Origin of the sequence: Granulicella sp. L56 (assembly GCF_009765835.1) — a bacterium.
Taxonomy (GTDB): domain Bacteria; phylum Acidobacteriota; class Terriglobia; order Terriglobales; family Acidobacteriaceae; genus Edaphobacter.
This window is the reverse complement of the sequence record NZ_LMUS01000001.1, coordinates 631,844-858,187: the sequence shown is the minus strand read 5'-3', so window position 1 is coordinate 858,187 and position 226,344 is coordinate 631,844. Positions and strand designations below refer to the sequence as shown.

Here is a 226,344-nt window from a genome sequence, read left to right as displayed (position 1 = left end):
AGAAGGAGGATTCTCTGTGACCCATCTACGTCAGATCATGCTGGAAGAGTTGGAGCGCCGCAACTACGCTTCGTCTACTATTCGCGCTTACATCCGCACCGTTGAGCATTTCGCCCAGCACTTCCGTTGTTCGCCGGACAGGCTTGGCCCCGATCACATTCGGCAGTACCAGGCTGCGATGTTCCGCACCTGGAAGCTGGCCCCGAACACGGTCACGCAACGGCTCGCCGCGTTGCGCTTTCTGTATATCCAGGTGTTGAAGCGAGGCTGGAGCGTCGCCGAGACACCCTATCCGAAGAAGGAACTGCATCTGCCGCAGATCCTCAGTCAGGCGGAAGTAACGCGTCTGATCGATGCGACCGAGACGCCCTTTCAGCGCATCCTGGTCATGACGCTCTATGCCACGGGCGCACGCCGGGCCGAAGTGGCTCGATTGAAGATCAGCGACATCGACAGCGAGCGGATGGTGGTCCACATCCGCGGCGGCAAGGGACGCAAGGACCGCGACGTGATGCTGAGTCCCGCCTTGCTCGAAGCGCTGCGCACTTACTGGCGAGGACTCCGGCGCAAGCCGGCAGTATGGCTGTTTCCCGGGAACCGGTGGCATACGTCCAGCCGTCCGGTCACCACCAAGGTGCTCTGGACGGCGTGCCGGCAGGCTGCGCTCCGCGCGGGTCTTGAGCATAAGCACATCCATCCGCACACCCTGCGGCACTGCTTTGCGACACATCTGCTTGAGGCTGGAGCCGATCTGCGCACGATCCAGGTTCTGCTCGGGCATCGCGATCTCGAAGAGACCACGATCTATCTGCACCTTTCCAGCAAGCACTTGAGCGCAACCTCCAGTCCGCTCGACATGCTTCGGCTGGCCATACCGGGAGAAGCGGTACGCAACGCATAAGCCGCTCTCCGCTGGAGATGGCCGACATCATCCGCTACGCCGGGCCAGGCTTCCGGGAACGCAGTCATCGCTGGATCAACGGACAGCACCTGAAGGTGCTCGATGCGATCACGCGCTGCCGCACCGCCTCTCTCGGCGGTCACCGCGATCGATGCACCGGCTGCAGCAACACCGCCATCTCCTATAACTCGTGCCGCAACCGGCACTGCCCGAAGTGCCAGGGCAACGCCCGCATCCGCTGGCTCCAGCAGCGCGAACGCGAACTGCTGCCCACGCGCTACGTCCATGCCGTGTTCACGCTGCCGCGCGAACTGGCTCCGCTGGCGCTCCAGAACAAGGGGCTGATTTACGGCCTGCTGTTCCGAGCCAGTGCCGCCACTCTGCTTGAGGTCGCACGCGGTCCTCGACACCTTGGCGCGGAGATCGGCTTCTTCAGCGTGCTCCATACCTGGGACCAGCGATTGCAGCATCATCCGCACGTTCACTGCGTGATCGCCGCCGGCGGTCTCGCACCCGATCACTCCGAGTGGATCTCTTCACGCCGCACCTTCTTCCTTCCAGTCAAGGTGCTCGGACGCGTCTTCCGCGCCAAGTTCATCGCCGGTCTCAAGACTGCATTCCGAGAAGGCAAGCTCGAGTTCCACGGCCACCTCGCATCGCTCGTCGAGCCCCGCAGCTTCGCCGCCTGGCTCCGAGCCCTGTTCCGTCACGACTGGGTCGTCTACTCCAAGCGACCTTTCGGCGGACCGGAACATGCCCTGCGCTACCTCGGCGCTTACACCCATCGCGTTGGCATCGCCAACAGCAGGCTGGTCTCACTGGTCGACGGCAAGGTCAGCTTCCGCTGGCGAGACTCCGCTCATGGCAACAAGAAGCGCGTCATGAGCCTGCCGGTCGACGAGTTCCTGCGCCGCTTCCTTCTGCACCTGCTCCCACCAGGCCTCGTCCGCATCCGCAACTTCGGTTTCCTCGCCAACCGGCAACGCGCCACGTTGCTGCCGCTCTGCTTCAGACTGCTTGGCAGTCCACCCGATCGATCAACCCCGGCTCCTCAACAACCTGCACGGTCGGCAGATCTTCCCAAGTGCACGCTCTGCGGCGCAACCATGCAGGTCATCGAACGGCTCACAGCGGCGCAGTTGCTGCCTCGCTCTCCACCCTGTGTACAAGAGCGTGCCGCATGAACCTCCAACTCCAGCCTCGCTCCAACCTCATGCTGGCGCGTGCATACCCGGCTTGCGTCTTCAGCGACTCACGCAGCTTCCGTCTGCTCTTGTCCGCATGCTCAGCCGTCATGCTGAAGTCCGTCTGCTGCTACCAACGCCGGGTCACAGCACCCTCTACACACGACAGCCCACCGTCCCCAGACTGCCAGAACCAGCCCAAACGCATTCAACTCCCATAGATCAGCAGCCCCGGACAAAGCGGCTTCCTTCAAGTCGCTGTATGCGAACCGCCCTCAAAGGCGGTGCCGCTTCACGCGTCTAAAATGGGCGGTCCACATACAGCACTAAGACTTATGAGGACTTACCACAAGAAAGGGTTCGTTCAGCGACGCCAATCCTAAAGCTGCTCTTCCTCGTCAGCGAGAAGGTTGCTCACTCTCACGATGGTCTCAACCTGTTGCTTGCTGAGCCGCGAAAGCAGATTACGCCGGACTGATTCTGCGTGGACCGGCCGCGCTGCATCGAGTTTTGCCCTGCCTTGTTTCGTCAGAACGATGAAGACAACTCGCGCCTCGGCTTCACGTCGCACAATCAGCTCTCGGTTTTGCATGCGCGTCAGATGATGTGAGAGGCGGCTTTTGTCCCAGCCGAGCGACTCGGCTAGCGTCTGCTGTCGCATCTCGCCCTGACCTTGATCGGCCAGCCGAGACAGAACTCCGAAGTCCGGCCCTGAAAGACCGGTGCCTGCGGTGATGTCGCGTCCTACTCTCTCCATCACGTCTTCACCCATCAACTTGAATGCGTGCCAGATGCGAAGCTCCTGTGGTGAAAGCGGTTTCGTGGACATAGTGACAGGCTAGCAGTGAATGGGTTGACATGGCAACCTAAACTAACTAACTTGGTTGACATGACAACTAAAGGCCATGGAACAGTTGCACTAGTTACCGGGGCGAACAAAGGGATCGGCAAAGCCATCGCCAAAGGGCTGGCGCAGAAAGGATTTACTGTCTTTCTCGGAGCGCGTGATTCTGAAAAGGGCATAGCCGCTGCTGCCGAACTAAAGGCCGAGGGGGACGTGCGTTTTGTTCAACTGGAGGTGACCCACTTGGCGTCTGTGCTTAGCGCGAAGCAATTCATTGAATCGGAGATAGGCCGCTTGGATGTGCTGGTGAATAACGCTGGGATTGGTGCCGCACCCGGTTCGAGGTTCAACACTCCCGAAGAAGAGATCGCAGAAAATATGCGTGCCGTCTACGAGACGAATGTCTTTGCCGTCGTAACGGTCACGAATGCTTTTCTTCCGCTGCTTCTCCAATCCGATGCGGGGCGCATCGTGAACGTGACGAGCAAGCGCGGATCGCTCGGCGAGGAGGGTGCGTGGGTTGGCCGCCCGAACATGGCATACTCCAGTTCGAAAACAGCACTGAACGCCATCACAGTCCATTACGCTCGCAGCCTTGCGGAGACTCACGTCAAGGTGAATGGGGCGGCACCCGGCCACGTCGCCACGGACTTCAACGGCTTTCGTGGAACGCGAACGCCAGAGCATGGAGCCGAGGTCGCAATTCGATTGGCACAGTTGGATATTAATGGGCCAACAGGTGTTGTTTTTGAGGATGAACACCAATTATCTTGGTAGATCGGCCAAGATAGGTACCGATAAACGCTCTTTTCGTCAGTATTGCGGAACCGGATGCATGCGGCCCAATGCGCGTGTTTGTTGGAGGTCCCTTCGCCTCACGGCACAAAGAACCCACCAAGCAAACAAGAATGACTAGCTCGCGAGTCGCTCAGGATGATCCGATCTCGTAAAACGACGCAAATCTGCTGTAGGGATCAAGACGCGGCTGCCTATTCGCCGCGTAGTCAGTTGCTTGTGAGCGACGAGGTAATCAAGCGCACGCTCGCTAATGGACAACATCTGCGCTGCTTCACCTCTTCCGACGAGCAGTTTCTCGTCAGTGTTGACGTGTGCGCGTTGCGGTTTCTTTTTGGGGGGCAAGGATTCGAAACTCACGGGCATTCTCCTTTGGCGGATGACCGCAGGCGCGTAGCGACTGGGTTGCACCAGATTGAATCGAAGCGCATGTCGCGTCCAATACTTCTTAGGCATCAGGTGATGCCTCCCAACTATCACTTGCCTTCCCACCCCCGCCGTTTGCGGAGAATCAAGATAGGCAACATCAAAATGCCAGTCGAACATCCAACCATTTCTGTACTTGGTTGGGCCATCTTCGCCAGTGGAGATTCAGGGCATGGACGACTTCGCAGAATTCCGGCATTTCAAGTATCTCCTCGCGGTCGCTGAGCATAAGGGCTTTCGCGCTGCCGCAGAAGCTCTAAATACCACTCAGCCCTCTCTCAGTCGCCAGATCAAGGAATTCCAAGAGCACTACAACCTCCGACTGTTTCGACCCACGAAGGGCCGGAATGTAGAGTTGACGCCAGCCGGCGAGGCTCTCTTGGTGATTGCGAAAGATGTCCTTGAAGTTCGCGACCAGGCTCTGGCGGCGCTGGAAGCGATTCAAAGCGGTGAAGCCCAGGTCTTGAGGATAGGCTGCGCTCCCTTTGTCGACAAAGAAGTTTGCAAGAAGGCTACCGACCTTCAAAAGGCGCTGATTCCGGCGGCCTCTATTCATGTTTCGACGGGTGATACCAGTACGCTGCTGTCCGACCTAAAGAACGATGTTCTGGACGCTGTCGTTGTGAGTCTCCCCGTCGAGGATGAGGACTTGAGAGTGGAGATCATCAAGCAAGAACGGCTTGTTGTGTGTCTCCCTGTCGATCACCCGCTCAGTAGAAAGCCCGCGCTATCAGCTGAAGACTTGACCTCCAACCTCACGGTTTTTCGTCATCCAATTCAGCATCCAGAGGCCCACGCCAGGTTAGTCGAATTGCTCTCAGAACTTGGAGTGCAGTTCGAAGAGCATTCGCACACGTCTCATCCGCACGAGATGCAAGAGGTGGTGAAAAGCGGCTCAGGCTTTGCACTGATCCGAGAAGGAACAGTGATGCTGGAAGGATTGACGACTCGACCCATCATTGGGGTGGACTGGACGGTCGATACAGCCTTCGTATACCGCGCTAGTCCGAAGGCTAGAATCATCCCGATCATTGGTAAGAACCTGCGAAAGCAGTTTTCGAGAATGGCTAGGATGTTGGGCAGAAAGAAAGAGCCACAAAGCGTCCGTCCAGACGAGCAAAATGGGCAGATGAAATTGCTTGGATAGCCGCGCTGATATTGGACCGATGCGAATGCGATATCCGGGAGGCATCACCTGATGCCTAAGAAGTATTAGACGAGCGGGCAACTTGCGTCCTAATGTCTCGGCATACCACGACTGCTTCACAGTCGCAGGAGGTGCCGATGTTCCGCAGTATTCGTGTCATCATTCCAAGCCAAACAGTACAGGCCGTCCGCAGTTGGGTTCGGTCTCGTCTCCTCTTCATCGGCGTGTTGCTGCTACTGCCTGTGGCAGCACACGCTCAATCGTCCCCATTTGATAGCGGCTTCACCAACCTGCAGACCCTCTTCACCGGAACGATTGCAAAGGCGGCAAGCCTCATCGCAATCGTGATCGGAGGCTACGGCTTCGCTCATGGCGAGCCCGGAGCCAAGAAGGCACTTGCGGGTGTCGCAGCCGGTACGGGCATTGCCGTCATGGCGGCGAACGTCCTGAGTTGGCTTTGGGGCGCGTAACCCACTGCGTCATCCCTAACCACAATCCACCAATCCATTCCACCTTGCGAGGGGCTTATGTCGGAACAACCGAACCGGAAGCGGCGCACAAATCGCGTATTCAAAAGCTTGCATAAGCCCCTTACATACCTTGGAGTGGAGCGCACACTCTTTTACTTCGTCTGTGTCGGAGCAGTTGGAGCATTCAATCTCTTCAACAGCATCCTCGCCGGCCTCGGGGTCTTCATCGCCGGTTTCATCTTCGGCCATTGGGTCACGAGCAGCGACCCGGCCTTCCTTCGCATTCTTGCCAAGTCTGAGCGCTACAAGCTCCGGTACGACGCTGCGAAGCAGCTCGTCCCGCGTGTGGAGGTCCGCTAATGCTGCGATTGGACCGAGTCATCAAGCCATGGAAAGAGAGCGCCGCTCTCAACGACCACATCAACCTTTACGGGTTCTGGAACGACACTACGTTTTTGACCAAATCGGGAGACCTGGGAATTGTCCTGCAGATTCAAGGGGTCGATTATGAAAGCCTCGATAGCGTCGAGCAGGAATATGCTGTCAAGCGTCTTGAGGCAGCGCTCAAAGCCTTCGGGGCAGGTTTCCACGTCTATCAATACCTCTTCAAATCGAACCGACCCGACATTCCTTTCGCTAGCTACGGGGACTCCGTTGTTGAAGCCGCTATCGACCAGCGCCGTCGGTTCTTTGAGTCCAAGCGCGATGACCTTTACGAGATTGAAATCTTCTATGTAGTGATGCTCGAAGGGACACGGTCCAAACGCGGCGTTGGCACGGCTATCGGACGCTTCTTCCGCGATCCAGCAGGTGCAATCGAGGAACTACGCGCTCAGTTCACGAACAACAGCATGAAAAGTTTGCTGAAGTCTCAGATCGAAGCCGACCTTGCACGACTTGACCAGAGAGTGCAGGCGTTCAATCGGCAGCTTGCTGACTTCGTTTCGATTTCAGTCTTGGATAAAGCATCACAGTTCACCTTCTTGCGTCGCCTACTCAACTATGACGATTGGCGGATTGCGGGCAAGCCCCAAAGCACGCAGTTCTTGGACTATCAGGTCGTCAACTCAAACATAGAGGCCGAACGAGATCACTTGCGAGTTGGAGAGCACTTTGTCCGTGTGCTCACGATGAAGGAAGCGATCACCGAGACGGGGCCCTTGGTGCTGGATTCTCTACTGAAGATCCCGGCTAGCTTCATGGTTTGTACCGAATGGACACCCCTGCCAACAGACAAGGCCCGCAAAGAAGTGAACAAACGTCGCCGTCACTTCAATATGTCGAAGACAGGTTTCGTTTCGCAGATGGGCAACGACGCCAGCAAGACCAATCCCCGCGATGTTCTGGTTGATGAGTCCAAGCAGGCAGATATCGAAAATCTCGGAGACTGCCTTCGGGTGCTTGGAGATGGACAGTCGCTCGGCGACTTCTCTCTCTCAATCGTCCTGCACGGCGAGTCGAAGCGCGACTTGGATCAGCTTGCCGGGGAGTTCACGAGCGTCTTCACCAAAGCGGACGGCAATCTCTTCACTGAGACCTACAACCAACTCAACGCCTACTTCGCCACGGTCCCAGGTAATCACGCGCTGAATCTTCGAAAGCTCTACCTGCTCAACAGCAACTATGCAGACCTCAGCTTCCTCTTCACGATCCTACCGGGCGAAAAGCGTAACGCTCACCTCGGCACGGAGTACCTTGCCGTCCTCGAAACCGAGAACAGCACACCCTACTTCCTCAATCTCCATAACGGCGAAGTGGCGCACACTCTGATTCTCGGGATGACAGGCAGCGGCAAAAGTTATTTCTGCAATTTCTTGTTGCAGAACGCTCAGAAGTACGCGCCCCTCACTTTCATCTTCGATATCGGCGGCAGCTTCCAGTCCCTCACAACAATCTTCGGCGGTTCCTACCTAAACGTCGGACAGGACACGCGAGACTTCACCATCAACCCGTTTTCGCTCGCTCCTACCAAGGAGAATCTGCAGTTCCTCTTTAGCTTCTTTCGGGTGTTGATCGAAGGGACGGAGCAGCGTTATCGCCTCGACTTCAAAGAGGAGCGCAAGCTCTGGGACGCCATCGAGCGCGTTTATGTTCTGGAGCCGGGACAGCGCACCATTTCCAGCTTCGTGAACATCATCGGGGAGTTGAAGGAACGCCTGCATCGGTGGACGGCAGGAGGACAGTATGGGTTCGTCTTCGACAATCCCGAAGACACCCTATCGTTCAGCTGTTTTCAAACATTCAACTTCGCCGGCTGGGGCGATGCTCCCGAAGTATTGGAACCGCTTTTGTTCTATGTCCTTCACCGGGCGTCGAATGAGATCGCCAGCCCTCAGAAGCTCGCCACCTTCAAAATGTTTCTGCTGGACGAGGCATGGCTCTTCATCAAGAACGAGACAGTACGCACCTACATTGTTCAAGCACAGAAGACCTGGCGCAAACATAATGCGGCGATGATTCTGGCAACTCAGTCCATCAAGGAACTCGAAGAGTCGGGCATGTTGCAAATTGTCTCCGAAAGCTGCCCAACGAAGATTTTCTTGGCAAACCCCGAGATGGATCGCGATTTGTACCGCGAAGCGTTCCACCTGAACGATACCGAGCTGGAACTGATTGCTGGTCTCGTGCCTCCCGGACAGATGCTCATCCGCAAGGCGCAGTCGAGTAAGAAGGTGCAGTTGAACGTGGATTCCGTCTCCCATTGGACCGCGACCAACAACGCCCGCGACAACCTCAGAAAACGCGAATACTTCGAGCGATACGGAATCGCCGACGGTTTACGAAGGCTTGCAGAAGATCACCCATTTCGACCACGCACAATGGCCGTTTCCTCCACCACCAACCGCTAAGGAGAATCACCATGAACAGCAAACTGATCGCACTTGCCGGGATCGCTCTGGCTCTCTCTCCCAACCTCATGCTCTCCGCCCAGGAGGCAACGGCTCGCACCGTGCAGTATCACTCGCAGGACATCGTGCCTATCCGCGCCAAGCTAAAGTACACGACTTTGATCCAGGTTCCCGCCACCGAGAAGATCATGGAAGCGGCCACGGGCGACAAGGACTTCTGGGTTGTGGATGTTGTCGGCAACTTCTGCTTCGTGCATCCTGCCAAGGCCGGTATCAGCTCCAATCTGAATCTCATCACCGACAAAGGAAATATCTACTCCTTCACTCTCCAGGATGTTTCCAACAGTTCTGTTCCGCCAGACCTCAAGGTGCTCGTTCAACCTGCTGACCAGTCTTCGATCGTTGCGTCATCCGGCCCGGCACAATACGTTCCCGCCGCCCAGCTCGATCAGTCGAAGCAACAGCTCGCCGCATTGCAAACGCACGTTGGGCAGGCGGTTGACGAATACAAGAGCGCTTACCAAAGCAAACTCACGTTCGATTACCACTTCAAAGCGAACGAGAAGCCCTTCGATATCCAGTCGATATATCACGACGACAAGTTCACCTACATCAAGACCAATGCTCCCGAGAAGTTCAGCGTGTACGAGATGAAGGACGGAAAGCCGAACCTGATCTCCTACGACATGCGAGAAGGAACTTACATCATCCCGAAGGTGATGGACTCCGGCTATGTAGAACTTGGCAAGCAGAAGATGGAGTTTTCCCGCAAAGGCTAGTACCGACACCCAGGAGAGGGAGAGAGCATCATGACAGAGACAGTCAGCACATCACAGCAATCTGAGCCGGTACTTCGGAAATGGGCCACTGACCCGCGCGGTGTTCTGCAGAAGAACATGAAGCCGCTCCTCTATCTGGGCGTGGCCTTGCTGGTCATTCTCGCCGCCGTCTTCAGCTCACGCGGGAAGAAGACGCCGGCACAGGAAGCGGCGGCTCGGCATGAACCCCCGCAGCCCGTCGTGCAGGACAACAGCGAAAACAACATTCAAGACCTGAAGACCCAGCTTGCCGCCGAACGACAGAAAGAAGCCGAGCAGAATAACGCGCAGCTTGCGGCGGCAACAGATCCCTCAATGCAAATGGCTACGCCCGCCCAGAGAGCAGCCGTTGCGGGATACGGCACCACGGGCCAACCCGTCCCGTGTGTGCCAGGGCAACCTTGCCAGCAGCCGCCAGCCTATGGATACGCTCAGGGCAACGGCGGCGGACAGTTATCGGCAGTCCAACAAGCTTCGCAACAGCTTCAGGCTAAAGAGCGTGAGTTGGCGTATGACTCCCGATTCTCGTCCAATCTAGTATTTGCCCAGACCGCGTCACCTGCTCGGGGCCAAGGGGGAGAACAGCCTAATTCGTCTAGCGGTATTGCCGCCCCTCAGCAAAGCAATCTGATGGCACCTCGCGAGGCGGGTGCGAAATCGCAGGGAGAGTCAGCAGCCGCTCCCAAACGCGCCCCGGAAGTGAATATCGACGCCGCCTCCGGTCAGCCCTACGTCATTTATGAGGGTACGACCGTAGACACCGTTCTCATGAACCGCCTCGACGGCGACGCGGTTGGCCCCGTCAAGGTGCTTGTCTCCAATCCGCTTTACTCACATGACCACCAGCACGTTCTCATTCCTGACGGAACGATCGTGCTGGGAGAGGCGAAGAAGATTGGTGGCAGCGGCTTCGGCCAGCAGCGACGTATGGCCGTCGTCTTTCACCGGATGATTATGCCGGATGGGTACAGCGTGGATTTAGACCAGTTTCACGGCTTGGATCAGATTGGTGAGGAAGGACTTAAGGACAAGGTGAACAACCACTATTTGCAAATCTTCGGAGCTTCCATCGCCTTAGGAGTAATCGCAGGTGCCGCCGAGATTACCCAGGGTGGTGGTGCTTTGACCGCCTCTGGCCCGGAGGTGTTCACTAATGGTGCGTCGGCATCCGTCGCACAGTCAGCAACGTCCGTCTTGGACCGCTTCATGCAGATACCTCCGACCATTACGATCCGCGAAGGCCATCGGGTGAAGGTCTACGTCACGCAGGATATGCTCCTGCCCGCATACGAAAACCACGCAATACCTCAATCGTTCTAGGAGGAGTCATGAAGCCATTCCTTTCAACAGTTGTTCTCGCGTCGTGCATTGCCCTAGCCGGTTGCCACGGTAAGCAAGTGGACGTGGCTGCTTTGCAGCAGCAGTACCAACAGGCGCACAAGCAATATGTCGACGATTGCGTATCGCCAATGACGAGCGGAGCAAGCACCGCTCTTAGCGGGAAGACTGCGAAGGCACCGACCCCGCAACAAGAAGCTTTGCAGCAGCAGAAGTGCGACCAGGAGGCGAAAAAAGCTGGTGCTCTCCAGCAGCAGCTTCAAGCCGCTTCTCAGTAGCTATCAACCACAACCTAAACCGTCCATGCGATCTACGAAGGAGACGCAAACATGAAGCAGTTTTGTCTTAAAATCACCCTCTTGCTCGCGATTTCAGGTTCGACCATTGCCCGAGCGCAGTTCGGTTCGGGAGTGGTTTTCGATCCAACGCAGTCTGCCCACGCTCTGCAACAGATCGAGCAAGGCCAGAACATCTTCACCAACTCCGTCAAACTGGCAGACAACGCCATTTCGACGTACAACTTGGCCCATCAGATGGCGATGTCTCCCGACAGCCTCTATCGCCCCTTCATGTCCTTTTCGTCGTATTGGATGGCGATCAACCAAGCGGCGAATACCTATGGAAACTCCCAGCAATGGGTGAACTCTACGAACAACGGCGTCGGCACCCTATATGCCTATCAACAGGCTTCCATTCCACGCACGACGCAGTTGAATGGATATGGGAATGTGAGCCTATCGTCCCAGCAACAGATCGCGGCGCAGGGCGCTACCGCCGACCTCAATGACGCTGTCACCGCCAGCAACATGCAAACGCTGGGAGTGATTCGCGCGAACGCTCAGCAAAGACAGACGGACATCAATGCTTTGCAGTCCGCCACGCAGTCAACAGACCCAGCGCAGCACACTGAACTCGCAACGCTTCAGCGAATCAATCAGGCACTGATTCTGCAACTCATGGCGCAACAGGAAGCGAATCAGATCAGCCAGGCTTATGCGCTGCAGCAAATCGTAGCTCAGAAGCAGCAACAGGACCAACTAAAAGCCACCTTCCAGCAAGCTAATCACTTCCAGACGGGCTATATGACAACGGCCCCGTCCTACAGCGGAGCAGCGGCGGCAATGCGCTACTAACCAACCGAACAGCGAGGCGGATATGGATATCTTTCTTTGGATCACGCAAGCATGCAATTCGCTCACGTCCACAATGGCCCCTTCCATTGACGCGATGGGTGTCCATATCTGCATTGCCTTGGCAACGGTTATGCTCGTTTGGTTTGGCGTTCAAGAGGCTTTAGCCTCCGCTCAGGGCGGCCCAGGGTTCAGCATGGCGAAGTTCCTAAACTTCTTCATGCTCATCACCTTCGCCTACGTCATGGTCAAGTTTTATGACTCCTCTATCCCCGGTATTGGGTACTCGCTAAAGGGGTTCATCAACGGCGGCGCGCAGCAGCTAGTTGACCTGATCGGGACGGACAGTGCAAACAGCATTCTCAGCACTCTGCAGCAGGCCGAAACGAGCCAAGGGCCGGGGATGATGTCTACCGTCATGAACCCCTATAACGCGATCATCCTAGCGTTGATCCAGGTTCTTCTAGCCGGGCTTTCGGCTCTCATCTCCGTCATCATCGCCTACGGTGCAGTGGCTAGCGCCATCGTGGGGCTATTAGGGCCGATCTTCATTCCGTTCCTTGTATTCGAGAAGCTCGAATTTCTCTTTTGGGGCTGGCTTAGAGCGTTCCTTGCGTTCTCTTTCTACAAAGTCGTCGCCGCCGCGACTCTGAGCGTTCTTTCTCAGCTCTTAGCTCACTACTACGCGATGATGAGCGGATTCACAGATCCCGCAACCATGGTCGAGAAGCTGCCCGTGCTTATCCTCTTGGTGATCGTGAATGGCTTCATCCTTCTCAAGATTCCGGCGATGACCGCGACCATCTTCTCGGGCCATGTCGGAGGCCACGACGCCGGCACAGGTATCGTTTCCAGTCTCGCTACAACCGCCGCAACTGGCGCACTGATGGGCTAAGGAGCTTCCAATGACTACAGCAACGGTAAAAGCCACCCCCGAGATCACAAGAGCCGCGGAACGCTATCTGGAACAGTATGGCGATCCGATGGTGATGAATACCTACCTGAAGGTCACGATCATCGCTCTTGTTGTCATTTGTCTCGCGCTCGCCGCGCTCGTCTTCAAGAGCCAGAAAGCGCTTGCGTCCATCCACCCGCTAATCGTCCGAATCAACGACGTAGGACACGCAGAAGCGATCGACTACCGGAACTTCCAGTACAGGCCTCAGGAAGCCGAGAACAAGTATTACTTGACCCGCTGGGCCGAGCTCTACTTCTCCCGCAATCGCTTCACCATCGAGCGCGATCAGACGAACGCTCTGTACTTCCTCAACAGCGACGTTCAACGGGCCGTGATTGAGCAAGAGCGCAAAGACAACATCATCCAAACCTACGTCAAAGATGCGACCCTTCCGTACATCGACGTAGAGGTTAAGAACGTCGTTCTTGACGATCTCCGGCAATCGCCTTATTCGGCTCGGATCGAGTTCGAGCGTGTGTACACGAATCCGGCAGATCATACCGAGCTAAAACGGGAGCGATGGACAGCCAGCGTTACCTATGTCTTCCGCGAAAGTGTGAAGAACGATGAGCTTGCCGTTGACCCCCTCGGACTGACCATCGTTCGCTTTCGTGCCGACCAGGCATTCAGCTAGACAGAATCGACTTTCCCAGAGGTTTAGAGATGTCCAGACATGCTGCCAATCCGGCTGCTTTACCCCACCTGTCGCTACTTAGGTTGGGGCAGGCGTACGAGACCTCTCAAACCCGGGCCATAGCTTGCGATTCATGCCTTCTCGCGGGGCCTCGTGCCAGTTCCTTTCGAGCGGTGATGGCGATGAACTTCCGCAGCAAAGACGCAGACGAGAACTTTGGTCCCGTATGTGTCAGCCGTCCGGTATCCCGCCTTTTGCACGGTCACTGCTTCGGGGCCTATCCGGCGCCCTGCGGCAGCTCGCTCTTCTGCTTCGGCTACGCCGCCCTACGGGTTACGGTTTCCCTTCGGGACCCTCCGTAAATGCAGAGCTTCGGCACTTGGGAGCCGTGCCCTCTTCGCTATTTAGTGACCCGAGCAAGATCGGGAAATTCAACCAAACGGAGACACCATCATGTACCAGAACAAAGTAAACCTCATCGGCTTCCTCGGCAGTGACGCAGAAGTTCGCGCCAACAACAACCGCAGCTTCACAATTCTCTCGCTGGCAACCAAGTCCTCCTACAAGAAAGACGGCAAGTACGTCTCGCAAACCGAGTGGCACCGTTGCGTGGTTTTCGGCAAGCTCTCTGACTTCGCCAAGACACTCAAGAAGGGCGCACATCTCCAGGTTGAGGGTGAGCTTCGCAGCCGGGAGTACGACAGCAAGAAGACGGACAGCAAGCAGCGCAGCATCTGGGAGATCAAGGTCGATTCGATCCTGAAGCTCGACCGCGCTGAGAAGGCAGCCGTGGAAGCGGAAGATCACGACGACAGCCCTGTAGAGGACGTGGCTGCTTAGGCCATCCCATTTCACCCACGGAAGCCCGGCAATGCTGGGCTTCCATCACTGGAGACCCACCTATGAGCTTCGAGCTAATCCTGCCGTTCCTTCGCCCCATCGAGCCGCTGCTGTTGGATGACAGTATCAGCGAGATCATGGGCAATCCCGATGCCTCATGGTGGTACGAGCGCGACGGGATTGTGCGGCGGGAGGAGAGCATTTCCTTCGATGCCGGCAAACTTCGTACTGGCCTCGAAGTAGTAGCCAACAAGCTCGGCAAGCGCTTGGACGAAGATAACCCGGTCCTCCACGCGCAGCTTCCCGATGGAAGCCGCTTGGCGGCTGTCATTCCTCCAGTAGTGCGGCCTTCGCCCGCCGTGACAATACGCAAGTTCACCAGCCGGAAGTTCACGGCTGAAGACCTGATTGCTCGCGGGGCGCTAACGCGCTCGCTCGCCGATCTGTTAGCGGAACAGATTCGCAGCGGAAAGACGCTACTCATCAGCGGTGGAACCGGAACCGGGAAGACGACACTGCTCAACATTCTTGCAAACGCCATCCCCGAGCATGAGCGTGTGGTCGTGATCGAGGATACGTCTGAGCTTCGTATCCAGAAGCCGAACGTACTGGCGGTCGAATGCCAGACCGATACCTTCAAATCGGCCGTCACGTTTGATGACCTCTTGAAGTCAGCTCTCCGGTGGAGACCGGACCGCATCATCCTGGGAGAAGTTCGCGGAATCGAGGCGCGTACGCTGCTGGATTCCTTGAACACAGGGCATGGCGGATCGCTCGCGACTATTCATGCAAACTCCGCCGAGAAGGCACTCCGTAGATTCGCCAACTTGGTTATGCGAAGCCATGCGCAAGCCACCATCGCTGACGTTGAAGCGGAGATTGCCGAGGCCGTCAATCTCGTTGTCCATGTAGAACGCCAACCGGGGCGCCGTCGCATAAGCGAAGTTCTTGAGATTGAGGCCTACGATCGTCGGCTTCAACGCTTTGAAACCACTCCACTCTATCGGGCCGATTGCTCGCAGGAATCGGCTCACAACCTTACCCCTGAATCATCTCGAAAGGATGCCCACAATGCCATTGCTTGAAGTTACCCAAACCAAACAGATCAGCGCTTCCATTCGGCTATCCGAATCGACAGCAACACAGGTCGATCAATATGCCGCTTACATCCAGGCGACCGCGGACGATGTTGTAGAGAAGGCACTGCAATACGTTTTCGGCAAAGACCCGGGATTTCGCGATTTCCAGAAGACTGCGGAGGCGAACAAGGTGACCGCGACTTTGCGTATCCGGAAAGCCGTGCAGCCGGTGAAACCATCCGACGGTGCAAAGAAGCCGGTAGCAGCCATGCCAACGCCGAAGAGTGAGGGTGCCAGCAGTGTTGCAGCTCGCGCATAAATTCGTTCCGATGCTGGCACGGTGCTTCGCACCGGAAGAATTGTGACACTCCACCCCTCCGAGGGTCGTGTCAGGGACACTTGGAACCGCCTCAGACACAAGTTGCAAATGCATAGACTTACGAGTGTCAGGTGTCCTTGAGGATACTCAAGGACACCTAAGGACACCGCTTTCAGGAGCCGAGTATGAAGCTCACAAACGACATGCAAATCACGACCGACGCAGAGAAGCGAGCCAGCTTTCGTCTGTTGGGCGTCACGACCAAATTGAACCCGCGCGAGGTTGAGGACGTAGAGCGACTGGCGCGGTCACGCGGCCTGCAGCGTGGAGAACTCATCCGCAAACTCATTCTCGATGAGCTTGCGCGGGACGCAGGTTCGGTAGAAGCCAGCACGGAACTCACCGAGATCGTGGGTATTCGATTGATGCTGACCAATCTCTTCCGCCCACTCGCGACAGGTCAAAAGCTGACCCCTGAAGCCTTCGACAACATGCTTGCTGAGGTGAAGAAGCGGAAGCGCGAAGTTGCAACCGATGAGATGCAAGACCTGGAGCGTGCATGATGCCGACGACACAATGGGGCCGCAAAGAAACCATCATCTTCCCGCCGCACAGCCCGATCTACTCCTATGGAGCGATCTTCCTAGCATTCGTGTTCACCGGGCTATTTCTGTACCTCCGGTTCACCTACGGCCAAACGCCGCTGCAGCAGTTCTACACGCCGATTTATGTACGGAGTGCCGTCGGAGGGGCGTTCAACAAGACGCACCCGTACCAACTCCTCTATGCCGCAGGCGTCAGCACCGGCGCGGAAATCGCATCGGAGTCAGACGTGCAGGCGGGGACGACGTTGGCCTCGCAGGGAAAGCAAATCCCACTCGCACTCTCCAGCGATGCGCAGCGTCGAGGGCTTGACGTGCTCTATCAAGGGACGGAACAAAAGTACATCGACGGCCGCTTGCATGCCTATCTGCGGAACGCGGTTTACGCCGGGGATCAGCTCAGGGACATTTATGAGTGGCCGCTAATCTTCGGACTGGTTTCTTTGCTCGTCCAACTGCCTTTCTCGATCCGTAAGGACATTCGCCGCCGCAAGGAATTGAAGTATGGTCGGCGTCTCAAAGGCCCGGTTCTCCTCACTCCCAAGGAGTTCAACAAGACCGTCGCTGGCGATGGAGTCGGCTTCGCCACGACCGAAGCGAAGGAGATGATGCGTATTCCTTTGCAGGCGGAGGCGCAGCATATCGAACTCATGGGAGATACCGGAGCGGGCAAAACGACACTCATCATGCAGATCCTCCGGCAGATACAAAGCCGGGGCCATTCGGCCATCGTCTACGACCCAGCGTGTGAGTTCATTCAGCGGTTCTATGACGAGAGGCGGGGCGACCTCGTCCTCAATCCACTGGACGAGCGTTGCCCCTATTGGGGCCCGTCCGAGGAGTTACGCAGGAAGGCGGAGGCGAAGGCTATTGCCGCGTCTCTGTACCAGCCGACCAGCGACAAGAAGGGCGAGTTTTTCACGGAAACGCCACAGAAGATATTCGCTCACCTGCTCACCTATGGCCCAAATCCGCAGCAACTTGTGGAGTGGCTTTCGAACCCTCCCGAGATAGATAAGCGAGTACGAGGGACTGAAATGGAGGCGATGATTGCGAAGGGAGCGCAGCAGCAGCGGAATGGCGTTTTGGCTTCGTTGGGTCTAGTCGCAGACAGCCTTCGGATGCTTCCCACCAAGGAACAGGCGAAGAACAGGACATGGAGCGCAACGGAGTGGGCAATAGAGCGGAAGGGCTGGATCTTCATCACATCCAGCGCCACCGAGCGCGAGGCTTTGAGACCGCTGCATAGTCTCTGGATAGACTTGCTCGTTATGCGCCTGCTTACCGCGCCGCAGGAAAACCAGACTCCGGTGTGGTTTGTTCTTGACGAACTCGCCAGCCTGCAGCGGCTGCCGCAACTCCACACCGCGATCACGGAGAACCGGAAATCCAAGAACCCGCTTGTGCTCGGATTCCAGGGGAAAGCGCAGTTGGAAGTCATCTACGGACACTTGGCCGAGGTTATGCTCTCGCAGCCCGCGACCAAGATATTTCTGAAAACAACAGAGCCAAAAGCAGCCGACTGGGTATCGAACGCCATCGGCAAAATTGAGATCGAACGGATGAAGGAGACGCATTTCGATGGCTCTCGTTCAGGCAAGAACTTCACCATAGATCGCCAGGTCGAGCCTTTGGTCATGGACTCTGAAATCTCCGGTCTGGAAAATCGCCATGCGTTCCTGAAGTTAGGCAACAATGTCGCCCGCTTCCACTTCGAGTACATGGATGTTGCTCAAACCACGCCGGGATTCGTCCCCCGCAAGATGGAAGATGACGAACTGCCATTCGACCCGAAGACTCTTGTTCCAAAAGCTCCTGCCCCGGTCGCTCCGAGCATCGACCTTGAAGCCGACTCGCCTATATCTTCTCAGACCACCGAAGAGCCAGAGGAATCACAGGTCGACGAGTCCGAGCAGCCAACCGAGGAGCAGATCGAGGCAAGCCAACTCGATCCAGACAGCCCCAATGACGACCACGAAGAGGAAGATGTGCCAATCGCAGCGGTTGAACCGATGCGCGTCTGAGACCGCTCATGCTTACTATCTCCAAACCGCTCAGCTCTGGACAGGCGCAGACTTATCACGCCAAGGAATTCACGTCTGGGGAGCAGAACTATTGGAAGCAAGGCGACTCCATACTAGGAGAGTGGCAAGGCAGGATGGCAGAGCAGTACGGGCTTGCGGGGGGTATAGACGCCCAGCATTTCGCTCGTCTCAGCGAAGGACAAAATCCTCTCACCGGCGAACAGCTGATCCGGCATCGCAACGGCCAAGAGTACACGACGGCGGAAGGCGTCACCGTAAAGCCCGTCGAGCATCGGGCGGGTTGGGACGCCACTTTCTCCGCACCGAAATCTGTTTCGCTGACCGCCCTTGTTGGAGGAGACGACCGTGTCCGGTTTGCCCATCGTGAGGCCGTCACTACAGCACTCGGGGAATTGGAGCGGTATACCCAAGCAAGAATCGGCGGGAATCGCGCCGCCGAAACAACAGGCAAGTTCATCGCCGCAAAGTTCGAGCATGACACAGCCCGTCCGGTAGACGGGTATGCCGCTCCGCAGCTTCACACCCACGCAGTCATCTTCAACATGACCGAACGGGCGGACGGTTCCGCTCGCGCTATTCAGCCTCAGAGCTACTTTGACAGTCAGCAGTTTGCGACGGCGGTCTACCAATCGGAGTTGATGTATCGGCTGTCTCGGTTGGGCTATGAAATCACGCCGGGGCGAAGCGGAGCACCGGAGATCAAAGGGTACACGCCGGAATACCTTGACGCCTCCAGTCCACGGAGCCAACAGATTCGCGAGTACCTCGAAAAAAGTGGCTTTGCGGGGCCAGAGGCCGCGCAAATAGCCGCTCATTCCACCCGCGACAAGAAAGAAATTCATGCTCCTGCCGAGGTTCTGGCGGCGCACCGACAGGTCGCGGCGGAGTTTGGCAATCAAGCGGATCAGGTCGTTCGAGATGCCAGAAGCCGGGCGAACGGTATCGAGCAAAAGACCTTCACTTCCGCACCGGAGCGCGTACAGGAAGCCGTCACGTTTTCCAAGAGCCGCAACTTCGAGCGGGAGGCCGTCACAGACGAGCGCGATCTTATGCGCGACGCACTACGGCGCGGCATGGGCGAACTCACATACGGGCAGGTGCGCGAGCGGTTCGAGGAGCGAGTAACGTCTGGTGAGTTCCAGTCCGTGCCCGGACAAAAGCATGAGACAGGGCGGCAATTCACAACCAGAGAAGCTATCGCTGAAGAGCTTGCAACGATCAAGCACATGCAGCAGGGCCAGCTTAAGAGCGAACCGATCATGCGTATGGAAGACGCCGCATCTCATGCCCGCGAACGCCAACTGCTTAACCCGGCCCAGCGCAAAGCCATCGAAGAAATACTGACCTCACAAGACCGTATACATGGCTTGCAAGGTTTGGCCGGCTCAGGGAAGACATCAGCTCTATCAAGTATCCGTGAGGGAGCGGAGCAAAACGGCTACGCCGTTGAAGGATTTGCTCCTACAAGCCGCGCCGCTGGACAACTCCGCGATGCCGGTATCCCCGCCGACACCTTGCAAGGGTTTCTTGCTCGCGGCGGCGCAGAACGTAGTGCAGGTGACCCGAACGCTCGACATTTTTACATGCTTGATGAATCCAGTCTCGCGAGCACCCGCCAGATGCAAGCATTCCTTGAAAAGATCGGCCCGCAGGATCGCGTGCTGCTCATTGGTGACACCCGACAACACCAAGGCGTGGATGCTGGAAAGCCCTTCGAGCAGATGCAGGACGCCGGGATGCGTACGTCCCAGCTTGACCAGATCGTTCGCCAGAAAGACCCGGAACTTCTGCGCGCTGTCGAGCACCTTTCACGCAATGAGACGAACGCCGGAATTCAACTCCTCAAGGAGCAGGGGCGCGTCAACGAGATCCCAGACCGCCAACAGCGCATTGAGGCCATCGCGAAGGAATACGTTGAGAGACCCGAGGGCACGCTTATCGTATCGCCCGATAACCCGAGCCGCCGGGATATCAATGATGCCGTCCGAGTCGAATTGCAACGCACCGGAGTTTTACCAACGGAGAATCACCAGATGACCGTTCTGACCCAAAGGTCGGAACTGACAAGCGCGGATCGAAATTGGGCGGCGCTATACCAACCGGATGATGTTCTGTTCTACACCCGAGGTAGTAAAGAACTTGGACTCGAACGTGGCAGTTACGCGACCGTCGTATCCACTGACCCCAAGGAGAACCGCCTCACCGTCGAACGCCAGGATGGTCAGCAAGTCGCCTATAACCCCGAGCGACTCCACGGCATCGCCGCCTACCGGGAGATCAGTCGGGAGTTCGCAGAAGGAGAACGCTTACAGTTCACGGTTAGCAAACCCGAGATGGACGTGAAGAACCGGGACTTGGGAACAATCGAACGCATTGACGGGACAAGCATGACCGTTCGGATGGACGGCGAAAAGGATCGGAGCGTGACGTTCGACACTTCCCAAATGAGGCACTTCGACCACGGATACGCAGTCACGTCACACAGCTCCCAAGGCCTCACTACGGATCGAGTCCTCATCAATATGGACACCACAGCGCATCCCGAACTCATCAACACTCGCTTTGCTTATGTCTCAGTATCCCGCGCCACTTCAGACGCTCGTATCTATACCAATGATGCAACGACTCTGGCCGAGCGGCTGAACACGGACATCAGCAAAGCTTCCGCCGTTGAGATTTCGAAGCCTCACGGCAAAACTCAAACTCAGCAAACGAAAACGAAGGAGCAAACGATGACGAACACAAAAGAGCACACACAAGAGGATCAGCGCGGGCAGTTTCAGCAAGAACGTCAAAACGCCAAGATTGACGTGGTCGATGGCCGAGCCGAGATCGATTTACGTCACTATGCGCCCATTCTGGCCGCGTTTCCGAACGAAGCCAGCGGCTACGAATGGAAACGCGAGACCGGGGATATTCAGAGTTATCAAAACAGCCAGACGGCTGGATGGCTTCACGTCGACCCGGAAGGTCGGTTTTATGATCGCCATACGAATCCGATCCCTAGAGATATCGCGCTTGAGTACGCGGGCCACGCCCATTCTCCGTCACTCGGGCAACAAGAGCATTTCAAAGGCGGGAGCACAGATCAGGGCCTCACTCTGTAGGTAAAGGGATGACGCCCAGATTATAGTGCTGAGAATTGCGCGTTCGTTCGCTGCCATTTCAACAGCCCTTTTAGAACGGGGCCAGTTCGCAAAGCCTTTATAATCAACGTTATAGTTTCCATTCACAGGCGTTGTGCCATGATCATAGTGTTCACAGATTATGGTATCCAGTAGAGTCGTTAAAGAGAAGCCACAAAAACCGACGTTCATCGACCTTTTCTCGGGCTGCGGAGGCCTGTCGTTGGGCATGACGGATGCTGGATTTTGCGGGTTATTTGCGATCGAAAAGGCCGCCGAAGCCTTCCTAACGTACAAGACAAACCTCTTGGACCACCCCGACTCCTGCGATTTTGATTGGCCGAAGTGGCTGGACCAAAAAAACATTGGCATCGAGGATTTCTTTACCAAGCACGGACACCGCTTGAATGCCTTGAAAGGCAAAGTGAGCGTCCTTACTGGCGGCCCACCGTGCCAGGGATTCTCGTTTGCAGGACGGCGCAACGGTAAAGATCCTCGAAACCGACTTTTCAAAAAGTATGTTCAGTTCGTGGACGCCGTTAAGCCGCAACTTCTCGTTTTAGAGAATGTGCCCGGTATGAGGGTGGCTCATGGGAATAGCAAGCCACAACTCCCCGGCAGGAAGCCCAAGAAGCCCAAGTCTTACTATGAGAAGCTTCTCGAAGAGCTAGACAAGATTGGGTACGTGGCTGAAGGGCGGTTATTAGATGCTTCAACATTCGGCGTGCCACAACGCAGACCCCGGTTGGTCGTTGTCGGACTCAAGCGATCTGCAATAAACCGCGTGGCGGGTGGCTTCGACGGCATCTTCGATTGCATCGAGTTGGCGGGGGAAAACCTCGTTCGTGCTTTGAATCTTTCAATTCCCGTTAGCTCGAAAGATGCACTATCTGATTTGGAGATTTCGGAGGGTCCGCTTGTTCCATGCACAGACCCAGCTTCTCCAAAGGGTTTCTCGATGCTCCAGTATTCAAAACCGGTTAGCACATATCAGAAACTGATGCATCGAGGCACTAGCCGTATGGAAATGGACAGTATGCGTTTAGCAAGGCACACCGCCCCGGTTGCCGAGAGATTCGCTCTCATCCTTGATGAATGCCGCAAAGGGGTAAATCTTTCAGAGGCTGACCGCGAGCGCTACGGGATGCTAAAACACAGAACCCTACCTATGTTGTCCACGGCACCTGCTCCAACACTGACGACGTTGCCAGATGACGTATTGCATTACTCAGAACCTCGCATCTTGACGGTTCGCGAGTACGCACGAATCCAATCGTTTCCAGATTGGTACCAGTTCAAGGGTAAATACACCACGGGCGGCGCACGCCGGAAGAAGGATTGTCCGCGCTACACGCAGATAGGAAATGCTGTGCCACCGCTTCTCGCGGAAGCGGTAGGTAATGCTCTAATGGTCATTCTCGAACAAATAACAGTGAAACCCGTTACGACAGCCACAAAACAATCCCAAGGACAGAGCAGCAGGGAGATGTTTGCCCTCACGGTGTAATTCTTTATGAACGACGCGAATAAGCAGGCGAGGTTTCCGGAAGGACTTCTTGATTGGTCCGGACATCGAGGCGGTGGTGTAAGGAAGCTTTTCTACGAAGCGAGTGGTCGGCCCTCATCTGAAATCATCCGGACCAACCTGCTTAATCGGCTGGAATCGTGGGCCGGTGAAATTGGCGCTGGAAACGATGGCGTGCCTCGTATCGTCCTTCTGGTTGGTGGGCCTGGCAACGGGAAAACCGAAGCAGTCGAATTCGCGATCGGATGTCTAGACATCTCGACTGCGGCCGGCGGCGGTCTCAAAGCTGAACTAGCCTCGAGATTCGATCCCACCGATGGAACTCCGCCGCCTCGTCTCGCTGAGATTCAATTACCGGAGATCCCCAATCGAGGCCGACCCGCATTACAGATCGTTCAAGACGCTTCGGCGGGGGATTCACACGAGCATCCAAACAGCTCACCAGCTCAGTTATTAGTTCAAGATTTGCAAGATGCCTTAAGTCGTTCCGATGTAATTTATCTTGCTTGCGTGAATAGAGGGGTGTTGGACGACGCACTGATCTCAGCAACGGACAGCGGTAATACGTCCGTGCGTCCATTGATTGAGCAAGTTGTGGGTTCCGTTGGTACCGGTCCGAAACCAATCGCTTGCTGGCCACTTCATAACTTTGAGGATGTCGCGGTCTGGCCAATGGATATCGAATCGCTGCTCAAGTCTGGGCCGTCAGGGGAGATCATCACTACCCCTGCTGCACAGCTTCTTGACTATGCGACCAAAGATGACGAGTGGCCGGTCATGGGCGAATGCGAAGCCGGTCCCTTATGCCCATTTTGTTTAAGCAGAGAAGCGCTTTCCAGCGATCTTGGCGAAGCCTCGTTCTTGCGAATTCTCAGATGGTACGAACTAGCGAGCGGAAAGAGGTGGAGCTTTCGAGACCTTGGCTCACTATTCGCGTACTTACTCGCAGGAGCGCCCCCGGATGGCGTGCGTGGAGCTAAATATTCGCCATGCGCATGGGCTGCCAAACAGCTCGCGCTCAAGGACAGTACAAATCCACGAGATGCAAAAGCACGGTCTCTAGCCCCTTACCTGCTCGTTTCGAGACTCTACAAGCATTCATTGTTCGGCTTCTGGCCTCGCGTTAGTACCCGCGAACTCAGGAATCTTCTCAAAGATCTGGACTTGCAAACAGACGATACTCTTTCCGGGCTTTTGCATTTTCTGGCAGATTCTAGGCGATCAACTATCCCTCCGACTTTAAATTCTCAACTGGAAGAAGTGTGCGACATTCTTGATCCTGCGCTCGCCGATCCCGATAGTGAAGTCAAGTTGAGCGGGAACACGACCGTAGCCTTCCGCGAGATCGACATTCGTTTTAGCCAGTCAGTTGGAGAGGGCCTCAAGTACATCAGGAAGTTCCTTTGCCTCACGGCTTTGGAGATCGAACTCTTGAAAAACCTCGACGCTGCAGATGCGCGGCTTTCGTTTGCTGGGATAACGAAGAACAGACCGGAGGTCGCAAATAAGGTTCAGTCGATGCTTCGCGACTTTGCCTGTCGCATCGTTCGAAGATCCGTAGGGTGCCGTGCGGCCGCCGTGCGCGACGGAGAGATCCTCATCGACTTCGAGCACGTCGTGTCCGGCCATGAACACCTATTGTATGAGGCCTCGCAGCAGGTTGAATCGCTCCTCAACAGTGGAGATAAGTTCTCGGTTGTTCTGAATACGACATTTGGAGAGCCCATTCCGTCGCCAGAGAGACGAGTGACTCTCACTACCGACAAACAACGTGTGCGAGTGCCTAAAGACATTGTTCTCGAGAGGCCCGTCACGGCATTAAAGTTTCTAACGGTGGGACCTGAATCACGAAGAGAGTTCATCCCCCTGACCTATGAACTTTACAAGTCAGTGCGAGAACTGCGCATGCAAATGCTTGCGGCTTCTTTGCCTCGCGCGGTGGTAGCTCTTCTTGATATCACTCGTGCCCGCCTCGGAGGCCATATCGTTCGAGACGAAGAACTTCTTGAGGCTGGGACAATTCAGATTGGCATTCGGAAAGATGTCATCGTTAGACAACGTGGCCAATTTCTAATCAAGAGAGAGGCCGGAGCATGAGTATCGCCGAGTACCAACTTGATCCCTGGAAGAACTCACACAAAGCCTATTCCGAATCCGCTTTTGGGATACGGCCAGCACCTGAGTTCGCAACATCTGAAGTCGTCGTATCCTCGCTTTATCGGGCAGTGGGCTTCGAAACCTTCAGCGAAAATATGGTCAGTTCATCAGGTCGCGAGCTCGATAAGAAGTACCTAGGATCTTCAAAAGCACCGTCGAACGCAATTGAGAACGATACTTGGCAGACAATTCTTCATGGCGTTCTTGCGAGCCCAAAACAGAGCAACCAGTCATCCCGCAGGTTTCTCCAGATGTGTCCCATGGTTCCTGATGCAAACCTATACTCGGGTTCCGCACGATTGTCCGGGAACACTTGGAACCCGGGCGCGCTATTGCAACGGGTCATTCAGATGGGATCTTTTTCAGCAGAAGACGCCGAAGCTCTGTGGAAGAGCGTGTTCGATGCTTTGTCCGTGAACAATGAGGATGACGCTTGGGCTCGTTGGCTTCAAGAAGAGTTTGAGCGCAGAAATCTGAATGGCCAAAAGTGGGCATATGCTCCTCTTCCTGCTGAAAAGAACTCTTTGAGTCCAGAAGATAAAGCGATTCTCAAGTTCCCAGCCCAGCAATTTGTGATCGACCTGAAAGCCGTTATCAGTGCCAAGGGCGCGATGACGCGCAAGCAATGGATCAGCTTGCTCGAGTCCGTTGTGCGCGTAGGTGCTGTCTCACACGTGCTCTGGCTCGCTAGTGTCAATGCACGCATATGGGAATGCGCGTTGGGAATTTTAAACGGGCAAGCTGCACCCACCGATCTAAGCGAGACTCGCTCGGCACTTTTTATGTCGGACGCTCATTACCTCTCTTATGGAAACGTGGTAATGCCTACCGTTAGGAACATCACTTCTGCATATTTGTCCGGAAGACTCGGGTGCAACGTGATTCTTTGGCACCTTGAACAGCTCGGGGTTTCATTATCCCCGCTCAACTCGTGCCAAGAAGTTCAAGACTTCCTAACTATGGTTGACAAACATCGGGACGCATTGATTTCGGCAGGCGCTATTGTAGATTTTCACCAACTGGTTGACGAGCACGCCCGTACCCTCGCTTGCAAGAAAGGGATCGGATCGAACCTGATGGAGTTCTGTCGATATTCTCTTGGAAAGAGGCAGACTGCTGAGACGACTCTAAGGAGCTACGATCAAAGTTACTTCTTCAATAAGCGTAGCCCTGCAAAGTCGTCTCCCTGGGTCGTGTCTCTAGGGCCCGTTGCGCTCTTGGCGGTTGTTTTTTGCTGTTTACGAGAGTTCAAAGGACCCCGTTCGGTTAAGCATTTATCTAATCATTTGAGCCTTTATGGAATCTCCGTCACCGTGGACGACATTGGGACAAGCGAGCTTGGTAGAGAACTGCGAATGCTCGGGCTGATCTTGGATAGTCCGGATGCAGAAAGCGGCATCCTTCTAGTTCCTCCTTTCAACCTTTCCGGCTCAGGGGGCAACTAATGAACCAACTCATTCTTGCGATTGCGGAAGAAGTTCGCGATACTGTATCCCGGCAGCTTGGGGATTTAAGTTCGGAAAACGCCCAACTGCGAGCGGTTTTCAATGGGCCCCCGGCGGAATTGCTGCGAGAGGTATTTGGCCTCCTTACTCAAGACGGCGGAATAAGAACTCCGCTCTCCAATGGAAGTGAGACCCTCGTTCCTGTCCTGATGGTCGTTACGGACCTTCCTGTGGGAAGCCAAAATCCCCCAGTCGGATCGTCAGGCCTATGCGATCAAAATCACATCTTGAACGTGCGGAATTCTCCTCAATGCCCACGCTTCATAGTCCTTTCGCCTCCAGGGAATCAGACAAATCTTTCTCAAAATACAACGTGGTTTGATTGCGGTGTCGCGCCGCAGAATAATGCAGGCAACGTACAAATCACATCTTGGTGGCAGGACGACTTTGTGCAGCGGCTGACTCTTCAAGCGTTGCGCAGATTTCCTTGGGACAACGAAACCTCTATGGAAGGTGCCAGAAAACTGATTGCGGAAGCGGTGTTTGCGGCGGATTCGGCCGAAAGGCATGGCGGCGATCGGAGAGCTGCTTGGAAGGTGCTCTCGCGAATCTGGTCCATCGATCCAACAAGGTCTGATTTCGGTCGCCTCGTCAGCTTGGCGACTGGGTTCCCCCCGGCTGGCGACAATGTCATTAATTCGACGCAGCAAATCAAAGCCCTAACGGAGTTGGCAGAGAGACTCGAAGATGGCTTCCGGCCCACGTTCGAGCTACTAAAAACACGCGCGGCAGATGACGATGAACAGCAAGCTTTGGATGAGCTTCTTTCGCAGCTTCAGGCGAGATGTCCGGTACCAACAGCAGTAACGCAGGGGATGGCATTCTATTACGGCCCCGGTACCGGCGATGTGTTGCCAGATGAATCCGCTTGGTGGAGATTACTTACACTCGACCGCTGGCAAGACTTGCTAGAGGAAGATGTGGCTAGTCCCGAAGCGTTATCGGTGAAATGCACAAACTCAATCGCGCCGGCACAAGCGAGCAAAGTGCCGGTGGTCAAAGACATCATTGAGCTCGAAATTACGGTGCCCTCTACTGATAAGAATGTGACGGCGGCAGTTGAAATCTCTCGAGAGGGCGTGCCGGTTAACCAGAGGCGTAGATGGACGATTCATGTCAGTGACAAACTGGTCTGGCTAGACGACGAAGTTCCAGAGCATAAGCGCCCTATCAAATATGTGATCTCGTCTCCGGGCATGAAGTCTTCCAGCATCCATGTAATCTCTATGGCTCATTGGGAGCCAGGAATCATCGTCTCCGGGAGAAATGCGCGCAAAGCACCCCCGCCGAAAGCACCTCGAACCGCCGCTGACAAAGTTACGCTTGAAAGTTATCTGGAGCTGCACGCGCAAGGGCGGCACTACCTTGACGTATACGTGCGCCCTGGATTCGAACTAGAGGACATCGCGACGGGTACTGACAACAGTGATAGCGCGTCCACAGACAAGGACGAAGCCACCGTCGTCAAAATCGCAGACGGCGAATACGGTTTGGAGGTTAGAGCTGGCATCGACACCAGCTACGAACTGAAGTATTTCCGAGGTAACTCTGCCGCGCCTTCAAAGCTAAAAATTTATCTAACATGTAACGACGAACCAGCGGAACAATGCAACAGCGAATTCGAGCGTTTGATCCTTCTGAATAAGACGCGGAAGGACAAGCAGTTAACTTCGTCCGTTCATGTGAATCGCATTCATCGATCAGCGGACCTCCAAAGCTGGATGTTAGCCAAAGAGCATTCGTATTATCCGCTCGTCTTTGGTCCCGACTACGCCGATAACTGGCGAAGTCGAAACTGGAGCTCTCAAGAAGACACTATCTTGTCGCGCGGTCGGTTCCTTAGCGATCCAAGGCCAACGATGGCGGAGATGACGCCTCCAGAAGGGTTCCTAGCTGCGCGTAAGCTCATTTCAGGCAAGATCCGAGCGGAAGAAGAGGGGCTCATTGAAGGAGCCCCGTTGGGTGAATGGTTAGCGAACGACACCAGTTTCGAGGAGGCTCTTGATTCTTACGTCCACGCCTACGGAGAGTGGCTAGAACAGGCTCCAGAGATCGCTTCCTGGTGCGATGTTTCCATTGTCACGGCGCTTGGGAGCGATCAGCAGACGTTGGCTCAAGAGCCAGACGCGCTTCTCATTTCTCCATTGCATCCACTGCGTCTCGCATGGCATGCGCTGGCCCAACGGACCCTAATCTTCTCCCACCGAAAAAGACCGTGCCCGGCAGCAAGCATCATGGACCCAAGGTGTGTACCAGATGTTTTGACTCTTCATTTAAGGACACCCACCGGCGACATCGAGGAAAGAGTATTCTTCTCTGTCGAATGCACTTCAGATTTCTGGTCTGTTCTCTGGAACAGCACACGCGCAGATCAAATCGGCGCAACTATCGCTCGCACTCCTTTCAACACTGAATTTGGCGTTCAGATTGGAGGTTTGTCTAGCAGCTTTTCGGTTTCGCAAGTCAAACGCAGCTTGACCGACATTGCACAGTTGCTTTCAGCGAAGGCCATGCTCAACGTCTCAATAACCAGTGCTTCGAGCCAAAACAGTTCAACGAATGATGGCCTCATTGATTGGTGCAGGAGCGAGTATTCCAAGATCTCTGAAGAGTCAGTATCGCTCGCGGTCGGGAAAAAATCCGTCAGAATTCTCGATCAGCGGAAGTCTGATCATCGACCTGAAGATGCCGAGATATCAAATCTGGCAGAGGATACTCAGAATTCAGTTAGCTGGTATGCCTCTACTGAAATTCGTGAGCACCGGCCTGACTTAACAATCGTTGCCCAGCTTGAAACGACTGAGATGAAAGCGGCCAAAAGCACGATGCTGTCACCTATGGCCGCCGGTGGCTTATTTCGAGTTCGAATACGCCAGCAATTAATGGCAGGTTCAGGAGCTTTCCTCAGCGAATCCAGGATGGGAATGGCGCCGTCCTCTACTGGCGATGGTTTGCTGGATCGAACTGCAGGCATATTAGCCCGACTTGAAAGTATCGGGACCAATCGTTATAGCTACGTGTTTGCCCCAAGCGTGCATACCCTTCAAGCTTCGCTCAACAACTCTAGATACGTCGCGGTTTCCTCCGCATCGGTCGACCCAGCCTGTTTTCTGGGTGGATGGCTAACAGACACCTATCTTTGGGACTACGACTTGCCATCGTATTCAAGCCGCGCTGGAGACAGCAACGGGTATTATCTCCTCGCTCAGATTACCGACGTGGACAGGGATACACTTGCGGACGTAGTTCAGAAGCTGCCAGATGCGGAGAAGCTTACGAAGGAAAGAGCTGACAATCTCATTCTCGAAGTCGCCCGGCGCGGTATACCAACGGTGCGTGGATTATCAAGCGGTGATTCCGGTGCAGTTGGCGATTTGGGGTTGTTCGTTGCAGCTCGACTTTTACAAGACGAGTTCAGGATGGGTGAAAACTCTCTCAGCCTGTTTCCGGTGTGGCGAGAAGACGAAGGCGTTACGAGCATCAACCTGCTGGTTCCAGTGGACCCCTTTCGAAGCTATCTTGATGACCTCACCCGCGCAGTCAGCAAGGCTGCACATCATCGTCCAGATTTGTTGTTGCTCAGCTTGAACTTTGACGCCACCCGCGTATTCGTAAAGCTGACCCCTATTGAGGTCAAGTACCGGAACACCACGGAACCTCTGTCGGTAAATGACTGTTTAGCGGCATTAGGCCAGGCGAAATCGCTGGTGGCTCTGTTGGAACAGATCGAAAAGATTGCAGGTGAGGACGACATGCTTATGTGGCGTCTCGCAAGTAAGCACTTCTACGCAGCGCTTCTTGACTACGGATTTAGAGTTTATAGTCAACAGTCGGCCGTGATCCATCGAGGAGCACAATGGGCCAACTGTCATGCGAAAGTAATGACCGCCCTGATGACTGGTGAGTTGCAGGTCGAAGTCGATACTCGCGGCAGATTGATTGCCATCGACGGAAGCACAAATAGCGTTACGAGGGACACGGACAACGATGGTTTTCACGAGACGATTAGCTTGTCTCGGAAAGATGCGACTGAAATCATATCTGGTGATAGTCAAGCGATCTATGCGGCCATTCGTGCAAAGATCTCCACCTGGGAGACGGAACCTCGAAAACGGCTTCCGACGAAGCTGCTCACGACCGATACACCCACCACAGGCGGTGAAGTCCTACCTCAAAATGCTCGGGTAAATGATATGCCCGACGTGCAAGAGCAACCGGTGATCGTCGAGCTGCTCACTATCGAACATCCCTCAGTTCTGGACGTATCTGAGGTTCCCGTAGATCAGCCCGACGTTGTCGCGGTAAGCCGCGGCATCGAGTTATTGATTGGAGATCCTCTGGATGCGTTTCGGCCAGAGACAAGAAGCTTGTCTCTCAGTGATACAAACTTGAACCAGCTGAATATTGGGGTGGTGGGCGATCTGGGAACCGGGAAAACTCAACTCTTGAAGTCCCTCATCTACCAGATCACTACGCAAACGGAAGAGAACATGGGAGTCTCGCCAAACATTCTGATTCTGGACTACAAGAAGGACTATTCCAACGATGAATTCGTCAAGGCCACTAACGCGAAGGTCATCCGCCCCAAAAATCTTCGCCTCAATTTGTTTGATGTCTCACAGGCCTCAGAATCCACAACGCCTTGGCTAGATCGCTTTTCTTTCTTTGCGGACGTGCTTGACAAGATTTATTCCGGAATTGGGCCAGTACAACGCAAAGTCCTAAAAGATGCGGTCCGTGCGGCATATGCCGAAAAGAAGGACACCGGCATTGCTCCCACGATTTATGATGTTCATCGGCTGTATCAAGTCGCGACGAACAACAAAGCGGATTCAGTTTCTTCGATCATCGAAGACCTCGTTGATCGTGAACTGTTTGCCGCCGATGCCACCGAGGCGTCAACAAAAGAGTTCCTTACCGGTGTGGTCGTGATCTCGTTAGACGCACTGGGGCAAGACGACAAATCCAAGAACATGCTCGTAGCGGTTCTGCTGAACCTCTTTTACGAAAACATGCTGAAAATTCCAAAACGCCCGTTCTATGGAGCAGATCCGCAGAAGAGAGTCGTAGACTCTTTTCTGCTCGTCGATGAAGCAGACAACATTATGAAGTATGAATTCGATGTGCTGCGTAAGGTCCTTTTACAAGGCAGAGAGTTTGGAGTTGGTGTCATTCTCGCCTCGCAGTATCTTCGCCATTTTAAGGTCGGCGCCACTGACTACCGCGAGCCCCTCTTGACCTGGCTGATACACAAAGTCCCGAATGTCTTGCCGCAAGAGTTAAGCGCTCTCGGAATGACAGCGAACATGACGCAGACCGCTGATCGAATCAAGTCTTTGGCTTTGCATGAGTGTATGTACAAGACTTTCAACGTAAATGGGGAATTCCTCAAGGGAATGCCTTTCTATCGTTTGGTGAAGAGCTAGGAGCATGCGATACAACAATAATCGTGAGGCTCTTGAGACCAAGAGAGTAGAGCCGCTTTGTATTGGTCCAGCCCACGGCAGCGCTGTATCGCCTTCTCAACGAAGGCTAAATACAATTCAACGACAGCTCCTCGCCTGGTTTGAGACAGCGGACCGAGGGTTCCCTTGGCGCAAAAGAACTGCAACAAAGTACGAGCAAGTGATTGCTGAAGTCCTGCTTCAACGCACGAAAGCCGATGTCGTGGCACGTATGTTTAGGAGCTTCACTTGCACATATTCGTCATGGACGCGTCTATCGGTGGCGACGCAGGAAGAACTTGAAGATGTGCTCAGACCCCTAGGATTGTGGCGCAGACGTGCCAATTCGCTCAAAGCCTTGGCCGGCGTTATGGCGTCCAGAAGGGGCAGATATCCGAAGGAACGCGGAGACGTGGAGAATCTCCCAGGGGTTGGACAATACATTTGTAACGCTATCCTGATGTTCGATCAGGGGCACAATCAACCGCTCCTCGACGTGAACCTAGCAAGGGTTCTGGAGAGAGTGTTCGGACCGAGGCGACTCAGTGACATCCGGTATGATCCCTATTTGCAAGATCTCGCATTGCGCATCGTCCAACATGAGGAACCCGCGAGAGTCAATTGGGCATTTCTTGATCTAGCTGCGATGATTTGCACTATTCGAAATCCGAAATGTTCAGAGTGTCCGCTCAACAAAACTTGTTGCTACGCGACCACGATTCGAGAAATTCCTGATCACACCTCGAGCAAAGCGGAGTTTCCCAGCTTTGCGAAGCGTTCTGCGACCGGCCAATTTGAAGAAACGAACAAGTCTCGTCGTTCGGAGCCTTCTTCGCGCACTACAAAGTAAGAGAAGCTATTCCAATCCTCCCTTGCGCCTTCTTCTACTCCCTGCCAGAGATCGTCGTCGCTGAAAGGCAACTCGCTAGCCTCAAGTACGCCGTCTTCGATCAATGATTTGCCGAGGAATGCTTTGGCATCGTCATTCATTTCGGCGAATGCCTCTTTCGCGAAAGCGGAGTCATAGGTCTTAACAACCTCGATATGTTTGCCGTCACTTTCAAGTTTCAGAAAAATCTCTTGGCTTGGCATAGAGCAAACCTCCTGAAGACATTCTATTCGATTCTCTGGCATGAGCAGAGTCATCACTAGAAGCTTTTCGATACGGGCGTAGTGCAAGTTGACGCGTAGTTAGGGAGGACGACTCCTCCCTGCTTCAGCCGCGAAGCGTCTTGCGCTGCCCACCCTAGCGGGCCTGTTCCTGCCCGCAACGCCGGCCCATAGATGATGCGCACTTCGTGCGCGAATAAGGAAGACAGACCTCGCTAAGGGGCTCTGCCCCGATCGCGCGCGTCAAGGGGTTTCCCCATAATTTTTGCTGCGCAAAAATCACGCGATGAAACCGCGCCCTCGCTAAAGCTTCGGGTGGGCGATACCCACTCCCCTTGACACTTGCTACCCCCGCCTTCGCCAGGTGGCGTTCGGCATGTACATGCCGCGTTTCAACGCGGAAGTGCAAAGGCCAACACCAAGGAGGAAGCACCCATGAACACCCAAGCGACCACCGCCACCGTCACCCCCTTCACCCAGAACCTTAAACAGCAGCAGCAAAAGCAACAGACCGCGAAAGAAGTTATCGCGGCCAATGTCCAAGCCCTCATCGAGCAGTTGGAGCAGGGACACAGCGAAGGGCTCACCGCCTATCTCTTGGCGATGGGCAGATTTCACTTTTACAGCTTCGGGAACATCTTGGAGATTGCGCGGCAGAAGCCGGACGCGACCCGCGTTGCCGGAATGTATGCGTGGAACCAGCTTGGCCGCAGGGTCAAGAAGGGCGAGAAAGGCATTCGCATTCTCGCGCCCATGATTGGGATTCGCCGGAAGAAGGATTCAGAAGCCGAGAAGGACATCCGCACCCAGAACCAGCCCGTACTCGTAGGCTTTCGTTCGGCCTATATTTTCGATGTCAGCCAGACCGACGGCGCAGAACTCCCCGAACTGTCCGAACGTGTGAAAGGCAACGTCGGAGAGTACCGCGAACGCTTGATTGATTTCGTCATTGCTCAGGGCATCGAGCTTGATTGGAAGGAGAGCATTTCTCCCGCGTTGGGTGTCAGCTACGGCGCGAAGATCGTTCTCTTTCCCGGTCAGGAAACCGCCGAGGAGTTTTCGACCCTCGTTCACGAACTCGCGCACGAAATGTTGCACAAGGCAGAACGCCGCACCGCCACCACCAAGACCGTTCGCGAGACGGAAGCCGAAGCAATCGCCTTTGTAGTCGGCAAGACGATCGGCCTCGATACCGGACGGGCTTCCGCCGATTACATCCACCTGTACCACGGCAACGCCGCACTTCTGACCGAGAGCTTGGAAGTGATTCAGAAGACCGCCGCCGTCATTCTTTCCGCGCTGGAAACGCCAGCAGCGGAAGAGGCCCCCGAAGCCGAAACAGAACCCGAACTGGCGCAAGCCAGCTAAACGCCTTCCTTGATGGCGGGCGGCTTCGCGCCGTCCGCAGAACGACCCAGCACGCCCAAACGCAGAAGGAGAACACCATGAACACCCAGACCGCTACCGAGTACCGCCACCTTCCTCTTTCCGTTCTCACGGAATCGAAGACCAACCCCCGCCGCATCTTCGAGGATGATGCGTTGCGCGAATTGGCGGAGAGCATCCGCACCAGCGGAGTAGTGCAGCCCTTACTCGTTCGTCCCATCACTGAGCAAGACTTCGAGGTTGTTGTTGGAGCTAGGCGTTTCCGCGCTTCCAAACTGGCCGAGAAGCAGGACGCCCCTTGCCGCATCGCCAACCTTACCGACGCGGAGGTGTTGGAAATCCAGCTTGTTGAGAACCTTCAACGCCGCGATGTTCACCCGCTAGAAGAGGCGCAGGGTTTCCGTGCGCTTCTTAATTTGGAGGAGCCGAAATACAGCGTCGAGCAAATCGCAGCCCGGACGGGTAAATCGCCCGCCTATGTTGCCCAACGCCTCAAACTCACCGACCTCTCCGCGCCCGTAGTCGAGGCGTTCTATGCCGAGGAGATCGGCGTCGGACACGCCTTGCTTCTGGCGAAGCTGCAGCCCGACCAGCAGGAGAAAGCATTGAACGAATGCTTCCGCGAAGAATGGGCGGGCACTGGCAAGAAGCCCAGGCGCATCCTGCTACCCGTTCGCCACTTGCAACACTGGATTGAGCATCAACTCATGCTCATCTTGAAGCTGGCACCGTTCAGCCGGAAGAATGCGAATCTCGTCCCCGCCGCTGGTAGCTGCCTCGATTGCCTCAAGCGGACAGGCCACAACAGGCTCTTGTTTGCCGACGTGCTGCAAGATGCTTGTAAGTTATGTGGAATCAGGGCAACCGCAAGTGTTTTCCGTTGGCTCGCCGCCGCTCCGCTCCTGGCATGAGACGAACCCATCGCCTGGCCTGTTCTCCTTGGATCTCCACCAGGAGGTTCGTGTGCCGGTCGAGTTTAGTGTTCACGCTATTCGCTGGGATCGTTGTCCCTTGGTCTCATTGGACGTTCATGCCCATGCGTGGCTCCTGTTGCAGTCGCGTCGTGGGCTATCCTCCAACACTCTTGATGCCTACTCGCGGGCATTGGAGAGATATCTTGTTTTTCTGAAGCTGGCGCGTCTTGGGGCCATCTCTGTGACGCGGGCAGACGTGGGGCTGTATCTCGCTGGGCTGCAGGCTGGCGAGGTTACTGTATCGAACGCAACGATCCAGCAGCGTTTAACTGTCGTTCGCTTGTTCCATGCGTATTTGATGGAAGAAGGCGTGCGTCCCAACAACCCGGCCGCCCAGCCCGGCGGCGGACGAGCGATGGTGGCACGGCACTATCGACTGCCCTGGATTCCGAACGAGGAAGACTGGCACCGCATTCTTGCAGCAGCGCGGCAGGAGTGCGTTCGCAACAGAACGATGCTGGCATTTGCGTATGACGCTGGACTCCGGCGCGAAGAGCTGTGCAGCCTCCAGAGCAGCGATATCGATCCATCGCGACGCATTCTCAGGATTCGGGCCGAGAGCACGAAGGGACGGCGCGAGCGCGCTGTTCCTTACTCTGCTTCAAGCGGAGAGCTGCTACTCCGGTATCTCGAACATCGCAGGACCCTCGGCAGCAAGCGTGGGCCGCTCTTTCTGTCCGAGTCCCGCCGCAACTATACCGAACCCATTTCGATATGGAGCTGGTCGAAGATAGTCCTGCAGCTTGCACGGCGAGCGGGCGTCGAACGCTTTTCAACACACACACTTCGCCATCTCTGTCTGACCGACCTCGCCCATGCAGGCTGGGACATCCATGAGATCGCTACATTCGCAGGACACCGCAGCGTACAGACGACTCTGCTCTATATCCATCTGAGTGGCCGCGACCTTTCGCTGAAGCTCGCTGCGGGCATGGCTCAGATTCATGCTCGCCGTGTCCAGATGCTTGCGGAGGTCGCCCAGTGACAGCTAAGCGAGTGAGGAAGGATGGGCAGCCATGGCACAACAACATCGGGCGTTGGGTCGATACCTTGACCGCCGAACAGCGTTCGTCGTTCTTTCAACGTGGCGCACGTGCCCAGTGGGGACCGCAGAAGGAGACGCCGAAGAAGGCAGATGAAGGACCCTGGATATGGCCGGTGGATCTCAACCGATACGACAGCTGTGCCATGCTCACCGCGAGCGAAGAAGATATGTTGACCCGCTATGCAGAGGAGTATCGATTCTATCGGTACGGTCGAACGATGGACTTTGGCCCTTCGCTCAACCGGCTGGTGCAGCCGCTGAACGATGCGCTCGACTATACGGGCATCAAGACCAACCATCGCAAGTTTGTGCTGCTGTTCTTTCTTCGCGAGATGGCGGACCGCAAGCGGTCCTTCTGGGGATGGACCACCGAAGAGTGGATCGATTCGATTGAGCGGAGAAGGATGGAGCGTCAGCATATCGTCGCCATCGCTTATCTACTATGTGGCTTCGCCGATCTCCACAGGCTCAAGTGCGGCCATCTCGTCTACGGGTGCCTCGCTCGCAAGGTGTTTGGCCGCGAGTATATGAAGACAGTCTCCGATCGTGTACACGCATTGCTTCTGGAGTGGGGATATATCAAGCACGGCATGAGTGATCGCATCATGCGGACCGTCTTTGAGGCATTGCTCTTCATCCGTTCACCCCATCTCGATCAGCTCACGTTGGCGCATTTGAAGACAGTGATCGCACGCAAGCCGCCACGCATTGGAAGTTACTCTATCGTTGCTTTCTCCCGTGTGCTGGCCAGCATGGGAACCGTGCCGGAGGCTCTTGAGATTCATCGGCCCGTTCCTGATAAGAAGTCTTCGCCCGCCCTCACCCGCGGCGTCCCGCCTGAGTGGGCGCGCCTCTGCCGTCTTTGGTTTGATCGATCCACGGATGCGAAGTGCTCCAGAACCAAGAGCTATTACTTCCTGCTCAACGTAGGCAGATGGCTCGGGCAGATTCATCCGACCGTGCTTTCCCCTGCCGATTGGACTCGCGACCTTGCTGCGGAACTGATCTCCGTCGTTTGTCAGTGGCACGGTGGAGATTGGGGAAGCATCGATCCAGCGCATATCAAGAGTCGAGGCAAGATTCTTGCGGCAAGCACCCGCGCAAGCCGCATCTCTACGCTGCGCATCTTCTTTCGCGATCTCCAGGAGTGGGAGTTGATCCCGCGACGATTCGATCCCATGAGGCATCTGACCACGCCGAAGAGCCTGCTCGCCTTGATAGGCCCGAACCCGCGCGTGATCGCCGACGATGTCTGGGCCAAGCTGGTCTGGGCCGGTCTCAACCTTGTTCCAGACGATCTCCCTCGTCGCGGCCCAGCCTCGCGAGGAAGCTATCGACCCAACAGTTATCCCATCGAGATGTGCAGAGCACTCGCGACGACCTGGCTCTTCGCTGGACTTCGCAACAACGAGATTCTCAGGCTGAGGGTCGGATGCATTCGCTGGCAGCGCGAGGAAGTTGCGGTTCCTGGTACGGGCGACACGCTGCCCGCTGATGCGGTCTGCCTGCTCGATGTCCCCGTCAACAAGACCGGGACATCCTTCACCAAGCCAGTGGATCGTATCGTCGGAGAAGCCATTGCGGCTTGGGAGAAGGTGCGTCCGCAGGGCGCCAAGCGTGCCGATTGGAAGACCGGAGAGTTCGTGGACATTCTCTTCATGGTTCGTCTCACAGGCGTGGGCAAGTCGTATCTGAACAACGTCCTCATCCCGGCGCTTTGCGTCAAGGGCGGTGTGCCGCTCGCCGATGTTCGCGGCAACATCACAACGCATCGTGCACGTTCCACCATCGCTTCGCAGCTCTTCAACGCGAAGGAACCGATGACTCTCTTCGAGCTACAGGAGTGGCTCGGCCACGCCACGCCCTCCGCAACCCAGCACTATGCGAAAATAACCCCGCTAAAGATGGCCAAGTCCTATGCCGACGCTGGCTATTTCGCGCGTAACCTGCGCGCTATCGAGGTGCTGATCGATCAGGACGCTGTTCGCGCGGGGCTCGCCTCTACAGAGCCATGGAAGTTCTATGACCTCGGCCATGGCTACTGCACCTATGATTTCTTCGAGCAGTGTCCGCACCGCATGGCCTGTGCCAAGTGCGACTTCTATATGCCGAAGCAATCGACCGCAGCCCAGCTGCTCGAAGGCAAGCAACACCTGCTGCGATTACTTCACGAAATTCCGCTCGGAGACACCGAACAGGCCGCAATTGAAGACGGCGTCGCAGCCTACGAAAAGCTCCTCCTCAAGCTCGCCGACGTTCCCACACCCGCCGGTCCCACGCAGCGGCAAATCGGCACTGATTTGGTTCAGATCACTCGTTTCAGAGCGGCCCCAGGCAGCAACGCGACATGACGGTAGAATTCCTCCATGCCCTCGCGATCTCGTTCATTAGCCATTTGGAGGACTATCTCCCTGTCCGGAGCAGCCTTAATCGCGGTTGGCATTTTGGCTGGATACATCGACGTGGCCACCCATTTCCGATTTGAGTTCATCAGCGATGATTTCGACCTCTTCACGCTGGCATTACTTGTCGGAACTGTGTTGTCTTTCGTAGGCTTTATTGGCTGGAGTGCCCAGCCGGGAGCAACTAGACGCGGTCTCACGTCAGGTCTTATCTTGATTGCTCCTTGGATTGTGCTCTTGCTCGGCTCACCGATTGGAGGAACAAACATTCATGGTCCTGCTGCTCTAGTTATGTTGCTCATCCTTCCCGCGACTGTTTTGGCCCTTGTACTCGCCATTATGGCTAGAGCTAAACGCAACACCTGAACTACGCCGCGAATGCTCCAATAGCGACTATGTCCTACTGTTCGTCTCATGCCAGGAGCGGAGCGGCGGCGAGCCAGCGGAAAACACTTGCCAGTTGCCCTGATTCCACATAATGCACTGACCCGACTTGTTACGCCGCGAAGGTCGAGGCTCACGTTCAGGCCACACTCGCCAGCAAGCCGAAACTCGTTCAAATCAGCACGAGCTACGGCACGATGCCTGATGGAGTCGCAGCCATTCCACGCAACAAGTACGTCGAGCTTCGAGCCGACAAGCCGAAGACCCCGGAGATGGCAAAGCTGCCGGAGTTCAAGACATGCCGCTTTATGAGCGAAGCTATCGTGACGGTTGGACAAGAGAAGGGCGAGGTTCGCAAAGTCTGCGTTAATCCCCAATGTCCCATCCACCACCCCAAGAAACAGCCGAATAGAGCCAACACCAACGCGAAGGCGGAACAGGAGAAGGTACGCCGCGAAGAAGCGCTTGCCAACGCAACTCGGTTGCGTGTTCTCAACTCCATAGTCGCCGCCGTCCCCGTTCGTCTAATGAAGCGCGACTTGCTCTTCATTACCGAAAACCTCTTGCCTCTACTGGACGAGCGTGGATTGCAGACACTCGCCCGGAGCCGGGGCATCAGGCCGCAGGACGGAGACGCTATCGCAAAGCTGATGATCGCCTTCGCCCGGAAAGCCGACGAGTCCGCACTTGGCCGCTTGATTGTCGAGGGAATCATTTTGCTCTCGGCAAGAAACCAGCCCGACGCGGGAAAGGTTTTGAAGAGCGCGGCACTGGCTTACAAGATAGACACCGACGCCATCGCCCTGAAGGCGAGGCAGGAGTTCGCTGCGAAAGACAATGCGAAGAAAGTGGTAAAACCATTGCTTCCCAAGCCACAGGCCAAAAAAGCAGCGTAGTGTTCTCTCTCAGCGGGGCGGCGAACCTGCCGCCTCGCTTGTCGCACGCTCCCAAATCGCGCAGGGAGAACCCGCTTTGGTTTCTCCCTGCACCCTCATTCCGCTTGCTTCTGGCCCCCGCTCGCCGACTGCGCGGCAGGAGTCGAGTTCCTCCTCCTCACCTTCCCCTTAGAGGAGGCAATCCACTTACCCAGGCGGTATCCTTATGAAACCCGTAACTTTCCGTTTTCAAGCCGTAAACCCTCGGATGCGCCGCCTTCGGAGATGCCTTGTCACTTGAATTCCGCGCAACCATCCACAAGTCCGGCAAACGATTTTTCGTGCCGAGGAAGATTCGTGCGTCACTCAACATCAGCGACGGGAACGAACTGGATGTTGAAGTCTTAACCGAGGGCGGACAAGTCCTTTTTAGCGGTCGAAAACGGCTAAAGTCGGGCTCCGAAATCTATGGTCGCGATCTTCCTGGCAGCCTGACTCCGGGGCGCAAAGTAATAGTGCGAAGCTCGCTTGCTGCCACCCCTGAGAAATCTCGTTCAAGCCCAGTGCGAAAGAGGTTCTGGGTCGTTTCACCTAACGTTATGAACAATGCCGGGACAGTCGGGGAATGGCGCAACGCCAGCATTAAGTTCAGGGCCGCATTTATGGGGTGGGGGCCAGATGAGGAAGAGCACAAGGCTATCGGGGCCAAGTTCGCGAGAACCATCCTCCCTGGTGACACTATTCTTATCGCAAGGCGTTTCAATCACAACGTCGAAGTAGTTGGTTTCGGAACAGTAAAAGGAGCCTTCAAGAAAGGACTAGAAGGGTTTATCGCCCCGGAGAAGGAGGAGTGGCACGGTTCTCTGCGTGTGCTGCGGCCATTCAAGCATCGGACCGAATTGCCGAGGCACTTGAAGGCGATCTCTGCTCTAGGTCACACAACCGCTTTGCGTGAGCTCGTACCGGCCCGCAGTCAGAGCGAAAAGCGGCTTTGCGATTGGCTAGATAGAGAGCTGAGTCAAAAGGGCGACGGGCTCCCGTCAGATAACGAGTCGAAGAAGTGTCCAAAAACGGAACTGACCGGTTTGCCGAATGACGAAGGGCTGGACTACAAAGTCATAACCCGAGCGCAGGCTAAACGAGCTGAGAAAAAAGAGGCCGAACTAGTTCAGCAATACGACAAGTGGTTGAGAGACCAGCGGCGCACTTTACACGTCGCAAAATACGGACAGCTGCGATGCGACGCCTTTGAAGTTGATCGCTGCAATTTGATCGAAGCGAAATGCTCGACAAAGCGTGAATATATCCGAATGGCCGTGGGTCAGCTTCTCGACTACTCTCACCTCATCGGCAAAGATGTTGGTGTGCCGGCTCTCGCTATTCTCCTTCCCGCCAGACCCACAAAGGACATTGAAGATTGGTTGAAGGGCGAGCTTTCCATTCACGTAATCTGGAGAGACGGCAACGTCTTTCTCGACAATGCAAATGGTCGCTTCATCTAACCAAACACGCTCGTTGCTTCGGTACAATCTCGCCATGCCTCTCCAGAGATATAAGTGGTCAGCACTGACCAAACAGCAAGTCGGTGCCTATGTGGAATACTTCGTCAAGATGGAGCTCACGATGTTCGGCTTTCACGTCTACGGTGCGGAAGTTGACGACCGTGGTGTGGACTTCATTGCTCAATTTGCTGATGGCCCGTTCCTGAAGATCCAAGTGAAGTCCGTGCGCGACTCTGGGTACGTTTTTATGGAGAAAAGCAAGTTCTCATTGCATGAGCATCGTCTGCTGGCGTTCGGCTTGCTCATCGAGGGACAACCCCCGAACCTCTTCTTGATCCCGTCCTTAGAGTGGAGAAATCCTACCGCACTATTACGCGACCGGGACTACGGTGGCGAGCTAAAGAGTGCTCCCGAATGGGGGATGAATATCTCGAAGAAGAACCTTACGCTTCTTGAAGCCTATTCATTCGACAAGACCGCAGAAGCGATCATTCGGCTTTCTGAGAGTAGTTTTTGAGAATCGAGTGGATATGAGCCAGTCAGGCACGGCCTCGACAAAACTGAGATCGATTGTGTTAGCAGAAACAGCAGCCTTGGTCGCCGTACTGCCCGCACAAGACCGACGCTTGGCCATCTTGGAGATTTGCCGAGCAATCGACTTGATTCGCGTCGCAGCTCGGGTCAGTACTGAGGCGCGGGAACTCAGTCGCTGGGGTACGAACAAGGCACTAAAGTTGTGCTTGGAGGGATTCGGAACTTATAAGCGCACGTTTTTGGTGCCCTCCAGCCGCGAGACCTTTGAATGGTCTCACGCGTTTCTCCATCAATGTGGACGGATTGCGTTGTGCGAACAGTACTTGGATCACGAATCGACTGGGCTTGGAGAGTTCATGCAGGACGGAACAGATGTTCGATTCTGCTTGACCACGCGATACGTCGGCACCGAAATGTTGGACGTCGGCGAGTTCACTTGGTTCAACGCGCAACTGGATGCGCTACATCGGCCTCTCAAGACGATCCTGGATGACGCGACTCCTCAAATTGATGACATGATGCGGGGGCTTGTACACATTTGGGAGAAGCACTTTATCGGCTACGACACTGCTCCGGAGATCGATGAATATTACAAATTACGAGGGATTCTTTTTGCGAAGCAGATGCCAGGGGCACGACGCCTTCGAAAACGAGGACAAATTTGGGGGCATCAACTTTGAAATATATCGAGCAGCGGCTTGGACCTTGGTTGGCTGGGGGATGAAGCATGAGCACTTTGCCTCTCTGCTCTCAGAAAGTGATGCCTCGCTTAACCCTCCCAACCTCCTGACGATTACATCTGATGTCAGTAGCGTCACAGAACAATTGGGTGCGGCGCTCGGCATAACTAAGAGGGAGACCGAGGCAGCGTTGTCAATGCTGCAGGCTCTCCCGAATGATCCGCCGGAGGTGTGGACAAACGGGCATTTCCCACCACCTCTGCTGAGAGTTGCGGAGGAGCAATACATACGGTGTTTGTCAGGAGAACTTGGAAATCCTTTTTCGTTCATGCTGACTCAGTTACGGAGATTTCATCGATCTGACTGGGATGCTGCTGTAGGTGGAAGAGAGAAGCGCTTTCGTGACGAACTTTACGGCCTTTTCAAGGGAACACGCATGCAGACAGTTGATTCCAATATCAACCTAAGAATGGGCAGGAGACTTGTGACCGATATCGACGGGGCTGTATGGGATAGCGAAGCGCGTACGTTGGGATTGTTTCAGTTGAAGTGGCAGGACATGTTCGGCAATTCCATGCGGCAAAGGGCTTCACGGATGAAGAACATGCAGACTGAAGTCGGCAAATGGATCGACGGAGTAAACGATTATCTGCGCACAGCAACATGGGAGGAGATCAGAGTCGCCTTCAGGTTCCCTAAGGACTGCGAACCCGTCTCGCAATACCTACTGTTTGTAGTAGGTCGGAACGCTACCCATTTTTCGGGTGATCAACGACCTGACGAGAGAGCTGCTTGGGCCGTTTGGCCGCAATTAGCAAGAGTCTCGTCGCAGATGAACACTCAGACTTGGGGACTGGATGATCTGCACAAAGCTCTGATCGCTGAAAGGCCGCACGACGCGGACATAGAATTGGGGACATTTTCATTCACTCTTGGAGACGTCACAGTCCATCTTCCTGGTCTTGCCGTCGAGGAGTCGAGTCTCAAAAGGAGTAAGGAAAAGTGAATCCGAGTCACTACCTCTTTGTCGATGAACGCCTTCTCGGTATGTGCGTGTTTTGCGGTGGGAAGCCGGACACTCGGGAGCATGTACCTTCGAAGGTATTGCTTGATGACCCGTTGCCCGAAAATCTCTCGATCGTGGATTCTTGCGGCCAATGCAATCAAAGCTTTTCTCTGGATGAGGAATACCTAGCCTGTTTTTTAGGCTGCGTGCTCGCCGGTTCAACATCCTCGGAGCGGATGCTGCGTCCGAAAGTCAAAAAGGCGTTGGAACACAATCCGAAGATCGCGGCGCGAATACAAGCTACGCGCTCGGCTACTGAGGACGGCTCTTCTGTCTGGACTCCAGAGCTGGATCGGGTCAAGAGGGTCATCGTGAAGTTGGCGCGCGGCCATTCAGCTTACGAATTGAGCCAGATTCAACTCGATGAACCATCCACCGTCACCGTCGCACCGCTTCCCACAATGTCAGTTGAAACTTTGGAAGAGTTCGAGCGCGCCGGGGTCGGCGAGATGCGAGGATGGCCCGAAATAGGCAGTCGAGCATTCCTCAGGGCAAGTGGAGCACCATCGTTCGATGATGCACCTGCTGGACCTTGGATCTGCGTACAGCGAGGGCAATATCGGTATTCTGTTGATGAGTATGGTGGGGTGCGGGTTCAGATGGTCATAGGAGAATATCTCGGGTGTGTTGTTGATTGGGGGTCATAGAGCTTCTTATGCAAGACATAATGCGACGTGCTAATTCAAAACTCCACGCAGCACCTGATCTTGGAGAAGAATAAAGGCGATACAGTCGAGCAGAATGAGGAACTTCAATGCGAGTTCTTGCGTCTCGAAACCAGTGAAAACTCCGTGGGCGATACCGTGACGATTCACGTCTTCTTGTTGATTCGTGACCGTGCTGGTGTTGTTCCAGAACGTTCCGCTGTCGATGAAATCGACGACTTCGGTCAGAGCATAACGCGGGAAAAGAAGCAGCTTCCTCGACTGGATCAATCGCAGAAACTCGTTAACGTGATCTCGAAATCCTCCTGAGAGTGTTCCTCCAGCGGACTTTACATAGTCATTGATGATGCCTTCAAACTGAGGCACGGCCACGTAGATCGCCGAGACGTAATCAGCTTCGAGATATTCGTTGATCGCTTTCTTAACGTATTCCGTCCTCGCAGCAAAGATCGTGAGTTCTTCCCACAGCGCGATGCGCTTTGCCCAATAAGCCGGCGCGTGTATCGCCTTGATGGTTGTCGCAATGTTCTGAGGAGTATCGCCACCCAGTTGAGACATCGAATGGACCAGCGTCGGATAGTACGTCGGTGACGGCGGCCAGCCTAGTTGCTTCAATCTGGCAAGGAGTGCCTCCGGAGGATGAGCCTGGAAAAACGACTTTCGAGCTGCAAGCTCCTGCAACTCGTATGGTTGCATGACAGAATCGCCTTGGCCTTCAGGAGCATTTGCCGTGGCGTCGAAGTACACGCGAAAGTCCATAAAGCTTGAAAACAAGAGCAGGTAAGCGACCCGTGCACCACTGATCTCGGGAGGAACCAAGCGCTCGCTTCCCGGAATGAAATCAGCGGCGGTGACTGACTCACCCAGCTTATAGCCCTCGCGGGAAGGCTTACCTATGATATTGATCGCTACTTCGTCATTTATCTGAACTATGGGTTGGCCAGATTGAGGCCAGAGAATCTGCAGACGTTTCAGCTCTACGGGGAGAGCATTGGGGGAGACAGAGCCATTTGCAACTTTGGCTTCGATTGCCGGGATGATCATGCTCAGCATGAACTGAGATAGTGGACGGAACGTGAAGAGCTCGCCGGTGATGTCCGTTGCTCTGGCCGCTTCCACCTCTTCGGCAATCGCTTGAATCCAGTTGGAAACGGGGTCTTGCCAGTTCGAACCCGTCCGGTTCGCAAAGTGAAAGTATGCTCGGTTCCGCACGTTGTCTTCAGTCACCATCAACATTTTTTCAATCCCTCTTACTTCCTATTATGGATGTATCATTCTGAGCATGTTTCAATGCCCAGCTCCCATCATCAACCTACCGCCAGCGCCGGAAAATCATGACTGGTTGAAAATGATCGTGAGTGCGGCTTTAGGCTTCATCGCTGCGATCTGTCTTGAGCCCATCAAGAACAAAATCCAGAGAAGACATTCGGCAAAGCTCGCCAAGCGCATGATCAAGAGCGATTTAGTTCGACTACTTGAGAGGGCATATCACTACGAGCGTCAAGACATGGAGAGCGACAACTTTTGGCCCTCGGCGGATATTCCTGCATACAGCCATTTCAAGAGTGCAAGTCCCAATCTCTTCTACGAGGAAAAGGACATGCACCTATTCGGAGGGAAGTGCGAACGCCTTCATAACGCCATCCGAACCGGACAGACTCAACCCTATAGTGCTGATTTAGATTTGTTCCGAAGGAACCTCGAGGCTGTGATCGACGATGACGGGCTGCTTGCTGAAGCGAAGCGCATCTCGGAAGAAAATTAGAGTGCGCGACGGGGCAGATGAAGATGGCCCACCCTACGCGACCCCACGAAAGCGGTGTCACGAACTGTGGAGGTAGATTCCGATGCGACGAAATTCTTGGGTTTCAAGGCTGAGTTTGGCTGATCTTGAGCCTGTACCAGTTCCAGAGATATTGTCTTCGCCTCATCGCCTGACGCTGCAGCTTCAGAAGAGCTTGTCCCTCCGCATACCTGATTCCTATGGCAGAGTGTGTTCTTCGGGCGACGACATAGACGTGAAGGTGGCACCCGCATCGATACCGAGGGTGCTTCTCTTCATGGATGCCTTCGTCAAGTCATCTGAAGCACATGGATTTGCTTTCGCGTCTCGCGTTTCGGATTACGATTCTGGGATGTCGACCGTTATCAAACGGCAGAAGGTGCACATTTCTATTCTCGAAGAATCAAATCGAGTCACGGCCATTCGCTGCCAAGGGCAGGTTACGTGCTCCGTCTGCTCAGTCGCGCACTGAATTCCGTCCTACCGGGCGCCTCTGTTTCAGGATTCGGGAATTCTTATCCGCGAGGCAAGAACCGACATTCGCCGATAGGCCAGGCCATCCGCTCGAATGTCAGTTGAGCGTTATCCTGCATGGTTTGAGCACCGCCGCTCTCGAATTACGAGAGAAAGCCGAGAAGATGGAAACGGAACGAAGAGCTGAGGAGGAGCTTGCTCAGCAGCATCGACTCGCCGTCACTCGGTTTAGAAGACTGAACGACCACTTGGAGGGCTGGACGAAAGCCGAAGCGCTTCGTCGGTTGATTGCACACGTTGAGCGCAAGATGGGATCTGAGGCACCTGCTGACCCTTCTTATGGACGCGGATGGCTGGATTGGGCAAGAACAGAAGCAACTAACCTCGATCCGACATCTGGAAGTTTGGATGAGTTTTTTGACCATTATCGAACGATTGATCGGCCAATATTGCCTGACGATTTCGATGATGACCTCTAATGTCCATCGCTCGTTGTTGTCTTCTGGCGATGTTTTCGTGACAACTGATGATCGATAGACGCTATTGCTATCGATCGGTATATTACAAAAGGTGTAATATATCCGATGAGGCGATTTGTATGACAGGATTCGCATTGGAAACCATCCGCAAGCGTCAGGGTGTATCTCAGGTCCAGGCAGCGAAGCTTCTCGGGCTATCGCAACCCATGCTTTCCCATATGGAGACCGGGAAGAGGAATGTCAGCCTTGAAGTCGCGCAGCGAGCGGCAGAAGTCTTTGGTGGAGACCCGACGGCTCTGCCCGTGAATCCGCTGCCGAGGCACAACGACGAGACACTAGCCTCGGAGCTTGGGAGGCTAGGGTATCCGGGATACGCACATCTGTCTGGTCGTCTTCGCAATCCGGCTGAGTTCCTGCTCGATGCGTTGGATCACTCTGACCTCGATGTGCGTACTACGGAGGGCATACCGTGGGTCGTGCTGACGTATCCCCATCTCGACTGGTCTTGGCTCCTTCGAGAAATGAAACTCAGGAACCGCCAGAACCGACTCGGATTCGTCGTATCCCTGGCGAACAAGATGGCACTTCAGAACGACGCATTCGTTGTGTCGGGTGTCTTAGAGCATGTGTTGCGGGAACTTGAGGATGCACGTCTCGTGAAGGAAGACACACTGTGCCAGGAGTCGTGGCCTCTGTCTCGCAAACAACATGTCAGAGCAGTGAGGTCGAAGCTTGCTGCGCATTGGAACCTGGATACCCGACTCTCGGAGGTGGACCTTGCACACTACGCTGCCTGAGCCTTGGTTGTCATTCCTGAGAGAACTTGATCCCGTCGCCGGCGAGCCGACGAAGATTCCTTGTATCGGCGGCTTCGCTGTCACGCAGCACTACGGTTCCGCACGGACGACGGTTGACTTGGATGTCATCGATGTAGCGCCCATCGCTTCGCGCAATCGACTTCTTGAAGCGGGTGGGAAAGGTTCCTCTTTAGCGAGGAAGCATCGTGTCTACCTGGACTTCGTCGGCATTGCCCAAGTGCCGTACGAGTACGAGGAGCGTCTTGTCCCGATCTACGAAGGTCTCTTCGAGAACATCCATCTCTTCGTGATGGACCCATATGATATCGCCCTCTGCAAGCTAAAGCGGGACAATGATCGCGACTTCCAAGACATGCTCTTTCTTGCGCGGACTACGCCATTTGATCTCGAAGTGTTCGAGCAGCGCTATCGCGAAGAGCTCAGGCCCTACCTGTTTGGCAGTATCAGCGAAGCCGATTTCACTTTTGCGCGTTGGATGGAAGCGATCAAGGAAGACCGAGGGAAGACGAAAGGCTAGAACCGAGGAGAACGCCGCAGCTCCGCATCTTCGCGCTCATTCTCGAGCATCAACTCATCAAGAGTGGGTCGGATGCTCACTGCGGTCTGAAGTTTGAACTCCAGGCCAAGAGCAGTCAGTAGATTGTTTACTTTCGCGTATCCAAGCTCTCCCATCCGGCCATTCTCAAGAGCGTCCAAGGTTGACCGGCTAACGCGCGCCATCTTCGCAAGCTCGGCTTGGGTCAAGCCTTTGGCCTTGCGCCGTTTCGCAATCTGCTCCGCCACGTTAATCAGAAGCATCATGTCGGCCAGTATATCGAGAGAATCCCAACAACCACGCTACCGCGTATATGAGTCACCCTGCGCTGGCATATGCGTCGGCTGGGACACTAGAGGCGCGCCTGCCAAAGGCAATGCTCAAGGTGTAGTTCGGTAGGTACGAAAATGATTCAAGAGTGACCTTCTCTGCCACCGGCGGATCATAAATCCTCCGCGTCGCTGGATGAGAATGGCCGTCGATCTCTATCAGCGGATTTACGATCCGCTGAGGATCAACCGGTTTTGTGATACTTTTGGTGATACTTTGTACCGCAATTCCGTGCGGCCAGCTGCGACGCGATGCGATCCATGATTCTCTTGCAAGCGACTCATTTGTAAGGCTTTATGCAGCGGGAGTGCGAGGGCTTGCAATGCCCTGCAACTGTGGAAAATTTGGACTCAAAATCCGCCGACCGCAAGGTCATGGGGGGTTCGATTCCCCCTTCCGGCACCAAAGAATCAATAACTTATAGCATTTATCGAGTACGCTCCGTTGCCTCCTATGTTTAAAGTTTGAGCATAGTTTGAGCATAGAGGGCTGGCTCGCTGGTGCTTCTATGAAGCTAAGTTATTGAAGATTCTTCTCAAGAGCGAAAATTTCGGTAGACAAACGGATTTTGTGATCGGTGTTTAAGGGTGGGCTGAGCTTATCCGCTACATGTCCAATTTCAATTCATCTTAGGACCCATATTGCTCCTTCTCTACCGAGAGGAAATAGAGAGACTGCGCAAATTTGACCGAAGAAGCCTTTGGCTTCACGATTCGATGCGCCACAAACGAACGTTTCAAATAAGGAGAGTCTAAATTGCGTCGACCAAGAGGCGCGCCGCCGAGAAAATTCTACGCTTTCAGATTGCCGGTCCACATGCTGAGATCTTTGCGAAATTTGGAACGGAAGAGGTTTCCATTGTAGAGCTCGCCGAGGACTATCTCAGGGAATGTCGTATCAAGGAAAGAGCCTCAATAAATGATGTTGAGTCGCGCTAGGGACTGCATCTCCAGCCGTTCTTCGGCCAATTGCGACCCATACAGATAACGATCGCGCTTCTGGATAAATATGTTGATCAATGGCTTGCCGCGCAAGCGCCGAGCGCGACTGTCAATCGTGAACTTGCGGTTATCGAAAAGGATGCTTAACCTTGGGGCCAGATGCACCCCTCCGAAGGTTTATTTTGTCCCGAAATTCCCTCATCTTGCAGAGAACAATGTGCGGGTGGGCTTTCTGGAAGATCGACAATATAAGAAACTGATTGAATACTGCTCCGAGCCTTGGTACCAAGGGTTGGTGGAGGCATGTTCTCGGTACGTTCGCAACCCAGAAGCAGGCGATTGATTGGGCGAAGGCGAGAGGGCACTCTCCTCTTGTTGCCCGTGTGCGGCACTTGAATAGCAAGAAAATTCCCGATCACTGGCGTGCGGTCTAGCTTAAAGAGCCGATAAAAACTCGTCAGTGACGGCTCCCGAGACGCACTGTCCATTAGGTACGGAATTTCCGCTGCACTGATTCAGTCGCGATCGGAAGACACCCTGAGGAAGTTTGACAACATGGTTATGACAGTTGTCGCGTCGTCGAAGGCAGCACGGGAGCAAATCCGTATACTCATCAAGGCCAAGGCTGCCACGCTGAAGAGCGGTGATTTTGTGTCTGCGACCAAGTAGCGCGGCTCGCCAGCGTTAGCGCCAGTGATCTGAGCAAAGGATTGCGTTGCTCCTCCACCGCGCCTTCATCGATGCCGCAGCTTCCAAAATTCTCCACAATCTTGGTGCGCTTCAAGTGTCGAGTGCGGGCATGCAGAAGAACGAGGAGCGCGCAGATTACTCGGGGACCTCTGGTCAACACTTTTCCTTGTTGTGCCGGTCCTCTCGACGACATTCGCCTCGGTCGAACGAATGCTCGGTGATCTGCCGCCGCACACTCTAGGATGGCTCCTGATTGATGAAGCTGGCCAGGCCACACCGCAGGCTGCTATCGGTGCGATCCTGCGCGCAAAGCGCACCATCGCTGTAGGCGACCCCCTGCAGATCCAGCCGGTGGTCTCGCTACCGGAGCGCCTGAACGCAGATATCTGTGACTTCTTCAAGGTGAATGAACTGGATTGGGCGGCTCCAGCGGCCTCGACTCAGACGCTTACAGATCGTGCCTCACGCCATCAATCAAGCTTCGAGACCGTTGCAGGGGAAAGACGCGTTGGTCTCCCATTGCTTGTGCATCGTCGCTGCCAGAATCCGATGTTCGCAATTTCGAACAAGATCGCTTATGCCGCTCAGATGGTGCAGGTCGTTGGTCCTATGAAGCTGGATGTTGAAGCTGTACTGGAGCATCAACATGGATCGACGTAGAAGGAGAAGCTGATTCGAAGTGTTCTCCGGCGGAAGGCAAAGCCGTGATCGATCTTCTTACCAGGTTGGCATCAGCCACAGGAAACCCAGACGTCTTCGTAATCTCGCCCTTCCGCATCGTTGCGCACGAGTTGACTCGTTCCTTAGGGAGCCGGCCGGATCTCCTGCGCATGTTAAGCCGTGATAGCACCCAGTGGCTGAAAGATCGCGTGGGTACGATCCATACATTTCAGGGGCGCGAAGCTGACACCGTCATATTGGTGCTGGGAGCTCCTGCTGAATCTTAAAATGGTGCCCGAGAGTGGGCTGCGGGGACACCGAACATCTTGAATGTCGCCGTCTCTCGAGCAAAGCAGAACCTTTACGTCGTAGGTTCTCGGAAAGCCTGGGGTTCCGTTGGTCTAGCCAGTCACATGAGTAACGAGCTCCCTAATCGAATTTGATTCTGATGGTTTGGATATGTAACTCAGACTTGTCTAATGTCTGAGGCAGACAAGAGAAGCGCAAGCTCGATTGCGCGCAATTTTTGGCGGGCCGGAGCATCTCGCCATCGTTGGTTTGCGGCAGCGGCTTTGAGTCATCAAGTCCGATATTCTCGACGAATTTCTGATGCAGTTTCGGACCGAAAATGTGTCGGTGAGTGTCGATGATGCTTCTGGTCGCTTGGATTAAGTCATTTGGAAACCCTCTGGGAGGAGCCCATAAGGCTGTACTCGCCGGTAGTCGCTAAAGATCAAATAGGAAAACGCAGACAAAGGACGCCAAAATTTCGGTGGTCTTTGTCTGATATTCAGCGCCGCGTCCTGCTGGAAAATCACCAGCGACTGTGAAGATGATTTCTGATCAGTTCTCTAATCTGGCGTACCACTGGTCGAGCAATTGCTGGCGATGAACCAGCACGAGAGTATTCACCTTTAGTGTCGCAATCAACCAGGCTGCTAAAGCGGTTTTTCCAAAAGCGGTACGCGCGCAGGGTATCCCATCATCGTGTTGATCTGACGGCCGGCAAACCGCTCATCGCGGATCACAGTCTTGATATGGTAATTTTCAAACAATTGCCCTGCCTCCACGAAACAGCCGCGTGGTATCTGGAAGAAATGGATTATGCGCAAGTTTGAGTCTTTCGTATGCGCGGTCGGTAGCGAGTAGTTGGGTCTTATGGGGTCGGCTTCTAGGAAGCGCCAAAGACGATTAAGGTTCCGCACTCCTAGAACTGCGGATCAGCCCGATAGTTTAAGCGTGTCGATCAGAGGTGCCAGTGCCGCGGGTTGGTTCCGCCGACTAGGGTAGTAGAGGTAGTATCCAGGAAAAGGTGGGCACCAATCCCGCAATACCTGCACCAGCCGCCCGTCCGCGATGAAGTTGGTGAGACTCGCTTCCAGCGAAGTCCCGATACCGACACCGTCCAGTACTGCTTGGGTTACCAAGTCTGGATCATCGAATGATGCGGGACCTTGAGGGCTGACATTGAGTGCCTTCCGCCCTTTCTCAAACTCCCATCGGTAAAGACCGTTGCTAAAGCGAAATCCGATACAGGCGTGATCCTTCAGATCCTGTGGGTGCCTGGGTTTGGGATTCGACTCGAAGTATTCGGGCGAACCAACGACAGCAAGACGCATCTCGCCTGTCACCCGAACCGCGATCATATCCCTCTGGATAAATTCGCCGAGTTGGACGCCTGCGTCGTACTCTCCCGCAATGAGATCGACAGGATCGTTCGAATGTGTGACTTCAAGGACGATCTCAGGATAAGTACGAGCAAACTGGGCCAGCTTCGGCAGGATCACCATTCACGAAGAGCGCCGCGCTGGAATACGCGACGCGCGGTATCCGCGTGAATGACGTTTGTCCTGGCATGATTCAGACACCAATGTCGGACAAGATGATCGCTGAAGGCCAAGGGCCCGAGTTAGATAGATGCTCCAAACCTTCGTGCCGATGAAGCGCCTCGGGCGGCCCGAAGAGATTGCCGATACGGTTCTTTTCCTCTACGTGATGCGGCCAGCTACATCACCGGTCAGTCGATCTCCGTCGATGGTGGCTATGTCATGCGGTAGAGGAAGCGAGATGGCTGAGTCAATACCAAACGGTGCAGCCAGTCACATGGAAGGGTACGAAGCTTATCTCCTGATAAATGCGAACAGCTTCCATATTGGCCCCGAATGAGGTCATAAAGATTTACCCGCTGTGCCTGATGCGGGAAATGGATGCGGGAGAAGTATCTGGCACAGCTTATTGGACAGAGGTATTGATGATGAAGTCAAAGCTAGCCTGGGCAAAATTTTGTTCCGAGTTCAAGACCGAGTCATGCACCTATTAATCTTGACATGAATATTTGAAGTCGCTATGGTTAGCTAGATCATGATGGATTTTATTCATATCGAGCGCCATGCGCATGTATCAGAGTCGACTCCCCGTCGCTTCTGTTGTCGCTGTTGCTAAAATCTCCCCCCCGACAAACTAACTGAGATCTTTGCCAGGCCGCTGTGTCGCATGGTGCCATCAGCCATCTCCGTCAAGTACTAGTCCTTTATTAGCAGTGCTCTGCAATCAAGATTGAACTATTCCCTTATTTACTCTTCAAGGTCTGAGGCAATGAATCTAAAATCGAATGCTTCTGCGGCTAAATTCCGCTTTCTGGCTTTTATAGCCATTGTCATTATCGGCTTTCTGCTGAACTCGTTTAATGCGAATGCCCAACTCTCCTCGGCTGCGGTCAATGGTACGGTACGGGATACAACTGGGGCGGTGATCGAAGGTGCCAAGGTCAGCCTGCGCGAGGTATCCACGGGCAGAGAGCGGACGGCAGAATCCAATTCGACAGGTAATTATGCTTTCGTCGATGTAGCTCCTGGTACCTATGTTTTGGAAGTTGCCAAGCCGGGATTTTCCGTCGCAAAGCAGAGCACATTCGCGCTTCATGTGAATCAAACCGCGGCGTTCAACTTCTCATTGGCAGTAGGTTCTCAGGTGCAACAAGTGACGGTTGAAGCGGCCTCGGCTCAACTGGAAACGTCGACCGCAAATCTTGGCACCGTCATCAATGGAACAGCGGTGAACTCTTTGCCGCTGAACGGAAGGAACTTTACGCAACTGCTGACACTTACTCCGGGATCAAGCAGAGCAGATACCGGGCAAGGCTCAGGTGGCGGAAATGCGATTCTGATTGGCTCATTTGGCTTCCCGGCAGTGAATGGACAGATGAACCGAAGCAATCTCTTTCTGCTTGACGGAATCACCGATCAGCAATTCTGGTTCAGCGAATATGCTGTACCGCCCATTGTCGATTCGATCGACGAATTTAAAGTTCAGTCGCATAACGACCAGAGCCAGTTTGGCGGGGTAATGGGTGGAATCGTCAATGTTGTCACCAAGTCAGGTTCAAACCAATTTCACGGAGATGCGTGGGAATTTCTGCGGAATGATGCATTTGATGCGAGCAATCCGCTGCTTGCCTCAAAGACTCCTCTGAAGCAAAGTGTCTATGGGGTTACGATTGGCGGCCCAGTTCTATTTCCGCACTACTACAACGGAAGGAACCGTACTTTCTTTTTTGGCGCATATGAGGGCAGCAATATCAATTCCGCCAGCGAGAAACTTTATAACGTTCCCACGCAAGCTGAATTGAACGGAGATTTCAGCGCAATCGGACAGCAACTCTACAACCCATATACAACCACTGCGGATCCGAATAAACCAGGAAGCTATCTGCGCACGCCTTTCGCAAACAACAACATCTCGTCAGCAATCGATCCTACGATGTTGGCGCTCGTTAAGCAGATGTATCCTGCGCCAGTTCCTCTTGTCTCCGGATTCAACGGCGTCGATACCACTCCTACCCTAACTCGGCAGAATAACTATAGCTTGCGGTTGGATCATGAGATCACTCAGTCAAATTTGATTTGGGCACGACTCAGCCAGTTTCATGCGACTCAGACCGGCTCCGGAGGGTTTCAAGGACTGGTTTCCGATAATATCAGCGATGGGCAGAACTGGGGCGTAGGTTATCTCCACACTTTCGGCCCTTCCGCTACGCTTCAGCTATCCGCTGGGCACGTCTGGCAAAATTTTGCTACCGCGACAGCATTTACGGGCTCAGTTTCTGCTGATGGTTTCAATCAATTTTTTGCTTGTGGTTATCTCGGACCCCTTCCTTGCCAGATCCCGGTGATCGCGGTTACCGGCTATGCGGGCGGAGGACCCAGCTACCTCAATGATAATGATGGCGATATTTATGAGTGGAAAGGCGACTTTACAAAACTCGCGGGTCATCATACATGGCAATTCGGCGCCAGCATAAGCCGCAACGATGAAAGCGTCCTGAATGCCAATGGCAATCTTGGCTTTTCAGCTTTTCAGACCTCTAATCTTGAGAACCAGACAAACACCGGCAATGCGTTGGCGTCGTTTCTCATCGGTGCTCCCACAACCGGGGAACGCAGGAATAACCTCAAGCTTCCAAAGGGCGGATGGGTCAATGCCGTCTATGTTGGCGATCAATGGAAACTCACCTCCAGGCTAACCCTGAATATTGGGCTGCGGTATGACTGGGACATCATGCCCACGTTGGCGCCCAATTCAACTCAATCAAACCTGACGGGTGCGCTGAATCTACGCAACGGGACCTACATTCTCACTAAAGCGACTGCGGGCCTCGGATCCTGCGCCGAACTCAAGGCCGCGCCCTGCATTCCGGGTGGCACGCTTCCTGCGCACGTCATTCAAGGAACAAGTAATCGTCTGATCAACAACCAAGTTGATAATATTCAGCCTCGTTTGGGCCTCGCGTATCAAATAGATTCTCGGCGTGTTCTGCATCTTTCCTATGCCAGGGTTTACGACGATTGGTCCGGCATTATGCAGATGACGCAGAATGAAGGTGCTCTATGGCCGTCATTCGGGTTGGATATCACGAACAATCTGAATTCCACCAACATCACCACAACAGCAGAGAATCCGCTCAACTTGCCAGAGGGACAAACTCATACACTGCCGAATGACACTCCATTTACGCAATCTGCAAACTTCATCGCTCCATATTTGAAAAATCCTTACTCGGATCAATGGAATGTAGGTGTTCAGCAACAGCTTGGACCAAAGACGGCATTGACTCTTAATTACGTGGGTTCTCGTAGCACGCACCTGCCGTGCTGCGGCTATTTCAATGTTGCAGTTACACCTGGACCTGGTACTCCCCAAAGCCGTGCCCCCTTTCCCTATATCACCCCAACTCAATATGAACAAAGCAACGGATCGAGCAGCTACAACGCCCTGCAAGTACAAGTTGACCGAAAGATGTCGTCTGGGCTGGCCTATACGATCAATTACACATGGTCGAAGACTATCGATGTAGCCTGCGACGGTTATTTCGGTGCGGAGGGATGCTTTATCCGCAACCCGTATGACCCCGCGGCTGACCGCAGCGTTGCCGGCTTTGATCTGCCGCAGATGGTTACTGCAAGCTTGACCTATCTGTTGCCCTTTGGCTCAGGTCAGAGATTTCAAACAGGGAACCGCATCACGGACACGATCGTAGGCGGATGGCAGGTCAATGCGATTACAACCTTAACCTCCGGGACACCATATACGGTCTCCTACTCAGGCGACGTTGCGAATACCGGGAACACTTATCAGGGAGTGAACCTGGTGGGGATACCGCATTTGGCAAATCCGTCAGTGGCTAAGTGGTTTAATACAGCGGCATTTCAAGCCCCGGCTCAATATACCTATGGAGATTTAGGCAGGAATACCATGCGTTCGGATTGGTATCGGGATGTGGACTTGTCCGTCTTTCGCAGATTTGCGATCAAACAGACGCAGACGGAGTTTCGTGCCGAAGCATTCAACCTTACCAATACACCGGTCTGGGGAACTCCAACCGCAACTTTGAATAGCACGACGTTTGGCAAAGTCTCTGGAACCGCAAGTACGCAGCGCGAGCTACAACTGGCCCTGAAAATCTCCTTCTAATTCGGTCAGAGGAGAGAGGTCATTCAGAATTCAGAGATTAACTTCAGGGGGACAAGATCAGTGGATCGGCGTGAATTTATTGAGTTGATGACTGCGGGAGTTGCCGCCAGCACTGTGGCTTCCCCCCTTGCATTCGGACAGGAAGGTAATCCATCTTCGAAGCCAAATTTTCTATTCATTATTGCGGATGATTTGATGTTTCGTACCATCCATAGTCTAAACAATCCAGAGATCCATACACCGAACTTAGACCGCTTGGCGGTTTCAGGAACTGCGTTCACCCATTGCTTTCACCAGGGCTCATGGAGCGGAGCGGTATGCCTCCCCAGTCGCACCATGTTGAATAGCGGACTTACCGCCTTTCATGCACAGGAGGGAATCGATGAAGTGCCAACCTGGGGGCAGACGTTGGGAAACGCCGGATACGACACTTATATCTGTGGCAAGTGGCATCTTGATCCAACTGTTTTGCAGCGCAGCTTTAAGGAAATGGGGCCGATTGGGCCAGGCATGTTAACTTCCACGCCAGAGGGTGGGGCTGCTTATGACCGTCCGCGCTCAAAAGATGACTGGCAGCCCTGGGATGAATCCCTTAAAGGACATTGGCTTCAGACCTCTCTTTGGAAGAACCAGACTCCCGACAAAATTGAACATGAGGCTGCGCTCTATAGCGATTGCTTTATCGACCATCTACTGAATAAAGCGGCAAAGCGCAACAATCCGTTCTTTATGTATCTGGGCTTCAATGCTCCCCACGACCCTCGTCAGGCACCGAAGGAGTATTTGGATCTCTATCCGCAAGACAAGATTCAGGTTCCGCCCAATTTCCTTCCTGAGCATCCTTTCGATCAGGGCGATTACAAGATCCGAGACGAAGTATTGGCGCCATTTCCCAGAACTCCAGCAGCCATACAACTGCATCGTCGGGAATATTATGCGCTGATTACTTACATGGATTATCAGATCGGGAGAATTTTGGATGCGCTGCAGAAGTCCGGAAAAGCTTCGAACACCTACGTTATCTTAACTGCCGACCATGGATTATGTGTAGGCGAGCACGGATTGCTGGGCAAGCAGAACATGTATGACGCCAGTGTCAGGATGCCTCTGCTCATATCCGGTCCTGGAGTTCCTGCTGGCAAAAGGGTCGATGAATTGGTGTACCAGCACAGTATGTATGCCACGACCTGCGAACTGGCTGGAATCTCCGCTCCGCCCACCGTCCAATTTCCCAGTTTAGTGCCGCTTCTACACGGCGGGAATCAGCCGGTTCACGACGCAGTGTTCAGCTACTATAGGGATTTCCAGCGGATGGTACGAACAAAGACGCACAAGCTTATTGCGTATCCAGAGATTCAAAGAGTTCAGTTATTCGATATCGAACATGATCCCTGGGAGATGCATGATCTGTCTAACGATCCAGCATCGGCTGAGGTCAAGGCTGATCTTCTGTACCAGCTAAAGGAGTTACAACAGGGGCTCGGTGATACGTTGGAACTCAAGGTGTAGAAAGGCTCCTTGTCGCCAAGGAGCTTATATTGTCAGACTATAAGGATGAGCTCTACACGATGAATCAAAAGACAAACGGCTGCTGCTGTACGCCTTCGTCGAATCGGCAACCGGATGCGTTTCCTGCAGCGAAGACTTTAGCCGCCTCTGGACAGATAGATACAGATACTCGTTCTCGCATGGTTGCTTTGCCGGGCGGCACTTTTTTAATGGGCACGGATTTTGCGGAAGGATTTCCGGGAGATGGTGAAGGACCTGTGCGCCCGGTTACGTTGCGACCTTTCTCCATCGATCGCTATCCGGTGACTAACCGGATTTTCCGCCAGTTCGTAGAGGCGACTGGGTATCGTACTGACGCGGAACGCTATGGCTGGTCCTTTGTCTTTTGGCTGCACATTCCGCGCGTGAGATTCAACCAGATGGTCGCGGCCAGAGTTCCGGCTGCGCCCTGGTGGTGCAAAGTCCCCGGTGCGAAATGGGACACCCCTGAAGGGCCAGAATCGAATGTTTCCACGCGTGCAGACCATCCTGCCGTCCATGTTTCGTGGAATGATGCAGCCGCATTTACTCAGTGGTCAAGACAGCGTTTGCCTACGGAAGCTGAATGGGAATATGCCGCTCGCGGAGGGCTGGAACAAAAACTCTATCCGTGGGGAGACAAACTGCGGCCAAACGGAGAACATCTCTGCAACATCTGGCAGGGTGAATTTCCGAACGGCGATACGGCTGAAGATGGCTATTCGGGGACTTGCCCAATAGAGGCGTTCCCGCCAAATGGCTACGGACTCTATTCGATGACCGGCAACGTTTGGGAGTGGTGTGCCGACTGGTTTAGCGCTCACTTTCATGTATCGGAAGATGGTGATAATCCAAAAGGGCCAACTGACGGCACCGGACGGGTGACTAAGGGAGGATCATTCCTTTGCCATAAATCCTATTGCAACCGTTATCGTGTTGCAGCGCGGACTTCGAATACACCTGATAGCTCTACCTCAAACATGGGATTTCGCTGCGCGCTCTGAGGGCAAGCCTGGCAGAACCTTGCCTGGGTTATCCTCTGGTTGAGTCTATAGGCTCGCAGGAAAATGATATTAAAATCGTCAATTAAGATTTATGGTAATGATAAAATCACTAATTGTGATTGTTATTGCCTTAATGAGAAAGTTTATTGACATACCAAGGCATGTCGAACGAGGGTTGGCCTTGATTCCTCAGACTTTAATTACTAATTAGCTCTTGGGTTCAGTTGGGGGGTGTGATGGGTCTTCTTACAGCGGATTCTGATGGTTGTTGTTGCACGTGGCGCGCGGCTATGAACCGACGCACCTTTTTCGCCCCTTTCAGTATTAATGTCCGTCCCTGCTGTCTTTCACTATCGTCAGTCTACGAGAGTTCGACTCGCGCGCGAACCGCAGGGGTTCTGTCGGACAGGCTCGATATCTCTATTGCTGTGGACTCTCAGGCATGGTGCTGGCTATGAGCGGGTTTCATAACTACGATCTGAACCCGGTGATTCACCTGCCAGCTTATGGCGAGCAGGATTGCCTCGAAGGCTGGAATGAAGTTACGGCCCGCATTCGGGAGAGCCTCCCATCGACGGGCAAGTACACGATTGCGATTGAGTGCTATCCGGGCGTGATGCTTGATGCGCTGCTAAGAAAGATTGCTACGGCATTCCCCCTCTGCACCATTCTGAATGTAGAAGATGCGTACAGCGATGCTGCGGTCTTGCGAGAACAATTTCGGGAGACATTCACGACGGACCCGGTTTTCGGAAGGATGCGACCCTGGCCGATTACGAGCTATTTTGATGAGCAGCGCACAGCAGAGTTGAAAGGCAAAATTGAGCAGAGTGCATCGGTGGCATTTCTTATTGGTGCTGGCACGCAACAGATCATTGCGCATCCGGATCTGCTTGTCCATGCGAACGTAACGCGATGGGAACTGCAGAAGCGTCAACGCAGCAAAAGCATTTGCAATCTTGGGCTGCAGAACTATGAGGATTCTGCGCAACTCATGTACAAGAACGCATACTTTCTCGAGTGGAGAGTTGCGGATGAGATGCGCCATGCTCTCTATGGAAAGGTCGACTACTTTCTCGACCTGGACGACCAGGACGTTCCCCGAATGGTGAAAGGGGATGTACTGCGTGAGGCTGTTGCAATGGTAGTCACACAACCTTTCCGGGTGGTACCGTTTTTCGATCCGGGGCCGTGGGGAGGCTCCTGGATGATGCGGACGTTCGATCTCCCGCAGAATGTTCCGAATTATGCATGGTGTTTCGACTGCGTTCCCGAAGAGAATGGCGCCACACTGGGCTTTGGGTCGCGGCGATTCCAGCTTCCAGCAATTCTGTTGGTGCACGAGCAGCCAATAGCGCTGTTAGGAGAGGCGATCTATAAGTACTTCGGTGCGGAATTTCCCATCCGGTTTGATTTGCTGGACACGGTGGGAGGCTCGAATCTCTCACTGCAAGTGCATCCTTTGCGCGAATATATCCAGCAGCATTTCGGGATTCCCTATACACAGGATGAGAGCTACTACATTCTTGATCAATGCGGCGACTCGCAGGTTTACCTGGGCATTCGTACCGGAGCGGAGCGCGATGATATGCGCAAGGATCTGGAAGAGGCTCAGGCAGGAGGACCTCCTTTCCCCGCTGAGCGCTATGTCAATCTATGGCCGACCCACAAGCATGATCATTTTTCCATCCCGGCGGGGACGGTTCACTGTTCGGGCCGAGATACTTTAGTGCTTGAGATCAGTGCCACGCCCTATATTTTTACGTTCAAGCTATGGGACTGGGGCCGTCTCGGGTTAGACGGCAGGGCGCGTCCGATCCATCTTGAACATGGCCTTGCCAATATCCAATGGAACCGCGATACAGAGTGGGTGAGCAGGGAACTGCTGAACCAAACCGAGCCTGTTTCAACAGGCGATGGTTGGCGCGAGGAGCGAACGGGGCTCCATCACACTCAGTTTCTTGAGACGCGCCGCACATGGTTTACAAAAGCAGTGACGCACAATACAGAAGGGAATCTGCATGTCCTGAATCTCGTCGAAGGAGAAGCTGTCAGTGTGGAAAGTCCCAACAGCGAATTTCCACCGGTCGAGATCCACTACGCGGAAACCTTTATTGTGCCAGCCTCGGTTGGCGCCTATACCATTCGGCCACTAGGCAAGACGAACCAACCATCGGCAATTATCCGAGCGTATCTGCGCAACATCGATTAATGATGAGCTCACGCCACGATTACGGTGATTCCAAGTTTTTCAAACGGTGCAATCGCTTCTGCGGTTGCACCGTTGTCAGTGATCAGGCAGTCAATTTCAGATGTTTTGCATAGAAGCCATTTGCTGACTGTGCCCAGCTTGCTTCGGTCAGCAACGACGACTTTCTTTTTAGAGTGCTGAGCCAACTTGCGAAGCACCTCGGCTTCTGCCGGATTCGTGCAGGTCAAGCCTTGCTGTGCATCAATTCCGTCCACTCCGATAAACATGATGTCCGCGAAGAGCATCTCGGTTGCAGCATTTGCAAGGGGGCCGAGCAAGGTAAACCAGTTTCCGCGCAAGATGCCTCCCGTCACGATGACTTCGATGTCTTTGCGGTTGCTGAGTTCCATCGCGACGTTGATTGTATTGGTGATGATTGAAATGTCGCTGAGCACCTTCAGGCTTCGAACAACTTCGGTGGTTGTTGTGCCGCCGCTCAATGCAATGGTTTGCCCTGTCTTAACCAGTTCTGCCGCGGCACGCGCGATGCGCCGTTTTTCTTCGGCAAAGCTGGCAATTTTGTCCTGGAAGGATGCGTCGTGGCGGAAGGGCTCATAAAAGAGTGGCCCGATTGGCACAGCGCCTCCGCGAACGCGCTTGAGCAGCGACCGGTTTTCGAGGTCCTCAAGGTCGCGCCGGATGGTCGCAATCGAAGCTCCCAACTCGGAACGAAGATGATCAATGGAGATGCTGCCAGTCGCTTGAAGGTTGCGAAGAATGAATTCCTGCCTTGCGACCAAATTATCTGTCTTATTCGCCATAAAGGGAGCATACCAAAGGGCAATTGCGATCAAATGTTCGATTCTCGGTTTCAAAAATGCTACTTACGGCTGGCGAGATCAATTCTCGCAAAGCGCGAGCAGACAGCCAGATAGGGGAATTAACCGAGGCGATGGCCGACGGGACGTGCAGACGTTGTTTTCAGGTAGAACAATGTGTAGTTTGTATGTCTCATCTATCATGAAGTTTAAATCATTAAATATGATTGCAATATGGACAATCAATCTTTTGATGGAGTAGTATTCGTTCGGTATTGATGTCGTGGTTTTGTTCGCTGCGGTTGACGGAAACGGACGACAAATAAAATTGCTTGTAAAGATTGTATACAGTATGCAAATTAACTCTGAGAGATACAGATATTCGTGCATAGCAAAACTCGGAATTATGGGAGGCATCAGATGATGAAAAGAGTCGCTTTACTAATTTTGATTAGCTGTTCCTTCGTGCTCTGCGCGCCAGCACAGACCACGAACGGGCTCATAACCGGCACCGTGACAGACCCAAGCGGGGCGGTCGTGCCGAATTCTCAGATCGAGATCACAAACCAGGGAACCGGCATAAAGAGAGCCACGGCGAGCGGGCCGGATGGGCACTACATTGTGCCTCAGGTGGCTCCTGGAGTTTACGACATTGTTGTAACGACGGCGGGCTTCGGCCAGCAAAACCAACGGAACGTTCAGTTGGAGGTCAACCAAAGCCTCACGCTGGATTTCAAGCTGGGGTTAGCGTCTGCTGCACAGACTGTGCAGGTCACGACCGCTCCTCCGATGCTGAACACGACTTCCGCGACCCTGACGAATGTCGTGAATCATGAGGAAACTATTGATCTGCCGCTGAACGGACGCGAGTTCACGCAACTGGCCCTGCTGTCTCCGGGAGCATCGCCCGTGGAAAATGGCCAGCAGAGCGGCTTTGTGGTTGCACTCGGTGCTGGTGGAATCAGTCCATCCATGAATGGACAGCGCGGCGAGCAGAACAACTTCACGATGGACGGTATCCTGAACAACCAGATTTACACGAATACCTGGGTGATCGCGCCTCCGCCGGATGCCATCCAGGAGTTCAACGTTCAGTCGCATATCACCGATGCACAGTTTTCCATCAGTAGCGGCGCGAACATCAACGTTGCGACGCGCTCCGGAACGAACACGTTTCACGGCGCTCTTTGGGAATTTTTCCGAAACGATGCGCTCGATGCGCAGACCTACCCCGATGTAACCAGGCTGCCTTATCGGCAGAATCAGTACGGGGTTTATTTTGGCGGTCCTGTCATGCTGCCGAAGGTGGTCAACGGAAAGAACAATACCTGGTTCTCGTTGTACTGGGAAGGGTTTCGCTCTGCTCAAACGTCAAGCCGTTTAGCGAGCGTTCTGACTCCTGACATGATCGCGGGGAATTTCTCTTCGGTGCTTGGCAGCCAGATAGGAACAGATAGCCTGGGGCGTCCTGAATATTCAGGCGAAATCTATGATCCGGAGACCAGCAGACCAGACCCAAACAATCCGGGAGAATATCTGCGCGATCCCTTCCAGGGCAACGCAGTTCCCACTGGCCGAATCAATCAGGCCAGTCTGCTCTATCTCCAGAAGTACTATCCAAAGCCGAATCTTAATGTTGCTGACAATGTTTTTCCTAATTACCAATTTTCGGGAGCAAGCAACACTGCCAGCGACGTTTTTGGAATTCGATTGGACCACCAACTTACCCCAAATGACATCATCTTTGCGCGGTTCAATCGCTCGAAGCAGACGCTCACCACGCCGGAGAGTCTACCGACGTATTCGCATTTACTCATTAACTATGGGCAGCAGGCAGCGCTTGGATATACCCACGTATTCAATCCTAAGACGATTTTGAACTTCCGGTATGGGTATTCCTACATCAACTATGACGACACCGACGAGGCCGCCGGAACCACCTTTGCTCAATCGATCAATTCGACAGATGCCTTCCCGGTCCACGACGGAGTACAGTTGGCTCCGGCGCTGAGCATCGCAAACGGATTTACTGGAACGAGCCAGTTTGCGGTTCCTCTTGGCCCCATGGAAGCGATGGACTATCACGTCGATTTATCAAAGGTAGTCTCGAATCATACTTTGGGTGTGGGAGGGATGTATTATCACCTTCGCAGTTACGATGACGGCTGGCAGGCTGGCGCAAACTTCACGCAGAATGCCACCTCTCAGGATGGTACGGCAGGACCGACGGGCTATGGCGGAGCCAGCTTCCTGCTTGGGGCGCTGGATAGTTATACCCCATGGCTTGGGAACACCGGAGCAGATCAAACCATAAACTGGTACGGTTTCTATGCTCAGGATCAATGGCAGGCTACGAAGAAGCTTGTGCTGACTGCGGGAATTCGCTGGGACTACGTCAGTCCGCCGAACTATCACAAAATTGTTTCCGGCTTGAATGTCTTGAACGGGCAGTTTATTGTTACAGGGGCTGTGCCTCCCAGCATTCCTGAGGCTAATGGACCTCGGGGATTCTTCAATCCCCAATACAACGGATGGGAACCCCGCTTTGGGCTTGTTTATCAGTTCACGGATCGCACGGTCCTGCATGGCGCATTTGCAATGTTGGACGATCACAACAACACACTCATCCAGGAAAATCAGAACATCCGTTTGTCATGGCCCAGTGGCGTTGCGGCGAATCTAACCAGCTTGGATCTTGGGATTCCGACCACGTATTTGGATAATCTTCCACCTGCGTCATCACTGCTGGGAGGGCTGGCTCCTTATGCGAGCTACGGAGCCGATCCCGACAACAAAATCCCATATGTGCTGGAGTACAACCTTGGAGTACAACAGCAACTGTCGGCGTCGACTACGTTGAAACTGGATTACGTTGGTTCGCTGGGACGGCATCAATATATTGTGCCGGAAGCAAACACGGCACTCTATCCGGGAGCTGGGCCAGTGCTTGCCCGTGAACCGTTCCCCCAATATGGAGGTCCATTCTCGTTTTCATGGAACGAAATGCCTTCGAGCTACAATTCGCTTCAGGCGCAACTGCAAAAGAGCTTAAGCAATGGATTACTTTTGCAGGCATCCTATACGTGGTCGAAGTCTCTGGACTGGCAATCGGATCCTTACACCAATTCGGAGCCGAATTTCTATAATCTGCATATGGACTGGGGCCCATCGGACTATAACAAAACGAACATGGTTGTTCTGACCGAGGTTTATCAATTGCCTTTCGGCCGAGACAAAGCATATCTGCATGGAACTAATAAATTGGTACAGGGCGTGGCAGGCGACTGGATGCTTGGTTCGATCGTTACGCTGAATTCCGGCTCGCCGTTCAATGTGTTAGCCGGCGGTGATATTGCCAATACGGGCTCACCCGGACAGCGCGCAGAAAGAACAAATGCTGCTCCTTATGCTGGCTCGGACTTTGTACAGTCACGGACAGATTGGATCAACAAGCTGGCATTTACTCAGCCTGCGCAATATACGTTCGGAAACGAACATCGAAATGATCTCGTCGGGCCGCGGTATGACAACTTCGATGTGAACTTATCGAAGAACTTCCCGCTGTTCGAGCATTCAACCCTTCAATTCCGGTCGGAGTTCTTCAATATCTTCAACCATACGAACCTCTCCAACCCCGACAACTCTATTACAGATGGGACGTTCGGCAAGATATTGAGCGCTACGGGTTCCGGGCGGCAGATACAATTTGCGCTGAAGGTATTGTTCTAACTGTAATTGGGCCGCCCTTTATAGGCGGCCCTTCATTTTTTCTGTCGCGAGCCTATTCGTGAAAAGAAGGTAGTGGAGAGATCGGTGGCCATGTTTAATAAGAAAACAGTTACAGGTGTTGTTCTGTTTGGGTTGTGTTTACTGGCGGGCTACAGTGCCCTTGGGGATACGAACAAGAGTAACCAGGATGCCATCATCTTTAAACTGGGAAGCTTCGACCGCTCTTCATTCGAGTTCGCATCAGACAGTCCGAAGCAGCCAGTGAACTTCGTTGTCGGGCAAAGCGACCCGGCAAAGGAGTGGTACGCAACGCAGCCAGCGGTGCTGAGTTCTGCTTCCGTACAGACAAGGGCGGATGTTCCCTCCGCACCCAGGGCGATCCGCTTTTCTATCGATACCACGCCGGGGGGCACGTATCGGTTGCGCGCATCCTTATTGATCGAGGCTGCCAGTGTGCCCGCTCTCCGCATAGACATTAACGGACGGCGCGGTATGCTTTACCTTCATCCCAAGCTCGATTACAGCAACGGCGATCAGGGCGATTCTTTTTACCCCGCATTTTCACATGCTGAAACTACACTCGAATTTCCTGCCAACTATCTGAAGCGTGGCGAAAACACAATTACGTTCCAGGTTGTTGAGCAGGCAGATCAGGCTGTGCCGGATGCAAGTCTCACATATGATGCGATCGAACTTGATCATGTGACCGGTGCGGGTACCCCGAATGCTTCTTCAGCTTTAATTGTGCCTACAATCTTCTTCCGTCAAGAGAGCGGCAGCATCAAGGAACAAGTCGACATTTTTATCCAGTCTGCAAGATCATTTAAGACTGGTGACGAAGTTGAATTGGCAGTCAACGGCAAGACCTATCGCCAAACCGTACCAGGTAATCAGGACCTCGGCGAAGAGAAGTTGAGCTTTTTAGTGCCTGAGTTTACGAAAGATACGCATGCTCAACTTACCTGGAAGAGTGACGGGCATCCACAGCACAGTGATCAAACCATCAATCCACAAAAGAAATGGACGATCTTCATCGTGCCGCATATCCATGTGGATGTGGGCTACTCAGATTACCAGCCGAAGGTAGCAGCAATTCAGAGCCGCGACATTGACGAAGCGCTGGATATGATCGATCAGAATCCTAATTTCAGGTACAGCCTGGATGGAGCATGGGATCTGGAGCAGTTTCTGAAGACACATACTGCTGCCGATCAGGCTCGTGCGATCAAGGCTGTGCAGGAGAAAAAGCTCTATGTGCCCGCGCAGTATGCGAATCTGCTGACGGGCTTTCCAACGTCTGAGACATTGATTCGCTCTCTCTACCCAAGCGCAAATTTCAGCCGGGAACACGGATCGCCGTTCAATTACGCAAATATTACCGATGTCCCTTCCTATTCGTGGTCATATGCTTCGGTTTTGGCGGCTGCGGGAATCCACTATCTTGCCGGCGGAAGCAATAACTACCGCGCTCCTGTTCTGCTTCAGTGCCGGTTAAACGAAAATTCGCCGATGTGGTGGGAGGGGCCGGACGGAAGCAAAGTTCTACTGTGGTATTCGCGTATTTATCAGCAGATGCAGATGATCTTTGGATTACCTCCGGTACTGGATGCTGGACGCGACACGCTGCCATTGTTCCTGCAGATGTACGAGCATCCGGGTTATGTTGCTGATGAGACGATCATGTACGGCACTCAAGTCGAGAACACGGACCTCTTTCCACAGCAATCGCAACTTGCGCAAAAATGGAATGAAACCTATGCCTATCCGCATCTGAAATACTCCGGCTTTTACGACGCCCTTCAGTCGATTCAGCAGCAGTTTGGTAGCAACATTCCGACCATTCGCGGCGATGGCGGCCCCTACTGGGAAGACGGAATTGCATCGGACGCTTATTACGCTGGAATGGAGCGCTGGAACGAGGGCCGAGCCCCGACAGCGGAAAAATTTGCCACGCTCACTTCGATCGTGAATCCGCACACGCGAGCCGATAAGGGCGCACTGGATCGCATGTGGAGAAACATGGTCCTGATGGATGAGCATACGTGGGACTCGTACAACAGCATCTCTGATTCGACCAGCATGGAGGCGGTTAAACAACTGGCCGTAAAGGATCAGTATGCCGTAAATGCACAGGCTCTCGCTGATTTCATCACACAGAACACCATGGCAAGCCTGACCAGCGCCATTCCGGTTGGGGCAGGGAAGGTGATCATCTTTAACAGTCTTAGCTGGAAACGGAGCGGATTGGTTTCGATTGATATTGACAAGAAATCCGAGCTGGTTGACACAACAACCGATCAGAAGGTCCCATTCAAAATTCTCCAAAGTGGGCCAAACTTTGATCACATTCAGTTTGTGGCTACAGATATTCCGGCGGTCGGATACAAAGTTTACAAGATGCAGCCATCAACATCTCCGTCACCGATTACAGCAACCCAACAGAGTCTAACGATGGAGAATTCTTATTATCGTGTGACACTTGATCCGTCGACAGGAGCAGTCAAGAGCATCTATGACAAGCAACTGAACCACGAGTTGGTAAATGAAAGCAGCCCATATCGCTTTGGACAGTATCTTTACGTCACCGGTGGCGATAAAGCTCCGAACACGATTTTGCAGTATAGCCACGTTTATCCGAAGCCCGCACTGGAGGTCCATCCTGCAGAAGGGGGCAGCTTAGTCTCCGTCTCTCGGATGCCTTATGGGTGGGTCGCGCGTATGCAGAGCCGCGACCTTAACACTCCCGCTATAACCAGCGAGATTCGACTTTTTAATCGAACAAAGAAGATTGAGTTTGTCGAGGATGTGGAGAAGAAAGATGTCGACACGAAAGAGGGCGTATATTTTGCATTCCCATTCGCGATGAACCATCCAGAGTTTAAATACGAGGTTCAAAACGGAGTAGTTAACCCGGTGAAAGATATGTATCCGGGCGCCGGGCATGAATGGTTTTCTGTTCAGCACTGGATTGCATTGCAGGAAGGCGGCGTTTCTGTCAGTCTACTTCCGCTGGATGCAGGCTTGGCGACGTTTGGCGACATCAATCGAGGGGAATGGCCGGATCATTTTGGCGACCGCCCCGGTTCTGTCTTCTCTTACATTATGAACAACTACTGGGACACGAACTATCGAGCCGGACAAGGGGGACACTTTAAATTTCACTACGTCCTTACGAGCGCGTCTTCCACCAATGCGTCTGAGTTGAGCCGTCTGGGGTGGGAGGAGATCACTCCGCTGGAAGCGGACATCGTCACCACGCAGGACAAAGCACTCTCGTCACCCGAAGGAGAAGATCACAACGCCAGTCCATCGGGTTCGGTTGCCAGCTCCGGTTCGCCATGCATCCTCGATCCGAAGGAAGACAGCTTTCTAAACGTGGATGATCCTAATGTCCTATTCGAGACCTGGAAGCCCGCAGAAGACGGCAACGGCACCATCCTCCGTTTTCTTGATATGGGAGGCGATCAGCGAACGGTAACTGTTCGGGTCCCACTCCTGCATATTGAACAGGCGTGGCAGGGCAATGCTGTGGAGAAGGATGGGGAGAAACTTTCGCTGTCGGGAGATCATGCTTTCAGCTTTGTCATCCACCCGCATGAAATTGCCTCGATTCGGATCGTCGGGTCCGATGCATGCAAGGTTGATTGAATGGACTAGCGGAATATATCGAATTGCGTGTAAAAGGTATGTGGAAGGGATTGCATGGACTTACGCTTCAACTGACACTCAGTGTTCTTTGATCTTTTGTCTGAAGCATTCCCAATGAGCTATTGGAGGTATTCTCCTCACGCATGAGTTTTTCTCGTCGCAGCTTTCTCTACTTATCCGGTAGCGCGTGGGGTATGGAGCTCCTTGGCCAGGTCGCAACCAGAGGCCTGAAGCAAGGGGCTCTTTCCGCACCGTCAGGTCGTCCCTTCGACGCTCATTTTGTCGATGTGGCGGAGAGTGCAGGCCTGACATTTCCGACCATCTATGGCGGCGTCGATCATAAGGAGTACATTCTCGAAGCAGATGGATGCGGCTGTGCCTTCATTGACTATGACAACGATGGATGGATGGACGTTTTTATCCTTTCGGGAATGCGCCTGAACGGTACTCCGGCAAATACCGGCAACCGGCTCTACAAGAACAACCGGGACGGAACATTTACGGATGTCACGGAAAAGGCCGGCTTGAGCTCATCCGAGTGGGCTATGGGCGTATGCGTTGGGGACTACAACAACGATGGCTTTGAGGATTTGTTCTGTACCTATTACGGACAAAATAAACTCTATCGCAATAACCGCGATGGAACGTTTACAGATGTAACACAACAGGCTGGCTTGGCGCTGCCGACTAATCCTCCTAGTTGGGGAGCTGGATGCTCATTTATTGACTACGATCGCGATGGGAATCTGGACTTGTTCCTTTCCACTTACGTTGAGTTTGATTTAAAGACCACGCCGACACCGGAACGCGATGTGAACTGTAACTGGAAAGGTATTCCCGTAAACTGTGGGCCGCGAGGTTTGCCCCCGAGCTTTCCTGGAGCGCATGTGCTCTTTCGCAATAATGGCGACGGAACGTTTACCGATGTAACGAAGCAGGCCAAGATTGACGGTCCGCGCCGCGCTTACGGGATGACCGTCGTCGCAGCGGATTTTGACGAGGATGGATGGCAGGACATCTATGTGGCGTGCGATTCCACGCCAAGCCTCCTCTATATGAACAATCACGATGGAACCTTTCGGGAAGAGGGAATTTTTCGCGGTGTTGCATTGAGCGAAGATGGGGGCGAGCAGGCCGGGATGGGAATTGGCTTGGGTGACTATAACCGTGACGGGCACCTTGATATCTTCAAGACAAACTTTTCAGATGACACAAGCGACCTGTATCGAAATGACGGCCATGCCAATTTTCAGGATGTAACGCGAGCCAGCCGGATCGCGGAAGAGTCGCGTTACACCAGTTGGGGAACGGGGATTGTCGACTTGGACAATAACGGAGACCCTGACATCTTTCTTGTTACTGGCAGTGTCTATCCTGAAGTAGAGAAAAAGCTTTCCCAATATCCGAATAAAGGCCCCAGATTTCTGTTCAGAAATCTGGGCGATGGCACGTTCGAGGAGATTGGTCAGCAGGCAGGTACAGGGGTCACGACACCCCACTCCAGCAGAGGCTGTGCCTTTGGGGATTTTGATAATGATGGCGATCTCGACATTCTGATTGTGAATATGAACGAGCCGCCATCGTTGCTGCGGAATGACATAAAAGGTAACTATCACTGGGTCAAAGTAAAGCTGATCGGCACAAAATCGAATCGAAGCGCGATTGGGGCGCGGGTTGTGGCTCACTACGGTGGAAAAAGCAATGCTCAAACTTTGGCCAGCCAGTCGAGCTATCTTTCTGTCAATGATTCGCGGCTCCATTTCGGGCTGGGCGATGCACAGCAGGTGGATATCGACGTATTCTGGCCTAGTGGCGAGGTTGAGCATCTGAAAGCCGTCAAGGCCGATCAACTGATTACAGTGCAGGAAGGCAAGGGGATTATTGCCAAAACACAGTTCCGTAAGACTTAGAGCAGAGGTGGGGGGCCGCGTGAAGCGGCGCAGTTGGCAGATCATTTGCCGAGTCTGTCTCACTCTGACTTTTATCTTCATTGCCGGCGCTATCAGTCCCACTTGGGCGCAGAGTAGCGGGCAGAAAAACGAGAACGTTTGCGACGTGCACGGCACGCTGCGCCGTGTCGATGAGCTTTTGAAGCTGCATCGAGATGCAGAAGCTAAGCTTCTGCTGCAGAGGGTGGAGAAATGTGTGCATCTGTCGCAGATCGAAACCTTTAATATTGCCTGGTCTTATGGCAGGATGCATGACTTCAAGACAGCTCTCAGGCTCTTTGCGACCGTCGATGCGGATGTGCCCGACGACCAAACACATGCCTATGCGGTCGCGTTTGGCCAGTTCGAGATGGGCGACTATCCGTCGGTGATCAAGAGCCTTAAAGCAGTGCAGAATAAGCAAGCGCTTAACCCTGACTGTGTAAATCTTCTCGCTGTATCGTATGCAAAGCTAGGCCAATATCAGGATGCATACGTGCTTCTTCGGGGCCAGATTCAGGAGCATCCGCAAGATTTATTTTCTTACCTGAATCTGATAACGCTGCTAACCGATGCCGGACAGTTTGCTGAAGCGCAAAAAGTGGCGACAGAGTGTGTCGCGGTTTTTCCGAATAATTCAGAGGTGTTTGTCGTTCGTGGCGCCACGGAGACCTTGCTGGGCCAGTTGGACAAGGCACGTGATGACTTTGATAACGCAGTGAAAGCTTCGCCCGAAAAAACGGATCCGCGATTCTTTTTGGCACTAACCGACTACAAGTTGAGCAACTATGCAGCGGCGGCCGCCGATCTAAGGAGTGCAATGGATGCCGGGGTCAGCAGTGCGGATTTAGAGTACCTATTGGCCGAATGCATGTTGAAACTCGATCCAACGAAACCGACCGAGGCACTTGCCCAACTGGATATGGCGATCCGGCTCGACGGAAATTCTGTGCCTTCTCGCACACTGCGCGGGAAGCTTCTTTTAGAAGAAGGGAATTCACAGAAGGCGGTTGTGGATTTAGAGATAGCCCACAAGATCGATCCTACGATGCGGAGTGCTACCTATAATTTGGCTCGTGCGTATTTTGCCGTCGGTAAGCAGAAGGAAGCGCAGGCTCTTTATCAACAGTTACAACAACAGACGACGAACACTGTTAATGAGCTTAGTGATCGGAGAATCAAGCAAGTTCTGTCGGGAGGCCCGTAAGTTCCTCAGATCGCAGGATTGCCTGGTTGCATTCACGCTACATTGGCCGAAAAATAGCCGATAGATATATCGTATACTGTAAACCATATTGATGATTGATTTGAAGGAGAGTTGTAACTGAATGCCCCCCACAACCCAGCTCTCAGAGCTCCCCGTAGCTACCTTAAAGACTCATGTCGTCGAGCGAATCCGCAATGCAATTCTGACGGCTGTCTTCAAGCCTGGTGAACGGCTCAATGAAACCCATCTCGCCCAGCAATTTGGAGTAAGCCGGATTCCGGTGCGTGAAGCTTTATTTCAGCTCCAGGAGCAAGGATTGGTGATGAACCATCCTCGTCGCGGCATGTTTGTTGTCATGCTTAGCGAGGAGGACGTGCAAAAGATTAATAGTCTGCGGATTGTGCTTGAGGCTGAGGCCATCAAATTGTGCCGCGTGAACCTAATACCCAGCTATGAAAAGCGGCTTGAGGCGCTGGTGGAAAAGATGGAGAGCACGACCACGGAGTCTGACTTTGATGCTTCAAAATTGGATTTGGAATTTCACCGGATAGTTTGGGCTGCATCTGGAAACTCATATCTGGAGAAGACGTTGAATTCCCTGGTGACGGTCCTCTTCTCGCATCAGGCGCTTGCTTATATGACGGCCCATAATTCACTTCATTGGCCGTTGCGTCATCACCGCGATCTCCTTGATGTGATTCTAAGCAAATCAAATATGAGTCCGGAAGCTGCGGTTATAAAACACCTTCGCCATCGTTATACGAATCCAGAGCGTTATTCCAGCCTGGCCCATACGCAGATTCCCCTCACATAAGCTCGTAGTGCTAAAGCAGGACTTGTGGGGCAGCAGTGCACCAATTATTTCTGTATACAGTATGCAAATAGGGAGAAGATATGGATCGCCGAGACTTTCTGAAAGGAATGACCATTGCCTCCATCAGCCCGCTTGCTTCTCATGCAAGCGCAATGGAAGTTCAATCCAATGAGACGGTAAACACTGTTTATGTCGTTTCCATGTGCCATCTCGATATCGGTTTTACGGACACTGAGCGAAATGTTTTACTGACGTACTTTGATGAATATCTGCCGCGCGCAATGGATTTGGCAACGGCATTCCGCAGCTCTCAAGGAGAAGAGCGGTATGTCTGGACGATTGCGTCATGGATGATCTATCAGTACCTGGAGCAGGCATCGACCAAAGATCGCAAACGAATGGAAGATGCCATCCTGGCCGGCGACATCGCCTGGCACGCGATGCCATTTACGTGGCAGTCGGAGATGCTGGACCGCTCTTTGATCTCATCTGCCTTAAATATCTCTACGGTTCTCGATCGGAGATTCGGTAAGAAGACAGTCGCGGGCAAGCTAACCGATGTGCCAGGCCATACCCGCGGATTGATTGCTCCCCTTGTAGAAGCAGGCGTTGAGTTTTTGGATATCGGTGACAATCCGGGATGCAGGGCTCCTGATGTGCCTTTCTTACCCGCGAGTGGGACGGCTGGTTCAACAACGGAGGGTGCCGAGCCACTGGAGCCACACTGCCACCTCTTTAACTGGCGCAATCCTAAAGGGGAGCAGGTCATGGTGCTCTATCATCCGCTGGGATATGGTGGCACGGTGGCGGTTCCGGGAACGGACATCGCAGTTTCAATTCGAGTCGCGATCGACAACTCCGGTCCGCATACTGCACAGCAGGTAAAAGAGTATTACGCAGCGTTACGCAGCCGCTTTCCCAGAGCGCGAATTGTTGCCGCAAATCTGAGCACGGTTGCCACGGCGCTGCGTAAGGTGCGTGATCGTCTGCCAGTCGTTACTCAGGAGATTGGAGACACCTGGATTTATGGCCCGGCTAGCGATCCGGGCAAAGTTGCACGGTATCGCGAGTTATGCCGTTTGCGGCAGGAATGGCTGGCCGACGGGCGGCTCCATGTGGGAGATACAGTGGACATGGCATTTACGTCCAGGCTGATCCTGATGCCTGAGCATAATTGGGGACTCTCTACCGGTCAGTACCTGAAGAACCCGGACATCTATACCGTCAGTCAACTTCGCAAAGCCAGGATTGAAAAACCCGAGTTTCAAAAGATGGACGATGAGTGGACTGATAAGCGGCGCAATGTGGACATTGCCGTGCTGACACTCCCTCCCGCATTGCAGCAAGAGGCAAACTCCAGACTGGAGGCCCTTAAGCCAAGTCTTCCTGATAGGCAGTCGTTGAATGAGTTCAACCCTGCGAACAATTTCCAAACATCAAATTTTGATGTTTCTCTCGATCCTGCACATGGAGCGATCGTAAAGCTGAGAGATAGGAAGACGGGCCGTGAATGGGCATCCTCAGAGCATCCACTCGCACTTTTCAGATATCAGACATTTACAAGCGCCGACTTTGCGCGTTTCAACACCCAATACAACACGCAGCGGTTTGCCGACAATGATTTTGGCAAGCCGGGAATGAATCAGTATCCGGCCGAGAGCAGAACCTGGCAACCCGAATTGCAGCGGTGTAGCGCCGGAGAGGATGCCAAGGGGCACCGTATTGTTGTAGACCTGCAGATGCCGAAGCCTGATCCGTCGTTGGAAGACTTAATCGGCTGGCCGGAACACTCGACGGTCGAACTGTCGTTTCCGCACAACGAGCGTGCTGTGTATATCACCTTACAGTGCTTTCGGAAGCGACCGAACCGCATGGCAGAGGCGATGTGGTTTTCCTTCTCGCCGAATGCTCCTGACCCAAATGGGTGGCAGTTTGAAAAGGTGAATCAGCCGATATCTCCACTGGATGTAATCGAAAACGGCAATCGCCATTTACACGCAGTTACCAAGGATGTTAGCTATCGCGATGAAAAGGGAAGTTTCACGCTGGAATTGCTTGACGCGGCCCTTGTGGCTCCTGGTCAGAGATCGCTGTTGGACTTTAATAACAAACAACCGGACATGCGAGAAGGTGTGCATGTGAATCTCTACAACAATCTTTGGGGCACTGCCTTTCCGCAGTGGTACGAGAGTGACATGCGGTTTCGCTTTGTAATCAAGGTATGACTAAGTGCACTACGGACCGGACAAACAGCGACCCCATTCGTGAATGCGCTGGATAGTGGTAACTGCTTACTTATAGTAGTTGCCGATACATATTAGGATCATCGACGAAAGCAGGCATGCAAGGCTTCCGGTAAGTGCCGTCCATGCGCTTATACCGGCCTGCTTCCACTCGCCTTGAAGCAGGCCAGCAGTAGTAGAGCTCAGAACAATCATGCCGACGAACAGAGCCCAGCCGACCGAGGAGCCTAAAGCCCCGAGCAGGGAAGGAGAAATCGCCATCCCCCAAAGTGCCACGCTCGCTGAGTAGAGAATCGCCATGGCAAAGACCAGTCCCCAATAAAGATAAGAACGATTCACTCTGTAATGACGGCAGGTGCGGTTCTTCCATAAGAGATATATGCAGTAGCTGCAATTTGGAATTGCTCCTCCGAAAAGAATCAGGGATAGTACGGCGTTCGATGCTCCAACCGAGGATGCGTCGCCATAGTGAATTGCAGAGCTGAAGAGACGATGCTCCCAGGGCATTGCCATCGCAACAGGCAGGAGGCCGGAAAGTATTCCTCCGAGCGTAGCCAGGATAGAACCCAAAATACGCTTTGAGGGAGCCTGAGTCACATCCTCTTGAGTTTTTCTATTCCACCTACCAGCCAGAAATCCTAAAACGACAGAGACGGTTGAAAACGCTACACCAGCGAGAACAAGCCAGTCAGCCGCCGAGCCCAGCAGGGAATGCTTGAACAGCAGCCGGGGAACTAGAATGCCGACAGCATTCATGGATCCGACGAGCAAAGCAAAGCTCAAGGTAAGACCGGCATAGACGATGGAGATACCAAATAGCAGCGATCCTGTATAAACGAGCGCACCACAGGCCATCGCTGCGAATATGTCAGCAAGGTTCGCATGCTGACATGCCAGCGGAAACTGAGGCACGGTATACCAGGCGATGATTCCGGGAAAGAGCACGAGAGATAGAAAGCTGAACGGTAGCCAGTTGTTTTCCCATGCCCAGACCTTGTTGGCTTTCATTGGCAGCGGAAAGAGGCCGTTCATCACCCCGGCGATAGAAGCAATTGCTATTCCCGCGCCAATATTCACCTGATTGTCCCTGGCTGACGAGAGCGATGTTCTCTTTCAATATTCATAAGCGCGGCACGCATAAATCCCAGCGTGTGCGCCATGCCAGCGTGCCAGGGAGCGGAACAACTCATCTGCGGAGTGTGGTCGGGAATAAGAACGCCATCAAATCCGTTGCGGTCAAGAATTGACAGGATCCTAAGCATATCGATATCGCCATCATCGATAAATGCTTCTTTATAATTGGGAACCTTGCCGCGAACATTGCGGAAATGAATGTAAGCAATGCGGTGCTGCTTACTATATTGATCAACAGCACTGTAGATATCGCCGTCACTCATTTCAGCTAGCGTTCCCAGGCAAAACTCAAGACCGTTTCTGGAGCTGTGATTGATGTCAATCAACCTTTGATACATATCTGGCTGATAGACCAGTCGAGGCTGCTGACGCATGGTCGGTAAAGGCGGATCATCTGGATGGGCAGCAAGCGTTACGCCGGCTTCTTCCGCAACAGGCAGAACCTCTTCGAGAAATCTCTCGACTCTCTTCCAAAGTTCTTCATGCGAAATAGAGGGAAGCGTGCCCGCGGGGGCATGCTGATCGTAAATCATGTTCCAAACCATGCCGTTTGGAATTGGTGTCTCGACAGGTCCATCGAGACCGACAGATACGGCACCACCTCTCGCGAATGGCCCCTGGATACGTCCGCAGACACCGGCCAGGCTGAAGTTATAGCCGAGGATCGGGATTCCGGCTTCTCCCATCCGGCGAATGATGGTCTTGACATTCTCAATGTGGGCGGCTCGCTTGGGCCCGTCGAGCAGAATGTCGTGCCAATGGGCCGGGTCGAGGTTTTCGATTGCCTCAAGATGAAGCCCCGACGCCTCTATCTCGGTCTTTAAGTCGCTAAGTTCTTTTTGTGTCCAGAGATGCTCAGGATCTCCAGCCATTCCCCACGGACTGTCTTTTCCGCCCGTAGGTTGATTGTTGGCCGGGTTTGAAGCACTACCTTTGAAGTAATCAACCAGGTGAACGACTACATGAGTACATCCAGCCTGAGCAGCGAAGGCATAGTGCTCGGAGGTTAACATGTGGCGATATAAGCCAAGCCCAAGTTTCATATCGATGGATCATCCAATCTTCGGGATGCTGACGCCGAAATCTACTCGGAGTATCTGACCCGTTATTTCCTCTGCCATCTCGGAGCAGAGAAATACAAATGCGTCCGCAATTGCTTCCGGCGAATTGCGCTTTCCCATGGGTGCCACGCGAAGTACGAACTCTCGATACTCCTGGTCCTCTTCAAAGACCTTGAGCGAGCTACCTGCAGCCACATTCCCTGGAGAGATCCCGTTGAAACGTATGCCCGCCGGGGCATACTCAAGGGCGAGGCAGCGGGTCAGATGCTCCAATGCAGCTTTTGCTGTAGCGTAGGCCGGAATTCGGGTATGAGGAATTTGGGCCACATAGGATGAAGTGAAGATCAGGTGGCCGGCAATTTTGCGGCGCACCCATTGCGAAACGAAAGCGCGTGCCAGATAAGTTTGTGCAAAGTAATTAAACTTGAAGATACGATCAAAGTCAGCTTCTGACGTTTCGGCGAACGGATGAAGTCCACACCCTCCAGCATGACCCAAAACAGTGTCCAGGTTTAAGTAGCGACTTATCATGTCATGGACGACAGCTTCTACTTCAGTTGAATTTGTTACATCCATCTGGCGATAGATGTACCTTGAGGGACGAATCTTCCAACTCTCGATTACAGGAAGAGCTTCTGCCTCAGATTTTGCGTCTGTGAGAATAAGAAAGGCGCCTGCTTCACTGAGTTTGCGGACGATATGTTCGGCAATCGCACCGAGAGCGCCTGTAATCAGGATAGATTTTTGCCACAGATCAATGCTGGTCATGAGATTCACTTTCAACTGCCGTGCTGAGAATTTCGCTGCTACATCGTCATCGCATCTTCAATGTCAGCTAGGGTGCGAGCCCAAAATTTCAGTTAGTGAATATTGAGTCGCCATTTGAAGCCCTTCACATAATTCCGTGTTCTTTATATGTGGCAACCGCACTTATTCCAGCTTCAAGGGATTTTTTGACTAATTTTTCTCCGCGAGCCTTTTCAAGGGCCTTGGTGAAGACCTCTCGTTCTGCTTCCTTCGGAACAATGCATACACCATCAATATCGCCAAAGATAATATCGCCTGGTTGAATCCGGACAGTCCCAATCTCAATGGGCACGCGGAAGTCGTGCACCTTATAGCGAGGCGCAGAGTCCTGACCGTAGGAGCCATAGCCAAAGGTTGGAAAATTCATTCGAATCAATTCTTTGGTGTCCCGGTAATAGCCGTCTAGAACCGCTCCTCTTGCTCCCAGCTTTGTGGCCCGCGTCGCCATCATTTCGCCCCATGTGGCGTTTCGCGGAGCTGATCCAGTGCAGAGATAAACTTCGCCTTTCTGCAAATCATCGAGGGCCTCAAGCATTAGTCCGAAAGGCTTTGCCATTAGCTCATTTGCAGAGTTCAAGGATGACTCCTGAAAGACGTCTCCGCACAAGACGGGCATTGCGCGGCCTATAACCATGGCCTCATTGGTGATAGGTCTGATTTGCGGAGGGAGAAATTGATGGAAGAGGTGGAGTTTGTCCATAATGTCGCCGACGACGCAGGTGAACAGTTCACGTTCTGCAAGTGTAAAAAGTTCGTCATCTGTACTCCAAGCAGTCATGCACCCTCCTTCGCTCGCTCTAATGGTGCAGAAAAATAGACAAAAATTATGGCTACAATTTCTCTATCATGGCATACTGTATACAGCATGTCAAAATAAAATCTCTTTTCTTGATTCTATAAAGTAATTTCGATCATGTAATGTGATCCTATTATCATAATAGAGAGTTCACTTGAAAACATAGCCCACTCTCAGGTATGAGTTCAGATGCGCGAATTCCGATGATTGGATTGACAAAATGACAGTTGCCGAGCCTTCAGGCGCGCCGTTGCTCCAGAAAGAGGACTTTACCGTATTTGCTGACGGTCTCGATCATCCGGAGGGGCTGGCGTTCGACGATGAGCAAGCGTTGTGGGCCGGTGGAGAGCTTGGCCAAATCTATCGAATCGATCCGTCAGGCCGAAGCGAGGAGATTGTGCGGCTGGGGGGCTTTTGCCTGGGATTGACGTTCTCTGCCCAGCAGGAACTTTGGGTATGCAACTCAGGCCTTCATGCCTTGATGAAGATTGACCGTAGCGGGCAGGTTTTACAGACGGTCTCTCGGGCGGGCGATCGGCCTCTTGTCACACCCAATTTTTCGGTCTTTGATCATGAAGGTAATTTGTATTTCAGTGATTCCGGAGAATGGGACCGTGGGAATGGCTTCGTATATTGCCTGCGTCTGACGGGTACCGTAGAAGTGATTGCGGGGCCGCTGGCTTTTCCAAATGGACTTGCTCTGAGTAGCGACGACTGCTTTCTGTTTGTCGTCGTGAGCCAGCACGACCATGTGTTACGCATTCCGGTATCGGCAGGACATGCTGCCGGAGCTGCTGAAATATATGCGGAGGGACTTGCTCGTGTTCCGGACGGACTCGTGTTCGACGAGAGAGGAAATCTTTATGTCACCTGTTATGCCAGCGACTGCATTTATAGGGTGAACCCAGATCGCAGTATCCAACTCCTTGCCTTCGATTCAGAAGGTACGAGGATTGCCCGGCCAACCAATGCGGCATTCGGTGGAGCTGCTATGGATGATCTCTATGTGGCAAATCTTGGCCGATGGCATATCGGACGCGTGCATGTAGGGATACCTGGACAGCGGCTTGTGAACTTGTAATTGTATGGAGCGGGCGGTGAACGAAAGGGCACTGACGACTGTGACGCTTACGAATAGGCAGGATGCGCGGCGACTGGTGATCAGCCGATATTCCGTAATTCTGTTTCTGATCGTATGGAGTTGTCTTGTATCGGCGCACTCGCAGGAACATGTCCTTTGGCAAATCGGAAAGTTTGACGATTCTTCGCAGGAGTTTAGCAGCCAGGGCATCGACTACAACAGCCCTGAATTCTCTGTGGTTTATATGGTTGGCAAGAGCCACGAAGCAGACTGGCCGCGTTTTCAGCCAGGGCCTGCAAACGCCATCGATGGAGGGCGACTGCACCCGTTTTCTATTGTCTTTCCGCTGCTGGATGTAACTCAGGGTCTTTATCAACTCCGCGTAGCCATGATGTATGAGACGCCGCGCATGTCTGCCCTGCAGCTCGACGTGAACGGACACAAAGGGGTCTTCTACTTTCATCCAAGGCTGGATTACGGCGCCGGAGACTGGGAAGGCACATTTGTGCCGCAAACGTCGCGCGACGTAAAGACAATCGACATTCCGACGCAGTGGTTGAAGCGTGGAGCCAATACTTTTATTTTAACGGCAATCGACACGCCTTCAACGCCGCAGAGTTCGATGGGCAACATAGCGCCCGGCCAGAGTGGCATTGTCTATGATGCGCTCGCGTTCACGCATAACGATCAGAAGCGCTACGCGCCGGGATCGATCCTTGCCACAGTTCTTCCAACAATCTTTTATAAAACGTCATCGACTGGGTTGCAGGAGATTGTTGATGTTTATCCGGAACTTGAGGCCGGGGCCGTGCAGCGTGGCGAAGTTACCTTTGCCATTGGAGGGAAGCAGTTTACACAGCCTCTTGTGCTGGAGGGAGAGTTTGGTGAGGCGCACCTGCGTTTTGCCGTACCGGAGTGGCACGGAGAAGTACAAGCTGTGCTGAGCGTCGATGGCCATCGGTTTCCGCAGAAGCTTGAGGCTGCGAAGAAGTGGATACTGGACATCGTTCCGCACGAGCACCTGGACATTGGATTCACAGACTATGCTCCGAAGGTCGCTGAGTTGCAATCGGAGAGTGTCGACGGGGTCCTTGATCTGCTGAAGCAGAAGCCTAACTTCCGATGGACTCTTGATGGCAGTTGGGTTGCTCAGAAGTACCTTCAAAGCCGGTCACAGGAACGCACGGAGCAATTTCTTGCCGCAGTTCGGGCCGGAGAGATTGTCATTCCTGCGCAATTCGCAAATGAGCTTACCGGCACTGCGTCGCTGGAGGAGCTGATCCATTCGCTGTACTACAGCCGCTCCTTGGCGGGTAAGTACGATCTGCCTATCGGTGCGGCAAACATCACGGATGTGCCTTCGTACAGTTGGTCTTATGCCTCTGTGCTGCATGATGCGGGCGTGAAGTATCTGGCGGCGGGCAGTAACTCATGGCGCGCCCCAGCAGTGCTGCTGGGGCGCTGGAATGAGAAGTCGCCGTTTTACTGGGAGGGGCCGGACGGCGGACGCGTCATGATGTGGTATTCGCGAGCGTATCTCCAGTTGGCTTCCATGTATGGAACGCCACCGACGCTGCCCGCGGTCGAAGATGCGACTCCCGTATTTCTACAGGCCTATACCCGGCCCGACTACACGGCGGACTCCGTCATCGTTTATGGGAGCCAGCTTGAAAACACACCGCTCAGTCGCGAGCAGGTAAACCTGCCGGAGATGTGGGCAAAAGAATACGCGTATCCGAAGATGACATTTACCACGTTTGAGGCGGCGATGGCATCGCTCGAAAAACAGTTTGGGGGACACCTCAAGGTATATCGCGGAGATTTCGGACCGTATTGGGAAGACGGTGTGACTTCGGATGCGAAGCATGTAGCGATCTTTCGCCGAAGCCAGCCACGCATCCTCACTGCCGAAAAGATGAGCGTATTGCCGGTGCTGCTCAACCCTGATCTACGGCCCGACGCTGCGCGCACGCGCGACGCATGGGAAAACATGCTGCTGTTCAATGAGCACACCTGGACAGCCGCAAGCGCCACAACGCAGCCGGAGGGGGATGAGTCTCGACGGCAACTTCAGCAGAAGGACCTGGAGAGTGTGATTGCGCATAATGACATTGCAAAGAGCATCGAACAGAGTTGGATGCAGCTTGAGTCTTTGGTCAATGTAAATCAGGATTCGGTTCTGGTTTTCAATTCGCTCAGTTGGAATCGCGGCGGATGGGTCGACGTAGATCTGCCGGACGGGCAGATCCTTGTCGATGCTGCGACAAAACAACCAGTGCCGCAGACAATTCTGAAGCGTGAGGCCGGACTTTCAATTCCTGGATTCGGTGGCCCCACGAATCGCGTCCGCTTTCAAGCTGCTGATGTCCCCGCAATGGGATACCGCACGTTCGCGATCGTTCCGAAAGCTTCTTCGAGTGCATCTCTGCAGCATTCGCTTCCTGCTTCGACAGGCAATGTGCTGGAGAACAGGTATTACCGAATTACGCTCGATCCACAACATGGGGCAATTAAAAGCATTTACGATAAGTCTCTTCGCAGAGAGCTGGTAGACAGTCAGAGCTCGTTTCTTTTTGGCTCTTATGTCTATGTAGAGGGTGGTGACGATGCGCCTCGTAACGCGCTCTATCGTTATGGAGTCGCACAACACCTGCCAGCCCTGAATCCAATTGAGGCTTCGCATGGGAAGCTTGTCGGCATTACCAGAAATACAGAGGGACTGACGGCAGTCCTGACGTCGAGCGCGCCCAATACGCCCATTATTCAACTTGAGATTACGCTGCCTTCAGACAGAAAGAGTATCGAGCTGACCTATAAAGTTCAGAAGATGGCCACGTTGCGTAAAGAAGCCGCATACTTTGCATTTTCATTTGCAGGCAAGAAGCCCGATTTCAATTATGAGACGCAAAATGCTTGGGCTAATCCGGCACGCGACGAGCTCATTGGCGGCAGCCGCGAGTGGTATGCCGTAAATCATTGGGCGGCGACAACAAGCGATGGCGTCACAGCGGCGATTCTGCCACTGGATGCGCCCATCGTAACCTTTGGAGACATTGTTCGCGGCACATGGCCGTCAGAGTTTCATCCGCGCAGTAATGCTATATTTTCGTGGATCATGTCGAACTACTGGGACACCAATTATGCCTCTTCTCAGGGCGGAAATTATGTGTTTCGCTACAAAATTGTCAGCATGAATGAATTTGATCCACAGCAGTTGACTCGCACTGGGTGGGAGATTATGACGCCACTTGAATCTGATCCAGTCAAACCAAGTCCGTATCCTCACGTCTTAGGCAATACGGCTGCGAGTTTTCTGCATATCAATTCCGACGCAGTTGTGGCGACAACATGGAAGATGGCGGAAGACGGAGAGGGAAGCATCATAAGACTGGAAGAAACCGCGGGAAGACCTGAATCAGTCGTGATTCACAGTGACTATCTCAGAGTCCAACATGCATGGCTGTGCAACATACTGGAGCAAAAACAAAAAGAACTGCAAATAGGCACGGATGGTATTGATCTCACAATTCCCGCGTATGGAGTTGTTACAGTTCGCATGGAGACGCGTCCCGTCGCCGGTCATCAGGAAGGGAATCGTGGAAATTAGCTTTTCCGGAAAAGTAGCTGTAGTAACAGGTGGCGCAATGGGGATTGGAGCGGCGACTGCTGAGCTTCTTTGTGAACTCGGTGCACGCGTGGCAATTCTTGATCGCGATGAGGCTCACGGTCGTGCGTTCGTGCAACGCCTGAATGGCTTGGGATACCCTGCAAACTTCTATGCGTGCGATGTCGCTGAGGTTGACAGTACGCGCAACGCCATCGCCGCCGCCGCGCAGACTTATGGCGCTCTTAATGTATTAGTACATTGTGCTGGTATACAGCGGTATGGAGATGCACTTTCGAGCAGCGTAGATTTGTGGCGTGAAACACTTGGCGTTAATGTCGACGGCTGTTTTTATGCAGTGCACTTTTCTCTGCCACATATGATTGCCGCGCAGGGTGGATCCATCGTAATTGTTGGGTCTGTACAAAGTGTCGCTGCGGTTGGAGATTCTGCCGCGTACGTTACTGCGAAACATGCATTGTTGGGTCTCACGCGTTCGATTGCGCTCGACTTTGCAGGCCGAAATGTGAGAGCCAACTGCGTGCTGCCTGGGGCAGTTGATACGCCGATGCTACGCTGGAGCGCTGGCCTTACGCCAGATCCTGAAGCAACATTCGAGCACTACGGGCGCGCACACCCGTTGGGACGGGTTGGCCAACCGATAGAGATTGCGCACGCAATCGCATTTCTGGCGAGCGACTGGGCATCATTTATCACGGGCGCTGCACTTACCGTTGATGGCGGCATGCTTGTGCCTGCAGGCGGAGTCGGCTTTCATGAAGATGGAGCCGGATTGGCGGGCAAGCAATGAGACCTTATTGGTGTGCGACGCAGCGGACTAATCATGCAGACTGAATTCATCCGGTGGAAGTATCGCGCAGCTTTCATGTTCCACAGTGAAGGCATTCACATTGTTGTGAAAGAAGGACAAAGCACGGTATGAGCAATGCCGCACTCGGATTCGCGATTCTTGTATTGGCCAGCATGATGAATGCCAGCTTCACGCTTCCAATGAAGTACACATCTCGCTGGGCGTGGGAAAACACCTGGCTGGTGTGGACGATTTTTGCGCTGCTGATTTTGCCGCCGGTGATTACGCTTAGTACGGTGCCTCATCTCGGAGAGATTTACTCATCAGTGGCTCCTAGTATGCTGTTGGTGGTCATGCTCTTCGGCGTTGGATGGGGAGTTGCACAGGTATTTTTTGGGTTAGCAGTCGATGCGATCGGCATTGCGCTTACATTCTCTCTCGTACTGGGAACGTCTGCTGCTGTTGGTACTCTCATACCGCTGGTTCGTTTACATCCTGAGCGTCTGCAAACTCCTGCCGGACACGGTGTACTTGTCGGTGTCGCACTGGTTATAGCAGGAGTGCTCGTCTGCGCCATTGCAGGACGCATGCGGGAGAAAGCTCGGAGCGGACATGCCGCAACGCATAAGAGTTCTGGGCTTGGCATTGCCCTCGCGATTCTTTGTGGGTTGGGAGCCTCGTTTATAAATCTCGGTCTCGCTTTTGGAAGCTCCCTTACCGAAGCGGCGCGATCCGCAGGTGCGGGAGAATTGAACGCTTCCAATGTGATCTGGATGCCGCTTATGCTGGCTGGGGCAATTCCAAACTTGTTGTATTGTCTGTGGCTGCTGCGGAAAAATCGTACGGGCAGCAAGTTTGCGGATGGGCGTCTGAGCCATTGGGGGCTGGCATTTGTGATGGCAGTCCTATGGTTGGGCAGTACGCTCTTGTATGGCTTTGCTGCCGCGAAGCTGGGCTCGTTGGGGCCGGTCCTGGGATGGCCGCTCTTTATGTCTCTCATCGTTATTATTGCAAGCCTGCTGGGCATGACAACCGGAGAATGGAGGAACAGCGGGCGCCTCCCGATCAGAATCCAATGGAGCGGGGTAGCTTTGCTGGTCCTCGCTGTTTTTATTCTTGCCAGCATGAGCCGGTACTTCTCTTAATGCGGCAGACCAGATAGGAACCCTTGATGCTTGCCTTATCTCTTGACATGGGCGGAACACATATTGGTTGCGCGGTGGTGCGTGATCAGAAGATACTGGCCTGCTCCTCGCTTGCAGCCGAGAGTGCTAAGGGCCTCGCTTCCATCCTTCCCCTGATCGCACAGACCTTGCAGCAGCTTCTGGACGAGTCCGGAGAGACTCTAAGTGCATGTGGTGGTCTCGCTGTCGGCTTTCCGGGAATCATCGATGCTCGAACCAGCCGCATCCTTTCCACGTTGAAGAAGTATGAGGACGCGAAGGAGTTGGATCTCGGCGCGTGGAGCGAAGAGGTTCTTGGTCTACCCCTGCGTATGGAGAACGACGCGCGCATGGCGCTCCTCGGCGAGCAATTTGCGGGAAGCGCTCAAGGTGTAAGTGATGTGGTCATGATGACACTGGGGACAGGCATTGGTGGGGCAGCGATAATTCATGGCAGGCTGTTACGCGGCGCACACGCACAAGCTGCCTGTCTTGGCGGGCACTTGCCGGTTAATTACCGGGGACGACTTTGTAAGTGCGGTAATATCGGCTGTGCCGAAGCAGAAGCATCCGGTTGGGCCTTGCCAGGGATCATTCGGGAGCATCCGGCGTTTGCAACCAGCCTCCTTGCCGCGGAACCGGAACTGAACTTTCGTAGGCTCTTCGATACGGCCGACCTGGGTGATCACGTTGCCTTGGAAGTACGGCAGCATTGCCTTGAGGTCTGGGCTGCCAACGCGGTGGCTTTAATTCACGCTTACGATCCGGAAGTTGTGATCATGGGGGGTGGAGTCTTGGGTCGGGCAGACGTCATATTGCCTTTTGTACAGAACCACATCAATAAGTATGCCTGGGCTGCGTGGGGAACGCCCGTCGTGCGAGCTGCGGAGCTTGGCGAGAAAGCCGCACTCCTGGGGGCTGTTCCGCTACTGACGGAAGCACGCTAATGTGATGAGCAGCCCGTCAGCGCGATCCTCCCTATACGCGAAATATTGTGCATATGTTGAAAGGTTGAGCAGCCAGGATAGTTCTTCGCTTGCCATGTGGTCCGCACGAATCAAAAATGAAAATACATCCGATCAATATAGGGAAATGAATGATGCAGCAGACCTGGAGATGGTTTGGCCAATCCGACAAAGTAACACTTTCTGATGCGAGACAGGCTGGAGCTGAAGCGATCGTTACAGCTTTGCACGAGGTCCCCATTGGAGAAGTATGGCCGGTCGAGGCGATTAGAAGTCGTCAGGACGTCGTGAGGTCTGCAGGATTGGAGTGGACGGTCGTTGAAAGCCTGGATGTGAGTGAGCGCATCAAGTTACGTGAGCCTGGATTTGAGAGGGATATCAATCACTACATTGCTTCGCTGCGGAACCTTGCGTCCTGCGGGATAGGCATTGTCGCCTACAATCTGATGCCGCTTTTCAGTTGGATGAGAACAGAACTGGATTTCCCCCTTGCCAGCGGCGGCACAACAACGCGGTTCAACGCGACAGAATTTGCAGCATTCGATTTATACATGCTCAAACGAAAAAGAGCGGAAGAAGATTGGGGTGAAGACCGCATTCGCGTCGCAGCCGCGCTCTATCATGACATGTCTATTGCACAGCGTGAAAAGCTGAAGAACACCATTCTTCAGGGACTTCCAGGAGGGAATGAGGCATTCACGCTGGATCAGGTTCGATTGGGACTTGAACGCTACCGAGGGATGAATGCAGGCGATCTTAGGTCTAATGCAGCCGCCTTTTTAAAAGAAGTCTGTCCAGTTGCCGAGGAGCTTGGCTTAAGGCTGTGTGTTCATCCCGATGATCCTCCGCGAAATCTGCTGGGACTGCCGCGAATTGTCAGTACGGCGGAGGATCTCGCATATTTGATCGGCCAATGGCCGGGCGATGCTAACGGAATCACCTTTTGCACCGGCGCTCTCGGTGTTCGCAGCGACAACGATCTCAAAGCGATGGTTCGTAAATTTGCGCACCGCATCTGGTTTGCTCATCTCCGGTCGACACAGCGTGAGCAGGATAGCGAGAGCTTTTTTGAAGCTGGGCATCTCGATGGTGATGCCGATCTTGTCTCAATTGTGATCGAACTTGTGAAAGAAGAGCGCCGGCGTCAAGCTGCGGGCGACCAGCAGAGGTTGCCGTTCCGTCCTGACCATGGCCGACAGCTTCTCTCGGATAAAGCCCTGGGAGCGCAAGCAGGCTACCCTGCTGTAGGACGCCTTCGGGGTCTGGCAGAGTTGCGGGGAGTGATGCGTGCCTGTGAACGCCTGTTGTAATAATTCACAACTAGTCCTTTCCAAAGATATGAATGTGTCCCCCGCGAGTCATGGCGTCGTGCGGGTATTTTCGTAGGCTCCAGTTTTTGGAAAGTGTCTATTTCAGCGCTTGTGATTTTGCTTCGACGATCAGGACCGAAAGCGCTCGTCTCGCGAATGACATGTTGCAACTTCCGAAATGGAATAGAGCTGCGGCTGAAGACATTTGAGTACTCCATTGTTCCTTCGACATATAAGTGGCGGATGCCCGTCTTTTTCCACTGAAAATGTGATGCAACAAGATGGCTGTCAAAATGTATGGTTGCGTTTCCACTCGCAAGGAATTACTGGATGATTGAACAATCCAGCCAGGAGTCCTGTAAGTGACTGCCGATCAATCTTTGAAAGTGACAATGTTATCGGCGATGAGAACGGCGTTTATCTAGGGTATAGGCGTAAATTACCGGTTTCGACTAGGAAATTCGGTCTACGCCGATCTCGATAAATTGGAGTGGTGTCGCTACATACAAAAAACTGTTGACACAGATGACTGGATCACGGTACTGTCTCATTCGAATGGAAACGGTACCATATTGCCGCTGAAAAGGATTCTTTCAATGAGACGTGTTTTTATAGCATTTCTGCTTGCCTGCACTGCATCCATCTGCGCAGCACAGTCAAATACTGGGACGATCCTGGGGCTGGTGCAAGACTCTCGAGGCTACTCTATTCCTGGGGCATCGATTCTTCTGAGCAATCAGGGAACAGGTTTCTCGCAGAAACTTGTTACGGACTCGACAGGAACGTTCATCTCAGCTCCACTGCCGCTCGGGATCTACAGCGTTACCGTGTCCTCTCCGGGATTTTCGACCAGCGTCAAGGCTGGGATGAATTTGCAGGTCTCGGACCGTATGCAACTTCGCTTCTCCCTCAAACCGGGGGACGTGAAGGAGACGATCTCGGTGACTGGGCAGGCTCCCCTCATTGATGCCGCGTCAACAACTCTTGGCGGTGTTGTGAGCAAGCAACAGGTTGCGGATCTCCCGATCAATGGGAGGAGCGTCACTGATCTTCTTGCGCTGGTACCTGGAGTCCAACTACGCGGCAATTCAAATCAACTGAGTGTAGGCGGTCAGGGAACCTTCACCAATGAGGGAGGGCTGCATGTGCTACTCGATGGCGGCGATGCAAGCCGAGTCGACTTTGACGATGTAGGAAATACTTATGGGTCGAGCGCTGGACGGGTTTCCCGCGCAAGCGTGGATGCAGTGGAGGAGTTTCGCGTTTACACGGATTCGTACTCAGCCGAATACGGCCAGACGCAGGGAGGTGTCGTAAACCTGGTTACGAAATCAGGTACCAACCAGTATCACGGCAGCTTATTTGAATACTTCCGTAATGAAGTGCTCGATGCTCGTGACTACTTCAACCCTGCACCAAACTATAAGCCGGCCTATCGGCTCAACCAGTTTGGCGGAACGTTTGGTGGTCGCTTCATCCGCGACAAGCTTTTCTTCTTTACAGATTACGAAGCGGTTCGCCAGCGGAGTGGAAATATCCTCGCGGCAGTTGTTCCTACGGCCGCTGCAAGGGCATCTGCGGTGCCTGTAGTTCAGTCCGCTTTTGCAACTCTCCCTCTGCCGAACGGCGCTATCTCCGCGTCGGACCCCCGCTTTGGTGCATACACGGAGAGCATTTCTAATCCTCTCACCGAGAACACGGGAATCGTCAAAATAGATTGGCAACTGCGTCCTTCCGATCACATCACTGGTCGTTACAACGCCAATCAAAATCTCACAGAGACCTATACAGGCGTTGCCTTGGGACAGGTGCAGGATGCGCCTGGATTTATGCAGCTTGCGATGTTAAATTACACCCACACCTTCACTCCGAATGTAATCAACGAAGCAAGTTTTTTCTTCAATCGCTTCCACGTTGATCCCCGTGCCTCAAATGTCGCATCTGTCTTGACCTCTCCCATCATCGGCTTTGGCGAAGGCGCTGGTGTCGGTCCGGGCCTCTTCGATCTTCACGTCGCCAACAACTCTTTTACATGGCAGGACAACGTCACCATTGTTCATGGCCGTAATCAAATCAAAGTTGGGGGAACGGCTATTCGCAACCAGGACAATAAAGAGCTTGGTTATCAGATGACGGTCAGCTATCTCACCTTCGCAGACGCTCAGCAAAATCTTGCATTTTCCGATGGCACCTTGGGCTTTCCCAGAATCGGTATCCGCAACACATATTTTTATCTCTTTGGTCAGGACAACCTTCAGGTAAGCAGGCAACTCAGTTTCAACATGGGGTTGCGATATCAATATGATAGTTCTCCCACGGAATCGCAGGGGAGGATCGCAAATTTCAACCCTGCTACAAATAAGCTCGACCCAGTCGGAGGCACTGTCCTCAATGCGCCCCGCCTTAATTTCGCTCCCCGATTCGGCATTTCGTATAGTCCCCGCGCATCTGGCAACCTGGTGCTCCGAGGCGGCTTTGGCATCTTCTTCTCTGACCTGAATGCCGGTAACCTGGCACAGAACCTTCCGTCCAACACAGGTCTTGGGTTCAGCGCTTCCGTGAACAATGTTCAAGTTCCCGGCCTCCAGGGACTGCCCTTTCCTGATCTCGCTTCCTTCGCTGTTCCGACGACAAATTTCTCCGCAATCGTGAAGAACTATCAAGAGCCATACTCCGAAAAGTGGAACTTCAACGTTCAGCAGGCATTGGGATCCTCCGCTATGATTCAGGTCGGATACAGCGGAGCGAGAGGACTTCACCTCATTGAGGGCTACGACCTTAATAGGCTCTCTCCCGGAAGCACGGTACGTCCCCTTCCCCAGTTCGGCAGCATCAATACGAATACGACAAGCGCGATTTCAAATTATCAGGCGTTCCAGTTGATCTTCAAAAAGCGTTGGCCAAGCGGGCTTTCCTTCAATGCGAGCTACACCCTTTCTCATTCGCTCGACGACGCCCCCACCGTATTCGGTTCCTATCAAGATGATCACAACCCGATTGGCGACTATGGAAACTCTGATTTCGATGATCGTCACAATCTTGAGTTTGACGCGAGCTATGCCATTCCCGCCATCCCTCACATGATGAAAATCGTTGGATCCGGTTGGCAGTACAACACAATTACCGAAATACGGAGTGGGTTCCCATACTCGATCTCCTGCGGATGCGATCCCGAAAATGTTGGACAAGCGAGTTCCCGAGCGGACGTAGTTCCAGGAGTTTCTCCTCGTCCGCAAGGGTTCAGCATCCCCTTGAATCAAATCAACCCAGCAGCCTTCGCCATTCCTGTGGGCCACTTCGGCACCTCGACCAGGAATGCGTATTACGGCCCAGACGCGGTTAACTTCGATATGTCTCTCTTCAAGTCCTTTCCGCTGCCCAAACTGGAGAAGCAGCAAATCACCTTCCGGGCAGAGGCCTTCAATATTTTCAATCATCCACAATTCAGCAATCCGCAATCGGCACTCAACAATATCCCTCAGTTCGGGCAAACTACCAGCACGCTCAGCACTCAGGAGGGTTTTCATACGAGTCGGCAACTGCAATTTGCATTGCGCTACTCCTTCTAAACAACAAGGCCAGCTGACAGGATGCATCGAAGTCTGATCAAAAGGCGGCAAACGAAAGTGGCTGGAGACGAAGCTCTTCAGCCACTTTTTATTTTTAGCAAGCTTGTTGTCTAGCTGGGCTTGTTCTGCATGGTGAAGACCAACTCTCCACCTGAAGCCAGGGAAGCATGGTCAATTTGTGATGAAGTGATGGGCTTGCCATTGAAGGTGCATGTGCTGACGTAGGGGTTTCCGGGAACCTGGTTCACAGCGCGGATGCGTGTTTTGACGCCGGATGGCAGATGCAAGGTGGCTTCGTGAAAGAGTGGCGAACCCAAAACGTAAGAAGGTCGTCCGGGGCAAAGCGAGTAGAAGCCGAGTGAGCTGAGAATGTACCAGGCGGCCATGGAGCCAGTGTCCTCATCGCCCGCGAAGTCATCGACGGTATAGAGCTCGTCGAGCACGCGGCGGACCCAGTACTGCGTGCGGTCGGGCCGGCCGGCCATGGCGTACATGTATAAGATGTGATGCGAAGGTTGATTCGAATGAGCGTACTGACCAAAATCGACCGCTGCCATCTCAGACATCTCGTGAATCTCGAAGCCGTAGTCTCCTACGTCGAAACGCGGCTGCATGGTGGTGAGTTGGTCCAGCGCGTCAACGAACGCAACTTTGCCACCCATGGCAGCAATGAGGCCTTTGGGATCGTGTGGAACTGAGACGCGGTACTGCCACGCCGATCCTTCGACGTAGCCATTTCCCCAGCGAATCGGGAGAAAGTTCTTTGGCCACTGTCCATCACTCAGGCGAGGCCGCAGGAACTTTGTGCCGGGATCAAATACCTTGTGCCAGTTTTGGGAGCGTTCTTCGAACATCTGAGCGTCGGCGTGTCGCCCAAGGACCTTGGCGACCTGACCGATGCAGAAATCTCCATAGGCTGCATCAAGAGTTTCGGTGAGCGAGGCGCCGTGCTTGTCCGCAGGAAGATAGCCAAGGGCCAGGTAGTCGGCAACACCCTGGCGTCCGTAGCCAGGTGTCTGCTTGAGAGGAGTCGTTGCGTGCTTGCGCAGTGCCTCATAGGCTATGTCGAGTTCGAAACCCTTGATGTTCTTGACGGCCGCATCGGCAAAGACTGTATCAATGGGGCTGCCGCTCATCGCGCCGCGATAGCCCGGGCAAGGGAATTGCGGGAGCCAGCCACCTTCCTTGGCGGCATTGACCCAGGCTTGCAGTATCTCTGCGAGCCGGTCGGGATAAATCAGCGTCATCATGGGATACCAGGCGCGGTACACATCCCAGAACCCATGGTCGGCGTACATGACTCCGTTAGTGACGGAACCGTTGTAGGGGCTGCGATGCACGGTCGTGCCCGAGGCATCGACCTCATGCCAGATGCGTGGGAAGAGTGAAGCGCGGTAAAGCGCGGAGTAGAAGATCTTATTGCGCGTCTGGTCCGGCTCCACGATGCGAATGCGGCCGAGTTGCTGCTCCCATGCTTCGGCGGCCCTATCGGTCAGTTGACTGAGCGATAGGGTTCCGAGTTCACGATCGAGATTCAACTTCGCTTGTTCGCCGGAGATGAAGGATGTGCCAATGCGCAGTTGAACGCGTTGATTAGCCTTCACGTTGAAGCGGAGGGCGGCGACGCCTTCTTTTTCCATCTGCTGAAAGTCGAGCTGAACAGTGGGATCGTCGATGGAGAGCGCGTAGTAGGTCGCGAAGCCGGGTGCGACTCCACCCTGATTGCTCGGAGAAGTTGCAATGAAAGACCCTGGAGTGCCCGATGCTACGCAGGTGCCTTTGTTGCCCGGAATCGCAACACATAGACCCGCGGGCCCAGGTTCTGCGAACGTTAGCTCCATGATGGCGCAGCGTTCTGTCGGCGCAAGGTCGATGGTCACACTGTAACGGCGGAGTTCGACGTGCATGCCGTAGGGAGTCAGGTGCAGATCTCGGGGTCGATACGAAGAAGCTCTTCCTGTGGGTGTCAGGTCGGGTCTTCCGCAAAAAGGAAGAATGGCAACCTGTCCATAGTCGCCAAGCCAGGGAGCCAGTTGGTGCGTACAGCGTACTCCTTCAATGCGAGGATCTGCGGGATGGAAGAACCAGTTGCCGCGCTCTGAGGTGGTTTGGATGGTCCAATGCGCCATGCCGAATGGTGCGGCGACGATGGGCAAAGTATTGCCACGCGAATAGGATGGGCTGGAATTCGTGCCCTGCAGAACATTGACATAGTCAGCGAGGTGGCGAGGGCCAGATAACGTAACAGACATCTCTGCAGAACTGAGTTCGTGTGGGACAGAGGCAGCAACGGCATCCACGCGACACAACGAAGCACTTACACCGATTGCCGCCGATTTGAGAAAGGTTCGCCGGTCCTTGTTCATTGCTCTCCTTCTGGACGCCAGTCTGTCCAGTGTAAGCTTCGACTTAAGGGTTTGGTACAAGCTCGAAGCTGTGAGCAATGGGCACGGCGAGTTGCTGCTGCTTTTCGACAACCTTCGATTCGAGGAGGTCCAGCGCTGTCATGGCAGGGGGCGCGTCCGCCATCGTGCCGAGGGGGACTTCGACGTGACGCCAGCGGTCATAATGTAGGTCGCCATGCTCGGTGGTGAGTTGGTAGACACTCATGGCCTGGTCGGTCATGGGGGTCTTGAGCGTGGCAAGGTTAACTCCTTTGCCGAGCTGATCATTAGTGAAGGTACCTACGCTTTGTCCATCGATGCGAAGGGAATATACTCCGTCCTTCAAGCCGGAGACGACGAGCGGCTCCTGGTCGAGTGCTGTCACGAAATCTGAACTGCCTACAACCAGCCCGATGGTCGGCCCCCCGCCCCACATGTTTTCCCATTGAACGAGAGGCAAAGGAAGGGCGTCGTCGGTCTCCGTCCATCGAAGACCATCGGTGCTCGTCAATGCAGTGACGAGCGCATGTTCAGCATGGCTGAGTTTCGGTCGAGGTCCAGATGCGTTGATCGCGACGGATGCGACGATGGGACGCGTATTCCAGGACTTCAACACGGCTTCCGCAACTATTAGGCTACCGCCGAAGGAAGGGTGAATGTGATCGGGAAGGATTTCCTTTGCCACGACAGGATCGGTCTGATTTGCCCGTTCAAGCATATGAACAAAGTCCGTGTTTGCATCGGCAACTGTCCACTTATTCTCCTTCGCGAAGGTGCCAATCCATTTCCCGTATCCGATGAGGCTCTGGTTATAGGGTGCGCCATCGAGGACCGGGAAGGCGGGAGGACGGGTGACGTCGTCATACGGAGAGGGCTCAATCGCCGTGATGCGAGCCTGAGGGGCGCTCTGCTGCAAGACGTCGCGGATGTGCCGGTAGCCATCGAAGAAGATCTTGTTTGATGCTTCGGTGGCAGTTTTGTAGCCGCCATCATTCATGCCGAGCATGATCGTAACAACGGTCGGCTTATAGACCGAAACGTCGCGTTGGAGGCGAAGATCGATAGGGCCACCACCACCGCCAGTCACCCGGTCACCACCCCAGCCTGAGTTGGTGAACTGAATATGCATTCCCGGATAGCGTGTCAGGACGAACGTTTCGATCTCCATGGTGTAATTGCGCTGATCGGTAATGCTATCGCCATAGAAGACAACGTGATCTCCGTTGTGCAAGCCGAAGTCAGGCTGCTGCGCGTTCAGGCTGGTCGTGATTCCCGTGCTGACGATGGCGGCACAAATGAGCCGACTAAGCCATCTGGATGCCATATGCTCAAGGAATTTATATCCGTCTTTGATCGAGCAGGAACAGTTGAATGCATCAAGATCCCTTGCGGACCTATCCTGTGGTTCGAATATTGCAGTTCTATGTAGACTCACCGTCAACTCCGGGAATATAAGGTACCGATACCATAGCCGCATCGACAATGAGTTGGCAAGACATTCTTTCGAGTTTGGGCTAAGGAAGAGCCTTCGGCCTGAGCAGATGGGTGATTTGTTCGAGTGTCATCCCGCGCGTCTCCGGCAGATAAAACCAGACAACGACAAATTGTAACGCCATCATGGCTGCGAAGGTGGCGAAGGGAAGCCACATGCCTTCGGTGACGAGCACGGGGAAGATGCCCGCGATGACGGCATTCATAATCCAGTGGGTTGTGGAGCCGAGACTCTGGCCCCGGCTGCGTGTGGCATTGGGAAAGATCTCGCTAATGTAAACCCAAATGACTGCCCCCTGCGAGATGGCGAAGGAGACCATGTACGTCGCGAGCAGCAGGATGAGTGCGTTGCGATGCGCGTGTGCATGAAAGATCCAGGCGATCGATGCGAGTGAAAGGGCCATCCCCACGGAACCGATGAGCAGCAGAAGTCGGCGGCCCAGGTAGTCGATGATGGAGATAGCGCAGATGGTAGCCACGAGGTTCATCAAGCCAACATCGACCGCCAGGGATGACGAGGTCAGCCGGTTGTATCCGGCAGCGGCGAAGACATCATTGAGGTAATAAAGAATGGCGTTGATGCCGGAGAGTTGGTTGAACGCCGCGAGCGCAGCAGCGAGCAGCAGCGGCCGCATGAGCGCGCGCGTGAAGAGGGGCGCTTTTTCGTGCTCCACTTCTTCACGGAAACTTTGTTCGATAATCTCTAACTGAGCTTTGGCATTCTCGCTGCCGAGAGCGTCGAGGACCTGCTTGGCATCATTGAGATAGCCGCGAGAGATCAGCCATCGCGGGCTTTCGGGGGTTCGTATGAGAAGCAAAAGCAGCAATGCTGCGGGAACCATACCGATTCCAAGTTGCCAGCGCCAGAGAGCGAAGGGAAGCGAGGCACGCTCCAGCAGGAAGTTCGATAGATAGGCCAGAAGAACTCCCAGTACAACGTTTATCTGAAAGAGCCCAACCATCCGGCCTCGCCATCGTGCCGGTGCAATTTCCGCGATGTAGACAGGGCCGACGACCGAGGTGCCACCGACGCCGAGGCCGCCAACGAACCGCGCCACCAGTAGCCAGAACCATCCCGGAGCGAAAGCGCATCCAATCGCGGAGATCAGATAACAGAACGCGAGCAGGCTGAGAGAGGATCGGCCTCCAAATTGTTGTGCGATTCTCCCTGCTGTCAGCGATCCCACGACCGTTCCCCAAAGAGCGATTGAGACGGTGATGCCAAGCGCACGTTCGGACAGGTGATACTGCTGCGTCAGCAGGGCCGTGCTCCCGGCAATAACGGCGGTATCAAAGCCAAACAGGATTCCGCTGGCGGATCCGGTGAGGATGCCTCGGAGCAGGGTCGACGAAAAATTGTTAGAGCGCATCATTTCTCGCCCATCGTATGCGATTTCGCATGTCCGCGACTATTCCTTAATAGGAGAGCCGAATGTCGGCAGGAAAAATCCTGCAATTGTTTCGACTTCCGTACATCAGCCTTTTGCTTGACAAGCGCGTATGCCGCCCCTACATTAATCTTGTCTTTAATATGGTAACGATGCCACATTATTCTAACGACCTCCGGTGCGGGTTCAAGTTTCCTGCGCTTTCAGACGAACGGCTTTCGCTTTCGAGGGTAGTCATTTCGCCTCGCCGCCAACGGGTGTGCGGGGAATCGACAATTGGTGTGCAGGTTTAGCAGAAAGGCAGGCGGTCGACCGGTGAATCAATCTTCCCCCTCCGAATCAGGCGCAGGCACGGATGAGTCCTTATGGATCCCAAGCGGCCTCAATCAAGCGTCGAGGAAAGTTTTAGAGGAGATTCGGCACGTACCCTTTACGGAAGACCTGCCAATCGTCGAAGCGCGCCAGCAGATGCTTGAGGGGCAATGTGCGACTGTAGATCGATCGACACTACGGAAGGAAACTTTTATCTATGTCGGGCGCGAAGTCCTGATCGTTAGGAGTCGCCGTTGCACCGGCATATGTTCACCAGTCTTCTTTCTACACGGTGGCGGATGGTTGATGGGCGACGCGCAGACCCACGCATATCTTATCGCGGAGTTGGCCGAGCGATCTCGCTGCGCAATCGTCTTTATTCACTATCCACTTGCTCCCGAGGTGCAGTTTCCGGAAAGCCAGGATATTGCGTTTTCTGCGATACGCGGAGTGCTTGCGGATAGCGCGAAGCATGAGATCAACGCAAATCAATTTGCGATTGCAGGCGATAGTGCTGGAGGAAATCTGGCTGCGTGCCTTGCGCTTCGCTTTCAGCGAGAGGGACTCCCCAGGCCGAAGCTGCAGATACTGCTCTATCCGGCGCTCGATGCGCGAATGAGGAGTGTGAGCTATCGAGCCTTTGGCAAAGGGCTCAACCTTACGGAGCGAACGATGCGTTGGTTCTGGCAGCAGTACGGAAGAGGAAAGGGGGATCTGGAGAATCCACTCTACTCACCTGCATGTGTCGACGACAAAGTGCTTCAAGGACTTCCCGAGACGCTGATCATTACAAGTGAATTCGATGTGCTGCGCGACGAGGCCGAGGATTTTGCGAAGCGTCTGCGGCGTGCCGGTGTGAGTGTGTGCTCAGTGCGGTTTGGTGGGGTGCTTCATGGTTTCATGGTGACGGAATCGCTTGCGAAAGACATCTCCGGCGACCTGGCGATACAGCTTGCCGCGGATTATCTTCGCCGCCGATTAGAGGAACATCCAATGCCTGGTGTTGAGGATCAAGCCTCTGGAATGCGTTGTGGTTCACTATGAAGTCTGCTAGTTTGAGGGCACCGCTTTGAGGTCGCTTCGGGACACACCACTGCTTTCCCAGCAGCGGCGAAGGCATTTTGTGGAAGGATTGAAAATATGAGGAGTGCAGAAAAGATAGGGAAGCGACCTTCGCGTCGAGCACAAACTGCCAAACGGCCCACCCTGGTTGATGTGGCTCGTGAGGCTGGCGTTGGGACGACCACGGTGTCGAGAATCATCAATGGCGGCCACTATGTGGAGGCCGGCACCCTGGCGCGTGTTCAGGCGGTGATGAAGAACCTCGGGTACCAGCCCAATCATGCAGCACGCGCGTTGAAAGGTGAGCGAACACGCACGCTTGGACTGATTGTGCCTTCGCTGAAGGACGAGTTCTTCGCAAATCTTGCGGATACCACGCAAACGCTCGCTCGACAGAAGGAATACGTTCTGATCGTTCTTGCATCGGCGGACGATGCGGCACAGGAGACGAGTGAGATCGCTGTTTTCCAGAGTCATCGGATCGATGGTCTTATCGTGGTGCCGCCACGTATTCAGACCCCAGCCTTTCTGTCTGCCGTCAAAGCCTTAGGAGTGCCGGTTGTGGCGATAGACCGGCCGCTTCGATCGCGCAACTCATCGGTGACTTGCGATAACTATGACGCATCCTTTGCCGCTACGAAACACCTCATAGAACATGGCAGGAAGCGCATTCTATGCTTCGGGGGAGACCCCGATCTTTCGACGATTCAAGAGCGCCAGCGCGGTTATAAGGATGCGCTCGCCGAGGCGTCGTTGCCATCCGAGCTTCTATTTGCCGCTGAGACAATCCCGCTTACAGAGAAGCTGCGCGAGATACTCGCACGGCCTCAGTCAAAGCGCCCGGATGCCATTCTCGGTCTGCTCAATATCGCGTCGATTGTTGCTTACGAACAGCTCATGGCACTCGGTCTAAGCATTCCGAAATCGGTTGCTCTTATAGGTTTCGACGATTTTCCTTTATCTTCGACCTTGCGCCCCGCGGTTTCAGTGATCCGGCAGCCGGTGGCAGAGATGGGCCGTGCGGCTGCCCGCCTCATCTTTGAACAGATCGAATCGGGTATCACGACACCTCATCAAATCACATTGAGTACAGAATTCATTGCGCGAAGCTCCTGTGGATGTGAGTAATGGAATCTGGTGCGGACCATGATCTGGTTTATTGCTACGACGTGGAGAAACGCAAGGTTCGGATGCCAAACGGTTGCATGACAAGATTCACTGAGGTATCGCCAGAAGATTTCGTATGCAAAGTGAGCTCGGAGTTAACTTTGCCGTTGAGTTCAACGAGTTGAGCCCTGGTCGGTTTGAAGCTGCATGTAATCGTGCAATGAGACTCAATCGTCTTCGCATTAAAAAGGCGGACTTCCAGAGCGTTGTCAACATGCATCATGGAGGAGAGCTGCACCCCTTCATCACTTACGCTTAAGAGCGAATGCCGCGCAGGTCCCACAAGTGATCTGCCGTCGATGAGAGCGGGAAGAAGTGGCTCCTCCAGCTTCGATTGTTCTTGCCATAGCTTTGCCTGCTGCCAGTTTTCTCGATGCGGGATGAGGGAGTACTGGGCTCGTTGCTCACCAAGCAAAGGGCATTTACCCCACCAGAAGCCGCCTTCCCAACCCCATCCCAACACAATCGAAAGTGGATGATCAGGCCCGTGTGTATAAGCTGTTGTGTGCTCTGAAAAGAGAGCCAGCCCAGCGTCCTTTGATTCGTTCAGCACATCCACCCAGTTGACAATGATATTGTGTTTGATCTCATCCCAACGCTGAAAGTAGGTGTTCGCGTTTCGGCTACGGCAGACGTCAAAGGCTCCGTTCTTATCGAGAGTCGTCTGCGCAAAGCTGGTTGGGAAGAGCGCCTGTAACTTCCATCGGCCATCGTTTGAAGAACGATGCTGCTCCGTCATTCGGTCTTTCGGCTGGATATCCCATGGGTCTCCGATCCAGGTCTCCTGCGCAAAGTGAAAGGTCGCATCGAAGTCGATTCTGTGCTCTCCGGTCACAAGTGTGATCAAGGTACGCGACGGACAGCCACCAACCTCTCCGTTAACGCAAACAACGGCTCTGATAGGTCCTGACTCCAGAATTTCGACAGTCGCAGGCGTCTCGGTGCTGCTTCTCCATCGCTTCTGAGCAATAAAGTAGCCGCGGTACTCATTGAAGAGAAACTCTCCGCTATCGGGACAGAGCTCTCGTGAGCCTTCTTTCTCCAACAGGCTTGTGATAGCGCCTCCGCGTTTCGGATCGAGACGGATGGAGTAGAACTCATTTTCGAGGAGGATGGTGCCGTCCTCGTTCATCAGGGCTTTCACAACACTATGAGCGATGCCTGCGGAGCGGGCTGGAAGCGGAACAACCTGATAGCTATTGAAACCGACAGCAGGGACGCGAGCTTTGAAGAGCAGGCGGCCCGTATTGATCTCTGGTGACGCTGGTCCCTGCGCAGGTTCTGGCGATGGCGGACCACTCTCCCCAGGATGATAGCGGCGAATGGCGCTCCACTGAATTGGTAGTTCCGCGCCATGTTCATCCAGGACGCGGAGGTCTTCAGTGTGACGATCAAAAGCGATCGTGCACTCCACCAGGTCTTCGCGATCATGACCCAACGTATTGAAGACGCGCAGTCGTTGTGTGCCTATGGGATGTCTAGGAACGTCGTCTTGTCCCTGACTGAGAGTGCTCGCGGATTGCTGCAGAATGTCCTCGGCAGTGTTCTGCGCTTCAAGAGTCTGAGCGGCCACTTGAAAGGCCCATGCCTGGCGGCCACTCTTGGTGGTCGCAGTAATCCATGAGTCATGGAACTGGCTCCACATCACCTGCTCCCATGCGCTGTTCAATGAGTTCGCAGGCCATTCCGCACCGCACTGCACGCACGCCATGGCTGCGATCTTCTCTGCTGTCAAAAGCCGAGTCTCCGCAGAGCGGGATTGCTGTGCGACCTTCTGAAGCGTCTTCTCTCCCCACGGCAAGGTGGTTCGGATGTCCTCCATGGTGAAGTGCCAATCCTTGGCAGGTACGCGTGCAATGTCGAAGAGATATTCCTGCCAGGTCACGTAGCGCACATGAGGCCCTGCGATGCGCGGCCGCGCCGCCCAGCCAAGGTCTTGGAAACACATACCGACAGGCTGAGGGATGCCATGATCGACGCACTTGATGAGATAGCTTGGCGAAGCGTCCTCTGCCTCCGTCTCCCATGTGTTCACCAACTGCTCGCAGGCATAGCGCGGAACTGCCAGGATGGACGTCTGATCAGGGCCGATCCAGTTCACCAGCTCTGCATCAAACCCTGCAGTGTAGCCACCCCACGCTGTGCTCGCATTCTTTAGAGAAGCTCCTTTGAAGCCCAGCGAGCGGAGAATCTGAGGGAGGCACGAGGACCAGCATGGCTCCTGGACCGCATACACATCGACGACTGCCGACGGAAAGTGTTCATGTATCCGATGCAATCCGTACTTGAGCTGTCGGATATTGCTCTCACCTGAGATGGCCCATCCATAGGGTTGCGCGAAAGTTCCACCTACAATCGTCACCCGAGCGTTCGCGCGGGAGTCGGCTAAGTAGCCTTGCAGTTCGCGATAAGCCTCGGGGTCCTCCCGCTTAAGCACCTCCCACGAATTAGGCTCGACATCCAGCGACAGCTTCCACTCCGGCCAGGTTTGCAAAGCTTCGAGAATGTCTCGCCAGCAGCCTGCAGGCATGTGCCCACGAGAGCCGCCATGATATCCATCGACGTAGAAGACGGTCGGCACAGGCGCCGCGAGGGCTGTGACGTCGAGTACCGTTCCGGCGAGAAAGACAGCGCTGGTGCGTTTTAGAAAGTTTCGTCGATCCATTCCGTTCCTTTTCGTCGGCGATATTATCTCTCAGCCTTGACCATCGTTCCGACCCCTGGGCTAAACGCGTCGATAAGTGGAACGCTGGAGATCGCATCAATCATAATCAGGGGCATTGGCTGGAAACGATACCATCGTAAGGAGATAATCTATACCTAACAACTCATCCTCAAAGAACCTGTTGTGTATTGCAATGCGGACAGGCGCGATACGCGGTGGTCACTTCGATGGCTTCGGAGAAGGAGGCAGGGTCGCATCCAGGAACTTCCATACCTCCCGAAAGGCACGCAGTGTCTGTTCATCGGAAAAGCTGCCATGACTGCCACCAGGAATGGTTACCAACTCGTTTTTGACGCCGGCCTGATCAAGCGCTTTCTTCAGTCGCACCGCTTGTGAGTAGGGAACCGTTGGATCGTGGTCGCCATGAATCGTGATTACCGGTGGCAATCCAGGGCGCACGTAGGTAAGCGGCGAAGACTGTTTTGCGATCTCATGTCGATTGCTTGCTGAACCAACCCAGGCGATGGCATAGGTCTCGCGGTCCGGCCCGCTCAAAAGATCGTCCACATCCGTAATGCCGTACCAATTAACAATCGCAGCAGGTTTAAGCGCCGGCGCGTCCGGGGATTGAGGGCAGGCATCGTCAAGATCCGTACCGTTTGGCAGCATACCGGTGATGAGTGCCAGGTGGCCACCTGCGGAGTGGCCCGTCAGCACAATGCGGGAAAGGTCGAAGTGGTACTTCTCCGCATTGTCATAAACCCACCGAAGCGCACAACGGCTGTCTTCAACTGCAGCCGGAGCATTCGAATTACCGGCCATGCGGTACTCGACGTTCACAACATCCCAGCCGCGCTCAATGTAGGGAAGGAAAAGGTTTGGTGCGCCTCCCTTGTCCCCGAAGACCCACCCGCCGCCATGGAAGTAAACAAGAGTTGGCACCGGTCCACTTGCCGCATGATTTTCCCAGACGTCGAGATGAACGGGTGTGTTGTTGAACACTCCATACGTGATATCTGCGCCAACCCCATAATGAAACGAAGCAAGCTCGGCCCAGTCGGCCGCTTTGGGCGGCGTGGCTTGGCTAAGGGACTGCTGATCGCAGACGAAGAGCAGAGTGAAGAGGGCGCAGAACCCCAGAACAGATTTGGTTAGCCTGTACATTGCTTCTCCTTGTGGTATCGGTACCAGTGAGCTACCACGATAAGAGGCAGAAACCGTATTGTCAATGGCTTCCTCTCCGCCGAAAGCCGGTGCCGGATCTTTCACGAGTCAGGTCCACAGACTGAAGCGAATCAGGGCAACTTCTGAAGATGCTCTACGGATTTATGCCTCATGAAGTCGGCGATCCTGTTGTCGCCAATAGCTGAAGCGCCTTCTTGATGTCCTCATCTGCCGGAGACAATTTCTGTGCTGCGAGCAACTCTGTTCGTCCATTCTTGTAGTCGCCGGAGCGGCAATAGATCAGACCAAGATCCTTGTGAAGCGCCGCCAGCGAATCGCACTGCCCGCAGGCAGTAATAGCCTCTTTCAGTTGCGCGATCGCCTGCGGCCAGTCATGCGCGTCGGCAGATGCCAGCGCAAAGTTGCCAAGCGTGTTGGCGCGATCCGTGATGTGTTGCGCTGCTTGCAATGCCTTGAATCGTGCCTGCAATTGCTTGGCTTCCTCAGGATTCGATTGCATCAGCAGGCGTGAAAGGCTGTAGTAGGCCTCGCTATATTGCGGTTGAATTTCGATCGTTCTGCGCCATTGCTTGATTGCAGCGGCGGTGTCACCCTTGTGCTGCAACTCCTGACCCAGCATGAAATGGGCCTCGGCATTATCCGGCTTGACGGCAAGCGACTTCTCAAAATATCGAATCGCTGCGTCCGCTTCCCCTGCCTGCCTTGAGATTAAGCCCAGCAGGTACCAGGAATCTGCGGAGTTTGGATCGAGTTGCGTAGCCGTCTCGAGTTCAGGCTTCGCCTGGCTATTGCGTTGCAAATCGAGGAGTACCCGGCCCTTGTTGTAGTGCGCTACGGCGTTGTTTGGATCAAGGTTGACCGCTTCGGAGAATTCGGCAAGCGCGCCGTTGAGGTCGAACTGGTCGGCCAGCGCAATTCCCAGATTCAGATGGGCCCCCGGCGATTTAGGATCGAGCGCCGTCACCTTGCGAAAGTAGTTCAGAGCGTCGCTTCCCTTGTTCAGGCGCACCAGAACCATCCCATATGCGCTAAGCGCGCCAGCATTCTCCGGTTCAATTTGAATTGCGCTGGAGAGCGCCTGGCTGGCCTCCGGGAATCGAGCTTCGCTCGCCAAGATCATGCCCAGATTTGCAAACGCCTGACCATACTGAGGATTGTTTTCCGTGGCCTCGCGAAATAACTTTTCGGCTTGCGCGTTATCGCCAAGTTGTCCACAAAGAACGCCCAGATTATTTTGGGCTTCAGCGTACTGCGGATCGAGCGCGATAGCCGTCTCAAATTCTTTTTTCGCTGCGGCAATCTGATTTTCCTGCAGATCGAGAACCCCCAGTTGATTGTGGGGCCGAGACAGTTGCGCATCGAGCGCCACCGCTTTTTCGAGCGCCTCCCGCTCACCGCGGTCATCTCCCGTCCGCGACAACGCAAGGGCAAGGTTATAGTAAGTTCGCGCATTCCCTGGGTCTCCGGCCAGTGATTCGCGATACAAGGCAACGGCCTTTTGCGGATCTCCTGTCTGCAAATCCGCATTGGCCTGATTCGCCTTCACCCCGGCGACATCCTGTTTAACACCTTCCTCCTTTTGCTTCTCGAAGGCACTCAATTCCTTGCTCGCTTCATTCTTCTGTCCCAGAGCACGCAAGACCGCAGCCAACTGAAAACGCGCCTTGCTTGAATCCGGGCTGAGTTTCAGCGCAGCTTCTAGTTCTGGACGTGCCTCTGCGGGGCGGCCAAGGTGTGCAAGCACGTAGCCCAGGCTGTATCGAGCATCGAAATAATTCGGGTCAATGGTCACGGCCTGACGCAGAAAATCTTCGGCTTCCGTATAGTTTCCCAATCCCTTTTCCACTACGCCGCTAAAATACAGAGCGTCGAACTCGTGTGGCCGGTGCTGTCGATACTCCCGAATGATGGGAACAGCGGTATCGAATTGAGCGAGAACCACCAGCGCCTTGACATAGGACAGGCGCGTGACGTCGTCGGAGGGATCGAGACGCAGTGCCTCTTTGAATTCCTGCGCGGCCTCGCCGAACCGATTCTGTTGAACATAGACGGCCCCCATGTTGAAGTGTCCCTGGGCGTAGGAAGGATGCTGCTGGACGATTGCGGAAAGGACCTTCAGCGATTCGTCGGCGTTGCCGTTCTTCGAATACGCGACGGCCAGATTAAGCTGCAAAACTTCATCCGGAGGCGCGTTCTTCAGCTCTGCAATTGCCGCGGTGTATCTCTTTTCCGCGATGAGTGCCTTGGTCAGTCCGTCGATCGCTCTGATCGACTGCGGATTTTCTTTCAGAATGGTCTTAAAGACTTCGATGGCACTGTCTTGCCGGTTCAACTCGCTGAGCGCTGCTCCCAGTGGCAATAAGATCTGCTCCGAGTTAGGCTTCAGATTCGCCGCTGTCTTGAGTTCCGTAATCGCGCGGCTGGGGTTGCCGCTCGTCAGCAGAGTGATCCCAAGATCATAGTGGCTCTGCCACGATTTGGGATCGAGACGCAGCGCAGAGTCAAAAGCAGAAATCGCACATGAAAATTGGCGCTGCTTTGCAAACCAGGTCCCCAGTGCTTCGTAACCGCCGGCGGAAGGATTGGACGCAAGCATCTGGTTCAGGGCCGCTGGCCCCTTGCAGTTGGGTGCGCTCTGAGCGAATGCAATCGATGGCAAAACACAGAGAGCAGGGAGCGCAAGCAGTAGAGAGCGCCGCGCCGGGCTTCGCCTTCCGCCATCTTCGTGAAAGGATTCGCTGTGGGCAGACAAAAGAATTCGACTCCAGGCCATGTAAGCTCCGCGGTGTATTGCTTCGACGTGAATCCACTATATCCGTTGCATCCATCTCACGGGGCAGAGGGCGCAATGACACGTTAGGAGGGCAAAGAGCCACGGCATATCTGCGCGGCAAACAGTATTTCCGGTTGCTGGGCCGAACGGTTGGCCACATAACAGATCACATTTTCCGCTGCTATAATTCGCCAGAACATGGAGAAGTTTCGTCTCAGCGCCACACAAAAGCATCTCGCTTCCTTGCTTCGATGGACAGCATTTTTTCTCTGCTTCGTTCCGGTCGGCCTGTGTCACGCGCAAATGGGAGTGTCAACGGGGAACGGCGTGGCCACGCCTGCGAAGCCTTTGCCTTCGGGAGTGAAGGCGCCCGTCGTGCGTTATGAAGACATCGCTGCCCAAGCCGGCCTTACCGGACTCAATGTCTCCGGGGCGGCAACGAATAAGCAATACATCATCGAGACGACAGGAACTGGAGTGGCGATCTTCGATTACGACAACGATGGCTTGCCGGACATTCTGTTTGTCAACGGCGACCGCTTCCAGGATGGTGGCACGTCTACGCCAGTGCTGTATCACAACCTCGGTGGCCTGAAGTTTGAAGATGTCACCGCCAAGGCCGGATTGACGCACACCGGATGGGGGCAGGGAGTCTGCGCCGGGGATATCGACAACGACGGGCATGTTGATCTCTTCATCACGCAATGGGGGCAGAACGTTCTTTACCATAACCAGGGCAATGGCACGTTTAAGAATGAAACGGAGGCGCGTGGCCTCGCATCGCCGAAGCCACGCTGGAGCACAGGCTGCGCTTTCGTGGACTTCAACCGGGATGGAGCCCTCGATCTGGTCGTTGCTCACTACATCGAATTCGATCCGGCCAAGACACCGCATCCGGGCGAGAAGTCGCAGTGCGAATGGAAGGGGCTGCCAGTGATCTGCGGCCCGCGAGGACTGCCAGGCGAGACGATCTCTCTGTATCAGAACGATGGGCATGGCCACTTTACCGATGTCTCGGACCAGATGCATATCACCACGCCCAAGGACTACTACTGCTTTTCCCCGCTGGTTGATGATTTCGACAATGATGGCTGGCCGGATATCTATGTCGCGTGCGACTCCACCGCGAGCCTCTACTTTCACAACCTCAAAGGCAAGGGCTTCGAGGAGATTGGTGTCGAGTCCGGCGTAGCTTATAACGACGAAGGACGCGCGCAGGCCGGCATGGGGGTGGCAGCAGCCGACTTCAGCCACAGCGGTCGCCTCGATATCTTCAAGACCAACTTTGCCGACGATACCTCTACTCTCTACAGCAATCAGGGCGCGAACAATTTCGTCGATGCAACCATCGAAACCGGGCTCGCGGTCAACACCCGGTACTTGGGTTGGGGCACCGCAGCAATCGATATCGATAACGATGGCTGGAAAGATCTGATTCTCGCCAATGGGCACGTCTACCCCGAAGTGGATACTGGACACACCGGCGAGACGTTCAAGCAGAGCCGGTTGCTCTACTGGAATCGTGGCGACGGACAGTTCTTCGACCTCTCTTCTTCGGCCGGAAGTGGTATCACCGCGGCCCACGCTTCCCGCGGGTTGGCCATCGGGGACCTCAACAACGACGGCAATCAGGAAATCGTCATCGTCAATATGGGAGAGGCTCCATCGCTTTTGAAGAACGTTGCTCCTACTCTGGGCCACTCCATCTTGATACGCGCTCTAACGGCAACCAACCGGGATGCAATCGGCGCTCGAATTACGGTCACCGCGAACGGGCAGACACAAATCGACGAGGTCCGCAGCGGCGGCTCGTATATCTCTCAGAGCGATTTTCGACTTCACTTTGGCTTGGGAAAAGCGACCTCGGCCACCCTGTTCGTTCATTGGCTCGATGGCAGCATCGAGAACTTCTCTTCGGTGGCCGCCGGCCAGATTATCACCATCCAGGAAGGGAAAGGGATCGTCAGCAAGGTACCGTACAGGTCTTCGAAGCCTTAGGCTTTTCCCTGGAAACTGTTCAGAAACTACAAAACGTCATCGCAACCCCAACGAAACGTCATCTCGACCGAAGCCAAGCGGAGTGGATGGGCTCTCGGAATCGCTTCAAGGATGCGGGCTCGTGCCCTCCGCGCGGTTCAGCATCTGCCGCATGAAACTATCTTGCGGAAAGACTTCGAGATAGTCTTCGAGTGCCTTCTGCGCCTTTGGATATTGCTTGGCCTCAATGAGATTGACGACCAGCATCTTCCTTGTGACAGGGTTGAACGGGTCCAACTGGATTGCTTTCTCAATCAGTGGACGAGCTTCGTCGGTCTGTCCCAGATGAGTGAGCGCGTCTGCCAAATCGGCATAGGTCGTCGCGACAGCTTGACCAGTCTCAACCGAGTGCCGGAGATGGCCGACAGCATTCACGAAGTCGCCACTTTTCAGATCTCTGCGTCCCAGAGCCGCTTGCACCAAAGGGTTATCTGGCTGTGCCTGCTCTAGTTGGCCAAGGACTTTGAGATAAGAGGCCACATACTGCGGCTTATTCTCCGCAAGCTCTCCATACGCCTGCAAAAGTGTCAGCAGCGGAAGTGGAGTAGCAGCCTGCTGGCCTGGCATTGAGAGATGAGCGGGGTTGATGTGGATCAAATCCGGCAGTGCAGCCGTCGTCTGCGTGAAGGTGACATCCGGAAAGGGTTCATCAGGGGTCGCCACGATGCGGTGGTTGGTGGCGCTGGAGTGCGAGATGACCTGGATGTCGCGCTGGGGCATATGGCAGCCGATGCAGTTATTGGCCGGTTTTTGCTGCATCCGAACTTCTAAAGAAAGCTTGCAGCTTTGGCTGGTATGGCAGGTCAGGCATTTGCTGTTGAAATACGCCGGAGCTTCTTCCCGTGTTGGCTCTACGTGAGGGTCGTGGCAGCTAATGCAGCGAAGGCGTCCCTTGCTCGCGCGATAGCACTTGCTCAACGTCATGGAATAGTAATGGTCAACATGGTCCTCAGAGGGGGGAGACTCCCGTGTGGGCGGAACCATAAGGATTGACAACGTATCGTCGAGCGGAGATCCGGGGCGAATGTCCTTATACGTCTTTCCCGGCTTGAGAACTCGAACGTCGCCCGCCTGATGGCAAGCCATGCAGATATTGTCCGCCATGTATGGCGTGAGATGAGCAGGATTGACGATCATGGTGACGGGATTGGACGGAGCACCCTTATTCAATCTAGGGACAGGGGAGCCACTCATGAGCGCTACATGCGCCGCTCCGGGGCCGTGGCATCGCTCGCAGCCAATGGCGAGCTCGGAAAAAGGAGTGCGTTCAAACTCTCCGGTGCTCCCCGGCACAGCATTGGGCCGCCCGCTGTGGCAGGAGATGCAACCTGGGGTAATCGGACGATTGAATCCCAGATCGGTTAACTCATATCCCGGCGACGGTTCCCAGCTCATTGGCTTGGAATAGAACGACAGTGGCGCTTGGAACAGATGATTGTCTTTCTCGAGGATCGTTCCGAATCCATTGACCCCCGCTCCGATAACCCATTGCAGCTCGTGAGCGTCCCGAAAACTCTCCTTGCCGTCGGCGTCGGTTCCGGATTCGCTCTGATAGAGTTTTCCGTCTTTGGTGAAAACTTCGAACCTGCGCTGCAGTTGCGGGTTGACGTAAGCGGCGGAGGAAGGAATTGTTTTTATGAATGCCGGTGTGATCGGCGACATGGAACGTCCCATGCTCGTCTGCGAGAACTCTCGATAGATCTCGGAGTGGCATGGGGAGCAGGCGCTCGAGCCGACATATTCATTCTTGGATTTGCCGGTCGGCGCGGCAGCATGATTTTTTGGGGGCTGCCCGAAACTAAGTCCCGGAAGCATGGAAATGGAAAGCAGGATCACCGCGGATGTCACGCGCCTCACTGCGAAGATGCCACCAGGCCGAAGAGATCCTTTGTTCCAATCCATGATGGAATCAGGCCTCGCTTTACAAACGAGTCGCTTCATTGGTCCTTTTTTTCTGCGTCGATGCGCGTACTACAAGGCTTGGTTCCAGCACCGTGGTCTGGATGCGCGGCGTTTGCTTGGATTCGATCAAGTTGAGCGCAAGTTCCGCAGCCCTCCGACCAATGGTATGACTATGCTGGTCAATGCTCGACAGAGGAACGCGAAGCCAGTCGTTATTGGGCAAATTGCCGCAGCCGATCAACGCAATGTCTTCCGGAATCCTCAGGCGTGCTTCGAGGATCGTGCTCATGGCTCCAATCGCAAGCGGATCGTTGAAGCAGAATACGCCGTCGGGCTTCGGATCTCTTTCCAGCAGCAAGCGCATGGCCTCCGCGCCCTGGCGGGTGGTTTCGATATCCACGTAGCTCCGGCGCACAACATATTCGTCCGAACAGGGAAGACGATGGTTGTGCAAGGCCTCCTTGTAGCCCTCGAATCTGCCGTTGCCCGGACTGTTGTCCTGCCCGCGAATGTGCGCAATGCGTCGGCAACCCATGCTGATGAGGTGCTCCGTTGCAAGATATCCAGCTCTCTTATCGTTGATGCCGACGAAGTTAGCCTCGATGCCGGCCAGATCGCGATCGATGAGAACGTACGGTTGCCCCTTGCTGTCCATCCGTTCGAACTGCTCAATGTTCGACCCGGCGGACGCAATGACGAGCGCGTCCATGTGGTGCCCGAGCAGCCGCGATATCTCCTCCTTTTCTAGCTCCGGATCTTCCTCGGAAGAAGACACGATCAGGGAATAGCCTCTGTCCCGAATCAAACTGGACAGCGCAATGGCGATCTCGGCAAAAAACGGATGAAGCAGGCTGGGAGCGATCAGGCCAATCAAAAAACTGCGCCCGGTCACAAGGCTGCGCGCAAGAGAATTTGGCTGGTAGTCCAGCTCCTTGACGCGTTCCAGCACGCGCCTGCGAGTGGACTCGCCGATGTCAGGATGGTCGCGGAGGACTTTGGAAACGGTAGCCTGCGAAAGACCGAGATCTTTTGCTATGTCCTTCATCCGAATCGTCATATAAAGTGCACCTTTCATGCTCAGATCGGCCCACTCTTGCGTTTGACCCAAAGCATCGGTCTACGAAACTTTGACTGAGCCGCATACTATAGCGGAAATTCTTCGATCCAGGCAAACCTCCAAATCAAAATCAAGTGCTGGTGGGCGCGGACTTGCCGCCCAATCTTTCCAATGAGCCACGGCTCATCCGAAAGATTGACTTTTTCACTTGACAAAGTCGTTGTGCGCAGATAAAAGTTGGTTCCACCTTTGTAAAGTATTCGGAACAGTAACCGTATTCCTTGGGCCATGAGTCACCTGCAGGACGCCATCGACGAGATGGTGGGATGAGATCAGCACGATGAGAGAGGTTCCTTCGATGACAAATTACGCGCAAAACTTTGCCCGTCAGATTGCTGCTCTGCTCCCAGGAATGCATAAAACCTGTTTCGTTGGCCTTCTCCTCCTCCTCTTCGCGGCCCCGGCAATCGCCCAGGTCTCGACCGCTTCCGTCAATGGAGTCATTCGCGACCCCAATGGCGCGGTGATTCCCGGTGCGACGATCGTGTTGCAGAACACCGCGACATCGGTCGTGCATCAATCGGTCTCCAACAACTCAGGCGCGTATGCCATTCTCGATATCACGCCGGGCCACTATACCGTTCAGGCGAGTGCGACTGGGTTCAATCCGCAAAAGGTTGCTGAATTTGTCCTCGCCGTCGACCAGACCGCTACGCTCGACTTCAGCCTTGCGGTAGGAAGTCAGACGGAAGCCGTCACAGTGGATGCCACGGCCGCCCAGTTGGATGTGACCGGCGCGAGTTTGGGAACTGTGATCGAGACCAAACAGGTCAACGATCTTCCTCTAAATGGACGAAACTTTACAGCGCTGCTGGCACTCACCCCAGGCGTGGTTCCAATCATGACGGGGCAGAGTGCTGGAATGTCCAGTAACGGCGGATTCGGCGCCGCTGTCGCCATCGGTTCGGACTACTCCTTTCCTGCTATCAACGGGCAGACCAACCGCAGCAATTTCTATCTGATGGACGGACTATACAACTACGGTGCAATCGAGAGCACCTATGCCATCTCGCCTATCATCGACGCGATTCAGGAGTTCAAAGTCGTTTCGCATACCGACAATGCGGAGTACGGTTCCGTGCTCGGTGGCGTAGTGAATGTAGTCACGAAGAGCGGCACCAACGAATTTCACGGTTCGGGCTGGGAATATGTTCGCAACACCGTCTTCGACGCACGCAATTATTTTCTGCCGGCGTCCACGCCCAAGCCCTCTTTCCATCAGAATCAGTTCGGTGGATCAATCGGCGGTCCTGTCGTCATTCCGAAGCTTTACAACGGCAGGAACAAGTCCTTCTTCTTTGGCGCGTATCAGGGGTATCGGTATTCGACACCGCAGAACAACCTGATCCTTGTACCGACCGACGCGGAGCTGTCAGGTAACGAGGCCGACAACAATCAACTTCAAATCTACAATCCATTTCAGACCACGACTGATGGTCAAACCTTCACCCGTCCGGCATTTGCTGGCAACCAGATTCCTTCCAATCTGATCGACCAGCGGATGGTCGCCTACGCGAAATTTGTCTTCCCCGCACCAGGGCCCTGCCTGGTCAGTAGCAATGGTACCTGCACAGCGAATGCGCTCGACGCTACTCCATTGACGCAACAGCAGAATGAGTTCGACATCCGTGGGGATCAAAGCTTTGGGACCAAAGACACTGCCTGGTTCCGCTACAGCTTCATCAACAGCACGCTCAATTCTTCAGGCGGATTGCCTGGACTGCTGACCGACCACGAGATCCAGGGTCGTAATTGGGGTGGCAGCTTTGTTCACATCTTCAGCCCCACCCAGATTCTGCAGGTGCAATACGCTCACACCACAGTCTCGGACAACTCCGCGACGCGCTTCACCAAATCAACTGCGGACATTATCTCGACCATAGGCTTTTCCGATGCCTTTGCGAGCGGCTTTGCCGCGGCAAATGGAGGCGCTCTGCTCCCGGGCCCGGGCATCAGCGGCTATGGCAACGGCGGCGAGAGCATCGACGATAATCCTAAGGCCACGGACAGCCAAGAGGTTCGTGGTTCCTACACAAGGATCATGGGCAATCATGAAATTAAGTTTGGTGCAGGGTTCGATACCGTGAACTTTGCCAGCCCTTTGGCTCAGATTGGTCTCACCTTCACGTCTCCGCAGACTGGGAATCCTTCTGTCGCGGCTTCCACGGGCGATGCTCTGGCATCTTTTCTATTGAATGCCCCCAGTGGCGCCAGCCGCCGCAACGTGGATGAGACAGAGCGCCCCGGCGGGCTGCTGAGTGTCTTCCTCCAGGACTCATGGAAGGCCACGCCACGGCTCACCCTGAACTACGGATTGCGCTACGACTATCCCTTCCTGCCAGCGTATGGAACCAACGCAAACATCGGCAAGCAGGGCGGCCCAGAAACCGGCGACATGGATTGGGGAACCGGGAATTACATCATCCAGAAGCTGCCGCCGTCTTGCGACTCGCGCGGCTTCGCTCCCTGCATCCCCGGCGACGGTACCTTGCCTGCTCATGTCATTGTGAGCCCCAACGGCAAGATCTCTCATAACGTCAATTCGAACCTTGGGCCGAGATTCGGGTTCGCCTATAAGGTCGATGACAAGACGGTGATGCATGGTGCTTACGGCATCGTCTTCGATGACTGGGCTGCGGTCACCCAGATGGCCCAGAACATTGAGGGTTCATGGCCTGACATTGGACAGCAGATTGCAAGTTCGCTCACCAATGTTCCCACCACCACGCAGCTTACGCCGAACGTGACCGTTCAGAATCCTTTCAACGCAAGCGGATCGGGTCTCTTTCCACCCGCCACGCCATTTACCAGTAATCAGTGGTTCTATGACCCGCATATCAAGAACCCTTATTCGGAGCAGTGGAACTTCGGTGTGCAGAGACAGTTGAGTGGCTCCCTGGCGCTAAGAGTGGACTATGTCGGCTCCGGGTCCCATCGCACGAACGTCGGCGGTCAATACAACACGGCTCTCACACCCGGTCCGGGGACTCCGCAGTCAAGAGCGCCTTATCCGTATAGCATTCCAACCTATTACGACCGCAGCATCGGCAATGGCAGTTATAACGCGCTCCAGGTGCAGTTGGATAAGCGCTACACCAATGGCTTCTCTTACCAGGTTGCCTATACCTGGTCTAAATCAATGGCCGAAGATGACGGCTGGTTTGGGGTGGAAGGCACAGTGGTGCAGGATGCGTATCATCCCGGGGCCTCATACGGCTTGTCCGGGACCAATATGCCCCAGGTCTTTGTGGTCAACTCTCTTTATGAGATTCCGGTCGGCAAAGGCAAGAGATTTTCAACCGGCAATCGCTTCGTCGATTACATCGCAGGTAATTGGCAGATCAACAATATCTTCACCTGGCGCAATGGCCAGAACTTCACGGTGCACGACAGTAATGACATCGCCAACATTGGAAATACCGGCTATGAATGGGCTGACCGGGTAGGCGACCCGCATCTTTCTCACAAAACGGTAGCAGAATGGTTCAATACTGCGGCCTTCGCCGTTCCAGCGCAATACACCTTTGGAAACGTCGGAAGGAATACGATGCAGTCGCAACGGTGGATCAATCTGGACAGTTCGGTCATTCGCTCCTTCCCGTTCTGGCGAGAAGATCGAATCGAATTTCGTGCAGAAGGATTCAATATCCTTAATCACCCGGTCTTTGGTGGCCCCCAGAGCGACATTAGCAATACGAGCTTTGGAGTCGTCACCAGCCAGGCAAATTCACCCCGGCAATTGCAGTTGAGCGGCAAGATCATATTTTGAGTAATCGGAGCATTCCTTCGGTCCATCAAAACTAACTCTGCGCGGTCGAGTCTCCTCGGCCGCGCAGAGTTAGTTGTACCTGAATTAGAAAAGAGGGCTGCGACGACTTAATCTTTGGCCGCGTCGATCTGCATCATCGGCAGACTGACCCGAAACTCAGTGCGGCCGGGCCGCGATTCAAAGTCGATAGCGCCATCATTGTGGCGCACTAGGCGCCGAACGATATCAAGCCCGAGCCCGGTTCCGTGTCCCAGTGGTTTGGTTGTAAAGAATGGGTCGAAGATGCGGCCACGAACTTCCTCCGCGATCCCAGGTCCGTTATCGATGATTCGCACCACCACGCTGTGGTTCTCTCGAGCCACAAGCACCTCGACTCGGCCCCCATTCGCGACGGCGTCTAAGGCATTGTCGATCAGGTTGCCCCATATCTGGTTTAGCTCACCGACCCGTCCGCACACCTTTGGCAGTTCAGTCTCCACTTCCAATGTCACGACCACCGACTTTTCGCACGCCTTCGACTTCAGTACCACCACAGTGTCACCCAGCCCCGGTCCCAGATCGACCGGCCCGGCTACGTTCGCCTGGTCCATGTGCGTAAATCCCTTGACCGCAGTCACCAGGCCCGAGATGCGCATCGCGCAACCCTGAATCTCCGAAGCCATGTTCCGCACGGCACAACTGGCGGCTGCCCACCGCAACGCTGCATGCAAGGCAGGTCCCTGCACTGCGGCAGCCAGCAGGTTCAGCGATTCAACCGTCACTTCGATGTCGGCCAGCATCCCTGCGTTCTCCGCGTCCATTCCGTGCTCGGCAAGCCACTCCGCAATGGCCTCTTCGCGGTCCATCTGCTCCAGAGGGGAACGCACTCCATGGTTCTTTTTCGCCATACACGCCGCCCGCACTGCGTCGACGCAGGAGATCTGGGCGTCGCTGAGCGTCGCCGCGGACAGGCCGCGTGTCGCTTCTTCGCAGTCTTCCATACGGTCATCGAGCATCGCCGCGCAGCGCTCAATCGCGGAGGCCGGATTATTCAGCTCGTGGGCCAAACCCGCCGAAAGTTTACCCAGGGAGATCATCTTTTCGTCTTGCAGGTCGCTTAAGGTAATCAGCCGGGCACGATCAATCATGGTATGCACCAAAATCGAAGTGACCTCGAAACACTCTCGCGTCATCTCCCCGAGCTGGTCGCGGGGTATGGAGAGAACTTCCAGCGGCTCCAGCGCGGTCGAATCGCCCGGCGCAGTCATGAGCCGCGAATATGGCAACAGACCGGCAACATCTCCTTTGCGCCACTCCATGACCTTGTTCGGCCCAGCCCCACGATCGACGAATAAAGCCAGTCGCCCGGAAAGAATAATGTAAAGTGCCTCGACCTCCTGGCTCTTCCCACTTAACACTTCGCCAGCGTTCAGCTTTCGAATGGACCCGTGCGCCACCAGCCACTCCAACTCCGTCTGCGGTGCCGCGCTCAGGGTTTTGTGTTCTGCCAATCGGTCGATAAGATCGTGTGCTGTCACTGGAGTGCAATCTCCTAAATTAGAGGAAGAATTCTCCCCATCAACATATCAGGTTGAAAATGGCCTTTGCGTCTTCGACCGCAGATTGCTTCCTTCAGGACGCGTTTCTCTCAAAGCGCATCGCACGTAAGCGGAAGGCCAGTTTCGATGGCCTATTCAAAGGTTCTGGAGACGTGTCTGTACTCCGGCGAATAGCCGAGCTGCCTGGCATAGTTCAGTATCCGCTCGAAGTCGAGATTGATGGTTGCTCCGGCCTTCTGGGTAACCTCGTCTTCGATGGGCAGGTCGAAATCGTCCGCGCCAAACCGAAGCCCGTCGAGCGCTCGTTCATTCTGGGTCAGCACCGATGTTCGAATGCGCGGAATGTTGTCGAGATAGATCCGGCTCAAAGCCAGATGACGCAGATATTCGGAGGTAGTGATTTCAATGCCTCCAATCTGCGTGAAGTAAGGCTTGAAGGTCCAGCAGAGAAAGCTGGCAAGGCCACCGGTTTCGTCCTGAAAATTACGAGTGCGCTCCAGATGCTCGATGCGTTCGTCCAGCGTCTCGTCGAAGCCGATGACCATGGTCGCGGTGGTCTTCAACCCAGCTTCTACAATCGCCCGTTGTGCAAGAAAATATTCGGCAACGGTGTATTTGAACTTGGAGTGGCGGGCGCGAAAGTCTTCGGTGAGAATCTCGGAGCCGCCACCCGTAATCCAACGCACGCCTGCTGCCTTCAGTCGCTCGGCAGTTTCGGAAAGACTTAGTTTTGCATGGTCCGCAAGGTAGAGAAATTCGGCGATGGTAAGCGCGTAAAACTCGATGGAGTCGCCATAGCGCGCCCGGATCGATGCAAACAGATCGCAGTAGTAGCTGAGCGGAAGCTGCGGGTTGAAGCCGCCATTGAAGGCAGCCAGATCTCCTCCAAGCACAAGCAACTCATCCAGCTTTGCGAAGACGTCTTCATGGCTCAGCACGTATCCGCCGCTGACACCGGGCAGCTTGTAGAAGGCGCAGTAGTTGCATTGGGCGACGCAGACGTTGGTGTAGTTGATGATGCGCATCACCATATAAGTACAGGCCTCTGGCGCATGAAACCGCTTGCGAACGGCGCTCGCCAGCGAGCAGAGATCGGCGTCCGAGGCATTCCTCCAAAGCCAGCGAGCATCTTCGGCAGTAATGCGAACGCCTTGGTCTACCTTGGCGGCAATCTCTGCCAGCTGGCTGTGGTCAATCGCTGCTGCATTCCCCATAAATTCATTGTATGGCGTTGTGGGATGAGAGGGAATTGACGCGAAATCGAGCGGGCAGGCGAAACTTTCAATGCAACGGCTCCGTCAATGAGTTCCAGTAAGGAACTATTTCCCAATTGCACATTGCGAGGTGTATAAATTCTCTCGCGTAAATTTTCCGGCTATCTTCTCCTCGAGCGCGCCTAGGCGTTCGATCGCAAAAAGGAGCATTCCTGATGTATCGTTTCGCCCGCACTCTTCTGGCTGCCTTTACTCTCGCCGCTGTCATCACCCCCCTGGCCCTCGCAGAAAATCTGCCCACCTCATGGGTCGATAAGGATACCGGTCACCGTGTCTTCCGGCTGACCAGCGAGCCTGGCTCCTCCGGCTTCTACTTCAACGTCAATGCCTACACGCCCGACGGTAAAGAGATGGTCTACAGCGCGCCGGATGGAATCCACGTCTTCGATCTTGCGACCCGTAAATCGAAACTACTCGTCCCCAATCCGCCGCGTTCCGCAAACGCTGATGGCTCCAGCGCATTCCGCTCCGGCGTCCATGCAATTGTCGTAGGCAAAAAGACGCCAAGCGTCTTCTTCTCGAAGTTCGATGCCGCTAGCAAGACGAGTTCGGTCTACACCGCGAATGTGTATACCGGCGAAATCAAAAAGCTCGTAACCCTGCCACCCCGCGCGAACGTAGTGACGATTAATGCCGACGAAACTCTGGCAGCCGGCACCTATATCGAGGGCAAAGGAGAAGACTACGGCGAACATCGCGTGAGCCCTCCGGGTGTCAAGCCGGGCTTTCTGGTTCAGCCCGAGAACAAGGGCCAAATGATGGAGCGACGTCTCGCGGCTCATCTGCCGCTGGTACTGTTCACCATCAACCTGCAGACAGGCAAGATGACCACGTTGCTGCACAGCACCGACTGGGTCAACCATCTGCTCTTTTCGCCCAGTGATCCGACCTTGCTGATGTATTGCCATGAAGGTCCGTGGCAGAAGGTCGACCGTATCTGGATGATCCACACCGACGGCACGCACAATACGCTGATTCACAAGCGCACCATGGCGATGGAGATTGCCGGTCACGAGTTCTGGGGGCTTGACGGCCAGACGATCTGGTACGACTGGCAGTACCCCAAAGGCGAGGACTTCTTTCTCGCTGGCTACAACCTGCAGACACACAAACGAACTGCCTTCCACATGCAGCGCAACGAGTGGTCGATTCACTTCAACCTCACCAAGGACCTCGATCTCTTCACCGGCGACGGCGGCGATCCCGGCCAGGTAGCCAAAGCTTCAGACGGAGAGTGGATTGAGTTGTTCCATCCAGAGATGTTGAAGATCACGGGCATCAACGAGCCGGATTTTTGGCAGCCCGGCGTCTTTCACTCTGAGCACTTGGTGAACATGTCTCATCACAACTATCGCCTCGAGCCGAATGTCCGCTTCTCCCCCGACAAGAAGCTGGTGATCTTCACCAGCAACATGTTTGGCGACAGCTACGTCTTCGGTGTTGAGGTTGCAAAGGCCATCAACCCGCCGGCATCGGAGATCCATTCGACGCCGCAACTGGCGAAGCAGTTCAATCCCACCGATCCAACGCCTCTCCACACGCCGCCAGCGGCTGCAAAGTAGCAGCGTTCTCAAACTCCCGGTGCATGGCAGATACGCTGCCATGCACCGGGAGCTTTTAAGCTCAACCTCATCCGCAGTCTCTCAATGGAGAGGCTTCGGATTGCAGAGGACGTTTCGTGTAATCTGGGCAGGCTGTCATTCAACCACGATTGGACTGCCCAACTGCAACCCACGGCGACATCGAGCGAAGAGCCCCCTATACCGCGCCGTCGCTGGCGCATCGCATGGCTGCTGGGAATAGGTGTTCTGGTCAACTACTTTGACCGGGTAAACCTGTCGGTCTCGCATCAGGCGCTCATCACCACCTTCGGCATCTCGGCAGTCACCTTCGGATATCTCTCCGGTGCTTACAACTGGACCTACGCCATGTTCCAGTTGCCGATCGGCGTGTTGCTCGATAAATTTGGCATCCGTCGCGTTGGCCTTGTCGGAACATTTTTGTGGGGCATAGCCTCCTTCTGCGCGGCAATCACGCCCAATCTTGGGGGCTTCTTTGCGGCGCGTCTCTTGCTCGGCGTCGGCGAAGCACCCACCTTTCCAGCGAACGCAAAGGCCATTGGCTACTGGTTTCCTGCGCGAGAACGATGCTTCGCCACGGCCATCTTCGACTCTGCGGCAAAATTCTCTTCCGCCATCGGCGTACCCATTATCGGCATCCTGCTTTTGAAGGTGGGTTGGCGGTGGAGCTTCGCCATCACAGGTCTGGTCAGCTTCATTTACTTTGCTTTTTTCTGGAAGCTCTATCGCGACCCCCAGGATGATCCGAAGTTGAGCGATGCCGAACGAAGACACATCGCAGACGATGCAGGGCCCACGACTGCAGAGGACACGCAGCGTGGCACCGCATCGCTGGGTTTCCTGTTGCGGCAACGAAAAGTCCTTGCGATGGTGCTGGGCTTCGGCTCCTACAACTACGTCTTTTATCTTTTGCTGACCTGGCTGCCCAGCTATCTTTCCTCAGCCCTGCACATCGATCTCCTGCACTCGTTCCTCTATACCGGAGTGCCATGGCTGGTCGCGACCGCCGCCGATCTGGTCGTTGGCGGATGGCTGGTCGATGGGTTGATCCATCGCGGATGGAACGCGAACCTGGTTCGCAAGGTCGTTCTCATCAGCGGCACAGCTCTCGGCCTTGGCATCATCGGCGCCGCCCACGCACACACACCCGCGCGGGCCCTGCTCTGGATCAGCATCTCCATTGGCGGACTCTCAGCCGCGGCTCCGGTGGGCTGGGCGATTCCATCACTCATCTCGCCGCGTCACAGCGTCGGCAAGGTGGGGGGCATCATGAATTTCTCGAATCAGATCTCAGGAATCGCCGCGCCGATCATCACCGGCTACGTCGTTGCAGCGACGCGATCTTTTGCATGGGCCTTCGGCGTGTCGGCGATATATCTGCTCGTTGGCATCGCCGCCTACGTCTTCATGCTGGGCAAAATTGAGCCCATGCCATCGGAGCCTCAACCCGCAACCTAGGCCATCTTCCCCGCTTCTGCAATGACGATAGGGACACGTCATCTCGACCGAAGCGCAGCGCAGTGGAGAGACCCTGTATTTGTTGTTGGCTGCCAAGCCCTTACACTCTCTGTGAAAACGCTCCAAACGTGCAGCTACACCGTTGCGCGCATGGCTCCGGTTGAGATGCCGCCATCGATCAGAAGTGTCTGCCCCGTGATATAGCGGCTCGATTCCGCAGCCAGAAAGACGACCGCGCCTTCAAGATCGCGTGGCTCGCCGGGCCGCTTCACCGGAATGCGGTCTTTGAGATATTCAACCCACTGCTCATTCTGATAAAGCACCGTGTTCTGCTTGGTATGAAACCAGCCGGGAGCCAGGCAGTTTACCGTGATGCCATATTTGCCCCAGTCATCGGCGAGGCTCATCGTAAGTTGCCGTATACCGCCGCGGCTCGCCCCATACGGAGCCAGCCCCGCGTAGCCGAATACGCTGGTGACGGAGCCGATATTGATGATGCGGCCGTACCCATGCGGAACCATCCTGCGCGCCATCTGCTGCGCGACAAAAAAGCTGCCACGAAGATTGGTTTCGAGGATAAGGTTCCAGTCATCCCAAGTGACATCGAGAGCAGGTTTGCGCACATTGCATCCGGCATTGTTGACCAGAATGTGGATCTGGCCGCACGCCGCCTCCGCCTCTGCAGCCATGCGCTCGATGCTGCCCTGGTCGCGCACGTCCAGAGCAAGCGGCACCGCCTTCCGCCCAATTGCTTCTATCTCGGTTACAAAATCAGAAAGGTCGTCGCCCTTGCGGCTGGTAAGAATCAGGTCGGCTCCAGCATGAGCGAGCGCACGGGCGAAGATCTGTCCAAGGCCGCGGCTGGCCCCAGTGACAAGGGCAGTCTGCCCGCTAAGATCGAAGAGAGGATTGGTCATGATTGAGCTGAGCCTTCGCGTGGATCGAGAACGATCTTCATCAGGTTGGGTTCACGCGCATACAGACGCTTGAACCACTCGGGGCCATCGGTCAAGGGAGCGACAGCAGTAATCAACGGGCCAACTTTAATCTTTCCGTCAGCAATCAGCTGCATCGCCTCCGGATACTCGCCCGACGAAGCACATGAGCCTTGCAGGCGAATCTGCCGCGAGACAACTTTCTGCAAATGAATCGTCACCTGCGGCGTGATATTTCCCACCAGCGCTACCGTGCCGCCCTTGCGTACGCAGTCAATCGCGGAGCTAACCGTTTCATTGCGGCCCACTGCTTCAAGGACAACATCGACGCCGCGTCCTCCGGTAAGCCGCAATATCTCGTCAAGCAACTCCGCCCCCGAAAGTTGAAGCGTCTGATCGGCTCCAAGATCGGCCGCAAGCTTCAGTCGAGTAGCGTCAATATCCGCGATCAAGACACGAGAGCAGCCAGCCGCACGGGCCGCCTGCAACAGCAGCAGCCCAATCATTCCCGCGCCGATAACCAGAGCAGTCTCTCCGCCTTTAATCTCGGAGACATGCACGCCATGAAGAGCCACGGAGACGGCCTCAAGCATCGCCGCCTCGGCAAACGACAGCGCCGTCGGCAACGGATACAAGATGCGCTCAGGAACGGTGACATACTCGGCGAATGCGCCATCCCGACGGAACTCGCCGCAGGAGACGCCTACGACCTGCCGGTTGTCGCAAAGATTGACCTCGCCCTTGCGGCAGAAGTCGCACGCCCCACAATAGACGGTCGAGTCAAAGGTGACGCGGTCGCCTTTGGCAAACTTGCTGACCGCAGAGCCGACACCTGCCACGATACCCGCTGCCTCATGCCCCATGACAATCGGCGGAATCCGCCGCCCGGTAGAGCCGTCGTATCCATGTACATCGCTGCCACAGATGCCGCATGCGGCCACCTGCACAAGAACGTCGTCGGGGCCGGGAACGGGCGCCGGCAGATCCTGAATCTCAAGATTTTTGTACTCGGAGAGCAGCAAAGCCTTCATTGTGATTTAAGCCTCAGATAAAGGGTACAACGTTCTTCAAGATGAGTCGTTCAGTAACAGAATATCTACCACCGCACGGCTTCGAGCGGGTAACTACTTCCGCTTCGCCGCTTTGATTCGCGCAATCTCGTCCATGCGTTGTGCCAGCAGCTTCTCTCGTCCTTCACCCGTCGGCTGATAGTACTGCCGTCCAGCGAGGCTCGCAGGCAGGCACTCCATATCAGCGACGCGCCCCTCAACATCGTGCGCATACTGATAGTCCCTGCCATAATCAAGCTCCTTCATCAGCTTCGTCGGGGCATTACGCAGATGTAGCGGCACAGGCTCCGCCGCGGTCGCCTCAATGTCGGCCTTCACCGCGCCATACGCCACATACACCGCATTCGACTTAGGAGCCAGCGCCAGATACACCACCGCCTGCGCCAGTGCCAGCCCACCCTCCGGCTGCCCCAGAAAATGCATGGCATCCTTGGCCGAGAGGCAAAGGTTCAGCGCCTCAGGAGCCGCCAGCCCAATATCTTCGACCGCCATGCGCACAACGCGCCGCGCGCAGTACATTGGGTCTTCGCCAGCTTCGAGCATTCGCCCCAGCCAATACAGCGCAGCGTCCGGATCGGAGTTGCGCACGCTCTTGTGCAGCGCCGAGATGATGTCGTAGTGCTGCTCGCCCTTCTTGTCATAAAGCAACACCCGCCGCTGCATCGCCTCCGAAGCAATAGCCTTAGTGATGGTCTTCTGCTTGCGTCCCTCCGCCAGCTTCGCCGCAACGTCCAGCGCATTGAGCGCATTGCGTGCATCGCCGCTCGAATAAGACGCAATCGTCGCCAGCGCATCCTCATCCGCGCTCAATCCAGAGCCGCCAAGCCCGCGCTTCTCATCGCTCAAAGCCCGTTGCAGCAAAGCGACAATCTGCTCTTCAGAAAGCGCCTGCAAGGTATACACGCGACACCGAGACAACAACGCGGCAATAATCTCAAACGAAGGATTCTCCGTCGTCGCGCCGATCAGCCGAATCGTGCCGCGCTCCACGTAAGGCAGAAACGCATCCTGCTGCGCCTTGTTAAATCGATGAATCTCATCGACGAACAAAATCGTGCGCGACCCGAAACCCGCCGCCTTCTCCGCCTCTACCATCACCTGCTTGATCTCTTTGATCCCCGACAGCACCGCCGAAAATTCGATGAAGCTCGCCGAAGTCATATGCGCAATAATCTTCGCCAGCGTAGTCTTGCCCGTCCCCGGAGGCCCCCAGAAGATCATCGATGTAGCATCGTCACCTTCAATCGCCAGCCGCAGCGGTTTGCCCGGCCCCAGCAAATGATCCTGCCCGACGTACTCATCCAGCGTCTGTGGACGCATTCTCTCCGCCAGCGGAGCCTGCCGCCCATGCGCCGCCGCAGCGGAGATTGGCGAAGCATCGAACAAGCTCATCGTCTGCTCCTCTGCCGCGAAGCCTCATACAGTAGCAACGATCCCGCAATCGCCGCATTCAAACTCTCTACCGGGCCGGGGCAGGGAATCGTCACCCGCGCATCGGCCATCTCCATCCACTCCGCCGCCAAACCCGCGCCCTCGTTACCAATCATCAAAGCACACGCCGAAGAGAAGTCCATCTCCTGCGCAGCAATCGTCCCGGCATCATCAAAGCCCACCGTCGCCAGCAGTCTCACACCCCGCGACTTCAACCCAGCGATCTCCTCCACCGTAGCCGCGACCACCGGCATCCGAAACACGCTGCCCACGCTCGCCCGCAGCGCCTTCTGGTTCCACGCGCTCACTGTCCCCGGAGTGACCAGCACTCCTGTCGCTCCAAAAGCCTCCGCCGAACGCACCAGCGTCCCCAAGTTTCCCGGGTCCTGCAAACCTGCCGCAATCAGAATCAGCGGCGTTCCCCGCAGCACCGCATCCATCGTCGGAACCGGCGGCACCATCAGCGCCGCCACTCCCTGCGGAGACCGCGTCTCCACCACGCTCTCAAACACCTCATCCGTCAGCAGCAGCACTTCAACGCCTCGCGGAACGATCTTCGGCACCTCGCGCCGCTCGCTCACAAAGACCGTCTTCAACACCATGCCGCTGCGCAGCGCCTCGGCCAGCAGATGGTCGCCCTCGATGGCCACCATACCTCCGCTCAACCGCGCCTGTCCGGCAAACGCCGCGCGCAACTGCTTGACGCGGCCATTGGCGCGGCTGGAGACGACAGTAGCGGCGGCAGTCTTTTCGAAGAAGGGCATCAGGCAAATCTTACGCTGTTCGCATTCACACAGCAGCGCGGCCAACCTCATATAACGAAACAGCCAACCTCTCATAATGTAGAAGGCAATGCTGATATTCTGATGCAGGTTTGCCGCTTTATATGGTTGTCTCACCATCTCAGACATTTGAACCCGGCACAGGAGCAAGATTTGACGGCGCAGACACTTCGCATCCACCCCGACGAGCCTGAACCGGAACTCATCAATCAGGTCGTCAGCAATCTGTATCGCGGCAACGTCGTCGCTCTGCCCACCGACACCTTTTACGGCCTCGCCGTCGACCCGGTAAACCTCAAAGCTGTCGACCGTATCTACGAGCTCAAAACCCGCGCCCGCCACAAGCCGCTCTCGCTGCTCATCGCCGAGGTCGCGCAGGCCTACGAGATCGCCCGCCAGCTTGACTCCGCTTTCGACCGCCTCGCCGAAAGGTTCTGGCCCGGCCCGCTGACCATCGTCGTCAAGGCAGGCTCCAAGCTTCCGCTCCGAGTTACCGCCAACACCGGCAACGTCGCATTGCGCGTTCCCGAGGCTGCCATCTCCCGCGCCGTCGTTGCTCGTCTCGGCCTGCCCATCACCGCAACCTCGGCCAACCTCCACGGCTATCCCGAGTGCACCTACGCCAACTGCGTGCTAGAACAGCTAGGCGACAAAATCCCATTGATCGTTGACGGCGGCCCCACCGCCCGCTCCATCCCGACCACCATCGTCGATCTTTCCGGTGGCGGCAACTCATGGATGATCCTCCGCGAAGGCGCAATCCCGACCCACGAAATAGCCCTCGCGCTGCAACGCTAAAAACCCGTACAGAAACCAAACCTAAAGGCACGTCATCTCGACCGAACCCTGAGCGTAGTCGAAGGGGCAGTGGAGAGACCCCTGTATTTCGCCGTTGCTGTTGCTGTTGTTTGTTCTTGCATCCAACTCCATCAGAAATAACCAGCGACATCGCCACAACCAAACATCTTCCCATCCAGCCTCATCTCCCGTAGACTCATCTTTCATTCACGATGACGCCTTCCCCCTCCAATCTACGTCGATCGCGCCGCTCCTCCGCGGGCAGCAGCTTTCTTCGCCGACTCGTCGGAGTCCTTCTGCTGGTGGGGCTGATCTGGTTCGTCTGGGTCTATCAGCAGATCTCGCAGGTTGCCGCCGAGGATCAGGCGCAGCCCGCCGACGCCATCGCCGTCTTCGGAGCGGCAGAGTACAGCGGCCACCCCTCGCCCGTGCTCCACGCCCGTCTCGATCACGCCGTCGAGCTCTATCGCAAGCAGATCGCCCCGCTCGTCATCACCCTCGGCGGAGGCGGCGATAAAGACTCCGGCAACACCGAAGGCGGCGTCGGTCGCGACTATCTCCTCGCCAACGGCATTCCCTTCGGCAACATCATCGCCGAAACCCGCTCCACCGACACCGAGCAGCAGGTCCACCGCCTCGCCGCCATCGCCCGCGAAAACAATCTCAACACTATCGTCGTCGTCAGCGATGGCACCCATCTCTTCCGCATCCGCGAACTCTGCCACAGCGTCGGGCTGCACATCTATACCTCGCCGCGCCCCATGTTCGGCCACATCAGCAACTACGATCTAGCCATGCGCTACTTCCACGAGATGCTCAGCTATACGGCATGGCGTCTTCACGCGGACCCGGCCTGGCTGCATAGCTGGCTGGAAGGCAAATCTGAGCTCTAACCCTTCACCTGCCGTTTCCAGCCAACCCTAAAAACCACGTCATCTCGACCGAACCCTGAGCGCAGTCGAATGGGGCAGTGGAGAGACCCTGTATTTTGCCGGAGCTACGCTGACTCTTCAGGCCGCTCCCTCAAATGAGCATCCACACCACCACAATCAAAGCCGCAAACAGCGTCGAGCTGAAGTTCACCAGATCGTTCCTCACCCATCCGCGTCGTTCCACGGTCGCCCCCAGCACGCTGTCGAAGCCCAACCCCGCGCAGGCCGCTGCGAACACCATCAGAGTCTCTGTCGCTCCCAGCGCACCGTGAATCCCGCCCGCACCCACCACCACGGAGGCAGCCAAAACTCCAGCCACCGTCCCTGCAAAACTCACGCCGCCATCAGTCCCAGCCGAAACCCGCTGCCCGGTCGTGATCATCCACGCCCGTCCGCCAAGCGCCTGCCCAATCTCCGAAGAGACCGTATCTGCGGCAGCCTCGGCCAGGGCGGCAATGCAGCCGCCATGCCACCCCATCGCAGCGCACAGCGCCGCCACGCCAAGATTGGCCACAATCTGCGAGGCGCGCCTTCCACCGCGCCGCTCCGCCAGCTTTTGCATCTCCTTCTTTGCCCTGCCAAACCGCGTGGCTGCAAACGTCAGCACGAACAGAGCAATGAGCGCCGCCAGTGCCGCGCTGTTGATCTCAGCTCCAGCCTGCCGCGGCTCCGCCAGCACCATGCAGATCACCAACCCAATCGCCGCTGCTGGCCGGGTCGCTGCCTTCAGCAGCCAGACCAGAACCGCAAAGCCCACACTCAGCAGCAGCGGCATCATCCACGAGGCGGACGATCGCTCATGAAGCGGTCTCCACGCCGCTCCCAGCACCATCAAGGGAGTGACAATCCACACCAGCGCGGCACTCTGCCGCCGGTTCCGTCCTGCCTCGGTCGCCTTTTGCGGTTCCATTCTGTGCATTTCCTCCTCCGGCAACAGCTACATGCTCCCCGGTGATTTACAATCAGACCTTGAGCATAGCCAACACCAGCACCACGGCGGGAGTAGTTTTGCATTCAGCAAGAATTGAATCAGAAGCAAACACACAGGCACACGGACAGCACCTTCCCCGGTCTGTAGCGCGGTTCGCATTCCGGTTCGCTCTCGTAGCGGCCGTATCGGCGTCTCTTATCGGCTGCGGCAACACCTATCGACCGGTGGTCACTGCCATCAACCCCGTTGGCCCAGCCGCCCAGCCACCCAAATATGCGGTCGCTATCTCCACCACGGGAGCAAGCACCCCCGGTCTGGTAACGTTCGTCGACTTCTCGGGCGACACCGTGCTCATCACGGCCAGCATTGGCGTAGACCCCTACTATCTGGCGCTTGATTCCACGGGCGACACCGGCTATACGCTCAACCGGGACGCCACGGTCAGTGGCTTCGGTATCTCGACTTCGTTGTTGAGTACCCAAGTATCTCAGATCACCCTGCTCTCCGGAGCCGACCCGGTCAGCATCCTGCCCCTCAGCACCCATAGCTATGTTGCTGAGCCGGGAAGGTCTGCCATTGGCGATCTGACCGGAGCGGCACCAGCCCTGAACCTCAACCAGGAGTTCGGCCCCGTCCCCAATGGGACCTACGTCGTCGGCCTCAACGGCGCACCGCGTGTCTATGCCCTTGGTGCAGACGGCTCCGGCAACGGCCAGGCCTACACCCTCGAAACCGCGACCAATACCTTTGAGCCGACCCCCATCGCAATCGGAAAAAATCCCGTCTATGGCGTCATGACGGCAGACGGCAGGCGCGCTTTCACCATGAACAAGGGAGACGGCACGGTCAGCGTCATCAACTCCCAGACCAACCAACTGGATAGCATCCCCAGCACCGGCAAGAGCTACATCCCAGTCGGCACGAATCCTGTGTGGGCCGACTTCGCCCCCACCCTTAATGAACTGGTCGTCGCCAACGCAGGCGATGGCACCACACCGGGCACGGTCAGCATTATCAGCATCCCGCTCTGCTCGGCAACGGCGCTGCCCTCCAATCCGAACTGCGATCCCAACAACCCGGTAGACACCGCTCAATTCGGAACCGTTCTTGCGACGGTCCCGGTCGGCATCAATCCGGTCATGGTCGCCGTGCTGCAGGACGGAACCCGCGCTTATGTCGCCAACGCCGGAGACCCCACCCTTCCCTGTGCGGCTACGGCAGTCGCCGGTGTGAGCACAGTCTGCTCGGTCTCGGTGATCAACCTCACCTCGAACACCGTCACCACAACCATTACCGGTCTGCCCGATCTGTCAGCCACTAGTTTGCCTAATAGCACCTGCACGACCTCATCCCCGAAGACCATCTGCGGTCATCCGGGCTGGATCGCTGTCACGACCGGGTCACCGTCTGGAAAGGTCTATGTGACCTCCCTCGATTCGACCAACCTGTCGATCATCCGCACGGATATCGACTCGATTGACACGATTATCCCGTTACAGGGCAAGGGCGTATCTGTTCGCGTCACCGGTCCGTAGCCGTCTGGTCCTTCTAAGTAGTTCCATTGGCTGCCTTCGTTAAGCGGAGGCAGCCAATTCCATTAGCCCACAACTTCACCTCAAACCGCAAAGCAGTTGCAGTTGCACTGGCTTCTGCTTCTGCCCGGGTTGTTGCCTTTGCATCCGCACTGGCTTCTGGGTACGCCAAGGCTTCAGCCTTGGCCTCAAGCCCAGGAAGAAAAGGGGGGGCTTCAGCCCCTGGGGGATGCCTTCCTTCAGATTGGCAACGCTCACTTCAGAATCTCAGTCAGCGGCTTGCCCTGAACATGAGGCAGCGAGATGTGCAAGAGCCGCGCGATGGTAGGGGCGACATCGAGATTAGGAAACGCAGGCACCTCTCCCTTTGCCAGAATCCCCGGCCCCGCCGCAATGAAGATCGCCTGCATCAGAGGATCGCTATTGGGATATCCATGGGCCCCCACCTCTTTGGTGGATGTCACATACTCCCCCGTAGCCCCATCGTCGAACGCATAGCCATCCGCCGCATAAAGCAGCAGGTCCGGAGCCTGATTGCTCTGTTCCGGTGTAGGCCAGCCCTGCTTCGCCGCCTCCTCGGGAGTCAACGCGGCCAGCACGCCGGGCTTGCCGGTAAACAGTGATTTCAACTTCGCCCGCGATGCCGCCGTGGCGTGCTGCTGATAGACCAGCGCAAAGCCGCCGTCCGGCATGCAGAAGGTATCGTTAGCCACCGCCGCTCCCTGAAGCCCCGCCTGTGCCAGCAGCACGTTCGGGTGCGCTTCGTGGTGAACGCTCTGCTGGCCATGGTCGGAGACAACCATAAAGGTGGTGTGGTCGAGATCGCCCGCCGCCCGCACCGCATCCACGATCTCCTTCACCCGGTCGTCGAGAAAGGCAATCGTGTTGCGTCCCGAGTTATTGCCAAAGCCGGTCTCATGCTCGATGCTGTCCAGTGCTAGCAGATGCAGCAGCATCAGGTCGGGGTGGTGTTTTTCGATAATATCGACGGCAGCTCGCGTATACATGCGGTCGCGCCACGCCTGCGAGGGCTTGCCGAAGTGAGCAAGCTGCTCCTCGCTCAGCACACCCTGCGCAATCAGATCGCGCTCGATAGGCCCATTCGGATGAGGCCGCTCAGAGAAGCGCCAGTCGATGTTCTTCGCATCGCCAATCGCTACCCAGTCCACCTCCGCCGTGGTCAATCCCGCCGCGTGCGCCGCATCGTAGACCGTAGGCACTGCCACGAGCTGCGATTTAGGCGCATCCGCATCCTGCTCCGGCGGCGCCTGCGTGCGCTGGTCGACGATCAGCCCATTGACCAGCACATGATGCAAACTGGCATCGTCGCCCGTGACCATCGAGGTATGGTTCGGCCAGGTGACCGTAGGGTTGATGGGACGCATCGACGCGGCATACGCCCCCATCTTCATCAACTCATGCAGAGTCGGCGCTGGCAGCTCAGGCTCATGCAGGCTGGCCGCTCCAAACGCGTCCAGGCTGATGACGACCACCTTCTGACGGGCCACACCAGATTGTTGTGCATGGATTGGAAGAGATAGAAGACCAGCCAGAGCGATTGCAGCAGAGCATCGAATCGAATTCATGCAAAGGGCCTTATCAGTGAAGTTGGTTAGTTTAAAAGTTCTAAGAACCTGTTTAAAACTATAAAACCACGTCATCGCAACTCGCCCAACTCACGCCAGCTCGACCCCAACTACACGCCAGGTCGATCCCAACCGCACGTCATCTCGACCGAAGGCGGCGCTTTTGCCGCCGTAGTGGAGAGACCCCTGTATTTTGCCGTTGCCTATTCTGGCCATCTCTCGCCACAGCAATCGTCAATTGCCCTCAAGCACCAACCATAACGATGGGCAAGGTCGGCGTCTGCGAACCACCCTCGTTTTCAATCGTCACGCCGAATGCTTTCGCCTCGACTCCCTTGGGCAGCGGCGGCATCACAATGCTGGCATAGCCGCGCTGGTCCGGCTGAAAGGTGCCCGCAGGAATGGGATTGCTGCCATTGGCCGGAATCAGCCACAGCTCATAGACCTTCGCAGGCTGTAACGGCTCCATGTTGTTGGCCTGAAAGATCAGCAGGCCCTTCTCCGCCACGTAGGTCGCCCGCGCCTGCGGCACCGGAGCCGTCTGAGCCTTGGTCAGCGTGACCCGCATCGCATTGCGATCGGTCATCGTCTCCATCACCTCGTGCGCGGTGGCGGCATCCGTGGTCAGTTGCGCAATCTGGTCCTTCTGCTCGGCGATGGAACCCTGCAGGGCGGTGCGCTGCATATAGAAGTTGCCCGCAGTCACCGCCAGTCCGGCGGCCAGTGCCCAGCCCAGCCAGGGGAAGACCCTGCCTGCAAATCCTCGCGGCGGCAGATCGTCTTCGGTAAGCGAGCTACGACCGCCGAACCCGCGACTAGGAAGTTCCGGCTCCGCTGCACTCGCGGTATCAATGGAGATCACTTTTTTCTCGTGCGCCACCTGTTTCATCAGTCGCTCTCGGGCGCTGGCAGGCGGGGCCTGCATCTCGACGCTGTGGGCATAGACGGCCAGGTCGCCCTGCACCTCGGCCAGTTCGTGGCGGCACTCGGGGCAGTTCGTGATATGCGCTGCGGCTACAGCGTGCTCCTCTTGCGAGAGAAGCTGCATGGCAAACAGCACCAGATCGTCGCGTTCAATGTGTCCGGTTGTGTTCATGCCGTGAATGCCTTTCTCAACGTAGAGAGCCCGCTGCGAATCCTTGTCTTTACCGTTCCCAGCGGATCGCCCGTCATTTCTGCGATCTCAGAGTGCGTCAGTCCATCAAAAAAAGCCATCTCCAGGGTCTTGCGCTGCTCCATCGGAAGCAACTGGATGACGCCGCGCGCCTTCTCGACCATCAACTCCCGTTCTGCCTCATTGGCTAGATTGTAGTTAGACGCGAGCGCAATATCATCGACACATTCCGTGGGGCGCTTCCGGCGCAGGGTGTCGATCGACCGGTTGCGGGATACTACCGCGAGCCAGCCGCCAAGACTTCCGCGGGTTGCGACAAAACTATCGGGACTGCGCCAGATCTGCATGAACACTTCCTGTAAGACATCCTCCGCCGCCGCCGGGTCGCGAAGCACGCGCAACGCAACGGAGTAGACCACCTTCGAGTAGCGGTCGAACAGCGATGCCATCGCATATTCGTCGCCCCGCTGTATCAGCGCAAGCAGGGCGGCATCATCCTGTGTGGATAGTGGCGGTGTATTGACGATGCCCGTCTCTCTATACATAAAACGCACCTGCGGCTCGAACAGATTGCCGAAAGATGGAATATATGGAGTCCGTCAGGCAACTCGCTGCTTTTATCGTTTTGGGCATCATTCCAAATGCAACTTTACTCGAAATTTCGTCGCAATAGTTGTTCATTTCCAGCTCCGCTCAACATGTACCTTATTGATAGATGCAAAAATATGGCTGACCCGTCTAAAACGCGCGCTGAGAAGATACGTCTGGACAAGCTGCTCGTCGATCAGGGCCACGCCGCCTCGCGCGAGCGGGCGCAGGCGCTCATCCTCGCAGGCCGGGTGCTGGTGGATGAGCAACGCGTCGATAAGCCGGGAACTGCGGTTCGCGCCGAAGTTGCGATTCGGCTGCTGGGCTCGGACCTCAAATATGTCAGCCGCGGCGGACTGAAGCTGGAGCAGGCGCTGGCCCACTGGCAGATAGCGTTGACCGGCCTGGCCTGTGTCGATATCGGAGCCTCCACCGGAGGCTTTACCGACTGCATGTTGCAGAGCGGCGCCTCCAGCGTCCTCGCCGTCGATACCGGTTACGGCCAGATTGCCCAGAAGCTCCGCGACGATCCGCGCGTGACCCTGCGCGAGCGCACCAATGCCCGCCTGCTGACAGAAGGCGAACTGTTGGGCAACGGTGCAGTCCCGTCATTCATAGCCATGGACGTCTCCTTCATCTCGGCCACACTGGTTCTTCCCGCAGTGCTGTCTGCGCTCTCGACAGCATCGCAGCAATGGTCGGGCGAAGCTGTGATTCTGGTAAAGCCGCAGTTCGAGGCAGGCCGCGCCAATGTAGGCAAGGGCGGCATCGTCCGCGATCCCGACGCCCGCCAGCAGGCCGTGCAACGCGTTCGCGAGTGCGTCATCGAGCAACGCGGCAGCGGCATCGAGGTCATCGATTCGCCGATCTTAGGCATGGAAGGCAACCACGAGTACCTGCTCCACGCCCGCTTCGGCAAACAGTAAATTGCAAACAATCTACCTCTACCCACACCAACGTACGTCATCTCGACCGAAGCGAAGCTCAGTGGAGAGACCCCTGTATTTCGCTTTTGCTTGCAATACCCATCATCACCCAGCACCCGAAGTGCCGTTACACTAGCGATATGCCTCTTGCTGCCATTATCTCCAAGCCTCAGAAGCCGGAACTCGCCGGAATTTTGCGCGAGCTGGTGAGCTGGCTCGAAAGCCACAGCTATCAGTACGTTCTCGATCCGGATAGTGCGGCATATTTGGCGGGCGCTGTAGGCATTGAGCGGCCAGAGTTGCCGAAGCACAAGCCCGATCTGGTCATCGTGCTGGGTGGCGATGGCACTTTGTTGGCAGCGGCACGCGCCTTTGCGCGAACGGTGACGCCGATCCTTTCCGTAAATCTCGGTTCACTGGGATTTCTGACGGAGATTCCGCTGGCGGACCTTTATGTCACGCTTCAGGACTGGTGTGATCACCGCGCCGATGTTGAGGTTCGCAGCATGATGCACGCCGAGCTGCGACGCGAGGGAAAGCTGCTGCATCAGTGGGATGCCCTGAACGATGTCGTTGTTTCTAAAGGAACAATAGCTCGTATGGCCGACTTCCTGGTCGAGATTGACGAGCAGCTCGTGGCCAAATTCCGGGCGGATGGGATTATCGTTGCAACTCCAACAGGATCAACGGCTTACAATCTCGCAGCCAATGGGCCGATTGTGATGCCCAACGTGAATGCCATGCTGGTGACGCCGATCTGTCCGCATCTGCTGACGCTGCGACCTATAGTAGTACCTGGAGATTCCTCTGTAAGTATTCATATTGAAGGGGTTCCTAACCAGACCTATCTCACCGTCGACGGGCAGGAGGCGGTAGAGCTGATGTTGGGAGACAACGTCTACTGTTGCCGTTCGCAGTACAGCGTACGTCTGTTGCGGCATACGCCGAACGGAGTCTTCAATGTGCTGCGCTCGAAGTTGAAGTGGGGCGAGCGCTAGTTGAACTAAGCATGTAACCATTCAGATGCTATTGAAGTGGTTACCTAAATTAATTTGTAACCGCTCAGAAGCACGTTGTCCGGTTACATTGAGTCTAGCGCTTCAAAGTGACGACTTGGCCGCCGACGGGGTGGCAGAAGACCTTGCCATGACTCAGGGCAATCTTGCGCTGCGCAAGCGCCGCCATCTCAGGATCGTGCGTCACCATGACAATCGTGTGGCCATTGCGATGCAGATCCTGCAAAAGCTCCGCAACAATCGTCTGATTGGCCGCATCCAGATTTCCCGTAGGCTCATCTGCAAGCAGAATCGGCGGGTTATTAATTAGCGCCCGCGCGATGCAGACACGCTGCTGTTCCCCGCCGGATAGCTCGCTGGGAAGATGCTCTGCCCGCGCGGCGAGACCGACACGAGCAAGCGCAGCGCGGGCTTCGGACTCGTCGGTCATGGAGTGGAAGTACTGCGCCAGCATCACATTCTCAAGCGCCGACAGGTAGGGAATCAGGTGGAACTGCTGGAAGATGAAGCCGATCTTGTCGGCGCGGAAGCGGTCGAGTTCCGTTGCAGACATCGTGGCTACGTTGACGCCGTCGATGCGCAGCTCCCCCGAGGTGGGGCGGTCGAGGCAGCCGATGAGATTGACCAGCGTGGATTTTCCCGAGCCTGAGGGGCCGGTGATGGCGACCCACTCGCCGGCGACGATGCTGAAGGCCGCGTGATCGAGCGCGCGCACGGCTCCGGCGCGGCCGGCATACTCGCGTGTGACTCCGGTAAGGGAGATGACGGCGCAGTCGGGACGGGTTTCGCTTTCGATGGGGCTTAGGCTTTCGGGCATGGGTTCTCTTCTAGTTTAGCCTTGTGCGGGTTGGCCGCAGTGGAACCCATGTCCCAAAATCGGGACATGGGGCACCCGGATTTGTGGCTCATCTGTCATTCACCCTTGAGCAAGGCTGCTGGTTGGAGGCCCCGCAGGACGCGGACGGGGAAGAGGGCGGCGAAGGCGGCGATGGCGATGTTGAGCAGAAGCACCAGCGGCAGGACGGAGAGGCGCGGCAGTGTGGCGGTGTGGAAGTTGGCTTGGCTGATGGCCCATGCGGCGGCGGAGCCTGTGATGTAGCCGAGGACGACTCCCGCCAGCGCGAGGACGAGGGCTTCGAGCAGGAACAGGGACATGAGCTGTGTCTGCGAGCCGCCGAGGGCTTTCATCAATGCGAAGTCGCGGCGGCGTTCGAGGACCGAGGCGGAGAGGGTAGCGAGCACGCTGACGGCGACAGTAAGTGCGATGAGCAGCACCGAGCCGTACATGAGCGAGTGGGTGCGATCGACGATGCGGGATTCGCCTTCGACGAGCTGGCGGACCGGTTGAATTTGTAAAGTGGGGAACTGGGCGCGGAGGCGGTTGAGTGCGGCTTCGACGGCGGCGGCCCCGCCGGGGATTTGCAGCTCGATGACGGTTGGGCCGATGCTTGTCCATTGGGTGAAGGCGGGCAGCGGGATGTAAATGCGGCTGTCTTCGTCGCCACCGGTCTTGATGCGGCCTGCTCCGGTGAGCGTGATGGCTTTGTTGGCGTAGGTGAGCTTGACGGCGTGCTCGTCGGCGATGAAGTTGGCGGCGCGGTCACCGAGCAGGGCGGCGTCAGGTGCGGTGGGCCAGTGGGCGAGGTCCCACCATGCGTCGAGGCGCTGAACGGCGGGGAAGTCGGTTCCTGCTACGACGACGGAGGTTCCGCGGTCGGTGGTGGCTACGGCGTAGGCGAAGGGGGCAATGAGGGCGTCGGGGCCTGCGGCTTTTTGGATTTCTGCGAGTGCATTGGGTGGGAGTGGGGATGAGGCAGAGGCGGTGACGACTACGTTGGCTCCGAAGTTGCGAAACTCTTTGTGGAGTTTGGCGTTGAGGTCGGCGTAGAGAGTGAGCAGCGCAGTGGCAACGGCGGCGGAGACGGTGAGTGCTACCAGCGCGGAGAGGCTGCGTGCGCGGCGGTGGGTCAACGAGCGGCGGAGGATGCTGGGGAAGGTGAGGCGCTTCATGCGTTCACCTGCGCGGGTGCGGACGGTTTACATCCCACCCTTCGCGATGAGGCAGCGAAGGATGGGGCACCCTGGCTTATGGAGTGGGGTTCGGGAGAACAGGCAACGGCAACGGCGAAATATAGGGGTCTCTCCACGTGGGGGAAGATTGTTGGTGTCATGCGTCCGCCCTGAGGATGGTGGAGGGATCCATCTTGAGAGAGGTGCGGATGGACGGGGTGCTTCCGGCGATGGCTACGGCGAGGGCGAGAGCTACGACTACAGGAAGCAGGACGGGGTTGAGGACGGAGCCGGCTGCGGCTGCGCCGTCGCCTGCGAAGATGCGGGCTCCCAGCCATGCGGCGAGGCCGGAGCCGAAGAGGTAGCCGATGGTTCCGGCGAAGACGGCCAGCAGGCCGGTCTCGGAGTAGAAGAGGAAGGCGATAGCGCCTTTGCTGGCTCCGAGGGAGCGCATGAGACCGATCTCGGCGCGGCGCTCGAGGATGGCGGTGGCCATAGCCGCAGAGACGGCGAACCCGGCTGCGAGTAGGGCGGCGGCGCTGATGAGCCACATGAGTCCGCTGATGCGTTCGAGGACGTTGCCTTCGTTCTGCTCGACGCGGCGGACTTGGTCGGCCTGTGCGCCGGGGATGGCTTCGCGAATCTGGTAGGCGATGGAGTTGGCGTAGGGGCGGCAGTACCAGATCTCGTGCTGCTGCGGCGAGAGCGTGTCGGGGTCTTTGCGGGCGAAGGCGTCTTCGGGTTTGGTGCGGGCGGAGACGTCTACGCGGGAGACGGCGTCGGGGAGGTTGGCTAACTTCTGCGCGGTTTCGAGGGGGAGGAGAAGGCGCTTGTCGGTGGCGTCTCCGGTGGAGACGAGGCCGGTGATGCGGAGAGGTGTGTTGTCGGCCTGAACGATGTCGCCGATGTGCAGACCGGTTGCTGCTCCGGCAACGGCTTCGTTTTCTGCGGAGGGCCATGCTCCGGTGAGCTTCCACCATGGGTGCAATGGCGGCGCTCCCGTGATCATGCTGCTGCCGCCGTTGGCGAGGTTGTGATGGAACCAGAGGCCCGTGGCGGAGAGTTGCTGTCCGTTGGCGAGGGTGAGCGTGATGGGGAGTTCGGGGGAGACGCCGGTGATGTTGTTGGCCCAGAAGATGGCTTTGAGTTTGGGGAGATCGCTGGCTTTGAGATAGGCGTTGCCGGTGGCGGGCTTGATGTTGATTCCACCGATTTTTACGTCGAGGTCGGCGGCTTTGGGAGTGATGACAATGTTGGCTCCGTAGACGGCCAGCTCTTTATGGATGCGGTCGCCGATGGTGGTGGCGAGCGCGAGCATGGCGGTGACGGCGGTTGTTCCGAGTAGGATGGCGATTCCGGCGAGGGCCTTGCGGCGGCGCTGGCGGCGGAAGCTTTCCCAGAGGAGGCGGAAGAACATTTATGCGGCCTCGTTTGCGGGGAGGATTGTTGATCCCACCCTTCGCGATGAGACTGCGAAGGATGGGGCACCCGACGATTTTTGATTAGGGAAGTGCATCATCGCTCGAAGACCGGGGCCAGGGCGCGGAGATCTGCGGCTTGGATGACTACTTCGCCGCCGCCGATGGTGGATTGTAGCGGGATGGGATTACAGCCTCCGGGCTGGCCCATCGATTGCGGCACGAGTGGGGAGGCGCACATCTTGCAGGTGATTCCCTGGCTGCTGATGTAGAAGCCGACCGGGCCGCAGATGTGGCAGGCGTCGGCTACGGAGACGATGTTGCCGTCGGGCTTTTTGTAGAGGAGGAAGCGGACTTCGGTGCTGCCGCCTTTGCCGTCGTCGACGTGGACGCCGTAGCGGTGGAGCTGGTCGTCGGTGATCTGCGAGGTGGGGACGATGGCCTGGCTGCCGACGAGAGTGACGGAGGTGGTGGGCGAGAGCGCGGTGGTGCTCTTGGCGTAGATGAACTCGGCGGTGGAGAGGAAGATGAAGACGAAGCTGGTGACGACGACGGCGGTCATCCACATCTTTTCGCGGCGCTGGGTCCAGTCGGCGCGACGCTTGTCGGCGGGAGTGGCGGTGGCAGGGAGTTCAACCGAGGTGCGGCGTTTGTATTCGAGCAGCATCATCAGGCCGGCCAGGGCGAGCATGGTGACGAAGAAGAAGAGGTCGTTGCGGACGATGGGGCCGATGAGGCGCATCTCGGTGGTGCTGGAAGGGAGGACACCGTTTTCGCTGAGCTCGTGCAGTCCGCTGACGATGAGCTGGAATGCTACGAAGTAGAGGATGACGGTGGTGACGCGGAAGAATCGCTGGAGGTTGATCTTGACGCTGCCGCGGATGAAGAGGACACCGAAGACGACGGCTACCGCGATGCCGAGGAGAGTGCCGGTGAAGCTGAGTAGCTCGGTCGAGTTGAGAGTGACGGCCGAGAGGATGAGGACGGTCTCGACGCCTTCGCGGAGGACGAGCAGGAAGACGAAGAGGAAGAGGCCGATGCGGGAGGGGCCGTCTTCGCCGCCGGTGAACTTGGCGACCCTGGATTCGATCTCGCCCTTCATGGAGCGGGCGGTCTTGTGCATGAACCAGATCATGCTCACCACAAAGACAGCAGCCGCGAGCATGACCCAGCCTTCGATGATGTCGGAGTTGAAGTTGAGGTGGGCGACGACGATGGCGACGCCGATGCTGGCGACGACGGCGGCTCCGAGTGCCCAGAAGACGATGCGCTTCAGCTCGTTGCGGCCGATCTTGGAGAGGTAGGCGAAGACGATGCCCACGATCAGCGCTGCTTCGACCCCCTCGCGGAGGGTGATGATAAATGCCTGCAACATAAGGTGTTTCTCTTCCCCGAGAGACTTTCCACAAGGCTTTCCGCGAGCGCTTGAAGGCTGGTCCCGATGCTGTGCTGGATTGGCCAGCGTTCCTTCTCTAGTCTAATGCGGACTAAATTGGTCGTCAATTGACGGTCTGGAGGAATTCTTGGTGCGTTCACAATGTTGGGAGTGGCTTGGGAGATGCTGGTTGGATATGTTCAGGATGAAGTGCGGTCTGTTTGTATTTGTGGTGGCGTTGTTGGCCGCTGCTGGAGTTGCCTGGGGGCAGGGTGCGGTTGCGCCGCAGCCTCCGGCTACGATTTTGATCATTCGCCATGCGGAGAAGCTGACGGATGGGCGGCAGGACCTTTCGCCGGTGGGGTATCAGCGGGCTTCGTTGCTGCCTAAGTTGTTTGATGGGTCGCGGTCTGATGTGCCTGTGCCGCAGGTTCTGTTTGCCACGCATTTGAGCAAGCACTCGAACCGTCCGGTGGAGACGATTACGCCGCTGGCAGCGACTTTGAAGCTGCCGATCGACAGCACGATCCTGGACGATGATTATGAGGCGCTGGCGAAGGAATTATTGAGCGGGAAGTATGCGGGGAAGGTGGTGCTGGTGGCGTGGCACCATGGCAAGATTCCGCAGCTTGCCTCTACGCTGGGAGCGCAGCCGCCATATACGCCGTGGCCAGATACTCAGTTCGATCGGATTTGGCGGATCGATTACAAGGACGGGAAGGCTGTGCTGACCGACCTGCCGCAGGGATTACTGCCGGGTGATTCGAAGTAGGGGAGTATAAGAGCCGGACGATTCTGTACAATCGTCTGCCTCTCAATAAAGGAGCGTGGAGCGGATATGAATCGGACGATCGTGGCTTGTGTTGCGGTGGTGGGCTTGATGACGGGGATGGCTTATGGCCAGTCCAACGTCGGGCCCCTTAAACGGAATGTGCATGTGGGTTGGATTGAGAGCGAGGCGCATCCTGTTCCCGGCACGCCGCGTACGGTGGTTCAGGCGGACATCGCTGCGGGCAGCGGCTATGTCTTTGTCGACGACACCACGAATCAGGTGATGAAGGCCACGGTGATGGCTCCTGCAGCCAATCCCTCCCATGCGGGGGAGCATGTAGGAATTATTGGGGTGGAGTTGCCGGCGAACGGAAAGACCCAGTTTTATATTGTTCAGGTCGTTCTCGATCAGAAGGCACTGGATCAGCGGTCCCAACAGAATACGGAGGCCCAGGCGAAGGCAAAGGCAGAGGAGGAGGCTGACGCGAAGCAGAAGGCTGTGGACGATGCTTCACGCAGAATTCCACAAATGAGTGCGGAGAAGACGTTTCGAGGATGGTTTATTTGGGAGCACAAGGCTACGAAGGTCTTTATTGAAGAGGGTACAAATAAAAGGTGGGAGCTGATAGACAATCGTTTCCCGTTATATGGGAACAATAGCGGGCAGCATATGGTGATTACCGCGATGATCGATCAAATTATGGCTGAAAACCCTAACCGTCCCGGTGTTTTGCATCTCGTCAGGGTGAATTCCATTCTGAATGATCAGACACCGCCACCGCCGAGTTCTGCATACACAAAATAAGCTGATTTTTTTAGAGGGGAGAATGGTGCGCCCGGAGCGATTCGAACGCCCGACCTACTGGTTCGTAGCCAGTTGCTCTATCCAACTGAGCTACGGGCGCACATTGCGTTTGCATGCAACTTTCAAAGAATAACGGAATTTAGCGGTTAGAGCAACTGGGTAAATGCAGGCAAGCCTCTACGGCAAAATAGAGAAGCTGGAGATTGAAACTCACAAGCGGCCTAAATCAACAAAAGCCCACACGGTTTGAATGTGCGGGCTTTTGTTCTTGTGATGATCGCGAGGTTATCTCTTCACGCAAATGCGTTGATGGTGTCGTGTCTTCCATACACGGCAGGGACGGGGACGACGATGTTGAGGAAAGGCGCTGCTCGTGAGCAGTAAAAGGAACCCTGTCAAAAAAGCTTTCTTCATAAAGATCCTCCTCTGGTTCTGATGCGGAATCTCTTTTGAGAGGCTTATACGACAGCAGAATGATTTTTATAGTTTCCTGATCTCGCGCGCTTTGAGCTTCTGTTACCTTCCTTACCCCAATGGGCTCATCTTCGTGCATTTTGTGCAAATATTTACTCACCTATGGCGAAGTTGCTTACTCAAAAGCATCTTGCAGGGCATGAAATCAATGCCTTATCTGGGAAAAAGAGCATTTTGATATTTAGATGCCGAGATCTCCACGAAATGGCCAACAACTTGCTTGTAGCAGGATGTCTGTAAATGTGAGGCCCAGGAGAACTACTACCAATGAAGAAAATTGCTTACTTGCTTCCAGCTATCTGTCTTGCAACGCTCACGCTGTCTTCCATGTCTGCACACGCAGATACGCTCAACCTTGCTCCGTACGTCGGACAAACCGTATCCATGACTGTCGAGCCATACGCGTCCGGAGAGAATAACGGTTCCTTCTATGTTGGCCTTACACAGGCCAACTTTAGCCAGAACGGATCGCCTCTTGGATCGCTTGAGGCATTCTGCGACGACTTCAATCACGAGATCACAGTTCCAGCCACCTATAACGTGACGGTCCAGGCCGTTGCCGGCAATACCACACTGGAGCAGGAAGCCTATTACGGCACGCTGTTCGGATCGACCCCGTCGGGCAATACGGCATTGGATACCGACATTCAGGAGCTGATCTGGGACCTCAGTTCTCCCGGACAGTATGGGCTCAACGGTGAGATGACGACTCTGCAGACGCAGATGCTGGCCAATTATCAGAGCGCCAATTACTCCGGCTCGTTCTATCTGAATGCGGGCGATGGCGGACAATCGTTTATGACGACAGGAGATCCCAGCCCAGTGCCTGAGCCATCCACGCTTGCACTGCTTGGTACCGGCATCTTCGGATTGGCTGGTGCTGCACGTCGCAAGTATTTGCAGGCGTAGTAGTCAGTAAGAACAGGCAAAAAGCCCCACATCGAATCCCATGCAGACGATGCAAAGGATTCGGTGTGGGGCTTTGTCGAACAGGCGCTCGATCATGGCATAGGCAGTAGTTGGGACGCATTGAAATTGTATCTAACACAGGAACAAATATAAAAAGCTGAACACCAATCCATGACAAAAGCCCTCCACAACGGAGGGCTTCTTTGCGCTGATATTGATGATTCGCTGTAGTTGCTGTAGTTCCCTCCCAGCGCTTTGGCCGTTCGGAATTTGTACTTTTGGGGTAAGTATTCAAGCTCACGCCGCCAGCTTGAGTGGACTTATCTTCTTCCGTTTTCCCTTTGATGCGATCCAGAAATCATGGGCATTCTGCATGCGAAACCAGAAGTCTGGAGACTCCTGCCCGAACGCCTCACTTAGCTTGATCGACATCTCAGCCGAGACACCGGCCCTTTCATTGAGTACGCGGGACAGGGTGACACGCGCCACACCGATGTGCGCGGCGAATTCGGTTACGGTCATGGGGATGGCCTCGAGTGCATCTTTGAGGACCTTTCCTGGGTGTGCTGGGTTATGCATATGCTCTCCTTCCGGGGAAAAACTTCCGGCAGCGGTTAGTGATAATCCTGATAATCGAGGAGGATTACATCTTCGTCTTCGAATTTGAAGGTCAATCTCCAATTACCATTGACCTTGATCGACCAGTGACCCAGCAATTCACGATGAAGTGAATGGAGTGCGTAACCCGGAAGATTCATATCTGCGGGGGCCTTAGCGACATTCAGAGCGGTCAATTGCATGTTCAGCTTATTCGCGTGGGCTGCATTGATGCCCTTCTTCAAGCCGGTTTTGTAGAACTTCTCAAGGCCAACGTGCCTGAATGACCTGATCACCCAAACAGCGTATCGCGTATCGTTACGCGCGTCAATAAGGTCGAGGCGGCTACGCTTCTCTAATGCCGCGGAACTCACAGATCGAGTGAATCACGAATCAAGTAGGCGGTATTTGAACGATAAATTGGGCGGTATCGCTATCTGCGACCCGCCCCACTTCGTATCTAGGTTGCTAATTTACTTGGTGCGCCCGGAGAGATTCGAACTCCCTACCCTTTGGTTCGAAGCCAAATGCTCTATCCAGATGAGCTACGGGCGCGTGTAAAGGCTATGCTGCTGCCGGTTCGGGCTCGGGAAGCGGAGGCGCGAACATGGGCATGGTTTCTACGATTTCGAGGCCGGCGCGGCGCAGGAGCTGGTGAATGACCGGCTCGGTGAGGCGGGTGGCGTCGTACTCGATGCGGACGGTCTTTTCTGCTTCGCGGAGTTCGATGCGGCGGACTCCGTAGACTTCGCGGATTTTAGCGATGGCAAGGGTGGCGGCCTCGGTGGGCGGCGCTCCGTAGCGGTACAGGACGTCAAGCTGGGTCATGCATCGATGATAGCAGCGGCGGGGGCGTAAGTAGAATTGAAGATATGGGGATTTCTTTGGTTGAGGGCACGTTTGCGGGTCTGATCTTCGATTGCGATGGGACGCTGGTGGATACGTCTCCGGCACATTTAGCGGCGCTGCAGGTAGGGCTGGATGCGTATGGTTTGACGGTGGCGAAGGAGTGGTATTACCCGAGGGGCGGCCTTACGCCGGATGCGCTGATGGACGATTATGAGGCGCTACTTGGCAGAACGGTGCCGCGCGAGGACATCCTTGCACGGCATAAAGCGGCGTTTCAGGCGGAGTTGCAGGGGTTGCAGGAGGTCACGGTAATTGCGGAGGTCGCGCGTGAATGGCATGGACGGGTGCCGATGGCTGTTGCCTCGAATGGGCGCAGGGAGAATGTCGAAGCCAGCCTGACGGTGACGAAGCTGCTGCCGTTGTTCGACTATGTCGTGACATCCGAGGATGTGGAGCGGGGAAAGCCTGAGCCGGATGTGTTTTTGGAGGCTGCGCGGCGGATGGGAGTTGCGGCTGCGGATTGCATCGTGTTTGAAGATACCGATGAGGGGCTGGAGGGCGCTCGCAGGGCGGGGATGCGGAGTGTTGATATTCGCGAATACTTTTTGCCGGAGCGATAGGCTGGCCGGGCGCGATGTGGTTGATTGCCTCCTCTCGCCGAATTACTGAGGTGTAGGGAGGCATGCCCCAGGGGCTAAAGCCCCTTGCTGTTGGCCGAATGAGAAGCCAAGGCTGAAGCCTTGGCGTACCTAGATGCAAGGGCAACGGCAAAATGCAACGGCAACGGCAAGTGCAACGGCAAGTGCAACGGCAAGTGCAACGGCAAAAGCAACGGCAAAAGCAACGGCAAAAGCAACGGCAAAAGCAACGGCAAAAGCAACGGCAAAAGCAACGGCGAAATATCGAGAAGACTTGCCTTTGGATGGAGCGAGATATGAGTGGACGCTGTTAGAGCTTTTTCAGGTAGCCCATGATCTCGGGGCTGGTCCAGTCCTGCGCGGAGACGAATTTTCTGCGCACCATGCCGTTCTTGTCGATGACGTAGCTTTCGGGGATCTGGAGCGTGCCGTAGAGGTGGTTGATGCGGGTGGTGGGGTCGCGGACGGTGAGGAAGTCGATGTGGTGCTGGACGAGGAAGCGGCGGTAGACGGTGTCGTCTTCATCCTGGCTGATGGCGATGATGATGATGTCGGGCATCTGTTGATGAAGTCGGATGAGGCTGGGCAGCTCGTCGAGGCAGGGAGGGCACCAGGTGGCCCACAGGTTGAGGATGACGGTGTGGCCACGGTACTTGTTGAGGGTGACGGTCTGGACGCCGTCGCTGACGGTAAACTCGGGCGCGGGAGTGCCGACCTGATGGGGATGACTTCCGCGGTCGCATCCGGCGACCAGCAACATTCCAAGGACTACGCCTGCCCAGACTTTACGCACATTACGCTCCGCTTCCTATAATACAAAGTCGTGAACCCTAACGAGCTTATCCCTGAGTTGGAACCTTTGCTGTCGGTGATTGTTCCTGCGCGCAATGAAGAGAGTGTGCTGGGGGCGTGTCTGGCGTCGCTGGTGCGGCAGTCGGAGCCGGGGTTCGCGCTGGGGACGCAGTGGGAGTTGATTGTTGTCAACGATGACTCCGCCGATAGCACGCGAGCGGTTGCGGAGGGGTATGAGGGCGTGGTGGTGATTGATGCTCCGCTGCTGGATTTGAGTGGGGCCGGTGCGCTTTCGGGGAAGTCGAATGCGTGTTGGGCCGGCGCGCAGAGGGCTCGGGGAAGGCAGCTGCTGTTTACCGATGCAGACACGCTGCATGAGCAGGGCGATCTTTCGCGGGCGCTGTTTGAGATGGAGAAGTATGAGGCAGCTCTGCTGTCGTATTCGCCGCGGCAGATTGTGACCGGCTTCTGGCAGCGAGCGGTGATGCCGCTGGTGTTTTCGGAGCTGGCGAGTGTCTATCCGATGAAGCAGGTCAACGATCCCGAGACGAGCCTGGCTGCGGCGAATGGGCAGTTTTTGATGGTCGAGCGGGATGCTTATTTTCTGGTGGGCGGTCATCGCGCGCTGGGAGGGACGGTGCTTGAAGATGTAGCGCTGGCACGCAATATTAAGAGCGGGGAGCGGACGATACGATTTCGCTATGCGCCGGATGCGCTGGCTACGCGGATGTATCGCAGCACGGCGGAGATGGTGGAGGGGTGGACGAAGAACCTTGCGCTGCTGTTTCCGCGGCCGATCTATCTGGCAGCGTGGCGGGTGCTGGATGTGCTGCTCTTCTTTGGCCTGCCGGGGCTGGCGGTGGGGATGTACTGGTTGCAGCCGTGGCAGCGGGGCGTGATCTGGGTGATCTGGCTGCGAACGCTTTGGCGGTTTTATTCGCGGGTGGCGCGGTCGAACTTTCCTGCATCTGATGTGGTGATCTCGATCCTTGGGGTTCCACTGTTTGTGTATCTGCTGGTAAGGAGTGTGGTAGACCATCGGGTGAAGAAGTCGGTTGTTTGGAAGGGTCGGAGGTATGGCGGCGGGTAGGTTTGTGGCTGGTATGGTGAAGGCTTAACACCGATTTGCACCGATGACACGGATTTAAAACAGGCAACGGCAAAGGCTGATACAGGGGCCTCTCCACTGCGCTGCGCTTCGGTCGAGATGACGTAGAAGTAGAGGGGCTTTGGTCGAGATGACGTAAGTTTTGGTAGCAGGTGTTTTCAGTTTGCTGCGGATATGATTGAGGTTTGTATCCGCGTGGCTGCGCGGAGCGTCTAATGGAAAGAACAACGATGATCTTATTGACACGCAAAGCCGAGTTTTCTTCCGCACATTTTTATTGGAATGATGCGTGGTCTGCTGAGGAGAACCAGCGGGTCTTCGGCAAGTGCTCGAATCGTAACGGTCATGGGCATAATTACACGCTTGAGGTTACTGTGGCCGGTGAGGTCGATCCGGTATCGGGGTTTGTGGTCGATCTTAAGCAGTTGAAAGATATTCTGGAGCGCGAGGTCGTCAGCGTGTATGACCATCGGCACCTCAATCTGGAAGTGCCGGAGTTTGCGAAGAAGATTCCGACGACAGAGAACATCGCGATTGCAATCTGGCAGCGGCTCGAAGGCAAGATTCCGAATGCGAAGCTGCACCGGGTTCGGGTGTATGAGATGCCCGATCTCTTTGCCGACTTTTATGGTGAGCGATGAAGGCCTATCTTTCACGACGCTATCATTTTCCGGCCTCGCATCGTTTGAACAGCGATGCGTATGACGCAGAAGGGAACCGGGCTGTTTTTGGCAAGTGCAACAATCCGCATGGGCACGGGCATAACTACACCGTGCAGGTGACGGTGAGCGGAGAGGTCGATCCGGCGACGGGCATGGTTTGCAATCTTGGTGAGCTGGATGCGTTTGCACAAACAAATCTGCTGGATTGTTTTGACCACGCGAATTTGAACACGCTGGATTGCTTTCGCGAATCGGTTTCGACGACAGAGAATCTAAGTATTGAGGTTTACCGTATTTTTCGTAGTTTTCCTGCTGCCCATTTGGAGCGGGTGCATGTCGAAGAGACGAGCAATAACTCCTTCGACTATGCAGGTGGTATAGATCCCGGTTTCATCTAAAAAGGAAGGTTCCCTATGGCAGGCATGTCCGCCACACTTGATTCCGTTTCGCTTGAAGCTGCTTCGACGCAGGAGCTGTACCGTGAATTGCTGCGCCGCATGGGCGAAGACCCTGATCGCGATGGCCTGGTGCGCACGCCGGAGCGTATGGAGAAATCGATGGCCTTTTTGACCAAGGGCTATGCGATGGATGTTACCTCTGTTCTGCATGATGCGTTGTTCGATGTGGACTACGACGAGATGGTGATCGTGAAGGACATCGAATTTTTCTCGCAGTGCGAGCACCATCTGCTGCCGTTCTTCGGCAAGGCACACATCGCCTATGTGCCGAATGGCAAGGTGATCGGGTTGAGCAAGATTCCGCGACTGGTGGATGTCTTCGCGCGTCGGCTGCAGGTGCAGGAGCGGCTGACGAAGCAGGTGAGCGAGGCAATTCAGGAGGCGATCAATCCGCAGGGCGTCGCGGTGATCCTGGAGGCGCAGCACCTGTGCATGATGATGCGTGGTGTGGAGAAGCAGCACTCGTCTACGGTGACCTCGTCGATGCTGGGCGTGTTCAAAGAACAGAGTCAGACACGGAGTGAGTTCTTGTCGCTGGTGCGGCGACAGGGGAATGGAATTTAGCGAATCGACGTTTAGCAACTAGACTGGGAGATGAATGAACGGTCTTCTGGTATTGGATAAGCCCTCAGGGCTTACATCGCATGACGTTGTAGCTATTGTTCGCCGGGCTACGGGCGAAAAGTCTATTGGACATCTTGGCACGCTGGACCCTATGGCTACCGGGGTTCTTCCTCTTTTGCTTGGCAAATACACTCGCTTGGCGCAGTTTTTTGGACAGGCGGAAAAGTATTATGAGGGGTCGATTCGCTTCGGCTTTGCAACCGACACTTTTGATGCTGAGGGAACTGCGGTGGGTGATCCGCAACCGCTGACGCGCTCGCTTGAGGAGCTTCGTGAGTTAAGCGAGCGGTTTCGTGGCGAGATTGATCAGATGCCTCCGGTTTATTCCGCAAAAAAAATCAATGGCGTTGCGGCGCACAAGCTGGCTCGCGCTGGAATCGAGGTTGCGGTGAAGCCTGCGCGGATTACGATTCATGCCTTCAGGCTGCGGAAGTTACAGGGCGACGTGGCTGCGTTTGAGATGCAGGTGTCGGCTGGTGGGTATGTTCGTTCGGTGGCAAATGAGTTGGGGCAGCTTGCGGAGTGCGGAGCGCATCTGGCTTCGTTGCGACGAACTCGTGCTGGCGTGTTTACGCTGAACGAAGCGGTGACGGTGGAGCAGTTGAAACAGGCGAGCGGTCCTGAAGAGATTGCGGCTCTGTTGCCGCATCCGCGAACGCTGCTGCCGGAGATGCCTGCGGTGACGGTGGATGAACAGATGGCGGGACGGCTGCGGAATGGGATGCAGGTGAACCTGCCGGAGTTCTCGCAGGCTCCATTGGTGAAGGTCTTTACCAGTCCGACGGATCTGCTGGCGATTGCAAAGCGAGTGGCCGGGACGCTGATGCAGCCTATTGTTGTGATGGGGTAGGTGAAGGACTTAACACCGATTTGCACCGATGACACCGATTTAAGGACAGGCAACGGCAAGGACAAAGACGAAATACAGGGGTCTCTCCACTGCGCTTCGCTTCGGTCGAGATGACGTGCATTTATGCAGGTTTTGAAAATGGGAGCTGCAGTAAGTATGGCTGCTATTTTTTTGTCAGGAGGGGCTGGATAAGCGGCAGCACATTTTCAGCTACGATCTTGTTTCCGGCTGCGGTGGCGTGGGTCTGGTCGGCTTGCATCATGCCGGGCACGCCGTAGACGCCCTGCAACAGAAATGGAAGCAGGGGGATGTGATGCTTCTTTGCCAGCAGGGTGTAGGTCTCGTCGAAGTGCTGGATGTAGTCGTGGCCGTAGTCGGGCGGAAGGGTGATTCCGGCGAGGGCGATCTTTGCTCCGGTGGCCTTGAGCGTGGTGATGATCTGATCGAGGTTGGCGCGTGAGTCCTCGATGGGCAGGCCACGAAGGCCGTCGTTGCCGCCGAACTCTACGACGACGACGGTTGGCTTGAGGGCGACGATGGTGTCGAGGCGCTCGACGCCGTCTTTGGTGGTGTTGCCGCTGATTCCTTCGTTGACGACACGGTAGTGGTAGCCGCGAGCGTCAAGGTCGGCTTGCAGATAGTCGGGATAACTCTGGCCGGGATCGGCTCCGTAGCCTGCGGTAAGGCTGTCACCGAAGCAGGCCAGTACGGGACGGTTGTCCGGCCTGGTTGCTGGCGGCGGTGCGGCCGGTTCGGATTGCGACTGGGCGACGGGTGTCGAACTGACAGGGGCGGAGGGTGGCGTGGAAGGGCTTGATTTGCATCCGGACATTGCGATGGTGACACCCGCTACTATAAATAGAGTCTGAAGCTGCCGCATATGTATCAAGTTATCAGGAGGAGCGACGCCGGTGAATGCTATGGAAGGCAGGACTGCTCCGATGATTCACGTCGAGGGGCTGCGCAAGTCGATTCGCAACGGGTCGCGGACGGTGGATATTTTGAAGGGCGTGGACTTTTCCATTCCTCAAGGCCAGTTTGCAGCGATTATGGGAGCGTCGGGCAGCGGAAAGTCCACGCTGCTGGGATTGCTGGCGGGGTTGGACACGCCCAGCTCCGGCGACGTGCGGCTGAATGGAGTTGCGATCAGCTATCTGCCGGAAGACAAGCTGGCGCAGGTTCGCGGAAAGACGATTGGGTTTGTCTTTCAGTCGTATCAATTGATTCCAACGTTGACGGCACTGGAGAATGTTCTGCTGCCTTACGAACTGAACGCAGGAGAGACGCAGTATGGGTTGGCGCGGGCGCGAGAGTTGCTGACCAGCGTTGGCCTGGGCGATCGGCTGGGGCATTATCCGGTACAGCTTTCCGGCGGCGAACAGCAGAGGGTGGCGCTGGCGCGGGCGTTTATTCTGCGGCCTCCGATTGTGCTGGCCGATGAGCCTACGGGGAATCTCGATAGCACCAATGGAGAGCATGTGCTGGAGCTGCTGCTGAACCTGAATAAGAAGGAAGGCACGACGTTGGTGCTGGTGACGCATGATGCGGTGCTGGCTGCGTATGCCGACCGCAGGATCACGCTGCGGGATGGGGTGATCGTCTCCGATGAGGCGGGCCGAAGTGCTGCGGGTTCTACGGTGAGGGAGTAGCGATGGCGGGCCTCTCCTATCATTCCGCCGCCCGAATCGCTGCACGCGAGATGCGCTCGTCGCGTGGCAAGTTTTTCTTTGTCATTCTCTCTGTTGCGATTGGTGTTGCCGCGCTGACCGGCGTTCGTGGATTTTCTTCTTCGTTTCGTGCGACGCTGCTGACGCGGGCACGGAGCATTATGGCGGCCGATGTTTCGGCGAGGATGTTTGAGCAGCCGACGCCAGAGCAGCAGAAGGGGCTGGACGAGATCGCGGCGGATGGCGTGGAGATGACGCCGGTGACGGAGCTGCTGTCGATGGCGAGTTCGGCGAAGACGCTTGATCCGCTACTGGTTTCGCTGAAGGCTGTCGATCCTGCGATGTATCCGTTTTATGGGACGGTGGAGCTTGCTCCGGCGTCTGCGTTGAAGAGTGTTTTGACGGCGAATAGCGTGGCGGTGGCAGATGACCTTCTGGTGCGGCTGCATCTTAAGGTTGGCGATGAGCTGAAGATCGGTAACAAGCTGTTTCGCATCGCTGCGGTGGTGGTGAACGAGCCGGACCGGTTGTCAGGGAATTTTGCCGCGGGCCCGCGGGTGCTGATCTCGCGCGAAGGGCTGGATGCAAGCGGGCTGCTTGCTCCGGGCAGCCATGCGGGGCAGAGATTTCTGTTCAAGCTGCCTGCTCCGCCAGATGGCAGCGCGATGCCGGACTCTAAAGTGTCTGCGTTGCGAGATCGTCTGGAGAAGCTGCTGCCGGAGTCGCGCGTGATCGACTATCGCGAGACGAATCCGGCGTTGACGCAGGGGCTGGACCGGGCGACGAGCCTGCTTTCGCTGATGAGCCTGGTGGCGCTGGTGCTGGGTGCGATCGGCGTTGGCATGGCGATGCGGGCTCATTTGCAGCAGCGACTCGATACGATTGCGATCATGAAGTCGCTCGGTGCGAGCTCCGGGCAGATCATGAAGATTTATCTGCTGCAGACTTTGCTGCTGGGGCTGCTGGGGGGAGTGATTGGCGTCGCCTTGGGCGTTGGGGTGCAGATGGCGTTTCCGCATCTGCTGGCGGGATTGCTGCATATGCAGACCGAGATTCATGTGCAGGGACGGACGGTGCTGACAGGACTTGCCGTGGGCGTGCTGACGACGCTGCTGTTTACGCTCCCTCCGCTATTGGATATTCGCGGCGTGCGTCCGGTTTTGATTCTGCGGCGAGCGGTGGAAGAGAGTGACGATCCGTTTGTGACCGCCATCTTTCGCAAGCTGCGAAAGAATGGCGCGCAGATTGGTGCTGCTGTTCTGATTCTTGCGGGGCTGGCGGCGATTGCGGCTACGTTGAGTGATTCGACGATGGTGGGCGTCGTGTTTTCGCTGGGACTGGTGTCGGTACTGGCTGTGCTGCTGGCCGCTTCGGCGCTGGTGCTTGCGGCGTTGAAGCGCTTTCTGGGGCGGACACGGTTGAGTCTGCCGTCAGCGGTGCGGCACGGGCTGGCGAATCTCTATCGCCCGGGCAATCCTTCGGCTGCTCTGCTGGCGGCTCTGGGGCTGGGCGTGATGCAGATCATGACGGTCTACTTTGTGCAGCAGGCCGTGGTGAGAGAGCTGCACATCAGCAGTGCGCCGAATCTGCCCAACGTCTTTCTGGTGGACATTACGCCGAGCGAGATTGATGGAGTGCGCGTCTTGCTGAAGGCGCAACCGAGTGTGACCGCTCCGGCGGAGATGATGCCTGTGGTGTCGTCGCGCATCGTCGCGATCGATGGCGTGGCGGCGGACCAGGCGAAGCTGAAGAACTTTCCCAAGCGGATGCTGCAATCGATCTCGCTGACCTGGGCTGATAGCGCACCGCCGGGGACCAGCACCGTCGCAGGAAAATGGTGGCAGGCTGGGGAGAAGTCGCCGGTGGTGGCGGTGAATGAGAACGACTCCGAACGGCTTGGGGTAAAAGTCGGGTCGCATCTCACGTTTGCCGCGCAGGACTCGCGCTTGACGGCGACGGTGGTGGCGTTGATCAAACCGGATGGACAACATGCCTACTCGCGTGCGGCGTTTATTCTGCCTCCGGCTGCGCTGGCCGGGCTGCCGGTGGTCTGGTACGGAGGCGTTCATGCCGATCCGGCGCGGGTCGGGGAGTTGCAGCGCGCGCTGTATCACGCCTATCCGACGGTGACGGTGATCAATGTAGCGCAGGCGCTCGAGACGGTGCGCTCGGTGGTGATCCAGATTACCTATGTGATCCAGTTTCTGGCGGCGTTCTCGATCTTCGCGGGGATCATTATTCTTGCCAGCAGCATCGCCGGGACGCGGTATCGCAGGATCAGGGAGGTGGTGGTGTTGAAGACCCTGGGAGCGACACGGCAAAGGATTGCAACCATCTTCTCGATTGAGTTTGCGGTGCTGGGTCTAGTTGCGGGTACGGTTGGTATTACCTTTGCCAATGTGATTGCGCGAGTGGTTCTACACCGAATGGATGTTGTGTTCCATTGGCAGTGGGGTTGGTCAGCGCTGGCACTGGTGGGAACGGCCGCATTGACGGTGGCGACGGGGTGGGTGGCAAGCCACCGAATTCTGGGGCAGAAACCGCTGGAAGTGCTTCGAGAAGAATAGGTTACTGAATATCGCCTGGACCATTCTGGAACTCCTGTTTTTGTGCGATAAAACTGGAACAATTTTTCTATTGACATTCATTTCTTCGCTCCCGTAGATTTCAATGCGGCTCACGAATTCATAAATTGATCAGACCAAAAGGCTGACAAAGACGAGCTACGCAATTTCAAGGAGATCACCGGGATGCAATTCAAGGATGTGTTGCGCGGGCAGCAAGCAATAGGAACAAGGTTTTCAAGATGGATGGGCGCAGGCATTCTTCTCGCTGCATTCGTGGGCTGTACGTGGATGGTTGAACCGGCGATGGCCCAGACCGGTGGTCAAGGTGCCGTTCAGGGAACGGTAACCGATGCGACGGGCGCCGTTGTTCCGAACGCGACCGTGACCGCAAAGAATCAGGACAGCGGTGTGGTGACGACGCGCGTGTCTTCTTCAGCGGGTCTGTACACGATCAATCCGATTATTCCGGGAACGTACACAGTCACTGCGTCCGCACAAGGATTTCAATCATTCAAGCAGCAGAACCTCGTCGTCGACGCTTTGAAGGTCACCGGACTGAACGTGACGCTCACGGTCGGTAACACGAGCGAGACGGTTACGGTGACAGAAGCGCCTCCTGCGCTGGATACGACCAACGCTACTCTTGGCGGCGTCATCGAGAATTCGACCTATACCAACCTGCCGTTGCAGATGAATGGACAGCAGCGCGATCCGACGGCGTTTGCCACCTTGCTGCCGGGAGCACAGTCGCAGGGCAGTGCGCGCGCTCCGATCATCGGAGGAACAGGGAACTACATCGCCGAAGTTTATGTCGACGGTCTACCGACGACCACGGCCAACCAGCAGGGAGACAACCGCGTCGTCTCGAACTCGATCCCGGTCGAAGCAGTGGACCAGTTTCAGGTGTTGACCAGCGTTCCCGGAGCGGAATATCAGGGCGCGGGCGCACTGAACTTTACCATCAAGTCGGGCGGTAATCAGTATCACGGTACCGCCGCAGCTTATGTCCGCAATACGATCTTCGACACATGGGGCTTCAGCGCTCCTGCCTTGACTCAAAAGGACGCCAACGGAAATACGATTCCTGCCCAGAAGCCGGTCGAGCATCAGAACGAGCTTGTCGGCGCGATTGGTGGTCCTATCCCGTTCACCCATAAGAAGGGCTTCTTCTTTGCGACGTATGACAAGTATCACGGCCGCAACGGAATCAACCCGAATACGCTTACCGTTCCCACCACACTGATGCGGACCGGCGACTTCTCCGAGTTGTCCTCGACCGTGCCGGTCATCTATGACCCTTCTACCAATGCGTGCACGGCAAATGGTTGCACTCGTCAGCCATTCATGGGCCTGAAGAACGGTGTTCCGACGCTCAACGTCATTCCTGCCAGCAAGCTCTCTCCGATTACCCAGTACATGCAGAAGTTTTTGCCCGACCCAACCAATAGCGGCATCGTGGGCAACTACCTTGGCGGCGTTCCTTCGGGATACGACAACTGGGAGTTCTTGAGCAAGGTTGACTACGACCTCACTCCATCGCAGCGGCTCTCGGTAGTGCTGACGCTTGGCAGCCGTAAGAATGTTCCCTTTACGGTTGGCGGAACGCCTGCAGGCGTTGTCCTTCCTCTTCCATACACCGCCGGCGGCTATGCGACCATCAAGCCGACCATCATCGATGTTGAACACTCCATCGTCATCAAGCCGAACCTGGTCAATCAATTCAAGTTTGGCTTCACGCGGTTCTCTCAGCCGATTGAGTCGCTTACCGATGGAATCAAACCCTATCGTGCCGCGGCAGATATCGGAATCACCAACCTGCCTGCGGGACAGGCGTCGGACGAGTTCCCCGGTGTAACGTTCAATGCAAGCACGGCGTTTCCCGTTGTTCAGGGCAACTGGACCTCGAATGGCGCATCGGGTGCGACCCAGACCACCGTTCCCAATGCCTTTACTCTCGTGGACAACCTTCAGTGGATCAAGGGCAAGCACTCGATGACGTTCGGTGTCCAGATGCAGTGGCTGGAGGACAACGTCGCAGCGCAGCTTGGGCCGTCAGGCATCTTTACGACGACGTTCAGCCCCAACGACACCGCGAACTATACCGGCACATCGATCGACAGCACTAAGACCGGCTACTCCTATGCCAGCTATCTTCTGGGCGCCATCAATAGTTCCGCTACAACGATTCAGGCGTTTGCCGAGGAAGGTGGACGGTACCGTCCTATCTCGCCTTACTTCCAGGACGATTGGAAGGTAAACAACAAGCTGACGCTGAACCTTGGCCTGCGCTACGACTACTTCCCTCCCTACCACGAGGTACAGGACCGGTGGAGCTATCTGAATCCGACGAAGATCAACGCAGCTACCGGAACCCCGGGCGCACTTGAGTTTGCCGGTAATCGCGGAGCGGACATCAGTTGCGAGTGCAGGACGCCGGTACATACTTATATGAAAAACTGGGGACCTCGTGTTGGGTTCTCCTATTCTGTTAACGACAAGACGGTGGTCCGTGGTGGTTATGCTCTGGTGTACTCGCGTGCAGGCGGCGTGGGTGGACGTGGCGGAGCGGGCAGTGGTACCAGCCAGGCAGGCTTTACCGCCAACCTGGTTTTGCCTGCAGCACAGACAACGGGAGTCAATGCCGGGCCTTCGTATTTCCTGAACAGCCAGAATACGGATTTTGGCGGAGCTGGATATCAGTTGACCTCGCCCGCCGCGCCAAGCGCCGCGAGCCTGTTGATTGGCACCGGCAACTACATCAATGGCGCGGGTGGTGTACAGACAGCGGGCGGCGCTCCCGGCTATGCCGATCCTTACCTGTCTGGCCGCGCTCCTGAGGTCAACTTCTATAACTTCGGCTTCGAGCGTTCCGTAACGAATGACCTGACGCTGTCGGTGAACTATGCAGGCAGCAATGCACACTTCCTCTCAACCGGCGCGAACGCCCGTGGCTACTGGGCGGGGCAGCTCGATCCGGCGTATCTGGCCGGATTGGGTGCGGTGCGCGCTTCGGATGGAAAGACTCCAATCCTGAACGCTCCTGCAACGGCTGCAAACGTCGCTATCGCGGCGGCTGCCATGCCGGGAGTTGCGGCACCCTATACTGCCTACACCGCGGCGGCGGCCAAGAGTTCGGCTGCCACGATTGCCCACATGCTCACCGCCTTTCCGCAGTATTCCGGAACCACGGATACCTGGGGCAATGTCGGAAACGTCAGCTATAACTCGCTTCAGATCTCCTTGAACCAGCGGGAGTGGAAGGGCCTCAGCTACACGCTCAACTACACCTACTCGAAGAACCTTGGCGACGACAACACCTTCCGCAGCGGTTTCGATATTCCGGCAGGCGCGTCGTCGAATGGCGTTGCCTCTCACCAGGGCCGTGCTGACCGCTCGTACACGACGGTAGCCGTGCCGCAGAACCTTGCAGCCTACGGCGTCTACAAGCTGCCGTTCGGCAAGGGCGGCATCGGCGGAGACAACTTCCTGGTACGGACGCTCGCGGGCGGCTGGCAGTTCTCGAGCATCTTTACTTATGGCTCAGGCGTGCCGCTGGCGATTACCTATGCGGGTTGCACCGCACCCGGACAGGGACAGTGCATGCCCGACCTGAATCCAAGCTTCACTGGTTCGGCTCGCATCAATGGCACCTGGGGTAAGGGCGTCACGGCGAAATCGTTGAGTTCGATTAATTACATCGATAGCAATGCCTTCTCTGTGCCGAACAACTATGGGACGACTGCTGCTGGTCAAACTGCGATTACCAAGATTGGCGATGCGCCACGGTCCGCACCATATCAATTATGGAATCCGAGCACCTACGAACTGGATGCAAGCGTTCGGCGCAGCTTCAATCTGACGCCCGAGCGTGTGAAGTTGATTTTCGAAGCGGACTGCCTGAACGTGCCCAACAAAAATACGTTCGGTGGCATCGCAACAGCATGGGGTGCCGCTAACTTTGGCTCGGTAGGTTCAGCCAAGGGAAACCGTGACTTCCAGTTCGCCGGCCACGTCAACTTCTAACGTTTCAGGTAACACCCCTCCAGGCGGGCAGTCGCGCTGTTTGCGTCTGTCCGCATTTTTTTTGCAGACTGACTTACGGGAGATAAAAGATGGGTCGCTTTGGCTGGAAATATAGCGCGGTTGTTCCGGTATTGCTCTTGAGCTTTGGCTTGCAGGAGGTCGTGGCGCAGCAGGTGTCGTATGAACATGCGACGGCGAAGCAACTGGCTGGAATCGCCAAGGACAACTCGCGCCACTTTGGCGATGATCCCGACGATCCGGGGCCGCTGGCTAACGATCTTTCTTATAAGGCTTCGCCTGTCGCGGTAGAAAAGGCCATGCGCAAGGTTGCGGACTGGCAGCTTGCGCGGTCTGAGCCTTACTTCGACCGGATCTGGACGTGGAGCATCTTGTACAGCGGCTTCATGGCGACTTCGGAGTCGCTGAACGATCCGAAGTATCGCGATGCCATGATGGCCATGGGAACGAAGTTTGACTGGAAGCTGCGCTCGCACCTGCCGAATGCGGACGATCAGAGCGTGGCGCAGACTTACCTTGAGCTTTATCTGTTGAAGAAAGATCCGGCGATGATGCAGCCCACGCGCGACGAGCTGGATGCTGTGCTGGCTGCGCCGCGGATGTCGAAGATTCCGGGCAAAGAGCTGCCCTGGTGGTGGTGCGATGCTCTGTTTATGGGGCCTCCGGTATGGGCGCGGATGTATGCCGCGACTGGCGACCAGAGATATATCTCCTATCTTGACGAGGAGTGGTGGAAGACCTCCGACCTGTTGTATGACACCAAGGAACACCTGTACGCGCGGGATGCGAGCTACCTGACCAAGACCGAGGCCAATGGGCAGAGGATGTTCTGGGGGCGGGGAAATGGATGGGTCATGGGCGGCATTGCACGCACGCTCGAATACCTGCCGAAGGACGATCCGGCTCGCCCGAAGTACGTGAAGCAGTTGCAGGAGATGTCGGCGCGCATCGCTTCGTTGCAGGGCAAGGACGGGCTGTGGCGCTCGGGGCTGCTTGACCAGAGCAACTATGAGTTGCCGGAGATGTCGGGTTCAGCCCTGATGACGTACGCAATGGCGTGGGGCGTCAACGAGGGGATTCTGAGCAGAAAGGTCTATCGTCCGGTAATCGAAAAGGCATGGGCGGGAATGTTGCACCATGTCTACACCGATGGTCGTTTAGGATGCATCCAGCAAACAGGGGCCGAACCCGCTCCGTTCAAGGCCAGTTCGAGCTATACCTATGGCGTTGGGGCCTTCCTGTTGGCGGGAAGTGAGATTCGCCGCATGGGCAACCATTCTTCGGCAGGTAAACGCGTACATTGAAGTCGGATTAGGTTGTAGGATGAAGAGGTCTTGCAATTTAAAGTCTGTGGGTACTGTCGATGAAGCTGGATGGAGTGGAGGCGCTGCGTGTGCATCGGCAGCGGTTTGGGCTTGATGGGCGGGCGTTCGGAGCGCCGGGGCGCGTCAATCTGATCGGCGAGCATACGGACTATACGGGCGGCTTTGTGATGCCCATGACCATCGACTTCAGTACGGTTGCCGTTATCAGTCCGCGCGACGATGGGCGTGCCGTGTTTTATTCGCTGAACTTTGACGAAGAGGTCTCGTTCGAGCTTGCATCTCTGGGACGGACGCCGCAAGGACATTGGAGCGACTATCCGCTGGGCGTGGTGTGGAGTCTTGCCTTGGAAGGCATTGCCGTGAGTGGGTTCAGCATGAGCCTCTCCGGTAACGTGCCCGTAGGCGCGGGACTCAGTTCGTCGGCCTCTTTGGAAGTTGCAACAGCGATGGCTTTGCTGGCGCACGCGGACAAGGAGCTTCCGCTGAAGACGGTCGCGACGCTTTGCCGCCGGACAGAGAACGAGTTTGTCGGCGCCAAGAGCGGCATTATGGACCAGTTCATCGTAGCCGGAGGCGTTGCCGGGCGCGTGATGCTGCTCGATTGCCGTTCACTCGAATTTGAACTGCTGCCTTTGCCGTCTGAAGTGCGGGTGGTGATCTGCAACTCGATGGTGCAGCATCAACATGCGGGTGGCGAGTATGGCGATCGTCGCGACGAGGTCGAGGCTGGGCAGGCGGTACTGCGACAGCAGCGGCCGGGAATCGAGTTGTTGCGCGATGCTACGCTCGCGGACCTGGAAGCCTGCAAGGACAAGATGAGCGCGACCAGCTTTGCGCGGTGCAAACACATCATCAGCGAAAATGTGCGGGTCATGGAGGCCAAGGGTGCTTTGCTTCGCGGAGACGTGAAGCGGTTTGGCGAACTGATGATCGAGGCGCATGCAAGTATGCGTGACGACTTCGGGGCCAGTGCGCCGGAGGTGGATACGCTGGTGGAGATTGCGGTGCGGCAGCCGGGGTGTTTCGGCGCTCGAATTACGGGCGGTGGATTTGGCGGATGCACCGTGAACCTGGTCAGCGTGGACAAGGCTGAGGCGTTCGTCGAGGCTGTGCGCAACGAGTACAAGATTGCTTCAGGTATTTCGGCTGACTGCTTTATCAGCGCTCCTACGGATGGCGCGCTGGCGATGGCGGCGAAGGGCGGTGTTCAGTGAATCCATTAGCGCAGAAAAACCCTCATCGCCGGTTCAACCCATTGAAGCAGGAGTGGGTCCTGGTCTCGCCGAACCGCACGCAGCGGCCCTGGCAGGGACAGATGGAGAAGCCCGTCATTGCGGCGGCCCTGAGGTACGATCCCGATTGCTATCTGTGTCCGGGTAATGTTCGCGCCGGTGGTGCACGTACGGACAAGTACGCCAGCACCTATGTCTTTGAGAACGACTATGCGGCATTGAAGCTCGATGCTCCTTTATTTTCAAGCGACGAGGAAGGCAAGGGAATTCTGGTCGCCGAAGGGGAGAGCGGCATTTGCCGGGTGATCTGTTTTTCGCCGCGGCATGACCTGACGCTCGCGAAGATGTCGGTGCCTGAGATTCGGAAGGTGGTCGATGTCTGGGACGAGCAGTTCAAAGAACTGGGTTCGCGGGACGATATCTCTTACGTTCAGGTCTTTGAGAACCGAGGTGCGATGATGGGCGCGAGCAATCCCCATCCGCATGGGCAGATCTGGGCGAGCCGGTCGATTCCGAACGAGGTCGTCTCCGAGCTTGCAGGGCAGAAGGCTTATCTCGATGAGCATGGCTGCTGCCTGCTCTGCGCTTACCGGGAGCTGGAGGTCCGGCTCGGCGAGCGGGTGATTGCAAAGAACGACAGCTTTGTTGCCGTGGTTCCTTACTGGGCGGTGTGGCCGTTCGAGGTGATGATTCTGCCGCTGCGGCATATCGCCGATCTGGAGAGCATGACCGATGCGGAGCGGGACGACTTTGCCGCCATGCTGCAGGCGGTGACTTCGACCTACGACCGGGTCTTCGATACGCCTTTTCCTTATTCGATGGGGCTGCATCCGAAGCCTTCTGATGGGGAGGAGCATCCTGAATGGCACTTCCATGCTCACTTCTATCCGCCGCTGCTGCGGTCGGCGACGATTCGGAAGTTCATGGTTGGGTATGAGCTACTGGGTTCTCCGCAGCGGGACATTACGGCGGAGAGTGCGGCTGAGGTGCTGCGGCAGGCGGCAGCACGTTCGGTTTGAATGACCTCTCCGGGGTCCTGCTAAGGGGAAGTGGCGTGTTCGGCTAGAGAGAACAGGCAACGACAAGAACAACGGCGAATACAGGGGTCTCTCCACTGTGCCGTCGAGATGCGTGGTCTTGGACTTTAACGTTCTAAGGAATATCCACCGGAGTTCAGAATTTTGTTGACAGTTTCGTGTCGAATGATTTCGTATCGTATTTTCAAATTCGAACATTATATTCAAATTTGAACGAGACGGACTTTATCGAATGACTGCTGCATCTCCAACCGCACCTAAGGCCCCTTACCGCGCTCACCGCGAAAGGCAACGACGACGCATCCTGGTTGCGGCGCAGGAGCTCTTCGATGTGCGGGGCATTGACCGCGTTCCGCTGGCGGACATTATCTCTGCGGCAGGGATTCGGGCTTCGACGCTGTATGAGTATTTCTCGAACAAGGATGAGATCGTCTGGGCCCTGGTCGAAGAGGCGATGGGGCAAGCGTCGGGTGAGATTCAGGCGTCCACCGCAGGCACTGCGGGGTCTGCGCTGGCAAAGATCACTGCTTTGTTGCAGGCCTTCGGAGACGAATTGGCGGAGCATCCTGGGCGGGTGCGCTTTATGGCGCAGTTCGACGCGATGTACGCGCTCGACTGGCCGGTGGAGCGCCTGCTGGCGGTGGAAGAGCGGATATTTCCAGACCGCTTTGGGGCGTTTGCCGCTTTGATTCGGGACGGGATTGCGGATGGGTCGCTGCGCTCTGATGTGGATCCGGACCTTACGATGCACTCGATCGTGAATGCTGTCATCGGAACGCAGCGACGGCTGGCGTCCCTGGGAAGCCGGGTGGAGAAAGAGTACGGCCAGCCAATCGATCTTCTCTTCCGCGAGACGGTGCGCATCCTCTTGCTTGGCTTGCGCGCCACCTAGTTTGCAACTGTAACGAATGGGCCCTACTTCATTGGCAGCAAAAGGGAGACTTGCGATGCAAAGAACACACCGTCTGATGGTCCTGACCGCTCTCGCCACATTAGCGCTGTCGACAGCTTCGATGAGGGCCGCACAGCCGCGGTCGCCGCGGCAACAGCTCAACGCAGATGCGAACTGGAAGTTTTTGCTGGGCGATCCTGCTGGTGCCGAAGCGCCGTCTTTTGCGGATGCTAACTGGCGCTCCGTCACCCTGCCGCACGATTGGAGCATCGAACAGGCTCCGAACGAGAAGAACCTGACCGGCTCGGGCGGTGGATACTTTCCTGCCGGTATCGGCTGGTACCGAAGGACCTTCACCGCGCCTGCCAGTTGGAAAGGGAAAGAGGTGAGTGTCGAGTTCGATGGCGTTGCGTCGAATGCGACCATCTACCTGAACGGCAAGAAGCTTGGGATTCATCCTTATGAGTACACCAGCTTTCGGTTCGATCTGACGCACGACCTCGACTTCTCGAAGGCCAATGTTCTTGCCGTGCGGGTCGATGATTCTGAGCAGCCAAGCAGCCGCTGGTATAGCGGTTCGGGAATCTACCGGCATGTCCGCGTTGTGGTTACCGAGCCGCTTCATGTTGCGCCGTGGGGAGTCTTTGTCGGCACCCCTGAAGCCACCGACGCGAGTGCAAGCGTTCTTGTCCAGACCCGTTTGCAAAACGATTCTGCAAGTGCAGGCAGCGCGACGGTGAGGACGACGCTGCTCTCGGCAGCAGGACAGCCGGTTGCGAAAGAGGAGTCGCAGGTGCAGGTGGGCGCGGGATCGCATGAAGAGGCGACACAGAAGATTGCACTGGCAAGCCCTGCGCTGTGGTCTCCGGCAACGCCGACGCTCTATCGCGCTGTTACCGAACTGGTGCTGGCGGGCAAGGTGGTTGACCGGGTCGAGACCAGCTTTGGCGTGCGATCGCTTTCATGGTCGGTCGATAAGGGGCTTTTGCTGAACGGTCGATCCATCAAACTGGTGGGTGGAAGCGTTCATCATGACGACAATGTTCTTGGAGCTGCCTCGTTTGACCGCGCTGAAGAACGCAAGGTCGAGCTTCTGAAGGCTGCGGGCTTCAATGCGGTGCGCACAGCGCACAATCCGCCGTCGCCTGCTTTTCTCGATGCGTGCGATCGGCTGGGGCTGCTGGTGCTGGATGAGCCGTTCGATGTCTGGACGAAGAGCAAGGTGAAGTACGACTATGCACGCTTCTTCAACGACTGGTGGCAGCGGGACATCGACTCGATGGTGCTGCGCGACCGCAATCATCCGTCGATCATTATGTGGGGCATCGGCAACGAGATTCCCGAGGCGTGGACGCCGAAGGGCGGTCCCATTGCCAAAGAGCTTGCTGACCGGGTTCGTTCGCTCGATGCGACCCGGCCTTTGACGGAGGCGTTTCCTGGCGCGACTTATACCCCGAGTACAGACGCGGTGATGTCTCATCTCGACATCGGCGGCTACAACTACAACCTGAAGCAGAACCAGGCCAAGGACCATGAGCGGGTTCCGAGCCGAATCATGGTGACGACTGAATCCTTGTCGTCGGCTGCGTTCGATAACTGGAAGCTGACGCAGGAGCATCCCTACATCCTCGGGGAATTTGTCTGGACGGCAATGGACTATCTCGGGGAGTCGGGAATTGGAAGCTGGTCGTACGTGACGCCGGAAGAAGCGGGGCAGGTAGACAAGGTTGCCGCGATGATGGGCCAGATGATGGCCAACATGGGAGCGGATGGAAAAGATCCCTTCGAAGCGATGGCGAAGCCGAAGGATGCAAAGCCAGATCCGATGATGAAGTTGATGTTTCCCGGCTTTCCGTGGCATGCGGCGGATTCGGGAGACATCGATCTGACCGGCTATCGGAAGCCACAGTCCTACTATCGGGATATCTTGTGGAACGGCGGAGACAGAGTGTTTGCTACTGTGCGGCTGCCGGAGCCGGAGGGCAAGAAGATCGTTGCGATTGGTTGGGCGGTCTATCCGACGCTGCCGAGTTGGACGTGGCCCGGGCAGGATGGAAAAGAGATGCAGGTGGAGGTCTATGCCGGTACGGAGAAGGTGCGCCTGTATCTCAACGACAAGCTCGTAGGGGAGAAGCCGACGGGTGTGGAGCAGGAGCGCAGGGCTCTGTTCACCGTTCCTTATGCGCCGGGCACGCTCAAGGCGGTCGGCGTGAATGGCGATCGTGAGGTGACGACGGATGTGCTGCAGACTGTGGGCGATCCTGTAAAGGTTCGCCTCACGGCAGATCGCAAGGTGCTGCACGCGGATGGCGAGGACCTCTCCTATGTGACGGTGGAGGCGCTCGATGCGCAGGGGAGACTGCAACCCAACGCAGCCAGTGAGGCCGCGTTCACAATAAGCGGTCCCGGCACGATTCTTGCCGTGGGCAATGGAGACGGAACAAGTACGGAGGCGTATCAGGGGAACCACCGCGCACTCTTTCATGGACGCGCGCTGGTCGTTGTGCGGACGTCCAGAACGGCCGGGGAGATTCGGCTGGGAGCCAGCGCGGGGGGTATGACTTCGGATGAGATCGGCATTCGCGCTGAGCCGGGAAGCCTGGGGACGGAGCTGCGATAGCTGGAAGCTCTTCTCTGGCAGGAGCGCAAGAGCTTCAGATTTCACTTTGCGCTTTTTGTAGCGGCCTTCTTCCTCCGGCTTGGCAGGGCGACATCGCGAACGGCAGTTGGCGGGTCGCCTAGTGGCTGGGTTCCGGAGGGGATGGTGATGTTCTGGTAGGTCACGCTGCCGGGAGCGGGTTGGAAGGGCGTTGTGCCGAGGTAGATGGGCTCTCCTTTGGTGTTGGTCATGGCGATGAAAAGAGGCGCCGTGGCCTGCGCCGTGTCTTTGCCTGCGGTTGCTGCTGCGACGTTGAACAGGAAGTATCCGGTCTCGTCGGTGTAGGCGAAGCCGTAGGCCTCCTGATATGTTTTTTGGCCGTCGACGAGGAAGACGGTGTACTTGGCGTGGGGCTTCAGGTCTGAGCTGTAGACGCGGCCGTTGAGCACCCATCCGTCGGCGGAGGCCTGCGGCGCGGGTGTATCGAGTTCCTGATGGGCAGCCGTGATGCGCGTGACTCTGGCCGATCCCGCTTTGACGGCCGATTCGGCTGCTTTGACGCTGGGATCGTCTGCGCCATATTGCTGCTTGAGGGTTTCGGCGGTGCGCTTCAACTGCGAGAGGCGTGCCTGGTGGACCATCTTCAGATTCAGGATGGTCTGGGTAGAGCCGGTGTCGGCGGCGGCGAGGGTGGCGACAGTGGTCTGGCTGATCTGAGCGGGAGTCGGCGGTGTGGTGTTTCCGGCAGTGCTGCTTCCGGTGGTGGAGCGTGTACTCATGGCTTGCATCCTTTCGCTGCTCTTTCCCTTGGAATGGATTCGATCCTGATTGGCACGCGAGCGCTACTGCTTTTGAAGGCTGGCGCAGATGTTGTTAAAAAACGCATTGACGATGGCGAGGTTGGAGGTATTGATCTGGTTTGCGCCGCTGACGAGCAGGCAGAAGGTGGAGATGTTCTGCGTGGTGATGTTGAAGGGTGCGACGGTGAGGCCGGATAAGTAAACGGAGGCCGCGGATTCCTGGAAGCGATTGCCGGTGGCCGTGAGGGTACCTGCGGCGAGAAAAGCGTCGAAGAACGCATCGATGGTGGCGCTGTCGAACCAGAGTTGATTGTTCGAAAAGATGAGGTTGTCGGTGCTGATGATGGTGACGGAGGTGATGGAGCGCTGACGGTCGGCGCGCGCTTCCAACTGGCAGATGTTGTTTGTGAAGAGCACGGTGCCGTTGGAGGATGCAGAGAGAGTTGGGGCAGACTCCGCAACGGCGTAGCCGGCCAATCCGCTGTTGACCCCGGAAGGACGAGTCGTGGCGGCGGCTTCGATGGCGGTGCCGAGATTAAGAATGAGTACGGTCTGGGCCATCGGTGTTCCCCGGCCGCGGATGGTGCCGCCGCAGGTGAAGTGATTGTTGGAGATGGCGAAGGGGCCGAGGCCGAGGGCGACGAAGGCTTGGCCGAGGGCTACGCGAACGACATTTTCTTCCACACGGAGAGCGGGGAGGCCGGGTTCAAAGAGGGCGTTGGAAGACGCGGTGAGCGCAGTGGCGTTGGTGATCGAAGGAGGCGTGACGATGGCGATCACGATGCCGCCATGGATCCCGCCCGGATTGACGGGAGTGTCGTTGGTGGTCTGAGTCCAGTCGCGGGTTTCGAGGATTTGGTTGCGGCTGATCTCGACCATCTCGCCGATGAGGATGAAGATGCCGTTGGCCGCGATGCCGGGCTTGCTGCCGAAGTTGGTGATGGCGTTGTCGCGAATGACGAGGTTTTCGACGGAAGAGACGCTGATGGCCCCGTAAGGGGTCGAGGTTCCGGCATTGACGGTCCCGACGGTGGCGAACGAACTTGTGGTTGTGTCGGTTGCATTGGTACTGGCGGAGGCCTGCGAGCTTGCGGCGGTGCCGAAAGTGTTGACGGCGGCGGTGTCGCGCAGCAGGACGTTGGTGATGGTGTTTGAGGTGATGGTGAGATTTTCGATGGTGATGATTTCAAAGACCGTGCGCAGATCGAAGAAGCCCACGGGCCCGATGCCGCACATGCCCATGTTGAGGATGCGGTTGTGGTCGATGAGAATGTCGATCAGTGGGCCGCCAGCGACGATGGAGCCTCCGGGCGTGCCGGTTCCGGTAGGGACTGTGGTGGGCGGCTGCAGGGTTCCGGTGGTGGAGCAGGGGTCTTCCTGCAAGACGATGACGCCGATGGTCGAGCTGGTGTCGTTGCCGTTGGCGTCGAGGACGTCGAAGCTGCCGAGGGTGATGCCGTTGCCGCGCCCGCCCTGGATGAGGTTGTCGATGACGAAGACGCTGCGCGACCTGCCGCCGATCTGGATGCCGCCACGGTTTTTGGCGACCGCTGCGCTCAGGAAGACGGCCGTGTCCGCCTCCTGCACCATGACCGCTGCGGGATTGGCCGCCTGTTGCTTTGCGGTCGCCTTGGAACGCTTCTGCGCTATTTGCGCGGCGACCTTTTGGCTGGCCGAGGAGTTGGAGCTCTTCGCGGTGGCTGTCGCAGGAGCGGCTGCGGTTGTGGTGGCCTCCGCGCTTGCTGACGCAGGGCTGGAGGCGAGATCGTTGGTGACCGCTGTCGACATCCATTCGTTGAATATGGCGGTGGATTGGATGCCGACAAAGTTGCGGTCGATGTGGATCTCCTGACCGCTGACCCAGATGGCTGGCCAGATGCTGGCGACGTCCTGCATGGCGACGCGGTTGTCGTCGATGCGCAGCAGGCGAACCAGCTTGGCGAGAATTGCGGGCAGGGTCGATGCGGTAAGGAAGAGGTCTTCTACGGTGATGTCGATTGCGCCGAAGATGTTGAAGGCCTGAGCGCTGGATAAGACGGCAGGATTGTTTGAAGCGGCTTGAACTTCGATGACGTTGCCGGGCTGGACGACCAGATCTCCTGTGCCATCGATGAGGATGCCGACCTCATCGGTGTCGGCTTCGACGGCGAAGTCGCGCAGTTGAATGTGCGCCGAGCTTGAAATGGAGATGACGGCGTTGAACTGACCGGGAGGCGGTGCAGGTGCAGCAGCAGGGGGCGCGGCTGGTTGGCCAGCCGCCTGGTTCATGGGAGCGGGTGGCGGCGGCGCAGGCTGGAGAGAGGGTGAAGCGAGCCGGGTCTGGTAGCCGCAACCGTGGACGATGACGTCGTGGCAGCCCTCGATGAAGACGTGCTCGTAGTAGCGGCCGGGCAGGATGCAGACCTCGCCGCCTGCGTCGGGCAAGGCTTTGATGGCGTCATTAATGGAGGTGTACTGGCCGAAGCTTTCGACGCCATCGCCTACGGTGACGGTGCAGCAGCCGCACCCACCGCCCTCGCAGGGCTCGAAGGGATTGCGGCAGTCGGTGGCAGTTCCGGTGGCAAAGTTGACGACGGAGAGGCCGGTGTAGTGGTGGTGGATTCCGCGTGGCGGAGCGTTGTTGAGCTGCTCGATGCTGCCGTCGGCGGTGCGGGCGGCGAAGGTCCAGAAGTCGCCGGTGTTGAAGGAGCCGGTGGACGAGCTGAGGCTGAAGGAGACGGTGACGCCGTTCTCGAGGATGACTGCGGCTCCGGCGGCGGGGATGGGGATTGCGCCGGTGCTGCCGGCGGCGCCGAGGTCGGTGATGAGGGTGGTGCCGTCGCTGGCGAAGACTTTGCCGGACTGGTCCCAGCGGCGGATGCGGGTGTGGCGGCTGGGCGTGGTCTGGTTGGAGCCATCGACGGGGAAGCTCGCGGCGCTGACGTTGCTGTCGAGGGTAATGGTCTTGGCGGCGAAGTCGATGGTGTCGATGAGATGCAGCTCGCCGGGCAGACCGGCCAGCTCAAGGTCGTCATCGATGACTTCGATCCAGTTGCCGGGGGCGAAGCCGAGCACCTGGTCTCGGCCCATGCTGAGCACGGTGAGCTGGCTGGCTGCAACGCCGACGGAGTTGGTCACGCCGAGGATGCCGGTGACGCCGGTTTCGACCGAGGCATTGTCGCGCGACCACTTGAAGGTGGCGGTGCCGACGGGGCCGCCGATGTGGACCTCGACGCGGTAGTTCTGATTTTCCATGCCGGTGTAACCGGTGTTGGTCGTGAGGCAGCAGGGGCCGGAGGGTGTGTTGGCGATGGGCGCTGTGGTCAGCAGGCCGCTTGAGTCCGCTGGCCATGGGCTGCCCGCAGTGGCGCAGGTGACGCCTGCGTTCATGGCGGCGAGCTTGACCTGCCACACGGTCTGAAGGCGGCCCGTGGTGTCGATGCCGACGGCGGGGTCGATGAGGTTCGAGTCCTCAAGATAGGTGACCGCGCGTGTCCAGACGTCGAGATACGCTAGGAAGGTGCCGCCGCCTGCAGGCAGCGTGACGCCGGGCAGCCACGGTTGGCTGGTGAAGGAGATGGCTCCGGTCTCCGCCGACGGCGCGGGCTGCGGCGAGCCGGAGAGCTCGGCCAGGGCGGGGTCCCAGGTTGCGGCGGCGGGGTCGCCGTGATTTTCCGCAAGCAGGCCGTCGATGTACATCCGTCCGGGACCGATGGTGAGATTGCCTGTGCCATCGAGGTTTATAAGGAAGGCGTAGGGGGTGGTTGCCGGGTACGCGGCGTGGCCCAGCATGTCGAGCGTGCCTGCCTGAATGCGGCGCAAGAGCTGGGCGAGCCAGTCGTTCCAGTCGGAGTCGAGCTGGACGCGGCCCTGTTCCATGACGACGCCGGTGTAGTTCTTGAAGGGATCGAAGGTAAAACGGCTTGTATCGAAGCTCACGGTGCTGCCTCCTGCTGGTCTCTGTTCGTTCTGTTCCGTTTTGTTCGGTCTTTCTCTTCGCTCAGTTCTGGTAAATCAGTCCAAATTCCATGCCGACGGGGAGATACTCCTGCATGCGGATGCGCAAATCGGTCTCGCGCAGCGGGCCCAGTAGATAGTGGAAGACGCCCATTTCGCCGCCGTCGTCGGCACCGCGACGGATGCGATCGTTGGTGGTGGCGAGAAGTTTGCCATAGCCGGGATGCCCGTAACGCAGGGCGAAAAATAGCGGCTGCGGTGTGCCGGGAGCTTTCTCGACGCACTGGAAGCGCCGCGGCGTAATGGCCCCGATGGGCAGATAGCTGAAGCGGACGCAGCCGGCCTGCTTGCGGTCAGCGATCATCGGCGCGGCCCATGTGTCTCCGGGAGCGAGCCACGCCCAGAAGATGCTGTCGGAGATGAGGGTGAAGAGGATGGCGTGGACCTTGCCGATGACGGTGCAGCCGACGAGGGTAAGTTCTCCGCCGCTGGGGCCATCGGCTGCGGCGTCGGGAGCGGAGTAGGCGATGCCGGTGGTGGTGGTCGCGTCGAGGATGGTGTCGGATGCGCTGAAGGTGACGACTCTGGTTGCGCGGACGGGGCCGAGGATGGAGCGGGCTACGATGACTTGTAATCCTGCGGGTTCGACCAGAAGCGTAGGACTGGTGGGGAAGAGAGGTTCTCCCTGCGGGTTGACCGACCATCCGGGGACGAGCGTGCAGTGGGTGAGGTTGAGCTGGCCGAGGTGGCTGTAGCTGCCGTCCGTCAACAACGCCGGTGCATGCACCAGCGCCACAGGCGAAGGAGTCGCGGGTACGGTTGCCGGAGCGGCGGCGATGAGCAGACCGTTGAGGACCGCTGTGCTGGAGGCGTCGCCGGTGATGACGATCTCGTCTTCGAGCAGGAGGGTAGGGCGTGCGCCGTCGGCGGCGCGCAGTTCGAGGGTAGTTCCGGCGGGCAGGTCGATGAGGAGTTGTCCGGCGGGCGAGTAAATCTGCGAGCCGGTGATCTCGACGGCGATCAGGCCGTTCTCGGCGAACTCGCCAATGGCGAAGTCGATAGCGCCTTGCAGGTCGGTGTAGCGAGGAGCCGTAGCGGTGTCGGGGAAGGGAACGATCCACGCCGGGTCGGTGACGAGGAAGCCGGTGTTGCCGTTGCCGCCGGAGGCGCGGGCGTACTCTCCTCCGCCGAGGTCGGCGTTGAAGCCGTACTCGTAGGAGACTTCGACCGTGGGCGCGTGTGTGCCGACGGCGGTGGCTGGCAGGGCGAGGCGGCCGAGTTCAGGATCGATGGCTGCGGCGAAGGGACTCTGGACCGGGGTGTTGGCCCATGCGCCTTCGGCCCCGGCGAGGTCGCATACTTGAATCTCATATGGGTTGAGGGGCTGGCCGTTGATCGAGATGACGAGGCTGTTGCCGGGGCCGTAGTAGCCGGCTCCCACTCCGCGTTGGATGTCGTCGCAGAGGACGCGGCGGCGGAGACGATCGGGGACATTGTTGGGACGGGCGGGGTCGGTGATATCGGTTCCCTGCGAGAGAGCTTTGTGGAAGAGAGGGATGTCCATGCCGAGGGAGCTGAAGCGGAAGCACTCCGGGTTGCCGGGTGCGTTGGCGGCGGAGGGGGTCGCGGGAGAGTTGGTGATGCTCCACGCGCCGAGCGACCAGAGGAAGATGCCGATGTTCTGAATGTTGTAGCGGCCCTGCTCGGTGGGCATGACGGAGGCGATGCGGCGGACATCGACCTTGTGCGCGGTGCGGTCGAAGCCGGTTTCGATGTAGAGGCCTGCCTTCCAGTTGCGAACGTCGGGAGCGTAATGGTTCTGGAGGCGGATGTGGTTCATGTACTGGGTGTCGGCGAGGACGCGGAAAAACTCGACGGCGTGCGCTCCCCAGGCTGTGGCGTCGCGGGCGAGTTGTTCCATCACCAGCACGGTGCCTTTGCGGCGGCGGAAGGAGATGGTGTTGGCGACTTCGGCGCGTGGATTGTCGATGGAGGGGGCGATGCCCCGCACCGACTGGTAGCCGATGAGGTCGCCGATGTAGGGGATGACCCAGCGCGCGCAGGTTTCGATGAACTGGTCGTCGTAGAGCTGGTCGAGGTCGTCGGAGACGATGCAGAGCTGCTCCTGAATGACCATGAGTAGGGATTCGAGCGGGCCGCGCGAGGCCTTGGCGGTGAGCTGATCGAAGAGCGCCTGCTGGTCGGGCGGCAGCGGCGGCATGAACGGCGCGGTCAGCAGTTGCAGCGCGGCGAGGGTCGCTGCTTCGGTGGGCGTGAGCAGGGGCAGCGATTGGGCCAGTTGCGTATCGCGCACGCGGTAGACGGCGGGAAGAAGCTGGAAGAGATCGAGTCCTTGCATGCTCATGCCATCACCCCCAGAGCTACGGCCTTGGGATTGGGATCGAGGACAAGAACCTCGGCGGGTTGCGGCGGAGAATCAGGGCTGGCCACGGGAATGGCCGGGCAGATGCGCATGTACGATCCTGACGATGGACGGTTGAGAGTGATCGGGTTCGCATTCCACTGGTTGTAGGCGTAGACCGACCAGTTTCCACTGGAGAGGTCTCCGGCGGCGCTCGTCGCTCCTACGGTGAGCGTCTTCACGTTCACCGCGACGACGCCGGGAATCGCCTGAATGAATGCGGCGATCTCGTCTCCTGAGACGCCTTGCCCGAAGCTGCGGCAGGCGAAGCTGTATTTCTGGCGGAGCGACTGAACGATGGCGGCCTCGACGACGGTCGAGTCGTAGTTGGGGTCGTAGGCTACGTCGGCGGAGAAGCTGAAGAGCGTTTCGAGAAACGTGACGACAGTGAGCGGGATGAGCGGATTGCCGTAGTTGTGCAGCGAGGTGACGAGATTGCCGAGGGTCGGATTGCCCGGAGGCAGGGCCACGCCTCCGGCTCCGGCGACGGTGAGGAAGACGCCACGGCTGGGGCCGCTGGGAATCCAGATGGCATAGGCCTTGGCGATGCCTGCGAAGGTGGCGGCGTAGTTCTGATAGTCGGTGATGGAGACGGCACGGCCGAGAGTGAGGACGGAGAGCGGAGCGTTGCGGCGGACGTCGGTGATCGATTGCGGGTCCTGGCCGCCGGTGGCGGACTCGGGATTGATGACGCCGCTGACGCCGAGCGGGCGGTCGATGAGCGTGGTGATAGTGGCGGCGGCGACGTTGGTGGCTGCTCCCGAGCCGATGCGATAGGTAGCCTGAATATTGTTCTGGCCTGTGGGCAGCGTGGCTCCTTCGCCGCTGTTGCCGACGCCATCGCCAAAGAGGACTTCGGTGGTGCTGTCGGCCTGATTGAGCGTGGAGAAGACGGTGGCCGAGGGCTTCTGCTGGTAGAGGGTGGCGACTTCTTTCCAGGCGACTCCGTTGGCGCGGACCTGGAGGGTACTGAGCCGGCCGGTGGGAGTTGGCGACTGCACGTAGGTTAGCGGTTGCTGGCGCAGCACAAAGCTCTGGTTCGGCGTGGCGGCGGAACCGCTTCCCATGATCTCGCTGACGGAGCGGCCAGCGGTGGCGAGGCCGACGTTGGCGTTGACCGTGGTCATGGTGCGGTCGTAGCAGTTGGTCAGGGGGGACTCAAGCAGGATCTGCGTGTGCGGACTGGGTGTGTTGACGGCCAGCACGGAGGAGACGAGCGCGAACTCCTGTATGTCCGGATCAGACTTGCTGGAGGGGGAGAGTGAGAAGGCCGAGAGCGAGGCGCTGATAGTGCCGGTGCGTCCGCTGGCGTCGGAGACGCGGAGGTTGCGCGTATCGTCGGAGCCGATCCAGTCGGGGATTGAGCCGTCTGTGTTGAGGGGCAGGGGACTGGGGTCGATCAGCGTAACGATGTCGCCGGGCTTGAGCGCAAGGGGATTGGAGCCGTCGTCGGGCTGGAAAGAGAGGCTGGACGCGGAGGTGTCTACGCTGAGCTTCTGCGCCTTGCCGGTGATGGCCACGGCCTGCGCTCCGACGAGATCGGGACGGAAGGCATCGATATCGAGGATGGCACCGTAGAGTGCGTAGTCGAAGGGTTGGCTGGCGATGACGAGCTCTTCGCTCTGGGCCAGGACGGAGGTTGCTTGGAGCGGGAAATAGGTGCCGATGTTGGAGTCGGTGTAATCGGCGGAGAGGCGGGTGATCTTTGCGCTGATGGCGAAGCCTGAACGTGCGACGGGAGCAACCGAGGCGACCTTGTAGAGTTGAACGTCGCCGGAGGCTACAAGGGCGAACCATGTGTCGACGACGACCTTCGAGTAGGTGGTGTCGAGATCGATCTGGCTGCTGGAGGCGATGGTGAAGTTCTTCCATATCCACGAGGTTGGGGTGTTGACATCGATCAGGCCGGGCAGGCTGGTCTTTGCGGGAGTCTTGGCGTTGACGAAAAGATTGGGGTCGGGGGCGGTGCTGCCGAAGAGCGCGGCCTTCTGGCGGAAGGCGAATACCTTGGCGGTGGTCCACGTTGCTGGGGATGTGCCCGATCCGGTGCGGTGGGTGAGACGTGTGTCCCATCCGACCCAGGTGAGGCTGTTCTGCGTGTCCACGATGACCTGGTTGAGCGTCACCACGTCCCACTGCTCGTTGGGAGTAGAAGTGGGCGTCCACTCTTCGCGGTCGATGCCCAGAAGTAGAAGAGAATCGCCGGGGTTAAGTTGGGTGGTTGTGCCGTCGAGATAGATACCGTCGCCGCCGGGTGGTATCCACGGCTGGCCGGTGGAGATGGGAAGGGCGTTCCAGTCGGCCTTGGCAAGAATGTCGGCCGATGTCTCGAAGTACTGCGGAGACTGGTTCTGCGCGGGGACATTCTGTACCTGCGTGCCAGCGGGGATGGTGATGGCCGGGGTGTTTGGGTTTGACGGCAGGCCGGTTGCGGCCTTGATCGTGAAGGCGAGATAGGTTTCAGCCGAGATGCCCGGTGCGGGCTGATAGTTGATGAGGCGTGCAAGTTCGGTCAGAGAGCGAAGCTGAGTGGCGGTGCGCAGGTAGCTCTCGTTGGCGAGACGTTCCTGGTAGAAGGTGAGGATGTCGAGGACGACGGAGCTGGCGTCGAGCAGGGCGATGCTGAAGTCATCGGTGTCGCGGGTGGTGAGGTAGGCGAGCGCTGGGTAGTCGGCACTGGAGAGGCGTGCCAGCATCGACTCGCGGAAGGTGGCCCAGGTCCCGGTGCGATAGGCGATCGCGGAGAGGCCGGGCAGGTTGTTCTCGCCGACCGGCGTCTCGATACTGATGCCGGAGCAGCAGCCGCAGGTGCAGCCGGATGTGCCGGAGGTTTCCGTGCAGCTCATAGGCTCCTCACTTTCCACCCTTGAGAACAAGGGTAAGTTGACCGTGGTTGGGATAGCTGCGGTCGTTGTCCATCTGGGCGATCTGGAATGGGCCGAGCGGGATCTCTCCGTTGGCGAGATAGGTGGTGCTGTTGACGCCCTGCGGCTCGAAGACGGTGGCAGTGACAGAGGTGACGCCGGCGACTTTGCGCGCGGCGGCGTAGATGGGGCTGAGGTATACGGTTTGTCCGAAGGTGAAGGTGTCGGGAGCGAAGAGGCCCTTGCCACCGCCGGGCAGTGGCTGGCTGCCGAGGACCTGCAGTAGCCCTTGACGCACATCGGCCTGGAAGTAGCTGGGATCGACGCATACGGTCAGCTTGATCTGAAGGGGCAGGTACTGCGGTGATTGCAGTTGGATGTCCTGTCCGGCGAGGCGGTAGCGGTTGATGCAGCGGGTGAGCGTCTTGCTCAGTGCCGGAGTGAGGTTGCCTCCGCCTTTGGGTTCGGCGGCGATGAAGACGGTGTACCAGCTTCCGGTCCAGCGGAGGGTAGCCACGGCCTGGTCGATCTGGGTGTTGCGTTCGGCGATGGCCTCGTAGTCGGTCATGGTGATGGCGCGCTCCTGGGTCATGAACGCTTGCGGCGCGCGACGGCGGATCTGATCGGCGGTCTCGGGGTCTACGCCGCCCGAGGCTGGAAGGGGATTGGTGCAGGACTGGATGCGGCCGTCGCCGGTGGCGAGGAAGACGAGGCTCTCGGCACCGACATTGCCGGCCGTGCCGTTGCCGATGCGGCAGGTGGCGAGGAACTGGGTAAGGCTGTCGGGGAATTTGCCGTTGGTGTTGTCTCCGAAACGGAGATGGGCGGTGCCGTCGAACTCGATCTCGACGACGAAGCTGGTATCGGCGGCGCCGCTTTCGAGTAGGTTGGCCACGGGCTCCCATGTGGTGGTGTTGCCTTCGAAGGCGCCGGAGAGTGTGATCTCGGGGACGGCCTCGTCGGGGTCGTAGTGCATGAGGGTGCAGGCGGAGAGGCTGGGGTTCGGCTCTTCGGAGAAGCTGCGAACGGTGATAAGGTCGGAGCCAGAGGCAAAGGTGGCGGCGACGTTTTGCAGGGTGACATCGTTGAACTGCTCGACGAGGACGGGGAGATGCACGCCGACTCCGCCGGAGGTTGGGTCGTAGACGATGAGCAGATTGAAGAGGTCAGGCTCCGACTGATCTCCCTGGGCGAGGATGCCGAAGTTCGGAGGCCATGCCAGCGGATTGGCCGCCTGGACGGTGAGGTAGGTGGTGCCGCCGGAATCCACCAGATCGATGGGGCCGGTGATCGGGAGCATGGTTGGATTTGCCGGGAAGACGGTTGGCGATACACCGGGAGCGACGTAGGTGGACGGTACGCGCAGGAACTGGGAGAAGGAGTTGATCTGGGTGACGACGTAGTTGGGATCGGTGTTGGTGAGCGAGCAGTCGAGGAAGTCTTCGAGAACGACCGGTCCGGTGACGCCGACAGGGCCACCGGCGGGAGTGTAGAGCAGGGCAAGGTCGAAGTTGCCGGGGTGCAGGGTGTTCGGAGTTGCGATGATGCCGAAGTATTGTGGCCAGCTCCACGGGGCCTCGGCCTGAACGGTGAGCGATGTGAAGCCGTTGGTGTCATTCAGTGCGACGAAGCCATTTGAGACGAGGGGCACGATGCCGGGGGTGATCGGCGAGCCAGCCAGCGGGAGTGCGACGGCCTGGGTGAGCGGGCTGTCGGGAAGGACGGGGCCATACCGAACCGGCAAACTGGCGGGAGCGGACGGGGTGCAGCGGTCCTGTGTGGGCGGCAGGGGAATGGAGGGTTCGGGCACGGAGCCGAGAGAGACGGCGGAGAGAGTGAGTCCCTGGTCGGCGAGCACGTTGTTGCCGAGAACGATGCTGACGTTGGTGAGCGTCTGAGTTTTACCGGTCTGGTCGATAAAGGTGGAGGAGAGACAGAGGGCGAAGGGCAGAGCGTCCTCGCTGGACCATTGGATCTCAGTGACGGGCGTGGGCGTCTGCGAGGCGGAGAGGATGGTGTCGCCGCTGCCGGTTGCGAAGAGGGGATCGACTAGCGGCTGGCCCTGACTATTCTGCGTGGTGACCTGGGTGAGTCGCACGGCACAGCGGTGGCGGATGTCGGCGTCGGCAGGATTGCCGGTCTGGGGGCCGAGCACTTCTTCGAAGAGAAGTACGTCGCCGGGCTGAAGATTGGGAAAGCTGCCGAGCAGCGTGGCCTCGGTCGCGCCGCGCGGAAGGCAGCAGTTTGCGTCTCCCCAGGTGTAGAAGGCCATCTGATTGTGCTCGAGGTAGAGCACCGCATTCTGCATGGGCTCGAAGACGACGACACCGGCGTTGATCGCGGCTTGCTCGTTGCCAGCGCCGACTGCGAGAGACGACGGCATGCCGGGAGCGAAGCTGTAAAAGCGGGTGACCGTCTGATCGAGAAAGGCCTGCGCGTTGACTTCGAGATGCATCCAGGTGCGGGCGTTGCAGCCGTCGTGGATGGTGTAGTCGACCAGCAGCGCGTGGCGGCGGAGGGAGATGCGGCTGCGCGCGGTTTCGATGTAGGCTTCGGTGGCGACGGCGTCCTGCTGGTAGCTGAGGTAGTCGCCGACGTAGGCGATGAGTTCGGCGAGGGCGACGCCATGGTCGGCTTCGGTGGCCGCTCCCCAGTTGGGCAGAAGCTGATTGAGGCGGTCGAGAAGGATGGAACGGAAGGAGCCGTAGTCCTTGGCGAGATAGTTGATGGGCGGCGGCGTGGGAAGGTCGGGCGGGCAGTCGGGCGATTGTGGCGCGCAGTCGAAGTCAGGGCCGCATTCGACCTTGAAGGAGAACTCGACTTCGGACAGCTCGGGATCGAAGCCTGTGAGGGCTTCGGTGAGTTCGAAGGCATCTTCGCGCGCCTGCGCGGCGTTGTTGATCAGGCGCAGCGTGTAGGGGGAGAAATCGCCCGCTTCGGCGGTACGAACGACGAGGACTTTGGCCACGTCGGGCAGGGAGGAGAAGTAGGCTGCCTCCTGAGCGTTTGCCTGGGGTGGTGGGGGAGGAGCGGCGGCGGGTGCGACCCATTGCACGGCGATGTTGGTGATGCTTTCTCCACCGTCGATCAGGATGTTGGTTACGCTGAGACTCGTTGGAAGGGGAATCGGATTGAGAAAGTGGACGAGGAGGGTGCGCTGCCGTGGGCTCGCCAGTGGAATGGCGGCGTGGTCGAGGACCTCGAGGTAGTCGATGCCATTGAGCGTGGGGTTGCCGAGGATGGCGGCTTTGCGGTTCTCGTTGCAGCAGGCATAGAGGGTCACTGCGGGCCTCCGTAGACGAAGGTCTGGATCTCGGTGACGTCGGTGTTGAAGGGAGAGTAGATGACGGTGACGGTGAGTTTGGCTTCATCGACGTCGGCCACGACCGACTGCACAAGGACGTAGTTGCTGAGCCACTTCTGTAGGGCCGCCTGCACGGTGAATTGTGTGGCTGCGGCCATCTCCAGACTGTTGGGTGCGAAGGGGAGCTGGAGCAGACCGCTGCCGAAGTCGGGCAGGTTGACGCGCTCGCCGGGCGAGGTGAAGAGGACCTGTTCGACGAGCTGGCGCAGATAGTCCTGCTGCGGGTTGAGGGTGCGTCCCCGGCCGTCGAATTGAAAGGGAAAATTGACGTTTGTGTTCATCGCTTCTTCCTTATTTCGTCTTCCTTCACTGACAGAACTATGAAGCCAGAACCAGAGTTTGTGAGCTGACGGGCAGCATGGGCGTGCCGGTTGGCGCGCAGAGGGAGACCCCGCTCATGATGGCGACGGGCTGTCCCTGCGAAAACACTGTGGTTGCGCCGACGATCCACTGTCCGGTAATGCAGGGGCCGTTGCCTGCGGGTGGAACGAAGGTGCATCCGGCGATTGCGTAGGGTGCGGCGATGGTGGCGATGGGCATGCCGGAGACGAAGACGACCGGGCTGGGTGCGGTCGGGATGGCCTGGCCTCCGTGAGAACAGAGGACGGTGGCGCCCATGTGCAGAATTGGTCCTGGCATTGTCGATTCTCCTTAGGCGCCCACGACGGTGAGAGCGGTCTGGTTGATGGCTACGGCGGGGCCGATCATAGTGATGGTCGCGCCCTGCCCGTTGCTGAGGTAAATGCCCGTTTCGTTGACGACGATCATGGCTGTGCCCGCCATGAGGATGATGCCGCCGGTTGCAGGAGTTGGTGGCGCGTCACTGAGGATGAGGGTGTTTTGTCCGCTGGTCTGGAGGACGATGTTCTGGCCGGGCGGAATGGCGGGCGGTGCGGTGGCGAAGACGGGAACATCCGCGACGAGGCCCCAGAAGCCGCCGGTCCAGATGGGGTAATCGGGGTTGCCCTGCTCGAACTCGACCCATACCTGCGAGCCGATGGGCGGAACGATGAACATGCCGGCCTGCATGCCTGCGGCGGGGACGCAGGGAAGCGCCCAACTGCCGGGGATGTCGCCAAGCACGTCGGCGCATTGCAGCATGACGCGGCCGATCTGCAGCGGATCGACATTGTCGACGACGAGGCCGCGATATTTGCCGTAGTAGCGATTGGCGCTTCCGCCTACGCTGGAATCCTGTGGGCTCATACGTTCACCGTGGGTACTGTGGAGACGAGACCGTTGCGGGTCAGCGTGAAGCTTTGCTTGTATTCGCCGCGCTTGATCTTGTGCGTGACGCTTTTCACGTAATAGAGACCGTCGAAGGCGGGGCCGACGCCGCGTACGCCGACGAGGCCACGCGCTTTGAGGATGTTGCGATAACGGGTGACATCGAGCGAGCCCTCGCAGGTGACGACTTCGGCTGCCTGCGCGGCGGCTGCGAGGCCGACCATGATGGCTTGAGGAATCGGCATCTTGGCCAGGTCGTCTCGAAACGGCTTGAGGTCGGGAGGAATGAGATTAGTTGGAAAGGGCGGAATAAGCCCCAGCGGCGGATTGAGCGGTGTGATGGGAGGAATAGGGATAGGAATCGAGATGCCCGTCTCCTGATTGTTGATGTAGACGATGGGGATGCGGTTCTTCTCCTGGTTGAATTTGAAGTGCAGGCTCTCGATGTTGGTGTAGGCGTCCATGTCGGCGTTGAGAGAGGGCTGAGGAGTGCCGACTTTAATCTGAGGCCCCCAGTAGGCTTTGCTCATGCCGGGGACGGGGCCGGGATCGATGTAGAAGACATAGCCCACCTGGTCGGCGAGATAACGGATGTAGGCGAGGTCGGTGCCTTGCTGCGCGGGGATCTGATCAATCGGCAGTTGCAGGCAGAGCAGGATGCTGGGGATGACCAGAGGAATGACGCCGAAGAGCGCATACTTGGCCACGAGCAGGGCGACACGCACCTCGGGCGGCATGGCAGGGAAGGGAAAGCCGCTCCAGTCGGATTGGTCCATGAGCGCGGTGAGGTCTTTGCCGGTGATGGTGAGGGTCGAGTTGGAGCCTTTGTCGCCGGGTGAGATCTCGTTGTTGGTAATGACACCGTCGATCAGCACGGTCGCTACTCCGTTGACGGTGGCGATCAGGACGACGCGCATGAAGAGCAGAGGCATGCCGCCGGTGAGGAGAAAGAGAATCTGCAATGGGGATTGCTTGTCGATGCTAAAGACGAGTTGAAATCCGCTCTGGCCTACGTCCTCGGTTTTGACCTCGACCTCCGCGAGGGAATCGAGCACGACGCGCGGCACCGTGAGCGGAACCACGGGGCCGATCATCAACGTGAGTTGAACGCTACCGAGCAAGATTTTCTCCTTACCCTTCTTTAAGTGTTTGGCACGCCGGGCACGCCCTGCGGCGTGACAATGGCGAGGACATGTCCGGGATTGGCGAGCAGGTCGTTGGGGGCGATGGCTCCATTGGCATCGCAGAGCAGCCAGAAGATCAGCGGGTCGCCAAGATATTTGGCGGCGATGAGGTCGAGCCGGTCGCCCTGATGCACGGTGTGCTGGGCGATGGTGGCGAAGTTGGGCGCGCCGGGCTGAGGCACAAAGCGCCGTGCCAGATACGTGATCACCTCGCCATTGGGCGCGGTGTATTGCAATGTGGCTGAACCGTAGTAGCGGCTGTCGGTGGGAAAGCTTACCGACGGCACCACGCCCAGTTGGATGAGGGTTTGCAGAGGGTAGTTCATGGCAGGCCTCCAAGTCCGAGAACGGTGAGGGCGACGGATTTTGCCTTCGCCGCGAGCGCTTCCTTGTTGCTGAGGTAGGCCATGAAGAGATGGCCGCCGGGATGCTGGAAACCGAGGTCGTCGATCGTGAGCACGCGCATACCGAGCGAGACCTTGGCACGGATGGGATTGAGCGAGGTGTCGAAGGCCTCTTCGGTGATGGAGAACTCGGTGAGCCGGACGGGTGCGACGCGATTCTTGCTCCAGACGAAGAGGGTGAGCGGTTGTTCGAGCGGGATGATCTCGAGCGTACCGGCGTTGGCCATGTTGTCGTCGGCGATGAGTGTTTCGACGGTGGGGTTGATGAGCATCTCCAACTGGGCAAGCTGCGGATGCAGGCCATACTGCACGGCGTTGGGGAACTGCGAGGGAAATTCGAGCTGGTCGGTCGCGTCGAGCTCGGCCTCGATCTTGATGGTCTCGATGGCGGGGCCGCGCAGGCGCAGGGCGTCGACGCGAGTGCCGTCGGTGCCGCCGGGCAGGGATTGAATCTGAAGCGTGCGCGAGAGCGAGTCAGGATTGTATTGCAGCGCGATGATGGTCTGCACCGTGGACGTGGTGGGGTCCATCGTGACCAGGCCACCTTTCACGAGACGGGGCGAAATGGGAGACGACGTGCTCATTGGAAATCCAGCTCTCTTTTGTGAAACGGACTGTCTACAATTCGATTTTGTTTTCTACTTTGCCCTTGAATTTCAATTCTGAGTTTTTCTTGGGAACCCATCCTGCGCCCTTGTTTTCCAACTCAAATGCCTCGTAGTTGAAGTGGGTGCAGAGATTCTGCTCGGCCTGGAATTCCGCCAGTTCTGTTGCTTCGTCGGTGGTCAGTTTTCTCTGTGAACGCAACTTTTCAAGCTCGATCATTTGCTTTGGCTTTTCCGATTCGCCGCGAGTGTCGTAGATTGCGTCGACCGTATAGGTCATGACTTTGTGCTCGTCGAGAACTGCGGTTTTTACTTTCGATTCGATTTTGGCCAAGTGGTCGGCGTTGGCTTTGGTGTTGATGGGAGTCAGGTTGCTACGAATGCCGGGGCCGCCCAGATTCTCATTGATAAGATGTCCTCGTTTGTAGTTTTTCTTTTTGAGGAGGCTTCCCAGCTTTGTCCAAATCGCCGGCTTGTCGGAAGGTGGGGTGCCCGCTTTGAAGTTGGAAGTGAGGGGTGAGGCGATGGCCCCCGTGCCGCCGTCGTCTTTTCCAAGTGGTTTGAAGGTGATCAGGGAGGCAGGCTCTGCGGCTTCGCGGTGCAGTCCCAGGACGACAATCAAGGCGGCGACCTCATCGAACAACTTTCGCTTTGCTTCGACGTTCGCTGCTTTTTCTTTGTCATCTTTCGAGGGCGGCAGCCGCTTCTCAAGCTCGGGCGCTTTGACCTTGATTTGTTCCGCGGCGGTTTTCTGTTCTGGCGTTGGTGACTTGACCGCATCGGCCTTGTCGGCAAGGAACTTGCTCCATGTGAGCGCGGGGAAACTGGCGACCAGCAGCCTGGTCTGGTCTTCAGTCCCATCCAAATAGATAGAGTGTTTTTCGGTTCCCTCGGTGACTTCTTTGCGCTGCTTCCACCAGTCCAGAACCTTGCCCACAGCTTCCTTGCCCTTGGCCAGCAGGGCCCTGGCTTTATCGGCGATGAACTTGATGATCTTGTCGACGCCCGCACCGATCTTGTCGGTGAGCTTCTTGAGAAGTTGCCGAATCGCTTCGCCGACGTCGCCCAGGCCCAGGTAGGTGGCAAGAAAGCTGATCATGACGGGAATAGCACCGTTCAGAACGTTCTCGATATAGTTTGCGGCGTCGCCAATCTGACCGGCGACGATCTTGGAGATGGATTTCGCGATTCCATCGATCAGCACCTGGATCTTTTTTGCTTGCTGAATGATGACCTCGACGGTGGTGTATATCGCCCGGAGAGCCTCGAGAATCGCCCCCCCCGGAGCGACCAGTTGAATGATCTTGAAGGCAGCCATCTGGACGACCTTTGTAATTGCCCAGTTCTGCGCCTCCGTGAGGAAGGAGTTCAACAGATCGCTGGCCAGATGCTTCACTTCTTCCCATGCCGCGCCCAGCCCTTTCGTGCGAATCGTATTGATGATGCCAACGGCGTGCTCAACGCCTGAAACCACCTCTTCGCCGAGTTCCTTCACCAGCTTTGGCCGAAGGTTCGCCTGATAGTCGAGTTTCAGCACCTGAAGCATTAAGGTGAAGATCGACCCAAAGGTGATGTCTTTGGGCGGTGTGATGTTGCCCAGTTCGCCGAAGAGCCAACTAATGAGAGCTTCCTTCAGATTCGTGACGATATCTTTTCCGAACTGGCTGAATCCCTGCTGGAGCGCTTTGATCAGGTTTGTAGCGAAACCTTTGGGGTCTTTCACGATGCCGGAGATGGCGTCTCCCAAACCGATGATGGTCTTGAGAACGCCCGTGCTGTCGAGCAGCTTGAGTGCACCGTCGACAGCGAACTCGACCACCTTGTGGAGGATATTGCCGGCAAATGTCTTCACACTCTCTAACGTGGGTTTGAAGACTTCGTATGCACTGCGCAGAGCGGCTGAAACGCCGTTGAACTTATTGTCCCAGGCGGCTTTCTTCGCTTGTGCGATGAGTTCCTCGAGTTTTTCAACGGAGAGATTTAGCTTGCCGACCTCACTCTGAAGCCAGTCGAAGGCCTGTTTGAGCGCGCCCGACTGCTCAAGGTCTTTGAAGGTTTGCTCTGCGCCAACAAGTTTGAGAAACTCCCCTATGAGATTCGTTGCATTGCGTGTGACCGCCTCGCCGGTGAGCGGGTCCTTGCCGATAATGACGGTAAACAGCTTATAGCCGGGAATCTTGTCAGAGAGCTTCCGTAAAACTTTCCTGAAATCGCCCAGGTCAGAAAAGCTGATTCCTTTGCTGTCCTCTTCGGGATCGCGTTGGATCTGACGCGGCGCAGATGTGACGACGGCGGGGAGGACGCTCCTGGTATTTAACTTTCCTGGGCTCGCGCCTTGTTGCACGACGTGAGTGAGTTCATGTGCCAGTAGGCGGCGGCCATCCGTTGTGCTCGGCCCAAAGCGTCCGGCACCGAAGACGACGTTGTTGCCTACGGTGTAGGCGCGGGCGCCCAGCGATTTGGCGGAGGCGGCGGCACGGGAGTCGGTGTGGATGCGGACTTTGCTGAAGTCGAAGCCGATGTGCGACTCCATGTAGCGGCGGGTCTCGCGGTCGAGCGGACGGCCCGAGGAGCTGATGACGGACTCGACCTCGGGTGCGGCCTCCTGCTCGTCGTAGCAGGCGCTTTCTGCCTTTCGCTGGACGGGAATCTCTTCCTTCTTCTCATTCTTTGTTGCGTCGGTGGCCGGAATGCGGTCGGCATCTCTCATGCCCAGGCTGAGAGGCTGCGCGCCGGGGACAAGGGGCGTGAACTCTCCGGGCTTGTGCGTGGCTCCGGGCTGGAGGATGTTGCCCAGTCGGCGCAACTCTGCCTTGCGTGCCAACTGCTCGTCAGCCTGCTGTTGCTGCGCCTGGGGGGAAGCTACCGGCCCCTGAGAGTGGGGTGCCAAGCCTGCACGGAAGTCTTTCTGATCTTCGGCGATGCGCGCGGTCTCTGCGCGGTACCGGTCTTTATCGGTGAGCGCGCCTTTCTTTTTCTTCGGCGGCGCGCCTTCGTAGCTGAACATCAGCGAGCCCTGCGTGGGATGGTTGAGGGGGCCCTCGACGTCGATCTTCATCTTGAGGCCGGGGACAAATTTATCGAGAGGGATTTGCGGAAGCTGGACCGGAAGCCCCTTGTGGGCGGCAGCTAAACCGGAGATGGCAGCGATGGCGGTACTGCCGGCCACGACAACCCCCTGAGGAGTCTGAACAAAATCTTTGACGCCCTGCACCAGCGGATCGTCGGTCAGGTGCTGCAGGATAGCTTTTCCGGCAGGGGTCTTCAGAAAGGCCTCGGCGATCTTGCCGAGCATATCGCCGTAGTTGTTGGCCTGAGGCGGGTCCTGTGGATCGCCGATCATCTGGATAGGCTGCACGGGCGGAAGTGCAGACGTGGTGTTGGTGTCGCGTTGAATCTGGTCTGCGCCGGTGGAGGCGAGCGACCAGCCGGGAATGCGTCCACCTGCGGAGACGGTATCGGCGACGCGGTCGGCCTCTCGCTCGTAAGCGTCTCCTGGCTGATTGACGCGCAGAGATTTTGAGGTCTTCTTCGAAGACGCCTCCGCTTCGCGGGACAGCATGACCAGGGACGCGGCGCTCATGGCTTGCTGCTCCTGACAATACTTTTGGCTACGTGACTGCCGAGCTTGCGTGCTCCTCCGGCATCTGTGCCGAGGGAAACGCGACCGAGGCGAAGGACCGGGGTGCGACGGGAGCTGAGCCAGTGAGCGCGCTGGGCCGGATCGGCCAGTGCCTGCGCCAGCTCGGTTTTGAGGCCGGTGACGAATGCGTGACGGGCCGTGGCGTCGAGGCCGCCGAGCACCACCCGGTCGATGGTGACGTGAATCTTGCTCATGCCCACCCCCTGGTCTCGTTTTCGGAGAGGGGGCGCTCGGTCTTGATCGCCTCCTGGCGCGTGGCCAGCAGCAGGTGCTCCATCTGGACGGGCGAACCGGCTTCGGCGGCGAGGAAGGCGGCGTTCAGGGCGATGTTTCGGATGTTGCCGCCGGTCATGTTGAGTTGGGCGAGACGCTTGATATTCAGGCCGCTGGTCGGTGTTTTTTGAGGAAAGGCACGCTGCCAGATGGCTTCGCGCTCGGGGACGCCGGGAAAAGGAAAATCGACAGTGAAGCGCAGACGGCGCTGAAAGGCCTTGTCCATGGCGGATTTGAAGTTCGTCGTGAGGACCGCCAGGCCTTGAAAGTTTTCCATGCGCTGCAGAAGATAGCTGACCTCGATGTTGGCGTAGCGGTCATGGCTGTCCCTGGCTTCGGAACGTTTGCCGAACAGGGCATCGCACTCATCGAAGAGCAGCAAGACCCCGCCTTCTTCGGCGGCGTCGAAGACTTGCCGGAGGTTCTTTTCCGATTCGCCGATGTACTTGCTGACGACAGCGGAGAGATCGATGCGGTAGAGATCGAGGCGCAGCTCCCGTGCCAGCACCTCGGCGGCGAGGGTCTTGCCGGTACCGCTGGCTCCGGCGAAGAGAGCGCTGATGCCCAGACCACGGCGGCCCTTGCCGGCGAATCCCCACGACTCGTATACCGTCATGCGATGGCGCGCCTGTGCCGCCAACTGGTGAAGGGCCTGCTTCTGGGGCTCGGGCAGAATGAGGTCGTCCCATCCGGCGACGGGCAGGATTCGCTGGGCCAGATCATCGAGGCGTGGCCGTGAAAGGGAGCGGCAGGTGCTCCAAAGCCTGTCGGGATCGACTTTGCCGGAGTCGTCTGTCGCGATGCCGACAAAAGCACCGACGGAGGCGACGGTCTCGGCGTTCAGGCGGAACTGCTCGGCGATCTCATCGAGATGTCCGTTGAGGCTTGCGCCAGCCGGTCCCAGAGCCTTTGCCCAGAGCTGCTTTTGGCTTGCGGGGTGAGGCTTGTTCACCGCGAGGCGCATCAGGCGACGTTCAAGGATGAGGGGATCGCGGCTTGCAAGGATGAGTGGAGCGGGGAGACGTTCTATCAACTGTGTGGCCGCGGCGGAGAGTGTGGCCGTGCTGCATTGCACCAGCAGGACCGCGGGAAGAATGGCTGATTCGCGTGCCCAGAGCGAGACTAACTGAGATGCCGGTTCAGACTGATCTGCGGACAAGGTTTCAGAGTGTCCGAGCCGCGAGGATGCGGCGGAGAGGCCACCGATGTTTTCGATGGGAAGGATGAAGAGCTGCCGCCCAAGGTTACGGGCAATGACGGCGGCCACGTCCTCCTGTCCGCGCGGGTCGTCGCCGCAAAGGTGGAGGACGGGAGCATCTGCGGAGTGGATGTCCAGGGTCCGTGGAGCTTCGTTCGCGAGTGCAGCGTGTTCTTCGGCGATCCAATCGGGATAACTGCGAGTTTGCAGCAGGAGTTCGAGGCGCGAGTCCAGTTGGTTTACGCCTGCAAGATAGTGCAGAATGCGCTCGTCGATCCGCAGCGGCGCGGAGGTGAGGCCGTGGCCGGGTTCGAGCTCTATCAAGTGGAATCGGCGCAGCGGCGATGACGGCGCCAGTGCGCTCCAGTGAGGATCATCGAGTACGGCGAGGGCAAGAGAGAACGAGATGGCTCCGCGCCGGTCGTTCCGTCCAAAGCCGAGAGCTTCGCTGCATTGCGCGGCAAGGGTCGAGTCCATTTCGATACCGGCGCAGAGCAGGAGGACATGGCGCTCGAAGGTGCTTAATTCGAAGGTCTCAGCGATCTGGTCGATGGCCGGCGGGGGATTGAGCGACGTGCGGTATTGATCCTGTGAGTCGTCGATTGAGGGACCGCGGAATGGATGGTCTCCCTGTGGGCCGGTTGCATCCATCTTGCGGCGGAGCCGTGCAAACTCCATTACCAAGCAGGCCTGGTTGGCCTCGGCCCATGAGCCTGTTGAGGTCGGGTCGTGTTCCGCCGCGTTGATTTGTGCGGTGCTCATATTGTCACCATGGGGCCAAGAAACTTCGGTGGAGTGGCGGTCCAGTCGACCTGAACCTGGCTGGGGGCTCCGTCGATCTGAAGTCTGGCCAGTTGGCTGCCAGCGGCCAGTGGCGGTGCGAAGAGGAATTCGAGCGTGGTCTCGTCGGTTGTAAACGGCTGCGCGTTGACCGATTGGCTGCCAATGGAGAGCGAAACGGTCTGGTTTGGACGGGCTGACGGGCTGAAGGTGAGGGTGACCAGAGTGTCGGTTGCGGAGTTGGCCACGACAGGCGCGGGTACGAGTTGGATGATGGGAGCGACGGCCAGCGGAAGCGACGCGGTTGTTTGCGTTACATTGCCGAGCGCGTCGGTGAAGAGCACCGCGAGGTCGTAGATACCGGCGGGGAAGGGAAGCAGCGCCGTTTCGATGGGCACGACAAATTGGAGTGAATTGTTTGTGACCGAAGTGGCCGCCACGGTCGTCTGTATTCCCAGCCGCGCGTAGGTAAGCGAGACCTTGGTTGCGCCCTTGAGGTAGATGCCGGTGACGGTGACGGTATCGCCCGGAGCGGCGGAGATCTGCTGATTGGGCGGCGTGACCTGCAGGAGCTGTGCGGGTTGGATGGGGTTGGCAACGATGCTGCGACTGAGTACAGGCAGAGCGAAGCCGAGCTGCGACTCCGGTTGCATGAGCACGACGGAGACCTGGAAGGGAAAGGTCGGGCGATAGTCGGCTTTCAAGGCAGTCCACAACCATGCCATCTCCTCGCGGCCCAGCGTGGATGGGGTGATCTTGATCATCTCGATCTGGTCGGCCAGTTTGGAGGCCTGCAAGGCCACGGTGAACGCGCCAGCGGGAAGCAGGCTGAGCGCAAGGGTGATGTCTTTGCGCGCGATGATTGGAAATCGATGCAGCATCATCAGGGCGTTACCGAGAAGCGCCTCCGCCTGCCAGTCGTCGGAGCCGTAGGCGGTGAGAAGGTAGTGCAGATCGAGAGCGAGTGGCGGATTTTTGAGAGGGGTCTTTCCGTCGGCGTCGAGCGAAGGCAAGCCGACGTTGCGCCAGCCGGGGTTGTATGTCACCTGGTGGAGAAAGAGATTGACCTGGTTCTGCTGGGCCTTTCCGTCGATGATGTCGTGCTGGAGCAGGTCCGGAGCTTTGGAGGAGACCGTCACCGATCCTCCAAACATGGTGACGCTGCTGAGCGCATTCTGCAGGAAGTGCTGCAGAACGGCGGAGGTCGCGGCCATGGCGAATGCAGTGCTCATCCTGACCGCCCGTTGCGCGCGAGATAGTCGGTGAGGTTAATCGATCTTCGAGCGGCGGCTGCCGCGGGGCGAGGAGCTTGCTGAGGCACGGCAGCGACTTCGATGCGTCCGATATGGATGTGAACCTCATCGGGCTCACGCTGCACTGGCTGCGCGCGCCGTGCGGCCTCGGCCCGCGAGGTGCGAATCATCGCCGAGGTCGGCATTGACTCGTGCGGTTGCAGTCTGGGCGCAGCCTGTTGACTGGCGGCGATCAGCGGCTGATACGGCGCCAGTTTGGGTGCGGGCTGCTGGCCAACGACGATTTGCGGCTGGTACGAGGCTGGAACGCCAGAGCGATCCGCGGCTGCCGGTTGCGACGGTTCGGAAGCTACGTTTAAATCTTCCGCGAATGAATGTGCTTGAGTTGGCTTTCGTAATTCGTTCGGAGAGTTGAAGACGGGAAGGAGCAGTGGATCGTTGTTCAGGCTCCGGGGGGAATGCGACGGTGAGAAGTCTTCGTGGGCAGTTGCCGGAGACAACCGATCTCTTCCCGTCCGATCAGAGGCGTCGAAGGACGGGGTAGCAATAGGCTCCTGGTGGTGCGGTGCAAAGGTCTGCGAAGCGATCTCGACCTCGGCTGGGAGAACATCTTTCGGCGAACGAAGAGTAGGCGGCGCGAAGACTGAGCCCAGTATCGGTCGCAGCTTCGTCTGAGGCTGGATGACGGCTGCGGCAACGCGCTGGAGGAAGTTACTCATGCCTGCACCATTTGCAGATAAGCGGCCCGGCGTATATCGCTCATCGCCAGAATCGCGGATTCGGCCCAGCCGTACCGGCTGGCCAATGCGTGAACCTCAAGCAGAAGTCTTTTGGCGCGGGTCTCGATCTCGGCCCAGAGAAAGCTGGGAAGGTCGAGGAGTTCTTCGCTGGTGTACTGGCAGACCGGACACTCGAAGCCGAGGGCGATCTCGGCGAGGGGATCGGCGCGGGCCATCTCTGTGGTTACTGCTTCGATCTCGGTTTCGGACCAGTCGGCTGGGTCGGTTGCCGCATGGTCGATGGTGCAATTCTCAAGGAGCAGCAACGCTGCGCGCTGCGGGTCGGTTTCGTCGGCGATGCGCGCGAGGTCGCGGCTTGTGGGCAGGCGGAAGGTATTTCCCTGGACGGCGATGGTCTGGCTGGAGGTCGCATCGTATGTCTCCGCCAAGTTGCGGCAATCGACTTCGAATTCGAGTTTTTCGCCGCACTGGATGCAGGTCGTCCAGCCTTCGAGGTGTGGGCCGAAGTACAGAGTGCGCAATTCAGCGAGCGCACGATTGCGGCGTCCCAGTGGCCAGTCGGCGACGGGCTCGTCCGCAACCATCCGGTCCGCAATCTCGGGAAGCGATGCGCGAATGGCCAGCAGTCCCCGGTCCAGGGGATGCAGCCGATGGCCGGTTTCCCACAGCGTCAAAAAATCGGCGTTGTTCAGAATCCGCATAGACGATTTCTCCTTGAGGGCGATCCGACGGGCAGAAATTCGAGTGGCGGTTCGTGAATGAAAAGCCACGCCGCGAAGATCTCGGCATGCGGCAAGAGCAAGCTCTAGGTCGCCACATTCTGCAGAGTCGGTTCAACCGGTTCCGTAACACTGGTGTCGCGCTCCCAACCCTCGTTCTCCAGCTTGATATGTTCAATCGCGATTGCATTGGCGTTGGCATCGAGATCGGGCATGGCCTGATACTCGGAGACCCAGCACCGGTAGATTTTGTAGGCCATCACGAGCTGTCCGGCTTCGTTGTAGAACTCGAGATAGATGTCTTTGCGCATGTCGGCCAGCGAGACCTCGGAGCCGAGACCGGCGCCGAAGTTCCAAACCTTGCCCGCCCAGTCGTGGAAGTTCTTGTCCTGCGTGAGGCCACGGTCGAGTGAGATGGCTTCGTACTTCTGCCTTCCGGGAGACTTGTGCGAGGTCGAAGGGTCGCCGCCCTCGCGGTGTTCGACGACCTCGGTCGTCCGTTTGAGCGCGCTCATCTTGCTGATGCCCGCGACATAGACGCCGTCCCACTTGAGACGGAATTTGAAATTCTTGTAAGCGTCGAGCCGCTTCGGATTTACGGGAAAGTTTGCCATGAGATCTCCTCCGTGGACTTGCCTAGGCGACTTGCCCGGCGATCTGCTGAATCTGGATGACAACGAATTCGGCGGGATAGAGCGGTGCAAAGCCCACCAGGATATTTACGACTCCGAGATCGATGCTGGCCTGAGGATTATTTTCCGCATCGCATTTGACGAAGTAGGCCTGCTGCGGCGAGGTCCCCTGAAACGCTCCTTGTAAGAACAGGCCCTGCATGAATGCACCGACGTTGAGACGGATCTGGCCCCACAGAGGAACGTCGTTGGGTTCGAAGACGACCCATTGCGTGCCCTCATACAGACTGGATTCGATGTAGAGCGCAAGGCGGCGAATTGGAATGTATTTCCACTCGGATCCGGTCTGGTCGTTGCCCTGGAGTGTGCGTGCTCCCCAGACGACATCGCCGTAGGTCTTGAACTGGCGCAGGCAGTTGATCGCCTGAATGTTAAGATCGCCATTTTCGAGGTCGGTGAGGTTGTATTGCAGTCCGGAGACGCCGGTGAGGCTGGCTTGAATTCCTGCGGGGGCCTTCCAGACACCGCGGTTGGCGTCGGTTGCCGCATAGATGCCAGCTACGAAACCGCAGGGCGGATAGAGACTGGGGCGGTTGCCGACCAACGGGTCCGGGGCCTGCACCCAGGGGAAATAATAGGCGGAGTTGTTGGCATAGGTTCCGGTGATGGGTCCGGGTGTGCTGCCGACCGGGCCGGTCTGGGTCAGGTTTGCGACGGTCGATAACTGCGGCGCATCCACGATGTAGAAGGCGCGCTGGCTGGCGCAATACTGCTGCAGCGTGGAGATGGTTGGGGCGTCGGTCTCGCCAGGAATGCAGAGCAGGTTGAAGATATCGACGCGATCGAGGAGGAAGACGCCTGCTGTGGCATTGAAGGTGAGTGCGATCTCGAAGTTCTGGTCCGAGGCGGGGACGAGAACGGCTCCGTCCGCGCCTCCGTTCAGTGGAACCGGGGACAAGGGGGGAGTTGGTGAGGGGGCCGCTGTCGGTATGACCGGATTGCCGGTGGCTGGGTTGATGAAGCTGACGTAATTCGAGTCGTTGTCGATGACGGTGACGGCGTAGAGAGGATCGGTTGTGGTGGTCGAAAGGTTGACGAAGCTCTCGAGCGTTTGTAGCTGTCCGGTGAGTGTGACCTGCTGGACCAGAATGCCGAAACGCGTGGGGTCGGAGGTCTGCGGCAGGACTCCCACGCGAAGATTGTTGCCCCACGCGCCTGGATTGGCGGCGAAGAGCGTGAGCGAACCGCCGGAAGCGATGGCCGTGGCCAACCCCGTGCCGCTGACGGTCGCCACCGGGGGCGCGGAGGAGACCCAGGTTGAGGTTGTTGTCAGATCGGATGTCGAACCATCGGAGAAGGTTCCAGTGGCTTTCAACTGCGCGGTCTGTCCGCTGCTCAGGAGAGAGACGCTGGCTGGCGTGATCGCGATGGACTGGAGTACCGGCGCGGTGACGGCAACATTGGTTGTGCCGTTTACACCCTGCCAGGCCGCCGTGATGGCCACTGCCGCATCGACCGTAGCTCCCTTGACGATGCCGGTCTCAGGGTCGATGGAAGCGTCAGGACCAGCGGACGTCCAATCGACGGTGGAGGTTAGATCCGCCGAGGTTCCGTCGGAGTAGATGCCGGTAGCCTTGAGTGGAAGTGTGAGATCAACTGCCACCGAAGGATTGATCGGTGTGATGGAGATGGCGTTCAGGCTTGCAGCGGTTACGGTCAACGTAGCGCTTGCGGTCAAGCCCCCTGAGGTAACGGTGATGGTGGTCGAACCGGGAGCTACCGCGGTGGCGACGCCGGTGGCTGCGACGATGGTGACGACCGCCGGGTTGGCGGAACTCCACACCTCTGCTGCAGGCAGGGCACCGGTGGTCTGGTCAGAGAAGGTTCCAAGGGCGGTAAAGTTGACCGTCTCGGCGATCTTGGCGACCGGTGCTCCGGGATGAACGGTGATGCCGGTAATTGCCTTGGCGACGACGGTGACAACGTCCGTAGCGGAGACGCCGAGCCAGGACGCGGTGATGGTCGGCGCGCCGACGGTACTGCTGGCGGTGACCAGGCCAGAGGCGGGATCGACGAAGGCCATTGCGGTATCGCTGCTGGACCAGGCGACAACATGGGTGAGGTCGAGGCTGGTTCCGTCAAGGTAGTTGCCGAGGGCGGTGAGTTGTTGCTGAGGCCCGATCCACGGTTGGCCTGCGGCTGGGGGGGGAGCGCCTGCGGCCAGAGTTGGCGTAGCTGGAGTGATGGTGATCGTGCTCAGGGCAGAGTTCGCTACAGTCAGGCTGATGGAGCCGGATACCAAGCCGGAGGTTGCCGTAACGATTGCCGTTCCGGCACTCATGGCGGTAGCGCTTCCGGTGTTGACGTTGACGGCAAGCACGCCGGGATTGCTGGAGATCCAGGTAGCGGTTGCCAGTGCCGCGGAAGTGCCGTTAGAGGAACTTCCGGTGGCCACCAGCGGCACGGTTGCGCCGAGAGGAATCGCTGGCAGTCCGGCGGGGCCGATGGAGAGGCTCTGTAGCACGGACGCGCCTATGCTCACGGGAACGGACGGTGATGCAATCGCACCGAAAGAGGCGGAGATTGCCGCAGTGGCATATCCTGCCCCGGTAGCGACGGCCGTGGCGCTGGGCGCGGGATTGGTGCCGGGGGCGGCGGGAAGGGAGCCGTCCCAGACCAGCCGCACAATGTACGCCTGGGTACCCCCGTTGGCGAAGAACTGCTGTACCGCGTAGCCGAGATAGCTGCGCGCGTCGAGGCCTCCAAAGCTGGCTTCGTAGTCTGCCCAACTCTCAATCAGCGTGGCCTCCGTGACTGGGCCCTGGGGGGCCCAGCCGATAAACGCGGCGATGGAGGTGGCGACTCCGGTTATGGAGTGTACGCCGCTCGAAAGTTCCTCAATATAAACGCCTGGATAGGTGAACGTCGGCATGAATCCATCCTCCTTGCGCGTACCGGACAATCGTCCGGTCGCTGCGCTTGCTGCGGTTGAAAAGACGTGCGATCGGCGGCTTACTGCAGTATGCCGAAGGCTTAAAGCCAGCGAGCCTCTGAGCCAATTGCGCAAGTCGCCGCCGAGCAAGACATAGCGGTTACCTGCGGAGGCCGTTACGATACCCGGATGCCGTTCTGTCACAAGGATTCGTGGCAGATTTGCGACTTGCGGTGATTATTAGAGTGAGCCTAAACTTGCCTGTCCCGGGGATGAACTGGTACGGATCATTGCCTGATCGTGCTGACAGCGTTGGGGGTCTTGCCTGGGCCTGTCGCAGAGCAACCTTCTGCGAACGCTCACACCATCACCGATCGTGGGGGAGCGCTAAACGCGGTTCGCAACCAGGAGAAAAAGCAATTCAGAAATGCCCGGACATTAGTATCGCTTCTATGCAGAACTTGTCAACTATGAAAAATATATTCGTCTTGGCTTTCATGCGAACGGTTACTTCCGGGAATCGCATCGTGTTGAAGATACAGGCGAGAGTTGCTTGACAACACTGTGCGCACAAATCTAACGTTCGCTGGTAGGTGTTTCCCTGTAGAAACAAATTCACAATTTTGGGACGCTCTATCGGAGCTCTTCATTATGACCTTGAAGTCCGTATCTTCTCTCTGCGTTCTTGCTTTCACCGCATTCACGATGAAGGGCCAGGCTCCGCCGCCAACTCCGAAGCCTGCGCCGAGTGTGGTTGCCGGCATTCCGGTGAACTACGACCAGTCAAAGGTGGGCACCTACACGCTTCCTGATGCGCTAAAGCTAGACGATGGGAAGGAAGTGCGCGACGCGAAGGCCTGGAACAAGAAGAGGCGCCCGGAGATTGTTCGACTCTTCGAGACGCAGCAGTATGGCATTGCCCCTGGGCGTCCGGCGGGGGAGAGTTTTGAGGTGGTGGACAAGGGAACGCCCGCGCTGAACGGTACGGCGATTCGTAGAGAGATCGATATTCATCTCTCCAAGGACTCATCGTGGCCGGTCATCCATCTGCTCGAATACGTTCCGGCAAATGCGAAGAAGCCAGTTCCGATGTTCTTCAGCATCAACTTCGGCGCGATACAGAATGCGGTCGAAGATCCGGGGATTACACCGCAGAAGGTCTGGAGCCCGAAGACGAATACTCTGATTGCGCCTCCTGCGGGCCCGGGCTTTGGGCGGCTGAACGTCCAGCCGATTCTGGATGCTGGAATCGGTGTAGCTACTTTTTATTACGGAGACATCGATCCCGATTACGCCGAGGGATTCTCGAACGGCATTCGCGCACGGTATCTTAAGCCGGGCGAGACGAAGCGCGCCACTGACGATTGGGGTTCGATCGCGGCGTGGGCATGGGGCATGAGCCGCGTTGAAGATTACTTCGAGACCGACAAATCGGTTGATGCAAAGCGCGTTGTCATCCACGGCGTTTCGCGTCTCGGCAAGACGGTCATGTGGGCCGGTGCGCATGATCAGCGCTTCGCCGCGGTGATTGCGAGTTGTTCGGGAGAAGGTGGCGCTGCGCTGAGCCATCGTGACTATGGCGAGACCATCGCGCACCTTACCGCGCCGACCCGATATCCGTATCAGTTCGCTGAGAACTTCGCGAAGTACGCAGGCTTTCCGGACACGGCCCCGATGGATGCGAACATGCTGGTCGCTCTGATCGCCCCACGGCCATTGTTGTTGCAGACGGGAAGCACGGATGACTGGTCCGATCCGAAGGGCGAGTTTCTGGCTGCTGTCGCTGCGGGGCCTGTCTATAAGCTGCTGGGCAAGCAAGACCTTGGCACTGATGTATGGCCTGCCGCTAAGACGCCTCTCTTCAGCAATGGGCTTAACTACTACATGCACGAGGGCGGTCACGGCATGGTGCCCAGCGACTGGGACATCTACGTGCAGTTCCTCAAAGCGCAACTTCACCCGGAACAATAAGTCCGCACGGGGAAGCGATCAGTGCCTGCTGTCCCTTTGGCGATGCGGGTCTCCGCTTTACTGAGCCTGCTGTGCCTGCTCGGCTGTATAGAGAACGACGCGATAAATTCTGACCTGGTTTGCGGACATACTGAGCTGGCGTCCCTGGTTGCTTTGATCGCCGATCAGTCGACGCTGCGTGACCCACTTGCCATCGATTCGAGAGACCTCGTCGATGCTTCCTATTCCTGCAACCAGGTTATCGACATCAGGGTCGCGCGCAATCGAGACCGCAAGGCCGCGGCCAGCGATGAAGAACTCGTCACGCGCCGTCTGCACGATAATCATGGCGCCATCGTTGGTGAGAAGACTCTTTGCGGGCCACGAGCGAGATAAGGTGGCATCAAAGAGGAAGCCGCCGAGGCTCACCGTCTGGGTGGGCCTGGGACTATCTGCGTGCAGCACTAATCCGCGCGTATGGCCGGAAGCCTGGGCGGGGACCAGAATATCGGAGAGATCTTCGAGCGCCTTGTAGGTCTGCTGGATGCCCGGCGCAGATTCGGAACCATCCATCGAAGGCTCAACGCTGTCGATGCCGAACGCCGAGAAGCCGAATGCTTTCGACTCTCCGTACGCATAAAACGCGTTGAAGGGAGCACTCTCGATGCGTGCCTCCGGTACAAACGCGGCATTGCCGGGGAAGTGATAGCGCTGCATCCAATATGCAAAGTTCGGCCAGTAGATATCAGGAGAGTAGAAGTCCAGCGCTTGAGCCGTCGCGCGATAGATATCGAGATTGTCGGGATGCGGCCCTCCGCTCGGATACTCACCCGCTCGCTCCGCTGGCGCCGGCAGTTGAGCATTCACGTACATCGGCAATGGGTAGGCTTGCTTCCCGGCTGCGGCGACCGATTGAATGAACCGTGCATAGTTCCACGCCATGAAGACCTCGTCAGTGTTATCGCCAAAGACCTGCTGCCAGGATTTTCCTTCGGGGTGAAAGTTTTCACTGAGCTTGGGGGGAAGAAGCTTTTCATCGTCTTCGAGCTTTTGAAGGAGTGTGGACGGCACGGCGCTCCGGAAAAGCTGATTGGCCGCAGACGAGCGATCTCGACCACCGAGGCCTAGATAGCCGACCTCGTTTTCTACCTGTACCATCAGTACCGTTTGCTGCTCTACATCTTTCTCGCGAACATGATTCATCAGTGCGGAAAAAGCTGTGCGATCCAGTTTGAGGGTCTCCGGCCCGAGCGTAGATAGAATCTCAAGCTCCGTGCCGTCGGCAGAGATGGCGCGAGGAAAACGCTTCGTATCCTGCCTGACCCAGATCGGGGCATCGTTGGAGAAGGCGTTCTTCCAGCTTCCAAACCATAGAAGGACGAGATGGAGATGTTGCTGGCGCGCGACATCGATCCAGTGATCGAGAACATCGAAGTCAAACTTGCCTTCGGTCGGTTCGATCTGTCCCCACGTCACCGGTGTCAGGGCAGTATTGACATGCAACTTCGCGAGCCTTGGGAGAACGGTGTCGGCCTGTTCTGCTGTGCCGGACGAAGAGTTTCCTAGTTCGCCGCCCAGAATCAGGTACGGCTTTCCATTGACGAGAAGTTGTCCTTGGTCCTGAGACCTTTGAATTGTCGGCAGTTCACGCGCAGGAGAAGCCAGCGGGGTAAAGAGCCAGCTCGCGATTAAAAGTGGGATGCAAATCCTGTGCTTCAATCGTCACCTCTGAATGTGATCTTAATGAGCAAATAATGAGAGCGGAACAGCTTCGCCCATGACGCGATATCCCGCAGGTGAAGGATGCAGATGATCGCCGCAGTCATAGGCTGGCAGCAGGCGGTCGGGCTGCTGAGGATCGCGCATCGCCTTATCAAAATCGATGACTGCGTCGAAGTTGCCGGGTGTGCGAATCCATTGATTGATCGCCTGGCGGTCAGCCTCGCTGCGTGGGCCGGGATGGTAGTAGTCCGATCCTGTATAAGGTGTAATCGTTGCGCCTATGACACGAATGCCATGGGCATGAGCGCGGACAATCAGTTGCTGATACGCGCCAAAAATACGATGGACGAGCAGGGCATGTTCCGCTGGAGATACCTCTCCATTGCGCGTCAGGCCGCCAAGATCGTTGACTCCTTCAAAGACGATCAGCCAGTGCACACCGGGCTGGGCAAGTACATCGCGGTCAAAGCGTGCCAGCGTATTCGGGCCGAGGCCATCGGTAAGAAGATGATTGCCTCCGATGCCTTGATTCAGAACGCCGATGTTTCGATCGATAGAGGAAGACTGCAGCCGTTGTGCGAGAACATCAGTCCAGCGGTCATTTCCATTGGTGGTGGACGCGTGCCCGTCTGTGATGGAATCTCCCAGCGCAACGATCGAGGCACTTTGTGGCGGAGCAAGGACATCGATGCCCGATATTTGATACCAGTGGTCTACCTTGTGGGCATCAGGCAGCGTTGCGGCAGAGACTAGATCGCCATGAACATAATAAGAGGTGGAGCGAGAGCCGGGATGCCCGGTCTGTTGTGCTGGCGCATCGGCAAGATGAAAGGTGACAGCTACGTTGGAAAGTGCCGCGGCAGGGAAGCTGATGGGATCAGAGATATACTCTGCTCCCGCTGGAACAGTGACGTCTTCGCTGCCTGCGAAACTCAGCGCCTTGTCCGATGCAGGATCGATGGCCGATGAAGACGCCGAAAGCGGACGCGCGATATGCACCGAACTGCAATGCAGCGGCTCTGTTCCGAAGTTATTGGAAAGATGAACGCGCAGCATCGAGCTACCTATCGATAGATGGAAGATCTGACGGATGGTCACGTCGTTGAGATCGGCGGGTGCAAGAGCGTTCTGGGGTTCGGGAATCTGTTGGGACGCCGCCCAGGTTCCTATCCACACCTGAGAGTTTGCCGATGATTGTGCGATTCCCTGTACCTCTGGCGAGAAGGCCATCGCCAGAAACGTGAGCAGCAGTAAGTTTCTATATACGAATTTCATATTCAAGGTTTACTATTGGTCTCGAACTAAATCGCTTTAGCTAAGCGGAGTAAGAATACCATCTCTGGAGAACTGCGTGCGCTCGCGTCTATATCTGGTTCTGCTTTCTATTCCTATGGCATTGGCCTGCGTTGCGACATCGTGCGCGATGGGCCAGAGTGTTCCCGGCGCGTCTTCGCCGCAGCCGGTAAATTTTACCGCCGATCAGGACCATCAGAACATGATGGATCAGCTTGGAATCAAGGCGCTCCGTTCAGGCCCCAGTGGTAGTGAGAAGGCGCCCAACCACGCTAATTACGATGAGACGAAGGCTAATCCGTTTCCACATCTGCCTGATGCCTTGACCTTGAACAACGGTGAGAAGGTGACGACTGCAAAGGTCTGGTGGGAGAAGCGTCGGCCGGAGATTGTGGAAGGCTTTGAGCGATACGTCTATGGCCGTGTGCCGAAGAATATACCGAAGGTGACGTGGTCGGTCGTCGCGACTGATAAGGAGATGCTGGGTGGCAATCCAATCATTGCCAAAGAGATGATCGGGCATGTCGACAATTCGTCTTATCCGTTGATCAACGTAAATATTCGCATGACCGTGGTGACGCCTGCCAATGCGAGCGGGCCGGTGCCTGTTCTGATGATGTTTGGCCGCAGCGATTTTCCTGCTCCCAACCAACCTTCGGCCGATGAGCTGGCGCGCATTAACGCAGCGCAAAAGGCATTGCTCATTCAACAGGATCCCTCTCTTAAAGAGGTCCTGGCGCAGCATCCGGCATGGGAGCCGCAACTTCCTGTACCCTTTCGTTTTCCGGAATTCAATGCGGATGGCGATCCGCCGAGCACATGGGAGTTGATCGCGGCTGGATGGGGCTTTGCGACGATCGATCCTGCGAGCGTTCAGGCGGATGATGGCGCGGGGATCACGCGAGGCATCATCGGGTTGGTCAACAAGGGGCAGCCGCGCAAGCCCGAAGATTGGGGAGCGTTGCGAGCGTGGGCCTGGGGCGCAGGGCAGGGGCTCGACTATCTGCAGACCGATACCGCAGTGGATGGCAAGCGCATCGGCATCGAAGGCGTCTCGCGTTATGGCAAGGCAGCGCTGGTCACGATGGCCTTCGACCAACGCTTCGCCATGGTTCTTGTCGGCTCTTCCGGCAAAGGAGGCGCGACTCTGCTGCGCCGTAACTTCGGCGAGGCCGTGGAGAGCCTGACTGGCGGCGAGTATTACTGGATGGCTGGAAATTTCATCAAGTACGGAGCATCCGAAGCGACCTTCGGCAGCATGAATCCCGGCGATATTCCCGTGGACTCGAATGAACTGATTTCACTGTGCGCGCCGCGACTGACCTTCATCAGCTACGGCATCCCGGAGAAGGGCGATGCCAAATGGCTCGATCATCATGGAAGCTTCATGGCGACTGTAGCGGCGAGTCCGGTGTGGACCTTGCTGAGTGCTCAAGGGTTGGGCGTGGACGAGAGCTACAGTACGGCGCAGATGCCATCAGTCAATCAGGGACTTCTGAATGGAAAACTGTCATGGCGGCAGGATGATGGCGGGCATACCGACGCGCCAAATGTAAAGTATTTCATTCAATGGGTCGATCAGTTCACCGGCCATCCACACATTGGAGCCGGCGCTCAGTAGTGAACCTGCAAGGACAGGCCCGCGAGGGCAGAAGAGACTACTTCGCCGAGGAAGCAGCGGCTGTGGGGCGAAGCTCTTTTGCGTATTGCTTTAGATAAGGGGCGAGGTCTTCATATTGATTGGTGGCGATGAAGTTGACTCCTGCTGCAATCGCGGCCTTCCAGCGCAGAACGACCGCAGCGCGCGAGCCGAAGTTATAAGTGTTTCCCCATCCCTGGTCTTCGGTCGGAGCAAATCCATCCAGCGCGTAGAAACGCACCCAATAACCCCTCTTGTGAGCATAGTCGACCAGGGCGTGGAGCCGCGCATCGTCGGCAGCCGTCCAGTCGCCCGCTCTTGGTTCTCCACCTTCTTCCACGGCGTACCACGAGCCGTTCCACCAGCGACGATAGTTGGTAGGCTTCTCGCCAATAAGCTCTTCCGGGCTGACCGTCGCCGCCCAATGCATCGATTCCTTCGCCGACATGCCCTTGGGCGCGGGGTGCGTATGCGCCGAACCGAAGAGTCGAAGCCGCGCACCGACCGGAAGGTCATCGTAGAAGATCTTTTGCTGCTCATCTGCCTCTTCAGTGACGACGAGGATCGGCTTGCGATCAATCGGAGAGAGATGGTTCGGATCGTTGGTTTTCACGGCGGTCGAAAGCCATTCTTCATGCTGGCCTAGAACCTGCCAGACGGCTTTGAGCAAGGGGTCCTGATTATCTTTGAAGTCGAAGTGCAGGACGATGAGGGGCCATTGGTCGCGCTTGTTTTCAGCAATCGCCTTTTCGACGATGGGGCTGACCTGTTTGAAGAAATAGTCTTCGAGGCTGGGTTCTTTGCCTGATGGGTGTGGCGTGTGCGATACGACGACGCGACCATTTCCGGTGGCTGGGTCCACGTACCAGGCGAGGTCCTGCTCAATGGAAACAGGGAAGCCCGAATTGAGGGCGCGCTGAATGCGATTGTTCCATTGCCCCTCATAGGGGTAGCAGTTATGGGCATCAAGGATGGGTTGGTTATGGTTCAGAAAATTCAGATCAGGCCCCTGGGCGCGAACAGAAGCAGAGGCAACGGTGAGAGCGATGAGCGCAGCGGCCAGTGCAACAGCTTTGTGGCGCATGTTAGGTCCTTTTCGTATTCAGATTCTGAGGCGTGGACATGGACGTCATTCCTTACGCCACGGAAGTTTCGACCCAGTAAAGCATACCTTCAATAAAGAAGCCCCTCAACGCGAGGGGCTTCTTTATTGCGAAGTCGTTCGTTAGAAGGGAATGTCATCATCCGTGATGCCTGTATCGGCATAGTCAGGCTGGCTCGCGGGAGTGCGTTGATCGTAGCTAGCAGTATTGGATTTGGCGTAACCGCCGCTCGATTCGCCGCCGCCTTCTCCTTTGCCGGAGAGAAGGGAAAGGTCGCTGACGATGATTTCGGTCTTATATTTCTTCTGGCCCGTGGTTTTGTCGTCCCAGGAGGAGGTTTGCAGGCGGCCTTCGACGTAGAGCTTATTGCCCTTCTTGACATAGTCGCGGACGATTTCGGCGGTACGCTGGAAGGCGACGAGATTATGCCATTCGGTTTTATCGGTGAACTGGCCGTCCTGACCCTTGATGCGGTCGGTGGTGGCGATAGAGAAGTTGGCGACGGTCATGCCGCCCGCGGTCGCACGGATCTCGGGATCTTTGCCGACATTGCCGAGAAGGATGACTTTATTGACGCTCTTTGCCATAAGGGATACTCCGGTTCGTTACTGGTTTTGAAGGTTGAGGATAGCAGATGAGGAGGTTTCTTTCAGCAGTCTCATTGGCTGCGGCGGTCCCCAAAGACTTTTGCCACGGCAAGAATCAAGGTCAACAGGCCAGTCGGAAGACATCCCATGGCAAGCATCAGGGCCAGCCAGCCGAGGTCGGTGTGAGGCCCTTGATGACTGACACCACCGAAGAGGGTGAGAGTAAGCAATGCCGCGATGATTCCCGTGGAGAAGATGCCGATGCCGGAGCGTAAGAGCGTGCGTGTGTCTGGTTGCATAGGGCGGAACAGGGCTCAGGTTAGTGGATCAGTGATTGCATTACATAGACGATCACTCCGGTGACGGAGACGTAGAGCCAGATGGGAAAGGTGTAGCGGGCGAGGCGCTTGTGGGACGGAAATCGGCCTGTAAGCGAGAGGAAAAACGTAATAAGAATCAGCGGCAGAGCAATGATCGAGAGGAGGATGTGCGAGGCGAGCAGCTTCCAGTAAAAAGGCCACCACGCGCTGAGGCGGTTGAAGCGAGTTTCGCCGTGGAGGGCGAAGTTCACCAGGTAAGAGCCGAGGAAGATGGTGGAGAAGAAGAACGCCGTAAACATCGCGGCGCGGTGTTGAGGAATGCGCCGCGTGCGGATGAAGCGGTATCCGAAGAGGAGTGCCACGGTCGAGAGCGCGTTCAAAACTGCGTTGACGAGGGGCAGGGAACGGAGATGGGCGTGACCGACATCCGTGGGCGTGTGGAAATAAACCAGCCAGCAGATGAAGACGCTGGCCAGCACGCTGACGGCGATGATGGCGGCGATCATGGACGGCGGTGTGCGCAGGTGATTGCTTGTGGGCAGCGTGCTTTGGGTCGTAGGAGTCATTGGCGTCATTTAGAAGAGCAGGCGTCCTTTGGCGTCCAGCATCAGGGCGGCCATCAACAGCGGAAGATAGACAATTGAGGCGCGGAGAAGGTCGCGGGCGTAAAGCCGCGATTCTGGCGCGAGCGGGTTGCGGGTAATGCGCGCGAAGCGGATGGTGTAAAAGAGATAGCCCGCGCCGAGGATGCCTGCGGCGATGGCGTAAGGAATTCCGGTGATGCCGAGCCAGGTAGGCCAGAGGCTGACCGGAATCATAAGCACAGCGTAGAAGAGCGATTGAATGACGGTGCTGCGGGCGGCTTCTCGCGCGTCGGGCTGCGTCGGTGTGAGACGGATGTGAGCGTGCGCGTAGTCGTCGCGGTACATCCAGCCGATGGCCATGAAGTGAGGGAATTGCCAGACGAAGAGGATGGCGAAGAGGGCGACGCCAGGCCACTCGATCACGCCGCGGGCGGCGGTCCAGCCGATCAGCGGCGGAAGTGCTCCGGGAAAGGCGCCGATGAAGGTGTTGACGACGGTGAAGCGCTTGAGCGGCGTATAGATGCCGACGTAAAGAATCGCGGTAAGAAGGGTCAGGGTTCCGGTAAGCAGATTGGTGGTGACAGCGAGATAAAGCGAGCCGAGGAAGACTGCCGCGAAGCCGAGGGAGAGGCCATGCGCGAGGCCGATGCGTCCGGCAGCCATGGGACGGTTGGCGGTGCGGCGCATGAGTTGGTCGGTCTTGCGCTCGAGCGCCTGATTGAGAGCGGCCGAGCCACAGGTAACGACTGCGATTCCGGCGAGGGATTGGATGAGTCCGGCATGAAACGGGCTGATTCCGCTGTGCAGGCTGCCCAGATAAAAGCCCGCTCCGGCGGTGATGACCACCATGGCTGAGACGCGAAGCTTAAATAGAATGGCGTAGTCGGCGAGCAGAGAGTGGGGCTTCGCGGGGGCGAGGACTTGATCGGTTGTCGCGGAGGTTGCCACGTTATTCAGGATACCGCGTATGTTGCAGATTGGTTGGTGCGATAGAGTTTCGGATGTTGTTGGGGTGCTATTTGTGAAGCCGATGGACGCGGACTGGGCGAGGCTTTAGGTTTAAAAGTTTTCATTCTAAATGGGTTGGCTGTAAAGTGTTCATTTTGAATCGGTTGCAAATGTAATCGAGCTTTATCGTTCCGTTCTATTTTAAAGGAATGATTGGAACTAATTTGCAAAGGTGTGCGTGATTATTCCTTTTATTATGCTTCAGTTAGAAGATATAGGGAGATTTCGTTAGCTATATCGTCAGCAGCAGTGTACGCCTAGCATTTTTGGGAGCCATTGCCATCGGCCAGTCTTCCCATAGAAGGTGTTTGATTGGGAAGTTTGGCTGGTTGCGTTCAGAACGTTGTGAGTCGCGTTTTTGGTTGGTGAAGATGTTTACCCCAGGGGGTATGCCCTCATCCCGGCCCGATGCCTAAAGCCGAATCACCACATGCCCCGGACAAAGATTGGCCGCCGCCCCAACCAGCCGCTCAATCAAGTCCTCCCCATGCCGCGCCACAAACCAGACTCCCGCCACCAGCCGCTCCTGCGGATGCCCCTCCGGAAAAACATTCAACGTAATTGCCGCCGCATGTTTCTTCAGGCTGGCCTCTTTCTGCAACTCAAACGCCGCCGCCATTCGCCGCAGCCGGTTCATCTGGTAACGCATCTTCGAGCCTGAGACCTCCGCCGTCCGCCCCAGCGACTCGTCCATCCCACCCATATACTCCACCGCAGCCGTCAGCGCGGCGTCCAATGCATTGCCCGCCGCGGCCAGCCGCCGCTTCTCTTCAATCGGCATAGCCCGAGCGCCCAACCGCAGCGCCAGATCCTCCGCCGTCGTCATCGCATCCGGCAACTGAATCTCATGCGTGGCCATCACTGTCGCAATTGCAGGCTCCAGCAGCGTCGCGCTCAATCGCGGCAGCACCGGAGTCACTCGTCCCAGAATCGCCTCATACAACACCGCGCTCTGCGCGAAGTAGGCAATCTCCGAAGGGCCGCCGATATAAGCCGCTGTCGGCAGAATCGTATCCTGAAACACTGGCCGCAACAGCGCATTCGGGCTCAACCGCTCCGGAGCGCTCTCCAGAATCGCAATCAGCTCCGCAGTCGAGTAAACCTTGCCGCCAGCCTTCCATCCATCCTCGGGCGTGTGCCGCAGAGCTATTCGCTCGCCTGTCGCCTCATCCACCAGAAACAGCAGGCTGCCCCCCGCCGCGACCAGTACCTGAGCATGATATCCAGCCTTGACCAGCTCTTTACTGCGAGCGATCAACGCCGCCTGCAACTCCTCGGCATGTTCAATCGCATACCGCAGCGTACTTGCCCCCAGCGCATGAAACTCCCGCGAAGCGGCGCCTATTACCACCAGCCCTTGTGCAGCAAACAAACGCGCCATCAAACACGCAAACGCTCCACCCAGCGTCTGCCGCGGCGTATAACATTCCTTCAGAGTCTCCCAAGCCGGAGAAAACTCCAGCAGCTCGCCTGCCTGCTCCAACACCGCATCGATCTCGCTACCCAGCGCAATCCCGCCCACCTCGACCGCAGCCTTCGTCTTCAATCCAGCACGCAGGGTCTCGACCGTTGTCTTCGTCAGCAGCGAAATCTGATCGACCTCGGCTAGATCATGATCTTCCGTCGCCAGCCAAAATACCGGCACATGCTCCACCCCCGAAGTCCGCGTAGCCTCCTTGGCACGGGCCACCGCAGTAGCGGCCTTTAATAAAGTCAGCAGCGGGCCGCCAAACAATCCCACCTGCTGCCCGGTCACGACCGCTCGGGCACCACCACGCAGCTTTTCAATATTCGCCATCGCCGCCGGGCCTGCGCCAAACTCAGCGTTCTGCCGCGCCAGCGCATCCGCCAGCCGCCCAGCATCCACCGTTGGCCGATCGGCGCGCATCCACTTGCCTGCAAACGGTTCCGCTCCATACCAGCGGCGCACAGCCGAATCCACCGGACTGTCGCCCATACCCAGGTAGCCGCGATACAGCGAAGACACATGCGGCAAAATCGTTATCGGGTAACACTCAGCGCTCATTGCAGCCACAATCCTCGAACCGGCACAACATCCCGGCCTGGCCCGAACCTTGCGGCCACTATCCACCTTACTATCTTCATGTAACGGTTGGATGCCTAACACCCAACTCCCGATGCAGGATGATAACGTAGCTTTATGGCCACCTCGACCAAAAGCCCCGCCGCCCTCAAGTCCAAACCTGCCTCTAAATCCGCTCCAGCCAAGCCAAAATCCGCTGCGAAAAAGAAGCCCTCCGCCACCAAGGCAGCCCTCATCTCGTCAAAACTGTCCTATAAGGGCAACGTCTTCTCCGTCTACACGGACAAAATCATCGAGCCCGGCTCCGACACCCCGCACACCCGCGACGTCATCCGCCACAACGGCTCCATCGTCGTCCTTGCAGTAGACGAGTCCGTCAATCCCAAAGACCCCGACCTCATCCTTATCCGCCAATACCGCCACGCCGCCGGCCAGTTCCTCCTCGAGTTACCCGCCGGACGCATCGAGCCCAACGAAGCTCCCCTCGCCGCCGCCAAACGCGAGATGATCGAGGAGACCGGCTTCCGCGCCAAACGCTGGACCCACCTCACCAAGTACTACGCCAGCCCCGGCTTTCTCGGCGAGTCCATGCAGATCTACCTCGCCCGCGACATCAAGCAGGGTGCCGCCAACCCCGAAGAGGACGAGCACATCGAGATCGTCCGCACGCCGCTCTCGAAGGCCCTGGCCCTCATCGCCGCCGACAAGATCCACGATGGCAAAACTCTCATCGGCGTCTTGTTCTACGCTGCCGCCCATCGCGAAGGCCGTCTCTAGCCAAGGCTGCGTACTTGCCGCCGCAGTGGAGAGAACTCTGTATTTTCGTCCGTTGCCGTTGATCATTCGGTAGCCAGGCGCGCGTCAACACCCCCGAAATTATTGAATAAAAAGTAAATCCTCCCATCCAGAAAAAACTCCCCACCACCGGGAAAACTTTACCGGAAAACTCCGCACGCAACTCCTGCGTCAGACACAGGTAAGTCGCGGCAACGCGATCGACCGACAAAAGGGAGCACGTTCAAGTGAGTCAATATAAAGGCACGGTAAAGTGGTTCAATAACGCAAAAGGCTATGGATTCCTCGGCCGCGATGACGGGGCCGACGTCTTCGTTCACTACAGCTCCATCCAGCGCGAAGGCTACAAGAGCCTCAAAGAGGGCGACGAAGTAGAATTCGACATCATCGAAGGCAGCAAAGGCCCTCAGGCCGATCAGGTCAGCCGCCTCAAAGAGGCCGTCTAAATCGACATCTTCGCCCGGGCTGCCCCGTTGCGACGTGCATCCGCAACTCCCGCCGTTGCATACTGACTGAGCAGCCGGGCGAAGACGATTCAGACATAGAAAGACCGGCTCGCCTCCATTCATGGACAACATCACCATCGCACGCCTGCTCGACGAAACCGCAGCCCTGCTTGAGATCGACGCAGCCGACCCCTTCCGTATCCGCTCCTACCGCCGCGCCGCCGAAGCCGTCGAGCAGCAAACCACCCAGCTCTCCACCCTCGTACCCGAACCCAAACAACTCCTCGCCATCCCCGGCATCGGCAAAGGCATGGCCGCCAACATCGTTGACCTCGTCTCGACCGGAACCATGCCCCTCCGCGAAGAGCTGCTCACAAAATACAAGCCCACCATGCTCGAGCTCCTGCGCCTCCCCGGCATGGGCCCCAAGACCGTAGCCCTCATCTGGTCCTCTCTTCAGGTCGCAGACATCGACGCCCTCGAAGAAGCCGCCAAAGCCGGACACCTCAACAAGCTCTCGCGCATGGGCGAAAAATTCACCACCAAGCTCCTCAAAGGCATCGAGGACTACCGCAAAAACTCCAGCCGCTTCCGCATCGACGAAGCCCACAGCTACGCCGAAAAAATCTCGGCCCTCATCTACGCCTTTCCCGGCATCGAGACCATCACCCCCGCCGGCTCCCTCCGCCGAGGCCGCGAGACCGTAGGCGACCTCGACCTCCTCGTCACCGGCCCCGCCTGCGAGCCCGACGTCGTCGCCGCTGCCGTCGAGCACGTAGCCACCCTCCCCCTCATCGACAAGCTCCTCGCCCGAGGCCAGAACAAAGTTTCCTTCACCCTGCGCAACAACTTGCAGGTAGACGTCCGCCTCCTCCCTCGCGCCAGCTACGGAGCCGCCCTGCAATACTTCACCGGCAGCAAGATGCACAACGTAGCCCTGCGCCAGCGCGCCATCAAACGCGGCCTCACCCTCAGCGAATACGCTCTGCTCCGACTCGAAGACAACAAGATCATCGCCGCCGCCAGCGAAGAAGAGATTTACAACGCCCTCGACCTCGACTACATCCCACCCGAGCTGCGCGAAAATTGCGGCGAGCTCGAAGCCGCAGCCGCCCACACCCTCCCCAAACTCATCACCCTGGCCGACATCCGCGGCGACCTGCACATGCACACCGAAGCCACCGACGGACGCGACACCATCCGCCAGATGGCCGAAGCCGCCATCGCCCGCGGCCTCGCCTACATCGCCATCACCGACCACAGCAAAAATCTGACTATGACCAACGGCCTCGACGACGCCCGCGCTCTCGCCCATATCAAGCGCATCCGCGAAGTCGACGCCGAGATGGAAGGCCGCATCCGCATCCTCCCCGGCATCGAAGTCGACATCCTAGCCGAAGGCCAGCTCGACCTCGACGACAGCACCCTCGCCCAGATGGACATCGTCGTCGCCAGCGTCCACAGCCGCTTCGATCAACCCATCGAGCAGATGACCGACCGCATCCTCCGCGCCATCGAGAACCCGCACACCCGCATCCTCGGCCACCCCACCGGCCGCAAGGTGCTCAAGCGCGAAGCCTACGCCGTCCACATCGACCAGGTATTAAAGCGAGCCGCCGAACTAGGCGTAGCCGTGGAGCACAACGCCTCACCCGCCCGCTCCGACCTAAACGATTTAAACCTGCGCCTAGCCAAACAACACGGCTGCAAAATCGTAGTTGACACTGACGCCCACGCCACCGAAGAGCTCGACCAGATGAAATTCGGCATTACTCAACTCCGCCGCGCCTGGCTCACCGCAGCCGACATCCTCAACACCCAACCCACCGCCGAAGCCCTGCTCTTCCACCTCCGCCCCAAACCCTGAACAGAGACCTCTGTGCCTTCAGAGTCGCATTTGTCGTTGCTTCTAGATGAATTACAACGACAAGGGCAACTGCATGCGAAATAAACGATGGCGTGGCGTGGGATGGAGCCGAAGTGGGGTGGTTCTGCGATAAAGTCGGAGTGATGAGCGAGAGCGCGTCCTTAATATCTGTCTCGAAGCCGGGGATGCGCAAACTTCGGTTGTTGCCTCTGCTTGCGGCGACGTACTTCATGGTCTCGGGTGGGCCTTATGACCTTGAAGACATCATTGGTTTTGCCGGGTATGGCCATGCGCTGCTGCTGCTGGGATTGCTGCCGTTTCTATGGAGCTTTCCGACGGCGTTGATGCTGGGAGAGCTTGCGGCGGCGGTGCCTGAGGAGGGTGGATTCTATGCGTGGGTGCGTCGCGCGATGGGGCCTTTCTGGGGATTTCAGGAGGCTTGGCTTTCGCTTGCTGCGTCGGTCTTCGACATGGCGATCTATCCGACGACGTTTGTGCTGTACCTGGCGCGCATTGCTCCTTCGCTGACGCGGGGGCATCGTGGGATTGCGCTGGAGCTTGCGGTGGTGGGTTTTTCCGTTTTGTGGAACCTGCGGGGCGCGACCTCAGTGGGAGAGGGCTCACTGAGGCTTTGGATTCTTTCGATCTCTCCTTATCTGATTCTGATTGTGATTGCGGTCTATATCGGTCTGCGAGGAGTGACAGGGCCATTTGGCGGTCATGCTTCGTTCGCCGCTCCTGTTCATGCGGATTACTCTACGGCGATTATGGTGGCGATGTGGAACTACATGGGCTGGGACAATGCGACGACGATTGCGAATGAGGTGGAAGACCCGCAGAGGAACTATCCGCGCGTGATGTTGATTGCTGCCGTGATGGTGATGCTGACCTACATCATTCCCATCGCCGCGATTGCGTGGGCGGGGATTCCGTCGAACCGTTTTTCGACCGGGGCGTGGGTGGATGCCGCGCATATTCTTGGCGGCCCGGCGCTGGCGTTTACGGTGGTGCTGGCCGGCTCGCTGGATGACGTTGGGACGTTCAGCAATCTCACGCTGTCTTACACGCGATTGCCTCATGCGCTGGCGGAGGATGGATTTCTGCCGAAGGTGTTTACGAAGCGGCTGAAGAATGGGACGCCGTGGGTTGCGGTGCTGGCTTGCGGCTTCTGCTGGGCGCTGGCGTTGGGATTCAGCTTCGAGCGGCTGATTACGATTGACCTGCTGCTCTATGGGCTTTCGATGATTCTGGAGTTTGTTGCGTTGATTGTGCTGCGCTATCGCGAGCCGCTGTTGCCGCGGCCGTTTCGTATTCCGGGGCCGGACTGGGTTCCGATCCTGCTTGGCCTTAGTCCTGTCGCGCTTACGGTGTATGCGCTCTATGTGTCGCGCACGGAGACGGTGGCGGGCATGTCGGCGCTTACGTTCTCGCTGCTGATCGCGGTGTGTGGTGTGCCGCTGTATCTGCTTGCGCGGTTGCGACGGGGAAGCGGGGAGCAGCGGATGCGATGAGAAGTGTGGGCTACTAGAAAGAACAGGCAACGGCAAGAACAAAGGCGAAATACAGGGGTCTCTCCACTCCGCTGCGCTCCGGTCGAGATGACGTGAGGTTGAGGTTGGATGCCTGTGCAGCTAGAAGACTACCTTGAGCGCTGCTTGAATCTGCCGGGCTCCGGTGGTCCCGTCGTTCTGGCCTAGCTGCGACTGCGAGATGCCGAAGGTGGGTGACGAGAGGGTCAGGGAAGGCGCTGGAGGCGAGGCCAGGTTGGGGTGGTTGAAGACGTTGTAGCTTTCGGCGCGGAAGACGAGCTTGACCTGTTCGTGAAGGGTTTGTGTCTTCTGCAAGACGACGTCGGTGTTGATGAAGCCGGGGCCGTAGAACTTGTTGCGATGGATGGAGAGGTTTTCGCCGTAGGGCTCGTTGGTGAAAGCGGCGGCAGAGGGGCCGGTGATTTTGCCGCCTGCGACGATGGTTCCGCGATGCGATGGATAAGGTGCTCCTATGAGTTGGGGCCGGTCGGCGGCGTCGGTGTGGAGGCTGTCGCGGGTGCCGCGCAGGTCGAAGGGCAGGCCGGTTTGAGCCTGCTGAATGCCGGAGATTTGAATGCCTTCGAAGACGTGGCCGACCAGGCCGCTGCTCAGATGCGTGGTGCCGATGCCGATGGGCAGGCTGTAAGTTGCAGCGACGGTGCCGCGATTGCGAACGTCGAAGTCGGAGTTGCCGTACTCGGGACCGAGGTTGAAGCTGTTGCGTGGAAAGAAGGAGTCGCCTGCGCCGGGTTTGATGGGATCGCTGCCGTTGTCGAGCGAGTGAGACCAGGCATAGCTGCCGGTGAGGGTGAGGCGGCCGATCTGTCCGGAGAGGCGGGCTTGCAGGGCGTTATAGTTGCCGCTGGCGACGGAGGTCTCGAAGGCCTCGTGATAGAAGGCGTTGTTGTTGACCATGGGGCCGAAGCTGGTGCCGTTGGCATCGGTGCCGCCCAGGTAGAGCGAGTCGAAGGTGAGGGCATCGGGAAGGACGCCTGCGGCGATGGCTGCCTGAACGAGGTTCGGTTGCGGCGGTGCTCCGTCGAGCGCGCGCAGAGCATGGGTGGTGTGGCTGCCGACGTAGTTTACTTCGAGCGTCAGGTTGTTGCTGAGTTGATGCTGGACGCCGATGTTATAGGTCTGGTTGGTCGGCATCTTGAGATTGGGATCGATGACGACGGGGGCGGTGAGAAATTGACCGTTGACGATGTTTGGGGAGGGGGTCAGTTCGCCGGGGAAGGGAAAGTTCGATACGGTCGGCGTGTCGGGGGTGCCGTCAAAGGCGTAGTCGTTGACCTGCGCCTGATAGGGGGGATTCGATTTCGCGCTGCCGAAGAGATTGTCGAAGACACGGTCGTGGAAGATGCCGAAGCCGCCGCGAATGGCGGTCTTGCCGTCACCGTTGAGGTCATAGGCGAAGCCGACGCGAGGCTCGATCAGCCCCCAACTGTTGGCGTAAAGTTTGCGTCCGGTTCCGGGACCGACGGAGGTGAAGGTGAAGTAGCCGGCGGGGGGAACGGGAGCGGAGGCATCGCCGTAGAAGTTGGCGAGGTCGCCGTCCTTCTCGTAAGGCACACCGTTGAAGGCGTAGCGGAGGCCGAGGATGGCGGTAAACTTTGAGTTGACCTTCCAGGTGTCCTGCGCGAAGACGGCGCCCTCATGCTGGCGGAAGCGGGAGACGTCGTTGGCGCGGCGGACACCGGCGCGGGTGAAGAACTGGTTTTCCGAGGAGTTGGCGACGGCTCCTTGCGCGCCCCAGATAAGGTCTTCGAAGCCAATGACGCTGGGAGAGCTGTGGTCGCCGTAAAAGCTGTAGGAGGGATAGCCGAAGATGGTGAAGTTATCCAACATAAGAAGATTGCGCGAGTTGAAGTTGTCGAAGTTGTTGTCCTTGACGCTGCGGTACTCGCCGCCGAATTTTAGGGAATGCGCGCCGCGGGTATAGGTGAAGGTATCGGCGAAGAGGATGGTCGAGCTAAGCCGCGCCTGGGCGTTGCTGTCACCGAGGGCGGCACAGCCGAAGGTGAAGAAGTAGGGGATATTGATATCGCGGCCATTGCCGAAGGTGTCAGTGCCGGTGAGAGCGTCGATGGCCTTGTGGTTGCAGAAGTTGCCGGTGTTGTTCTGGTTGTAGCCGCCGCGGGCGAGATTGGTGGCGTGAGCGGAGAGCGAAGAGGCGATGGAGACGACGCCGTTATGGGCGGTGGTGATGTTGCTGAAGTTGCCGTAGCCGGGCAGGACTTCGTTGTGGAGCGGGTCGCTTTCAGCGGAGTGACCGTAGATGTAGCGTACGGTCAACTGATGCTTGCTGGTCAGCTTCTGGTCGAAGCGCCCGGTGAGGTTGTAGGAGTTCAGGTTGTCGGGTGAAGGGAAGAAGTAGGTGGTGCTGACGCCGTCGCCGTTGTCGGCCTGCCCGACGGGCGCGAGGTTGAGGATCTTCGCGATGAGCGGGTCTTGTCCCAGGCCGGAGATGTTGTCGAAGTTGATGGCCGGGTCGGCGGTGAGATCGACCGGTGTCTGGCTACCGCCGATGGGATCGGTATAGGTGAACTTTCCGGTTCGGAAGGCGGCAGTCGGTGTCGTTTGAAGAGCGGTGCGGGTGGTGCGGAAGCGCTGGACTTCGCCGTTGAGGAAGAAGAAAGTGCGGTCTTTCCAGATGGGGCCGCCGATGGAGGCTCCGAAGTCATTGCGGACGTAGGGGTCTTGCGGGCCATTCTCTTTTTTGTTGAAGAAGTCGCGTGCGCCGAGGGCGTTGTAGCGGCCGAACTCGTAGACGCTGCCGTGAAATGCGTTGCTGCCGCCACGGGTGATGACATCGATGATGCCTCCGGTGTTGCGTCCGAACTCGGCGTCGAAGTTGTTGGTGATGACGCGGAACTCCTGCGTGGAGTCAGGGTTCGCAGCGGTGATGCCTCCCTGGCCGCCGGGGACGGAGGTGTCATTGTTGTCGGCGCCGTCGAGCATGAAGTTGTTGTTGCGGTCGCGCTGGCCGTTGACGGAGAAGCCGCCTACGTTATTTGTGGCGGTGACGACGCCGGGCGACAGGAGAACTAACTGGTAGGGGTCGCGCAGAATGAGAGGCAGATTATTGATCTGCTTTGCATCGACGACGGTGGAGAGCTGGAAGCTGTCGGTCTCGACGGGAGCAGAGGTGGCGTCCTGCACGTCTACTGAGGTGACCGCGCCCGCGACTGACAGGGTGAAGTTGAGAGGAAGCGTTGCGGCAATATTAAGGATGACGTTTCTGCGTGTGAGAGGCTGGAAGCCGGAGGCGGTAACAGAGACGGTGTAGACCGACGGCGGCAGGGCCGCGAAGTTGTAGAGGCCCGCCGAGGTCGTCGTGGTGGCGCGTGTAAGTCCTATCGAGCTGGATGTCGCTGTCACCGTCGCGTTCGGTACGAGCGCTCCGGCTGGATCGAAGACCTGACCGGTGACACTGCCGGTCTGCGCGAACCCAACTCCAGACATGGCAATGAGCGCCAACCATGTTGCACACAGCCTACCTAAACGCATGAACGAACTCCTGAATCGAAAAGATAATGTTGTTGCTCGCTGGTGTTGGGTTCGAGACCCTGTCAAACCGCATACAACGATTGCAAGGGAGTAGCGGCTTGGTTCGGCAAGCGACCGGTTAAGGCTGCGCAGATTTCATCGCTTTTAGTCAAGACAAAGTGAGAATGAGCCATGCTGAAGGTAATGGATCTGATCGGCTATCAAGCTATCTATTAAATAAATTACGGATGAAGATTAAGGCTATTCATCTCAGTATGAACTCTAAGGTAATTCCGAAGCGGATGTATACCGCTATGAGAGCAAGGGCCCACAGATATTCAATAGCATCCTTGCTTTCAGGGGTAACTGTTATCCCCCCTTTGAGGGATAGGAGAGCCCGGGCTTGTTCTCTATCCTTGCCTGCCGATGTATCGGGTGGGCAGACAATGGAGCCCTTCTCCGAGACAAAAACGCTCTCTTCGTGGCCCCGGATGTGGGATTGGACGCTGTCGATTGCGGGTAGAGATTGAGCGGACGGGTTGCCAGTATGCGGTGAGGGTGTTGTGATGAAGCTGAAGACATTTTGAGATGGTGACGATCCGAATGGACTCGCAGTCGAAGAAAGGTACTTCAGGCTCTGTTGAGCGACGGGCTTCCTTCGCGGCAGATGCCAGGTTGCCGGCAGGTATTGAAATACTGGTTCCTATGGCTGTTGAGGAATTTGGAGAGTGATTTGGGACTGTTCGATCGATGAATGAGAAAGATAGATTTCAAAGGGTTGCGCCATTGAATTGGAATGAGCGCGCGGTAGTAACGCTAACGAATGGCCTGGTGGAGTTAACCTTGCTGCCGGGCGGCGGCCATCTCGCCCACTGGGGTTTTGCCGGGGAGCATGGACCGACGCAGCAGAATGCGCTATGGGAGGCTCCGTGGAAGACGGCTGATCCGGGGACTCCAGCTCATGCGGCCATTGCGGACGAGTTTCAGGATGAAGAGGCTGGAAGCTATCTGGCGTCGTATACGGGGCATGTGCTCTGCCTGGATGGATTTGGAGCGGCGAGCGCCGAAGATGCGGCGAAGGGCGTGTCGCTGCATGGCGAGGCCCCGACGGCGATTTGGTCCTTCACCAAAGAGCAGGAGAACGAGGCGGACGGCAGCGTGGAGCTGCCCGTGGCAGGATTGCGCGTGGACCGCCGGTTTGTATTGGCAGAAGGCGAGAGCGTGTTGCGCATCGAGGAACATGTCACGAACCTTCGCGCTGCGGAACGCGCTTTGCATTGGGTGCAACATTCAACGTTCGGCGCTCCTCTGTTCGGGAGCGGCGGACGCGCAACCGCATCGGTGCAACAGGGTGTGACTTTGCCGCAAGATTATGACGAGTGCAATCTGCTGGCGCGCGATGCCTCGTTTACGTGGCCCTATGCGCCGGGCGCCAACGGCGAACGCGTCGATCTGCGCGAACTTTTTGGGCGACGGGGCGCGGGCTTTGTCGCAGCGACGCAGCAGGCCGCGGGGCGAGAGCATGGCTTTGTTGCGGTCTGCCAGGCTGAGATTGGATTGGCCGTTGGCTATGTCTTTCGCGTCGAGGACTTTCCCTGGGTGGCGCTGTGGGAGGAGAACGATACGCGCCATGCTGCGCCGTGGCGGGGACGAGTACAGGCGCGCGGCATGGAGTTCGGCACGACGCCGCTTCCGTTGGGCAACGAGGCGGTGGACGCGCGCGGCCCTCTATTTGGGAGAGCTACCTCGCGCAGGATCGGAGCGCATGAGACGTTGCGGGCTCCGTGGCTGATGTTTGTCGCCGAGGTCCCTCGTGAGTGGCGGGAGATCGAGGATGTGCGCGTCGAGGCAGATGCGATTGTGCTGGTGTATCAGGGAGAGTGTGTGCGCGTCGGCGTGCGTGAGGCAGCCTCATTTCTAGGCAAGGCGTAGGCGAAATTTTTGGCGTTGCTTTGAAATGATTTCCGAGCTGATCTCATCGGGGATGCTTGCTTTGCCGTGCTTTGCAAGACTGTAATGATAGGCGACTTGCGGGGTGCGGTGTGGCGGGTTTGTGGACGGGAGAGTGGCGGGAGTGGATTCGGCTGCGGGCAGTCGAGGCTGGCTTTGATACGGCTGGGGTTGCGCCTGTCTACGGGGCGGAGAGCGAGGTGGGCCGGGTCGATGCCGAGCGGTTCGAAGGGTGGGTGGAGGCGGGCCGCGCGGGAGAGATGGAGTATCTGAAGCGCAGGAATGAACAAGGGGTGTTGCTGCGCAGTGGGGTCGAGGTGGCGATGCCGTGGGCCAGGTCGGTTGTGGTCTGCGCGGTGAACTACAACGGAGACGGGCCGCTTTCGATTATGCCTGCGGAAGAGGGAACGGGATGGATTGCCCGTTATGCGTGGAGTGGGCGCATGGACGAGGATGCTGGAGCGCTGGTTCCTTCGGATTATCACGATGAGATGCTGATCAGGTTGCGGCGGGTGGAGGCGGCTTTGCATGAGAGATATGCGTGCGAGACGAAGTGCTATGTCGATACCGGGCCTCTGGTGGAGAGGGCGGCAGCGGCAAAGGCCGGGGTGGGATGGATCGGCAAGAATGCGTGCGTGCTGAATCAGGGGTTGGGTTCGTGGTTGCTGCTGGGAGTGATTGTGACTTCGCTGGAGGTGGGGGACGGCGAAGAGTTGCAGATTGCAGCGGACCGGTGCGGGAGTTGTACGCGATGTATCGATGCCTGCCCTACGGATGCGCTGCTGAGGCCGCGGGAGATGGACGCTTCGCGATGTATTGCGTATCTGACGATTGAGAAGAAGGGGGCGATCGCGGAGGAGCTTCGCGAGGCGATGGGACGGCAGGTCTTTGGGTGCGATATCTGCCAGGATGTCTGCCCGTGGAACAGGAAGGCTCCTGTGTCGGCACGGGAGGGGATGCTGACGCGGAGGGAGATGGTGAATCCGGCGCTGGAGTGGCTGGCGGGAATGGATGCGGCGGAGTTTCGGCGGTGGTTCAAGGGGTCTCCTTTGGAGCGGACGCGGAAGAAGCGGTTGCACAGGAATGTGGCGATTGCCATGGGCAACAGCGGAGAGGCGCGGTTTGTGCCGCAACTGGAGGCATGGAGCGCGGGCGAGGACGAGGTGCTGGCTGAAAGTGCGCGGTGGGCGCTGGGAAGGATTCGCGGGCTAAAAGAAGAAAGGAAAGCCTCTGTGGCGCTCTGCTAGCATCGAATGCAGCTATAGCGGATTTTTCCGCTGTTGCAACTTGCTATGGCCCCTAGCGTACCCGATAAGACCGTTTCGCCTGAACTGCCTGCCGAGACCGGGCAGGCAAAGCAGGATCTGCCGCCGAAGCCGATTGAAGAGGTGCGGCCGGTCGTGGCCAAGAGCGGTTTCTGGCCCCAGATCGTTGCTCTGTTTCGCTACCTGACGCAGACCGAGGTGCATACTTATGCGTTCAGCGTAGCGGCCAATGCAATTTTGTCGTTGTTTCCGTTTATTGTGTTGTTGCTGACCGTGTCTCGCGTGGTCTTTCACTCGCGGTCGATGGAGACGGTGGTGGGCGCGATGATGAGAAGCTTTCTGCCGACCGGACAGGACTTTGTGATGCGCAATATGCAACTATTGGCGCACCCGCATAAAAAGACGGAGCTGTTTTCTCTGGTGATGCTGCTGATTACATCGACAGGGGTGTTTTTGCCGCTGGAGGTGGCGCTGAACAATGTCTGGGGGGTGAAGCAGAATCGCAGCTATCTGCGCAATCAGGCGGTGTCGGCCGGGCTGGCATTGGGCGCAGGCGTTCTGGCGATGTTGTCGGTCGCGTTTACCGCGGCGCAGAATACGGTGCTGACGTGGATCTTCTTTGGACATACGCAGAATATGGCGTTCAACTTTTTTGCGTTCAGTTTTATGAAGATTTGCGCCGGGATTGCAAGCATTCTTCTGTTCTTTCTGATCTATTGGATGCTGCCGAACCGAAAGATTCCGGCGCGGGCTGTGCTGCCGACTGCGATTGTGACTGGACTGCTTTGGGAGGGCGCGAAGTATCTTTATATGCGGGCTCTGCCGTGGCTGGATTTTCAGTCGGTGTACGGGCCGTTTTATATTTCTGTCGGGCTGATGATGTGGGCATTTCTGTCGGGGCTGTTGCTGCTGGCTGGAGCGCATTTTTCGGCAACCCGGTATGCGCTGCGGCAGGCCCGGCAAGAGGCACGAGGAGAAAAGCAGTGATGCAGGATGCTTTGAGATCTCGGGTGAAGGGATGGGCGAGGAAGCCGCCGACGGGATTGGCGGGAGCCGCTTTCTGGCTGGCGCTCTGGTTCTGCGTGCTGCTGGTATTGCATCTGCTGCCCGGCGGATGGGGAATATTCTTCGGTGTGACGGAGATCTTTGTTGGAGTCGCGCTGGTGGCAGTGGCGGTTCCGCTGATATGGCAGATAGTGCGGCGTCGTATGCTGTGGAGCCTACGCAATAAGCTGGTGCTGACCTATCTGCTGATCGGGCTGGCTCCCGTAGTGCTGGTGGTGACGCTGGTGCTGATCTCGTCCTACATCGCGGCTGGGCAGTTTGCGATTCACCTGGTGGATTCGCGGCTGCAGGCCGAGTTGAGCCAGATGGATGGAGCCAATGCGCATCGCGCCGACGTGATCGCGCAGGTGCTGGGTGGGAAGCCTTCGGCACAGGAGATGGAGGAGCAGGACAGCGCGGTCAACCGGCTGGATGAGTCGAAGATACGGCTGCATCCTTCGACCAAGGCGTACATCAACGGAGCGCCGATTGCGTTAGACCAGATCAGCGAGAAGACCCCGCTGGGGCTACCGCCGTGGGCATCGGAGCTGAAAGGTAGAGATTTTCAAAACCTGGTATTGGATGGCGGAGACCTATACCTGGTTGTGGTTCATCAGCGGCGCCTTGGAGATGGCCGGATGTTCAGCCTGGTGAGCAGTATGCCGGTAGACAAGGGATTGATGAATCTGATCGCGGACGGATTGGGGCGGGCCATGTTATTTCCGGAGAGTCTGGGTAACCTTGCCGAGGAAAGACGGGTCGAGGAAGCTGCCGAAAAGAGGCCTGCTTCTGCCCTGGTGATGCCTTCGCGACGCGGCTTGAAGAACACTGACGGGATCGCGGGAGGCAACGAGCCGCCCGCAGTGAACGCGTTGGACATCCGAGTGCGGTTTTTATCGACGACGTCGATCACGGATTGGGGCTCGGGTGATCGCGACAGCATTCTGATTGAGGTGGATTCGCGGCCTACGCTGCTGTACAAGCGGCTCTTTGGCGCATCGCTGGGCGGTGTGATCACAACTGGGATTCGTGATGGGCTGATTGTGCTGTGTATCGTATTTGCGCTGATCGAGTTGTTGGCGCTCTATATGGCGATTCGCCTGAGCAGGACGATTACCGCGTCAGTTGCCGATCTATATGAGGCCACCCATGCGGTCGACCGCGGAGAGCTGAGTCACCGGATTGGGGTGAACCGGAGCGACCAGCTTGCAGAGCTGAGCCGATCGTTCAATACGATGACGGGATCGCTGCAACGGCTGCTGCAGGAGCAGAAGGAGAAAGAGCGGCTACAGAACGAGATCTCTATCGCGCAGGAGGTTCAGGCGAACCTGTTTCCGCATCATATTTCGAATCTGGCGAGCCTGGAATTGCACGGGGTCTGCCGTCCGGCGCGGTCGGTGAGCGGCGACTATTATGACTTTCTCGTCTTCCATCAAGAGGCGAATGAAGGTGTGCCTTCGCGACGAGAGACGGGAGTGGGCATCGCGATTGGAGATATCAGCGGGAAGGGAATTTCGGCGGCGCTGTTAATGGCGACCCTGCACTCGGCTGTACGGGCTTATCGGTTTGCGAGTGAGGAATTGATCTACAGCGAGACGAGTTGGGCGGGTTTGATGGCGAGCCGCGAAGAACGTGGAGGGGACTGCGACGAGCTGTTCGAGTCGCCGGGGCGCATTCTTTCGCTGCTGAACCGGCACCTCTATCGGAGTACGCAGCCGGAGAAGTATGCAACGTTGTTCCTCGCGCACTATGACGCGGCTTCGGCCATGCTGACGTACTCGAACGCGGGGCAGTTGCCGCCGCTGGTGCTGGGCCGCGATGGGGCCATTCGCAGGCTGGATCAGGGAGGCACCGTTGTCGGCTTGATGGACGGGATGCACTATGAGGAGGACCGCTTCCAGATGCGTCCGGGCGACATCATGGTGGCCTATTCGGATGGTGTAACCGAGCCGGAGAACGACTTTGGCGAGTTTGGAGAAGAGCGTTTGATGGACGTGGTCAGGCGCTATCGCGATGAGCCGCTGCATGTGATTTCGACGAAGGTGATGCAGGCGCTGGACGCGTGGATCGGGGCTGAGGAGCAGCCCGACGACATTACGCTGGTGCTTGCCCGTCAGACATAGGCGTTGCTTTCTATCATCAAATATGATGAAATAAGTATTCAATATTGGAGGGTCTTATGGCGGCAGCGCTTGTCATTCCTCATATCGCCGGATACGCCTTCGATGTCTCCCGGGACCTCTCCAGTCCTCCCACGCGTGAACGTCTCAGTCCTTCTGCGATCAAGGGTTTTCTGCGAATCATGGAGAAGTGGGAGATCAAAGATTCAGATGCGCGGCAACTGCTGGGCGGGCTCTCCTCCGGTTCTTACTACGGGTTGAAGAAAGAACCGAAGCATCGAACGCTGGATCAGGATGTTCTGACGCGTATCTCTCTTCTGCTGGGAATATTCAAGGCTTTGAATATTCTGTATAGCAAGTCGCTGGCGGATGCGTGGATGAAGCTGCCGAACAGCAACTCGATGTTTCGAGGGATGACGCCTTTGGCCTACATCATTCAACGCGGTCAGCCGGGGATGCTGCATGTGCGCCAACTGCTCGACGCACGCCGTGGTGGGCAATGATTCCGGCCGCCGCCGATCTCGAGCTTGCTAATACGCACCGCCTTATTCCGTCGAGGTACAGCGAGAGCGGCACCGTGTTATCGCGGCTCACGGAAGAGGATGCCGTTCTTGGCGATCTGATCGAACTGGATGGCGCGACGAATGAACGTCTACTCGGCGAAGAGGGATTGCTGCCTGGCATCAGTGTCCACGAGTTGGTGTACGGCGTCAGCTACGCTCATATCGTCAATGCTGCGTTTACCCATGCCGGGCCGGGCGGTGGGCGTTTCAACAACAGCGAACGTGGCGCATGGTATTGCGGGGTAGAAAGAGAAACTTCCATCGCCGAGGTTGTCTTCCACAAGCTTAGGCAGCTCGAGGAGGTCGATTGGCAGGAAGAAGAAGTTTCTACATTCGATGATTATCTTGCTGACTTCACAACGCGGATGCAAGACCTTCGAGCGCACAAGCCTCAGTACAAAAGGTTTTTGAAGGCTGGCCCGATCCCGGACTGTTATGCGGACTCTCAGCAGCTTGCTGTAGTTCTATTGGCGCAACAGTCGAACGGAATACTCTATCCGAGCGTGAGGAAGAAGGGCGGAAGTTGTATCGTCTGCTTCAGGCCCACACTGGTTTACAACGTGCGACAGGGCGCTCGGCTTGAGCTGCGACTGTTGATGGGAAGAGATTTTTCGTCCAGCGATGTTCGTGAAGTTCGCGTCGCGTAATCGATAATTGCCAAGGTTCCATGCAAGTGTTTCAACTTAAGTTCGATAGGATCCATCCGAGGATTGCCTATGATCCCAGGCGCGATCATTTCATCTGCTGCGATATTGTTTTGTAGATGGATGAACGGTAGGATGGTGCGGAACGAAGTGGAGGCAGATTGAGGATTGCGAGTTGTGGTGTACTGATTTTTCTGATGCTGTCGCATTACGGGACTGTTAGCGCAGAGTCTGATCGCATTCCCGTGTACAAGCAATCAAACACGCCGATCGAGGCGCGCATCCGCGACCTGATGCACCGCATGACTCCGGAGGAGAAGGTTCGGCAACTCGATCTCTATGCGGGTGCACCGGCTTTGATGAGCAGACATACCGACGAGACCCACGCCGCAAAAGACGCGATATTTTTGCCGGAGAAGGCGGAGGCGCTGTGGGGCAATCTTGGAGTGGGCGGCATACACGATCTGAACCCGACGCCGGAGCAGTCGAACACGATTCAACGATGGGTGATCGCGCATAGCCGGCTCGGAATTCCAGCGCTGTTCATCGAAGAAGGGTTGCATGGCTTTGATACGGGCACGGTCTTTCCTGCGCCGATCAACCTTGCCGCGACGTTTGATCCTGGCCTGGCGCAGCAGACTGGCGCTGCGATTGCGGCGGAGGCGCGTGCAACGGGAGTGGGTATGATTCTGGCTCCGGTGCTGGACCTTGCGCGGGAGCCGCGCTGGGGCCGTGTCGAAGAAGATTTTGGCGAAGACCCATACCTCACCGGCCAGATGGGGCTTGGCTATGTGCGCGGAGCACAGGGTGCGAGCCTGAATACGGACCATACCGTGGTTGCAGAGCCGAAACACTTTGCCGGGCATGGTTCGCCTGAGGGTGGAACGAATACTTCACCGGTGCATATTGGCGAGCGCGAACTACGCAGCGTGATGCTAAAGCCGTTTGAACCGGCGTTTCGCGAAGGCCACGCCATGGCGACGATGGCGGCGTATCACGAGATCGATGGCATTCCCATTACGGCTGATCCATTCCTGCTGAAGACGGTGCTCCGTGGCGAATGGGGCTTTCAAGGAATGGTGCTTTCAGACCTTGGTGCGATTGAACGTTTGTACACGGTGCATCATGTTGCGGCCACGCCAAAGGATGCGGTTTGCCTTGCGATCCGGTCGGGAGTCGATATGCAGTTCTATGACTTCGACCATCCTGTGTTCCAGAATGCGCTGCTGGATTGCCTGAAGGAAGGCACGCTGCCCGAGGCGGACCTGGATCGAGCAGTGTCTGCTGTACTTCGCCTGAAGTTTTCGCTGGGCCTTTTCGATCATCCCTTTGTCGATCCGTCGCTCAACCAGAGGGAGTATCGTTCGCAGGCGCATCTCGATATCTCGCTGAGGTCGGCACGCGAGTCGATGACGCTGCTTAAGAACGAGAACCATCTGCTACCTCTGTCGAAGTCGGTTCATCGCATTGCAATCATTGGTCCGAACGCGGATGTGGCGCGGTACGGCGACTATGAGAAGGAAGAAAATGGAGAACGGATCAGCCTTCTGCAGGGCGTGAAAAGCGCTGTACCACAGGCAACGGTCGATTTTGATGAGGGCAACGACATCAGTGCGGCGGTAGCGAAGGCAGAAGCTGCGGACGTTGTGATCCTTGGGCTCGGAGAGCATCAAGGCATCTCGGGTGAAGGGTTCGACCGCTCCGAGCTTGGCCTGCCGGGGCAGCAGGAGCAATTGCTTGAAGCCGTGGTACAGACCGGCAAACCGGTCGTTCTGGTGCTGGAGAATGGGCGTCCGCTTACGATCGGCTGGGCGAAGGAGCATGTCGGCGCGATTCTTGAGGCGTGGTATCCGGGAGAGTTTGGCGGCAGAGCTATCGCCGAGACGCTCTTTGGCGATAACAATCCTTCAGGCAGGCTTACGATTACCTTTCCTCGCAGCGTGGGACAGTTGCCGGATTTCTATAACTCCGATCCATCGCGCGTCCATAAGTATGTCGACGATGATGGCAAGCCGCTGTTTCTTTTTGGCTTCGGTTTGAGCTATACGAGTTTCAGCTATGGAGATATAAACATTCAGACGCCTGCTGCGGGAAGTAAGGCGGATATCGTTGTTTCGTTTCAGGTGACGAATACAGGCGAGCGAGAGGGGACTGAAGTTCCTCAGCTCTATGTGCGTCAAGAAGTCGGCAGTGTGGAGACTCCTGGGCGGTCGCTGGAGGGTTTCATTAGAGTTCAATTGAAGCCGCATGAGAGTAAGACGGTGACGCTGCATCTGCGGCAAAGTCAACTTGCAGTCTGGAATGTGGAGAATCGCTGGGCTGTGGAACCGGGCTACTACACTGTGTGGGTTGGAGGGTCGTCGGAGGCTGCGTTGACCACGCGATTTCTATTGAAGCCATAAGGCACTCTGAATGCGCGACGTGAAGACATAAGAACGGAGAGCTATGCCAGTACAGAATGGAACGTGCAGAACAGTATTATTTGCAGCATTGCTGCTGTGCATTTCAGGGAGCGCTGTTGCCAGCCCTGCAGTGAAGCATGTGGAGCCGGTAGATGATGTCTCGCCAAACATTGGCGGCATCGGCCAACTGTTGACAGCGACTATTCCCTACGTGCAGACGCCTCATGGAATGGCTCGCCTTGCGCCGATTACGACGCCGGGAATCAATGACCGCTATCTTGCGGACAAGATCTATGGGTTTCCGGCTGGCCCGGCCATGTTGATGATCTCGACTGGAAAGGTGAGCACGCAACCCAGGGATTACGCCTCTACGTTCGATCACGATTTCGAAACAACTACACCGTACTATTACGAGGCTGATCTGCAGAGTTGGGGTATCAAGGCAGAGGCTACAGCAAGTCAGGCGGCAGCCTATTACCGGTTCGCGTTGCCTGCTGGCTCTACGGCTCATGTGGTTTTGAGTATGGAGGACGGGGCGGAGCTAAAAGTTGTCGGCGACTCGGCGGTTGAGGGCAGCGAGCGAGTGGGTGGAACCGTCGCGCAGCTTTCGGAGAAAGATGGCGAGACCAGAAAGTATTTTTATGCCGAGTTTTCTAAGCCCTTCAGCCATGTTGAGACATGGCAGAAGGATTCCTTGTTTCAAAGCCAGAGCGTGTCAGGAGATCATATTGGGTTCGTTGCCGAGGAACCAGGTGGAGATCAGATCGAGGTTCGTGTTGGGCTTTCGTACATCAGCACGGAACAGGCGCAGAAAAATCTGAAGGAGCAGATCGCCAGGCGAAGCTTTGAGCAGGTGAAGGAGCAGACAAAGCAGTTATGGAACAAGCAGCTTGGAGCGGTCGAGATCGATGGAGGCAGTGAGAGCCAGCGCACGATCTTCTATACGGCGTTGTATCGGTCCCTGGGCCGCATGACGGACATCACAGAGGACGGCAGGTATTTCAGCGGCTACGATCATAAAGTTCACGAGACGAATGGCCATGATTTTTATGTAGACGATGGTCTGTGGGACACGTACCGTTCTCTGCATCCTTTGCAATTGTTGCTCGAAGCTCCTCGGCAGGAAGACATGATCCGCTCTTATCTGCGGATGTATGAGCAGAGCGGCTGGCTGCCATCTTTTCCTTCGGTGGCGGGTGAGCAGGCGGTAATGATCGGGCATCATGCGGCTGCTTACATTCTCGATGCATATCAAAAAGGCTATCGCGACTTCGATCTTCAAGAGGCCTATCAGGGGATTCGCAAGAACGAGACGCAGGCGACGATGCTGCCATGGAAGCGTGGTCCGTTGACGAGCCTGGACCATGTGTACTTTGATAAGGGATTTTTCCCGGCGCTCGCTGCGGGACAGACTGAGGCTGTTCCCGAGGTTACGGGAGAGCGGCGTCAGGCGGTCTCGGTGACGCTTGAGACAAGTTACGACGACTGGTGCACGGCCCAGATCGCAAAGATTCTTGGGAAGCAGGACGACTATGCCTACTTCATGAAGCTGGCTCACAACTATCGAAATGTGTTCGATTCGAAGATAGGCTTCATGGCTCCGAAGAGCGCGGACGGGCAGTGGGTAACGCCCTTCGATCCAAAGCTGGGAGGTGGGCAAGGTGGGAGAGACTACTTCACCGAGATGAATGCGTGGACCTATACGTTCCATGT

Annotated in this window: 168 protein-coding genes, 3 tRNA genes and 1 pseudogene (1 of these 172 running past the window's edge); 102 read left to right on the top strand and 70 right to left on the bottom strand. The window is 56.7% G+C overall.

Features of this window, described 5'->3' with window-relative positions:
• On the top strand, window positions 1-901 hold a 901-nt coding region (locus tag GSQ81_RS03465), incomplete at its 5' end, for a site-specific integrase (protein WP_216846373.1).
• On the top strand, window positions 898-2,085 hold the full coding sequence (locus GSQ81_RS03460) for an IS91 family transposase (RefSeq protein WP_158909896.1): 1,188 nt from the start codon (window positions 898-900) through the stop codon (window positions 2,083-2,085). The genes GSQ81_RS03465 and GSQ81_RS03460, both read left to right, overlap by 4 nt.
• A 379-nt stretch (window positions 2,086-2,464) precedes the next feature.
• Here GSQ81_RS03460 and GSQ81_RS03455 read toward each other — a convergent pair whose 3' ends face one another.
• Entirely contained in the window at window positions 2,465-2,914 is a 450-nt protein-coding gene (locus tag GSQ81_RS03455) for a MarR family winged helix-turn-helix transcriptional regulator (RefSeq protein WP_158909305.1), read from the bottom strand.
• Between the two features lie 60 nt (window positions 2,915-2,974).
• On the opposite strand from GSQ81_RS03455, the gene GSQ81_RS03450 reads away from it, so the two are divergent.
• From GSQ81_RS03450 to GSQ81_RS20315, 22 genes are all read left to right on the top strand, one after another.
• Window positions 2,975-3,706 (top strand): SDR family oxidoreductase, encoded by a 732-nt coding sequence (locus GSQ81_RS03450; protein ID WP_158909304.1) that lies wholly within the window; start codon window positions 2,975-2,977, stop codon window positions 3,704-3,706.
• Between the two features lie 616 nt (window positions 3,707-4,322).
• Complete coding sequence (locus tag GSQ81_RS03445; protein ID WP_158909303.1) at window positions 4,323-5,297, top strand: LysR family transcriptional regulator; 975 nt, start codon at window positions 4,323-4,325, stop codon at window positions 5,295-5,297.
• Between the two features lie 137 nt (window positions 5,298-5,434).
• Window positions 5,435-5,767 (top strand): TrbC/VirB2 family protein, encoded by a 333-nt coding sequence (locus tag GSQ81_RS03440; protein ID WP_158909302.1) that lies wholly within the window; start codon window positions 5,435-5,437, stop codon window positions 5,765-5,767.
• Between the two features lie 57 nt (window positions 5,768-5,824).
• On the top strand, window positions 5,825-6,127 hold the full coding sequence (locus GSQ81_RS03435) for a VirB3 family type IV secretion system protein (RefSeq protein WP_158793602.1): 303 nt from the start codon (window positions 5,825-5,827) through the stop codon (window positions 6,125-6,127).
• On the top strand, window positions 6,127-8,616 hold the full coding sequence (locus tag GSQ81_RS03430; protein ID WP_158909300.1) for a VirB4 family type IV secretion system protein: 2,490 nt from the start codon (window positions 6,127-6,129) through the stop codon (window positions 8,614-8,616). Before GSQ81_RS03435 ends, GSQ81_RS03430 begins: the two co-directional genes overlap by 1 nt.
• A gap of 11 nt (window positions 8,617-8,627) precedes the next feature.
• Window positions 8,628-9,395, top strand: coding sequence for a TrbG/VirB9 family P-type conjugative transfer protein (locus tag GSQ81_RS03425; RefSeq protein ID WP_158909299.1), 768 nt, complete (start codon window positions 8,628-8,630; stop codon window positions 9,393-9,395).
• A gap of 30 nt (window positions 9,396-9,425) precedes the next feature.
• On the top strand, window positions 9,426-10,754 hold the full coding sequence (locus GSQ81_RS03420; protein ID WP_158909298.1) for a TrbI/VirB10 family protein: 1,329 nt from the start codon (window positions 9,426-9,428) through the stop codon (window positions 10,752-10,754).
• A gap of 8 nt (window positions 10,755-10,762) precedes the next feature.
• Entirely contained in the window at window positions 10,763-11,050 is a 288-nt protein-coding gene (locus GSQ81_RS03415; protein WP_158909297.1) for a hypothetical protein, read from the top strand.
• Between the two features lie 51 nt (window positions 11,051-11,101).
• Entirely contained in the window at window positions 11,102-11,905 is an 804-nt protein-coding gene (locus tag GSQ81_RS03410) for a hypothetical protein (protein WP_158909296.1), read from the top strand.
• A 22-nt stretch (window positions 11,906-11,927) separates the two neighbouring features.
• Window positions 11,928-12,797 (top strand): type IV secretion system protein, encoded by an 870-nt coding sequence (locus tag GSQ81_RS03405; protein ID WP_311733027.1) that lies wholly within the window; start codon window positions 11,928-11,930, stop codon window positions 12,795-12,797.
• A 10-nt stretch (window positions 12,798-12,807) separates the two neighbouring features.
• Window positions 12,808-13,494, top strand: coding sequence for a VirB8/TrbF family protein (locus GSQ81_RS03400; RefSeq protein ID WP_158909294.1), 687 nt, complete (start codon window positions 12,808-12,810; stop codon window positions 13,492-13,494).
• Between the two features lie 453 nt (window positions 13,495-13,947).
• Window positions 13,948-14,334: a single-stranded DNA-binding protein gene (locus GSQ81_RS03395; RefSeq protein ID WP_158909293.1), complete on the top strand. Its 387-nt coding sequence runs from the start codon at window positions 13,948-13,950 to the stop codon at window positions 14,332-14,334.
• Between the two features lie 62 nt (window positions 14,335-14,396).
• Entirely contained in the window at window positions 14,397-15,419 is a 1,023-nt protein-coding gene (locus GSQ81_RS03390) for a CpaF family protein (RefSeq protein WP_158909292.1), read from the top strand.
• Window positions 15,406-15,732 carry a hypothetical protein gene (locus tag GSQ81_RS03385; RefSeq protein WP_158909291.1) on the top strand — a complete coding sequence of 109 codons (327 nt, stop codon included), beginning with the start codon at window positions 15,406-15,408 and terminating at the stop codon, window positions 15,730-15,732. The genes GSQ81_RS03390 and GSQ81_RS03385 overlap by 14 nt, the downstream gene beginning before the upstream one ends.
• A 185-nt stretch (window positions 15,733-15,917) precedes the next feature.
• On the top strand, window positions 15,918-16,295 hold the full coding sequence (locus GSQ81_RS03380; protein ID WP_158909290.1) for a CopG family transcriptional regulator: 378 nt from the start codon (window positions 15,918-15,920) through the stop codon (window positions 16,293-16,295).
• A complete protein-coding gene (locus tag GSQ81_RS03375; RefSeq protein ID WP_254059963.1) occupies window positions 16,292-18,358 on the top strand; it encodes a type IV secretion system DNA-binding domain-containing protein in 2,067 nt (688 codons plus the stop codon). The genes GSQ81_RS03380 and GSQ81_RS03375 overlap by 4 nt, the downstream gene beginning before the upstream one ends.
• An 8-nt stretch (window positions 18,359-18,366) precedes the next feature.
• On the top strand, window positions 18,367-21,486 hold the full coding sequence (gene mobF / locus GSQ81_RS03370) for a MobF family relaxase (RefSeq protein ID WP_158909289.1): 3,120 nt from the start codon (window positions 18,367-18,369) through the stop codon (window positions 21,484-21,486).
• A gap of 160 nt (window positions 21,487-21,646) precedes the next feature.
• Complete coding sequence (locus tag GSQ81_RS03365) at window positions 21,647-23,011, top strand: DNA cytosine methyltransferase (RefSeq protein ID WP_158909288.1); 1,365 nt, start codon at window positions 21,647-21,649, stop codon at window positions 23,009-23,011.
• A gap of 6 nt (window positions 23,012-23,017) precedes the next feature.
• The gene (locus tag GSQ81_RS03360) at window positions 23,018-25,126 is read left to right on the top strand and encodes a hypothetical protein (protein WP_158909287.1); all 2,109 of its coding nucleotides are present in this window, start codon (window positions 23,018-23,020) and stop codon (window positions 25,124-25,126) included.
• On the top strand, window positions 25,123-26,631 hold the full coding sequence (locus GSQ81_RS03355; RefSeq protein WP_158909286.1) for a hypothetical protein: 1,509 nt from the start codon (window positions 25,123-25,125) through the stop codon (window positions 26,629-26,631). Before GSQ81_RS03360 ends, GSQ81_RS03355 begins: the two co-directional genes overlap by 4 nt.
• Complete coding sequence (locus tag GSQ81_RS03350; RefSeq protein ID WP_216846370.1) at window positions 26,631-32,117, top strand: helicase HerA domain-containing protein; 5,487 nt, start codon at window positions 26,631-26,633, stop codon at window positions 32,115-32,117. Before GSQ81_RS03355 ends, GSQ81_RS03350 begins: the two co-directional genes overlap by 1 nt.
• A 4-nt stretch (window positions 32,118-32,121) precedes the next feature.
• Window positions 32,122-32,985: a hypothetical protein gene (locus GSQ81_RS20315; protein WP_158909285.1), complete on the top strand. Its 864-nt coding sequence runs from the start codon at window positions 32,122-32,124 to the stop codon at window positions 32,983-32,985.
• Here the strand turns inward: GSQ81_RS20315 and GSQ81_RS19690 are convergent.
• Window positions 32,871-33,227 carry a hypothetical protein gene (locus GSQ81_RS19690; protein WP_174237919.1) on the bottom strand — a complete coding sequence of 119 codons (357 nt, stop codon included), beginning with the start codon at window positions 33,225-33,227 and terminating at the stop codon, window positions 32,871-32,873. The genes GSQ81_RS20315 and GSQ81_RS19690 overlap by 115 nt on opposite strands.
• A gap of 453 nt (window positions 33,228-33,680) precedes the next feature.
• On the opposite strand from GSQ81_RS19690, the gene GSQ81_RS03340 reads away from it, so the two are divergent.
• The 11 genes from GSQ81_RS03340 (at window position 33,681) to GSQ81_RS03290 (ending at window position 44,740) form a co-directional block, all read left to right on the top strand.
• Window positions 33,681-34,613 carry an ArdC-like ssDNA-binding domain-containing protein gene (locus GSQ81_RS03340; RefSeq protein ID WP_158909284.1) on the top strand — a complete coding sequence of 311 codons (933 nt, stop codon included), beginning with the start codon at window positions 33,681-33,683 and terminating at the stop codon, window positions 34,611-34,613.
• Window positions 34,614-34,690: 77 nt separating this feature from the next.
• Window positions 34,691-35,542, top strand: coding sequence for a ParB/RepB/Spo0J family partition protein (locus GSQ81_RS03335; protein ID WP_158909283.1), 852 nt, complete (start codon window positions 34,691-34,693; stop codon window positions 35,540-35,542).
• A 52-nt stretch (window positions 35,543-35,594) separates the two neighbouring features.
• Window positions 35,595-36,590 carry a tyrosine-type recombinase/integrase gene (locus GSQ81_RS03330; RefSeq protein ID WP_216846369.1) on the top strand — a complete coding sequence of 332 codons (996 nt, stop codon included), beginning with the start codon at window positions 35,595-35,597 and terminating at the stop codon, window positions 36,588-36,590.
• The gene (locus GSQ81_RS03325) at window positions 36,587-39,001 is read left to right on the top strand and encodes a tyrosine-type recombinase/integrase (protein WP_216846368.1); all 2,415 of its coding nucleotides are present in this window, start codon (window positions 36,587-36,589) and stop codon (window positions 38,999-39,001) included. The genes GSQ81_RS03330 and GSQ81_RS03325 overlap by 4 nt, the downstream gene beginning before the upstream one ends.
• Before the next feature lie 111 nt (window positions 39,002-39,112).
• Complete coding sequence (locus GSQ81_RS03320) at window positions 39,113-39,418, top strand: hypothetical protein (protein ID WP_158909281.1); 306 nt, start codon at window positions 39,113-39,115, stop codon at window positions 39,416-39,418.
• Between the two features lie 215 nt (window positions 39,419-39,633).
• Window positions 39,634-40,332 (top strand): hypothetical protein, encoded by a 699-nt coding sequence (locus GSQ81_RS03315; protein WP_158909280.1) that lies wholly within the window; start codon window positions 39,634-39,636, stop codon window positions 40,330-40,332.
• A 269-nt stretch (window positions 40,333-40,601) separates the two neighbouring features.
• On the top strand, window positions 40,602-41,813 hold the full coding sequence (locus GSQ81_RS03310; RefSeq protein WP_158909279.1) for a hypothetical protein: 1,212 nt from the start codon (window positions 40,602-40,604) through the stop codon (window positions 41,811-41,813).
• The gene (locus tag GSQ81_RS03305) at window positions 41,797-42,330 is read left to right on the top strand and encodes a hypothetical protein (protein ID WP_216846367.1); all 534 of its coding nucleotides are present in this window, start codon (window positions 41,797-41,799) and stop codon (window positions 42,328-42,330) included. The genes GSQ81_RS03310 and GSQ81_RS03305 overlap by 17 nt, the downstream gene beginning before the upstream one ends.
• Before the next feature lie 13 nt (window positions 42,331-42,343).
• Complete coding sequence (locus GSQ81_RS03300) at window positions 42,344-43,027, top strand: hypothetical protein (RefSeq protein WP_158909278.1); 684 nt, start codon at window positions 42,344-42,346, stop codon at window positions 43,025-43,027.
• A complete protein-coding gene (locus GSQ81_RS03295; protein ID WP_158909277.1) occupies window positions 42,930-44,033 on the top strand; it encodes a hypothetical protein in 1,104 nt (367 codons plus the stop codon). Before GSQ81_RS03300 ends, GSQ81_RS03295 begins: the two co-directional genes overlap by 98 nt.
• The gene (locus tag GSQ81_RS03290) at window positions 44,030-44,740 is read left to right on the top strand and encodes a hypothetical protein (protein ID WP_174237929.1); all 711 of its coding nucleotides are present in this window, start codon (window positions 44,030-44,032) and stop codon (window positions 44,738-44,740) included. The genes GSQ81_RS03295 and GSQ81_RS03290 overlap by 4 nt, the downstream gene beginning before the upstream one ends.
• 30 nt (window positions 44,741-44,770) lie before the next feature.
• Here the strand turns inward: GSQ81_RS03290 and GSQ81_RS03285 are convergent, their stop codons facing one another.
• On the bottom strand, window positions 44,771-45,994 hold the full coding sequence (locus tag GSQ81_RS03285) for a hypothetical protein (protein ID WP_158909276.1): 1,224 nt from the start codon (window positions 45,992-45,994) through the stop codon (window positions 44,771-44,773).
• Window positions 45,995-46,100: 106 nt separating this feature from the next.
• Between GSQ81_RS03285 and GSQ81_RS03280 the strand changes: the two genes are divergently transcribed.
• The 4 genes from GSQ81_RS03280 (at window position 46,101) to GSQ81_RS03265 (ending at window position 48,829) form a co-directional block, all read left to right on the top strand.
• The gene (locus GSQ81_RS03280) at window positions 46,101-46,523 is read left to right on the top strand and encodes a hypothetical protein (RefSeq protein ID WP_158909275.1); all 423 of its coding nucleotides are present in this window, start codon (window positions 46,101-46,103) and stop codon (window positions 46,521-46,523) included.
• Between the two features lie 593 nt (window positions 46,524-47,116).
• A complete protein-coding gene (locus GSQ81_RS03275) occupies window positions 47,117-47,494 on the top strand; it encodes a hypothetical protein (RefSeq protein ID WP_158909274.1) in 378 nt (125 codons plus the stop codon).
• A gap of 119 nt (window positions 47,495-47,613) precedes the next feature.
• Entirely contained in the window at window positions 47,614-48,291 is a 678-nt protein-coding gene (locus GSQ81_RS03270; RefSeq protein WP_158909273.1) for a helix-turn-helix transcriptional regulator, read from the top strand.
• A gap of 7 nt (window positions 48,292-48,298) precedes the next feature.
• Window positions 48,299-48,829, top strand: coding sequence for a DUF6036 family nucleotidyltransferase (locus GSQ81_RS03265; RefSeq protein WP_158909272.1), 531 nt, complete (start codon window positions 48,299-48,301; stop codon window positions 48,827-48,829).
• Here the strand turns inward: GSQ81_RS03265 and GSQ81_RS03260 are convergent.
• Window positions 48,826-49,113: a helix-turn-helix domain-containing protein gene (locus GSQ81_RS03260; protein ID WP_158909271.1), complete on the bottom strand. Its 288-nt coding sequence runs from the start codon at window positions 49,111-49,113 to the stop codon at window positions 48,826-48,828. The two genes, GSQ81_RS03265 and GSQ81_RS03260, sit on opposite strands and share 4 nt — an antisense overlap.
• A gap of 365 nt (window positions 49,114-49,478) precedes the next feature.
• Here GSQ81_RS03260 and GSQ81_RS03255 point away from each other — a divergent pair.
• The 3 genes from GSQ81_RS03255 to GSQ81_RS20310 all read left to right on the top strand — a co-directional run bounded on the left by GSQ81_RS03255 (window position 49,479) and on the right by GSQ81_RS20310 (window position 51,755).
• A tRNA-OTHER gene (locus GSQ81_RS03255) sits at window positions 49,479-49,582 on the top strand.
• A gap of 1,397 nt (window positions 49,583-50,979) precedes the next feature.
• Window positions 50,980-51,468 carry an AAA domain-containing protein gene (locus tag GSQ81_RS19765; protein ID WP_256369652.1) on the top strand — a complete coding sequence of 163 codons (489 nt, stop codon included), beginning with the start codon at window positions 50,980-50,982 and terminating at the stop codon, window positions 51,466-51,468.
• Window positions 51,459-51,755: an AAA domain-containing protein gene (locus GSQ81_RS20310; RefSeq protein ID WP_371715222.1), complete on the top strand. Its 297-nt coding sequence runs from the start codon at window positions 51,459-51,461 to the stop codon at window positions 51,753-51,755. The genes GSQ81_RS19765 and GSQ81_RS20310 overlap by 10 nt, the downstream gene beginning before the upstream one ends.
• Before the next feature lie 556 nt (window positions 51,756-52,311).
• On the opposite strand, the gene GSQ81_RS20305 is transcribed toward GSQ81_RS20310, so the two are convergent.
• Window positions 52,312-52,380 carry a hypothetical protein gene (locus tag GSQ81_RS20305; RefSeq protein WP_371715221.1) on the bottom strand — a complete coding sequence of 23 codons (69 nt, stop codon included), beginning with the start codon at window positions 52,378-52,380 and terminating at the stop codon, window positions 52,312-52,314.
• A gap of 308 nt (window positions 52,381-52,688) precedes the next feature.
• Entirely contained in the window at window positions 52,689-53,258 is a 570-nt protein-coding gene (locus tag GSQ81_RS03245) for a LysR substrate-binding domain-containing protein (protein ID WP_158909270.1), read from the bottom strand.
• Between the two features lie 17 nt (window positions 53,259-53,275).
• Here GSQ81_RS03245 and GSQ81_RS19950 point away from each other — a divergent pair, with 17 nt between their 5' ends.
• The 5 genes from GSQ81_RS19950 (at window position 53,276) to GSQ81_RS03220 (ending at window position 62,181) form a co-directional block, all read left to right on the top strand.
• Window positions 53,276-53,410 carry a hypothetical protein gene (locus GSQ81_RS19950; protein WP_371715220.1) on the top strand — a complete coding sequence of 45 codons (135 nt, stop codon included), beginning with the start codon at window positions 53,276-53,278 and terminating at the stop codon, window positions 53,408-53,410.
• Between the two features lie 653 nt (window positions 53,411-54,063).
• A complete protein-coding gene (locus GSQ81_RS03235; protein ID WP_216846364.1) occupies window positions 54,064-57,438 on the top strand; it encodes a TonB-dependent receptor in 3,375 nt (1,124 codons plus the stop codon).
• Between the two features lie 60 nt (window positions 57,439-57,498).
• Window positions 57,499-58,947, top strand: coding sequence for a sulfatase-like hydrolase/transferase (locus GSQ81_RS03230; RefSeq protein ID WP_158909268.1), 1,449 nt, complete (start codon window positions 57,499-57,501; stop codon window positions 58,945-58,947).
• 29 nt (window positions 58,948-58,976) lie between these two features.
• On the top strand, window positions 58,977-59,969 hold the full coding sequence (locus tag GSQ81_RS03225; RefSeq protein WP_254059961.1) for a formylglycine-generating enzyme family protein: 993 nt from the start codon (window positions 58,977-58,979) through the stop codon (window positions 59,967-59,969).
• Between the two features lie 454 nt (window positions 59,970-60,423).
• Window positions 60,424-62,181, top strand: coding sequence for a class I mannose-6-phosphate isomerase (locus GSQ81_RS03220; RefSeq protein WP_158909267.1), 1,758 nt, complete (start codon window positions 60,424-60,426; stop codon window positions 62,179-62,181).
• Between the two features lie 8 nt (window positions 62,182-62,189).
• On the opposite strand, the gene GSQ81_RS03215 is transcribed toward GSQ81_RS03220, so the two are convergent.
• Window positions 62,190-62,798 carry a DeoR/GlpR family DNA-binding transcription regulator gene (locus GSQ81_RS03215; protein ID WP_254059960.1) on the bottom strand — a complete coding sequence of 203 codons (609 nt, stop codon included), beginning with the start codon at window positions 62,796-62,798 and terminating at the stop codon, window positions 62,190-62,192.
• A 9-nt stretch (window positions 62,799-62,807) separates the two neighbouring features.
• Window positions 62,808-62,981: pseudogene (locus GSQ81_RS20300) on the bottom strand (DeoR family transcriptional regulator); the annotation flags it as partial.
• Between the two features lie 417 nt (window positions 62,982-63,398).
• On the opposite strand from GSQ81_RS20300, the gene GSQ81_RS03210 reads away from it, so the two are divergent.
• From GSQ81_RS03210 to GSQ81_RS03185, 6 genes are all read left to right on the top strand, one after another.
• Window positions 63,399-66,707 carry a TonB-dependent receptor gene (locus tag GSQ81_RS03210; RefSeq protein ID WP_158909265.1) on the top strand — a complete coding sequence of 1,103 codons (3,309 nt, stop codon included), beginning with the start codon at window positions 63,399-63,401 and terminating at the stop codon, window positions 66,705-66,707.
• A 90-nt stretch (window positions 66,708-66,797) separates the two neighbouring features.
• Window positions 66,798-70,355 (top strand): polysaccharide lyase family protein, encoded by a 3,558-nt coding sequence (locus GSQ81_RS03205; RefSeq protein ID WP_254060045.1) that lies wholly within the window; start codon window positions 66,798-66,800, stop codon window positions 70,353-70,355.
• 122 nt (window positions 70,356-70,477) lie between these two features.
• Window positions 70,478-72,265, top strand: coding sequence for a CRTAC1 family protein (locus tag GSQ81_RS03200; protein WP_254059959.1), 1,788 nt, complete (start codon window positions 70,478-70,480; stop codon window positions 72,263-72,265).
• 19 nt (window positions 72,266-72,284) lie between these two features.
• Window positions 72,285-73,490: a tetratricopeptide repeat protein gene (locus tag GSQ81_RS03195; RefSeq protein ID WP_158909263.1), complete on the top strand. Its 1,206-nt coding sequence runs from the start codon at window positions 72,285-72,287 to the stop codon at window positions 73,488-73,490.
• Window positions 73,491-73,611: 121 nt separating this feature from the next.
• Window positions 73,612-74,304, top strand: a complete 693-nt coding sequence (locus GSQ81_RS03190) for a GntR family transcriptional regulator (RefSeq protein ID WP_158909262.1) — start codon at window positions 73,612-73,614, stop codon at window positions 74,302-74,304.
• Between the two features lie 80 nt (window positions 74,305-74,384).
• Window positions 74,385-76,529, top strand: a complete 2,145-nt coding sequence (locus GSQ81_RS03185; RefSeq protein ID WP_158909261.1) for a DUF5054 domain-containing protein — start codon at window positions 74,385-74,387, stop codon at window positions 76,527-76,529.
• Window positions 76,530-76,595: 66 nt separating this feature from the next.
• Here GSQ81_RS03185 and GSQ81_RS03180 read toward each other — a convergent pair whose 3' ends face one another.
• From GSQ81_RS03180 to GSQ81_RS03165, 4 genes are all read right to left on the bottom strand, one after another.
• On the bottom strand, window positions 76,596-77,624 hold the full coding sequence (locus GSQ81_RS03180; RefSeq protein WP_158909260.1) for an L-rhamnose/proton symporter RhaT: 1,029 nt from the start codon (window positions 77,622-77,624) through the stop codon (window positions 76,596-76,598).
• Window positions 77,621-78,724, bottom strand: coding sequence for a mannonate dehydratase (locus GSQ81_RS03175; RefSeq protein ID WP_158909259.1), 1,104 nt, complete (start codon window positions 78,722-78,724; stop codon window positions 77,621-77,623). Before GSQ81_RS03175 ends, GSQ81_RS03180 begins: the two co-directional genes overlap by 4 nt.
• A 9-nt stretch (window positions 78,725-78,733) precedes the next feature.
• Entirely contained in the window at window positions 78,734-79,510 is a 777-nt protein-coding gene (locus GSQ81_RS03170) for an SDR family NAD(P)-dependent oxidoreductase (RefSeq protein ID WP_158909258.1), read from the bottom strand.
• A 124-nt stretch (window positions 79,511-79,634) separates the two neighbouring features.
• A complete protein-coding gene (locus tag GSQ81_RS03165; RefSeq protein ID WP_158909257.1) occupies window positions 79,635-80,327 on the bottom strand; it encodes an RraA family protein in 693 nt (230 codons plus the stop codon).
• Between the two features lie 238 nt (window positions 80,328-80,565).
• Here GSQ81_RS03165 and GSQ81_RS03160 point away from each other — a divergent pair, with 238 nt between their 5' ends.
• From GSQ81_RS03160 to GSQ81_RS03130, 7 genes are all read left to right on the top strand, one after another.
• Window positions 80,566-81,426 (top strand): SMP-30/gluconolactonase/LRE family protein, encoded by an 861-nt coding sequence (locus tag GSQ81_RS03160; RefSeq protein WP_158909256.1) that lies wholly within the window; start codon window positions 80,566-80,568, stop codon window positions 81,424-81,426.
• 16 nt (window positions 81,427-81,442) lie between these two features.
• A complete protein-coding gene (locus GSQ81_RS03155) occupies window positions 81,443-85,033 on the top strand; it encodes a polysaccharide lyase family protein (protein WP_158909255.1) in 3,591 nt (1,196 codons plus the stop codon).
• A complete protein-coding gene (locus tag GSQ81_RS03150; RefSeq protein WP_216846363.1) occupies window positions 85,023-85,841 on the top strand; it encodes an SDR family NAD(P)-dependent oxidoreductase in 819 nt (272 codons plus the stop codon). The genes GSQ81_RS03155 and GSQ81_RS03150 overlap by 11 nt, the downstream gene beginning before the upstream one ends.
• A gap of 128 nt (window positions 85,842-85,969) precedes the next feature.
• Window positions 85,970-86,986, top strand: a complete 1,017-nt coding sequence (locus GSQ81_RS03145) for an L-rhamnose/proton symporter RhaT (RefSeq protein ID WP_158909254.1) — start codon at window positions 85,970-85,972, stop codon at window positions 86,984-86,986.
• A 26-nt stretch (window positions 86,987-87,012) separates the two neighbouring features.
• A complete protein-coding gene (locus tag GSQ81_RS03140; protein WP_158909253.1) occupies window positions 87,013-87,951 on the top strand; it encodes an ROK family protein in 939 nt (312 codons plus the stop codon).
• A gap of 149 nt (window positions 87,952-88,100) precedes the next feature.
• Window positions 88,101-89,279, top strand: a complete 1,179-nt coding sequence (gene uxuA / locus GSQ81_RS03135; protein WP_216846362.1) for a mannonate dehydratase — start codon at window positions 88,101-88,103, stop codon at window positions 89,277-89,279.
• A 596-nt stretch (window positions 89,280-89,875) separates the two neighbouring features.
• A complete protein-coding gene (locus GSQ81_RS03130) occupies window positions 89,876-92,848 on the top strand; it encodes a carboxypeptidase regulatory-like domain-containing protein (RefSeq protein ID WP_158909252.1) in 2,973 nt (990 codons plus the stop codon).
• 110 nt (window positions 92,849-92,958) lie between these two features.
• Here GSQ81_RS03130 and GSQ81_RS03125 read toward each other — a convergent pair whose 3' ends face one another.
• The 3 genes from GSQ81_RS03125 to GSQ81_RS03115 form a co-directional block, all read right to left on the bottom strand.
• Window positions 92,959-95,214, bottom strand: coding sequence for a GH92 family glycosyl hydrolase (locus tag GSQ81_RS03125; RefSeq protein ID WP_158909251.1), 2,256 nt, complete (start codon window positions 95,212-95,214; stop codon window positions 92,959-92,961).
• Between the two features lie 43 nt (window positions 95,215-95,257).
• A complete protein-coding gene (locus GSQ81_RS03120; RefSeq protein ID WP_158909250.1) occupies window positions 95,258-96,556 on the bottom strand; it encodes an SGNH/GDSL hydrolase family protein in 1,299 nt (432 codons plus the stop codon).
• 190 nt (window positions 96,557-96,746) lie between these two features.
• On the bottom strand, window positions 96,747-98,096 hold the full coding sequence (locus tag GSQ81_RS03115; protein WP_318523774.1) for a sugar porter family MFS transporter: 1,350 nt from the start codon (window positions 98,094-98,096) through the stop codon (window positions 96,747-96,749).
• Window positions 98,097-98,579: 483 nt separating this feature from the next.
• Here GSQ81_RS03115 and GSQ81_RS03110 point away from each other — a divergent pair, with 483 nt between their 5' ends.
• Both GSQ81_RS03110 and GSQ81_RS03105 read left to right on the top strand, forming a co-directional pair.
• Window positions 98,580-99,467: an alpha/beta hydrolase gene (locus GSQ81_RS03110; RefSeq protein WP_256369657.1), complete on the top strand. Its 888-nt coding sequence runs from the start codon at window positions 98,580-98,582 to the stop codon at window positions 99,465-99,467.
• A gap of 96 nt (window positions 99,468-99,563) precedes the next feature.
• Window positions 99,564-100,613 (top strand): LacI family DNA-binding transcriptional regulator, encoded by a 1,050-nt coding sequence (locus GSQ81_RS03105; RefSeq protein ID WP_158909248.1) that lies wholly within the window; start codon window positions 99,564-99,566, stop codon window positions 100,611-100,613.
• A 34-nt stretch (window positions 100,614-100,647) separates the two neighbouring features.
• Here the strand turns inward: GSQ81_RS03105 and GSQ81_RS03100 are convergent, their stop codons facing one another.
• From GSQ81_RS03100 to GSQ81_RS03090, 3 genes are all read right to left on the bottom strand, one after another.
• Window positions 100,648-103,317, bottom strand: a complete 2,670-nt coding sequence (locus GSQ81_RS03100) for a glycoside hydrolase family 38 C-terminal domain-containing protein (protein WP_158909247.1) — start codon at window positions 103,315-103,317, stop codon at window positions 100,648-100,650.
• A 219-nt stretch (window positions 103,318-103,536) separates the two neighbouring features.
• Window positions 103,537-104,481 carry an alpha/beta hydrolase gene (locus GSQ81_RS03095; RefSeq protein ID WP_158909246.1) on the bottom strand — a complete coding sequence of 315 codons (945 nt, stop codon included), beginning with the start codon at window positions 104,479-104,481 and terminating at the stop codon, window positions 103,537-103,539.
• Window positions 104,482-104,650: 169 nt separating this feature from the next.
• Window positions 104,651-107,275 (bottom strand): tetratricopeptide repeat protein, encoded by a 2,625-nt coding sequence (locus tag GSQ81_RS03090; protein WP_158909245.1) that lies wholly within the window; start codon window positions 107,273-107,275, stop codon window positions 104,651-104,653.
• A 309-nt stretch (window positions 107,276-107,584) separates the two neighbouring features.
• Here GSQ81_RS03090 and GSQ81_RS03085 point away from each other — a divergent pair, with 309 nt between their 5' ends.
• The gene (locus GSQ81_RS03085) at window positions 107,585-109,273 is read left to right on the top strand and encodes a CRTAC1 family protein (protein ID WP_158909244.1); all 1,689 of its coding nucleotides are present in this window, start codon (window positions 107,585-107,587) and stop codon (window positions 109,271-109,273) included.
• Between the two features lie 105 nt (window positions 109,274-109,378).
• Here GSQ81_RS03085 and GSQ81_RS03080 read toward each other — a convergent pair whose 3' ends face one another.
• Window positions 109,379-111,160 carry a tetratricopeptide repeat protein gene (locus GSQ81_RS03080; RefSeq protein ID WP_216846361.1) on the bottom strand — a complete coding sequence of 594 codons (1,782 nt, stop codon included), beginning with the start codon at window positions 111,158-111,160 and terminating at the stop codon, window positions 109,379-109,381.
• 73 nt (window positions 111,161-111,233) lie between these two features.
• Window positions 111,234-112,259, bottom strand: coding sequence for a LacI family DNA-binding transcriptional regulator (locus GSQ81_RS03075; protein WP_254060044.1), 1,026 nt, complete (start codon window positions 112,257-112,259; stop codon window positions 111,234-111,236).
• Window positions 112,260-112,629: 370 nt separating this feature from the next.
• Between GSQ81_RS03075 and GSQ81_RS03070 the strand changes: the two genes are divergently transcribed.
• Entirely contained in the window at window positions 112,630-116,100 is a 3,471-nt protein-coding gene (locus tag GSQ81_RS03070; protein WP_216846360.1) for a TonB-dependent receptor, read from the top strand.
• Between the two features lie 107 nt (window positions 116,101-116,207).
• Here the strand turns inward: GSQ81_RS03070 and GSQ81_RS03065 are convergent, their stop codons facing one another.
• Both GSQ81_RS03065 and GSQ81_RS03060 read right to left on the bottom strand, forming a co-directional pair.
• Entirely contained in the window at window positions 116,208-117,617 is a 1,410-nt protein-coding gene (locus tag GSQ81_RS03065) for an ATP-binding protein (RefSeq protein WP_158909242.1), read from the bottom strand.
• Between the two features lie 152 nt (window positions 117,618-117,769).
• On the bottom strand, window positions 117,770-118,852 hold the full coding sequence (locus GSQ81_RS03060) for a radical SAM protein (protein ID WP_158909241.1): 1,083 nt from the start codon (window positions 118,850-118,852) through the stop codon (window positions 117,770-117,772).
• Between the two features lie 215 nt (window positions 118,853-119,067).
• On the opposite strand from GSQ81_RS03060, the gene GSQ81_RS03055 reads away from it, so the two are divergent.
• Both GSQ81_RS03055 and GSQ81_RS03050 read left to right on the top strand, forming a co-directional pair.
• On the top strand, window positions 119,068-120,474 hold the full coding sequence (locus GSQ81_RS03055) for an oligogalacturonate lyase family protein (protein ID WP_158909240.1): 1,407 nt from the start codon (window positions 119,068-119,070) through the stop codon (window positions 120,472-120,474).
• A gap of 84 nt (window positions 120,475-120,558) precedes the next feature.
• Window positions 120,559-121,950, top strand: a complete 1,392-nt coding sequence (locus GSQ81_RS03050) for an MFS transporter (protein ID WP_158909239.1) — start codon at window positions 120,559-120,561, stop codon at window positions 121,948-121,950.
• A gap of 134 nt (window positions 121,951-122,084) precedes the next feature.
• On the opposite strand, the gene GSQ81_RS03045 is transcribed toward GSQ81_RS03050, so the two are convergent.
• From GSQ81_RS03045 to GSQ81_RS03030, 4 genes are all read right to left on the bottom strand, one after another.
• A complete protein-coding gene (locus tag GSQ81_RS03045; protein ID WP_158909238.1) occupies window positions 122,085-122,867 on the bottom strand; it encodes an SDR family NAD(P)-dependent oxidoreductase in 783 nt (260 codons plus the stop codon).
• Window positions 122,864-123,916: a galactitol-1-phosphate 5-dehydrogenase gene (locus GSQ81_RS03040; RefSeq protein ID WP_158909237.1), complete on the bottom strand. Its 1,053-nt coding sequence runs from the start codon at window positions 123,914-123,916 to the stop codon at window positions 122,864-122,866. The genes GSQ81_RS03045 and GSQ81_RS03040 overlap by 4 nt, the downstream gene beginning before the upstream one ends.
• A 93-nt stretch (window positions 123,917-124,009) precedes the next feature.
• Window positions 124,010-125,347, bottom strand: coding sequence for a replication-associated recombination protein A (locus GSQ81_RS03035; RefSeq protein ID WP_158909236.1), 1,338 nt, complete (start codon window positions 125,345-125,347; stop codon window positions 124,010-124,012).
• Entirely contained in the window at window positions 125,344-126,150 is an 807-nt protein-coding gene (locus GSQ81_RS03030) for an RNA methyltransferase (RefSeq protein ID WP_254059958.1), read from the bottom strand. The genes GSQ81_RS03035 and GSQ81_RS03030 overlap by 4 nt, the downstream gene beginning before the upstream one ends.
• A gap of 171 nt (window positions 126,151-126,321) precedes the next feature.
• Between GSQ81_RS03030 and GSQ81_RS03025 the strand changes: the two genes are divergently transcribed.
• Together GSQ81_RS03025 and GSQ81_RS03020 are read left to right on the top strand one after the other, a co-directional pair.
• Window positions 126,322-126,966 carry an L-threonylcarbamoyladenylate synthase gene (locus GSQ81_RS03025; protein WP_158909235.1) on the top strand — a complete coding sequence of 215 codons (645 nt, stop codon included), beginning with the start codon at window positions 126,322-126,324 and terminating at the stop codon, window positions 126,964-126,966.
• A 212-nt stretch (window positions 126,967-127,178) separates the two neighbouring features.
• Window positions 127,179-127,859, top strand: coding sequence for a YdcF family protein (locus GSQ81_RS03020; protein WP_158909234.1), 681 nt, complete (start codon window positions 127,179-127,181; stop codon window positions 127,857-127,859).
• Window positions 127,860-127,989: 130 nt separating this feature from the next.
• Here the strand turns inward: GSQ81_RS03020 and GSQ81_RS03015 are convergent, their stop codons facing one another.
• On the bottom strand, window positions 127,990-128,808 hold the full coding sequence (locus tag GSQ81_RS03015; protein ID WP_158909233.1) for a DUF92 domain-containing protein: 819 nt from the start codon (window positions 128,806-128,808) through the stop codon (window positions 127,990-127,992).
• A 98-nt stretch (window positions 128,809-128,906) separates the two neighbouring features.
• On the opposite strand from GSQ81_RS03015, the gene GSQ81_RS03010 reads away from it, so the two are divergent.
• Window positions 128,907-130,364, top strand: coding sequence for a YncE family protein (locus GSQ81_RS03010; protein ID WP_254059957.1), 1,458 nt, complete (start codon window positions 128,907-128,909; stop codon window positions 130,362-130,364).
• A gap of 251 nt (window positions 130,365-130,615) precedes the next feature.
• Here GSQ81_RS03010 and GSQ81_RS03005 read toward each other — a convergent pair whose 3' ends face one another.
• The 4 genes from GSQ81_RS03005 to GSQ81_RS02995 all read right to left on the bottom strand — a co-directional run bounded on the left by GSQ81_RS03005 (window position 130,616) and on the right by GSQ81_RS02995 (window position 133,606).
• Window positions 130,616-131,947, bottom strand: coding sequence for an alkaline phosphatase family protein (locus tag GSQ81_RS03005; RefSeq protein ID WP_158909232.1), 1,332 nt, complete (start codon window positions 131,945-131,947; stop codon window positions 130,616-130,618).
• A gap of 90 nt (window positions 131,948-132,037) precedes the next feature.
• Complete coding sequence (locus GSQ81_RS20220; RefSeq protein ID WP_256369651.1) at window positions 132,038-132,163, bottom strand: hypothetical protein; 126 nt, start codon at window positions 132,161-132,163, stop codon at window positions 132,038-132,040.
• A 28-nt stretch (window positions 132,164-132,191) separates the two neighbouring features.
• Window positions 132,192-133,043 carry an anti-sigma factor domain-containing protein gene (locus tag GSQ81_RS03000; protein ID WP_158909231.1) on the bottom strand — a complete coding sequence of 284 codons (852 nt, stop codon included), beginning with the start codon at window positions 133,041-133,043 and terminating at the stop codon, window positions 132,192-132,194.
• Window positions 133,040-133,606: a sigma-70 family RNA polymerase sigma factor gene (locus tag GSQ81_RS02995; RefSeq protein WP_158909230.1), complete on the bottom strand. Its 567-nt coding sequence runs from the start codon at window positions 133,604-133,606 to the stop codon at window positions 133,040-133,042. The genes GSQ81_RS03000 and GSQ81_RS02995 overlap by 4 nt, the downstream gene beginning before the upstream one ends.
• 180 nt (window positions 133,607-133,786) lie before the next feature.
• On the opposite strand from GSQ81_RS02995, the gene GSQ81_RS02990 reads away from it, so the two are divergent.
• Both GSQ81_RS02990 and GSQ81_RS02985 read left to right on the top strand, forming a co-directional pair.
• Window positions 133,787-134,575, top strand: a complete 789-nt coding sequence (locus GSQ81_RS02990; RefSeq protein ID WP_158909229.1) for a TlyA family RNA methyltransferase — start codon at window positions 133,787-133,789, stop codon at window positions 134,573-134,575.
• A gap of 140 nt (window positions 134,576-134,715) precedes the next feature.
• Window positions 134,716-135,573: an NAD(+)/NADH kinase gene (locus GSQ81_RS02985; RefSeq protein ID WP_158909228.1), complete on the top strand. Its 858-nt coding sequence runs from the start codon at window positions 134,716-134,718 to the stop codon at window positions 135,571-135,573.
• A gap of 94 nt (window positions 135,574-135,667) precedes the next feature.
• Here GSQ81_RS02985 and GSQ81_RS02980 read toward each other — a convergent pair whose 3' ends face one another.
• The 4 genes from GSQ81_RS02980 to GSQ81_RS02965 form a co-directional block, all read right to left on the bottom strand.
• A complete protein-coding gene (locus GSQ81_RS02980; RefSeq protein WP_158909227.1) occupies window positions 135,668-136,408 on the bottom strand; it encodes an ABC transporter ATP-binding protein in 741 nt (246 codons plus the stop codon).
• Window positions 136,409-136,503: 95 nt separating this feature from the next.
• Window positions 136,504-137,601 (bottom strand): ABC transporter permease, encoded by a 1,098-nt coding sequence (locus GSQ81_RS02975; RefSeq protein WP_158909226.1) that lies wholly within the window; start codon window positions 137,599-137,601, stop codon window positions 136,504-136,506.
• A 157-nt stretch (window positions 137,602-137,758) separates the two neighbouring features.
• The gene (locus GSQ81_RS02970) at window positions 137,759-139,018 is read right to left on the bottom strand and encodes an ABC transporter permease (protein WP_158909225.1); all 1,260 of its coding nucleotides are present in this window, start codon (window positions 139,016-139,018) and stop codon (window positions 137,759-137,761) included.
• Window positions 139,019-139,116: 98 nt separating this feature from the next.
• Entirely contained in the window at window positions 139,117-140,394 is a 1,278-nt protein-coding gene (locus GSQ81_RS02965; RefSeq protein WP_158909224.1) for a Fe-S-containing protein, read from the bottom strand.
• A gap of 196 nt (window positions 140,395-140,590) precedes the next feature.
• Between GSQ81_RS02965 and GSQ81_RS19755 the strand changes: the two genes are divergently transcribed.
• Both GSQ81_RS19755 and GSQ81_RS02955 read left to right on the top strand, forming a co-directional pair.
• Window positions 140,591-141,166, top strand: a complete 576-nt coding sequence (locus GSQ81_RS19755) for a hypothetical protein (RefSeq protein WP_216846359.1) — start codon at window positions 140,591-140,593, stop codon at window positions 141,164-141,166.
• Between the two features lie 66 nt (window positions 141,167-141,232).
• Window positions 141,233-141,970: a hypothetical protein gene (locus tag GSQ81_RS02955; RefSeq protein WP_158909223.1), complete on the top strand. Its 738-nt coding sequence runs from the start codon at window positions 141,233-141,235 to the stop codon at window positions 141,968-141,970.
• A gap of 23 nt (window positions 141,971-141,993) precedes the next feature.
• Here GSQ81_RS02955 and GSQ81_RS02950 read toward each other — a convergent pair.
• A tRNA-Arg gene (locus GSQ81_RS02950) sits at window positions 141,994-142,070 on the bottom strand.
• A gap of 641 nt (window positions 142,071-142,711) precedes the next feature.
• Between GSQ81_RS02950 and GSQ81_RS02945 the strand changes: the two genes are divergently transcribed.
• A complete protein-coding gene (locus tag GSQ81_RS02945; protein WP_158909222.1) occupies window positions 142,712-143,353 on the top strand; it encodes a PEP-CTERM sorting domain-containing protein in 642 nt (213 codons plus the stop codon).
• Between the two features lie 297 nt (window positions 143,354-143,650).
• Here the strand turns inward: GSQ81_RS02945 and GSQ81_RS02940 are convergent, their stop codons facing one another.
• The 4 genes from GSQ81_RS02940 to GSQ81_RS02925 form a co-directional block, all read right to left on the bottom strand.
• Complete coding sequence (locus GSQ81_RS02940; RefSeq protein WP_158909221.1) at window positions 143,651-143,932, bottom strand: HigA family addiction module antitoxin; 282 nt, start codon at window positions 143,930-143,932, stop codon at window positions 143,651-143,653.
• 35 nt (window positions 143,933-143,967) lie between these two features.
• Window positions 143,968-144,246, bottom strand: a complete 279-nt coding sequence (locus tag GSQ81_RS02935) for a type II toxin-antitoxin system RelE/ParE family toxin (protein ID WP_158909220.1) — start codon at window positions 144,244-144,246, stop codon at window positions 143,968-143,970.
• A gap of 182 nt (window positions 144,247-144,428) precedes the next feature.
• A tRNA-Arg gene (locus GSQ81_RS02930) sits at window positions 144,429-144,505 on the bottom strand.
• 9 nt (window positions 144,506-144,514) lie between these two features.
• Complete coding sequence (locus GSQ81_RS02925; protein WP_158909219.1) at window positions 144,515-144,778, bottom strand: hypothetical protein; 264 nt, start codon at window positions 144,776-144,778, stop codon at window positions 144,515-144,517.
• A gap of 44 nt (window positions 144,779-144,822) precedes the next feature.
• Here GSQ81_RS02925 and GSQ81_RS02920 point away from each other — a divergent pair, with 44 nt between their 5' ends.
• On the top strand, window positions 144,823-145,419 hold the full coding sequence (locus tag GSQ81_RS02920) for an HAD family phosphatase (RefSeq protein ID WP_158909218.1): 597 nt from the start codon (window positions 144,823-144,825) through the stop codon (window positions 145,417-145,419).
• A gap of 328 nt (window positions 145,420-145,747) precedes the next feature.
• Here the strand turns inward: GSQ81_RS02920 and GSQ81_RS02915 are convergent, their stop codons facing one another.
• The gene (locus GSQ81_RS02915) at window positions 145,748-146,230 is read right to left on the bottom strand and encodes a TlpA disulfide reductase family protein (protein WP_254059956.1); all 483 of its coding nucleotides are present in this window, start codon (window positions 146,228-146,230) and stop codon (window positions 145,748-145,750) included.
• A gap of 30 nt (window positions 146,231-146,260) precedes the next feature.
• On the opposite strand from GSQ81_RS02915, the gene GSQ81_RS02910 reads away from it, so the two are divergent.
• From GSQ81_RS02910 to truB, 5 genes are all read left to right on the top strand, one after another.
• Window positions 146,261-147,319 (top strand): glycosyltransferase family 2 protein, encoded by a 1,059-nt coding sequence (locus GSQ81_RS02910; protein ID WP_254059955.1) that lies wholly within the window; start codon window positions 146,261-146,263, stop codon window positions 147,317-147,319.
• 248 nt (window positions 147,320-147,567) lie between these two features.
• Window positions 147,568-147,978, top strand: coding sequence for a 6-carboxytetrahydropterin synthase (locus tag GSQ81_RS02905; protein ID WP_158909217.1), 411 nt, complete (start codon window positions 147,568-147,570; stop codon window positions 147,976-147,978).
• Window positions 147,975-148,397 (top strand): 6-carboxytetrahydropterin synthase, encoded by a 423-nt coding sequence (locus GSQ81_RS02900; protein ID WP_158909216.1) that lies wholly within the window; start codon window positions 147,975-147,977, stop codon window positions 148,395-148,397. Before GSQ81_RS02905 ends, GSQ81_RS02900 begins: the two co-directional genes overlap by 4 nt.
• A 15-nt stretch (window positions 148,398-148,412) precedes the next feature.
• Window positions 148,413-149,021, top strand: a complete 609-nt coding sequence (gene folE / locus GSQ81_RS02895; RefSeq protein ID WP_158909215.1) for a GTP cyclohydrolase I FolE — start codon at window positions 148,413-148,415, stop codon at window positions 149,019-149,021.
• A 34-nt stretch (window positions 149,022-149,055) separates the two neighbouring features.
• The gene (truB, locus tag GSQ81_RS02890; RefSeq protein WP_158909214.1) at window positions 149,056-149,931 is read left to right on the top strand and encodes a tRNA pseudouridine(55) synthase TruB; all 876 of its coding nucleotides are present in this window, start codon (window positions 149,056-149,058) and stop codon (window positions 149,929-149,931) included.
• Between the two features lie 163 nt (window positions 149,932-150,094).
• On the opposite strand, the gene GSQ81_RS02885 is transcribed toward truB, so the two are convergent.
• Window positions 150,095-150,811, bottom strand: a complete 717-nt coding sequence (locus GSQ81_RS02885) for an arylesterase (protein WP_158909213.1) — start codon at window positions 150,809-150,811, stop codon at window positions 150,095-150,097.
• A 40-nt stretch (window positions 150,812-150,851) separates the two neighbouring features.
• Between GSQ81_RS02885 and GSQ81_RS02880 the strand changes: the two genes are divergently transcribed.
• From GSQ81_RS02880 to GSQ81_RS02845, 8 genes are all read left to right on the top strand, one after another.
• Entirely contained in the window at window positions 150,852-151,580 is a 729-nt protein-coding gene (locus GSQ81_RS02880; RefSeq protein WP_371715219.1) for an ABC transporter ATP-binding protein, read from the top strand.
• Between the two features lie 2 nt (window positions 151,581-151,582).
• The gene (locus GSQ81_RS02875) at window positions 151,583-154,165 is read left to right on the top strand and encodes an ABC transporter permease (protein ID WP_158909212.1); all 2,583 of its coding nucleotides are present in this window, start codon (window positions 151,583-151,585) and stop codon (window positions 154,163-154,165) included.
• Window positions 154,166-154,348: 183 nt separating this feature from the next.
• A complete protein-coding gene (locus GSQ81_RS02870) occupies window positions 154,349-158,188 on the top strand; it encodes a TonB-dependent receptor (RefSeq protein ID WP_158909211.1) in 3,840 nt (1,279 codons plus the stop codon).
• An 89-nt stretch (window positions 158,189-158,277) separates the two neighbouring features.
• A complete protein-coding gene (locus GSQ81_RS02865) occupies window positions 158,278-159,510 on the top strand; it encodes a glycoside hydrolase family 105 protein (RefSeq protein ID WP_158909210.1) in 1,233 nt (410 codons plus the stop codon).
• A gap of 59 nt (window positions 159,511-159,569) precedes the next feature.
• On the top strand, window positions 159,570-160,745 hold the full coding sequence (galK, locus tag GSQ81_RS02860; protein WP_158909209.1) for a galactokinase: 1,176 nt from the start codon (window positions 159,570-159,572) through the stop codon (window positions 160,743-160,745).
• A complete protein-coding gene (locus GSQ81_RS02855; RefSeq protein ID WP_158909208.1) occupies window positions 160,742-161,782 on the top strand; it encodes a UDP-glucose--hexose-1-phosphate uridylyltransferase in 1,041 nt (346 codons plus the stop codon). Before galK ends, GSQ81_RS02855 begins: the two co-directional genes overlap by 4 nt.
• A 250-nt stretch (window positions 161,783-162,032) precedes the next feature.
• Entirely contained in the window at window positions 162,033-162,692 is a 660-nt protein-coding gene (locus GSQ81_RS02850; RefSeq protein ID WP_158909207.1) for a TetR/AcrR family transcriptional regulator, read from the top strand.
• Window positions 162,693-162,747: 55 nt separating this feature from the next.
• Window positions 162,748-165,312 (top strand): glycoside hydrolase family 2 TIM barrel-domain containing protein, encoded by a 2,565-nt coding sequence (locus GSQ81_RS02845; RefSeq protein WP_158909206.1) that lies wholly within the window; start codon window positions 162,748-162,750, stop codon window positions 165,310-165,312.
• Between the two features lie 41 nt (window positions 165,313-165,353).
• On the opposite strand, the gene GSQ81_RS02840 is transcribed toward GSQ81_RS02845, so the two are convergent.
• The 19 genes from GSQ81_RS02840 to GSQ81_RS19750 all read right to left on the bottom strand — a co-directional run bounded on the left by GSQ81_RS02840 (window position 165,354) and on the right by GSQ81_RS19750 (window position 194,267).
• Window positions 165,354-166,070 (bottom strand): hypothetical protein, encoded by a 717-nt coding sequence (locus tag GSQ81_RS02840; protein WP_158909205.1) that lies wholly within the window; start codon window positions 166,068-166,070, stop codon window positions 165,354-165,356.
• A gap of 63 nt (window positions 166,071-166,133) precedes the next feature.
• Window positions 166,134-170,009 (bottom strand): DUF6519 domain-containing protein, encoded by a 3,876-nt coding sequence (locus GSQ81_RS02835; protein ID WP_158909204.1) that lies wholly within the window; start codon window positions 170,007-170,009, stop codon window positions 166,134-166,136.
• Window positions 170,010-170,070: 61 nt separating this feature from the next.
• The gene (locus tag GSQ81_RS02830) at window positions 170,071-172,392 is read right to left on the bottom strand and encodes a hypothetical protein (RefSeq protein ID WP_254059954.1); all 2,322 of its coding nucleotides are present in this window, start codon (window positions 172,390-172,392) and stop codon (window positions 170,071-170,073) included.
• Window positions 172,389-175,295: a putative baseplate assembly protein gene (locus GSQ81_RS02825; protein WP_158909203.1), complete on the bottom strand. Its 2,907-nt coding sequence runs from the start codon at window positions 175,293-175,295 to the stop codon at window positions 172,389-172,391. Before GSQ81_RS02825 ends, GSQ81_RS02830 begins: the two co-directional genes overlap by 4 nt.
• A gap of 7 nt (window positions 175,296-175,302) precedes the next feature.
• Window positions 175,303-178,596 (bottom strand): putative baseplate assembly protein, encoded by a 3,294-nt coding sequence (locus tag GSQ81_RS02820; RefSeq protein ID WP_158909202.1) that lies wholly within the window; start codon window positions 178,594-178,596, stop codon window positions 175,303-175,305.
• Complete coding sequence (locus GSQ81_RS02815) at window positions 178,593-178,958, bottom strand: GPW/gp25 family protein (RefSeq protein WP_158909201.1); 366 nt, start codon at window positions 178,956-178,958, stop codon at window positions 178,593-178,595. Before GSQ81_RS02815 ends, GSQ81_RS02820 begins: the two co-directional genes overlap by 4 nt.
• A 37-nt stretch (window positions 178,959-178,995) precedes the next feature.
• Window positions 178,996-179,316: a hypothetical protein gene (locus tag GSQ81_RS02810; protein WP_158909200.1), complete on the bottom strand. Its 321-nt coding sequence runs from the start codon at window positions 179,314-179,316 to the stop codon at window positions 178,996-178,998.
• A 12-nt stretch (window positions 179,317-179,328) separates the two neighbouring features.
• Complete coding sequence (locus GSQ81_RS02805; protein ID WP_158909199.1) at window positions 179,329-179,883, bottom strand: phage baseplate assembly protein V; 555 nt, start codon at window positions 179,881-179,883, stop codon at window positions 179,329-179,331.
• Window positions 179,880-181,025 (bottom strand): hypothetical protein, encoded by a 1,146-nt coding sequence (locus GSQ81_RS02800; RefSeq protein ID WP_174237928.1) that lies wholly within the window; start codon window positions 181,023-181,025, stop codon window positions 179,880-179,882. Before GSQ81_RS02800 ends, GSQ81_RS02805 begins: the two co-directional genes overlap by 4 nt.
• Before the next feature lie 20 nt (window positions 181,026-181,045).
• Window positions 181,046-181,414 (bottom strand): LysM domain-containing protein, encoded by a 369-nt coding sequence (locus GSQ81_RS02795; protein WP_158909198.1) that lies wholly within the window; start codon window positions 181,412-181,414, stop codon window positions 181,046-181,048.
• Window positions 181,411-182,076 carry a hypothetical protein gene (locus GSQ81_RS02790; RefSeq protein WP_158909197.1) on the bottom strand — a complete coding sequence of 222 codons (666 nt, stop codon included), beginning with the start codon at window positions 182,074-182,076 and terminating at the stop codon, window positions 181,411-181,413. Before GSQ81_RS02790 ends, GSQ81_RS02795 begins: the two co-directional genes overlap by 4 nt.
• Window positions 182,077-182,110: 34 nt before the next feature.
• Entirely contained in the window at window positions 182,111-185,680 is a 3,570-nt protein-coding gene (locus GSQ81_RS02785; protein ID WP_158909196.1) for a DUF4157 domain-containing protein, read from the bottom strand.
• Window positions 185,677-185,934, bottom strand: a complete 258-nt coding sequence (locus tag GSQ81_RS02780) for a hypothetical protein (protein ID WP_158909195.1) — start codon at window positions 185,932-185,934, stop codon at window positions 185,677-185,679. The genes GSQ81_RS02785 and GSQ81_RS02780 overlap by 4 nt, the downstream gene beginning before the upstream one ends.
• Window positions 185,931-187,973 (bottom strand): ATP-binding protein, encoded by a 2,043-nt coding sequence (locus GSQ81_RS02775; protein WP_158909194.1) that lies wholly within the window; start codon window positions 187,971-187,973, stop codon window positions 185,931-185,933. Before GSQ81_RS02775 ends, GSQ81_RS02780 begins: the two co-directional genes overlap by 4 nt.
• Window positions 187,970-189,223, bottom strand: coding sequence for a DUF4255 domain-containing protein (locus GSQ81_RS02770; RefSeq protein ID WP_158909193.1), 1,254 nt, complete (start codon window positions 189,221-189,223; stop codon window positions 187,970-187,972). Before GSQ81_RS02770 ends, GSQ81_RS02775 begins: the two co-directional genes overlap by 4 nt.
• The gene (locus GSQ81_RS02765) at window positions 189,220-189,963 is read right to left on the bottom strand and encodes a hypothetical protein (RefSeq protein ID WP_158909192.1); all 744 of its coding nucleotides are present in this window, start codon (window positions 189,961-189,963) and stop codon (window positions 189,220-189,222) included. The genes GSQ81_RS02770 and GSQ81_RS02765 overlap by 4 nt, the downstream gene beginning before the upstream one ends.
• Window positions 189,960-190,685: a hypothetical protein gene (locus GSQ81_RS02760; protein WP_158909191.1), complete on the bottom strand. Its 726-nt coding sequence runs from the start codon at window positions 190,683-190,685 to the stop codon at window positions 189,960-189,962. The genes GSQ81_RS02765 and GSQ81_RS02760 overlap by 4 nt, the downstream gene beginning before the upstream one ends.
• Before the next feature lie 104 nt (window positions 190,686-190,789).
• The gene (locus GSQ81_RS02755) at window positions 190,790-191,317 is read right to left on the bottom strand and encodes a phage tail protein (RefSeq protein ID WP_158909190.1); all 528 of its coding nucleotides are present in this window, start codon (window positions 191,315-191,317) and stop codon (window positions 190,790-190,792) included.
• Window positions 191,318-191,339: 22 nt separating this feature from the next.
• A complete protein-coding gene (locus tag GSQ81_RS19750) occupies window positions 191,340-194,267 on the bottom strand; it encodes an Ig-like domain-containing protein (protein WP_216846358.1) in 2,928 nt (975 codons plus the stop codon).
• 651 nt (window positions 194,268-194,918) lie between these two features.
• On the opposite strand from GSQ81_RS19750, the gene GSQ81_RS02735 reads away from it, so the two are divergent.
• Window positions 194,919-196,238 (top strand): prolyl oligopeptidase family serine peptidase, encoded by a 1,320-nt coding sequence (locus GSQ81_RS02735; RefSeq protein ID WP_158909189.1) that lies wholly within the window; start codon window positions 194,919-194,921, stop codon window positions 196,236-196,238.
• Window positions 196,239-196,295: 57 nt separating this feature from the next.
• Here GSQ81_RS02735 and GSQ81_RS02730 read toward each other — a convergent pair whose 3' ends face one another.
• Together GSQ81_RS02730 and GSQ81_RS02725 are read right to left on the bottom strand one after the other, a co-directional pair.
• Window positions 196,296-197,936 (bottom strand): DUF5597 domain-containing protein, encoded by a 1,641-nt coding sequence (locus GSQ81_RS02730; RefSeq protein ID WP_158909188.1) that lies wholly within the window; start codon window positions 197,934-197,936, stop codon window positions 196,296-196,298.
• Window positions 197,937-197,957: 21 nt separating this feature from the next.
• Complete coding sequence (locus tag GSQ81_RS02725) at window positions 197,958-199,214, bottom strand: SGNH/GDSL hydrolase family protein (protein WP_254059953.1); 1,257 nt, start codon at window positions 199,212-199,214, stop codon at window positions 197,958-197,960.
• 76 nt (window positions 199,215-199,290) lie between these two features.
• Between GSQ81_RS02725 and GSQ81_RS02720 the strand changes: the two genes are divergently transcribed.
• Window positions 199,291-200,853: an acetylxylan esterase gene (locus GSQ81_RS02720; RefSeq protein WP_254059952.1), complete on the top strand. Its 1,563-nt coding sequence runs from the start codon at window positions 199,291-199,293 to the stop codon at window positions 200,851-200,853.
• A 37-nt stretch (window positions 200,854-200,890) separates the two neighbouring features.
• On the opposite strand, the gene GSQ81_RS02715 is transcribed toward GSQ81_RS02720, so the two are convergent.
• The 6 genes from GSQ81_RS02715 to bshC all read right to left on the bottom strand — a co-directional run bounded on the left by GSQ81_RS02715 (window position 200,891) and on the right by bshC (window position 206,499).
• The gene (locus GSQ81_RS02715) at window positions 200,891-201,955 is read right to left on the bottom strand and encodes a hypothetical protein (RefSeq protein WP_254059951.1); all 1,065 of its coding nucleotides are present in this window, start codon (window positions 201,953-201,955) and stop codon (window positions 200,891-200,893) included.
• Window positions 201,956-202,096: 141 nt separating this feature from the next.
• Window positions 202,097-202,561 (bottom strand): single-stranded DNA-binding protein, encoded by a 465-nt coding sequence (locus GSQ81_RS02710; RefSeq protein ID WP_158909187.1) that lies wholly within the window; start codon window positions 202,559-202,561, stop codon window positions 202,097-202,099.
• 71 nt (window positions 202,562-202,632) lie between these two features.
• Window positions 202,633-202,860, bottom strand: a complete 228-nt coding sequence (locus GSQ81_RS02705; RefSeq protein WP_158909186.1) for a hypothetical protein — start codon at window positions 202,858-202,860, stop codon at window positions 202,633-202,635.
• Window positions 202,861-202,880: 20 nt separating this feature from the next.
• Entirely contained in the window at window positions 202,881-203,447 is a 567-nt protein-coding gene (locus GSQ81_RS02700; RefSeq protein WP_158909185.1) for a DUF420 domain-containing protein, read from the bottom strand.
• Window positions 203,448-203,456: 9 nt separating this feature from the next.
• Window positions 203,457-204,413 carry a heme o synthase gene (gene cyoE / locus GSQ81_RS02695; protein WP_158909184.1) on the bottom strand — a complete coding sequence of 319 codons (957 nt, stop codon included), beginning with the start codon at window positions 204,411-204,413 and terminating at the stop codon, window positions 203,457-203,459.
• A gap of 472 nt (window positions 204,414-204,885) precedes the next feature.
• On the bottom strand, window positions 204,886-206,499 hold the full coding sequence (gene bshC / locus GSQ81_RS02690; protein ID WP_158909183.1) for a bacillithiol biosynthesis cysteine-adding enzyme BshC: 1,614 nt from the start codon (window positions 206,497-206,499) through the stop codon (window positions 204,886-204,888).
• A 135-nt stretch (window positions 206,500-206,634) separates the two neighbouring features.
• Between bshC and GSQ81_RS02685 the strand changes: the two genes are divergently transcribed.
• The 4 genes from GSQ81_RS02685 to GSQ81_RS02670 all read left to right on the top strand — a co-directional run bounded on the left by GSQ81_RS02685 (window position 206,635) and on the right by GSQ81_RS02670 (window position 211,136).
• Entirely contained in the window at window positions 206,635-207,294 is a 660-nt protein-coding gene (locus tag GSQ81_RS02685; RefSeq protein WP_158909182.1) for an NUDIX hydrolase, read from the top strand.
• 245 nt (window positions 207,295-207,539) lie between these two features.
• The gene (locus tag GSQ81_RS02680) at window positions 207,540-207,758 is read left to right on the top strand and encodes a cold shock domain-containing protein (protein WP_158909181.1); all 219 of its coding nucleotides are present in this window, start codon (window positions 207,540-207,542) and stop codon (window positions 207,756-207,758) included.
• A gap of 121 nt (window positions 207,759-207,879) precedes the next feature.
• A complete protein-coding gene (gene polX, locus GSQ81_RS02675) occupies window positions 207,880-209,625 on the top strand; it encodes a DNA polymerase/3'-5' exonuclease PolX (protein ID WP_158909180.1) in 1,746 nt (581 codons plus the stop codon).
• A 143-nt stretch (window positions 209,626-209,768) separates the two neighbouring features.
• Window positions 209,769-211,136: an APC family permease gene (locus tag GSQ81_RS02670; RefSeq protein ID WP_158909179.1), complete on the top strand. Its 1,368-nt coding sequence runs from the start codon at window positions 209,769-209,771 to the stop codon at window positions 211,134-211,136.
• Between the two features lie 120 nt (window positions 211,137-211,256).
• Here GSQ81_RS02670 and GSQ81_RS02665 read toward each other — a convergent pair whose 3' ends face one another.
• Window positions 211,257-214,619: a carboxypeptidase-like regulatory domain-containing protein gene (locus tag GSQ81_RS02665; RefSeq protein ID WP_158909178.1), complete on the bottom strand. Its 3,363-nt coding sequence runs from the start codon at window positions 214,617-214,619 to the stop codon at window positions 211,257-211,259.
• 810 nt (window positions 214,620-215,429) lie between these two features.
• Here GSQ81_RS02665 and GSQ81_RS02660 point away from each other — a divergent pair.
• The 8 genes from GSQ81_RS02660 to GSQ81_RS02625 form a co-directional block, all read left to right on the top strand.
• The gene (locus tag GSQ81_RS02660; protein WP_158909177.1) at window positions 215,430-216,575 is read left to right on the top strand and encodes a DUF4432 family protein; all 1,146 of its coding nucleotides are present in this window, start codon (window positions 215,430-215,432) and stop codon (window positions 216,573-216,575) included.
• Window positions 216,576-216,685: 110 nt separating this feature from the next.
• Window positions 216,686-217,840 (top strand): tRNA epoxyqueuosine(34) reductase QueG, encoded by a 1,155-nt coding sequence (gene queG / locus GSQ81_RS02655; protein ID WP_158909176.1) that lies wholly within the window; start codon window positions 216,686-216,688, stop codon window positions 217,838-217,840.
• Between the two features lie 45 nt (window positions 217,841-217,885).
• Window positions 217,886-218,845: a YihY/virulence factor BrkB family protein gene (locus GSQ81_RS02650; RefSeq protein WP_158909175.1), complete on the top strand. Its 960-nt coding sequence runs from the start codon at window positions 217,886-217,888 to the stop codon at window positions 218,843-218,845.
• The gene (locus GSQ81_RS02645) at window positions 218,845-221,025 is read left to right on the top strand and encodes a PP2C family protein-serine/threonine phosphatase (RefSeq protein WP_254060043.1); all 2,181 of its coding nucleotides are present in this window, start codon (window positions 218,845-218,847) and stop codon (window positions 221,023-221,025) included. The genes GSQ81_RS02650 and GSQ81_RS02645 overlap by 1 nt, the downstream gene beginning before the upstream one ends.
• A 56-nt stretch (window positions 221,026-221,081) precedes the next feature.
• On the top strand, window positions 221,082-221,525 hold the full coding sequence (locus GSQ81_RS02640; protein WP_158909174.1) for an antitoxin Xre/MbcA/ParS toxin-binding domain-containing protein: 444 nt from the start codon (window positions 221,082-221,084) through the stop codon (window positions 221,523-221,525).
• Window positions 221,522-222,232, top strand: a complete 711-nt coding sequence (locus GSQ81_RS02635; protein ID WP_158909173.1) for an RES family NAD+ phosphorylase — start codon at window positions 221,522-221,524, stop codon at window positions 222,230-222,232. Before GSQ81_RS02640 ends, GSQ81_RS02635 begins: the two co-directional genes overlap by 4 nt.
• Window positions 222,233-222,474: 242 nt before the next feature.
• Window positions 222,475-224,631 (top strand): glycoside hydrolase family 3 N-terminal domain-containing protein, encoded by a 2,157-nt coding sequence (locus tag GSQ81_RS02630; protein ID WP_254059950.1) that lies wholly within the window; start codon window positions 222,475-222,477, stop codon window positions 224,629-224,631.
• A gap of 43 nt (window positions 224,632-224,674) precedes the next feature.
• Window positions 224,675-226,344, top strand: partial view of a GH92 family glycosyl hydrolase gene (locus tag GSQ81_RS02625; protein ID WP_158909172.1) — the 5' portion only. Its footprint extends 655 nt past the window's final position; the window shows 1,670 of its 2,325 coding nt (coding positions 1-1,670); the start codon lies at window positions 224,675-224,677; the stop codon falls past the right edge of the window.

What these genes read in the sequence shown, in the direction of transcription:
- GSQ81_RS03455 (WP_158909305.1), bottom strand. Translation starts at nt 2,914, where the DNA reads ATGTCCACGAAACCGCTTTCACCACAGGAGCTTCGCATCTGGCACGCA.
- GSQ81_RS03450 (WP_158909304.1), top strand. Translation starts at nt 2,975, where the DNA reads ATGACAACTAAAGGCCATGGAACAGTTGCACTAGTTACCGGGGCGAAC.
- GSQ81_RS03445 (WP_158909303.1), top strand. Translation starts at nt 4,323, where the DNA reads ATGGACGACTTCGCAGAATTCCGGCATTTCAAGTATCTCCTCGCGGTC.
- GSQ81_RS03440 (WP_158909302.1), top strand. Translation starts at nt 5,435, where the DNA reads ATGTTCCGCAGTATTCGTGTCATCATTCCAAGCCAAACAGTACAGGCC.
- GSQ81_RS03435 (WP_158793602.1), top strand. Translation starts at nt 5,825, where the DNA reads ATGTCGGAACAACCGAACCGGAAGCGGCGCACAAATCGCGTATTCAAA.
- GSQ81_RS03430 (WP_158909300.1), top strand. Translation starts at nt 6,127, where the DNA reads ATGCTGCGATTGGACCGAGTCATCAAGCCATGGAAAGAGAGCGCCGCT.
- GSQ81_RS03425 (WP_158909299.1), top strand. Translation starts at nt 8,628, where the DNA reads ATGAACAGCAAACTGATCGCACTTGCCGGGATCGCTCTGGCTCTCTCT.
- GSQ81_RS03420 (WP_158909298.1), top strand. Translation starts at nt 9,426, where the DNA reads ATGACAGAGACAGTCAGCACATCACAGCAATCTGAGCCGGTACTTCGG.
- GSQ81_RS03415 (WP_158909297.1), top strand. Translation starts at nt 10,763, where the DNA reads ATGAAGCCATTCCTTTCAACAGTTGTTCTCGCGTCGTGCATTGCCCTA.
- GSQ81_RS03410 (WP_158909296.1), top strand. Translation starts at nt 11,102, where the DNA reads ATGAAGCAGTTTTGTCTTAAAATCACCCTCTTGCTCGCGATTTCAGGT.
- GSQ81_RS03405 (WP_311733027.1), top strand. Translation starts at nt 11,928, where the DNA reads ATGGATATCTTTCTTTGGATCACGCAAGCATGCAATTCGCTCACGTCC.
- GSQ81_RS03400 (WP_158909294.1), top strand. Translation starts at nt 12,808, where the DNA reads ATGACTACAGCAACGGTAAAAGCCACCCCCGAGATCACAAGAGCCGCG.
- GSQ81_RS03395 (WP_158909293.1), top strand. Translation starts at nt 13,948, where the DNA reads ATGTACCAGAACAAAGTAAACCTCATCGGCTTCCTCGGCAGTGACGCA.
- GSQ81_RS03390 (WP_158909292.1), top strand. Translation starts at nt 14,397, where the DNA reads ATGAGCTTCGAGCTAATCCTGCCGTTCCTTCGCCCCATCGAGCCGCTG.
- GSQ81_RS03385 (WP_158909291.1), top strand. Translation starts at nt 15,406, where the DNA reads ATGCCATTGCTTGAAGTTACCCAAACCAAACAGATCAGCGCTTCCATT.
- GSQ81_RS03380 (WP_158909290.1), top strand. Translation starts at nt 15,918, where the DNA reads ATGAAGCTCACAAACGACATGCAAATCACGACCGACGCAGAGAAGCGA.
- GSQ81_RS03375 (WP_254059963.1), top strand. Translation starts at nt 16,292, where the DNA reads ATGATGCCGACGACACAATGGGGCCGCAAAGAAACCATCATCTTCCCG.
- mobF (WP_158909289.1), top strand. Translation starts at nt 18,367, where the DNA reads ATGCTTACTATCTCCAAACCGCTCAGCTCTGGACAGGCGCAGACTTAT.
- GSQ81_RS03365 (WP_158909288.1), top strand. Translation starts at nt 21,647, where the DNA reads ATGGTATCCAGTAGAGTCGTTAAAGAGAAGCCACAAAAACCGACGTTC.
- GSQ81_RS03360 (WP_158909287.1), top strand. Translation starts at nt 23,018, where the DNA reads ATGAACGACGCGAATAAGCAGGCGAGGTTTCCGGAAGGACTTCTTGAT.
- GSQ81_RS03355 (WP_158909286.1), top strand. Translation starts at nt 25,123, where the DNA reads ATGAGTATCGCCGAGTACCAACTTGATCCCTGGAAGAACTCACACAAA.
- GSQ81_RS03350 (WP_216846370.1), top strand. Translation starts at nt 26,631, where the DNA reads ATGAACCAACTCATTCTTGCGATTGCGGAAGAAGTTCGCGATACTGTA.
- GSQ81_RS20315 (WP_158909285.1), top strand. Translation starts at nt 32,122, where the DNA reads ATGCGATACAACAATAATCGTGAGGCTCTTGAGACCAAGAGAGTAGAG.
- GSQ81_RS19690 (WP_174237919.1), bottom strand. Translation starts at nt 33,227, where the DNA reads ATGCCAAGCCAAGAGATTTTTCTGAAACTTGAAAGTGACGGCAAACAT.
- GSQ81_RS03340 (WP_158909284.1), top strand. Translation starts at nt 33,681, where the DNA reads ATGAACACCCAAGCGACCACCGCCACCGTCACCCCCTTCACCCAGAAC.
- GSQ81_RS03335 (WP_158909283.1), top strand. Translation starts at nt 34,691, where the DNA reads ATGAACACCCAGACCGCTACCGAGTACCGCCACCTTCCTCTTTCCGTT.
- GSQ81_RS03315 (WP_158909280.1), top strand. Translation starts at nt 39,634, where the DNA reads ATGCCTGATGGAGTCGCAGCCATTCCACGCAACAAGTACGTCGAGCTT.
- GSQ81_RS03305 (WP_216846367.1), top strand. Translation starts at nt 41,797, where the DNA reads ATGGTCGCTTCATCTAACCAAACACGCTCGTTGCTTCGGTACAATCTC.
- GSQ81_RS03300 (WP_158909278.1), top strand. Translation starts at nt 42,344, where the DNA reads ATGAGCCAGTCAGGCACGGCCTCGACAAAACTGAGATCGATTGTGTTA.
- GSQ81_RS03295 (WP_158909277.1), top strand. Translation starts at nt 42,930, where the DNA reads ATGAATATTACAAATTACGAGGGATTCTTTTTGCGAAGCAGATGCCAG.
- GSQ81_RS03285 (WP_158909276.1), bottom strand. Translation starts at nt 45,994, where the DNA reads ATGTTGATGGTGACTGAAGACAACGTGCGGAACCGAGCATACTTTCAC.
- GSQ81_RS03270 (WP_158909273.1), top strand. Translation starts at nt 47,614, where the DNA reads ATGACAGGATTCGCATTGGAAACCATCCGCAAGCGTCAGGGTGTATCT.
- GSQ81_RS03260 (WP_158909271.1), bottom strand. Translation starts at nt 49,113, where the DNA reads ATGATGCTTCTGATTAACGTGGCGGAGCAGATTGCGAAACGGCGCAAG.
- GSQ81_RS03245 (WP_158909270.1), bottom strand. Translation starts at nt 53,258, where the DNA reads ATGGTGATCCTGCCGAAGCTGGCCCAGTTTGCTCGTACTTATCCTGAG.
- GSQ81_RS03235 (WP_216846364.1), top strand. Translation starts at nt 54,064, where the DNA reads ATGAATCTAAAATCGAATGCTTCTGCGGCTAAATTCCGCTTTCTGGCT.
- GSQ81_RS03220 (WP_158909267.1), top strand. Translation starts at nt 60,424, where the DNA reads ATGAGCGGGTTTCATAACTACGATCTGAACCCGGTGATTCACCTGCCA.
- GSQ81_RS03210 (WP_158909265.1), top strand. Translation starts at nt 63,399, where the DNA reads ATGATGAAAAGAGTCGCTTTACTAATTTTGATTAGCTGTTCCTTCGTG.
- GSQ81_RS03205 (WP_254060045.1), top strand. Translation starts at nt 66,798, where the DNA reads ATGTTTAATAAGAAAACAGTTACAGGTGTTGTTCTGTTTGGGTTGTGT.
- GSQ81_RS03190 (WP_158909262.1), top strand. Translation starts at nt 73,612, where the DNA reads ATGCCCCCCACAACCCAGCTCTCAGAGCTCCCCGTAGCTACCTTAAAG.
- GSQ81_RS03185 (WP_158909261.1), top strand. Translation starts at nt 74,385, where the DNA reads ATGGATCGCCGAGACTTTCTGAAAGGAATGACCATTGCCTCCATCAGC.
- GSQ81_RS03175 (WP_158909259.1), bottom strand. Translation starts at nt 78,724, where the DNA reads ATGAAACTTGGGCTTGGCTTATATCGCCACATGTTAACCTCCGAGCAC.
- GSQ81_RS03170 (WP_158909258.1), bottom strand. Translation starts at nt 79,510, where the DNA reads ATGACCAGCATTGATCTGTGGCAAAAATCTATCCTGATTACAGGCGCT.
- GSQ81_RS03165 (WP_158909257.1), bottom strand. Translation starts at nt 80,327, where the DNA reads ATGACTGCTTGGAGTACAGATGACGAACTTTTTACACTTGCAGAACGT.
- GSQ81_RS03160 (WP_158909256.1), top strand. Translation starts at nt 80,566, where the DNA reads ATGACAGTTGCCGAGCCTTCAGGCGCGCCGTTGCTCCAGAAAGAGGAC.
- GSQ81_RS03145 (WP_158909254.1), top strand. Translation starts at nt 85,970, where the DNA reads ATGAGCAATGCCGCACTCGGATTCGCGATTCTTGTATTGGCCAGCATG.
- GSQ81_RS03140 (WP_158909253.1), top strand. Translation starts at nt 87,013, where the DNA reads ATGCTTGCCTTATCTCTTGACATGGGCGGAACACATATTGGTTGCGCG.
- uxuA (WP_216846362.1), top strand. Translation starts at nt 88,101, where the DNA reads ATGATGCAGCAGACCTGGAGATGGTTTGGCCAATCCGACAAAGTAACA.
- GSQ81_RS03130 (WP_158909252.1), top strand. Translation starts at nt 89,876, where the DNA reads ATGAGACGTGTTTTTATAGCATTTCTGCTTGCCTGCACTGCATCCATC.
- GSQ81_RS03125 (WP_158909251.1), bottom strand. Translation starts at nt 95,214, where the DNA reads ATGAACAAGGACCGGCGAACCTTTCTCAAATCGGCGGCAATCGGTGTA.
- GSQ81_RS03120 (WP_158909250.1), bottom strand. Translation starts at nt 96,556, where the DNA reads ATGGCATCCAGATGGCTTAGTCGGCTCATTTGTGCCGCCATCGTCAGC.
- GSQ81_RS03115 (WP_318523774.1), bottom strand. Translation starts at nt 98,096, where the DNA reads ATGATGCGCTCTAACAATTTTTCGTCGACCCTGCTCCGAGGCATCCTC.
- GSQ81_RS03110 (WP_256369657.1), top strand. Translation starts at nt 98,580, where the DNA reads ATGCTTGAGGGGCAATGTGCGACTGTAGATCGATCGACACTACGGAAG.
- GSQ81_RS03105 (WP_158909248.1), top strand. Translation starts at nt 99,564, where the DNA reads ATGAGGAGTGCAGAAAAGATAGGGAAGCGACCTTCGCGTCGAGCACAA.
- GSQ81_RS03100 (WP_158909247.1), bottom strand. Translation starts at nt 103,317, where the DNA reads ATGGATCGACGAAACTTTCTAAAACGCACCAGCGCTGTCTTTCTCGCC.
- GSQ81_RS03095 (WP_158909246.1), bottom strand. Translation starts at nt 104,481, where the DNA reads ATGTACAGGCTAACCAAATCTGTTCTGGGGTTCTGCGCCCTCTTCACT.
- GSQ81_RS03090 (WP_158909245.1), bottom strand. Translation starts at nt 107,275, where the DNA reads ATGGCCTGGAGTCGAATTCTTTTGTCTGCCCACAGCGAATCCTTTCAC.
- GSQ81_RS03075 (WP_254060044.1), bottom strand. Translation starts at nt 112,259, where the DNA reads ATGAAGGACATAGCAAAAGATCTCGGTCTTTCGCAGGCTACCGTTTCC.
- GSQ81_RS03070 (WP_216846360.1), top strand. Translation starts at nt 112,630, where the DNA reads ATGACAAATTACGCGCAAAACTTTGCCCGTCAGATTGCTGCTCTGCTC.
- GSQ81_RS03060 (WP_158909241.1), bottom strand. Translation starts at nt 118,852, where the DNA reads ATGGGGAATGCAGCAGCGATTGACCACAGCCAGCTGGCAGAGATTGCC.
- GSQ81_RS03055 (WP_158909240.1), top strand. Translation starts at nt 119,068, where the DNA reads ATGTATCGTTTCGCCCGCACTCTTCTGGCTGCCTTTACTCTCGCCGCT.
- GSQ81_RS03050 (WP_158909239.1), top strand. Translation starts at nt 120,559, where the DNA reads ATGGAGAGGCTTCGGATTGCAGAGGACGTTTCGTGTAATCTGGGCAGG.
- GSQ81_RS03045 (WP_158909238.1), bottom strand. Translation starts at nt 122,867, where the DNA reads ATGACCAATCCTCTCTTCGATCTTAGCGGGCAGACTGCCCTTGTCACT.
- GSQ81_RS03040 (WP_158909237.1), bottom strand. Translation starts at nt 123,916, where the DNA reads ATGAAGGCTTTGCTGCTCTCCGAGTACAAAAATCTTGAGATTCAGGAT.
- GSQ81_RS03035 (WP_158909236.1), bottom strand. Translation starts at nt 125,347, where the DNA reads ATGAGCTTGTTCGATGCTTCGCCAATCTCCGCTGCGGCGGCGCATGGG.
- GSQ81_RS03030 (WP_254059958.1), bottom strand. Translation starts at nt 126,150, where the DNA reads ATGCCCTTCTTCGAAAAGACTGCCGCCGCTACTGTCGTCTCCAGCCGC.
- GSQ81_RS03020 (WP_158909234.1), top strand. Translation starts at nt 127,179, where the DNA reads ATGACGCCTTCCCCCTCCAATCTACGTCGATCGCGCCGCTCCTCCGCG.
- GSQ81_RS03015 (WP_158909233.1), bottom strand. Translation starts at nt 128,808, where the DNA reads ATGGAACCGCAAAAGGCGACCGAGGCAGGACGGAACCGGCGGCAGAGT.
- GSQ81_RS03005 (WP_158909232.1), bottom strand. Translation starts at nt 131,947, where the DNA reads ATGAATTCGATTCGATGCTCTGCTGCAATCGCTCTGGCTGGTCTTCTA.
- GSQ81_RS20220 (WP_256369651.1), bottom strand. Translation starts at nt 132,163, where the DNA reads ATGGCCAGAATAGGCAACGGCAAAATACAGGGGTCTCTCCACTACGGC.
- GSQ81_RS03000 (WP_158909231.1), bottom strand. Translation starts at nt 133,043, where the DNA reads ATGAACACAACCGGACACATTGAACGCGACGATCTGGTGCTGTTTGCC.
- GSQ81_RS02995 (WP_158909230.1), bottom strand. Translation starts at nt 133,606, where the DNA reads ATGTATAGAGAGACGGGCATCGTCAATACACCGCCACTATCCACACAG.
- GSQ81_RS02990 (WP_158909229.1), top strand. Translation starts at nt 133,787, where the DNA reads ATGGCTGACCCGTCTAAAACGCGCGCTGAGAAGATACGTCTGGACAAG.
- GSQ81_RS02985 (WP_158909228.1), top strand. Translation starts at nt 134,716, where the DNA reads ATGCCTCTTGCTGCCATTATCTCCAAGCCTCAGAAGCCGGAACTCGCC.
- GSQ81_RS02980 (WP_158909227.1), bottom strand. Translation starts at nt 136,408, where the DNA reads ATGCCCGAAAGCCTAAGCCCCATCGAAAGCGAAACCCGTCCCGACTGC.
- GSQ81_RS02975 (WP_158909226.1), bottom strand. Translation starts at nt 137,601, where the DNA reads ATGAAGCGCCTCACCTTCCCCAGCATCCTCCGCCGCTCGTTGACCCAC.
- GSQ81_RS02970 (WP_158909225.1), bottom strand. Translation starts at nt 139,018, where the DNA reads ATGTTCTTCCGCCTCCTCTGGGAAAGCTTCCGCCGCCAGCGCCGCCGC.
- GSQ81_RS02965 (WP_158909224.1), bottom strand. Translation starts at nt 140,394, where the DNA reads ATGTTGCAGGCATTTATCATCACCCTCCGCGAGGGGGTCGAAGCAGCG.
- GSQ81_RS19755 (WP_216846359.1), top strand. Translation starts at nt 140,591, where the DNA reads ATGTTCAGGATGAAGTGCGGTCTGTTTGTATTTGTGGTGGCGTTGTTG.
- GSQ81_RS02955 (WP_158909223.1), top strand. Translation starts at nt 141,233, where the DNA reads ATGAATCGGACGATCGTGGCTTGTGTTGCGGTGGTGGGCTTGATGACG.
- GSQ81_RS02945 (WP_158909222.1), top strand. Translation starts at nt 142,712, where the DNA reads ATGAAGAAAATTGCTTACTTGCTTCCAGCTATCTGTCTTGCAACGCTC.
- GSQ81_RS02940 (WP_158909221.1), bottom strand. Translation starts at nt 143,932, where the DNA reads ATGCATAACCCAGCACACCCAGGAAAGGTCCTCAAAGATGCACTCGAG.
- GSQ81_RS02925 (WP_158909219.1), bottom strand. Translation starts at nt 144,778, where the DNA reads ATGACCCAGCTTGACGTCCTGTACCGCTACGGAGCGCCGCCCACCGAG.
- GSQ81_RS02920 (WP_158909218.1), top strand. Translation starts at nt 144,823, where the DNA reads ATGGGGATTTCTTTGGTTGAGGGCACGTTTGCGGGTCTGATCTTCGAT.
- GSQ81_RS02905 (WP_158909217.1), top strand. Translation starts at nt 147,568, where the DNA reads ATGATCTTATTGACACGCAAAGCCGAGTTTTCTTCCGCACATTTTTAT.
- GSQ81_RS02900 (WP_158909216.1), top strand. Translation starts at nt 147,975, where the DNA reads ATGAAGGCCTATCTTTCACGACGCTATCATTTTCCGGCCTCGCATCGT.
- folE (WP_158909215.1), top strand. Translation starts at nt 148,413, where the DNA reads ATGGCAGGCATGTCCGCCACACTTGATTCCGTTTCGCTTGAAGCTGCT.
- truB (WP_158909214.1), top strand. Translation starts at nt 149,056, where the DNA reads ATGAACGGTCTTCTGGTATTGGATAAGCCCTCAGGGCTTACATCGCAT.
- GSQ81_RS02885 (WP_158909213.1), bottom strand. Translation starts at nt 150,811, where the DNA reads ATGCGGCAGCTTCAGACTCTATTTATAGTAGCGGGTGTCACCATCGCA.
- GSQ81_RS02880 (WP_371715219.1), top strand. Translation starts at nt 150,852, where the DNA reads ATGGAAGGCAGGACTGCTCCGATGATTCACGTCGAGGGGCTGCGCAAG.
- GSQ81_RS02875 (WP_158909212.1), top strand. Translation starts at nt 151,583, where the DNA reads ATGGCGGGCCTCTCCTATCATTCCGCCGCCCGAATCGCTGCACGCGAG.
- GSQ81_RS02870 (WP_158909211.1), top strand. Translation starts at nt 154,349, where the DNA reads ATGCAATTCAAGGATGTGTTGCGCGGGCAGCAAGCAATAGGAACAAGG.
- GSQ81_RS02865 (WP_158909210.1), top strand. Translation starts at nt 158,278, where the DNA reads ATGGGTCGCTTTGGCTGGAAATATAGCGCGGTTGTTCCGGTATTGCTC.
- galK (WP_158909209.1), top strand. Translation starts at nt 159,570, where the DNA reads ATGAAGCTGGATGGAGTGGAGGCGCTGCGTGTGCATCGGCAGCGGTTT.
- GSQ81_RS02850 (WP_158909207.1), top strand. Translation starts at nt 162,033, where the DNA reads ATGACTGCTGCATCTCCAACCGCACCTAAGGCCCCTTACCGCGCTCAC.
- GSQ81_RS02845 (WP_158909206.1), top strand. Translation starts at nt 162,748, where the DNA reads ATGCAAAGAACACACCGTCTGATGGTCCTGACCGCTCTCGCCACATTA.
- GSQ81_RS02840 (WP_158909205.1), bottom strand. Translation starts at nt 166,070, where the DNA reads ATGAGTACACGCTCCACCACCGGAAGCAGCACTGCCGGAAACACCACA.
- GSQ81_RS02830 (WP_254059954.1), bottom strand. Translation starts at nt 172,392, where the DNA reads ATGAGCATGCAAGGACTCGATCTCTTCCAGCTTCTTCCCGCCGTCTAC.
- GSQ81_RS02825 (WP_158909203.1), bottom strand. Translation starts at nt 175,295, where the DNA reads ATGAGCTGCACGGAAACCTCCGGCACATCCGGCTGCACCTGCGGCTGC.
- GSQ81_RS02815 (WP_158909201.1), bottom strand. Translation starts at nt 178,958, where the DNA reads ATGAACACAAACGTCAATTTTCCCTTTCAATTCGACGGCCGGGGACGC.
- GSQ81_RS02810 (WP_158909200.1), bottom strand. Translation starts at nt 179,316, where the DNA reads ATGCCAGGACCAATTCTGCACATGGGCGCCACCGTCCTCTGTTCTCAC.
- GSQ81_RS02805 (WP_158909199.1), bottom strand. Translation starts at nt 179,883, where the DNA reads ATGAGCCCACAGGATTCCAGCGTAGGCGGAAGCGCCAATCGCTACTAC.
- GSQ81_RS02795 (WP_158909198.1), bottom strand. Translation starts at nt 181,414, where the DNA reads ATGAACTACCCTCTGCAAACCCTCATCCAACTGGGCGTGGTGCCGTCG.
- GSQ81_RS02790 (WP_158909197.1), bottom strand. Translation starts at nt 182,076, where the DNA reads ATGAGCACGTCGTCTCCCATTTCGCCCCGTCTCGTGAAAGGTGGCCTG.
- GSQ81_RS02785 (WP_158909196.1), bottom strand. Translation starts at nt 185,680, where the DNA reads ATGAGCGCCGCGTCCCTGGTCATGCTGTCCCGCGAAGCGGAGGCGTCT.
- GSQ81_RS02780 (WP_158909195.1), bottom strand. Translation starts at nt 185,934, where the DNA reads ATGAGCAAGATTCACGTCACCATCGACCGGGTGGTGCTCGGCGGCCTC.
- GSQ81_RS02775 (WP_158909194.1), bottom strand. Translation starts at nt 187,973, where the DNA reads ATGAGCACCGCACAAATCAACGCGGCGGAACACGACCCGACCTCAACA.
- GSQ81_RS02770 (WP_158909193.1), bottom strand. Translation starts at nt 189,223, where the DNA reads ATGAGCACTGCATTCGCCATGGCCGCGACCTCCGCCGTTCTGCAGCAC.
- GSQ81_RS02765 (WP_158909192.1), bottom strand. Translation starts at nt 189,963, where the DNA reads ATGAGTAACTTCCTCCAGCGCGTTGCCGCAGCCGTCATCCAGCCTCAG.
- GSQ81_RS02760 (WP_158909191.1), bottom strand. Translation starts at nt 190,685, where the DNA reads ATGCGGATTCTGAACAACGCCGATTTTTTGACGCTGTGGGAAACCGGC.
- GSQ81_RS02755 (WP_158909190.1), bottom strand. Translation starts at nt 191,317, where the DNA reads ATGGCAAACTTTCCCGTAAATCCGAAGCGGCTCGACGCTTACAAGAAT.
- GSQ81_RS19750 (WP_216846358.1), bottom strand. Translation starts at nt 194,267, where the DNA reads ATGCCGACGTTCACCTATCCAGGCGTTTATATTGAGGAACTTTCGAGC.
- GSQ81_RS02735 (WP_158909189.1), top strand. Translation starts at nt 194,919, where the DNA reads ATGACCTTGAAGTCCGTATCTTCTCTCTGCGTTCTTGCTTTCACCGCA.
- GSQ81_RS02725 (WP_254059953.1), bottom strand. Translation starts at nt 199,214, where the DNA reads ATGAAATTCGTATATAGAAACTTACTGCTGCTCACGTTTCTGGCGATG.
- GSQ81_RS02715 (WP_254059951.1), bottom strand. Translation starts at nt 201,955, where the DNA reads ATGCGCCACAAAGCTGTTGCACTGGCCGCTGCGCTCATCGCTCTCACC.
- GSQ81_RS02710 (WP_158909187.1), bottom strand. Translation starts at nt 202,561, where the DNA reads ATGGCAAAGAGCGTCAATAAAGTCATCCTTCTCGGCAATGTCGGCAAA.
- GSQ81_RS02705 (WP_158909186.1), bottom strand. Translation starts at nt 202,860, where the DNA reads ATGCAACCAGACACACGCACGCTCTTACGCTCCGGCATCGGCATCTTC.
- GSQ81_RS02700 (WP_158909185.1), bottom strand. Translation starts at nt 203,447, where the DNA reads ATGACTCCTACGACCCAAAGCACGCTGCCCACAAGCAATCACCTGCGC.
- bshC (WP_158909183.1), bottom strand. Translation starts at nt 206,499, where the DNA reads ATGAGCGCTGAGTGTTACCCGATAACGATTTTGCCGCATGTGTCTTCG.
- GSQ81_RS02685 (WP_158909182.1), top strand. Translation starts at nt 206,635, where the DNA reads ATGGCCACCTCGACCAAAAGCCCCGCCGCCCTCAAGTCCAAACCTGCC.
- polX (WP_158909180.1), top strand. Translation starts at nt 207,880, where the DNA reads ATGGACAACATCACCATCGCACGCCTGCTCGACGAAACCGCAGCCCTG.
- GSQ81_RS02670 (WP_158909179.1), top strand. Translation starts at nt 209,769, where the DNA reads ATGAGCGAGAGCGCGTCCTTAATATCTGTCTCGAAGCCGGGGATGCGC.
- GSQ81_RS02665 (WP_158909178.1), bottom strand. Translation starts at nt 214,619, where the DNA reads ATGTCTGGAGTTGGGTTCGCGCAGACCGGCAGTGTCACCGGTCAGGTC.
- GSQ81_RS02650 (WP_158909175.1), top strand. Translation starts at nt 217,886, where the DNA reads ATGGCCCCTAGCGTACCCGATAAGACCGTTTCGCCTGAACTGCCTGCC.
- GSQ81_RS02645 (WP_254060043.1), top strand. Translation starts at nt 218,845, where the DNA reads ATGCAGGATGCTTTGAGATCTCGGGTGAAGGGATGGGCGAGGAAGCCG.
- GSQ81_RS02640 (WP_158909174.1), top strand. Translation starts at nt 221,082, where the DNA reads ATGGCGGCAGCGCTTGTCATTCCTCATATCGCCGGATACGCCTTCGAT.
- GSQ81_RS02635 (WP_158909173.1), top strand. Translation starts at nt 221,522, where the DNA reads ATGATTCCGGCCGCCGCCGATCTCGAGCTTGCTAATACGCACCGCCTT.